Annotated in this window: 175 protein-coding genes and 2 pseudogenes (2 of these 177 running past the window's edge); 124 read left to right on the top strand and 53 right to left on the bottom strand. The window is 31.2% G+C overall.

Going from position 1 to position 230686, the window contains the following annotated elements; translation table 11 throughout:
• Positions 1-1046, bottom strand: partial view of a zinc-dependent metalloprotease gene (locus A8C32_RS02845; RefSeq protein WP_069828931.1) — the beginning only. Its footprint begins 2026 nt before the window's first position; the window shows 1046 of its 3072 coding nt (coding positions 1-1046); the start codon lies at positions 1044-1046; the stop codon falls past the left edge of the window.
• Between the two features lie 88 nt (positions 1047-1134).
• On the opposite strand from A8C32_RS02845, the gene A8C32_RS02840 reads away from it, so the two are divergent.
• From A8C32_RS02840 to A8C32_RS02760, 16 genes are all read left to right on the top strand, one after another.
• Positions 1135-2070 carry a bifunctional riboflavin kinase/FAD synthetase gene (locus A8C32_RS02840; RefSeq protein WP_069828930.1) on the top strand — a complete coding sequence of 312 codons (936 nt, stop codon included), beginning with the start codon at positions 1135-1137 and terminating at the stop codon, positions 2068-2070.
• On the top strand, positions 2063-3379 hold the full coding sequence (locus tag A8C32_RS02835) for an HTTM domain-containing protein (protein WP_069828929.1): 1317 nt from the start codon (positions 2063-2065) through the stop codon (positions 3377-3379). Before A8C32_RS02840 ends, A8C32_RS02835 begins: the two co-directional genes overlap by 8 nt.
• Before the next feature lie 45 nt (positions 3380-3424).
• A complete protein-coding gene (serS, locus tag A8C32_RS02830) occupies positions 3425-4696 on the top strand; it encodes a serine--tRNA ligase (RefSeq protein WP_069828928.1) in 1272 nt (423 codons plus the stop codon).
• Positions 4697-5327: 631 nt separating this feature from the next.
• On the top strand, positions 5328-7061 hold the full coding sequence (locus A8C32_RS02825; protein ID WP_240491673.1) for a tetratricopeptide repeat protein: 1734 nt from the start codon (positions 5328-5330) through the stop codon (positions 7059-7061).
• A gap of 517 nt (positions 7062-7578) precedes the next feature.
• Positions 7579-7902 (top strand): DUF4286 family protein, encoded by a 324-nt coding sequence (locus A8C32_RS02815; protein ID WP_069828926.1) that lies wholly within the window; start codon positions 7579-7581, stop codon positions 7900-7902.
• 69 nt (positions 7903-7971) lie between these two features.
• Positions 7972-8769, top strand: a complete 798-nt coding sequence (gene rsmA, locus A8C32_RS02810; RefSeq protein ID WP_069828925.1) for a 16S rRNA (adenine(1518)-N(6)/adenine(1519)-N(6))-dimethyltransferase RsmA — start codon at positions 7972-7974, stop codon at positions 8767-8769.
• Between the two features lie 21 nt (positions 8770-8790).
• Positions 8791-10161, top strand: coding sequence for a magnesium transporter (gene mgtE, locus A8C32_RS02805; protein WP_205635363.1), 1371 nt, complete (start codon positions 8791-8793; stop codon positions 10159-10161).
• A 156-nt stretch (positions 10162-10317) separates the two neighbouring features.
• Complete coding sequence (locus A8C32_RS02800; RefSeq protein WP_069828924.1) at positions 10318-11253, top strand: 2-hydroxyacid dehydrogenase; 936 nt, start codon at positions 10318-10320, stop codon at positions 11251-11253.
• A gap of 216 nt (positions 11254-11469) precedes the next feature.
• Complete coding sequence (locus A8C32_RS02795; protein WP_069828923.1) at positions 11470-11841, top strand: VOC family protein; 372 nt, start codon at positions 11470-11472, stop codon at positions 11839-11841.
• A gap of 29 nt (positions 11842-11870) precedes the next feature.
• Positions 11871-12329, top strand: coding sequence for a DUF1801 domain-containing protein (locus tag A8C32_RS02790; RefSeq protein WP_069828922.1), 459 nt, complete (start codon positions 11871-11873; stop codon positions 12327-12329).
• Positions 12330-12339: 10 nt separating this feature from the next.
• On the top strand, positions 12340-12726 hold the full coding sequence (locus A8C32_RS02785; RefSeq protein WP_069828921.1) for a VOC family protein: 387 nt from the start codon (positions 12340-12342) through the stop codon (positions 12724-12726).
• A gap of 29 nt (positions 12727-12755) precedes the next feature.
• Positions 12756-13520, top strand: coding sequence for a sulfite exporter TauE/SafE family protein (locus tag A8C32_RS02780; protein ID WP_083253213.1), 765 nt, complete (start codon positions 12756-12758; stop codon positions 13518-13520).
• A 103-nt stretch (positions 13521-13623) separates the two neighbouring features.
• Complete coding sequence (locus tag A8C32_RS02775) at positions 13624-14100, top strand: hypothetical protein (protein ID WP_069828920.1); 477 nt, start codon at positions 13624-13626, stop codon at positions 14098-14100.
• Between the two features lie 83 nt (positions 14101-14183).
• Complete coding sequence (locus A8C32_RS02770; protein ID WP_069828919.1) at positions 14184-14507, top strand: ArsR/SmtB family transcription factor; 324 nt, start codon at positions 14184-14186, stop codon at positions 14505-14507.
• Positions 14508-14540: 33 nt separating this feature from the next.
• Positions 14541-15032 (top strand): DUF6428 family protein, encoded by a 492-nt coding sequence (locus tag A8C32_RS02765; RefSeq protein WP_069828918.1) that lies wholly within the window; start codon positions 14541-14543, stop codon positions 15030-15032.
• A gap of 160 nt (positions 15033-15192) precedes the next feature.
• Positions 15193-15612, top strand: coding sequence for an arsenate reductase ArsC (locus A8C32_RS02760; protein ID WP_069828917.1), 420 nt, complete (start codon positions 15193-15195; stop codon positions 15610-15612).
• Positions 15613-15704: 92 nt separating this feature from the next.
• On the opposite strand, the gene A8C32_RS02755 is transcribed toward A8C32_RS02760, so the two are convergent.
• The gene (locus tag A8C32_RS02755) at positions 15705-16064 is read right to left on the bottom strand and encodes a toxin-antitoxin system YwqK family antitoxin (RefSeq protein WP_069828916.1); all 360 of its coding nucleotides are present in this window, start codon (positions 16062-16064) and stop codon (positions 15705-15707) included.
• A gap of 384 nt (positions 16065-16448) precedes the next feature.
• On the opposite strand from A8C32_RS02755, the gene A8C32_RS02750 reads away from it, so the two are divergent.
• The 4 genes from A8C32_RS02750 to A8C32_RS02735 all read left to right on the top strand — a co-directional run bounded on the left by A8C32_RS02750 (position 16449) and on the right by A8C32_RS02735 (position 26185).
• A complete protein-coding gene (locus tag A8C32_RS02750) occupies positions 16449-17663 on the top strand; it encodes a porin (protein WP_069828915.1) in 1215 nt (404 codons plus the stop codon).
• 71 nt (positions 17664-17734) lie between these two features.
• Positions 17735-20014 carry an inorganic phosphate transporter gene (locus tag A8C32_RS02745; protein WP_069828914.1) on the top strand — a complete coding sequence of 760 codons (2280 nt, stop codon included), beginning with the start codon at positions 17735-17737 and terminating at the stop codon, positions 20012-20014.
• Positions 20015-20459: 445 nt separating this feature from the next.
• Entirely contained in the window at positions 20460-23207 is a 2748-nt protein-coding gene (locus tag A8C32_RS02740) for a T9SS type A sorting domain-containing protein (RefSeq protein WP_069828913.1), read from the top strand.
• A gap of 245 nt (positions 23208-23452) precedes the next feature.
• Positions 23453-26185, top strand: coding sequence for a T9SS type A sorting domain-containing protein (locus A8C32_RS02735; RefSeq protein WP_069828912.1), 2733 nt, complete (start codon positions 23453-23455; stop codon positions 26183-26185).
• A gap of 164 nt (positions 26186-26349) precedes the next feature.
• Here A8C32_RS02735 and A8C32_RS02730 read toward each other — a convergent pair whose 3' ends face one another.
• Together A8C32_RS02730 and A8C32_RS02725 are read right to left on the bottom strand one after the other, a co-directional pair.
• Positions 26350-28848, bottom strand: coding sequence for a ribonucleoside-diphosphate reductase subunit alpha (locus A8C32_RS02730; protein ID WP_069828911.1), 2499 nt, complete (start codon positions 28846-28848; stop codon positions 26350-26352).
• Positions 28849-29053: 205 nt separating this feature from the next.
• Positions 29054-30034 (bottom strand): ribonucleotide-diphosphate reductase subunit beta, encoded by a 981-nt coding sequence (locus A8C32_RS02725; RefSeq protein ID WP_069828910.1) that lies wholly within the window; start codon positions 30032-30034, stop codon positions 29054-29056.
• A gap of 462 nt (positions 30035-30496) precedes the next feature.
• On the opposite strand from A8C32_RS02725, the gene A8C32_RS20880 reads away from it, so the two are divergent.
• From A8C32_RS20880 to A8C32_RS21310, 4 genes are all read left to right on the top strand, one after another.
• The gene (locus A8C32_RS20880; RefSeq protein WP_205635362.1) at positions 30497-30751 is read left to right on the top strand and encodes a hypothetical protein; all 255 of its coding nucleotides are present in this window, start codon (positions 30497-30499) and stop codon (positions 30749-30751) included.
• A gap of 85 nt (positions 30752-30836) precedes the next feature.
• A complete protein-coding gene (locus A8C32_RS20875; RefSeq protein WP_205635361.1) occupies positions 30837-30980 on the top strand; it encodes a hypothetical protein in 144 nt (47 codons plus the stop codon).
• A gap of 64 nt (positions 30981-31044) precedes the next feature.
• Positions 31045-31332: an esterase-like activity of phytase family protein gene (locus A8C32_RS21315; protein ID WP_205635366.1), complete on the top strand. Its 288-nt coding sequence runs from the start codon at positions 31045-31047 to the stop codon at positions 31330-31332.
• A gap of 63 nt (positions 31333-31395) precedes the next feature.
• Positions 31396-31521 carry a hypothetical protein gene (locus tag A8C32_RS21310; RefSeq protein ID WP_349267223.1) on the top strand — a complete coding sequence of 42 codons (126 nt, stop codon included), beginning with the start codon at positions 31396-31398 and terminating at the stop codon, positions 31519-31521.
• A 333-nt stretch (positions 31522-31854) separates the two neighbouring features.
• Here the strand turns inward: A8C32_RS21310 and A8C32_RS02715 are convergent, their stop codons facing one another.
• Entirely contained in the window at positions 31855-32421 is a 567-nt protein-coding gene (locus A8C32_RS02715; protein ID WP_069828909.1) for a DUF3109 family protein, read from the bottom strand.
• Positions 32422-32673: 252 nt separating this feature from the next.
• Between A8C32_RS02715 and A8C32_RS02710 the strand changes: the two genes are divergently transcribed.
• From A8C32_RS02710 to A8C32_RS02700, 3 genes are read left to right on the top strand one after another with little or no spacing between them, the layout of a single operon-like run.
• A complete protein-coding gene (locus A8C32_RS02710; RefSeq protein ID WP_069828908.1) occupies positions 32674-33261 on the top strand; it encodes a MarC family protein in 588 nt (195 codons plus the stop codon).
• Positions 33262-33279: 18 nt separating this feature from the next.
• Positions 33280-33483, top strand: a complete 204-nt coding sequence (locus tag A8C32_RS02705) for a hypothetical protein (protein ID WP_069828907.1) — start codon at positions 33280-33282, stop codon at positions 33481-33483.
• Positions 33483-34085: an FAD-dependent oxidoreductase gene (locus A8C32_RS02700; RefSeq protein WP_069828906.1), complete on the top strand. Its 603-nt coding sequence runs from the start codon at positions 33483-33485 to the stop codon at positions 34083-34085. Before A8C32_RS02705 ends, A8C32_RS02700 begins: the two co-directional genes overlap by 1 nt.
• A gap of 111 nt (positions 34086-34196) precedes the next feature.
• Here A8C32_RS02700 and A8C32_RS02695 read toward each other — a convergent pair whose 3' ends face one another.
• The 4 genes from A8C32_RS02695 to A8C32_RS02680 form a co-directional block, all read right to left on the bottom strand.
• A complete protein-coding gene (locus tag A8C32_RS02695; protein WP_069828905.1) occupies positions 34197-35786 on the bottom strand; it encodes a S41 family peptidase in 1590 nt (529 codons plus the stop codon).
• Complete coding sequence (locus A8C32_RS02690; protein ID WP_069828904.1) at positions 35786-36217, bottom strand: deoxycytidylate deaminase; 432 nt, start codon at positions 36215-36217, stop codon at positions 35786-35788. Before A8C32_RS02690 ends, A8C32_RS02695 begins: the two co-directional genes overlap by 1 nt.
• A gap of 324 nt (positions 36218-36541) precedes the next feature.
• A complete protein-coding gene (locus A8C32_RS02685; protein WP_069828903.1) occupies positions 36542-37129 on the bottom strand; it encodes a HupE/UreJ family protein in 588 nt (195 codons plus the stop codon).
• 38 nt (positions 37130-37167) lie between these two features.
• Complete coding sequence (locus A8C32_RS02680) at positions 37168-38139, bottom strand: NAD-dependent epimerase/dehydratase family protein (RefSeq protein ID WP_069828902.1); 972 nt, start codon at positions 38137-38139, stop codon at positions 37168-37170.
• 156 nt (positions 38140-38295) lie between these two features.
• Between A8C32_RS02680 and A8C32_RS02675 the strand changes: the two genes are divergently transcribed.
• Positions 38296-38805 (top strand): hypothetical protein, encoded by a 510-nt coding sequence (locus A8C32_RS02675; protein ID WP_069828901.1) that lies wholly within the window; start codon positions 38296-38298, stop codon positions 38803-38805.
• Between the two features lie 77 nt (positions 38806-38882).
• Here A8C32_RS02675 and A8C32_RS02670 read toward each other — a convergent pair whose 3' ends face one another.
• Positions 38883-39587, bottom strand: coding sequence for a tetratricopeptide repeat protein (locus A8C32_RS02670; RefSeq protein ID WP_069828900.1), 705 nt, complete (start codon positions 39585-39587; stop codon positions 38883-38885).
• Positions 39588-39829: 242 nt separating this feature from the next.
• On the opposite strand from A8C32_RS02670, the gene A8C32_RS02665 reads away from it, so the two are divergent.
• Positions 39830-40297, top strand: a complete 468-nt coding sequence (locus tag A8C32_RS02665; protein WP_069828899.1) for a CBS domain-containing protein — start codon at positions 39830-39832, stop codon at positions 40295-40297.
• A 207-nt stretch (positions 40298-40504) separates the two neighbouring features.
• Here the strand turns inward: A8C32_RS02665 and A8C32_RS02660 are convergent, their stop codons facing one another.
• A complete protein-coding gene (locus tag A8C32_RS02660) occupies positions 40505-40855 on the bottom strand; it encodes a hypothetical protein (RefSeq protein ID WP_069828898.1) in 351 nt (116 codons plus the stop codon).
• A gap of 2 nt (positions 40856-40857) precedes the next feature.
• Positions 40858-41388 carry a GNAT family N-acetyltransferase gene (locus tag A8C32_RS02655; RefSeq protein ID WP_069828897.1) on the bottom strand — a complete coding sequence of 177 codons (531 nt, stop codon included), beginning with the start codon at positions 41386-41388 and terminating at the stop codon, positions 40858-40860.
• 173 nt (positions 41389-41561) lie between these two features.
• Between A8C32_RS02655 and A8C32_RS02650 the strand changes: the two genes are divergently transcribed.
• Both A8C32_RS02650 and A8C32_RS02645 read left to right on the top strand, forming a co-directional pair.
• Positions 41562-41894, top strand: coding sequence for a single-stranded DNA-binding protein (locus tag A8C32_RS02650; RefSeq protein WP_069828896.1), 333 nt, complete (start codon positions 41562-41564; stop codon positions 41892-41894).
• A gap of 354 nt (positions 41895-42248) precedes the next feature.
• The gene (locus A8C32_RS02645; RefSeq protein ID WP_069828895.1) at positions 42249-44837 is read left to right on the top strand and encodes a phosphoenolpyruvate carboxylase; all 2589 of its coding nucleotides are present in this window, start codon (positions 42249-42251) and stop codon (positions 44835-44837) included.
• A 629-nt stretch (positions 44838-45466) separates the two neighbouring features.
• Here A8C32_RS02645 and A8C32_RS02640 read toward each other — a convergent pair.
• Genes A8C32_RS02640 through A8C32_RS02630 form a run of 3 tightly spaced genes read right to left on the bottom strand, consistent with a single transcriptional unit; the run spans position 45467 to position 48125 of the window.
• Positions 45467-46690, bottom strand: coding sequence for an ammonium transporter (locus tag A8C32_RS02640; protein ID WP_069828894.1), 1224 nt, complete (start codon positions 46688-46690; stop codon positions 45467-45469).
• 25 nt (positions 46691-46715) lie between these two features.
• The gene (locus A8C32_RS02635) at positions 46716-47054 is read right to left on the bottom strand and encodes a P-II family nitrogen regulator (RefSeq protein ID WP_069828893.1); all 339 of its coding nucleotides are present in this window, start codon (positions 47052-47054) and stop codon (positions 46716-46718) included.
• 18 nt (positions 47055-47072) lie between these two features.
• The gene (locus A8C32_RS02630; protein ID WP_069828892.1) at positions 47073-48125 is read right to left on the bottom strand and encodes an outer membrane beta-barrel protein; all 1053 of its coding nucleotides are present in this window, start codon (positions 48123-48125) and stop codon (positions 47073-47075) included.
• Between the two features lie 463 nt (positions 48126-48588).
• Here A8C32_RS02630 and gltB point away from each other — a divergent pair, with 463 nt between their 5' ends.
• Both gltB and A8C32_RS02620 read left to right on the top strand, forming a co-directional pair.
• Complete coding sequence (gltB, locus tag A8C32_RS02625) at positions 48589-53103, top strand: glutamate synthase large subunit (RefSeq protein WP_240491672.1); 4515 nt, start codon at positions 48589-48591, stop codon at positions 53101-53103.
• A gap of 4 nt (positions 53104-53107) precedes the next feature.
• Complete coding sequence (locus A8C32_RS02620; RefSeq protein ID WP_069828891.1) at positions 53108-54571, top strand: glutamate synthase subunit beta; 1464 nt, start codon at positions 53108-53110, stop codon at positions 54569-54571.
• 94 nt (positions 54572-54665) lie between these two features.
• Here the strand turns inward: A8C32_RS02620 and fbp are convergent, their stop codons facing one another.
• Entirely contained in the window at positions 54666-55670 is a 1005-nt protein-coding gene (gene fbp, locus A8C32_RS02615) for a class 1 fructose-bisphosphatase (protein WP_069828890.1), read from the bottom strand.
• Between the two features lie 123 nt (positions 55671-55793).
• On the opposite strand from fbp, the gene A8C32_RS02610 reads away from it, so the two are divergent.
• The 4 genes from A8C32_RS02610 (at position 55794) to A8C32_RS02595 (ending at position 60501) form a co-directional block, all read left to right on the top strand.
• Entirely contained in the window at positions 55794-56273 is a 480-nt protein-coding gene (locus A8C32_RS02610) for a GNAT family N-acetyltransferase (RefSeq protein ID WP_069828889.1), read from the top strand.
• Position 56274: 1 nt separating this feature from the next.
• Complete coding sequence (locus A8C32_RS02605; protein ID WP_069828888.1) at positions 56275-57525, top strand: aspartate kinase; 1251 nt, start codon at positions 56275-56277, stop codon at positions 57523-57525.
• A gap of 21 nt (positions 57526-57546) precedes the next feature.
• On the top strand, positions 57547-59376 hold the full coding sequence (locus tag A8C32_RS02600) for a GNAT family N-acyltransferase (protein WP_069828887.1): 1830 nt from the start codon (positions 57547-57549) through the stop codon (positions 59374-59376).
• A 201-nt stretch (positions 59377-59577) separates the two neighbouring features.
• Positions 59578-60501, top strand: coding sequence for a M28 family peptidase (locus A8C32_RS02595; RefSeq protein WP_069828886.1), 924 nt, complete (start codon positions 59578-59580; stop codon positions 60499-60501).
• Between the two features lie 182 nt (positions 60502-60683).
• Here A8C32_RS02595 and A8C32_RS02590 read toward each other — a convergent pair whose 3' ends face one another.
• A complete protein-coding gene (locus tag A8C32_RS02590; RefSeq protein WP_069828885.1) occupies positions 60684-64106 on the bottom strand; it encodes a DUF8818 domain-containing protein in 3423 nt (1140 codons plus the stop codon).
• 352 nt (positions 64107-64458) lie between these two features.
• Here A8C32_RS02590 and A8C32_RS02585 point away from each other — a divergent pair, with 352 nt between their 5' ends.
• The 4 genes from A8C32_RS02585 (at position 64459) to A8C32_RS02570 (ending at position 69064) form a co-directional block, all read left to right on the top strand.
• Positions 64459-65220, top strand: a complete 762-nt coding sequence (locus tag A8C32_RS02585; protein WP_069828884.1) for an exodeoxyribonuclease III — start codon at positions 64459-64461, stop codon at positions 65218-65220.
• A gap of 42 nt (positions 65221-65262) precedes the next feature.
• Positions 65263-66222, top strand: a complete 960-nt coding sequence (locus A8C32_RS02580; RefSeq protein ID WP_069829164.1) for an OmpA family protein — start codon at positions 65263-65265, stop codon at positions 66220-66222.
• A 161-nt stretch (positions 66223-66383) separates the two neighbouring features.
• Positions 66384-67421 carry an aldo/keto reductase gene (locus tag A8C32_RS02575; RefSeq protein ID WP_069828883.1) on the top strand — a complete coding sequence of 346 codons (1038 nt, stop codon included), beginning with the start codon at positions 66384-66386 and terminating at the stop codon, positions 67419-67421.
• Positions 67422-67819: 398 nt separating this feature from the next.
• A complete protein-coding gene (locus A8C32_RS02570) occupies positions 67820-69064 on the top strand; it encodes a M12 family metallopeptidase (protein WP_069828882.1) in 1245 nt (414 codons plus the stop codon).
• 100 nt (positions 69065-69164) lie between these two features.
• On the opposite strand, the gene A8C32_RS02565 is transcribed toward A8C32_RS02570, so the two are convergent.
• Positions 69165-70712, bottom strand: coding sequence for an Rne/Rng family ribonuclease (locus A8C32_RS02565; RefSeq protein WP_069828881.1), 1548 nt, complete (start codon positions 70710-70712; stop codon positions 69165-69167).
• Positions 70713-71048: 336 nt separating this feature from the next.
• Positions 71049-71339: an HU family DNA-binding protein gene (locus A8C32_RS02560; RefSeq protein ID WP_019386001.1), complete on the bottom strand. Its 291-nt coding sequence runs from the start codon at positions 71337-71339 to the stop codon at positions 71049-71051.
• 139 nt (positions 71340-71478) lie between these two features.
• Between A8C32_RS02560 and mutY the strand changes: the two genes are divergently transcribed.
• The 4 genes from mutY to gldD all read left to right on the top strand — a co-directional run bounded on the left by mutY (position 71479) and on the right by gldD (position 74998).
• Complete coding sequence (gene mutY, locus A8C32_RS02555) at positions 71479-72522, top strand: A/G-specific adenine glycosylase (RefSeq protein ID WP_069828880.1); 1044 nt, start codon at positions 71479-71481, stop codon at positions 72520-72522.
• 90 nt (positions 72523-72612) lie between these two features.
• On the top strand, positions 72613-73059 hold the full coding sequence (locus A8C32_RS02550) for a single-stranded DNA-binding protein (RefSeq protein WP_069828879.1): 447 nt from the start codon (positions 72613-72615) through the stop codon (positions 73057-73059).
• 53 nt (positions 73060-73112) lie between these two features.
• A complete protein-coding gene (locus tag A8C32_RS02545) occupies positions 73113-74417 on the top strand; it encodes a gliding motility-associated protein GldE (protein WP_069828878.1) in 1305 nt (434 codons plus the stop codon).
• On the top strand, positions 74417-74998 hold the full coding sequence (gldD, locus tag A8C32_RS02540; protein WP_069828877.1) for a gliding motility lipoprotein GldD: 582 nt from the start codon (positions 74417-74419) through the stop codon (positions 74996-74998). The genes A8C32_RS02545 and gldD overlap by 1 nt, the downstream gene beginning before the upstream one ends.
• 59 nt (positions 74999-75057) lie before the next feature.
• Here the strand turns inward: gldD and A8C32_RS02535 are convergent, their stop codons facing one another.
• Positions 75058-75546: a heavy-metal-associated domain-containing protein gene (locus A8C32_RS02535; protein WP_069828876.1), complete on the bottom strand. Its 489-nt coding sequence runs from the start codon at positions 75544-75546 to the stop codon at positions 75058-75060.
• 99 nt (positions 75547-75645) lie between these two features.
• On the opposite strand from A8C32_RS02535, the gene A8C32_RS02530 reads away from it, so the two are divergent.
• The 19 genes and pseudogenes from A8C32_RS02530 (at position 75646) to A8C32_RS02450 (ending at position 92676) form a co-directional block, all read left to right on the top strand.
• Positions 75646-76524 carry a DMT family transporter gene (locus A8C32_RS02530; protein ID WP_069828875.1) on the top strand — a complete coding sequence of 293 codons (879 nt, stop codon included), beginning with the start codon at positions 75646-75648 and terminating at the stop codon, positions 76522-76524.
• 81 nt (positions 76525-76605) lie between these two features.
• Positions 76606-77205 (top strand): YceI family protein, encoded by a 600-nt coding sequence (locus tag A8C32_RS02525; protein WP_083253212.1) that lies wholly within the window; start codon positions 76606-76608, stop codon positions 77203-77205.
• A gap of 182 nt (positions 77206-77387) precedes the next feature.
• Positions 77388-77837, top strand: coding sequence for a DUF4199 domain-containing protein (locus tag A8C32_RS02520; RefSeq protein WP_069828874.1), 450 nt, complete (start codon positions 77388-77390; stop codon positions 77835-77837).
• 504 nt (positions 77838-78341) lie between these two features.
• A pseudogene (locus tag A8C32_RS19735) lies at positions 78342-78704 on the top strand (transposase).
• Positions 78705-78924: 220 nt separating this feature from the next.
• The gene (gene rplU / locus A8C32_RS02515) at positions 78925-79431 is read left to right on the top strand and encodes a 50S ribosomal protein L21 (protein ID WP_069828873.1); all 507 of its coding nucleotides are present in this window, start codon (positions 78925-78927) and stop codon (positions 79429-79431) included.
• 25 nt (positions 79432-79456) lie between these two features.
• Positions 79457-79717 carry a 50S ribosomal protein L27 gene (rpmA, locus tag A8C32_RS02510; protein WP_069828872.1) on the top strand — a complete coding sequence of 87 codons (261 nt, stop codon included), beginning with the start codon at positions 79457-79459 and terminating at the stop codon, positions 79715-79717.
• 628 nt (positions 79718-80345) lie between these two features.
• Entirely contained in the window at positions 80346-80744 is a 399-nt protein-coding gene (gene tssD, locus A8C32_RS02505; protein WP_069828871.1) for a type VI secretion system tube protein TssD, read from the top strand.
• Positions 80745-80942: 198 nt separating this feature from the next.
• Positions 80943-82760, top strand: a complete 1818-nt coding sequence (locus A8C32_RS02500) for a type VI secretion system Vgr family protein (RefSeq protein ID WP_069828870.1) — start codon at positions 80943-80945, stop codon at positions 82758-82760.
• A 6-nt stretch (positions 82761-82766) separates the two neighbouring features.
• Positions 82767-84386 (top strand): T6SS phospholipase effector Tle1-like catalytic domain-containing protein, encoded by a 1620-nt coding sequence (locus A8C32_RS02495; protein ID WP_069828869.1) that lies wholly within the window; start codon positions 82767-82769, stop codon positions 84384-84386.
• Between the two features lie 2 nt (positions 84387-84388).
• On the top strand, positions 84389-85009 hold the full coding sequence (locus A8C32_RS02490) for a DUF2931 family protein (RefSeq protein ID WP_069828868.1): 621 nt from the start codon (positions 84389-84391) through the stop codon (positions 85007-85009).
• A 10-nt stretch (positions 85010-85019) separates the two neighbouring features.
• Complete coding sequence (locus A8C32_RS02485) at positions 85020-85649, top strand: DUF2931 family protein (protein ID WP_083253211.1); 630 nt, start codon at positions 85020-85022, stop codon at positions 85647-85649.
• A gap of 13 nt (positions 85650-85662) precedes the next feature.
• Positions 85663-86283 carry a DUF2931 family protein gene (locus A8C32_RS02480; protein ID WP_069828866.1) on the top strand — a complete coding sequence of 207 codons (621 nt, stop codon included), beginning with the start codon at positions 85663-85665 and terminating at the stop codon, positions 86281-86283.
• Between the two features lie 10 nt (positions 86284-86293).
• Positions 86294-86923, top strand: coding sequence for a DUF2931 family protein (locus A8C32_RS02475; RefSeq protein WP_083253210.1), 630 nt, complete (start codon positions 86294-86296; stop codon positions 86921-86923).
• 47 nt (positions 86924-86970) lie between these two features.
• Positions 86971-87147, top strand: a complete 177-nt coding sequence (locus A8C32_RS20475; RefSeq protein WP_165605776.1) for a hypothetical protein — start codon at positions 86971-86973, stop codon at positions 87145-87147.
• A 161-nt stretch (positions 87148-87308) separates the two neighbouring features.
• Complete coding sequence (locus tag A8C32_RS02470; RefSeq protein ID WP_069828864.1) at positions 87309-87506, top strand: hypothetical protein; 198 nt, start codon at positions 87309-87311, stop codon at positions 87504-87506.
• Positions 87507-87650: 144 nt separating this feature from the next.
• On the top strand, positions 87651-88676 hold the full coding sequence (locus A8C32_RS02465; protein WP_069828863.1) for a hypothetical protein: 1026 nt from the start codon (positions 87651-87653) through the stop codon (positions 88674-88676).
• Positions 88677-88694: 18 nt separating this feature from the next.
• Complete coding sequence (locus A8C32_RS02460) at positions 88695-89177, top strand: DUF4280 domain-containing protein (protein WP_069828862.1); 483 nt, start codon at positions 88695-88697, stop codon at positions 89175-89177.
• On the top strand, positions 89174-91744 hold the full coding sequence (locus A8C32_RS02455) for a hypothetical protein (RefSeq protein WP_069828861.1): 2571 nt from the start codon (positions 89174-89176) through the stop codon (positions 91742-91744). The genes A8C32_RS02460 and A8C32_RS02455 overlap by 4 nt, the downstream gene beginning before the upstream one ends.
• Positions 91741-92676: a hypothetical protein gene (locus A8C32_RS02450; protein WP_069828860.1), complete on the top strand. Its 936-nt coding sequence runs from the start codon at positions 91741-91743 to the stop codon at positions 92674-92676. Before A8C32_RS02455 ends, A8C32_RS02450 begins: the two co-directional genes overlap by 4 nt.
• Positions 92677-93263: 587 nt before the next feature.
• Here the strand turns inward: A8C32_RS02450 and A8C32_RS02440 are convergent.
• The 4 genes from A8C32_RS02440 to A8C32_RS02425 form a co-directional block, all read right to left on the bottom strand.
• Positions 93264-93713, bottom strand: coding sequence for a DUF3157 family protein (locus A8C32_RS02440; RefSeq protein WP_069828858.1), 450 nt, complete (start codon positions 93711-93713; stop codon positions 93264-93266).
• 80 nt (positions 93714-93793) lie between these two features.
• A complete protein-coding gene (locus A8C32_RS02435) occupies positions 93794-94000 on the bottom strand; it encodes a helix-turn-helix domain-containing protein (protein ID WP_069828857.1) in 207 nt (68 codons plus the stop codon).
• Positions 94001-94002: 2 nt separating this feature from the next.
• On the bottom strand, positions 94003-94527 hold the full coding sequence (locus A8C32_RS02430; protein WP_069828856.1) for a DUF2975 domain-containing protein: 525 nt from the start codon (positions 94525-94527) through the stop codon (positions 94003-94005).
• 2 nt (positions 94528-94529) lie between these two features.
• The gene (locus A8C32_RS02425) at positions 94530-94946 is read right to left on the bottom strand and encodes a DUF2975 domain-containing protein (RefSeq protein ID WP_205635360.1); all 417 of its coding nucleotides are present in this window, start codon (positions 94944-94946) and stop codon (positions 94530-94532) included.
• Between the two features lie 249 nt (positions 94947-95195).
• Between A8C32_RS02425 and A8C32_RS02420 the strand changes: the two genes are divergently transcribed.
• The 12 genes from A8C32_RS02420 to A8C32_RS02365 all read left to right on the top strand — a co-directional run bounded on the left by A8C32_RS02420 (position 95196) and on the right by A8C32_RS02365 (position 110202).
• Positions 95196-96371: an aminotransferase class I/II-fold pyridoxal phosphate-dependent enzyme gene (locus A8C32_RS02420; RefSeq protein ID WP_069828854.1), complete on the top strand. Its 1176-nt coding sequence runs from the start codon at positions 95196-95198 to the stop codon at positions 96369-96371.
• Positions 96372-96535: 164 nt separating this feature from the next.
• Positions 96536-96949 carry a putative signal transducing protein gene (locus A8C32_RS02415; RefSeq protein WP_069828853.1) on the top strand — a complete coding sequence of 138 codons (414 nt, stop codon included), beginning with the start codon at positions 96536-96538 and terminating at the stop codon, positions 96947-96949.
• Between the two features lie 83 nt (positions 96950-97032).
• Complete coding sequence (bioD, locus tag A8C32_RS02410) at positions 97033-97650, top strand: dethiobiotin synthase (protein WP_069828852.1); 618 nt, start codon at positions 97033-97035, stop codon at positions 97648-97650.
• Entirely contained in the window at positions 97647-99203 is a 1557-nt protein-coding gene (locus A8C32_RS20230) for a YecA family protein (protein ID WP_069828851.1), read from the top strand. The genes bioD and A8C32_RS20230 overlap by 4 nt, the downstream gene beginning before the upstream one ends.
• A 13-nt stretch (positions 99204-99216) precedes the next feature.
• Positions 99217-100482 (top strand): adenosylmethionine--8-amino-7-oxononanoate transaminase, encoded by a 1266-nt coding sequence (gene bioA / locus A8C32_RS02400; RefSeq protein ID WP_069828850.1) that lies wholly within the window; start codon positions 99217-99219, stop codon positions 100480-100482.
• Between the two features lie 109 nt (positions 100483-100591).
• Positions 100592-101467: a galactose-binding domain-containing protein gene (locus A8C32_RS02395; protein WP_165605775.1), complete on the top strand. Its 876-nt coding sequence runs from the start codon at positions 100592-100594 to the stop codon at positions 101465-101467.
• A gap of 284 nt (positions 101468-101751) precedes the next feature.
• Positions 101752-102963, top strand: a complete 1212-nt coding sequence (locus A8C32_RS02390) for a beta-ketoacyl synthase N-terminal-like domain-containing protein (protein WP_069828848.1) — start codon at positions 101752-101754, stop codon at positions 102961-102963.
• 85 nt (positions 102964-103048) lie between these two features.
• Positions 103049-103621 (top strand): hypothetical protein, encoded by a 573-nt coding sequence (locus A8C32_RS02385; protein ID WP_069828847.1) that lies wholly within the window; start codon positions 103049-103051, stop codon positions 103619-103621.
• Positions 103622-103628: 7 nt separating this feature from the next.
• Positions 103629-105200 (top strand): flotillin family protein, encoded by a 1572-nt coding sequence (locus tag A8C32_RS02380; protein ID WP_205635359.1) that lies wholly within the window; start codon positions 103629-103631, stop codon positions 105198-105200.
• 639 nt (positions 105201-105839) lie between these two features.
• The gene (locus tag A8C32_RS02375; protein WP_069828846.1) at positions 105840-108023 is read left to right on the top strand and encodes an Ig-like domain-containing protein; all 2184 of its coding nucleotides are present in this window, start codon (positions 105840-105842) and stop codon (positions 108021-108023) included.
• Between the two features lie 372 nt (positions 108024-108395).
• The gene (gene bioB / locus A8C32_RS02370) at positions 108396-109490 is read left to right on the top strand and encodes a biotin synthase BioB (RefSeq protein WP_069828845.1); all 1095 of its coding nucleotides are present in this window, start codon (positions 108396-108398) and stop codon (positions 109488-109490) included.
• 220 nt (positions 109491-109710) lie between these two features.
• Positions 109711-110202, top strand: coding sequence for a DUF6646 family protein (locus A8C32_RS02365; protein ID WP_069828844.1), 492 nt, complete (start codon positions 109711-109713; stop codon positions 110200-110202).
• A 57-nt stretch (positions 110203-110259) separates the two neighbouring features.
• Here the strand turns inward: A8C32_RS02365 and A8C32_RS02360 are convergent, their stop codons facing one another.
• The gene (locus A8C32_RS02360) at positions 110260-110733 is read right to left on the bottom strand and encodes a regulatory protein RecX (RefSeq protein ID WP_069828843.1); all 474 of its coding nucleotides are present in this window, start codon (positions 110731-110733) and stop codon (positions 110260-110262) included.
• A 402-nt stretch (positions 110734-111135) separates the two neighbouring features.
• Between A8C32_RS02360 and A8C32_RS02355 the strand changes: the two genes are divergently transcribed.
• The 3 genes from A8C32_RS02355 (at position 111136) to A8C32_RS02345 (ending at position 120581) form a co-directional block, all read left to right on the top strand.
• Positions 111136-113565: a DUF8693 domain-containing protein gene (locus A8C32_RS02355; RefSeq protein WP_069828842.1), complete on the top strand. Its 2430-nt coding sequence runs from the start codon at positions 111136-111138 to the stop codon at positions 113563-113565.
• Between the two features lie 588 nt (positions 113566-114153).
• The gene (locus tag A8C32_RS02350) at positions 114154-117165 is read left to right on the top strand and encodes a DUF8693 domain-containing protein (RefSeq protein ID WP_069828841.1); all 3012 of its coding nucleotides are present in this window, start codon (positions 114154-114156) and stop codon (positions 117163-117165) included.
• 404 nt (positions 117166-117569) lie between these two features.
• Entirely contained in the window at positions 117570-120581 is a 3012-nt protein-coding gene (locus A8C32_RS02345) for a DUF8693 domain-containing protein (RefSeq protein ID WP_165605774.1), read from the top strand.
• A 464-nt stretch (positions 120582-121045) separates the two neighbouring features.
• Here the strand turns inward: A8C32_RS02345 and A8C32_RS02340 are convergent, their stop codons facing one another.
• The 4 genes from A8C32_RS02340 to gdhA form a co-directional block, all read right to left on the bottom strand.
• Positions 121046-123457, bottom strand: a complete 2412-nt coding sequence (locus tag A8C32_RS02340) for a TonB-dependent receptor plug domain-containing protein (RefSeq protein ID WP_069828839.1) — start codon at positions 123455-123457, stop codon at positions 121046-121048.
• 3 nt (positions 123458-123460) lie between these two features.
• Entirely contained in the window at positions 123461-124180 is a 720-nt protein-coding gene (gene recO, locus A8C32_RS02335) for a DNA repair protein RecO (RefSeq protein ID WP_069828838.1), read from the bottom strand.
• Positions 124180-126519, bottom strand: a complete 2340-nt coding sequence (gene porZ / locus A8C32_RS02330; protein ID WP_069829161.1) for a type IX secretion system anionic LPS delivery protein PorZ — start codon at positions 126517-126519, stop codon at positions 124180-124182. The genes recO and porZ overlap by 1 nt, the downstream gene beginning before the upstream one ends.
• 118 nt (positions 126520-126637) lie before the next feature.
• Positions 126638-127981 carry an NADP-specific glutamate dehydrogenase gene (gdhA, locus tag A8C32_RS02325; RefSeq protein ID WP_069828837.1) on the bottom strand — a complete coding sequence of 448 codons (1344 nt, stop codon included), beginning with the start codon at positions 127979-127981 and terminating at the stop codon, positions 126638-126640.
• Between the two features lie 201 nt (positions 127982-128182).
• Here gdhA and A8C32_RS02320 point away from each other — a divergent pair, with 201 nt between their 5' ends.
• Positions 128183-128986, top strand: a complete 804-nt coding sequence (locus A8C32_RS02320; protein WP_069828836.1) for a THC0290_0291 family protein — start codon at positions 128183-128185, stop codon at positions 128984-128986.
• Positions 128987-129082: 96 nt separating this feature from the next.
• On the opposite strand, the gene A8C32_RS02315 is transcribed toward A8C32_RS02320, so the two are convergent.
• Positions 129083-129550: a DinB family protein gene (locus tag A8C32_RS02315; RefSeq protein ID WP_069828835.1), complete on the bottom strand. Its 468-nt coding sequence runs from the start codon at positions 129548-129550 to the stop codon at positions 129083-129085.
• 58 nt (positions 129551-129608) lie between these two features.
• Between A8C32_RS02315 and A8C32_RS02310 the strand changes: the two genes are divergently transcribed.
• The 11 genes from A8C32_RS02310 to A8C32_RS02260 all read left to right on the top strand — a co-directional run bounded on the left by A8C32_RS02310 (position 129609) and on the right by A8C32_RS02260 (position 139485).
• Positions 129609-129962 (top strand): arsenate reductase family protein, encoded by a 354-nt coding sequence (locus tag A8C32_RS02310; protein WP_069828834.1) that lies wholly within the window; start codon positions 129609-129611, stop codon positions 129960-129962.
• A 34-nt stretch (positions 129963-129996) separates the two neighbouring features.
• Positions 129997-131253 (top strand): Y-family DNA polymerase, encoded by a 1257-nt coding sequence (locus A8C32_RS02305; RefSeq protein WP_069828833.1) that lies wholly within the window; start codon positions 129997-129999, stop codon positions 131251-131253.
• Positions 131254-131335: 82 nt separating this feature from the next.
• Complete coding sequence (locus A8C32_RS02300; protein WP_069828832.1) at positions 131336-132601, top strand: glycoside hydrolase family protein; 1266 nt, start codon at positions 131336-131338, stop codon at positions 132599-132601.
• A gap of 133 nt (positions 132602-132734) precedes the next feature.
• Positions 132735-133175 carry a LexA family protein gene (locus A8C32_RS02295; protein WP_069828831.1) on the top strand — a complete coding sequence of 147 codons (441 nt, stop codon included), beginning with the start codon at positions 132735-132737 and terminating at the stop codon, positions 133173-133175.
• Between the two features lie 10 nt (positions 133176-133185).
• Entirely contained in the window at positions 133186-133737 is a 552-nt protein-coding gene (locus A8C32_RS02290; protein WP_069828830.1) for a GNAT family N-acetyltransferase, read from the top strand.
• A 9-nt stretch (positions 133738-133746) separates the two neighbouring features.
• Complete coding sequence (locus tag A8C32_RS02285; protein ID WP_069828829.1) at positions 133747-135477, top strand: sodium:solute symporter family protein; 1731 nt, start codon at positions 133747-133749, stop codon at positions 135475-135477.
• Positions 135478-135498: 21 nt separating this feature from the next.
• Entirely contained in the window at positions 135499-135873 is a 375-nt protein-coding gene (gene speD, locus A8C32_RS02280; protein ID WP_069828828.1) for an adenosylmethionine decarboxylase, read from the top strand.
• A gap of 3 nt (positions 135874-135876) precedes the next feature.
• Positions 135877-136674: an ion transporter gene (locus tag A8C32_RS02275; RefSeq protein ID WP_069828827.1), complete on the top strand. Its 798-nt coding sequence runs from the start codon at positions 135877-135879 to the stop codon at positions 136672-136674.
• 2 nt (positions 136675-136676) lie between these two features.
• Positions 136677-137162 carry a DUF4178 domain-containing protein gene (locus tag A8C32_RS02270; protein WP_069828826.1) on the top strand — a complete coding sequence of 162 codons (486 nt, stop codon included), beginning with the start codon at positions 136677-136679 and terminating at the stop codon, positions 137160-137162.
• 2 nt (positions 137163-137164) lie between these two features.
• Positions 137165-137935, top strand: coding sequence for a hypothetical protein (locus tag A8C32_RS02265; protein ID WP_069828825.1), 771 nt, complete (start codon positions 137165-137167; stop codon positions 137933-137935).
• 11 nt (positions 137936-137946) lie between these two features.
• A complete protein-coding gene (locus A8C32_RS02260) occupies positions 137947-139485 on the top strand; it encodes a polyamine aminopropyltransferase (RefSeq protein ID WP_240491671.1) in 1539 nt (512 codons plus the stop codon).
• Between the two features lie 56 nt (positions 139486-139541).
• On the opposite strand, the gene A8C32_RS02255 is transcribed toward A8C32_RS02260, so the two are convergent.
• The 7 genes from A8C32_RS02255 to A8C32_RS02225 form a co-directional block, all read right to left on the bottom strand.
• Positions 139542-139820 (bottom strand): F0F1 ATP synthase subunit delta/epsilon, encoded by a 279-nt coding sequence (locus tag A8C32_RS02255; RefSeq protein ID WP_069828824.1) that lies wholly within the window; start codon positions 139818-139820, stop codon positions 139542-139544.
• A 79-nt stretch (positions 139821-139899) separates the two neighbouring features.
• The gene (atpD, locus tag A8C32_RS02250) at positions 139900-141408 is read right to left on the bottom strand and encodes a F0F1 ATP synthase subunit beta (protein ID WP_069828823.1); all 1509 of its coding nucleotides are present in this window, start codon (positions 141406-141408) and stop codon (positions 139900-139902) included.
• A 172-nt stretch (positions 141409-141580) separates the two neighbouring features.
• Positions 141581-143230, bottom strand: coding sequence for an SGNH/GDSL hydrolase family protein (locus A8C32_RS02245; protein WP_069828822.1), 1650 nt, complete (start codon positions 143228-143230; stop codon positions 141581-141583).
• 10 nt (positions 143231-143240) lie between these two features.
• Positions 143241-146090, bottom strand: a complete 2850-nt coding sequence (locus A8C32_RS02240; RefSeq protein WP_069828821.1) for a TonB-dependent receptor — start codon at positions 146088-146090, stop codon at positions 143241-143243.
• 172 nt (positions 146091-146262) lie between these two features.
• Positions 146263-148110: a glutamine--fructose-6-phosphate transaminase (isomerizing) gene (gene glmS / locus A8C32_RS02235; RefSeq protein WP_069828820.1), complete on the bottom strand. Its 1848-nt coding sequence runs from the start codon at positions 148108-148110 to the stop codon at positions 146263-146265.
• A 16-nt stretch (positions 148111-148126) separates the two neighbouring features.
• Positions 148127-149770, bottom strand: coding sequence for a BamH family beta-barrel-assembly machinery protein (bamH, locus tag A8C32_RS02230; RefSeq protein WP_069828819.1), 1644 nt, complete (start codon positions 149768-149770; stop codon positions 148127-148129).
• Between the two features lie 24 nt (positions 149771-149794).
• Positions 149795-150604 (bottom strand): glycogen/starch synthase, encoded by an 810-nt coding sequence (locus tag A8C32_RS02225; protein ID WP_069828818.1) that lies wholly within the window; start codon positions 150602-150604, stop codon positions 149795-149797.
• A gap of 200 nt (positions 150605-150804) precedes the next feature.
• Here A8C32_RS02225 and panC point away from each other — a divergent pair, with 200 nt between their 5' ends.
• From panC to A8C32_RS02195, 6 genes are all read left to right on the top strand, one after another.
• Positions 150805-151656, top strand: a complete 852-nt coding sequence (gene panC, locus A8C32_RS02220; protein ID WP_069828817.1) for a pantoate--beta-alanine ligase — start codon at positions 150805-150807, stop codon at positions 151654-151656.
• Positions 151657-151669: 13 nt separating this feature from the next.
• Positions 151670-152020: an aspartate 1-decarboxylase gene (gene panD / locus A8C32_RS02215; RefSeq protein ID WP_069828816.1), complete on the top strand. Its 351-nt coding sequence runs from the start codon at positions 151670-151672 to the stop codon at positions 152018-152020.
• A gap of 4 nt (positions 152021-152024) precedes the next feature.
• Positions 152025-152981 (top strand): lysylphosphatidylglycerol synthase transmembrane domain-containing protein, encoded by a 957-nt coding sequence (locus tag A8C32_RS02210; protein WP_069828815.1) that lies wholly within the window; start codon positions 152025-152027, stop codon positions 152979-152981.
• Between the two features lie 91 nt (positions 152982-153072).
• Entirely contained in the window at positions 153073-154221 is a 1149-nt protein-coding gene (locus A8C32_RS02205; protein WP_069828814.1) for an alpha/beta hydrolase, read from the top strand.
• 6 nt (positions 154222-154227) lie between these two features.
• Entirely contained in the window at positions 154228-155586 is a 1359-nt protein-coding gene (gene radA / locus A8C32_RS02200; RefSeq protein WP_069828813.1) for a DNA repair protein RadA, read from the top strand.
• 17 nt (positions 155587-155603) lie between these two features.
• A complete protein-coding gene (locus A8C32_RS02195; protein ID WP_123803300.1) occupies positions 155604-156230 on the top strand; it encodes a hypothetical protein in 627 nt (208 codons plus the stop codon).
• Positions 156231-156347: 117 nt separating this feature from the next.
• Here A8C32_RS02195 and A8C32_RS02190 read toward each other — a convergent pair whose 3' ends face one another.
• On the bottom strand, positions 156348-158525 hold the full coding sequence (locus A8C32_RS02190) for a T9SS type A sorting domain-containing protein (RefSeq protein ID WP_069828811.1): 2178 nt from the start codon (positions 158523-158525) through the stop codon (positions 156348-156350).
• A 486-nt stretch (positions 158526-159011) separates the two neighbouring features.
• On the opposite strand from A8C32_RS02190, the gene ileS reads away from it, so the two are divergent.
• The 3 genes from ileS (at position 159012) to A8C32_RS02175 (ending at position 163524) form a co-directional block, all read left to right on the top strand.
• Positions 159012-162416: an isoleucine--tRNA ligase gene (gene ileS / locus A8C32_RS02185; protein WP_069828810.1), complete on the top strand. Its 3405-nt coding sequence runs from the start codon at positions 159012-159014 to the stop codon at positions 162414-162416.
• A 5-nt stretch (positions 162417-162421) separates the two neighbouring features.
• A complete protein-coding gene (locus A8C32_RS02180; protein WP_069828809.1) occupies positions 162422-162802 on the top strand; it encodes a TraR/DksA family transcriptional regulator in 381 nt (126 codons plus the stop codon).
• A gap of 89 nt (positions 162803-162891) precedes the next feature.
• On the top strand, positions 162892-163524 hold the full coding sequence (locus tag A8C32_RS02175) for a lipoprotein signal peptidase (protein ID WP_069828808.1): 633 nt from the start codon (positions 162892-162894) through the stop codon (positions 163522-163524).
• Between the two features lie 2 nt (positions 163525-163526).
• Here the strand turns inward: A8C32_RS02175 and A8C32_RS02170 are convergent, their stop codons facing one another.
• From A8C32_RS02170 to A8C32_RS02145, 6 genes are all read right to left on the bottom strand, one after another.
• Positions 163527-163940 carry a response regulator gene (locus tag A8C32_RS02170; protein WP_069828807.1) on the bottom strand — a complete coding sequence of 138 codons (414 nt, stop codon included), beginning with the start codon at positions 163938-163940 and terminating at the stop codon, positions 163527-163529.
• Between the two features lie 18 nt (positions 163941-163958).
• Positions 163959-165401, bottom strand: a complete 1443-nt coding sequence (locus A8C32_RS02165; protein WP_069828806.1) for a PAS domain-containing sensor histidine kinase — start codon at positions 165399-165401, stop codon at positions 163959-163961.
• 332 nt (positions 165402-165733) lie between these two features.
• Positions 165734-166300, bottom strand: a complete 567-nt coding sequence (locus tag A8C32_RS02160) for a 5-formyltetrahydrofolate cyclo-ligase (RefSeq protein ID WP_069828805.1) — start codon at positions 166298-166300, stop codon at positions 165734-165736.
• A 9-nt stretch (positions 166301-166309) separates the two neighbouring features.
• Entirely contained in the window at positions 166310-167281 is a 972-nt protein-coding gene (locus tag A8C32_RS02155; RefSeq protein ID WP_069828804.1) for a succinylglutamate desuccinylase/aspartoacylase family protein, read from the bottom strand.
• On the bottom strand, positions 167282-168157 hold the full coding sequence (gene rimK / locus A8C32_RS02150) for a 30S ribosomal protein S6--L-glutamate ligase (protein ID WP_069828803.1): 876 nt from the start codon (positions 168155-168157) through the stop codon (positions 167282-167284).
• Entirely contained in the window at positions 168154-168579 is a 426-nt protein-coding gene (locus A8C32_RS02145) for an ATP-dependent zinc protease family protein (RefSeq protein ID WP_069828802.1), read from the bottom strand. The genes rimK and A8C32_RS02145 overlap by 4 nt, the downstream gene beginning before the upstream one ends.
• Positions 168580-168710: 131 nt before the next feature.
• Here A8C32_RS02145 and uvrC point away from each other — a divergent pair, with 131 nt between their 5' ends.
• The 3 genes from uvrC (at position 168711) to A8C32_RS02130 (ending at position 174419) form a co-directional block, all read left to right on the top strand.
• Entirely contained in the window at positions 168711-170537 is a 1827-nt protein-coding gene (uvrC, locus tag A8C32_RS02140; RefSeq protein WP_069828801.1) for an excinuclease ABC subunit UvrC, read from the top strand.
• A 13-nt stretch (positions 170538-170550) separates the two neighbouring features.
• Positions 170551-172794, top strand: a complete 2244-nt coding sequence (locus A8C32_RS02135) for a patatin-like phospholipase family protein (RefSeq protein WP_240491670.1) — start codon at positions 170551-170553, stop codon at positions 172792-172794.
• A 206-nt stretch (positions 172795-173000) separates the two neighbouring features.
• Positions 173001-174419 (top strand): T9SS type A sorting domain-containing protein, encoded by a 1419-nt coding sequence (locus A8C32_RS02130; RefSeq protein ID WP_069828800.1) that lies wholly within the window; start codon positions 173001-173003, stop codon positions 174417-174419.
• A 132-nt stretch (positions 174420-174551) separates the two neighbouring features.
• On the opposite strand, the pseudogene A8C32_RS21410 reads toward A8C32_RS02130, so the two are convergent.
• Positions 174552-174914, bottom strand: a pseudogene (locus A8C32_RS21410) (transposase); the annotation flags it as partial.
• 265 nt (positions 174915-175179) lie between these two features.
• Between A8C32_RS21410 and A8C32_RS02125 the strand changes: the two are divergent.
• The 3 genes from A8C32_RS02125 to hppD all read left to right on the top strand — a co-directional run bounded on the left by A8C32_RS02125 (position 175180) and on the right by hppD (position 178154).
• Entirely contained in the window at positions 175180-176337 is a 1158-nt protein-coding gene (locus A8C32_RS02125; RefSeq protein ID WP_069828799.1) for a homogentisate 1,2-dioxygenase, read from the top strand.
• Between the two features lie 121 nt (positions 176338-176458).
• Positions 176459-176932 carry a CCC motif membrane protein gene (locus tag A8C32_RS02120; RefSeq protein ID WP_069828798.1) on the top strand — a complete coding sequence of 158 codons (474 nt, stop codon included), beginning with the start codon at positions 176459-176461 and terminating at the stop codon, positions 176930-176932.
• Between the two features lie 61 nt (positions 176933-176993).
• The gene (gene hppD, locus A8C32_RS02115) at positions 176994-178154 is read left to right on the top strand and encodes a 4-hydroxyphenylpyruvate dioxygenase (protein ID WP_069828797.1); all 1161 of its coding nucleotides are present in this window, start codon (positions 176994-176996) and stop codon (positions 178152-178154) included.
• 82 nt (positions 178155-178236) lie between these two features.
• Here hppD and A8C32_RS02110 read toward each other — a convergent pair whose 3' ends face one another.
• Positions 178237-179262 carry a Ca2+-dependent phosphoinositide-specific phospholipase C gene (locus A8C32_RS02110; RefSeq protein ID WP_165605773.1) on the bottom strand — a complete coding sequence of 342 codons (1026 nt, stop codon included), beginning with the start codon at positions 179260-179262 and terminating at the stop codon, positions 178237-178239.
• A gap of 404 nt (positions 179263-179666) precedes the next feature.
• Here A8C32_RS02110 and A8C32_RS02105 point away from each other — a divergent pair, with 404 nt between their 5' ends.
• From A8C32_RS02105 to A8C32_RS02035, 14 genes are all read left to right on the top strand, one after another.
• Positions 179667-180449 carry a DUF3108 domain-containing protein gene (locus A8C32_RS02105; RefSeq protein ID WP_069828795.1) on the top strand — a complete coding sequence of 261 codons (783 nt, stop codon included), beginning with the start codon at positions 179667-179669 and terminating at the stop codon, positions 180447-180449.
• 6 nt (positions 180450-180455) lie between these two features.
• Positions 180456-181373 (top strand): tryptophan 2,3-dioxygenase family protein, encoded by a 918-nt coding sequence (locus tag A8C32_RS02100; RefSeq protein ID WP_069828794.1) that lies wholly within the window; start codon positions 180456-180458, stop codon positions 181371-181373.
• Positions 181331-182662 (top strand): peptidoglycan DD-metalloendopeptidase family protein, encoded by a 1332-nt coding sequence (locus tag A8C32_RS02095; protein WP_069828793.1) that lies wholly within the window; start codon positions 181331-181333, stop codon positions 182660-182662. The genes A8C32_RS02100 and A8C32_RS02095 overlap by 43 nt, the downstream gene beginning before the upstream one ends.
• 3 nt (positions 182663-182665) lie before the next feature.
• On the top strand, positions 182666-184285 hold the full coding sequence (gene pgi, locus A8C32_RS02090; protein ID WP_069828792.1) for a glucose-6-phosphate isomerase: 1620 nt from the start codon (positions 182666-182668) through the stop codon (positions 184283-184285).
• A gap of 174 nt (positions 184286-184459) precedes the next feature.
• Complete coding sequence (locus A8C32_RS02085) at positions 184460-187264, top strand: TonB-dependent receptor (RefSeq protein WP_069828791.1); 2805 nt, start codon at positions 184460-184462, stop codon at positions 187262-187264.
• Positions 187265-188249: 985 nt separating this feature from the next.
• Positions 188250-188813 carry a chorismate--pyruvate lyase family protein gene (locus tag A8C32_RS02075; protein ID WP_069828789.1) on the top strand — a complete coding sequence of 188 codons (564 nt, stop codon included), beginning with the start codon at positions 188250-188252 and terminating at the stop codon, positions 188811-188813.
• 133 nt (positions 188814-188946) lie between these two features.
• Positions 188947-212883: an SDR family NAD(P)-dependent oxidoreductase gene (locus A8C32_RS20155; protein ID WP_069828788.1), complete on the top strand. Its 23937-nt coding sequence runs from the start codon at positions 188947-188949 to the stop codon at positions 212881-212883.
• Positions 212884-212897: 14 nt separating this feature from the next.
• The gene (locus A8C32_RS02065; protein ID WP_069828787.1) at positions 212898-214625 is read left to right on the top strand and encodes an aminotransferase class I/II-fold pyridoxal phosphate-dependent enzyme; all 1728 of its coding nucleotides are present in this window, start codon (positions 212898-212900) and stop codon (positions 214623-214625) included.
• A 163-nt stretch (positions 214626-214788) separates the two neighbouring features.
• On the top strand, positions 214789-215652 hold the full coding sequence (fabD, locus tag A8C32_RS02060) for an ACP S-malonyltransferase (protein ID WP_083253208.1): 864 nt from the start codon (positions 214789-214791) through the stop codon (positions 215650-215652).
• Between the two features lie 194 nt (positions 215653-215846).
• Entirely contained in the window at positions 215847-216113 is a 267-nt protein-coding gene (locus tag A8C32_RS02055; RefSeq protein WP_069828785.1) for an acyl carrier protein, read from the top strand.
• Positions 216114-216261: 148 nt separating this feature from the next.
• Complete coding sequence (locus tag A8C32_RS02050; protein WP_069828784.1) at positions 216262-216741, top strand: acetyl-CoA carboxylase biotin carboxyl carrier protein; 480 nt, start codon at positions 216262-216264, stop codon at positions 216739-216741.
• Between the two features lie 13 nt (positions 216742-216754).
• On the top strand, positions 216755-217729 hold the full coding sequence (locus A8C32_RS02045) for an acyltransferase domain-containing protein (protein ID WP_069828783.1): 975 nt from the start codon (positions 216755-216757) through the stop codon (positions 217727-217729).
• A gap of 146 nt (positions 217730-217875) precedes the next feature.
• Positions 217876-218619 (top strand): 4'-phosphopantetheinyl transferase family protein, encoded by a 744-nt coding sequence (locus tag A8C32_RS02040; protein WP_069828782.1) that lies wholly within the window; start codon positions 217876-217878, stop codon positions 218617-218619.
• Positions 218620-218824: 205 nt separating this feature from the next.
• On the top strand, positions 218825-219262 hold the full coding sequence (locus A8C32_RS02035) for a hypothetical protein (protein WP_069828781.1): 438 nt from the start codon (positions 218825-218827) through the stop codon (positions 219260-219262).
• A 137-nt stretch (positions 219263-219399) separates the two neighbouring features.
• Here the strand turns inward: A8C32_RS02035 and A8C32_RS02030 are convergent, their stop codons facing one another.
• Positions 219400-220458 (bottom strand): endonuclease/exonuclease/phosphatase family protein, encoded by a 1059-nt coding sequence (locus A8C32_RS02030; protein ID WP_069828780.1) that lies wholly within the window; start codon positions 220456-220458, stop codon positions 219400-219402.
• 113 nt (positions 220459-220571) lie between these two features.
• Between A8C32_RS02030 and A8C32_RS02025 the strand changes: the two genes are divergently transcribed.
• Genes A8C32_RS02025 through A8C32_RS02015 form a run of 3 tightly spaced genes read left to right on the top strand, consistent with a single transcriptional unit; the run spans position 220572 to position 225263 of the window.
• Positions 220572-223376, top strand: coding sequence for a carboxypeptidase regulatory-like domain-containing protein (locus A8C32_RS02025; RefSeq protein ID WP_069829158.1), 2805 nt, complete (start codon positions 220572-220574; stop codon positions 223374-223376).
• 18 nt (positions 223377-223394) lie between these two features.
• Positions 223395-224837 carry a DUF5689 domain-containing protein gene (locus tag A8C32_RS02020; RefSeq protein ID WP_069829157.1) on the top strand — a complete coding sequence of 481 codons (1443 nt, stop codon included), beginning with the start codon at positions 223395-223397 and terminating at the stop codon, positions 224835-224837.
• Positions 224838-224885: 48 nt separating this feature from the next.
• Positions 224886-225263: a hypothetical protein gene (locus A8C32_RS02015; RefSeq protein WP_069828779.1), complete on the top strand. Its 378-nt coding sequence runs from the start codon at positions 224886-224888 to the stop codon at positions 225261-225263.
• A gap of 38 nt (positions 225264-225301) precedes the next feature.
• Here the strand turns inward: A8C32_RS02015 and A8C32_RS02010 are convergent, their stop codons facing one another.
• A complete protein-coding gene (locus A8C32_RS02010) occupies positions 225302-226270 on the bottom strand; it encodes an endonuclease/exonuclease/phosphatase family protein (RefSeq protein WP_069828778.1) in 969 nt (322 codons plus the stop codon).
• Positions 226271-226344: 74 nt separating this feature from the next.
• Here A8C32_RS02010 and hflX point away from each other — a divergent pair, with 74 nt between their 5' ends.
• Complete coding sequence (gene hflX, locus A8C32_RS02005) at positions 226345-227562, top strand: GTPase HflX (RefSeq protein ID WP_069828777.1); 1218 nt, start codon at positions 226345-226347, stop codon at positions 227560-227562.
• A gap of 183 nt (positions 227563-227745) precedes the next feature.
• On the opposite strand, the gene A8C32_RS02000 is transcribed toward hflX, so the two are convergent.
• The 5 genes from A8C32_RS02000 to A8C32_RS01980 all read right to left on the bottom strand — a co-directional run.
• Positions 227746-228699: a DUF3078 domain-containing protein gene (locus A8C32_RS02000; RefSeq protein WP_069828776.1), complete on the bottom strand. Its 954-nt coding sequence runs from the start codon at positions 228697-228699 to the stop codon at positions 227746-227748.
• 123 nt (positions 228700-228822) lie between these two features.
• Positions 228823-229329, bottom strand: a complete 507-nt coding sequence (locus A8C32_RS01995) for a DUF2480 family protein (RefSeq protein WP_069828775.1) — start codon at positions 229327-229329, stop codon at positions 228823-228825.
• Between the two features lie 52 nt (positions 229330-229381).
• Entirely contained in the window at positions 229382-229708 is a 327-nt protein-coding gene (locus tag A8C32_RS01990) for an SUF system Fe-S cluster assembly protein (protein ID WP_069828774.1), read from the bottom strand.
• Positions 229709-229773: 65 nt separating this feature from the next.
• Entirely contained in the window at positions 229774-230196 is a 423-nt protein-coding gene (locus tag A8C32_RS01985; protein ID WP_069828773.1) for a SufE family protein, read from the bottom strand.
• A 333-nt stretch (positions 230197-230529) separates the two neighbouring features.
• Positions 230530-230686, bottom strand: the end of a protein-coding gene (locus tag A8C32_RS01980) for a hypothetical protein (protein WP_069828772.1). It continues 290 nt past the right edge of the window; the window shows 157 of its 447 coding nt (coding positions 291-447); its start codon lies beyond the right edge, outside the window; its stop codon occupies positions 230530-230532.

The raw sequence follows: 230686 nt of genomic DNA, 5'->3' as shown, positions 1-230686 counted from the left end.
CTTCCTTTATTTACGTCAAGGGAGTTTGTAGGATCATCGTCTATACAAACACAGCCTATACATCCTGCATTTCCTCCGCCTCCTGTAGCTCCAAAAAGGTGTCCTATATCATAAGCACTGTTTCCAATAACACTTGTTAGAGTATTTTGAAGTTGTAAGCTCCATCCATTAGTATTATCTAGATTAGCTTCGTCTGTTCCAATGTTAGCATTAGAATAAGGATCAGTGTTAGCATCAGTATATATTAATTGTGTAGCATTAACAAGTTCGAAACGAATTGCCATGTCGGTTTCAAAGACTTCATTAACTCTACTTATAGTTGTATTTATAGCCGCCAAAGCATCTGCGACAGCATCGCCGTTTGCGGGATTTTTATCGTCATGGTAAGCTGTATATTCGGAAGTTGTTGAAATAGCTAGTCTAAATTTTCTTAAGGTTTTATCGTTTGCGCCACCTTCATTTGTTATAGAAGTCTTACCCGCTTTATTAAATGTTTTATTTAACTTATTGATAGTTTTACATTTAAATTTGTTGCTTAAAGGTGTTCTTGCGTCTTTATTATATAGTACATATTTATTAGACCCTTTTGTAATAGGTTGCATAAATACTGTAGATTTACCAATGTAAGAAATCATAGTTTGTACACCTTGAGGGGATACACTCATTCGTAAACGTGTGCCAGTATTGTCTGTGCTAACACCAACATAAGATTTTATGTTTGGATATTTGGCAGCTAAGTCTGGAGCAAATACAGAAACTTCGTAAATTGAGAAGGATTCCATTTCCCCGTTAATTCCAGGGATAGAAATAACAGTATTTACTTTTTTATTTTTAGATTCTCTTAAAGATGCCGAAGATGTGTTTTTTTTAAGAGAAACCATATCTAATTCAAATAAATGAATCTTATTTTTGTCTAAATTAAATTTGGATAAATTTTTAGTTTCGTTGGCACTTTTAACTTTTTTCCATGTAGAATTTTGAGCAATACTTGAAAATGCAGACAAAAGTATGGCTATTGATAAAACATAATGTAGCTTTGTCTTCATGATATAGTATATTTAGGACAAGGTTATTGAGCCAAAGATAGTAAATCTAATTTTTTAAAGTCCACTAAAAAGTAATTTAACCTGTTAAATGGGCAAATTAACATACATAAAAACTTACAAATCTATTGAGCCATCTGTAGTTACAATAGGTACTTTTGATGGTGTGCATATAGGACATCAGAAAATAATTAAACGCCTAATTGATACGGGAAAAATGAACAATTTAAGATCTGTGATACTTACTTTTTTTCCACATCCACGTATGGTATTACAAAAGGAATCTAATATTAAATTAATTAATACCATAGATGAACGTCAGAATATTTTAGACGCTTTGGGCTTAGATTACTTACTTATTAAGAAATTTACTAAGGAATTTTCAAGGCTTTCGGCAGAAGATTTTGTTAAAGAACTTCTAGTTGATAAGTTAAATGCAAAAAAAGTAATTATTGGTTACGACCATAGATTTGGGAGAAACCGAAATGCAGATATAAACGATTTGAAAGTTTTTGGGGAAACTTATGGTTTTGAAGTTGAAGAAATTTCGGCTCAAGACATTAATGATGTTGCTGTGAGTTCTACTAAAATTAGAAATGCCATAAGTGAAGGAGATATAAATAAGGCAAATGCATATTTGGGCTATAATTTTATGCTAACAGGTACTGTTATAAGAGGAAAAGGTATAGGAAGGCAATTAAATTTCCCAACAGCAAATATTAAGTTTGGAGAAGATTATAAAATAATTCCTAAGCAAGGATCTTATATTGTGAGTTCAATAATTAATGATGCTACAATTTACGGAATGATGAATATAGGAATGAATCCAACAGTTAATGGAAATAAACAAACGATAGAAGTTCATTTCTTTGATTTTGATAAAGATATTTATAATGAAAAAATTCAAGTAGATTTATTAGATCGTATTCGTGATGAAGAAAAATTTGAATCTATTGAAGACTTAAAAATACAATTAGCGAAAGATAAAAAAACGGCATTAGGTTACATAGATAAACATCATGATTAATAATTGGTTATTTAAACATATAGACAATTCGTCTTTAGTAGTTTTTAGAATTATTTTTGGATTTCTTTGCTTCTTAGAATCTGTTGGAGCCATATTTACAGGTTGGGTAAAAAAAACTCTTGTAGATTCCGATTTTACATTCTCTTTTATTGGTTTGGAATGGTTGCAACCACTGCCTGGTAATGGGATGTATTTCTATTATGCAATTATGGGTATTTTTGCCTTTTTTGTTATGGTTGGTTATAAATATAGATTAAGTATGATAAGCTTTACTTTAATGTGGTCGGCAACATATTTCATGCAAAAATCGTCTTATAATAATCATTATTACTTATTGATGCTTATAAGTAGTATTATGGTATTTCTTCCAGCTCATAGATATGCATCTATCGATGTAAAACAAAATCCTAATTTAAAAAGTATATCCATGCCTCAATGGTGTAGAGGGGTTATTATATTTCAACTTTTTATAGTTTACACTTATGCTTCGGTAGCAAAATTATATCCAGATTGGTTAGATACTACGGTAATAGAACTGCTAATGAGAGGTAAAAAAAACTATGTTATTGTTGGTGAATTGCTTCAACAAAAATGGTTGCATTATGTATTAGCTTATGGGGGTATTTTGTTTGATGGTTTAATTGTACCTTTTCTATTGTATAAACCCACTAGGAAGTATGCTTTTATGTCTTCAGTTTTTTTCCATTTATTCAATTCTATTATCTTTCAAATAGGAATATTCCCTTATTTATCATTGGCGTTTGCATTATTCTTTTTTCAACCAAAAACTATTCAGGAATTGTTTTTAAAAAAGAAATTGTTTTATAAAGCAGATGCTGTTATAGTTCCTAATTTAAAAACACCACTAATTATTGTGTTTTTTATTTATTTTTTAATTCAAATAGGATTGCCATTAAGACATCATTTTATTGAAGATAATGTGTTGTGGACAGAAGAAGGACATAGAATGTCATGGCGAATGATGCTTAGGTCTAAAAGAGGGCAAACAACATTCACAGTAAAAAATAAAGAGACAGGTAAAAGTATTATTGTTAATTTAAATGATTATTTAAGCGCTAAACAAAAACGATCTGTAAGTACAAAACCAGATGTTATATGGCAATTTGCGCAATACCTAAAACAAAAATATAAAGATAATGGTAATGATATTTCTGTATATGTAAACTGTAAAGTAAGTATTAACGGAAAACCATTCAAAACACTAATAGACCCCGAAGTAGATATAGCAGATGTTAAATGGGAAACATTTAAACATACAAGCTGGATTTTACCTTCAAAACAAGAGTAATTATATTGGCAATTCATTAAATTTGTCCCTTAAAATTTTAAAAATATGTTACAAGTTCCATTTATAAGAGAGAACAAAGCCTTAGTAATTGAACGTTTGGCAAAACGAAACATCGATGCTAATCAAATGATTACTGATGTGATCGTTTTTGACGAAGAAAGAAGGCAAATCCAAACAGAATTAGATAATACTTTAGCAGAATCTAATAGCTTATCCAAAGAAATTGGAAACTTGTACAAATCTGGTGAAGCTCAAAAAGCAAACCTTTTAAAAGAAAAAACTACCCAATTAAAACAGGTTTCAAAAGAACTTACAGAAGCACTTAATAATAAGTCTGAAGCATTAAAAGAATTACTTTATAAAATACCAAACATACCTAATGAAGTGGTGCCACGTGGTAATTCTGAATTAGATAATGAGGAAATTTTTAAAGAAGGGGATATACCTGTATTACATGAAGGCGCATTACCGCATTGGGAACTAGCTAAGAAATATGATATTATAGATTTTGAGTTGGGTAATAAAATTGCTGGAGCTGGATTTCCTGTATACAAAGGAAAGGGAGCTAGGTTACAACGAGCATTAATCGCTTACTTTTTAGATAAGAATACGGGTGCTGGTTATACAGAATATCAATTACCACACATGGTAAATGAAGCATCAGGAATAGGTACAGGGCAATTACCAGATAAGGAAGGGCAAATGTATCATATAACCGAAGATAATTTATATTTAATACCAACAGCAGAGGTTCCTGGAACTAATATTTTTAGAGATGTTGTTTTAAATGAAAGTGAATTACCAGTAGGAATCACAGGTTACACACCATGTTTTCGTAGAGAAGCAGGTAGTTATGGTGCGCATGTTAGAGGATTAAATAGATTACACCAATTTGATAAAGTTGAAATTATTAGAGTAGAACACCCTAGCAAATCTTATGAAGCTTTAGATGGTATGGTTAGCCATGTAAAAGATATTTTAAAAGAACTAAAACTACCATATCGAATTTTGCGTTTATGTGGAGGAGATACTTCTTTTGCTTCAGCCTTAACATATGATTTTGAAGTCTTTTCTACTGCTCAAGACAGATGGTTGGAAATATCTTCGATATCTAATTTTGAAACATTTCAAGCGAATCGCTTAAAATTACGTTTTAAAAATAGTGAAGGAAAAAATGAATTAGCACATACTCTTAACGGTAGCTCTTTAGCTTTACCAAGGGTACTTGCAGGAATTTTAGAAAATTATCAGACTGAAAATGGTATTGAAATTCCAAAAGTATTACAACCTTATACAGGATTTAATATTATAGATTAAGCGAATACAACATACGAAAGAAGAAAACTAAAAAGAGCGTTAAACTTTTCAAAAAGGTAAAAGATACTTTTTTTAATCGACTAAGTGTAAGTTAAATACGTTATTCAACGATTTTCTTTTCTTTTCTTTTGAGTTTAAAAATTTATTTGTCAAGTTAGCGTTAACCAAATTAACCAAACTCCCCAATGATGAAAAATTTTAAACGCATTGTGCTTTTACTTGCCTTAATATTTATGGCAAGTAAAGTATTGTTTTCAGATTTTGATATTTTTGAATCTATAGTAACAGCCATTAATAATGACTAAGGCTTTTGTTTTTTAATAAAAGCCTAGATTATAGTATATATAATTGTTTGAAATAATCCTTCCTAATTAATGTAGGGATTTAAGATTGTCCCCAATCAGCGTTACAACGTTTTTTAAATTAACGGTAGTTAATGAAACATTTATTTTGATTGGTTAGTGCCCGAATATTTGTTCGGGCATTTTTTAATTTTGCTTACTATCAGTATAGTATTAATAGTATTTGCTTTTTTTAAAAATTTTAAATTACTACAATCTCAACAGACTACATTTATTATATTTACAGGATGAGATTACTTTTTATTTTAATACTTTTTTTAAGTGCGAATATGTTTTCGCAAAACGATATTCTTGCTAAAGAGTATTTTAAAAAAGGAGAATACGAAAAAGCATTGCACGAGTACAAAAGATTACATGCTAAATCGTCTTCAAATATAAATTACATAAACCAATTAGTAAGCGTATATCAAGAATTAGAACAATATCAAGAAGCTGAAGCATTTTTGCTAAAGCTTATGTCGCGTATTAATTATCCAGCCCTTACAGTGGAATTAGGGTATAATTATCAATTAAAAAATGATTTAGAAAAAGCAAACTCTAATTATCAAAAAGCCATTGAGAGTATAGACATAAGACCTACAAATGTATTTTCTGTCGCAAGAAGTTTTCAAAATCATTCACTTTTAAAAGAAGCTGTTATTAGTTATGAAAAGGCCATGGCTTTAAAGCCAGATTTTAATTTTAACTTACAGTTGGCCCAAATTTATGGCGAGCAAGGAGATATTGAAAAAATGTTTGAAAGTTATGTTAATTTTGCAGATTCTAGTCCAAGAACAGTAAGCAGTGTTAAGCGCTCAATTAACGACTTTATAAGTGAGAATAGTGATAACGAAAACAATATTATTTTTCGAAGAATTTTACTAAAAAAAATACAGCAAGAACCTAATTTACTTTGGAATGAGCTATTAAGTTGGTTATTTATACAACAAAAAGACTTTAAAAAAGCATTTATTCAAGAAAAGGCTATTTTTAATAGAAACCCAGAAAGTTTAAATAGAATTGAAGAATTAGCGTTAATTTCTGCAAACGAAAATAAAAATGATATTGCAAAAGAAATATTCACATATATTGTTGAAAAAGCTCAAGATCCTGAGATTGTATTAGAAGCACATCATCAATTACTTCAATTAGAAATTAAAGAAAGTACAAAAGGAAATTATGATGAAATACATAATAAATACTTAGAGTTATTAGAAATTTATGGCATAAATATTCAAACCTTGAATTTGCAAATCTCTTATGGGCATTTTTTAGCGTTTTTTATGAATGAAACTAGTAAAGCTACGGCGTTTTTAGAGAAGACATTAAAATTACCTTTAATAACATTAGAAAAAGCAGAAGTAAAATTAGAATTGGGAGATATCTTAGTGTTGCAAGAACAATTTAATAAAGCTTTAATTTATTATACCCAAATTCAACGTAATTTAAAAAATAGTACAATTTCTCAAGAAGCACGTTACAAAGTTGCCAAAGCAAGTTATTATAAAGGTGACTTTAAATGGGCAGAATCGCAGCTTAAAATATTAAAAGCATCAACATCTCAACTCATAGCAAATGATGCCTTAGATTTAAAATTGCTAATTTCAGATAACAAATACGAAGATTCCTTACAAACGGCTTTAAAACTATATTCAAAAGCCGATTTATTAAGTTTTCAAAATAGAAATGACGAAGCTATTACACTTCTTGATAAAATATTAAATAATCATAAAACCGAACCTATAATGGCGCAAGCCCTATATAAACAAGCGCAATTGTTTGAAATGAAAAAAGAGTTTCAAAAAGCAGCTGCAAATTATGAAAATATTATAGCCAATTATAGAGACGGTATTTTAATAGACGATGCTTATTTTAATTTAGCCGAAATATATGAGAAGCAATTAAATCAGCCCGAAAAGGCAAAAGATTTATACGAGAAAATTATTTTTAATCACGCAGATAGTATTTATTTTGTAGATGCTAGAAAACGGTATAGAGCATTGCGAGGCGATTCTATAAATTGAGTAATTATGATAATAGTAGAAACAGAACGTCTCATTATTTCTGAGTTCACTCTTGATGATGCGCCATTTTTTTAAACTATTAAACTCTTCAAATTGGCTTAAATATAGAGGTGATAGAAAGGTTAAAACTATTGAAGATGCTAAAGAAAGAATAAAAGAAGATTATTTAAAAGTTATGAAACCAATGGTTTTGAATTTTATAAACAGTTATTAAAAGAAAAAAAATAATAAGCCAATAGGCTCTAGCAGTCTTATAAAAAGAGAGCAATTAAAAGATGCCAATAATGGGTTTGCTATGCTTCCTGAATATGAAGGTATAGGATTTGGTTTTGAGTCTTCGGTAGAAATTATGGAGTTAGCCAAAAATAATTTCAGCCTAAAAAACAGTCGCAATTACAATGCTAGACAATAAAAATTCTATAAAGTTATTAGAAAAATTAGGATTAGTTTTTGAAAAAATGATAAAACCCTTTGAAGATGATGAAGAACTCTTGTTATTTGCAAAAACTTTATAGTTATGATAATATACAACGTCACAGTAAACATAGAAGAGTCCATTCACGATGAATGGTTAATATGGATAAAAGAACATATCCCGCAAGTATTAGGAACAGGTAAATTTGAAAAGGCAACATTAACCAGAGTTTTAGTAGAAGAAGATATGGGAGGTGTAACCTACTCCATCCAATACAGATCATATTCACGAGAAGCGCTAGATGCTTATTATAAAGAAGATGCCGAAAAAATGCAAAGAGAAGGACTTAAAAAATTTGCAGACAAAATGTTAGCATTTAGAACAGAACTTCAAATTATTGACGAGTATACTGTAAACTTTAAATAGCTTATCTACCTGTATAAACAGGAATCCATTTATATAGCTTACTTTTGTACTTAAAATATTCGTGAATTCGTGGCAAACAATCGCAATAACAATCATCAAGTAAAAGCAAAAAAGCATTTAGGTCAGCATTTTTTAAATGACGAAACTATTGCTCAAAAAATAGCTGATACCTTAGCATTAAAAGATTATAAAAATGTTTTAGAAATTGGCCCAGGAATGGGTGTGCTTACCAAATACTTACTTGAAAAAGATATAACGACCTACGTTGTAGAAATAGATACAGAATCTGTAGAATACCTACAATCTAACTATCTAAATCTAGCCCCACGAATTATAGAAAAGGATTTTTTAAAGTATAATTTAAACGAAGTTTTAAACGAAGAACCCTTTGCTATAATAGGTAACTTTCCATATAATATATCAACTCAAATTGTTTTTAAAACTTTAGAGATGCGCCATCAAATCCCAGAATTCTCTGGGATGTTTCAAAAAGAAGTTGCGCAACGTATATGTTCCAAAGAAGGCAGTAAGGTATATGGTATATTATCGGTTTTAGTACAAGCGTTTTATGATGCAGAATACTTATTTACAGTGCCTCCAAGTGTATTTAATCCGCCTCCAAAAGTAGATTCAGGAGTGTTAAGACTAACAAGAAAAAAAAATTATACACTACCATGTGATGAGAAGCTATTCTTCAAGACCGTAAAAACAGCATTTCAGCAACGAAGAAAAACACTTCGTAACAGTTTAAAAACATTCAATTTGTCAGATAATTTAAAAGCAAATAGTATCTTTGGCAAACGTCCAGAACAATTAAGTGTTCAAGCCTTTGTTGAACTCACAGAATTGATTGAAAAAGACGCTTAAAATCTTTTAAAAGTTTTCAATTTGTTAGAGGAAAAAGAAAACATACAATTTCAACTTACAGAAGAACTTATAGAGCAAGTAGAACGTTTTGTAGAAGAACAAAACGACAAAGCATTACAAACGCTCTTAAATGAGTTTCATTACGCAGATATAGCCGAAATTTTAGATGAACTAAATCTAGAACAAGCTGTTTATGTTATAAAATTACTGGATTCCGAAACGACATCAGATATCTTAATAGAGCTCGATGAAGATATTCGGGAAAAAGTATTGAAAAATTTATCAGTCAAAGAAATAGCTGGAGAAATAGACGAGCTAGATACCGATGATGCGGCAGATATTATTTTAGAATTACCAGAAGAACGTCAGCAAGCCGTTATTTCAGAAATAGAAGACGAATCCCATAAAGCAGAAATAACAGAATTATTAGCTTACGACGAGGATTCGGCAGGAGGACACATGGCAAAAGAGCTCGTTAAAGTTTATGAAACATGGACAGTAGCAGGATGTTTACGTAGAATAAGAGGACAAGCTCAAGATGTAAAAAGAGTACATTCTGTTTATGTTGTTGATAAAGAAGAGAAACTTATAGGGCGTCTATCATTAAAAGATTTAATCGTAGCTAAAAGCGAACAGAAAATTGCCGACATATACATATCAAATGTCGATTTTGTAAACGTAGAAGAAGACGTAGAAGAAGTGGCAAAAATCATGGCAAAATACGATTTAGAAGCCATCCCAGTAGTCGATAAAAACGAAAAACTATTAGGTAGAATAACTATTGATGATATTGTAGACGTTATTAAAGAAGAAGCCGATAAAGATTATCAATTAGCAGCAGGTATTATTCAAGATGTAGAAGCTGGCGATAGTATTCTAGAACTTACCCGAGCACGATTACCATGGTTATTTCTAGGTTTAGTAGGAGGTGTTGGTGCGTTTTTAATAATGGAAGGTTTTCACGGAGCATTCAATCAATATGCAGTACTATTCTTTTTTACACCATTAATAGCAGCCATGGCAGGAAATGTAGGCGTACAATCTAGTGCTATAATTGTTCAAGGTTTGGCAAATAACGATGTAAAAGGCAGTATAAATAGCAGACTATTAAAAGAAATGCTATTAGCAGCCCTAAATGGTGTTATTCTAGCCATTTTTCTGTTTTTATTCGTTTGGGCATACACAGGAGCATTCGATAAAGCACTAGCTATTTCCATATCATTAGTAGCCGTTATCATTATAGCAGGATTAATAGGAACCTTTGTACCCTTATTTTTAGACAAACGCGGTATAGATCCAGCCATAGCTACAGGGCCATTTATAACAACCAGTAACGATATATTAGGAATCCTATTATACTTCTGGATAGCTAAAATGATTTTGGGCATTTAATTTGGGCGTTACCCAAGGGTCGGGCTTTCACTACTCGCTCTCTGCGAGGAGCTCAAACAAACCGTTCAATCCTTAACGCAAAACTTTATAAATTTATACCAATTAAATAATAAAAATATCACATTTAGTATAGACAAAGCTTCTTTTTAATATATTATGAAAATACTTCACTTAGATACCAATCACGATCTGTTAATTAATCAACTAAATGATTTAGGATATACTAATCATGAAGATTATATCTCTTCAAAAACAGAGATAGAAGCAAAAATTAGTCAATACGATGGTATTGTTTTAAGAAGTCGATTCACAATAGACAAGCAATTCCTAGACGCTGCAAGCAACTTAAAATTTATTGGGCGCGTAGGAGCAGGAGTAGAAAATATAGATTGCGACTATGCAGAAGAAAAAGGAGTCTATTTAATATCGGCACCAGAAGGCAACAGGAATGCCGTAGGAGAACATACCTTAGGAATGCTATTATCATTATTTAATAAACTCAATAAAGCAGATGCCGAAGTTCGATCAGGCAAATGGTTAAGAGAAGAAAATAGAGGTATTGAGCTAGATGGTAAAACCGTAGGACTTATAGGCTATGGAAATATGGGTAAAGCATTTGCAAAGAAGCTAAGAGGTTTCGATGTTGAGGTATTATGTTACGATATAAAAGAAAACCAAGGCGATAACAATGCAAAACAAGTCACACTTAGTGAATTTCAAGAAAAAGTAGACGTATTGAGTCTACACACACCACAAACACCATTAACATTGAATATTATTGATAAAACATTTATCAATCAATTTAAAAAACCATTCTGGTTTGTAAACACAGCAAGAGGAAAAAGTGTAGTCACAAAAGACTTAGTATCAGCATTAAAATCAGAAAAAATTTTGGGAGCAGGACTAGATGTTTTAGAATACGAAAAAGCATCGTTTGAAAATTTATTCTCAACAGAAATGCCAGAAGCTTTTCAATATCTAATAAATTCTAAAAACGTGTTACTATCGCCCCATGTAGCTGGATGGACTATAGAAAGTAAAGAAAAACTAGCCCAAACCATAGTAGATAAGATAAAAATAAGGTTTAGTTAATCATCTGTTTTTACTTACCATATGTATAAATATAATGGTAACCTAGAGCATGATAAAGACATTGATAATCTATCTCTAATAAGTCTCTGTTTAATAATAAGAAGTTTCAAATTAATGCTTTAGGTTAAACCCTTAGTTTTCTTTACTTTAGTAAGAACTCAATTTTTCACGATATTTGTGACTCAAATTGACTTAATTTAATTAAAAATATAAGGTATGGAACTAGGAGCCTTTTCAGTAAGCCTAAACGTTAAAGACATTAATATATCAAAACTGTTTTATGAAAATCTTGGTTTTAAAGTTTTTGCAGGCGATATAAAACAAAATTATCTCATCATGAAAAATGGAAACGCATTAATAGGCCTTTTTCAAGGTATGTTTGAGAATAATATTTTAACCTTCAATCCTGGTTGGGATGAAAATGCCAAAACATTAGACACTTTCACAGACGTAAGAGATATACAAAAACATTTAAAAAGTAAAGCAGTTAAATTAGAAAAGGAAGCAGATGAAAACACATCAGGTCCAGCTAACTCTATTCTGGTCGACCCAGATGGAAACACCATCCTTATAGATCAACATGTATAAACTTTCTTAAGAATGTAAATAGTATAAATATGCAATCAAAAGCAGCATCGCCAAAGCAATATCTAGACGAATTACCAGAAGATAGAAAAGAACCTATTAAAAAATTAAGAAAACAAATTCTAGATAACTTGCCAAAAGGTATGGAAGAAACTATGAGTTATGGTATGTTGGGATATGTTATACCGCACACTGTATACCCAAGTGGTTATCATTGTGACCCTAAGTTACCATTGCCGTTCATGAATTTAGCATCTCAAAAAAACTTTGTAGCAGTTTATAGTATGGCAATGTATTCTAAAAAAGAATTGCTAGATTGGTTTACATTAGAATACGCTAAACGCTGCAAGTATAAACTGGATATGGGAAAAAGTTGTATCAGATTTAAAAAAATGGATGACATCCCTTTTGAACTTATAGGAGAATTAACAGCAAAAATAAGCACACAAGAATGGATTGATATTTATGAAGGAGCCCTTAATAAGAAATAAAATTGGTTCAATGAAAAAACGTGTAACAGGAATAGGAGGAATATTTTTTAAAACAAAAGATCCAAAAGCATCAAAAGATTGGTATAAAAAACATTTAGGTTTCAATACTGATGATTATGGATGTACCTTTTGGTGGAAAGATAAAGATGGTAAAGACTGCTCAACACAATGGAGTCCATTTGCAGAAGACACCAAATACTATGAGCCCTCTAAGAAAGACTTCATGTTTAACTACCGTGTAGAAAATTTATTTGAATTACTAAAGGTTTTAAAAGAAGAAGGCGTTACTGTTGTTGGAGAAATCGAAGAACATGAATATGGAAAATTCGCTTGGATTCTTGATCCCGATGGAAACAAAGTAGAGCTTTGGGAACCCGTAGATAGTGCCTTTTTATAACCATAATATACAAATTAAGACCAACTTTATTGAATTACATAGAAATACTTCAGTCTTATAACCTATCAACAATACATTGGATAGCCATATCTTTTGCAGGTTTTTTACTAGGCTTATCAAAAGCAGGAATCAAAGGAATAGGCATTATTATAGTCATTATATTAGCCTTTGTTTTTGGAGAAAAAGCATCTACAGGTATTTTGCTACCTATGCTTATTATAGCAGATATTTTGGCAGTATTTTATTATAATAGACATACACAGTGGATTTACATAAAAAAGCTAATGCCTTCGATGGTAGTTGGTGTTTTAGTTGGAGTTTGGATAGGGAATGATATCTCTGCAATTATCTTCAAAAAAATGATGGCTGTAATTATAATAGTCTCTGTATTATTAATGTTTTATACAGAAAATAAAAAATCAGCAGACATTCCTAAAAATAAATTGTTTTCTTTAGTAGCAGGTTTTTTTGCAGGCTTTACAACCATGATAGGTAATTTAGCAGGACCTATAGCAAATATTTATTTTCTAGCAACGCGTTTACCCAAAAACGAGTTTATAGGTACAGTAGCATGGTTGTTTTTTATTATTAATATTTTCAAATTACCTTTTCATTTTTTTGTTTGGAAAACAATAACAAGAGAAACAATTTATTTAAACTCTATTCTAATTCCCGTACTCCTTTTAGGTTTTTTTATTGGCGTTTCAGTAATTAAATTAATCTCTAATGTAAATTACAGACGCTTTATTTTATTAGTAACAGCACTAGGAGGTATAATCATGCTGATTAAGTGATTCTGTAATTAATAGGGCTTGTGATATTATTAAGTGTTGAAAGTCATGTCGTTATAAGTTAATTTTTATTAATTTTATAATCTAATCAAAACTATAATATAATATGTCTGACGAAAAAAATTTAAGTGACGACCTAAACGATATGTTAGGGGACGCTAAAGAAGGAGCTAAAAAAGCAGCAGATAAAGCAGAGGAATTTGCAGATGAAGCAGCAGATAAAGCTAAAGAGTTTGCAGGGGAAGCCAAAGAAGCTGCTTCAGAATTTGTTGCAGATGCTAAAGAAGTCTTAAGTGATGGTAAAAATGTGGCCATAATTGCTCATTTCACCTTTATAGGATGGATTATAGCACTTATTATGAATAATAGTGATAAAACAGAATTAGGGTCCTTTTATATTAGACAAATGTTAGGTTTTTTGATTTTAGGTTTGATTGTTAGTTTCATTCCTTTTGTTAATCTTATTGGCTGGTTATTAATACTTGTTCTTTGGATTATGAGTTTAGTTGGTGCTTTAAGTGGAGAGAAGAAACCAGCATTTTTACTAGGAACTCAATTTCAAGAGTGGTTTAAATCGTTATAAATCTATATAAAGTCAAAATATACTGTTTTGACTTTTTTATTTAACATTGATATCGTAATATTGCAATATTAAAATGTGTTAATATGGGAGTAACAAAAACACAAATGTTTACAGAAGAGCAAAATGATTTAGCACAGTTTTTTAAAGTGTTAGGACATCCAGCTCGTGTAGCCATTCTACAATACATAAGTAAACAAAATACATGTATATGTAATGATCTGGTTGAAGAAATAGGTTTAGCTCAAGCCACAATATCTCAACACTTAAAAGAATTGAAAAGTATTGGCTTATTAAAAGGAGAAGTAGAAGGAAAAAGCATGTGCTATTGTATTAATGTAGAGCGTTGGAGTATTATCCAAAATCAATTAAATACATTTTTTAATACTACAAAATCAAATTGCTGCTAGAGCTGCTAGAGTTTAATAAATAAAACAAAAGAGATGAAAACACAAGAACTATTTAATGTATTAGAAGCACATAAAGACAAATCGCTTTTATTTGAATATGCACCAAATTTATTAGTTGGAGCCAATTATCACATTACTGAAGTAAAACATATTACTATTGATTCAGTTGATTGTGGAGCGCAAGAAAATTCTTGGAAAGAAACCGTTATTCAACTTTGGGAAAGTCCAAGCGAATTGGGTAAAACGGAATTTATGTCTAGCTATAAAGCGTTAGGAATTTTAAATAAGGTTGGTAAAATGAAATCATATGTATCCAATGCTGAGGTTAAATTTGAATACAGTAATACTAACTTCCATACCGCTCAATTATTTGTTAACGATTTTGAAATACGAGGTAATAACTTAATAGTTAAATTAGCTGTGGAAAAAACAGACTGTAAAGCCAAAGAACTTTGCGGTGTTCCAGAAGTTGTAGAAACAACATCTAGTAATGAAGTATGTACTCCTGGAGGAGGTTGTTGTTAGTTTGTGTTCTATTACTAGAAATATAGAATCTGTTAGTTTAATAATTTAAGTTTTACATTAACCAAATAATTTATTATTTCTGTGAAACTATAAATCTATTTAGAATAAAAATTAATTTATAACATTTTCGCTTTTGAGGAAATGAAAATAAAATTTTCAAATGAAGAACATATTAGTATTATGTACAGGGAATTCCTGTAGAAGTCAAATGGCACATGGGTATTTAAACCATTTTTTAGATAATAAAATAGCAAAAGTATATAGTGCAGGAATAGAAACTCATGGTTTAAATCCAGGAGCATTAGCTATTATGAAGGAAGATGGTCTTAACATAGATCACCATACCTCAAACCATGTAGACGAATATGCGACTGTAGATTTCGACTATATTGTTACGGTTTGCGATCATGCTAATGAAAACTGTCCGTACATTCCAAGTAAAAATGCTTTAAGATTGCATCATAATTTTTTCGATCCATCTAAAGTTGTTGGTACAGATGAAGAAAAACATGCAGCATTCTTAAAAGCTAGAGAAGAAATTAAAATTTATTTTAGAGACTTTGTTGAAGAATGTTTTTAATTTCTGTTTTTTTAATAAAATAAAAACTCCAAGAAATGTAGAGATAAATCTGCCATATACTTGGAGTTTTTATTTTTTATTAAGTATTCTAATTAGTTACTACTAGCAATAGGGTTTTTAAATTCCCAATCTTTTACACTTGCAATAGCATTAGAGTTGTAATCTACTTCTTTAAGAGTGGTTTCTTTCCAATAAAACCATTTGCCGACTTTTTGACCATTATCATAATTTGCAGAAATTACTTTTTTACCTTCTGTGTTAAAACTTAACCACTCACCTTGTAGTTTACCATCTGTTGTGTAAGCTCCTGTTTGGCTTACAGCACCATTGTCATGATAATAAACAACATCTATTAAGTTTGTGTCTTTATTAAATTTCAAAGTTCTCTCTTGCTGAGCAAAAGATACCACAGTAATTAAAAAGGCAAAAGTGAATAAAATTGATTTCTTCATAATTATGGGGGTTTTTAACATTATAATTCAAATATACGAATTAGATAACATTAAAACAACTTTTACGTAACATTAAATTAACATTAATAATGTATCAATCTTAATTTTAAGTATTTACATGTTGTTATTTAATATTAGTTGTTAATAATTATTTAATATTAGGGTTACGTTTAAATTAAGTTAATCCTTCAATTTTGCGGAGTCTTAAGACAAATAATTAGTATTTCATATAATCTATTAGTTTTTGTCGACTACATTATCATGATTTCTAATGAGGCTGCCAAAGGCCAAGGCAGCCTTTTATTGTTTTAAAATTAATCATTAGGAAACATTAAGTTAACATTGGTTTTGGTTATTAGCGGCGACAAAAACTAATAATACATAATGAAACTAAAAATCACACTAATAGTGATGGCTTTGTTTGTGCTATCTACTTTAAATGCACAAGAAGTTAAATCTACTAAATTTGGGAAAGGTCTTTTTAATATTATAGGACAAGATAGTTCTTGGTCCATGAAAGTGGGATTAAGAATGCAACTTCTAGGTACATCTACATGGGAAGAAGCTGGTAAAAACGAAGCTAGTTTTTTTGCTAGAAGAGCTAGATTAAAATTTGATGGTTATGCTTATAGCCCTAAGTTGAAATATAAAATAGAATTAGGTTTATCTAATAGAGACCTTTCTGGAGCTTCACCTTTTACTAGTAATGCACCAAGATATATTTTAGATGCTCAATTAAAATGGAATTTTTATAAAAACTTTGAAATATGGTTTGGTCAAGGAAAACTTCCTGGAAATAGAGAACGTGTTATTTCTTCTGCTAACTTGCAACAAGTAGATCGCTCTTTATTAAATAAGAGATTTACTATAGATCGTGATTTTGGTTTTCAATTAAGACATCATTTTAATCTTTCAGACAAATTTGTTGTAAAAGAAATATTTTCTTTAGCACAAGGAGAAGGTAGGAATGTAACGACAGGGAACATAGGAGGCCACCAATACACTGGACGTATTGAATTATTACCTTTTGGAAACTTTTCTAGTAAAGGCGATTATAAAGGATCTGATTTAAAAAGGGAAAAAACACCTAAATTAGCTTTAGGAGTAAGTTACGATCATAATAATAATGCTGTAAAGAACAGAAGTAATCAAGGGAATTATATGTATATTGATGGTACAGACGATGCTGGTCCTAAAGGACTTTTTTATGAAACTAACATCAATACATTATTTATAGATGCCATGTTTAAATACAAAGGATTTTCATTAATGGCTGAATACGCAGATAGAGATACCAAAGACCCTTTTGCTAAAAACTCAGATGGTACACTTACTGGAGATGTAGTAGAAGTCGGTAAAGGACTAAATATTCAAACAGGATATTTATTAAAGAAGGATTGGGAAGTTTCTGCGCGTTATACAAGTATTGAATTAGATAAGACTATTACTGGTGAAAACCTAGAAAGTCAATACACACTTGGTCTTTCTAAATATATTGTAGGGCATAGTTTGAAAGTTCAGACAGATATTAGTCACTTGGAAGTCGATGGCGGTGACAATGAATTGATGTATAGGTTACAATTTGATATACATTTTTAAAACATAACATTTAGATAACACTTTATATCCCGATAGTCATGATATTTGCAAACTTTTTACAATTAAATACTATGGATAATATTTATTTATACATGCTCATAGCCATTACAATTTTAGCTGTTGCTGATATTGTAGTAGGCGTTAGTAATGATGCTATCAACTTTTTAAACTCAGCAATTGGGTCTAAGGCGATATCAATGAAAACAATTATGATTGTTGCCAGTTTAGGGATCTTTATAGGAGCTGTCTATTCTAGTGGTTTAATGGAGGTAGCTAGAAAAGGAATTTTTGTTCCAGCTCAATTTAGTTTTCATGAAATTATGCTCATATTCATGGCAGTAATGATAACGGATATCCTATTATTGGACTTTTTTAATACTATTGGCTTACCAACATCTACAACAGTTTCTATTGTTTTTAATTTATTAGGAGCAGCAGTAGTAATGGCTCTAATTAAAATAAGTGCTACAGATGCTGAAACTTTTGCAGATTTAGGAAATTATATAAATACAAAAAAAGCCATAGAAATTATTAGTGGAATATTACTATCTGTTGTTATAGCTTTTAGTGTAGGTGCCATAGTACAATGGTTTTCTCGTTTAATTTTCACATTTCATTACGAAAATAAAATTAAAAATTTCGGAGCTATTTTTGGAGGTATTGCTTTAACAGCAATTCTTTACTTTATATTTATGAAAGGTCTTAAAGGTACGCCTTATTATAAAAATTTAAAGGGTATAATAGTTGGTAATGAACTTTTCATTATTGCAGGAGGTTTTATAATGTTTACATTACTTTCTTATGCTTTTCAAAAAGTGACACAAAAAAGTATCCTTATTGTTGTTATTATTGTTGGAACATTTGGGTTGGCTCTTGCATTTTCTGGAAATGATTTAGTAAACTTTATTGGTGTTCCTATGGCAGCATATCATTCATATGAAGCTTGGGTAGGTTCAGGAATAAACCCCACTACCTTTACTATGGAGGTATTGGATAAAAAAATGCCAGCAGAACCTTTTTTACTATTCATCGCAGGAGCTATAATGGTTGTAACACTATGGTTTTCTAAAAAAGCTAAAACAGTTGCAGAAACTGAACTTAGCTTATCTAGGCAAGGTGATACACATGAAAAATTTAAACCGAATTTACTTTCTAGAAGTATAGTAAAAGCAACAACTTGGTTGTCTAATAATATAGGAGGTGTTATGCCAGAAGCAATGCAAGCTAAAATAGACATAAGTTTTCAAAAAGTAGATACAGTTGTATTAACTAAAGATCAAAGTATAGATGCGCCAGCATTTGATATGATTAGAGCTTCTGTTAATTTAATGGTAGCAGGAGTATTAATATCTATAGCGACAGCTATGAAATTACCTTTATCAACAACATATGTAACATTTATGGTTGCCATGGGAACATCTTTAGCAGATAGAGCTTGGGGAGCAGAAAGTGCAGTTTATAGAGTTGCAGGAGTACTTAATGTTATTGCTGGATGGTTTGGTACTGCATTAGGAGCTTTTATAGCAGCAGGTGTTGTAGTGTTTTTAGTTAACTGGCACCCAGCAGTGATGACACCTGTATTATTGTTACTTACTGTGGTTTTATTAACAAGAAATTATCTTTCTCATAAAAAGAAATCTACAACAACTAAAGATGAAGATAGCTTAACTAAAGCAGAAAGTAGTTCTGTACAAGGAGTTATTCATGAGAGTGCTAATAATATTGTGAACGTTGTGAAACGAGGTCATAAAATTTATTCTAACACTATAACGGGTTTAGCGAAACAAGATTTAGTCTTATTAAAAAAGAATAAAAAGAATATCGTGAAGTTATCTGATGAAGTTGAAGATTTACGTGATAATATTTTTTACTTTATAAAAAACCTAGATGAATCAAGTGTTGGAGCGAGTAATTTTTATATTAATATATTAGGCTATTTGCAGGATATGACACAATCGTTAGAGTATATTTCTAAAGTAAGTCATAAACACGTAAATAACAATCATAAAAAATTAAAGTTCAATCAAATTAAAGAACTTAAACAAGTAGAAGACGCTCTTGACAGGCTGTTTAGTACTACTAAAGCTGCCTTTGATTCAAAATCATTTGAACAAATTGGAGCGGTATTAAATAACAAAGATGAGGTGTTCAATTTAGTTACAGAGAAAATTCAGAAGCAAGTTGAACGAACTAGAACAGAGGAGTCTAGTCCAAAAAATACAACTTTATATTTTGGTATTTTATTAGAAACAAAAGATTTATTAACAGCAACAATGAATCTTTTAGAGGAGTATCATAGCGCACATGATAGCTCAGTAAAACCTGCAAAAATATCAGCAGAAGAAGAGTAGCTAACTAACAACTTTTTATATAATAGAAAAGCACCCAACTTTGGGTGCTTTTTTCGTTTATACTTTACTTATTTTGTTCATAAAATAAGTTTTTATAGGATTATTTTAAAAAAAAGGACATGGTTTTAAAGTGCTCATTATAATTAGGTTGCGTGTTAAAAACTGAATATTTGTTATATTAAACTTAAAATTTTAAAGCATAATATAAACCAATTAAGGGATCTATAACGTATATTTTTTGAGGGTTTTTCTTTTATATGTTATTTTTTATTCTTACATATAATTTATTTAGTAAGGTAATACTTATTCTTGTGTTGTTGAATTATTGTTTTTTGACCTTTCTATAATTAATTTTAGAGTAATGGATAAAACTAATTTTTGTAGTTCGTTAAAACTGTAAATCTGTAATAGAAAACCCTCATTTATCTATAAAAAATCTATTAAAATGAAAAAAAAACCTACAAAAATGTTATTAAAAAAAAGGTATTTCTTACTTGTATTTCTACTGGTAAGTTCTACTACTTTTTCGCAAACAAAATTTTACCAAGGATTATTAAACCAAACAGCTTGGGATAATTTAATAACAGAGATTAACACAAAAACAAAAACATTAAAGAGTAAAATTGCAGAAGCCGAAACAGCAAATTTGGAATCTAGTTATGCTAGAGGTTCTATTGTAAGCGTTAGAGAATTTGTTGTTTATGCTACTAAGGATAGAGAAAAAGCTGCAAGCTTACAAACGATATACGAAACTAGTAATGCGTTTAGAGGGTTTAATCGAAACTTTGAAAGTCAGTTAGTACTGGAAGGAATTTCTGGAGCTCCCGATTATTCCCTTTTTCATCCATATCAACAATTATATGACTGCATTAATATTTTGGATTTTGCAATAGCAGAAATTCAAGACCAGTTGGATGGCAATATTATATTATCAAAAACACTAGATTTTACTGCACCAGGAAAGCCTCGATTAGCTAAAGACGCTAGTTATTATACTAAAGGACGTAATGTTATTTTTCCAAGTACATTTTGGTCTATGCCAGATGAGGCCGATTTAATGGAAACAAATGGTTATTTAGGAGAAACTTTCAATTCACCACAAAATACGGAAAGACCAGGTGTAACTAGATCAAGTTATGCTAGAGCTAGAGCAAGAAGTTTATCTAAACAGATAGCAAATAATCAAACACCTACACAGGTTCATTATACACATACAAAACTCCCTGCGTATATGAGGACAGACTATCCTGGTATTGGAGATCATCCAAGGGCTTTTGTGCATTATGATATTGATCATCCAGAGATAACAAACTTAAATAGAAGTATGATAAGTACTTTTAATCCAGGAATAGTTGCAGCAGCAGCAGGAAGCCCTCTAATTTATGTTTTATCTAATGAGCCCCATTGGAATATTGCTAAAGGAGAGCCTCAAGCGAGCCTAGGTGTATCAAATCATACTATGAATGCGTATGTTGAACATTTGAAAGCTGAATATAAGAATATTAACAGATTAAACAGAGTATATAATTCTTTTAATGGGAATAAGAATTTTACCAATTTTAATCAGTTAAAGACAGAATACACTATTCCTTTAGATAGAAAGGTATGGCAAGGAACGCCAATTTGGTACGATTGGTTACGTTTTAATATGAACAGGTCAAATAGATGGCATAAGAACTTAAAAACAATTACAAGAGAAAGTCATGCGGCAGCCAAAATTTCTATAAAAATTTTAGGTAGAGAAGTAGAAGATCCTAGAAGAGATGGAGGTATAGATGTTGAAACTCTAATGGATATGCAAGACGTTATTGGCTTTGATGCTCAAGTAGTGCCTAATGAAACCCATGGACGTAATAATAGAAAATATTCAGAGTGGTTAAACAGGTATATTATGGATTGGAGAGAGCAAACTATAATGCTTGACTTTGCCAAATCTTTACACCCTAACAAGCCTACATTCGATTCTGAGTGGCATGCTATTTCTAGTAATGCTTGGGATAATTTTAGATTAGATCGAGGTTATGTACGCTCTTCACTTTGGTTAGCATTCTCTAATGGTATGAGTGTTCTTAATTGCTGGTGGTGGTATAGAGAACATGAAGATAGAACGACTAGAAATGGACCTGTTTTTAAAGGTGATTTAGAAGGGAAAGCATTAGGTGATGGAAATATTATGTTTTCACCACAACATCAAGCAGTATCTTTTGATACTTTTGGTAGAACGATGAAAGAAATTAATGCTCATAGTAATACTGTGGCTTCTTTAATTCCTGCCGAACGTGATGTATTAATTTATTACAGTAATGAAGCTGCTATACAAGATTATGAGTATGCTGGACAAATGTCCGATGTTTACGAAGCTTTAAAATTATTAAATGTTAAAGTTGGTTTTACAACCCCTAGTAAAATTAATTCTTTAGGATATAAACCTAAGAGTATAATAATTCCACCAACATTATATAGTCTTGATTCGACTATTGATTCATTAGCTACGTATAAAGCAAATAACCCTTCAGTAGATATGCTACAAGTTCGTAGAATAGGTAATGGTGTTGAGAACTTTGGAAAAGATGAAAAAGGAACACCAGATGCGTCGAGGGATATTAGTTTTATTAATAAATCAATATTTTTTGATGCTAATATTAATAGTTTAATAAATAGATTAAGAGCTAAATTAGTATTACCAACACCACCAGTTAATATTACTTTACCAGGCACAACAAAAAAAGCTTTTGGTGTATTTGCTTCTAAAGGTAACACAGCTAGTGGAAAAGAAGTGATTTCATTAATTAATGTAAGCTTAAACGATAGGGAAATTAAATTACCTGATTCATCAAACTATATTAATCTTCTTGATGGTAAAGTTATAAATTCAACTCATGTTATGAAGCCTTATGATGTATTGTTATTAGAAAAAGTAAGAGTAGGTTCTTTATTAGGTATTGATGATTCTAAAGTTATCGAAAAAACGTATTCAATATATCCAATTCCAGCTAAAAATAGTTTAAATATTGTTAATGATATTACTGGAAAATATACTATTTATAATGTTAATGGAGCTATTATAAAATCTGTAAGCTCTAAAGAAAAATCATTCCAAATAAATGTGGATAATTTAAGTAGCGGAGTTTATTTCCTTGAACTTCCTACTAATGAAGGAAAACAAGTAGAAACTATTATAATTTCAAACTAAGTTATAAGGATTTTATTATTTCTTAATAAATTAAATGCCGACTTAAGACATGTCTTAAGCCGGCATTTTGCTTTTAACTTATCAAATGATTTTTTATGAAGTTGCATTATATTTCAGTAAATTGTTAGTTTTTGTGATTTTAATGACTAATTGATAGTTATATTTGAATATTTAGTTTGTTTTTTATTAAAATTATAAACTTTTAACAAAAAAAACTTTCGTGTTTGTATTAAATCTATTTTAAAATGAAACAAAAATCTAAACTAATACTATTTAAAAAATTGTGCTTTCTATTAGTGTTTTTACTAATAAGTTCTACTACTTTTTCGCAAACAAAATTTTACCAAGGATTATTAAATCAAACAGCTTGGGATGATTTAATAACAGAAATTAATACAAAAACAGTAACATTAAATACAAAAATAATCGAAGCAGAAACAGCAAATTTAGAGTCTAGTTATGCTAAAGGTTCTATTGTTAGTGTTAGTGAATTTGTTATTTATGCTACTAGAGATAGAGAAAAAGCCGCAACTTTGCAAACAATTTATGAAGGTAATGGATTTAGAGGGTTTAATAATAATTTTGAAAGTCAGTTGGTAATAGAGGGTATTTCAGGATCGCCAGATTACTCCCTTTTTCATCCATATCAACAATTACAGGATTGCATTAATATTTTAGATTTTGCTATAGCTGAAATTCAAGATCAAATAGATGGAAACATTACTTTGCCAGAAACTTTAGATTTTAGTACATCAGGACATCCTCAATTAGCTACAGATGCTAGTTATTATACTAAAGGTGGTGACGTTATTTTTCCAAGCACATTTTGGACTATGCCAGATGAAGATGATTTAATGGAAACTATTGGTTATTTAGGAGAAACTTTTAACTCTCCAGCAAATACGCAGAGTCCAGGTATTACTAGACCTAATTATGCTAATTCAAGAGCAAATACGCTATCAAGGCAAGTGTCAAATAATCAAACGCCTACACAGGTTCATTATACACATACTAGACTTCCTACTTATATGACGACGGCTTATCCTGGTATTGGAGACCATCCAAGAGCATTTGTACATTATGATATTGATCACCCAGAAATTACAAATTTAAATCGAAGTATGATAAGTACTTTTAATCCACAAATAGTAAGTGCAGCAGCCGGTAGTCCTTTAATTTATGTATTATCTAATGAGCCGCATTGGAATATTGCAGAAGGAGAATCTCAAGCAAATTTGGGAGTATCAAACAATACTATGGATGCGTATGTAGATCATTTGGAAACTGAATATGGTAATGATATTAGTGTATTAAATACCGTATATAACCCTTTTAATGGCAATGAGAATTTTACCAGTTTTGATGATTTAAAGACAGAATATACAATTCCTTTAAATAGAAATATTTGGCAAGGAACACCAATTTGGTATGATTGGTTACGCTTTAATATGAATAGGTCTAATAGATGGCATAAGAACTTAAAAACAATTACAAGAGAAAGCGATGCTAATGCCAATATATCAATAAAAATTTTAGGTAGAGAAGTAGAAGACCCTAGAAGAGATGGAGGTATAGATTTAGAGGGCTTAATGGATATGCAAGAAGTTATAGGTTTTGATGTTCAGGTAGTACCTAATGAAACACATGGTCGAAACAATCGTTTTTATAGAGGGTGGTTAAGTCAATATATTATGGACTGGAGAGAGCAATCCATAATGTTAGATTTTTCCAAATCCTTATACCCAAATAAACCTACGTTCGATTCCGAATGGCATGGTATCTCTAGTAATGCATGGGATAATTTTAGATTAGATCGTGGTTATGTACGTTCTTCTCTTTGGTTAGCTTTTACCAATGGTATGAGTGTTATTAATTGTTGGTGGTGGTACAGAGAGCATCTGGATAGAGGCGCGACTATCAAAAAAGGTGATTTGGAAGGTAAAACAGGAGGTGTTGGGAATATTATGTTTTCACCGCAACATCAAGCTGTTTCGTTTGATACTTTTGGTAGAACAATGAAAGAAATAAATGCTCAAAGTAATACAGTAGCTTCTTTAGTTCCGGCAGAACGTGATGTGTTAATTTATTACAGTAATGAAGCCGCTATACAAGACTTTTTATATGCACAACAAATGTCTGATATATACGAAGCTCTAAAATTATTGAATATAAAAGTAGGGTTTACTACGCCAAGTAAAATAAACAATTTAGGATACTCTCCTAGTGCAATTGTTATACCTCCAACACTATTTAGTTTAGATTCTAGTATTGATGCTTTAAATACTTATAATAGTAATAATCCTTCTGTAGATATATTGCAAGTTAATAGATTTAGTGGTCCATCTAGTTTTAGTAAGGATGAAAAAGGAACAGATGATGTTTCAAGAGATTTAAGCTTTGCTAATAAAACAGTAACTTTTACATCTAATATTAGTACTTTGATTAATCGTTTGAGAAGTAACTTGGTGTTTCCAACACCAGCTATCGATATAGATATTACAGAGCCAGGAACTACTACCGAAGCTTTTGGTGTATTTGCTTCGTACGGTAATGCTCCCAATGGAAAAGATGCTGTATCGCTAGTTAATGTAAGTTTAAGTGACAGAGAAATTAAATTACCAAGTTCTGTAAACTATGTAAATTTAATTGATGGAAGAGCAATTAGTTCAACTCATGTTATGAAACCCTATGATGTTTTATTACTAACAGAAGATACTTTTTTAAGTATAAATGATACTAATGATGTTGTTAAAACATATTCAATATATCCAAACCCTGCTAACGATGTTTTAAATATTGTCAATAAAATTACTGGAAGGTATATTATTTACAATGTTACTGGAGCTGTTATAAAATCTATAGATTCTAAAGAAAAATCATTTCAAATTAATGTTGATAATTTAAGTGCAGGAGTTTATTTTATTGAACTTCCTACTAATAAAGGGAAACAAGTAGAAACTATTATAATCTCAAATTAAGTCTATATAGCTTAAGTCTATATAGCCTAATTGTTTCATAATAAAAACAACTATTTATTATAAAAAAAAGCATCTCGAAAGAGATGCTTTTATAACACTTAATTTAAATCTTTCTCAAACTCCTTGAGGGAAAGAACCGAGAAAAATTTGTAAGTGAATGTTTATTAAGATCCGCACATTAAACAATCATCACCTTCTCCTGCTTTTGCTTGTGCAATAAGCACTTTCATTTCCTCAGGAGTCATAGGTTTAACTTCTTCTTCAGAAAGCGTGTTTTGTTTGGCAAATTTAACAGCATTTTTAGCAGCTACTTCTTGTTTTTTCTGTGCTTCTTTTTCTTTTTGCAACTTAGCATTATTAACTTCGACTATTTCTACAGGTGGTTCTTCTTTTTTAGAAGTCTTTAAAGTAAATTTAATAGCATCAACAGCACTCTTAGTACGCAAATAATACATGCCAGTTTTTAAACCACTTTTCCAAGCGTAGAAATGCATTGATGTTAATTTAGCCATGGTAGCGCCTTCTAAAAATAAATTAAGCGATTGTGATTGATCTATAAAATAACCTCGTTGACGAGACATGTCTATAATATCTTTCATACTTAACTCCCAAACTGTTTTATAAAGATCTTTAATATCTTGAGGAATAATGTCAATAGCTTGAATAGAACCATTAGCTCTCATGATATCTTGTTTTAAGCTCTCATTCCATAAACCAAGTTCAACTAAATCTTCTAATAAATGTTTGTTTACTACAATAAACTCACCAGATAATACACGACGGGTATAAATATTAGATGTGTAAGGTTCAAAACATTCATTATTTCCAAGAATTTGTGATGTAGATGCTGTAGGCATTGGAGCTACTAATAGCGAATTACGCACCCCGTTTTTAAGTACTTGTTTACGTAATTTACTCCAATCCCAATTTCCACTTAAATCTTCATCTTTTATGCCCCATAGGTTATGTTGAAACTCCCCTTTACTTATTGGAGAACCTTCATATGTTTCGTATGGACCATCAACTTTAGCTTCTTCCATACTCGCTGTTACAGCAGCATAATAAAGTGTTTCAAAAATATCTGTATTTAATTTTTTAGCAGCATCACTTGTAAAAGGCATACGTAATTGTATAAACGTATCAGCTAATCCTTGCACACCTAAACCTATTGGTCTGTGGCGTACATTGGAGGTTTTTGCTTCTTTTACAGGATAATAATTTCTATCAATAACTCTATTTAAGTTCTTAGTAACACGCTTAGTAATACGGAATAGTTCTTTATGATCAAACGTACCATTTTTAATAAACATTGGTAAAGCAATAGAAGCTAAATTACAAACAGCAACTTCTTCTGGAGATGTATACTCCATAATTTCAGTACATAAATTTGAAGAACGAATAGTTCCTAAATTTTTCTGATTTGATTTACGGTTAGCAGCATCTTTATAAAGCATGTACGGAGTACCCGTTTCAATTTGAGATTCTAATATTTTTTCCCAAAGTTCACGTGCTTTTATTGTTTTACGACCTTTTCCTTCTGCCTCATATCTCAAATATAAAGCTTCAAACTCTTCGCTATGCACTTCGTCCATTCCAGGACATTCATTAGGACACATTAAGGTCCATTCCCCATTTTCTTCAACACGTTTCATAAATAAATCTGAAATCCACATCGCGTAAAATAAATCACGCGCACGCATTTCTTCTTTACCATGATTTTTCTTTAAATCTAGGAAGTCAAAAATATCAGCATGCCAAGTTTCTAAATAAATAGCAAAACTTCCTTTACGTTTACCTCCTCCTTGATCTACATAACGTGCAGTGTCATTAAATACTCGAAGCATTGGTACGATACCATTACTAGTACCATTTGTTCCTGCAATATAACTACCAGTAGCTCTTACATTGTGCATAGCCAAACCTATACCTCCTGCAGATTGCGAGATCTTAGCAGTTTGTTTTAGTGTATCATAAATTCCATCAATACTATCTTCTTTCATAGTTAAAAGAAAACATGATGACATTTGTGGTTTAGGTGTACCTGCGTTAAATAATGTTGGTGTAGCGTGTGTAAAGTATTTTTTAGACATGAGCTCATAAGTTTCTATAGCTGCATCTAAATCATTTAAATGAATTCCTATAGAAACACGCATAAGCATATGTTGTGGACGTTCTGCAATTTTACCATTTAGTTTTAAAAGGTAAGAACGTTCTAAGGTTTTAAAACCAAAATAGTCATAACCAAAATCACGATTATATATAATAGTAGAATCTATACGTTCTTTATTATTCATGATAACCTCATATACATCATCTGCTAAAAGCGGAGCTTCTTTGCCAGTTCTTGGGTTAACATATTTGTGTAGATCTTCCATGACGTCGCTAAACGTCTTCTTTGTATTTTTATGTAAGTTAGAAACAGAAATACGTGCTGCTAAACGTGCATAATCTGGATGAGCTGTTGTCATCGTTGCAGCAACTTCTGCAGCAAGATTATCAAGTTCACTAGTTGTTACACCGTCATACAAGCCTTCAATAACACGCATTGCTACTTTTAGTGGATCAACTAATTTGTTTAATCCATAGCATAATTTTCTCACTCTTGCAGTGATTTTGTCGAACATAATCTGTTCTTTTCTACCGTCTCTTTTTACTACATACATTGTTTTACACGTTTTTAGCTTTCCTGATACACCTTCAGGAAAATGGTTAACTAGTTAGTCCAAATTTTGCATCTAACTATTGTTAGACAAAATTTAGTTACTACAATTAATTCAATAAATGGTAATTAGTTTAATTTTCCATTCAATGGAAATGTCATTTTAATTGATTTTCCAAAAAAGAAATCTTTGGAAAGAAAGGGATCAATTAAAAATCGGCGTCAAAACTGAATTTATCATCATCATCTTCTTTGTTAAGAACACCTGCTTTTTGATATTCGGACACACGTTTTTCAAAGAAATTAGTTTTTCCTTGTAATGAGATCATGTCCATGAAATCAAATGGATTTGCTGTGTTATATTCTTTTTCACAGTCAAGTTCACTTAACAAGCGATCTGTCACAAATTCTAAATATTGTGACATAAGAACAGCATTCATTCCTATTAAACTAGCTGGTAATGATTCTGTTATAAATTCACGTTCTATATCTAAAGCGTCCACTAATATTTCTCTAATACGAGATTTTGGAACTTTATTTATTAGATGTTTGTTGTGTAGATGTACAGCAAAGTCACAGTGTACACCTTCATCACGAGATATTAATTCATTAGAAAACGTTAGACCTGGCATTAATCCTCTTTTCTTTAACCAGAAAATAGAACAAAATGCACCAGAAAAGAAAATCCCTTCTACAGCAGCAAACGCAATTAAACGCTCTGCAAAACTTGGAGAATCAATCCACTTTAAAGCCCAATCAGCCTTTTTCTTAATGGCTGGAAAGTTTTCTATAGCATTAAAGAGTAGGTCTTTTTCTTTTTCGTCTTTTACGTAAGTATCTATTAATAGCGAATAAGTCTCACTATGGATATTCTCCATCATTATTTGAAATCCATAAAAGAACTTTGCTTCACTATATTGTACTTCATTTACAAAATTTTCAGCTAAATTTTCATTTACAATACCATCACTAGCAGCAAAAAATGCTAAAATGTGCTTGATAAAATAGCGTTCATCATCATTTAATTTTGTTGCCCAATCTGTAAGATCTTGATGTAAATCAATTTCTTCAGCAGTCCAAAAACTAGCTTCAGATTTTTTATACCATTCCCAAATATCATGATGCTGAATTGGAAAAATAACAAAACGATCTTTGTTTTTTTGAAGAATGGGTTCTATAGACTGAGACATTGTTGTTTTAGATTTTTTAAAAATTTGACGAAAAATTTATTTCGATTTGGGTTAACAAAGATTCAAAAATGTAGCCATAAAAGAAAGGTATAGTTATAAACATTGTCAACAAGTTTTTAACAAAACATTGTAATTTTCTCACTTTTTTTGTTTTTTCTTACTTGATTTTAGTTTTTTGTAAATCAGTTATTTAGGTTGTAAAATCTTTCTTAAGTACTATGAAATATAGAATTCTAGTTTTCTTGAAAACAAAATAAAAAATAACAAAAACACGATTTTTTTTCTATTAAAATTTACAATTCTTTTCATTGAAAAATCAAGGCAAGAAAGTTGTGAAAAATATCATTTTATCATAATTTTTTATTTTGAGAGGAATTGAATCTTGAAAACGTTAACTGCAAATTAACTTAAGGGGTATGATGGCTTAATAGTTCTAAATTAATTTTAAAATTAAAACTATTAATGAAAAATAATGTATTAAAAACTATTTTATTTGCAACTATCGCATCTGTATTTATAGCTTGTAATAACGATGATGATTCTACAAATAATTTGAAAATTCCTGACCTAGCTAATTTTGGGATAAAATTACCTTATAATGTTTTAAAAACGGTAAATAATGTTGAAATTAGAAATGGTGGTTTTGGATCGGAGGCTACAATACACCCAACTAATGCGGGTGAGTTTTATGCTTTAACAGATAGGGAGCAAACCTAAAAACATCTGGAGGTAAAATTTTCCCTATTTCAGATTATACACCGCGAATTGGTCATTTTAAATTGTTGGAAATGGATCTATCGAAATGCTAAATGAAATTCTGTTTAAAACGCCTTCGGGTAATGTTATTACTGGACGCCCTAACCCTATTGGTTTTGGAACTACAGGCGAAATTCCTTATGATTTAGATAAAAATATATTAGAAACAGATAGATATGAGGTGGGTTAGATAGTAAGGGACTTGTTGCTTTAAAAGATGGTTCTTTTGGGTTTCTGATGAATATGGATTAGATATAGTCCATTTTGATGCCGAAGGAAAAGAACTTGAAGGAATAAGTCCAGTAAATGTAAATACTGGAGGAAGAAAAATTCCAGCAGTTTTTGAGAGAAGATGGGCAAATAGGGGGATGGAAGGATTAGCAATAACGCCTAATGAAAAAACTTTAGTAGGTATTATGCAATCGACTTTATATAATCCATCAAAAGAAAAAGTTGCAGATTTTACTATTATAAGAATTGTAACTTTTGATTTAGTAACAGCTGAAACAAAGCAATATTTATTTAAACAAGAGAAAGCATAAAATTCTAATTCTGAAATTGTAGCACTAAGTGATATTGAATTTTTAGTTGTAGAAAGAGATGGTTTGTTTACAGGTGAAGATTCGTGTGCTCAAAAGCATATTTATAAAATTAACATTAGTAATGCGACAGATGTTTCTGGTGATAGTTTTGATGATTTAGATAGTATGTTAATTAATGGAAAACCATAGAAGAGAATACATGGGAAGAATTAGCGGTTGCTAATATTTTGCCAGTTAGCAAAACTTTGGCTGTTAATTTGGTTATACTGCTTAAGGGGTTATCCACATGAAAAGTTAGAAGGTATTTGGTTAATTAACAGAACAACTATAGGTGTTTTGAATGATGATGATTTTGCGGTAACAGGAACAGATATTTTATTTCAAAAGTTTTACCTTCTAGTAAAACCGAAAAAGATATTGATGGTAACACCTTATATAATATATTGTAAACTATTAAAAGTAAATTTTGTAGATCAAAAAAGATAGGTTGTCTCAAAACAAGTTTTTTGGCAGTCTTGTTTTTTATTTGCGTTGCTCAGCAATCTTTTCTAATTCCATATACCAATCTTCACCAAACTTTCTTATTAAAGCTTCTTTTACAAATTTGTAAATAGGTATTTGTAATTCTTTGCCTAGTGTGCAGGCATCATCACAAATTTGCCATTTATGATAATTTACTGCTGAAAATTCGGTGTAATCTTGAACTCTTATAGGGTATAAATGACATGATATTGGCTTTTTCCAAGTAACTTCACCTTGATTGTAAGCTTCTTCAATTCCGCAAAGAGCAACTTTTTTTTTATCAAAAATAACATAAGCACAGTCTGCTCCATTAATTAAAGGTGTTTCTAATTCGCCATCTTCAGTAGTTATGTAAACTCCTTGGTTTTCGATAGCTTCAATCCCTTCTTTGCGTAAAAAGGGTTTTACTTTTGGATATATTTCTTTTAAAATATTAGCTTCGTCTGCATCTAAAGGTGCTCCTGCATCACCATCAATACAGCAAGCGCCTTTGCATGCAGATAAATTGCAAATGAAATCTTTTTCTATAATATCTTCTGAAACTATAGTTTTTCCTAACTGAAACATAAAACACTTTTATAAATAGTTCACAAAAATAGACAAACTTTGACTTTAATATGAATTCTACATTAGAAAATCCATTATGTATTAAAACTTATTAAGGTTCATTGTTTTTGTAAGATTTTGTGTAGATTTACTATGTTCGAAACTTGTAATTTAATCTTCGAAACAATATTATGATGTGTAATTCAAGGTTGATTTTTAAGATTATATAGTGAAAAGCTATATTTTTGCGAAATATTAAAAAAAACTAAAATTATGGAGCTAGATCCTAAAGAAATATTTACGGCGTTTATGGTGCTATTTGCTGTGATAGATGTTATTGGCAATATTCCTATTGTAATTGATTTAAGAAAAAAAGCGGGGCATATACAAAGTGAAAAGGCTTCTATAATCGCTGGAATTATATTGATTGTGTTCTTGTTTTTGGGGAAAAGTATATTAAATCTTATTGGTATTGATGTGAATTCATTTGCTGTTGCAGGGGCTTTTATTTTGTTTTTTATTGCTTTAGAAATGATTTTAGGTATAACCTTATATAAGCAAGAAGAGCATGATTCTATGACAACGGCTGTCTTTCCGTTAGCATTTCCACTTATTGCAGGTCCTGGTAGTTTAACTACATTGCTTTCGTTAAGAGCGGAGTTTAGAATTGAAAACATCATTATAGCGGTTATAATGAATGTTATCATTATTTTTGTAGTCCTTAAAACATCAGTTAGAATTGAGCGTTTTATTGGGCAAAATGGCATTAATATTATACGTAAGGTATTTGGTGTTGTTTTATTGGCTATAGCTGTAAAGCTATTTGTTCATAACATAAAGGCTTTGTTTGATGTTGTATAAATATAAACCACTATTTCAATGAAAATTTTAACTATACTATTTAGTGTTATTGCTCTAGGGCTAATGATCTTCAATTTTACAAAAGTGAATTTTGAAGCACCTTTTAATGGGGATAGCATCGTTGCTCTAATTACCATTCTAGCCTCGCTTTGTGTTATGCTTATGATGTTTATTTTAAGAACTTCGAAACGTATAGAAGAAAAAACAAAAGGACGTAACTAATGTATGATGCATTAATAATTGGTGGTGGTGCAGCCGGGTTATCCTGTGCTTTGGTTTTGGGTTCTGCAAAAAATAAACCTTTTGCAAGTGACAAAGCCATTGGTGTTATTACGCATCAGAAAACATCACATTTACAAACAGCTTTGTTTAATAATGTGTTGGGGTTAACTCCAGAAACCACAGGGGCTTCAATTTTAGAAAGAGGTAAAAAGCAATTAATCTCTTTGTATCCTCATGTAGAGCAAATAGAAGGTGAGAAAGTTTTGGAAATTTTAAAATTTGAAACAGGTTTTAATATAAAAACTAATAAAAGCAGCTATATATCTAAAATTGTTGTAATAGCTGTTGGTTATACTAATTTAATGGCTATTAAGGGTCTTGATCAATATGTTGAACCACACCCAAGAGCTGCTATTGAAAAAGATCGTATTTGGTTAAAAAACGCTGATCATTTAATTGAAGAAAATCTTTATGTTGCTGGTACTTTAGCTGGCTGGCGTAGTCAGTTTGCTATAGCTTCAGGTAGCGGTGCTCATGTGGCTACAGATATTTTAACACTTTGGAATAATGGGAAACATGTTAAAGTACATGATAAGCTTTAAGTTAAAATAAACTCAAAAAAGCCTATCTTAGTAGTATTGCATACTTAATTCGGTTATTTTGAGAAATAGTTATTTAAAGAAATAAGGGGTGAAGGTAAGATAGATTTAAGTTTACTCTTCGTTGCTTAGGTTAATAACTTCATCAATCATAATGTCACGCTGATTAAAAACTTCTTCAAAAGCTCCATTGCCGAAAAGTTGATCTGCCAAAGTTGCTTTAATGTATTGTTTTACTTCTTCATGATATGCTACAAAAGTGATTTTAGAATCTGTCCTGAGGTTTAAATAGTCTTGAAAGGTAAAAACTAAGTCGTCTCCAACTTCAAAAGTATTTATAAATTCTTGCCTAGATATATTGTTATAGGCAAATCTATCTTTTTCTAATTCTTCAAATACAAAATTTCCAAAAAAGCCACGTCTTTGTAAAAAAATAAGTGTTTCGTTTTGCATACTGTTATCTATAGGGACAAAAACATCTGGAATAATACCGCCTCCACCGTAAACTATTTTTCCTGCAGGTGTGGTGTATTTTAATGAATCGTCAACGTGTATTTTTTCAGGATCAAGTAGTTCACCACTTTCTAGTCTTTCATAATATTCATCATAATAGTCTTTGTTGCCTTTGTCGTAAGGACGTTGAATGGAGCGACCTGTGGGGGTGTAGTATCTAGAGACGGTTAGACGTACTATGCTGCCATCTCCCAAATCCATTTCTCGCTGTACTAAACCTTTTCCATAAGAACGGCGTCCAACAATAGTGCCTTTATCGTTGTCTTGTATAGCGCCAGCAACAATTTCACTTGCGGATGCAGAGTTTTCATCTATAAGTACATATATTTTACCGTCTTCAAAATCTCCTTTATTGGTTGCAAAGCTTTTTTCTATATTGCCTCGTTTGTTTTTTGTAAATAAAATAAGTTTATTATCTTCTAGGAACTCATCAACTATTTGTTCGGAAATACTTAATATTCCGCCAGGGTTATTTCGTAAATCTAAAGCGATTTCTTTGGCACCTAATGCTTGAAGTTTATCTAATCCTGTTTTAAATTCTTTATAAGTAGACTCGGCAAAACGATTAATCTTAATATACCCTAGTTTTTCTGTTAACATGTAAGCAGCATCAACACTTTTTATTGGTATTTTTCCACGTTTTACAGTGAAATTTAAAAGTTTAGGCTCGCCTTTTCTGTATACTTTTAAGTTTACCTTGGAGTTTATGGAGCCTTTTAGTTTTTTAATAATTTCTCCGTCTTTTAACTTATCACCAAAGAGGGAATCACCATCTGCCATAATAATTCTATCACCACCTTTAATGCCTGCTTTAGAGCTAGGGCCGTTTTCTATAGTTCTAATTACAGCAATAGAATCTTTATAAGTGTAAAAACTAATGCCAATGCCAACAAAATCACCCTTCATCTCTTCTGCAACGCGTTCCATGTCTTCTTTTGGAATATAAACAGAGTGTGGGTCAAGATTATTTAAGATGCCATTAACTGTAACGTCAACAATACTATCTGTATTTATGTCGTCAACGTAGTTATACTCTATATAATCAATAAGCCTGTTGAGTTTATCTTTTTTGCTATTTGTAGAAAATAGTCTATCTGGTGAATCTGTGAAATCTAATTTTCCACCAATAAAAATGCCTGCTGCAATAGCAACACCCAAAATCAGTGGTAAATATTTTTTTTGATATGGCATTATGCTTTTAAGTCTTCAATTTGTTTTAATCCTATTCCTGCTTTTTCTAAAAATTTTAATCCAGAATTGTCTTTGTATGCTTCGTGATAGACTACTTTTACAATGCCTGCTTGATGTATTAATTTACTGCATTCTTTGCAGGGGGACATTGTTATGTAAAGTGTAGCTCCTTTGGAGGATTGAGTAGATGAAGCTACTTTTAAAATAGCATTAGCTTCAGCATGTAATACATACCATTTTGTGTATCCCTCATCATCCTCACAAAAATTTTCAAAACCAGAAGGTGTTCCGTTGTATCCGTCAGAAATTATCATTCTATCCTTTACTATGAGTGCTCCTACTTGTCTACGTTTACAGTAAGATAATTTCCCCCATTCTTTCGCAATTCTTAAATAAGCTTTATCGTACTTAAGTTGTTTATTTTCTGGCATTAATATGATTTATAATTATGGTGTTACCTTCGTATGGAATTTATAAAGTTTCGATATAGAAATAAATTCAGTATTAGAAAGCCTTATAATAATTTTGAGTTAAGTTTTACTTAATATCTTTTGTGAAAAAACATTAAAGAATGTTATTGTAGTCACTTAACACGAAATCTTATAGCGAAGATACTTGGTTCGTATTTTAATTACAACACAAGTTCGTTAAACTTTTATGAAAGTTGGTGTAAGATTATTAAAAAGTTAGAAATATTTTATCTCTATAATATTTCTAACTCAGATTATGTATTTAAGAATATTAATGGTTCTGTTTTACAGGAAACCATTGTTTAAAATCATAGGTATTACTAAGCCTACTACTATGGCAGAAATAACCATGATCCAATCGCGTTTAGAAAATCTAAAAATGGTTTGGACTATATATCCTAAAAACAAAACGATAAACACAATAATAATTTGAGCAATTTCTATACCTAAAGCAAATTCTAATAAGAGTACTAATTTATTGTTAGAGTTGCCTAATAACATTTTAAACTCTCTTGCAAATCCTAAACCGTGTACTAATCCAAAAAAAAGTGTAGACAAAAATAAAACGCCTACTTTCTCTTTTTGTGCCCCTTTACCAGATGTGAATACATTAAAAAGGGCTACAATTAAAATAGTTATAGGTATTAAAAATTCTACTATTTTTCCATTTATGCTAACCGCACCGTAAGCAGCCAAAACTAAAGATAGCGTATGTCCTAAAGTAAATATAGAGACTAATAATAATACGCGTTTCCAATCTTTAAAGGCGTAAGGAACTGTTAGGACGATGAGAAATAAAACATGATCATAAGCTTTAATGTCTAGCACATGATTAATACCGTATTCTACATTAAACCAGAAGTTTTCAAGCATAGTAATTGGAGGTTAAGTTTGGTAGCTCAAATATACAATTAATTAGGTTCTTTTAAAATGCTATTATATTTTTTGTTTAACTGAAAAAGCATCTCTATAGTAATGTTTTCTAATGACCAGGCGTGTTTCCATTTCCAGTCTTGTCTAGCATAAGAATCATTAATACTTTTAGGCCAGCTATTGGCAATATCTTGTCTGTAATCTGGGTGATAGCCTACTTTAAATTCGGGTATATGTTTTTTTATAGATTCGGCAATATCTTTTGGCGTAAAACTTATAGCAGCTAGGTTATAGGATGATCTAATTTTAACATCACTAGTTTCTGCATTCATAATGTCTATGGTTGCTTTAACGGCGTCATCCATAAACATCATTGGAAGTTCTGTATCTTCCTTTAAAAAGCAGTTATAAAATTTATCTGTAATAGCTTTGTGGTAAATTTCAACTGCGTAATCTGTAGTACCACCACCAGGTAATGTTTTCCAGCTAATTATTCCTGGATAACGTAAACTACGAACATCAACACCATATTTGTTATGATAATATTCACACCAACGTTCGCCTACTTGTTTGGTTATGCCATAAACTGTAGAGGGTTCCATAGTAGTGTATTGAGGGGTATATTCTTTTGGTGTTGTGGTTCCGAAAACAGCAATGCTTGATGGCCAAAACACTTTTTTAAGGCACTTTGTTTTTGCTAGATTTAATACGTGAAATAAGGAATTCATATTTAAATCCCATGCTTTTTCTGGAAACTTTTCTCCAGTAGCACTTAACATAGCGGCCATTAAGTAAATAGTGTCAATATTGTGTTTTTCAACACAGGTTTTAATACTACTATAGTCTTGCGCATCTACAATCTCAAAAAGACCTGAATTTACAAGACTTAAATTACTATGATTAATGTCGCTTGCAATAACATTTTTATTACCAAAAATGTTTCGTAAGCTATATGTTAATTCTGAGCCTATTTGTCCGCAAGCTCCAATTATTAATATTCTAGAGTTCATTTATAATACATATTATGAAGATAATTCAAAAATAATAAGATTTTATTGATAATATCATATTTTAAAGCTTAATTTTTTTTAATTTGATTATCTAGTAATTCATTAAAAAATCAACTATTCCTATATCTTTGCGATACATTTTTTTAAATAAGTCTTATGAGTGCTAAAATTTTGAGTGTTTTTTGTTTATTAGTTTTGTCTTTTTCTTGTAAGAAGGCTCAAGAAAATGTTATTGAAGAAAATAAAAGTGAGAGTGTAGCGGAGCATGATTTTTCTAAGTTTAAATATATAGACTATGCTTTAGATGAGAAAACGGAAAAGGCTTTAGAGGATTGGCAAGAGTATTTTCAGCTACAAGACATTATAACTAATGTGAAAAAAGGTGATCTAAGTTTTTTTGAAGATAATAAAGTTGAGGTTAAATTGTTTTTAAAGAAATTAAAAGAAAGTATTCCAGAAAAAGTAAACGCTTCTTCAATTTTTGCTAGGATATTAGTGTTAGAAACTAAATTTTATAAATTAGAGAGTTTGTATAACTTATCTACAACGAATAATGAAGAGCTGTCAAGTGCAGTTAAAGAGTTTTTAGTGTCTTTCTCTAATCTCAATTTACAAATGAATAAAAAAATAGAATTTGATAATCGTACAATATCAAAACCTGAATGATTAGCTAAGGAAACATATGTGTATTTAAAAAAATGGCTTCTATTATTATGTAGAAGCCATTTTTTTATAAATATTGATTACTTTTTTTCTTGTGTTTGTAATGCTTGTTTTTGTCTTAATAATTCTGTTTTTGTTAATTGAGTTAAATTAAAATTGGGAGCCGTTTTTAAGGCAGCATCTAAAACATCTACAGCAGCGTCAATATTGGTTTTTTTGTCTTTATTATAAATAACCAAAGCATTTAAGTACATAAAAGCTGCTTTTAAGGAAACCTCATATGGTGTTTGAGATTCATAAAAAGCTTTTTTCATAGCATCTTTAGAATTTGCCAAACCATAATTAACATGTTTTTCAGCTTCAGCAAACTCTTGAATCTGCAAATTAAGTTCAGCTAATTCGTAAGCTATTAAAGCATTGGGAGTTCTTTTAAACATTTCATTAAAAAGTTCAATTGCTAATTTAGGTTGCTTGACAGCTTTTAAAGAGACTGCTTTAACTTCAATAGCAATATTAGAATCAGTAGCGCTTTTTTCTATACCTATTGTATTAAGGGCTTGCATGTATTTACCCTCGCTCATGTATAGATATGCTAAGGTGTCTTTTCTTGCTTGAGAAGGCGCTAATAAATTTAAATGTGTTATACCGTTTATAATACCTTGAACATCTCCTTGAGCTTTCATTTGCTTATAATAAGCTTCATAATGTTTTACTAATTCTGAGTTAGTTTGCGCGCTCAACATAAAGCTACCTGCCAATAAAACTAATCCTAATATTCTCTTCATTTTTAATATTTTTTATAAGTCAAAATTATAAAAAATTAACATTTAAATTCTTAAAACAATGCTAATTATTTTGATATACAATGAATTAATCTTTTTTATTTGATTTTACTTGAGTATTCGTTATTTCTGCTTGTTGATTTTTTTATATAAAACAAGTACTACAAATATATGTTTCGAAGCATATGTTTTAGGAAAACTGAAAAAAAACGACTATATTTAAGATTACTAAAAATTAATTAATCATGGGGATAAAAAGTTTTCAAGGAGCTAGAAGGCATCAATCTGATGCGGCAGATACGCCTTTATTAAAAGTGAGTGATTATATGAGTACCAATTTAATTACGTTTACTCCAAACCAAGCTATTGAAAGCGTTATGGAGTCTTTGATAAAATATCGAATTTCTGGTGGACCAGTAGTTAATGATAAAAATGAGTTGGTTGGTATTATATCTGAAGGAGATTGTATAAAACAGATTAGCGAGAGCAGGTATTATAATATGCCTATGCAAGATAAAACTATTGAAAAATATATGGCTGTAAATGTGGAAACCATTGATGGTAATATGAATATTTTTGATGCTGCAAATAAGTTTTTGAATGCTAAACGAAGGAGGTTTCCAATAGTTGAAAATGGTAAGCTGGTTGGTCAGATAAGTCAGAAAGATGTGCTTAAAGCTGCTATGCAATTAAAAGGTCAAAATTGGAAATAGTTAATGTTTTAAATATTAATTTACAGGCTTTTAACTAGTAATGAGTTTATACAAATTATTACATTGTTTTTGCCTTAGGCTAAGTAGAAAATTCTAATTAGTTTTAGGTATAGCTGTGTCTTATAATTGAGCTATTTGTTTATGTTTAAAAAGTAATACAAATATACATTTAGAAGTGTTGCTGTTTGATGAGCTATTTCTCTTTCGTTAACGTTTTCGTTTTACTAGAGCGTAATAATCGCCTTCTAAGGGCAGGTATCCTTGGTCATAAACAAAGTAATATATTGTGCCAGCTTTGGTAGTGTAAATACTTGTGAAATAATTAAAGTCGAAACCAGCTTCTATAAGTTTTGCTCTAGATGTTTTTGTTTTTTGATCAGGATTCAAGGCTTCTAAAATTCTATAATTTTTGCGAAGTCTATTGTTAGTGTTACGTATTAAGTTTTTACTATCCTTATTGACTTTATTATTATAAGCGTTTCTGCAACCGTCATTGCAGAATTTTTTATCAATTCTGCCAATAATATTATCACCACATTCTAAACATTGTTTTTGCATAATTATTTGTTTTCAATTTTATACCAACTAAGATTTAGCTCGTCTTCTTCAAAATAAAAATCTTCTACATATTCTAAGCCTATTTTTAAAAGAGCTTTATGAGAAGCTTGATTCTCAATTTCTGCTGTAGCATATAACTCAGTTAGCTTTAAAATATTGAAGGCGTAATCTACAGCAGCTTTGCCAGACTCTGTTGCATAGCCTTTACCCCAGTATTTTTTAATAAACCTATAGCCAACATCATAGTATTTGGTAAAGCCATTCATGTTGTATTCGGTATTTAATCTCAATCCAGACCAGCCTATAAAATCTCCAGAAGATTTTTCAATAGCAACCCACCTTCCTATACCTCTTTCCTGATATTGATTAAGTACAGATTCTATAATTTTAATAGACTCTTCTTTTGTCTTAACGGGTTTATTGCCTAAATATTTGTGAACTTCTGGGTCTGAATCTAATTCAAACATACCCCTTAGATCTGTTTTTCTAAATTCTCTTAATATCAGTCTTTCTGTTTCTATGTGAAATTTCATAATTATATTATACTTAAATATAATAAATTTTTCGTTTACAAACGACTACAAGTGCTTACAAACGACTTTAAGTAAGTAATAACCGAGTAATATTTTGGGGGTGACTCATATTTGCAGTGTCGAAACATAATAACTCGATGGTATCAATTGTTGAATATTAAAATTTAAAAATTATGAACACGCTTAGAAACAAAGTACAGTTGATTGGTAACTTAGGAAACGATCCAGAAATTATTAATCTTGAATCAGGGAAAATATTAGCAAAATTTAATATTGCTACTAACGAAAATTACACCAATAATAAAGGAGAAAAAATAACAGATACGCAATGGCACAACATTGTCGCTTGGGGAAAGACAGCTGAAATTATTGAAAAATATGTAGCTAAAGGGAAAGAAGTAGCCATAGAAGGTAAGCTAACAACTCGCTCTTGGGAGGATAAGGACGGAATGAAGCGTTATACAACTGAGATTGTTTGTAGTGAATTATTGATGTTAGGGAAATAAATTTATAACTATTTTACAGGGCGCTATGAAAAAGCGCCCTGTTTTCATTTCAAGCTGTTTTATTTTAGTATAATTTTACTGAAATTAAAATGTAAAAGGACGTTTTATTCTGCAATAGTTTCAAGCTTGAATAGATTTTTTTTTGTAAGAGATAGGTTTAAGGTTAATTTCTTTAAATAATTAAAAATTAATACCTAAAAATGTATTGTAAAGATTCATGTAAAATTTGTTTTTTTTTTAATTATTCACAACTAGAGTTAGTCAAAGTAAAAAAATCAATAAATCTTAGTCAATACTACGGTCTTTAATTATAGCTTTATTACTTTTATGGTTAATTTACAATAGAACGATACCATGTCTGTAGAGCCAAAATTAACTAGATTTAAACAAAACGTTTTGTCTAAATATCAAATATACAACAGTATATTTATGACACTTCCTTTTGATGCCATAACAAAAACAGGAGTATTACTTCCTTTATTTCATGAAACTTGTGAAAAAGGATTCAAAAAAGGTGATGACCCAACAACTATTGTTGATACTTTTTTTGAAAAATACCAAGGTCGTCGCTCCAAAGAAAGTCAAATTAATTTACTATTTAGATTTATTCAATATATTGAAAGACAAGTTGTTTTGTTTGATGCTATTGAAGATGTAGCTTTTCCTGTTGTTAATAATATGGAAGGTATTGGTACTTTAAGAAATCTTAAAGAGTCTGCTAATTCAGAAAACAAATTAGAAGAATTAAAAAAATATCTTGAAGAGTTTAAGGTGCGTATTGTTTTAACAGCACACCCAACACAATTTTACCCAGGTTCTGTTTTAGGGATTATTACAGATTTAACTAAGGCTATTAAAGAGAATAATCTGTCTGAAATTAATAACTTATTTGGGCAATTAGGGAAAACACCTTTCTTCAAGCATAAAAAACCAACGCCTTACGATGAGGCAAAAAGTTTAATTTGGTATTTAGAAAATGTTTTTTACAAATCGTTTGGAGAAATTTATAATTATATTCAACAGAATATTTACGATGATGGGAAAAAGCATAATGAAATAATTAATATAGGTTTTTGGCCAGGAGGAGATCGAGATGGAAACCCTTTTGTAAAACCAGATACTACTTTGAAGGTAGCTAAAAAACTAAAGCAATCTATAATTAAAAAGTATTATGAAGATGTTAAGTATTTAAGACGTAAACTTACTTTCAGAGGTGTTGAAGATCGTATTATTAAATTAGAAACAATATTATATAGTTACAGTATCAATTTAAAGGCTGAAGAAAAAATTTCTTCTAAAGAACTTATAAAAGAACTTTTAAGTATAAGAAATATTGTTGTTACTGAACACCAGTCGTTGTACGTTGGTGAATTAAATAATTTAATAAATAGAATTCATTTATTTGGTTACTATTTTGCAACATTAGATATAAGACAAGATAGTAGAATACATCATGATGTTTTTACAACTGTGATAGATCATTTAATTGAAACAGGTAATTCTTCATTCCCTAATAATTATCATGATCTGTCTGAGGAAGAACAAATTGAAATTTTATCAAAAGCTAATGATAATATAGCAGATTTAGATGTGTTTGAAGACGAAATGGTTAATAATACCTTAAAAACCATTGCTGCTATTAAAGATATTCAAAAAGCTAACGGAGAAAAAGGAGCTAACAGATATATTATAAGCAATAATCAAACAGCTTTAAATGTAATGCAATTATTTGCTATGCTTAAAATAGTTGCTTTTAAAGATGCATTAACTGTAGATGTTGTTCCTTTATTTGAAACGATTACAGATTTAGAAAATGCACCAGAAGTTATGGAGCAGTTATATACTAATCCAGAATATATGGCGCATTTAAAAGCTAGAGGAAGTAAGCAAACTATTATGCTAGGTTTTTCAGACGGTACTAAAGATGGAGGATACTTAATGGCTAACTGGGGTATTTTTAAAGCTAAAGAGTTACTTACTGAGATGTCTAGAAAATATGATATCACAGCCATATTCTTTGATGGTAGAGGTGGACCGCCAGCACGTGGAGGTGGAAAGACACATCAATTCTATTCTTCATTAGGACCAACTATTGAAGATAAAGAAGTGCAACTTACTATACAAGGACAAACAATCAGTTCTAATTTTGGAACTTTAGATTCGTCTAAATATAATTTAGAGCAATTAATTACTTCTGGACTTTTTAATAGTTTTGGTAAAAACAAATCAGCTATGTCTCCAGATGACAAAGCTGTTATGAATGATTTAGCTGAAACTAGCTATCAGACTTATAAAGACTTTAAAAGTCACCCAATGTTCATTCCTTATTTAGAGCGAATGAGTACATTAAAATATTATGCAAAAACTAATATTGGTAGTAGACCGTCAAAACGTTCGAAATCGGATAAGTTGATCTTTTCAGACTTAAGAGCTATCCCTTTTGTGGGGTCTTGGAGTCAATTAAAACAAAATGTTCCAGGGTTTTATGGTGTTGGTACAGCTTTAAAGGCTTACGAAGATAGAGGGGAATTTGATAAAGTAGAGCAACTTTACAACAACTCAAAATTCTTTAAAACATTATTAGAGAATAGTATGATGTCTTTAACTAAATCATTTTTTGATTTAACAAAATACATGTCTAAGGACGAGGAATTTGGAGATTTCTGGAATATTATTTATGAAGAATATATTACAACTAAAAGGTTGCTTTTAAAGCTTACAGGGTACGAAGCTTTAATGGAAAATGAGCCTTCAGGAAAAGCTTCAATTGAGGTTAGGGAGTCTATAGTTTTGCCATTATTGACAATACAACAATATGCTCTTAAGAAAATTCAAGAGCTGCAAAAAGCAGAAGTGAAAGATGAGGAACAAATTAAGATTTTCGAAAAAATTGTAACACGTTCTTTATTTGGTAATATAAACGCAAGTAGAAATTCAGCTTAACTTAATTAATTAATCGAGTATAGTAAAAGCCAGTATTCATATTTTGAATACTGGCTTTTTTAGTTGATATGTGTTGATTATAATGGGTTTAGGGTGTAGTTATCGATGTGTTTGGTCATATTGTGGTGAATAGCTAAAAAAATAAAAGCTGTAACAGCAGTATGATGGGTTAAAAGTGTTCTTGGTTCAGGTTAAATGATGAGGTTGCTTAAGGTTTTGGTTACCAATAAAGATAAAGATGGCGGTGCTATTTGTTTTGAAGAATTAATTGGTAATATTAACGTATAAGTTAAAATGAATTTGAAAGACTTGTTTATTTTATTTTTTTTATTCTCTTATTCGTGTTTTTGCAATATGAAAAACATAATAACGGTGTTGTATAAAAAGAAAGTAATTATATCTTTTTACGCCTGTTTTAATTCGTAATTATTAGTCTTTTTTATTTTTAATAGAAAATAGTTGTGTTTAGTAGGAATATTAACTTCTTCTGTAATGTATTTTATTTAGAAATACTATTAAGATTTGAAGGGGAAGAGCGGATATAAAAAAATGCCTCACATTATGTAAGGCATTTTTCATAAAACTAACTAAACATTTTTTAATGTTTTGTTATATTTTATAGCATATTATTAATGCTCATTTAATCTAAAATCTGGATAAGCATCCATGCCATGTTCGTGGGCATCTAAACCTTCTAATTCTTCTTTTTCAGAAACTCTAATACCTACAGTTTTCTTTAATACAAAGAATATTAAGAAAGAGGAACTAATACATATAGCAGCATAACAAGCTATACCTATTAGTTGAGCTACTAATGTGTGATCAGGGTTAGTTGAGAATATACCAACAGCTAAAGTACCCCAGATACCACAAATTAAGTGAACTGCAATAGCTCCAACTGGATCATCTAATTTTAATGCGTCAACAAAACTAACAGCAAATACGATAAGTGCACCAGCAATAGCTCCAATAATGATGGCGCTGTTAGGTGTCATTACATCTGCACCAGCAGTAATACCTACTAATCCTCCTAAAATACCGTTTAAGAACATTGTTAAATCTAAGTTCTTATACATTATAAATGATAGAGCAGCAGCAACTACACCACCCGCCGCCGCAGCTAAACATGTAGTTACTAAAGTTAAAGAAGTTAATTCTGGATCAGCAGAAAGCACAGATCCACCATTAAATCCAAACCATCCTAACCACAGTATTAATACACCAGCAGTTGCTAATGGTATATTATGACCTGGAATAGCTTGAGGTTTACCTTCTTTAAATTTACCAATTCTAGGGCCTAGTAACCAAACAGCTACTAATGCAGCCCAACCACCAACAGAGTGTACTAATGTAGAGCCTGCGAAATCGTAGAATCCTAATTCATCTAAGAATCCACCACCCCATTTCCATGAACCTGCAATTGGGTAAATTAACCCTACATATATTACAGTAAAAATCATGAATGGACCTATTTTCATGCGTTCAGCTACAGCACCAGATACAATAGTTGCAGCAGTTGCAGCAAACATTCCTTGAAATAAGAAGTCTGTCCACCATGTGTAACCTCCATCTGCATATTCTGGAGTCATTCCGTTTGCAGGTGCTTCAATACCAGGTACTATAGATCCTATGTATCCATTAAACTCACCAGGATACATTAGGTTAAATCCTATTAGGTAGTATAAAAGAAGACCAACAGTTATAATAAATATATTTTTAAATAAAATGTTAATCGTATTTTTTTGTCTTGTTAACCCAATTTCTAAAAATGCAAAACCAGTATGCATGAAGAAAACGAGTGCTGTACAGACCATCATCCATACGTTATTTGCTGTAAATAATCCTTGTTCCATTATATTATTATATTTTGATGATTAATTATCTTAAAGTGTCTCCACCTTTTTCTCCTGTTCTAATTCTGTAACATTCTTGTACATCAGACACAAAAATTTTACCATCTCCAACCTCTCCTGTTCCAGCAGAGTTAATTATTGCATCAACAGTTGCTTCTGCAAAATCATCATTTACTACAATAGAAAGATATCTACGTTGTATGTCACTTGTGCTATAAGCAACACCTCTATAAACGTGTCCTTCTTTTTCATTACCTAAACCTGTAACATCCCAGTAAGAGAAAAAGTTTACGCCTACAGCATGTAGAGCTTCTTTTACTGCACTATATTTAGATTTTCTAATAATTGCTTCAACTTTCTTCATGATTAAATTATTTTAAAATTAGAATGAATATATTGCGGCTAAAGTAAACGCAGCTAAACTATTTGTTGTTTTTAAGTCATTGTCTAAAAATGGCTCTAAATCATTATTCCAAGAGTCTAATCTAACCTCAGGTTTAATTGTTAAGTTCTCAACAGAATAGCTTCCTGTTAAAGTTAATCCTAAAACAGCAGGAATATCATCTACATCTTTTTGGTGGTTTCCAAAGTATTCACCTCTTAAACCAAGAGCAAAAGCATCGCATAAAGAGTATTGCGGGTATAATGCTGCACCGTAGAAGCTCATAGCATCATCATTTTCTAAATTATAAGCAGCATTAATTCCTAGATAAAATTCATCAGAGATATCAAATCCTCCAGTATAATCGATCTCAAACCCAATACCAGTATCAGAATCTGCTCCGTCATAGTATAAGTTTAAAAATTGTCCTTTAAACCCTAATTGAGCTCCAAAAGCATAATCTCCAGTCATGTTATTGTTTACATCGGTAACATTCATAACAGCAGCCATTAAGCTAAAATCATCAGATAAAGCAAAATCAGCTTTTAAACCAACATGAGAGAATGGCCCATTAGAAAATAAATGAGATGTGCTATAGTTAAAGTTTCCTGTTGGAGAAATTACTTCGTATCCTAAATATGTATTAAAACGACCTAGAGTTAATGTTGTCGCGTCAGATACATTCCAATAAGCATATAATTGGTTGATAAAAATATCTGTATCTCCTCCTACAGCTTCTAACCCTCTAGTACCAAAAGCTAAATCTGCAACTGCTCCAGTTTTTTCACCTTCATAAGAAGCGATAATATTAGCCATACCTAAAGCAAAACCTGTTTGGTTAGCAAAAGAAGTTCCAAATGATTGAGCTCCACCATCTCCATTATTAAACGCAGGGTTTGCTGTGTCTGTAGATGTTAAGTTTGTTTTAAAATAAGCATCAACTGATCCACTAATAGATACTTTCTTTTGAGCTACTTCTTTTTGAGCTACTTCTTCTTGAGCAAATAATGCTGTTGCAACAAAAAGCATTGAAAGCGTAATAAATTTTTTCATAATGTTTAATTTAAGTTATTGTTTTTTTTGGTTAATTATACTAAGAACAGCGCAAAACTATGTTAAAAACCTTTTACCCCCATAAAAAATAGGGGTTATTCAGAAATTTTTGTTAATATTTTATATTTTACCCTGTTTTTTTATAGGTATTATGTTATTTTTTTTGATTTTTTGATTTTTCTATAACGGCATTGTTTGAATTATTGTCAGTTTTTGCTACGATTTTATGATATTATTTTTATTAATGCAGTTTTTTGTTGGAGTTATTTCAGATATGTGCATTTATTGTTGAAATTAGCGTATTGAATATTTATTAATAAATAAGAGTAATATTGATATATAATTATTTTTATCTGGACTTATCGTTTAATATCGAAATAATGAAATACCATTTATTGTAATTTAAGTTCTAGTCCATATCTTAGCGCTCCAACTCAAGTTTTTAAACTAAAATTTGTTGATTATGCTGAAGAAACAAGGACTATATTTGCCAGAATTTGAACATGAAAACTGTGGCGCAGGTTTTATTTGTAATCTTAAAGGAGAGAAGACAAATCAAATTATCCACGATGCGTTAGAAATTCTAGTAAAATTAGAACACCGTGGTGGTGTAAGTGCTGATGGGAAAACTGGTGATGGTGCTGGTTTGTTAATAGATATCCCTCATGATTATTTTAAACGTGTATGCGAATTTGATATTCCTAATCAAAGAGAATATGCTGTAGGTATGGTGTTTTTACCTAAAGCATCAAACCAATACAAATTTTGTAAAATCACTTTTGAAGAAGAAATTAAAGCACAAGGGCTTTCTGTTTTAGGATGGAGAGAAGTTCCTGTTGATTCTTCTCAATTAGGAGAAATTGCATTAGCATCAGAACCTAACATAGAACAACTATTTATTGGGAAAACAGATGCTATTAGTGAAGCAGACTTCAAAGCAAAACTATACGCAGCTCGTAAAATTACGGAACATACTATTAGAGAATCTAAAACTTCTGAGAGTAGTTATTTTTATGTGCCAAGTTTATCAAACACAACCTTAATATATAAAGGTATTATAATGCCTGAGGATATTGGGCCTTATTATACAGATTTACAACAAATAGATTTGGTGACTAGACTCGCTTTAGTACATCAACGTTTTTCAACTAACACAATGCCTACATGGGAACTAGCACAACCGTTCCGTTTTATGTGTCAAAATGGTGAGATTAACACCTTACGTGGAAATGTTAGTAGAATGCGTGTGCGTGAAGAAATCATGAAAAGTGATGTATTCGGTTCGCAAATAGATAAGTTATTCCCAATTATTTTACCAGGAAAGTCAGACTCTGCTTCTATGGATATGGTTGTTGAATTGTTAACACATACAGGAAGATCATTACCAGAAATTATGATGATGATGATTCCTGAAGCTTGGGAAAAACACCAAACGATGTCCGAAGAACGTAAAGCGTTCTACGAGTATAATGCATGTATTATGGAACCATGGGATGGACCAGCTTCTGTTCCTTTTACAGATGGGGATTATGTTGGAGCTTTATTAGACCGTAATGGATTAAGACCTTCAAGATATACCGTTACTAAAAGTGGTAAGCTAATTATGTCTTCTGAAATTGGGGTAGTAAACGTTGAGCCAGAAGATGTAGAAAAACATGGTAGGTTAGAGCCAGGAAAAATGTTCTTGGTAGATATGAATAAAGGACGCATTATTGAGGATGAGGAGATTAAAAGTAAAATTGTTTCAGAAAGACCATATAAAGAATGGTTAGATCAAACAAGATTACATTTAAAAGATGTGCCTTATACGAATGAAACTTGTCCAATTGAGACTATCGATATCAAAACAAGACAACGTTTATTCAATTATACTTTTGAAGACATTCAAGAAGTTATTACTCCTATGGCTATTGTTGGTAAAGAAGCTTTAGGATCGATGGGTATCGATACACCTTTAGCAGTTTTATCAGATAGGCCTCAATTAATATCAAATTATTTTAAGCAATTATTTGCGCAAGTTACCAATCCACCTTTAGATGGAATTCGTGAAGAAATTGTAACAGATATTAGTTTAAATCTTGGTAAGGATAGAAATATCTTTAGTATTACTGAAAGACAATGTAGAAAACTAAGAATTCAAAATCCGGTTATTTCGAATGCCGATTTAGAAAAAATTAGAGCTATAAACATTGAGAGTTTCAAAGCTGAAACGATTGAAATATTATACCCAAAAGCACAAGGTCTTAATGGGTTAGAAGATGCTCTTGAAAATATTATTACTCAAATTGAAAAAGCATTAGAAAGAAAAACTAATATTATTATTCTTTCAGATAGAGGAGTAAATAAAGAATTCGCTCCTATACCTTGTTTATTAGCATGTTCTTATGTTAATCATCAATTAAATAGGCTACGTAAGCGTTCTAATTTCGATATTATTATTGAATCAGCAGAACCACGTGAGCCACATCATTTTGCTACATTATTTGGTTATGGAGCTAGTGCTGTTAATCCTTATATGGTAAATGAAATTATCCGTTCTCAAGTAAAAGAAGGTTTTATTACTGGAATGGACGAGCAAAAAGCTGTTGATAATTTCAATAAAGCCATAGGAAAAGGTATCTTAAAAGTGATGAACAAAATTGGAATTTCAACATTACATTCGTATAGAGGTTCTCAAATTTTTGAAATTGTTGGATTCAATTCTCAATTTGTTGAAAAATATTTCCCATATACTGCTTCAAGAATTGAAGGTATTGGATTATATGAAATTGAAAAAGAAATTAATGAGCGTTACAAATTAGCGTATCCAGATAGTACAATTGATAAACAGCTAGGATTAAATATTGGTGGAGATTATAGATGGAGACGTAACGGCGAACGCCACTTATTCAATCCAACAACCGTATCTAAACTACAACAAGCAGTTAGATTAAGTGATCAAAAAAGTTACAATGTTTACGCAAAAGCAATAAATGAGCAGTCAGAGAATTTAATGACCATTCGTGGGTTATTCGAATTTGATAACTTAGACCCTATTCCTTTAGATGAAGTAGAACCATGGACAGATATCGTAAAGCGCTTTAAAACAGGAGCCATGTCTTACGGGTCTATTTCTAGAGAAGCCCATGAAAACTTAGCCATTGCCATGAACCGTATTGGGGGAAAATCTAATTCTGGTGAAGGTGGAGAAGATAGAAAACGTTTTCAAAAAGATATAAACGGTGATAGCCGTAACTCAGCAATAAAACAAGTAGCCTCAGGTCGTTTTGGAGTAACTTCGCACTATTTAACTAATGCGAAAGAAATTCAAATTAAAATGGCTCAAGGTGCAAAACCTGGAGAAGGTGGACAATTGCCAGGTGAAAAAGTATTGCCATGGATTGCTGCAGCGCGTAATTCTACACCTTTTGTAGGGTTGATTTCACCGCCACCACATCACGATATTTATTCTATCGAAGATTTAGCACAATTAATTTACGATTTAAAAAATGCAAATCGCGAAGCACGAGTTAATGTTAAACTAGTATCAGAAGTAGGTGTTGGTACCATTGCAGCCGGTGTATCTAAAGCAAAAGCAGATGTTGTACTTATATCTGGATACGATGGTGGGACAGGAGCATCTCCACTAACTTCTTTAAAGCATGCAGGATTACCTTGGGAACTTGGTTTAGCAGAAGCACAGCAAACTTTAGTATTAAATAACTTAAGAAGTAGAATTGTTGTAGAATGTGATGGTCAATTAAAAACAGGTCGTGATGTTGCTATTGCTGCCTTGTTAGGTGCAGAAGAATTTGGTTTTGCTACCGCTCCTTTAGTAGCATCTGGATGTATAATGATGCGTAAGTGTCATTTAAATACCTGTCCAGTTGGTATCGCAACACAAGATAAAGAGTTGCGCAAAAACTTTAAAGGAACCCCAGAACACGTTATTAATTTCTTCTATTATATCGCTGAAGAATTAAGAGGTATTATGGCACAGTTAGGGTTTAGAACTTTAACTGAAATGGTTGGGCAAACGCATAAAATTAATGCAAACAAAGCCATTAAACACTATAAAGCAAAAGGCTTAGATTTATCTAGTATTCTACACAGACCAGAAGCATACAAATCATTAACGGTTAAGAATACAGAAAAACAAGACCATAACTTAGATAATGTTATTGATTTTCAAATATTGAAAGACTCTCATAGAGCGCTTTACAGAAAGGAAAAAACCAATTTAAATTACCCTATAAAGAATACAGATCGTTCTGTAGGCGCTATAGTAAGTAACGAGATTTCTAAAATATATGGTCATCTTGGTTTACCAGAAGATACTTTAAACATTAACTTCACAGGTTCTGCCGGACAAAGTTTTGGAGCTTTTGGAGCACATGGATTAACATTTACTGTAGAAGGAAATACAAATGATTATTTAGGTAAAGGATTATCTGGAGCTAAATTAATCATCAAAAAACCAGCTAAAGCAGATTTCATAGCAGAGAACAACATTATTGTAGGTAATGTATGTTTATTTGGAGCTGTTCAAGGAGAAGCTTATATTAATGGTATAGCAGGAGAACGTTTTGCAGTACGTAACTCAGGAGCAACAACAGTTGTTGAAGGTGTTGGAGATCATTGTTGTGAATATATGACTGGAGGTAAAGTGGTTGTTCTTGGAAGTACAGGAAGAAACTTTGCAGCAGGTATGAGTGGAGGTATTGCTTATGTTTATGATCCTGAAAATAAGTTCACAAACGGATTATGTAATACAGAAACTATTGAATTTGAAGATATCTTACCAGAAGATGCTGCAGATTTAAAAGGATTGATTGAGAAGCATGTTCTTTATACAGATAGTAATAAAGGGAAAGTACTGTTAGCAGATTGGGAAACTAGCTTAAGCAAATTTGTAAGAGTTATGCCAACAGAATACAAACGTGCTTTAATACGTTTAGAGACTGAAGAACAAATGGTAGAAGAATTAACAACAGCATAGTGTCATGGGAAAAGTAACAGGATTTAAAGAATTTGAAAGACAAGATGAAACATACACACCTGTAGAGGATCGTGTAAAACATTATAAAGAGTTTACAGTACCATTAAGTGATACCGAAATAACCAAACAAGGATCGCGTTGTATGGATTGTGGAATTCCATTTTGCCATAGTGGTTGTCCGCTAGGTAATTTAATTCCAGATTTTAATCATATGGTTCATCAAGGTGAATGGCAAAAAGCTTCTTGGATATTACATTCAACAAATAATTTCCCTGAGTTTACAGGGCGTTTATGCCCAGCACCATGTGAGAAATCTTGTGTACTAGGTATTATAGAAGATCCAGTATCTATAGAAAATATTGAAAAAAATATTGTTGAACGTGCCTTTAAAGAAGGTTGGATTAAACCACAACCACCAAAAACTAGAACAGGAAAAACTATTGCTGTAGTTGGTTCTGGTCCAGCAGGTTTAGCAGCAGCTCAACAATTAAACAGAGCAGGACATACGGTAACTGTTTTTGAAAGAGATGATGAAGTTGGTGGGTTACTACGTTACGGAATTCCTAATTTCAAAATGGAAAAAGGAATTATAGACCGTCGTGTTGCTATTTTAGAAGCTGAAGGTATCATGTTTAAAACCAATGTAAACGTTGGTGTAAATTATGATGTAGAAGCATTAAAAGCATTTGATTCTATAGTATTATGTGGTGGTGCTACGGAAAGACGTAGCTTACCAACGCCTGGTATTGATGCAGATGGTGTTGTACAGGCTATGGATTTCTTAACGGAACAAACTAAAGTTGTATTTGGTAAAGAAGTTAAAGATCAAGTTTTAGCAACAGATAAAAATGTTATTGTAATAGGTGGTGGTGATACAGGTTCAGATTGTATAGGAACGTCGAACCGTCATGGAGCAAAATCGGTAGTTAATTTTGAGATTATGCCGAAACCTCCTGGACATCGTTCGCCAACTACACCTTGGCCTTTTTGGCCATTACAGCTTAAAACATCGTCTTCTCACCAAGAAGGAGTTGAGCGTAACTGGTTAATAAATACTAAAGAATTTATTAAAGACGAAAACGGTAAATTAACAGCGTTAAAAACCGTAAAAGTAGAATGGAAAATGGTTCCTGGACAACGTCCTCAATTAATAGAAATTGAAGGTACCGAAAAGATATGGCCTTGTGACTTAGCTTTACTAGCACTTGGTTTTACAGGACCAGAAAGCACATTAGCCGATAAATTAGGTTTAGATAGAGATGATCGTTCTAACTATAAAGCAGAGTATGGTAAATACCAGACTAATGTTCCTAATATCTTTACAGCTGGTGATATGCGTCGAGGACAGTCTCTAATTGTTTGGGCAATATCAGAAGGTAGAGAAGCAGCACGTCAAGTAGATATTTACTTAATGGGGAAATCTAATTTACCAACTAAAAATGCAGCTGGTGATTTAGTAGCTATGTAAAACTATTATTTATTTAATATATTAAGTGTAAAAAAAATGCGAACCTTTTAAGGTTCGCATTTTTTATTATAATTAATTAGTATTTAAAATAGAATTAAGCATTCCTCATAAACATTTCAGCTTTTTCAACCATATTTTTACTTCCACAAATAAGTGGTACTCTTTGATGTAATTCTGTAGGTTCAATATCCATAATTCTTGTAAATCCATCACTAGCCCTTCCATTAGCCTGTTCAGCTAAGAAAGCCATAGGATTACACTCATATAACAAGCGTAATTTACCATTAGGGTTTTTAGAACTTTTAGGATACATATAAATACCGCCTTTAATCATATTTCTATGAAAATCGGAAACTAAAGAACCTATATATCTTGAGGTATATGGTCTATCGCCTTCTTCTTCCTGGCAATATTTAATATAATTTTTAACACCTTGAGGAAAATGAATATAATTTCCTTCGTTTACAGAATAGATCGTGCCATCTTTTGGAAATTGCATATTAGGATGCGATAAATAAAATGAACCTATAGCAGGATTCAATGTAAAGCCATTTACACCAGCACCGGTTGTATATACTAGCATAGTAGATGTACCATAAACGACATAACCTGCAGCTACTTGTTGATTTCCTTTTTGTAAAAAATCTTCCATTTTTACAGGAGTACCTACGGGAGTAACTCGTCTGTAAATTGAAAAAATAGTTCCTACAGAAACATTAACATCAATATTTGAAGAACCATCTAAAGGATCAATTAATACAACATATTTATTTTGATTATTTTCATCTTGACTATTTATAGCAATGAAATCATCTTCTTCTTCACTAGCAATTCCACAAACAATATTTCGATTTGTAAGTGTTTGGATAAACTTTTCATTAGCGTATACATCTAACTTTTGTTGATCTTCTCCTTGTATATTAGTATCTCCCGAAGCTCCAATAATATCAACTAAACCTGCTTTGTTAACTTCATGATTAACAACTTTGGCAGCTAATCGAATAGAATTGATAAGACTGGACAGTTCACCAGAAGAATATTTAAACGACGATTGGTTTTCAATAATAAATTCTCCAAGGGTTTGCTTTTTGTGGGCCATAAAGATATACGTTTTAATTCGTACAAATATCAATAAATTTTAACTAACTACAACGTTTTCGTTAAAGATAAATGTTATTAAATGATTCAACTTTAAACTATATTTGGATTAATTATAAGAATGATGATGTTTACAATTAGAAATGCCAAGAAAAATGATATGCTTGAAGTACTTCATTTAATTAATGAATTAGCAATTTTTGAAAAAGAGCCTGATGCTGTTGAAGTTACTGTTGAAGATCTAGAAAATGATGGATTTGGAGACCACCCTGAATTTCATTGTTTTGTCGCCGAAGTAAACTCTAAAATTGAAGGTATTGCTTTAGTTTATAAGCGCTATTCTACATGGAAAGGTAAAGCATTACATCTTGAAGATTTAATCGTTAGTCAATCAATGCGTGGCACAGGAATTGGGACAGCTCTTTTAGATGAAGTTATTAAATATGGACACCATTTAGGTGTTAAACGTATTAATTGGGAAGTTTTAGATTGGAATGAACCTGCTATTACATTTTATGAAAAAAAAGGTGCACGTGTTATGCGTGATTGGGACGTGGTTCAATTAAGTGAAGACGGTATCAAAAGTTATATAGCTAAATTATAATATGCAAATATTTAAATTTGGTGGAGCTTCAGTAAAAGATGCAAACAGTGTGAAGAATCTAGCTTCCATTTTGCAAAAGGTAGGCTATCTTAATACGCTTATAGTGGTTTCTGCTATGGGAAAAACTACTAATGCTATAGAAGGTCTTATTAAAAATTATTTTGAAAATAAGGCAGAATTGCAAAAGTCACTAGAAGGCATAAAGAAATATCACAATGACATTGTATTGGACTTATTTGATATAGAAAATCATGTTGCTTTAAAAAAAGTGAATACCCTTTTTGAAGAATTAAGCCTTTTTTTTAAAACAAATAAATCTCACAATTATAATTTTGTTTACGATCAAGTTATAGGTTACGGTGAATTAGTTTCAACTACTATTATAAGTGAATATTTAAATAGCATAGAAATAAAAAATAATTGGATAGATGTACGTAACCATATTAAAACAGACAGTTATTACAGAAGTGCCAATGTTAATTGGGAAGCTACACAACGTTTAATAACCTCTCAATTTAATATATCTACTTTAAATATCACACAAGGCTTTTTAGGTAGTGATACTAACAATTTCACAACCACACTTGGTAGAGAAGGTAGTGATTATACAGCAGCTATTTATGCGTATTGTTTAAATGTAGAGCAGGTTACTATTTGGAAAGATGTTCCAGGCGTTTTAAATGCAGATCCTCGTTATTTTGAGAGCGCACAACTGCTTAATAAAATATCTTATAGGGAGGCTATAGAATTAGCCTTTTATGGAGCCTCAGTAATTCATCCAAAAACATTACAACCTTTACAGGGAAAAGAAATACCTTTGCACGTAAAATCCTTTTTAAATCCAGAAGCACCTGGAACCAAAATAGGAAAAGATGTTATTTTAGATCCTATGATACCTTGTTTTATTATTAAGAAAAATCAAGTATTAATTTCATTATCATCTTTAGATTTTTCATACATTGTCGAACAAAATATTAGCGAAATTTTTAGTCTATTACATTTGTATAAAATGAAGGTAGATGTTATTCAAAATTCGGCTATTAGTTTTTCGGTTTGTGTAGACAATATCTATAATAACCTAGACAAATTATTACATCATTTAAAAGCAAAATTTAAAGTAACGTGTAATGAAAACGTATCACTTTATACCATTAGACATTACAATAAAAGTGCTATAAATGAAATAGAAACAGATAAGATCATATTATTAAAACAATTAACCCAGGAAACTGTTCAAATAGTGGCTAAATAACAATTTAGTACATTTACGCTTATGACCAAACCTCAAAATACAGGATTAGTAACCCCAAAAGAAGTTGCTAAAGCTATACAATTGAATAAGTATGGTTTTATAGGTACTTTTATTGGTTGGCTTTTAATGAAAGTTCTTAAGATATCAACTCTTAACAAGGTCTATAACCGAAATAAACATCTTAGTGAATTACCTTTTTTAAATGGCATATTAGATGAATTTCAAATTAAGTTTGAAATTCCAGAAGAAGATTTAAAACGTTTACCAAAAGACGGAGCTTATATTACTATTTCCAATCATCCACTTGGAGGAATTGATGGTATTTTGCTTTTAAAATTGATGCTTGAGCAACGTAAAGATTTTAAAATAATAGCAAACTTTTTACTTCATAGAATTGAGCCTTTAAAGCCTTACATTATGCCGGTAAACCCTTTTGAAGACAGGAAGGATGTAAAGTCTAGTATTGCAGGTTTTAAAAATTCTATCTTACATTTAAGAGAAGGACACCCTTTAGGTATTTTTCCTGCAGGAGAAGTATCTACTTATCGTGATGGAAAATTAGTAGTTGACAAACCATGGGAAGAAGCTGCTATGAAGCTTATAAAAAAAGCAGAAGTTCCTGTAGTTCCTATCTATTTTCACGCTAAGAATAGTAAGTTGTTTTATAAGCTTTCAAAAATAAGCGACACGTTTAGAACAGCTAAATTACCTTCAGAGTTATTAACGCAAAAGCGACGTGTTATAAAGGTTAGAATAGGAAAACCTATTTCTGTTGCAGCACAAAAAGAACATACAACACTTGGAGATTTTACAGAATTTTTAAGAAGAAAAACGTATATGTTATCCAATTCTTTTGAAGACAAATCCAAAATATTAGATAATATTTCGTCTACTTTAAAGACTCCAAAAACACCTAAAAATATTGTTACTCCTGTAGATGCAGTATTAATGGCTAAAGAGATTGATGCACTTAGAAAAAAAGATGGAAGGTTATTACAAAGTAAAAATTACGAAGTATTTCTAGCACCAGCAGAAAGTATTACAAATATACTTCATGAAATTGGTCGCTTACGTGAAATTACTTTTAGAGAGGTTGGAGAAGGTACTAATGAAGCTATAGATTTAGATACTTTTGATAGTTATTACCACCATATGTTTCTTTGGGACAATGAGAATAAAGTTATAGCTGGAGCTTATAGAATGGGTTTAGGGTCTAAAATTTTTGAACGTTATGGTATTGATGGTTTTTATTTACAAGATCTATTTAGGTTTGAACCAGAGCTTTATAAAATGATGAGTCAATCTATAGAAATGGGACGAGCCTTTATTATTAAAGACTATCAACAAAAACCAATGCCTTTATTTTTACTTTGGAAAGGTATAGTTCATACAACTTTACGTTTCCCAGAACACAAGTTTTTAATAGGAGGTGTAAGTATAAGTAATCAGTTTTCAAATTTCTCAAAATCATTAATGATTGAGTTTATGAAATCACATTACTACGACCCTTATTTGGCACAATATGTACACCCTAAAAAAGAGTTTAAAGTAAAACTTAAAGATGCCGATAAAGATTTTGTTTTTGATGCTACAGAAGCCGATTTAAATAAATTCGACAAGATCATTGACGAAATAGAGCCAGGTGCTTTACGCCTTCCAGTACTTCTTAAAAAGTATATTAAACAGAATGCGCGTTTGGTAGCATTTAATGTAGATCCGCTTTTTAATAATGCGGTAGATGGTTTAATGTATATTAAAATAGCGGACTTACCAGAAAGTACAGTGCGCCCAGTTATGGAAGAATTTCAAGAAGAATTAGAGCGAAAATTTGTGGAAAATAACGAGGATTAATTTCTTCTTTAGAGTTAAAAAAGAGTCAGAGTTATACAAGAAAATTTTTAAAGAATATCATCTTGATATATTTTAACTTTTTTATTAAAATCTAAAAGAAACATAACTTTTTAGATTATGCCTTTGGAATTACAATTTAAACCCGTTAATTAGCAATTTATTTTTGTAAGTTTAATCTTATTTTGACTCCAAATGTTCTTAATGAAAAATAACCCAGCCTACTTAATTGTTTTATTATGTCTTTTTTGTAATTCTATTAATGCTCAAAAAAAGACTAGTAGAGACAGTTTGTTCAATGAAACAGAATTATTAAAACATCTTAAATCATTATCATCTGATTCTTTCGAAGGAAGAAGAACAGGTACAAAAGGTGCTTCAAAAACTAAAGACTACATTATTAATCAATTTCATGCTTTAAAAGTTTCTCCGTTAGGAGATGATTATAAGCAATCTTTCTCTTTTTTTTATAGGTCAAAAAGGTACAACGCTGTAAATGTTTTGGGATTGATTAAAGGAACAGAACTACCAAATGAATATGTTGTTATTAGTGCACATTACGATCATGAAGGTATTAAACAAGGGGAAATATATAATGGAGCAGATGATAATGCTTCTGGGTTATGTGCTTTATTTAGTTTTGCAGAATATTTTAAGAACAATCCACCTAAGCATTCTGTAATTCTAGCTGCATTTGATGCCGAAGAATTGGGTTTACAAGGGTCTAAACACTTTGTAAAAAGTACTCTTGTTCCTTCTAAAGACATTGTTGTTAACCTAAATATGGATATGATTAGTAGGAGTGATAAAAACAAGTTATTTGCAGTTGGAACAGCTTTTAATAAAAGTTTAAAACATATTATTTTAAATTTTAAACATTCCGAAAAAATTAAACTTAGTTCTGGGCATGATGGATTTGATGGTTTGCAAAATTGGACATATTCATCAGATCATGCTAGTTTTTACAAAAAAGGTATTCCGTTTTTATATTTTGGAGTAGATGACCATGAAGATTATCATGAGCCAACAGATGACTATGAAAATATACATCCAAAGTTTTATGTAGAGTCAGTAAAGACTATCATTTCAGTTTTTGAAAAAGTTGATTATTCTGTTATTAGTCGTTAATTGAAATTTTTAAATGGAAAAACCAATTAGAAAATAAACGTACCCAATAAAGAACTGTGTTAAAAACATAGGTGATAAATGGTTAACATATAAATGTAAAATCTTATTACTAAACAGTTATTTATAGATGTTTTTTTAATGAACGAAAAAGAAAGTTTAACAGGTAACAATAGATAAAGGTTTTAAAAATAAGCTTTTAACTGTATAGAGCCAGAGTGGATAGTTTTACTAGTTTCGGTTTTCCTTCCAAAATAACTCAAGTTAAGATCTAAAAATTTGGTTAGTTTTTTTTGAGCCAACAAAGTCCATGTAAAATTTTTTCCTGGTTGTAAACCTTCAAGTAATTGATATGCTACAGGCGTATTGGCATCCCCTATATATTCATTAGAAAAATAATTGAATTCTCCATTTATAGCACTTTTGTGGTTATTAGCTAAAGTAAAAGAGAAGCCATATTTCTGTTGCTTTAGTGATTCTAGGTTTCCAATAGTATTGTCTTTACTGGCATACTGATAAAAAATATCAAAACTAGAATTATCGTTAAATAAGTACGATAATTTTGGGTTAAAACGAGTTTCATCAAAATTATAATTTTTACTTGTAAAGTTTTCACTAACACTTTCATTGTTATCAAAAGCAGAAAGCATATTAATTAGCCAATTTTCGGCTATTTTGTGATTAAAGTTTAGTTGATGGCTTTTTAAACTATTTTCAATAAAACCAATAGATAAAATGTTTCTTGTAGTGTTATCTAAGTAGGTATAAGATGTTGTATAACGTTGCTTTCCTCTGTTAAGAAATAATACATTTCTAAAATTTAATTGTAAACCAAGTTGGTCTTCCTCGTTATTTTCAAAAGGGTTTAAATTAAAACTATTTCCGTCTCGTTTTATTTTCCGATCTATTAAATAACTTGTTTGATTATAAAAATGAGACCAGAATTTTTTCGATTTACGCTTCGATACAGACCATTGAGCAGGGTTAATAGTTAACGTTTGACTTAGTCTATTTTGGTGTGTTTTAATAAACACTCTATTAGGCAAAAGCACTCGAATAAATTTACCTTGATCCTTAAATTGCGCTATTTCAAACTCTTCAAGTTCTTGAATGCCATTTGTATTGTAGTCAATCCATGTATAAGTACCTTGTCCAGCCTCAACTTCAACATAAGTGAAATCTTGTTGTGGTAAAGTACCAGAATTTGTTTCAAAAATAGTATTCCACTGGATTATTTGCTTAAAAAGCTTTTGATTAAATTGTAATCTGGAATTTAGAGATTGCTCATCTTCTATATCTTTGTCTTCACTTTTTAGAGTTCTATAATTAGCATATAGAGACAAATTAGTATTTTTATTTTTAATGAGTCTGGAATCTAAATAAAAGGTGTTTGATGTATTTACTTTTTGCAATTGGTTATTTCTAATACTATCATTAACTCGGTTTTTATAGCCAAATTGCACAAAGATATTAGTGCTATCTCCAACACCAAAAAAGACTTCGTAAGATTTAAATTTTTGACTTATAGAGGTTAACTCTTGAGTTGAAATGTCTTTTTGCTCATTATCTTCAATAGCCAATTTAGCACCTGTCCAATTTTTTTTCATGCTATAAGCAACACGGTTATAAGACCTTAAAAAAGTAGAGGTGCTTATATTTGAATTGGCACTTAAAAAGCTAGAATAGGATGAAATATTAAACTTGTTAAGGTGCAAGTTAATATTAGAAATATGTCTGTTACCATTAAAGCCATCGGAGAGGTTTAAATGTTCAAATTGATAATTAATAATTCCTTTTTTATTATGTATTATCCTAAAACCAGAGTTTAATAGTACTTGATCTCCTAGATTATTACCTATGCCATTAGAGTTAGATTGATCTAAATTCCAGTCCCTATTAAACTCAGGATTATAAAGACCTTCAATGTTTCTATAATCAGAAGAGATGTAATCACTATCAACATACACATCAAAATTCCAAAGACTATCTTTTTTAACAAGTGTTTGTTCAATATTTAATTTACCAGCAAATCCATCATTATCCTCATCATTATCAGACGAGAATAAATTTAAATCATTTTTACTACCAGAAGCTTCAAAACTAATACTCGTTTTTTCAGAAGGCTTATAGCTTCCATTAACAACAGCTATTTGTAACCTTGTAGGTGCTATTAATTGTACAATAGGCGCATAGCTTCCTTGAGAAATACCTACAAATTCGTAAATATTATTAATAGCATTAATACTACTTAAATTATAATCGCCTTGATTTTCTCCAACAAGAGAGAAGGTAACACGATACAATTCATCATCAGGGCTATTGGAAAACACAAAAGCTTCAACACCTCCAATAAGCTCTTTTTTATATAAAATTCTATTTTCGTTTAAAGCTTCTAATACTTCAGATGGAGCAACCATTAATGCTTTGTCATCACCAGCATTGGCTAATATTTGTACCTGCTCTTCAGATAAATTTTGTTGTAAAGGTTGGTTTTTAGCATCATTTTCAGAATAGACAGAAATACCAATATTTAATTTTTCACTTTTAAAATTTCCACCACCATAAGCTACAAAACGAGAATAATTACGTTCACTAAATTGATAATCTACAGTAATACGCATTTCAGAAGTGATAGGAAATGTCGAATTAAAAATAATTTCTCCAGCATTATAATCAATAATATAATCTTGATCCTCACCACGCTTTACCTCAATACCATTTACATAAACAGTTTCACTTCCAGAGACAATAAGAACAAATAACTCTCCATTTTGTCCCTGTAATTTATAAGGTCCTTGATTCCCTTCTTGAGCAGTAAATTGACTAGTTGTAAATTGTCCACGAACTATAGCACCAGCAGCAAATAAATTAGTTCTTTTTTCTTCTGAAGCTAAATTAAGGTTAAAGGATAACCCTTGAACACGTTTAGAAAAGCTTGAAAAATAAGAATCTGTATTTTGTAAATCAATATCACCAGCACGAATATTCCAACGATTGCTAAATAACTCAATAAAAACTTGATCAAATTCATCCAAACGCTGGCTATAACCACTTTCTTGCAACGGAATGTTTGCATCTTGTATAGAGGCTCTTAAAGAAACTTTATCATTTAGCTTTCCTGTAATTTGAAGATCCAATTCACTATTTAGCACAGAATTTTGATTATTACCAATAGTAACACCACGAGAAATACTTCCAGAAGTGGTTAGACCATCAAAAGGCGTAAAGGTTCTAGAACTGTTAGGTTGAGATAATTTATATAAAACTTGAGCATCACTATTATTTTCAACAATAATACTATCATCCAATAGTTTATAGGTTTTGGTTAAAAAGCTAGGAAATTTTAAATAGTCTATAGTAATAGAATCTGTATCAATCGTTTTTTTTAAAACGAGAAGTGCTTTAGTAAAATCAATACTATAAAATGTAGAATCTATAACAATTCCGTTTTTCTTTTTAATTTTAAAGTAGTTAGGGTTTATACTTATACTATCAATACGAATAGAATCTTTTACGACAACTTTTTTAGTTTTATAATTAGAAGTTTGGTTTTGCGCAATTCCGCAAAAACCAATTAAAAACATAAGAATGAATGTAAAAGACTTCATAGTATACTTAAACTACAAATAGCTTAAAATATTTTATTAATAGAATTCATTAAATCCGCATAATACTGAAAATAAACGTTTTAAGTTTGCTTAAAGAAACTTATAATTTTGTCTTTCTCGAGTCGATATTAAATTTGTTTTAGTGAAAACGACACTATCAAATAAAAATATATTTTTATTTGATAGTGTAAAAGTAACGTATTATTTATTTTAGCTGAAAGAAGCAGGGTTAATAATATAGATTATATTAAAAGGACTAGTTTTTATTTCTCAGAATGAAGTAAAAAGAGAAATAGAACACTATTCTTCCAATGGTATACTATAAAAATGACGATTCAATAAATTTATATAAATGAAAATTATATCCTATAACGTAAATGGCATTCGAGCAGCAATAAACAAAGGTTTTATAGATTGGCTTAAAGCTGCTAATCCAGATGTTATATGCTTGCAAGAAATTAAGGCTTTAAAAGAACAGTTAGATTTAAGTCTTTTTGAAGCAGCAGGTTATAAATACAATTATTGGTTTAGTGCTCAAAAAAAAGGATATAGTGGTGTTGCCATTTTAAGTAAAAAAGAACCTAAGCATATAGAGTATGGCACAGGTATTGAGTCAATGGATTTCGAAGGACGTAATATACGTGCAGATTTTGATGATTGTTCGGTAATGAGTTTGTATTTACCATCAGGAACAAATGATGCAAGATTAAATCATAAATTAGAATATATGAGTCTATTTCAAGACTATATAAATAATCTTAAAAAAGAGGTTCCAAACCTTGTTATATGTGGCGATTATAATATCTGTCATGAAGAAATAGATATACATAACCCTAAAATGAAAGGCGTTTCAGGATTTTTACCAGTAGAACGTGAGTGGATAGGTAGTTTTATCGATAGCGGGTTTATAGATTCATTCAGATATCTTAATCAAGAAGAGCAACAATACAGCTGGTGGAGTTATAGAGCAAACTCAAGAGCAAATAACAAAGGTTGGAGATTAGACTATGCCATGGTTTCAAAACCATTACAAGAAAATATAAAAAGAGCCGTTATACTCTCAGAAGCAGTACATAGCGATCATTGTCCTATTTTAGTAGAAATAGAAAAATAGTGTGTTTAATATAAAAAAGTAATAAAAATGAACCCAAATAAAATGATTAAAAAAAGCGTACTCGCATTATTTACCTTAACGATTTTAGCATCCTGTGTATCTCCAAAGGTGTATAAAGAATTAGAAGCTAAATATGCCGACTTAAAACAAGAAAACAAAAAACTTTCTACTGAGAATGAAGATCTTTTAAACGCTAAAAACACAGCCGAAAACGAATTAAATCAAATTCAAGCCGCCTACGATGAAGCAGTGACCGATCGAGATAAGCTACAAGCAGATTATAACGCAACAAAATCTAAATACGATAATTTAAAAGCTTCTTATAATGCTTTAGAAAAAAATAGTTCGGCATCTATAGCAGCAAATTCTAGAAAAAACAGAGAATTATTGGCTCAATTAGAAGCAAAAGAACAAGCCTTAACTAATGAGAACGCACGTTTAGAAAAACTTAAAAAAGAATTAGAAGAACGCTCTAATCGTGTAGCAGAATTAGAAAATGTAATCGCATCAAAAGATGCTGCAATGACAGCTTTAAAAGATGCCATTTCAAAAGCTTTAACAGATTTTGAAGGTAAAGGCTTAACAGTAGAGCAACGTGATGGTAAAGTATATGTATCTATGGAAAATAAATTACTGTTTAGTTCAGGAAGCTGGGCTGTAGGTACAGAAGGTAAAAGAGCAGTAAAACAATTAGGAAGCGTATTAGGAAATAATCCAGATATAGCAGTTTTAATTGAAGGGCATACAGATAATGAGCCATATAAAGGTAGCGGACAATTAAGCGGTAACTGGGATTTATCAACTAAACGTGCCACAGCTATTGTTAATATACTAAGAGAGAATACCTCAATAGTTCCAGAGAATTTAACAGCAGCAGGACGTGGTGAATTTGCGCCAATAGCATCTAATGATACTGCGGCGGGAAAAGCAAAAAACAGACGTATAGAAGTGATTTTAACACCTAAGTTAGATGAGTTATCTAAGTTACTAAACGATAATTAATACATGGGCGTTACCCAAGGGTCGCGCTTTTCGTTACAATCTTTTGCTCGTTCCTCTCAAAAGGATTTTCACTGCAATCGCTAACGCATAAAAAAAACCTCTAAAAGTTCTATTGAACCTTTAGAGGTTTTTTATCTTTACACTTAGTCAAAAAATAAAAAATGAAGTACACAACATTACCAAATACCAACATAAAAGTTAGTAAAATATGCTTAGGTTCTATGACTTGGGGAAACCAAAATATAGAAGTAGAAGGCCATGCGCAATTAGATTATGCCTTAGGTCAAGGTGTTAATTTTATAGACACAGCAGAATTATATCCAGTTCCAGCAACAGCAGAAACACAAGGAAAAACCAGCAAAATTATAGGTACATGGTTAAAGAAAACGGGAAACAGAGATAAAGTTATTATAGCTTCTAAAATAGCAGGTCCTGGCGATTATACAGCACATATAAGAACCACGGGTTTTAGTCCAGAAGCTATAAAAGAAGCAGTAGATGCAGAATTAAAACGTTTACAGACAGATTACATAGATTTATATCAATTACACTGGCCAGAGCGACAAACCAATACTTTTGGAGTTAGAGATTATAAACACAATCCATCAGATAATTGGAAAGATAATTTTAATGAAATTCTCAATACTGTAGATGGGATTATAAAAACAGGAAAAATAAGATATGTAGGTATGTCTAACGAAAAAGCTTGGGGAGCCATGCGTTACCTAGAAGAATCTAGAAAGAATAGCTTACCTCGAATGATAACTACTCAAAATGCATACTCTATGTTAAATCGTGTTTACGAAGGCGATATGGCAGAAGTTTCTATGCGAGAAAATCTAGGTTTATTAGCTTATTCACCAATGGCATTTGGTGTGCTTTCAGGAAAATACATAAAAGGGAATGCAGCAGATAATGCTAGATTAAAATTATTCCCAAGATTTGCTCGATATAGCAGTGAACAATCAACGGAAGCAACAAAGCAGTATTTAAAGCTAGCAGAAGATAATAATATGACTTTAGCACAAATGTCACTAGCATTTGTAACTCAACAACCTTTTGTAACAAGTAATATTATTGGAGCAACTAATTTAGAACAACTTAAAGAAAATATTGATAGTATAAATATTATTTTAAGTGAAGATATTCTGGAGCAGATTAATGCTATACATGCTGCGATCCCTAATCCAGCACCCTAATATTTTCTTATACGGCAAAACAGTTTAATGTCGTTTTCGTAAAAAGAATATCTATGATATAAAAATCGGGCAAGTTTTTTAAAACCTGCCCGATTTTTATTAAAGCATATTTAATGCTAATAAAGAAGACGATACTTTTTTTTGTACAACGCTGTGATTGTTTTTCATAACAATGTTACGAAAAACATGAAATGAACAAGTTTTTTTAGGCTCATTTTAACTTGCAATCACTATAATATAAAACCCATTGTGTTTTTAGCTTTAATAATATAAAAAGAACAAAAGTTATTGTGTTGTATTTCAGGTTTATATAAAATATATTTTGTTTATTATAATAAAATCAAAATATAACTGTTTTATTTACTTACAAAGTAAGAATATTAAAAACCCCAAAAATTATGAAAAACTATTTAAAAACACATCGAGTTTTAGCGTTACTTTTATTAGTTGCGTTAATATTTTCTTCATGTGAAAACGAGTCTTTTGTTTTACAAGAAGAGAACTTAACAAATAATTTGCAGAAAGAACTTGATCAAATAGAGCAAGCTTACCCCAGCATTACAGGTGAAATAACAACTATTAAGCTTTATGGAGAATTTGTAGAGGTAGAAAAAATTAATGATCAATATATTCTCGGAGGGGATATGGTTGTTGTTCCCGATAATATATCAGGACGTAGTAGTAGTACAGGGAGAACACTAGCTCGTTGGCCTAACAATACAGTGTATTATACTGTAGAACCTAGCTTACCTAATAAAAATAGAGTTACTAATGCTATTGCACATTGGGAGGCAAATACATCTATAACGTTTGTGCCGAGAACTAACCAAAGTGCATATATTACTTTTAGAAAAGGAAGTGGGTGTTCTTCTAATGTTGGACGCACGGGTAGCAAACAATATATAACTTTGGCCAATGGATGTTCTACAGGAAACACGATACATGAAATTGGTCATGCTGTTGGTTTATGGCATGAGCAAAGTAGAAAAGATAGAGATGATTATATTACTATCAATTTTGATAACATCCAAAGCGGTAAAGAACATAACTTTAGAACATACAATTCTAGAGGGTATGATGGAGACGAATATACCAATACATTGGATTTTGGTAGTATTATGATGTATGGAGCAAATTCTTTTTCAAAAAATAAAAGGCCTACTATTACTAAAAAAGACGGAAGCTTATATTCAGTACAACGTAGTGTTTTGTCTAGTGGAGATAAGCAAGGTATAGCTCAAATGTATCCAAGTAACAGTAATAAAGTAATTACTTTTAAAGGGAATAATGATAGATATATTAGTTCTGAAGATGGAAAAAGAACTCTTACTATAAATCGAACAAGAGTTGGGGCTTTCGAAAGATTTGAGTTAATCGAATTAGAGAACGGAAAAGTAGCTTTTAAAGGGAATAATGGTAAGTATATTAGTTCCGAAAATGGGACTAAATCCATGATTTGCAATAGAGAAAATATTGGTAGCTGGGAACAGTTCACTTTAATTTCTAAAGGAAGGAATAATTATAATATTAGAGGAAATAATGGTAAGTATATAAGTTCAAATGGAGGAGATGATAGTAAAGGAGTAGCTTGCGATAGATCTAGTGCACGTAGTTTCGAGTTGTTTACTATTTCGGGCTTATAATTTGTTTTCATTACACTTAAAGTTTTTAGTGTAACGCTATTTCAGGACGAGACAATGTAACAAAAAAAGCCCTACTAAAGATATAGCAGGGGCTTTTTAATTATTTAATTTGATTACCGTCTTTATCAAAAAAGTGGTATTCTAGATATGTGTAAGCATCTCTTGGTAAAATTTTAACCCATTTTTTATGTTCAAAAAACCATTTTGAACGTATAGATGGAAAACCTTTTGTTAAGAAGGCTGCTATAAAAGGATGTGTGTTTAAAGTCAACTTTTTATAGTCTTTTTTTAATAGTTGTTCAAGATCATGTGTCACTTTTTGCACCAAACCTATGGGGGCTTCAATTTCAGCACCATTAATAATTCCGTCAGGATTTTCCTCACGGGTTTTAATGTTCATTTCTGGGCGAACACGTTGTCTTGTTATTTGTATCAATCCAAATTTACTTGGAGGCAATATTTTGTGTTTAGCTCTGTCGTCCTTCATTTCATCTCGAAGGTGGTTAAACAATTTTTGCCTATTTTCAGCATTTGTCATATCTATAAAATCGACTACTATAATACCTCCCATATCACGTAATCGTAATTGGCGGGCCATTTCTGTAGCAGCTATTAGGTTGACTTCTAGTGCTGTATCCTCTTGGTTGTTAGCTTTGTTAGATCTGTTACCGCTATTTACATCTATAACATGTAGTGCTTCAGTATGTTCAATTACCAAATAAGCACCTTTAGCCATAGAAACGGTCTTCCCAAAGGATGTTTTGATCTGTCTTTCTATTCCAAATTTTTCAAAAATTGGAACTTTAGATTGATATAATTTAACTATTGATTCTTTTTCAGGTGCAATTTCTTGCACATACTCTTTAATTTGAAAACAAAGCTCTTCATCATCAACATGAATACTTGTAAAAGTGTCATTAAATATATCTCGTAAAATAGACGAGGCTTTATTCATTTCTCCTAATACTTTACTTGGATGATGTGCTTTGTATAGCTTTTTACACATTGCCGTCCAACGACTAAGCAAATTTTGTAAGTCTTTGTCTAGTTCGGCTACTTTTCTGCCTTGTGCTACGGTTCGTACAATAATACCAAAACTTGGAGGAGCAATACTCTTTACCAAACGTTTAAGCCTGTCTTTTTCTTCTCTATCTTCTATTTTTTGAGAAATAGAAATACGATTAGAAAAAGGAACCAAAACAATGTATCTACCAGCAATAGAAAGCTCGGAGCTTATTCTAGGGCCTTTAGTAGATATAGGTTCTTTTACTATTTGTACCAATAGCGATTGATTGGATTTTAAGACGTCGGCAATTTTGCCATCTTTCTCAATATCTTTTTCAAATGGGAAATTTTTTAAATAAAAATCTTTTAGTTTACCTGTACTTACACGTTTTGTGAATTTTAAAAGGGAAGGAAGCTTAGGACCTAAATCGTGATAATGCAAAAATGCATCTTTCTCATAACCTACATTAACAAATGCAGCATTTAAACCAGGGACAGCTTTTCTTATTTTGGCTATAAACACATCACCAACAGAAAATTTGTTACCACCTTCATCTTTCTGTAATTCAATAAGTTTTCCATCTTTTAATAAGGCAAAATCAACGTTTTCGGAACTAGATCTAATGATCAATTCTTTATCCATTTAGTTAATTTTAATCCATCACTTTTTTAATAAGTGACAGATGGATTATACATTATTTATCTGCTAATTAATAAATAATTAGCAGATTTCACAGGATTTTAAATCTGTGGAGCTCAAAAAACAAAATTTTACGAGCTCAATTTCAAAGAACTTTGTTGTTTTTTAAAATCAAAAAAAAGTAGTTAATCTAACTACTTTTTTTAATTTATTTTTTCTTCTTATGACGGTTAGCACGTCTACGTTTCTTACGCTTGTGAGTTGCTACCTTATGTCTTTTACGTTTTTTACCACTTGGCATAAATAGTGTCTTTTTAAATTAATAATTGTTTTAATGTTTTATTTAACGTCTACGTTAGTTTTAACGCCTTCTACAAAAACTTTTGCAGGCTTAAATGCAGGAATATTATGTGCAGGTATTTTAATAGTAGTATTTTTTGAAATATTTCTACCAGTTTTTTCAGCTCTTGTTTTAATAATAAAGCTACCAAAACCTCTTAAGTATACATTATCACCACTTTCTAAAGAAGTTTTTACTTCTTCCATAAATGTTTCAACAGTTGCTTGAACATCACCTTTTTCAATTCCTAATTTCTCAGAAATCTTTGCTACTAAATCAGCCTTCGTCATTTTAATATTTTATTTTTTTGATTACTATAAATTCTAAAAGGGATGCAAATATAGGAATTAAATATTCAATATTTCAAACCTAATTCATTAAAATTTAAGATTATAAACGTTTATTTTTGCCTGCTGTATAAATTCAATAATGATATTTTCAAAAATTTTAACTACTTGGTATTCAAATAATAAGAGGGATTTGCCATGGAGGCAAACTAAGAACCCATATTATATATGGTTGTCAGAAATTATTTTACAACAAACGCAAGTGAAGCAAGGGCTTCCATATTACGAAGCTTTTGTTGCTAAATACCCCACTGTTTTTGATCTTGCAAATGCAAATGAAAGCGATGTGCTAAAATTGTGGCAAGGGCTAGGGTATTACTCACGAGCTAGAAATTTACACGCAACTTCAAAACAGATTGCCAGTGAATTAGAGGGAGTATTTCCTAATAACTATAAAGACTTACTAAAATTAAAAGGCGTAGGAGATTACACTGCAAGCGCTATTGCATCTATTTGTTTTAATGAAATTAGTGCAGTGCTAGACGGTAATGTATATAGAGTATTATCAAGATATTTTGGTGTCGATACCCCTATAAATTCATCGAAGGGAGCTAAGGAATTTAAACAATTAGCCCAAGAGCTAATTGATAAAAATAATCCAGCCGAATTTAATCAAGCTATTATGGAGTTTGGAGCAACACAATGCAAACCAAAAAAACCGTATTGTAATATTTGTCCTTATAATACAGGATGTATAGCTTTTAATGAAAATAGGATTAATGAACTACCAGTTAAAATTAAATCTGCAAAAGCCAAAAAAAAGCATTTTAATTTTTTAGTATTTATTTCCGAAGATGAAAAAACTGTTTTAGAGAAAAGAGAAGGAAAAGGTATTTGGCAAAATTTATATCAATTCCCTTTAGTGGAAACAGATGAAACTATTAATCTTACAGATTTAAAAAACCGTATAGAAAATAATAACCTATTAAAAGGTATGCCTTTTGAATTATTACAATATAATAAGGAGCCTATAGTGCACAAATTATCTCACCAACACTTATATACTACATTTTGGATTATTAATGTAAATAAACTTTTAGAAGAAGGAATTTTAATAAGTAAAATACGTAACTATGCTGTTCCTATTTTAATAGGAAACTTTATTGAATCGTTTAATTTTGATTAGTTTAGTATTTACAATCATATTTTTTTATTAATTTTAAAAAAATATAGCACAATTAAGTAATTTTGCTTCTTAATATATTAAAGAATAATTATGTCTGGAACTTTAAATAAAGTAATGCTAATTGGGCATTTAGGAGATGAAATAAAAATGCACTATTTTGAAGGAGGTGGATGTGTTGGACGTTTTCCTTTAGCAACCAATGAAACTTATGTAAGTAAGCAAACTAATGAGCGTATTACAAATACAGAATGGCATAATATTGTAGTAAGAAATAAAGGCGCAGAAATTTGCGAAAAATATTTAAGCAAAGGCGATAAAGTTTATATAGAAGGCCGTTTAAAAACTAGGAAGTGGCTAGATGACAAAGGAAATGACAGATATTCTACAGAAATTCAATGTAATGACTTTACATTCCTGTCTACAAAAAAGGAAAGCGAAAATAATGCACCAAGTTCTCCAGTTATAGAAAAACCAAATTCTAATGATCAATCCAGTAGTGAATCTATTCAAAATGAAAAAGATGATCTTCCATTTTAATGATGTACTCAATTGTTTATTGAGTCATCAATGTTTAACTAAAACGATAGTATTTGGATCCTGCCCCCCCGAGTTTAAAAACTTTAATAATGACAATTGACTTTTCAATTGTTTTTGGCTTTGCATTATTATTTTTGCTTTTAGTTTGTTCTGCTCTAATATCAGGAGCCGAAGTTGCTTTTTTTTCGCTCAATATTACAGATATAAAAGATGGTTTAGAAAAAAAATCTAAACGTTTACAAATCATATCTAAACTTTTAGAGCGCCCTAAAAAATTATTAGCAACAATATTAGTTGCTAATAATTTTATAAACATAGCCATAGTTATTTTGTTTGCTTTTTTAGGTGATTTTATGTTTGAAGATATTACAAATACAAAAATTAAATTTGTAGTTGAAGTTGTTGTAGTTACCTTTTTAATTTTATTATTTGGTGAAATTTTGCCTAAAATTTATGCAAGTAGAAATAATTTAAAGTTTGCCAAACTTATGGCTTACCCATTAGGTGTTTTAGATGTGTTTTTGTCCCCTATAAGTTTACCTATGCGAAGCGTTACACTATCCATTCATAATAAATTAGGAAAACAAAAATCGAATTTAAGTGTAGATCAATTATCTCAAGCTTTAGAGCTTACAAGTGAGGAAGATACAACTAAAGAGGAGCATAAAATATTGCAGGGTATCGTGTCTTTTGGTAATACAGATACTAAACAAGTAATGCGTCCTCGTATTGATATTTTTGCATTAAATATAGAGCAAAATTACGCCGAAATCATGCCAGAGATTATATCAAACGGTTATTCAAGAATTCCTGTTTATAAAGATAATATAGATTCTATTCAAGGTATTTTATATGTAAAAGATTTATTACCTTATATAGATAGGGTACAATTTAATTGGGAGAATTTAATACGAGAACCTTTTTTTGTGCCAGAAAACAAAAAGTTGGATGATTTAATGGCAGAATTTCAAGAAAAGAAAGTACACTTAGCTGTTGTTGTTGATGAATATGGAGGAACATCTGGGTTAATCTCTTTAGAAGATATTATTGAAGAAATTGTTGGAGATATAAGTGATGAGTTTGATGACGACGATTTGATATACTCAAAATTAGATGATAATAACTTTGTGTTTGAAGGAAAGACAGCTTTAAAAGATTTTTATAAAATTATAAAAGTTGAAGATGAAACTATTTTTGAAGATCATAAAGGAGAAGCAGAAACCGTAGCTGGTTTTGTGCTAGAAATATCTAAGAGCTTTCCTAAATTAAACAGTAAAATAAATTTTAAAAATTACGTTTTTATTATAGAAGCTTTAGATAAAAAGCGTATAAAACTTGTGAAATTTACAATAACATAATGGCAAAGAATCTTTACGTTTTATTACTAGTTGTATTATGTTTTTCTTGTGGCGAAGATTATGTACCGAAGCCTAAAGCCTATTTAAGACTAGATTATCCAAAAGCGAAGTATGTAAAATCTAATTTAGGCTTACCTTTTTCTTTTGAGACTAATGTTTTGGCTACTAAAATTAATACTAAAAATGTAAAAGCAGATACAGAAAGTTATGGTATAAATATAGAGTACTCAACTTTAAGAGGCACAGTTTTTTTGACTTATAAAGCTATTGGTAATAATCAAAAAAATCTTAGGAATTTTTTAAGAGACGCCCAAAACCTTACTCAAAAACACACTGTTAAAGCAGAAGAGATTCCAGTAACACCTTATGAAAATGAAGCACGTAAAGTATATGGTGCATTTGCAGAGGTAAAAGGAAATGTGGCATCACCAGCGCAGTTTTATGTAACAGATAGTGTTAACCATTTCTTGACAGGCTCATTGTATTTCTATGCAAAGCCTAATTACGATTCTATTTTACCTGCAGCTAATTATTTGCAAAAAGATATTAAACGTATTATGGAAACCATAGTGTGGAAATAAAAAAGCATCTTGATTTTTTAAAATCAAGATGCTTTTTATAATTATTTATACTATTTAATTTAAGCCTTTTTAGCGCAGCATTCTTTTTTGCAATTAGCAGCACAAGCTTTCTTTTCGGTTTTATTTACACAACATTCTTTTTTACAATTAGTAGCACAAGTTTTCTTCGTTGAAAAAGCATCAACAGTTTTCATGTTACTTACTTTGTAAATATCAGCAACATTACTTACTGTTTTTTCAAGTGTAATAGGTGTTACTTTGGCTTCGTTATATTCAACCATAGCTAATTTTCTATCAAAATCTACTGTTGCAGATTTAACACCTTCCATTTTAGAGATTTTCTTTTGTATAGTTGCGGCACAACCTACAGCACATGTCATGCCGTCAATAGTAAATTCTGCTTTGGCATAAGTTGCATTAGGATCTAATTCTTTTTTTACTGTTGTTTCAATTTCAACAGTTTTAATTTCTGGTTTCACTTCATTTTTACAACTAAAAGTAAAAATTGTAATTAATACAAGCGTTAATATATGTTTTATAGTTTTCATATAACTAGTGTTTAAAAATTTATAATACAAAATTACTAAATAATGCGGTTTATTATATTAAAAACTTCACATTTGTAGGCTATAATTGAAGTTATATTTATGAGAGCTAATAATCTAAAATGGATTTACTTAATTGTATTATCATTAATTTGGGGGAGTTCCTTCATACTAATAAAAAAAGGACTAGTAGGTTTAACACCTATTCAATTAGGTGCAATTAGAGTTATTTTTACAGGTATATTTTTGTTAATTGTAGGATTTAATAAAATAAAAAGCATAAAAAGTGAAGATTGGAAATGGGTTACACTTACAGGGTTTTTAGGTACTTTTTTTCCAGCATTTCTTTTTGCTTTTGCAGAAACAGAGATAGATAGTTCTATAGCTTCAATCCTAAATTCGTTAGTACCATTAAATACTATAATTTTAGGTGCTTTTGTGTTTAAAATAGGCTCTACAAAAAGGCAAGTTTTAGGAGTCCTTATAGGCTTACTAGGGGCTATACTATTAATAATGAATGGAGCTTCTGTAAACACAAATCAGAATTATTTATATGTGTCATTTGTAATAATAGCGACATTTATGTATGCAACTAGTGTGAATATTTTAAAACGTAATTTGCAAGAAATGAATGCATTAACTATTGCGGTAGGTAATTTTGCTGTAATAATTATCCCTGCTTTTATAATATTATTATTTTCAGATTTTTTTAACTTAGAATATTTGTCTACTTCAGAGGTCAAAGTTTCTTTATTGTATATGGTTCTTTTATCTTTGTTTGGTACCGCAATTGCTAAGGTGTTGTTTAATAAGTTGGTGCATGTAGCAACTCCAGTATTTGCATCGTCTGTTACTTATTTAATGCCTGTTATAGCTGTATTTTGGGGTGTTTTAGACGGAGAGTCTTTTAGTTTTATACAAGGTGTAGCAAGTGCTATTATTTTACTGGGAGTATATTTATCACATAAACGAAAATCATAAAATTGCATTACTTGTTAACATTTTATTGGTAATAATAGTAATAGATTTATTATTTATTTGTGAGACTTAAATTTAAGGCAAATGATAAATTTTATTAAATTAATGGTTGTTGTATTAGTATGCCTATGCTCAATTGTAAATGCCCAGACAACGAAATGGAAGGTAGATGCATTACATTCTAAAGTGGGGTTTAGTGTAGAGCATATGATGGTTTCTGAAACGGAAGGGACTTTTGATAAGTATGAAGCTACTCTATTATCAGACGTAAAGGGTTTTTCAGATTTAAAAGTTGATTTTACTATAGAAGTAGCTAGTATAAACACTAGAAATGAACGTAGAGATAAACATTTGAGAGCTAATGATTTTTTCGATGTTGAAAAATATCCAACAATAACATTCAAAAGTACTTCTGTGAAAAAAGAGGAGGATAACAATCTTTTAATAACAGGAGATTTAACAATACGAAACGTAACTAAAGAAGTAACTTTTAGTGGTAAATATAAAGGATTGATTGAAAAAGATGCTTTTGGTCTTACAAGAGCTGGACTTGTAATTAAAACAACCATTAACAGACAAGACTATGGTGTAGTATATAATAAAAATTTAGAAATAGGTGGTTTGGCACTAGGGAACGATGTAGATATACTATGTAAATTGTCTATTACTAAAGAAAAGAATTAAAGATTTAAGTGTTGTAATTAATTTTTTTAGAGTTTATCTGAAAAAATAAGAAAGAGGTGTTACTAATAAGCAATGCCTCTTTTTTTTTTTTTTTTTTTTTTTTGAAAATGAAGTATTTAGCCTTAAAATTATTTTAATTCATAATTTTTCACGAAATTTAAGTACATGTAAATTTTCACATTATGAAAAATATATCACTTCCTATTCGGTTTGGTCTTGTTGCAGGTGTTGTTTTAATTGCATATTTTTTAATTCTATCTTTATTTAATAAGCATATTAATCCAGCGTTTAGTTTTTTTAATGCAATTATTACTGCTTTTGGAATTTATGAAGCAGTACGTTCAAAAAAGCATGAGAGCTTAGAAGCTTTTTCTTACGGAGAAGGTTTTAAAACTGGGCTTGCTACAGGTGCTATAGCTACGCTTATTTTTACTTCATTCTTTTTGCTCTACACTACCGAAGTTAATAATACTTTCTTAGTAGAGTTATTTCAAACCATTAAAGGTAATTTTAGTGTAAGTATTGGTACGGTAACCTTTGTTGTTGCTGTCATGGGATTTGCAACAACAGTAGTTTCAACATTATCTGTTATGCAGCTTTTTAAAAAGACAAGAAACATTCCTCAAATCTAGTAAACGTTTGTAGTCTAGATTATTTTTATGCTGTTAACATCTTACGATTATTATAAAATACTGGTCTTGATGTGTGTTTGTGCATAAGTGAATTGTCATTCAGCAGATTATGGAGTCAGAATGACAAATTTTAACCCCACTTAAGTTAGTATGAAACTAAGATAATATCTCTATGACTCCAGCTTTAGAGGTAATAAGTATGATGAATTATTTTCTTAACGCATAAGAAGCACCAATGATGAGTTCTTTAATGAATTCATTAACTTTTTTCGCATTTGATTTAAACTGTTTTTTGAAATTTTCCATGATAATAGCTTTTTTATAATAGAACGAGTGAAGAATTAAAAACCCTCCTTATTTTTGAAGTATTTATTATCTAGTTAAAGGTTAAAACCCTGCAATTTGATTGCAGTTACTTTAGTTTCTATAAATGTTTTGCTTTTGTTGTATGCCAAATAACCGAAAGCATTCACATTCGATAAGTAATTTGATTTACCATATAGTATGGCTACAAAATATCGATATAAAGTTTTGCAAAGAGACATCCAACAGTGTTATTGTAATTTGTTAATTCAGATTTGTAATTCTGAAAATGTTCAGATTCTAAAAGGAGTAGTAAGTAAGGATCACATTCATGTGCATATTGAGTGTTTATCTTATTGATTATAAGTATTTTGGTGAATAAATTGAAAGGTTGCTCATCTCGAATTTCCCAAGTTTAACAAACAGTATTTGGGTCGCTATTTTTGGGTTATTGACTATGGAGCTTGGAGTACTGGCAAGATAACAGATGAGATGGTTCAAGAATATCTTAAAAATCACAAGGATAAATCCAATTCAGAAAAAGGCAACTGGATATTAGAGTAATGTAAAGAAAGAATTTCATTCTTTTGTTTAAAACTATGGATTTCAAATCCATAGTGGTTTATTTTTTAACGTTTGTTATAGCTTGTCCTACGTATTATTTAAAATTTAAGAGAAGAATAAATGATTATTCTAAATATGAATAAAACATTTGTATTTTAAATAATTAGAAGTATATTTGCACTCATTTTTTGAACAAATTAATAAATAAAAACGTTACGCTATGTACGCAATTGTAGAGATAGCAGGGCAACAATTTAAAGTTGTTAAAGACCAAAAAGTTTTTGTTAACCGTTTACAAACTGAAGAAGGTAAGAAAGTTTCTTTCGATAATGTACTTCTTTTAGGTGATGGTGACAATGTAACTGTAGGCGCCCCAGCTATAGACGGAGCTCAAGTAGGAGCAAAAGTCTTAAAACACCTTAAGGGTGATAAAGTTATAGTTTTTAAGAAGAAAAGACGTAAAGGTTATCGTGTTAAAAATGGTCACCGTCAATCTTTAACAGAAATTGTAATAGAAAGTATTGTTGCTTCTGGAGCTAAGAAAGCTGCCCCAGCTAAAGCAACTAAAAAAGCAGAGCCTAAGGCTGAAACTGCTGCACCAAAAGCAGAAGCTAATCAAGATTTAAGCAAATTAACTGTTGCTGAATTAAAAGACTTAGCAAAAGCTAAAGGAGTTGAAGGTATTTCTTCTATGAAGAAAGCTGATTTAATAGCTGCTTTAAGTTAATAATAAAAATTAAAATCGAAATAAAATGGCACATAAAAAAGGAGTCGGAAGTTCGAAAAATGGTAGAGAATCAGAATCGAAACGCTTAGGTGTTAAGATTTTTGGTGGACAAGCTGCTCTTGCAGGTAACATTATCATAAGACAACGTGGTAATACACATCACCCAGGTGAAAATGTATACCAAGGTAAAGATCATACTTTACACGCCAAAGTTGATGGTGTTGTAAAATTTACAAAGAAAAAAGATAACAAATCTTATGTTTCTATTGAAGCTTTTGAAGCTTAAAAATAATTTTCTTTATAAAAGAATTAAAACCCTTTCTGTTTTTAGAAAGGGTTTTTTTATTGATTGAATATTTCGTATGTTTTCGTAATGCGTCTAATTATTTTATTAGACTCTCTCTTAAAGTTATGTTTAGTCAAAATTCAGGTTAAATTGGATCAAGTCAAAAAGTTCTGGGATTTTAGGGTTAGGCAAAAATAATTTGTGTTTTCGAAAATAGTAGGAGGAAAATTATGTGTATTGCTAATGAGTTTTAAGGCTCTTGACATAGAATAATAGATAGATGAGGTAATGGTTCAGCATAAAATATCGATGAAAAGCAAATTTTAAAGAAAAAGCGTTTATTTTTTCAATAAAAAATCTTACATCCCTTTTTTATTTGAAAAATTATACTACATTGGTCTGGTAATTTAGCGATTGGGTATCTTTATTCTCTTTCAATAATTGTTAAACCTTCTTATTTTAAAAAGTGAAATTTCACTTCTTTCAAGAACCTTTCTCAATTATTTCCCAAAGAGCAATATTTATCTAATAGCAAATTTTTTTTGAAGTTGTTTTTTATACTAGTTTAAAACACCTTCTAGAAGTTTAAAACAAAATATTGTAAAATTAAAATTAAAAATCCAAAAACATGGGATCATTTAGAGCAAGCCTAGAATTAGGTGGAAAAGAATTTGACGTATTATATTCAGAATACTCATTTAGTAGAGACACAGACAAAAAAGGAAAAGTATCCTCTAACGTATACGGCGGTCGTGTAACCTTAGAAATTGAATCAACAGAAGATACCTCAGTAATCGAAGCCATGTTAAACTCACAGTTTAAATCTGTAGACGGAAAAATCGTTTACAAAAAAACAGAAGAAGACGCTAAGATGAAAGAAATAGAATTTAAAAACTCTTACTTAGTATACTATAAAGAGATTTTAGATGTAAACGGAGACGTACCAATGAAGTTACGTTTTACAGTATCTGCAGAGCAAATCCTAATAGGAAACGCCTCTATAGATAACCGTTGGCCAAAAGCCTAATACAAGTAACCGCTTATAAAAAAAGAAAAGTTTTTAATATCAAGAACCATTAGATTTTTTATGAGTATATAAAAAGCGGTTTCCAGAATACCTAGAGGTATTTTAGAAACTGCTTTTTTTTTTAAATTAAAATTAAAACTAGAATAGCACAAATCCCCTCTCTCAAAAGAACTCTCATATAAAAAACACCCACCATTTATGGATTACAAAACATCAATAAGCATTGATGGGAAATACCTTTCCAACTTTGAGCAAGTTACCTTAAAACAACGCCTTAATACCCACCATGAATTTAAAATTCAAGTAGACCACGACGAAATCGAAGCCCTAGGCGTTCATACCCTAGAAGCCTCAAAAGCATGGTTAGGGAAATCGGTAGTAATATCCTTCGATGAGGCCGAATTTGTAGGCATCATCACCAATTTAAAGTTACAACATAACGACGGGCATCAAGGCAATATAGAAATTACAGGCTATTCCAAAACCATACTATTAGAACAAGGCAAGCATACCACCTCCTGGGTAAACAAGAGTTTAGCAAATATTATAAAAGACACCCTAGATACCGTTAACATACAAGCCCTAATAGAACCAGAACATAGAGGGCTATTAAATTACGAAGCCCAATACGGCGAAACCCACTATCAATTTCTACAACGCTTAGCAAAACAACACTATGAATGGTTTTTCTACGACGGATTAAAGCTAGTCATAGGTCAGCCAGATCGCAATACAGCTACAAAGTTACAATATGGTAGAGAACTCTCTAACATAAGCATAGGTATGGAAGCCCGAGCGAACAGCTATAATATATTTTCATACAACGCCTTAGAAGATACCAAAAACGAATCCAAGACTAAAAACAATGTTGAAGGCCTTAACGAACTAGGTATGGATGCCTTTAACACCTCCTTAGACATTTTTAAAGGCGTAGCCAACTCACACGCCGTAGCAAGAACCCAAAACAAAAGTGAGCTAGAAACCAGTGTAAAAAATAAGCAAGCTGCAGCAGTAGCCGATTTAAATATATTAGAAGCCGATTGCAACCAACAAAACCTAACCGTAGGAAGCATAATAAAAGTAAGCTCTGCCAAGTGGAGCGGGAAAGACGAGTTTGACGTTAAAAACTATGGCGAATACATTATTATAGACATAGAACATAAAGCTACAGGCAGTACCACTTATAGCAGCCATATAAAAGCCATCCCTAGTGGTGTAAAAGTACCACCAGAACCTCAGGTCGATTTACCACAAGCCAACCCGCAACTCGCTACAGTAGTAAGTAATGAAGACCCAAAAGGAAAAGGCCGTGTGCAAGTTCAGTTTCAATGGCAAAAACACGAAAAACGAACAAACTGGATACGTGTTATGACACCAGATGCAGGCCAGAGTGAAAATCATGAACAAAACCGAGGTCATGTATTTATCCCCGAAGAAGGCGATCAAGTTATGGTAGGCTTTCGCTACTCAGACCCTAACAGACCTTTTGTAATGGGAAGCCTTTTTAATGGTAACACAGGAGCAGGCGGGCGAGTAGACAATACCCATAAAAGTATCATTACCCGTTCTGGACATACTATAGAGTTTAACGATACCAATAGGCAAGAAAGTATTACTATAAAAGATAAAGGAGGTAATCAAATACACTATGATACAAAGAGTAAAAATATTACCATTACAGCTCCAGAAACATTAACGCTAAATTGTAAAAACATGAATATAAATGTAGCTGAAAATTTAAACACCAATGTAGGCGCTAATAGTACAACCGTTATTGGTGTAAATGCTACAGAAAATATTGGTATGAATAAATTGAGTAGTGTAGCAGGTAATAGTAACATGTTAGTTATTGGAGAATTAAAAGAGATTATAGAAGGCGATTTAATTTCTGAAACTAAAAAAGAACGTAAAGAAATAAGTAACGGAGAAGTCCAGGTACAAGTAGAAGGTGAATTTACCGGTAACTCCGAAAATAAAGTAAAGTTAAACAGTGCAGAAAACAGTTCTTTATTTTAAAACGCTATGAGCAGGAAACGATTAGTTAAAGGAAATATTACAAAAATAACAGGAGGAAACCATACCATATATAGTAAGGAAAATATAACTTTAAGTGCTAAAAAAGTAAATATGAAAGGCAAAGATGGTATTGCTTTTGAAGCTCCAATGGCCTTAGAAATTGACGAAGAAAAACCAGTAGATGTAGAAATAGGCGTGTTTTTTGATGGTACAGGTAACAATAAATTTAATACAGATATTGGAGAGGCTGGTGCACCATCTGGACCTAAAAACCTTAAAGGCAGTTACGAAAACGATTATTCTAATGTAGTACGCCTTTTTGATTTGTATCCCGATAAAAAAGAGGTGGCAGGAAGGCGCCAAAAAGTAATTATTCGTATTTATGTACAAGGTATTGGTACCTTAAAAGGCAGGTTAGATGATGCCATAAGCTCGGGTACAGGAGAAGATACCCCTATTTTATTAAAAACTACAGCTACAGTATTGCACCCCATTGCAGGTATTGTTGCTCATGGTTATGATATTTGGAATGGAGATCGTGGCGTACAGGGCAAAGTAAATGATGGCATTGAGCAAATAGTAGAAGAGATTGTTGAACTAAAAAAGCTAAAACGCATAGATACTTTAACATTCGATGTTTTTGGTTTTAGCCGTGGTGCAGCAGCAGCAAGACATTTTTGTAATAGCCTTAAAGAAGAAGTTAAAGTAAGCCATAAAAAATATAATATGGGAGGCTGGATGGATACATCGTATAAAGAAACCATTACTATAAACGAAGGAGGAGGTTTATTTAAACAATTAAAAAATAAAGTACCCAAACTACCACAGCAATTTAATATCCGCTTTGTTGGTTTGTTCGATTCGGTTGCAGCCATTTTAAAAATTGATGCAGGCGATTTTAAAATAGAAGATGCTTCGCACCATGGTATAAATTTAGATTTGGCAGGAGTTAACGCCAAACAGGTTGTACATTTAAGTGCTAGAGACGAACACCGTAAAAACTTTGCCCTTAATAAAACCAATGTAGGTTATTCTTTTAGTATGCCTGGAGTACACTCAGATATTGGTGGGGGCTATAAAACAGGTAAAGAAGTAGCTTATCTAGGCTTTGGCAATAAAGCTACAGATAAAGCACGTTTAGAAAAAGAGCGCCTTAATTGGATAGCCCAAGGCTGGTATTTACCAGAAGAAATTAAGGTGCTAGATAAAAGTACCAAACATATAAAATACTATGGCGACCATATGGAAATAAAAATGGGACGCGCAATACAAGTGGTAGAAACAGACTACCTGTATGTGCTAGAAGGTACTAAGGAGGTCTTTAATGATTATACTTATATACCGTTACGTATTATGCACGAACTAGCGAATATAGCAAATGTGCCTTTTGAAATTATAGATCCAAATACATTTAAAATTCCAGAAGAATTAGAAGCAGTATACCAAACCTTAAGAACTATTGCTTTAACAGACGAAAATCCTTTAATTAGTTATAGCGATTCCCGTTTATTAAAACACTCATTTATTCACCAATCTGCCAATTATTCACCCTTAATAGGCGAGGTAGGAAATGGGTATATTTATGCTAACGAGCCAGTTAAAGAACGTCTTAAATATGACAATTAATAATGAAAAAAATAAAATTACTAAGTTGTATAGCGTTTATTATTGTGTTAATGAGTTGTGAGCGTAAATATAGGTGGGGTCCATCGGAGTGTGCGCCACAACATTATCCAGCAAAAATATTAACCAATAATTTTCAATACAAAAATGGAGGTGGTGTTGGTACACTGCAAGTTACTGCAGGAGGTAATGGTTGGGGGTATACAGGAGCTAGTTATGCAGTAGGTGAACGTTTAAAACCCGTGCCCGATAGTTTATTTGTTAACTGGTTTTCTATAACCGAGGGCAAGTTTTATAAAGGGAAATTTAAGCTTACAAGTAAAAAAATAGAAGAAGCCCTTAAAAAAGGGCAAATACGTGTTTATACCTGTTTTGCGCCACACGGTCGTGTAGTAGTTTATGTTGCAGGGAAACATGGTAGAGCACCCATAGATCGTTTTAGAGCTATTGAAGATACTAGTATGACCATAGCAAAACATATTTTAAAAATAAACGGTGTTAAAACAGAACAAGAATTTGAAGAAAAATATGGTGAAAAATTAGACGGAAGCACCTATTTAAAACATTATATAAAAAAAGAAGATAGCATCTATATTTCAAAACATGGTATTCCAGATACTTGGTAAATAATAATTAATGATGAAAAAAATAAAGTTACTAAGTTGTATAGCGTTTATTATTGTATTAACAAGCTGTGAGCGTAAATACGATTGGTCTCCATCGGAGTGCGCGCCACAACATTATCCAGCAAGAATATTAACCAATAATTTTCAATACAAAAATGGAGGTGGTGTTGGTACACTGCAAGTTACTGCAGGAGGTATGGGCTGGGGAAGAGTAGGAGCAGGTTATGCAGTAGGCGAGCGTTTAAAACCTGTGCCAGACAGTCTGTTTGTTAACTGGTTTTCTATAACCGAAGGTAAGTTTTATAAAGGCAGATTTAAACTTTCTAATAAAGTGCTTGAAAAGAATCTTAAAGCAGGAAAGAGTAGTTATGTTTATACCTGTTTTGCGCCACACGGTCGTGTAGTAGTGTATGTTTCTGGCGATCATGGAAGAGCACCCATAGATCGTTTTAGAGCTATTGAAGATACTAGTATGACACCACAAAAATTTTTATTAAATGCAACAGGTACAAAAAGTGCCGAAGAATTTGAAAAAGATTATGGGAGGCCATTATATACAAATCAAGAAATTATGATGGATTATATGACAAAAGAAGATAGCATCTATATTTCAAAACATGGTATTCCAGATACTTGGTAAATAAAAAATAATAATGAAAGTATTAAAATTACTAAGTTGTATAGCGTTTATTATTGTATTAACAAGCTGTGAGCGTAAATATAGGTGGAGTCCATCGGAGTGTGCACTACAACATTATCCAGCAAGAATATTAACTAATAATTTTCAATATAAAAATGGAGGCGGTGTTGGTACCTTAGAGCGTGTTGCAGGAGGTAGTGGTTGGGGGTATACAGGAGCTAGTTATGCAGTAGGTGAGCGTTTAAAACCTGTGCCAGACAGTCTGTTTGTTAACTGGTTTTCTATAACCGAGGGCAAGTTTTATAAAGGGAAATTTAAGCTTACAAGTAAAAAAATAGAAGAAGCCCTTAAAAAAGGGCAAATACGTGTTTATACCTGTTTTGCGCCACACGGTCGTGTAGTAGTTTATGTTGCAGGGAAACATGGTAGAGCACCCATAGATCGTTTTAGAGCTATTGAAGATACTAGTATGACCATAGCAAAACATATTTTAAAAATAAACGGTGTTAAAACAGAACAAGAATTTGAAGAAAAATATGGTGAAAAATTAGACGGAAGCACCTATTTAAAACATTATATAAAAAAAGAAGATAGCATCTATATTTCAAAACATGGTATTCCAGATACTTGGTAAATAATAATTAATGATGAAAAAAATAAAGTTACTAAGTTGTATAGCGTTTATTATTGTATTAACAAGCTGTGAGCGTAAATACGATTGGTCTCCATCGGAGTGCGCGCCACAACATTATCCAGCAAAAATATTAACCAATAATTTTCAATACAAAAATGGAGGCGGTGTTGGTACCTTAGGGCGTGTTGCAGGAGGTATGGGCTGGGGAAGAGTAGGAGCAGGTTATGCTGTAGGTGAGCGTTTAAAACCTGTGCCAGACAGTCTGTTTGTTAACTGGTTTTCTATAACCGAAGGTAAGTTTTATAAAGGGAAATTTAAGCTTTCTAATAAAGTGCTTGAAAAGAATCTTAAAGCAGGAAAGAGTAGTTATGTTTATACCTGTTTTGCGCCACACGGTCGTGTAGTAGTTTATGTTGCAGGGAAACATGGTAGAGCCCCCATAGATCGTTTTAGAGCTATTGAAGATACTAGTATAACGGTTACAAAATATAGATTGAAAAATGCGCAAGTACAAAGTATAGAACAGTATATAGAAGAGTATGGAAAAGCATATAGACCAGACTCATTATATTTAAGAGGTTTAATATCAAAAGAAGATAGCATCTATATTTCAAAACATGGTATTCCAGATACTTGGTAAGAATAAAATACATTAACCATTTAATTATAAAAAACAGAGATCCCCAAATGAAAAACATAATAAAAATAACCACAGTTATCATTACAGTAGTATTAACCTCATGTTTAAGTAATGAAGAAAAAAAAGTAAAAGCAGAAGAAGAGGGGAATGCCCTAATATCAATTAAATCAAAGCTGTTAAAAGGCGCAGGCGATGCCCTTAAAGCGATGGTAAAGAAGCCGTAGAATCTGCAACAGAAGGTATTGGAGAAGTTGTAAAAGGGATCTCTTCCGGTTATGATAAAAGTATAAATCAAGCTAAAATACTAGCCGATAGCACATTCCTTAAAACATTCGAAATAGGTAGAACAGAAAAAGTTTATAACGATTCGACCCAAATAAAAAAAGTGACCGTTTACCTTATATCTAATCAAGAATTTGAAGGTAAAGTAAGATTAAAAGCTTTCGATGTTGCAAAAAAAGAGATTGGACGAAGTTTTAAAACTATTAAAATGGCAGAAGACGAAGCATTGTATTTCGATTTTGAGTTTGATAATAGAACCCCACTTTTACAAGCCAATTTTTTTGAAATAAACATAAAGTAAAGTACGTTGTGTATTTTTTGTTAAGCAATTTTAAACGATAAGAAAAACAGGAATGATTTATAAACCTACAGAATCTAAATTAGTTAAAGCACCTTATAGTCAAATAAGGAATTATGCATTTTGTAAAAAAGAAGAAGACTAAAAATGCAAAAAAAACGCTTTTCTTTATTAATAGACGAAGATAATAGACAGTCTAACAAAACAGTTTCTTCTTCCCCTTCATCATCCAAAGAGGATGCAAGACCTCATTTTTCATTATTTGATAAAAAAGAAGAAGACCAATCTAAAAAAACATCTTTTTCCAGAAGATTACACTATTGGCTCATAGAAAATAGAACAAGCTTTTTACATCGTACCTATGGTATAAAAATTAATTATAGCAACGAAAAAATCATACATTATATGTTAGAAGTCGTATGCACAAGTTATAAAAAAGGCGTGTTTAGTTATACCTTAAATAGAGACCAGTTTTTTAAAAACGGTAAGCGATTAGAAGGGTTTATGGAGCAGTTGGCAGAACAAAGTGTTAGTTGTTTATACCCCTTAAAAGTAAGTGTAAGCGAAGCAGGGCAAATAATAGGTGTTAATAATCAAGAAGACATAGAAACCCGTTGGGAAACAAAACAAAAAGAATTAGCCAAACGCTATTCGGGAAAGTCATTTGTTAATTATTGTAAAAAAATAAGCCATGTTGTAAGCAGTCCCGAAAAAATATTAAAAAGCCTTAATAGCGATGTGGTTTACGACATACTCTTTTCAAAAATATATATAAACTATACCAACAAGTTTACAAAACCATTAGAAAAGGAATTTAAATGGTTTTCGAGTATTCAAAAAATACGTTTTCAAGGTAACCAATCGGTTAATCCAGTATTAAAAGAGAATAACCGCATGCTAATAAATTATCAAGGGAGCATGCAGCCAGTAAGTGTATTAAATAAAGGAGAAACAGCTATAAAATATCAATTAGATGCTATAGATCATACATTATTACGAGTAGATGGTACGTTTAATTATACAAATAATAATGTTGATAGAACCATACAGTTTAGTGCCATTTGGCGAAAGCATATGGATAAAACAGCAGCACGAAAAATAGAAGATAAAAAGCAAAAAGGGATTTATATAGATCCCAATGCCGAAAAAAAATGGTACGAATTCTGGAAATAAATTTTTAAAAATTAAACTATGGGAAAAGCAATAGTATGTCAAGAAGCAGAGTGCGAGTGCCAGAACGGTACCATGCCCGATAAAATAGTATCCATAAGCCAACATAAACAGTATGTAAACGATACAGAAGGCGAAAAAAAGATGATCGTTTCTACGTTAGATATTGGGCAGCCTTTTGAGAAAAAGACCTTTGGGCAATGCAAGTTGCAACCCACACTAGGTGGTTATAAACCTTGCCAACCCATGGTAACAGAATGGCAAGGTTTTTATGAGAAAGTAACCTTAGATAATGGTGGTAATCCCATACTAGAAAATAGTAAAGCTACTTGCGCTATAGCCGGAGCGCCCTGTGTAAGTATTACATTTCATGGGCAAACAGCAGAAGCAACCCAAGAGCATGAAGCAGCTGCCGATGAAGAAGTAATGGCGCAAATAAACCCATTAGCAAGCGATGATGCAGTAAAAGAAGACGTTAAACATGATTTAAACTCAGTAAAATGAAGCCAAGTGTTTTAAATTTAAAAGAAGGCGAAGTAAAAAAAGATAAAAGTTATGCCGATAAAGAAATTATAACAGATAGTCGTAAAGCAAGACGTGAAATATATAAAGGCTACTACGTTTATTTAATACCAAAAGATAAAGCAGTACGCTTTAAAATTTTAGCATTAAAGGCAGTAAACCCAAATAAAACTGAAAATAATGTATATTGGGTGGCGCAACCTTTAAATGTGTTTATGAGTCATAAATGGTTAAGGTTTAAAGAAGGAGGAGAAACAGTTATTCAAGAAAGAACTTTAGCGGAACATCTAACCTATTTAAACGAAAAATCAAAAGATTATAAAGATGTTAAATACTCAGAAAAAAGCACGCGTGGCGTAGGTAAAAGCTATATTAATGCATCCTACAATAGAGATATGGGTAAAGATGTTTTTGGAAGTATTAAATATACCACCAATACATTAGGTGCAGGCATATGGTTAGAAGGTATTAACTATTACCCAACCTGGAAATCTCAAGGCGCTTTTGTTATAGCTGTAGACGAACCACAGGTCATGTCTTTTTACGCTAAAAAAAGAATAAGCACTGTAGAAACCCAAGAGAGAAAACTAAAGTTTATTGAAAAAACAATAGAAACTTTAGAAGATGAACTCGAATATGGTAATATTGTAGATTTACACATAAAATTGCATAACGTACCATATTACGATATCGAATTAACCATAATCGTAGATGGTAAAGAGTTAAAAAAAGAAACCATACCACTAGCCCGTAACGCTAACCCAGCATTAGATTATAATGTAGAACAGCGCTACGAACTTTATATAAACCCAACCTGGATTGAAATTTTAAACCACGAAGAAGCATCTATAAAAGAAGGTAAGTTGCAAGTTGTTTTAGTACCTAACGTAACTATAATGCATGCGCCTTATACAAAAGAGCAAGTAAAAAAAATAAAAAAAGAAATTACCTTTAAAATAAACTATAAAGATATATGGGCTATAGACGACGATGAGCAAGAATGGATCCCACAAATAGCAGAAATAAAAGAAGCAACACTAGTTACTCAAGAGTTTGAAGAATGCGGGTTTACAGGCATAAAAATAAGTAGTAGCATTGGTGAGCCTTTTTATATTTTAAAAGAAAGTGAAGAAGGTGGCTGTTTAGAAGTTAATAATACAACCCCAATTTTAGAGTATGTAGCAGGTAGTAAAGCAACCCAAACAATAACGATAGATTTAGAAGATATAGAAACTGCAGAGTGCCAACAAAAAGCAGGTTTCGATAATACTCAAGATAATAGTAACTCGCATGTTAATAATACTTTCGTTACTACGCATTTTCCAACAGAAATAGTGAAAAGCGACTTATTCGGAGATATAAAACCAGTAAAAATTATAACCCATAACGAAAATAGTTTAAAATTAGAATTTGCTTTTCCTTATCAGGCAAATAATAAATTAGGCATATTTACCAATTATTTATTTGGAGGGAAATATATAGAATTCCCTCTAATTATAAAGAGCTGCCGTTATATACGTATGCCTTTAATAAAATTGTATGCTGATATCGAATGGTTCTTGAAACTTAAAGTCGCTTCTACACAACCAGAAACATATTCGCATACTAATATGCCCAATAACGGAAAAGGCGGGCGTTTTGAACAGCATCAAAAAAAAGCTACTGCTGCGGGGCTAAATAAAAAATGGCTAAATAAGGAAGTAAGTTTTGAATTGGCTTTAAATGCTAAATATAATGGAAATATTCAAACACCAATTATTAGTGCTTCTTATGAGAACAAAATAAGGTCTATTTTAACTGCCTTAGTAAAAATAAAAGAGACTATAGATACTGTATGTCATGTTGATAAGGTTAAAGCAAAGGGGATGGCAGATAAATTAGCAGGTAAATTAAAGAAGCTACCTATTATAATTATAATAGATTACCCAACTATAGAGATAGAAGGTTCTTGGAAGTATGAACAACAAACAAACGGCGTAGTTGTTAGAACAGGAAGTATATCTTTAGGCTTTAGTCCTTTAATTAAAGGAACAGGTAAAATAGATCTCATTGCTTGTATGAGTTATATACCTCTTATAGGTCCAATAATAAAAGCTGCAGATTTGGCTATTGCAGTTGCAGGAGGAGATGTTTGGTTTAACCTTTATGCATTTGGTTCTATAGGTTTTAAAGGGGATATTTATTTTAATCAAGATAAGTCATTTGACTTACAGAGTGATACGGTACTTGGTGTTGGTGCAGAACTTGGTGTGAAAGTGGAGGTAAGTACTAAAAAATTAAGTTTTGTAGCGGAAAAAACGAAGTCTTCTATTGGAGCAGAACTTTCAGCGAAAGGAGAAACCTCATTTACTTTTACAGGTAAAACGGGGATAGATAATAAAGGGACTTTTATGCAGACTGCCATTGAGTTTAACGGTATGATGGTTTCTGTAACAGGAAAGGCATGGGGTTATGGTCTAAAAGCTGGAGTTGATGATGAACTTTATCCTTTAATAAAAAAACCTAAAGAACCTATTTTAAAAAAAACGATGTATATACTAGAAAAATGAAAAAAATAATAATTTGTGTAATAATGGCAATTATATTTAATAGTTGCACTAGCCAAACAAAAGAACAACAAATGGAAGAAATTATTAATAAAACATTATTATCAATTGAGGAGTACTCTTATAATCCTGTTTATTCAATTCAAGTGAATAAAAGTGGCTGTAAATTGATTATAGAAATAGAGAATAGTATAGATTATCGTTTTACAGAAAATAATGGAGAATCTATGATGATGCCTCTTAATCCAATGTTGATAAAGAAAGGAAAACAAAAGGCTATAATTAAAGTATTTCCAAAAGAAGGGGATAGTCTGTTAACCAAATATGCGTATATAAACCTTACTTTTTATTATGCTCCGGATAAAGATAGTAGCTTAAAGGAGTATCTAAAAATAGTGACATATCAATTACCAGAAGATTTAGCAAGTAAAAAAATACCTTATTATGAATCTATGATAGAGTTTGATGTAGACATACCTTATGCTTATAGTAAAGACTTAAATAAAGCTAAGAATCTATATGAAGTTCAAAATATAGAAGAAAAAATTATTAGAAAATACAATGAATTAAGAATAATTTGTAAAAATTTAGACAAACTTTCTTATTTAAGAGAACAATCGCATATGATATCTCGAGTTTCAAATACTATGTATATAGAAAAAAATATAAAGAATGTAACTCAAAAATATAAAGAAAATGAATTTGGAGTTGTAAATTCTATTGTGAAAAAACGAGAATTGTTGCCTGTAGAAAATTATGATGTACAATATTATGCTGAAGGTAAAATAGTAGCTTTATGGCAAAAAAATCTAAATCCTTTGTTGTATTTAAAAGGAGAAATAACTAATAATGAGGGAGTAGTAAGAGTATTTGAAGGGGGAGATCCTATTTTTTTATATTGGCCAGAGGATAGTGACGAGCTAAAAGTGTGGTAGATAAAAATAAAGAACAATAGTCTGTTTTTGTGTGTTTCTCTTGAAAACTAAGATATAGGGTATTGATTATGTAGGTTACTTTAATAACTTTATGGAGAAAGAAATTTTTTAGATTTTTCTGATAAAAGATGTGATAATCAGGGGCTTTTTTGGGAATTTGCAATAGTTTCTATGGTTTGTCTTTGTGTGTTAATAAAATATATAGATATCGAAGATGAATTTTTTGTTTTGTAGGTTAAACATTATCCATTATTCACATAAAAAATGGAGTTTTATCAGAACCAATAAGACTGAAATTAAAGGAATAATAAAAGAAAAAACAGATACGATTTTTAATATTGATGTCTTAATAAAAGTAATCAAAAAATATGATACTAAAGGTAATTGGATAGAAAAAATGAAAACAATCAAAAGAGCCTACAGTGATGTGAAAAAGGTAATAACAACTAGGAAAATAAAATATGCTAGCTAGTAATATTCAATTTAACTAAAAAACAATCCTCGAGGCTTGCCTCGGGGAATTAAGCTCAAAAGGTTAGCTATTTTTAATACCAGATTAAATACGTTATTAAGCAGCTGTTAATACCTTAAAAAAACTTCCCCTTTTTTAAAATGGAGTTACCCATACGTTTGTAAGCTACTTTGGTACCATTAGCACAAAAATGATAGACTCCCTTTTCCTTTTGTTCAGAAAAAGATAATAATAAAATAGCATCTACCGTACAATTATAGTCTTTTGCAACCTTCTTTTTTATATGATTAATACTTGCTCGACCTCTTTTTAATTGAGATTGGATTTTTTTATTCAGTTTAGGCTCGGTAAAATTTTGAGCAACATTACAAGTTGTGCTTTTTAAAGGTTTAACTTGTTTTGCTACATTGCTACCAGTTTCAGGTTTTTCTAAATCAATATACTCCCAGGTAAAATCTGCTTTAAGTAAAACACGTTTGCCATCTTCAGTTTTTACGATATAATTATTTTGAGCAAAACCAACAGATGCTATAAAAAGGAATAAAGTGAAAATGAGTGTTTTCATAATAAAGAAAGACTAGAGTTTATATAAAATCAAAAATACACCTTTTATATCATTTTATAATTAAACAGAATTATTAAGTGTTAATCTTCAACATACTCTAAGATATCAGCAGGTTGGCAATCCAAAGCTTTACAAATAGCCTCTAAAGTTGAAAACCTAACCGCTTTAGCTTTACCAGATTTTAATATCGATAAGTTAGCGGTAGTAATACCAATAGTTTCAGCCAAATCCTTACTTTTTATCTTTCGCTTAGCAAGTATGATATCTAAATTTACAATTATGGGCATCGTTATATGGTTAAGTCGTTTTCTTCTTTAGTTTCCTTAGCACGTTTAAATATTTCAGCTAAAATATAAAATCCTAAACCTGCTGGAATTAAAAAAGTAAACTCAGCTTTGAGTTCGTTAAAAAAGTTGAAAGTAGATCCGTTAATTCCTGCTAAAAGAAACCTTAAAATTAAAACACTAATAGTGTACCAAATAAAAATATATCCAATCTTTTTAAAACCTTTAATAATTTTGTCACTAAAGTAGTTTCTGTTTTCAATTTCCTTAAGGATTGATAAAAAATAAGAAAACCCATAAATAAGGTAGCCTCTCCAGAAAAACAAACCAGCACTTATAGCATAATAACTCCACTTAATAGCATTTTTCGACGTTAACCAAGATTCATTTTTATTTGCTGTTTTAGCCCAATTTTGAAATTCTGTAAATTGATTAAAATCAAATTCACGAATATCATTAAGTAATACCGAAATAGAGGATAATAAAATGATCCAAGTAATAATGGTTAAAATTTTTGTATTGTCTTTCATCGTTATATGGTTAAGTCATTTTCTTCTTGTACATGTTTTCCTTTTTTTAAAATATCTAAGTAGAGGTATATTAAAAAAGCAACTACTAAATGCGCGAATACAATAAAATAATCATCTTGAGGACTAAAAGTATCTCCTCGTAAAAGAAATGATACTGTAAAGATTATAATATAAATTATAGGAATAAGATTTAGTTTCAAGAAAAAACGTAACCGTTTTAACGATTTAGTTTCAAACATGTTTTTTTTAATAAACACCTTAAAAAAGTTTTTAAGTGCATAAAAATAAATAGTATAATATAACATGGCAGACCACATAATAATGATAGAATAACTAAAAGGAACATTTATACGTAGCTCTAATAAAGGCACATTGACTTTCGAGTGGCTTTCTAAAACTTCAACAAACGGAATTTGCATGTCAAATTTATATGCAAAATAAGATAGTATTGAAAATACCATTATAAAAAGACATACAGTTGAAAAGCAATAAAAGAATATTTTTGATAATATATACGCTAATTTCTTCATGATTAATTATTGTTTAACGATAACAAATATATAAAAATTATTGATAAACAATAATTTTTTATAAAAAAAGATGATTTTTAACTTATACCTATAATTATTGCTATGAGTAACATATGCATTAATTATATTTGTTTTTAAATGAAAAGCCTTCCAAAAATACTACAACAAAAATTAGAAGAACGTAAAGCAAATAATGCCTTACGGAAACTTGGTGTACAACATAATTTAATAGATTTTTCTTCAAACGATTATTTAGGGTTTTCTAAAAACGAAGTTGTTTTTAATAAAGCACATGAGTTTTTAATAGAAAATAATATGCCTCAAAATGGAGCAACAGGCTCTAGGTTATTATCAGGAAATCATAAGTTATACAATAGTGTAGAAACAGTATTGTGTAATTTTCATAAAAGTGAATCGGCATTAGTTTTTAACTCAGGTTACGATGCCAATGTTGGCTTTTTCTCTTCAGTTCCGCAACGAGGCGATATTATTTTATACGACGAATACATTCATGCCTCCATTAGAGATGGCATTTCAATGAGTCATGCAAAAGGATATAAGTTTAAACATAATAATCTAGAAGCATTAGAACATTTAATATTACGTCATTCTAATCACGTTTCAGAAACACATAAAAATATTTATATTATCACAGAATCTGTATTTTCTATGGATGGCGATTCCCCAGACCTAGTAAAATTTTCAGAAATAAGTAAAAAATATAATAGCCTTTTAATTGTAGACGAAGCTCATGCTATAGGTGTTTTGGGTAAACAAGGCGCAGGACTTATTGCAGATCTAGGTTTAGAAAAAGATGTTTTCGCACGAATTATAACATTTGGTAAAGCCATGGGCTGTCACGGAGCAGCCATATTAAGTAACGAAAGTTTAAAGCAATACTTAGTGAATTTTTCGCGTAGTTTTATTTATACCACTGCATTGCCTCCGCATAGCCTTGCTACAATATATGTAGTATACAATGAATTACTTATTATAAGTAATGTAGCGGAATTTAATAATTCTATTCAAGAATTGCATAAAAACATTCAGTTTTTTAAAGCAGAAATTATTAAAAACAAGTTAGAATCTATTTTTATAGAAAGTCATTCTGCCATTCATTGTTGTGTTATTTCAGGAAACGATAAAGTAAAAGTAATCGCAAAAAGGCTTCAAGAAAAAAGATTCGATGTTAAACCTATTTTATCACCCACAGTACCAAAAGGACAGGAGCGATTAAGATTTTGTTTACATGCTTTTAATACTGAAAAAGAAATATCGGAAGTTTTAAAAGGACTCGCTACTTTTGTAGTGTAGAAATAAAATCCATTATCCCTAAACTCGCTTGCGCTGAGTTTATTGTAATAATACAAATATTGTAAAACTGAATTCGTGAAGTTTATGTCAGAAAATTTTCGAAGTTAAAAACGAAACCCTTAAGTATATAGTTTTAACTAGATATTAAATCAATAAAGAATATAATGAGCGATACCTTTAAAACCATAGCTAGATTTCAATATTCCACAGAAGCCCAAATTATAAAAGGACGTTTGGAAGCTGAGGGAATAAAAGTATTTCTATCAGACAATCTAACCATAGATACAGATCCATTAGTAAGTAATGCTATAGGTGGGGTAAAGCTAAAAGTATTATCGCGTCAAGCCCTAGAAGCACAGTATATATTAGAATCTATAAAAAAGTATTCTATAGACGATGAAGGGAATAATATAAAATGCCCAAACTGCGCCAGCGATAAAGTAGAACTCTATTCAACAATAAAAAATGCAAAATCATTTTTCGCGTTTATTTTTACCTTTTTAGTTTCGGCACTTCCATTTTATACCAGATATAAATACAAATGCGAAGATTGTAAAACAGAATTTAAATTGAAATGATGCTTTATTCCGTTGATACACTAATCATATAAGTAACAGAATAAATATATTTGTCAATTCGTGGCACCTTATTAATACATTTAATGAAAAACAAAATATATTTCGTTACAGGCATTTCAACCGATGTTGGCAAGACCATAGCATCGGCAATTCTAACAGAAGCCTTAAAAGCCGATTATTGGAAACCCGTACAAGCAGGAGAATTAGAGTATTGCGATACTAAAAAAGTTGAAGGTTTGGTATCCAATTCTAAGTCAAAGTTTCACCCCAATAGTTATGCGTTAAATACACCTATGAGTCCGCATGCAGCAGCAGACATCGATGGTGTTTCAATAGATCTTAAAACAATTATAACTCCAAAAACAGTAAATAACTTAGTCATAGAAGGAGCAGGAGGGTTATTAGTGCCATTAAACAATACACAAACTATTTTAGATATTATGCAGCCCCATTATAAGGTTATTGTAATATCTCGTCATTATTTAGGCAGTATAAACCATACCCTTTTAACAGTAAATCTTTTAAAAGCAAAAGGTTTCGATGTATCTATTATTTTTAGTGGAAACGAACACAAAACAACAGAAAATATTATTACAGAAATGACGCAAGTACCAGTTATTGGACGTATAAACGAAGAACCTTATTTTGATAAGAATGTAGTAAAAGAATATGCCGAATTATTTAAAAACAAGTTAAAATGAAACCATTAAAAATTGAAGCTATTAAAGTTTCTTATGATTCATCGTTATTAGATAAGCAAAATCACATAACACCATATGTATCTCAGCTCATAGAAAAATTATACTATGATATACCAAAAGGAAAAGAAAGTACATTAAAAAAACTGATAAAATATACCAATCAATTTCCTAAAGTGCCTATTTTTAAAAACTACCTAATGACTTATTATTCCTTAAAAGATAATACAAAAAAGGCAGACGAAGTTAATAAGTGGATAATTAAAGAACATCCAGAATATCTATACGCTAAAATAAATTATGCTAATAATTTGTTGAATGAAAATGATATTGATAAGATGTTAGGTTTAATAGGCGAATCTCTACTGTTACATGAATTATACCCAGAAAGAGACGCATTTTTAGTCGATGAGATTATATCATATTATGTACTTACCATCCGTTACCTGTACCTAATAAATGACGAGAAAGAAGCCAATAGTAGATTAGATATTTTAAAAAATATTGATGAAGATCATCATAAATTAGAGCAAGCCGAATATTTTAAACAAGACTATTTTTTTAGAAAATTAACTTTAACTCATCAAGAAGAAAATAGCATTACAGTGCAAGTTAAAGATAGGAGACAACATTTACAAACCACCACACCTCCAGATTTTTACTATCCAAAACAAATTAATTACCTATATACAAATTCACTAGAAAGTATTTCAAAAAATCAGTTAGACGAATTATTAAATTTAGATCACACAAAATTAGTCGACGATTTAATAAAAACGCTTTATGACTCCATACATAGACATGATTATTTCACAATGAATTTTGAAAGTAATAATCAGGACTATTTTCCAATACATGCTACCAACATTTTATTATTTCTAAAAAACGATAAAGCTATAGATGCTATTCTGGAAATCTTAAGACAAGATGACTATTATATTGACTTTTGGTTTGGAGATACACTTTCAGATAGTGTTTTTCATTTATTATATTACATTGGGAAAAATAATAAAGACAAATTAATTGCCTTTATAAAAGAAGAGCATATTAGCAGCTATAATAAATCTATTGTAGCCGAAGCTTTTATGAAAATATCTGTTTTTGATGATACATTGAGTAGAAAAGAGATTTTAAATAGCTTAGATGATATTTTAAATTTCCTAATAGAAAATAAAAATAATACCGGTATATTCGATACTGATTTAAATGCTTTTTTTATTGGAAACTTAATAGATTATAATGCCGTAGAGCTCCTGTCTAAAATAAAGTCAATGTTTGATATGGAAATTGTAAACACAAGTATTTGTGGAGATTATAGTGATTTTGAAACAGAAATGAGTCATGATAATCATGAAATTAATCCAATTGATGATTGTGATACGATAGAAAAAATTTACGATTTGTTTACGTATAATCATAATGATTTTAATGATGATTTATTAGAAGACTATTATAAAACTACAGAACCTGTAATTACAGAAGCAAAAATTGGTAGAAATGATCCCTGCCATTGCGGGAGTGGTAAAAAATATAAAAAATGTTGTTTAAATGCATAATTAGACTGTAAATATGAATCTACAAGAACGCGATAAAAAACACATTTGGCATCCACTTACACAACATAAACTACATCCAGAAACATTAGCTATAACCAAAGCAAAAGGCTGTGTATTAACAGACGAAAACGGTAACGAATACATAGACGCCATCGCATCTTGGTACACCTGCATGTACGGCCATTGCAATACCTATATAACAAGTAAAGTAACAGCACAAATGCAACAGTTAGACCAAGTTGTGTTTAGTGGATTCACACATGAGCCAGCAATAAAATTATCAGAAGCGCTCATTAAAATTCTTCCAGAAAACCAAAACAAAATTTTCTTTAGCGATAACGGTTCTAGTAGTACAGAAATAGGCATTAAAATGGCATTGCAATACCATTTTAATACAGGCGAAAAACGAAATACACTCATTGCTTTCGAAGACGGTTTTCATGGAGACACCTTTGGAGCCATGAGCGTTTCTGGACTATCTGTTTATAACGGGCCGTTTGAAGATTTCTTTCTAGACGTAAAACGAATTCCAGTGCCAAATGGCGAAAATCATCAAGATATTTTAACACTATTAAAAGATATTGTAAACACAAACAAAGTAGCAGGTTTTATATACGAACCCCTAGTGCAAGGAGCAGCAGCAATGAAAATGCATGATGCCAGCGGTTTAAATGCGATTTTAAAATTCTGTAAAGCTCACAATATTATTACCGTAGCAGACGAGGTTATGACGGGGTTTGGTAAAACAGGAAAATACTTTGCCTCACTACACCTAGAAACCAAACCAGACGTTATCTGTCTAAGTAAAGCACTAACAGGAGGTTTGTTACCAATGGCATTAACAACCTGTACACAAGAAATATATAATGCTTTTTATAGCGACGATCTTAGCAAAGGACTCTTTCATGGGCATACCTATTCTGGAAATCCCTTAGCATGTACAGCAGCTTTGGCAAGTATCGAATTATTACAAACCCAAGAAATTCAGGATAACATAAAAACCATTATTGCTTCACATAAAACATTTGGTAATACCATAAAAAAGCACCCTAAAGTAAAAGCGATAAGGCAAACAGGAATTATTTTTGCACTCGATTTAGATGTTAAAATGGAACGTTACGGAAACCTGCGTGATAAACTCTTTAAACACTTTATGGAAAACGGAGTATTTTTACGTCCCCTAGGAAACACCATATACATACAAGCACCGTATGTTATAACCAAAGCACAATTACAGAAAGTATATCAAGTAATTAAGGAGGTTTTAGATGTTATTTAGGGCGTTTTTTTGATGTTTGCTTAATGAAAATTTATCAAAAAGATAGTAAATTATTTTATACTTTTACTTCATTAAATAATTCACTATGATTTTAAAAAAAATAATTAGCATGTTTTTAATCTGCACAGGTCTATTATCTGCGCAAAATACGAATATAGCTCTTGGAAAGCCTACATTAGCTGACTCTGTTTTAGATTCTAATACTAGTTCTAAAGCTGTTGATGGGGATAATCAAAATGTTCATAATAGATGGGTATCTGCTAATACTTCTTGGCCGCATTGGATTGAGGTTGATTTGCAAGAAGACTTCGAAATAGAACAATTAAAATTTTGGACTGGGTCTGGAGGTTATAATAGAGCTGTTAGATATGAATTTCAGATATGGAACGGTTCTACTTGGGTTACCATAGTTGATGGTAACTCAAATAGTTTAGCAATTGTTGATAAAAGTTTTTCTAAAGTTACAACGTCAAAAGTAAGGCTATATGGAATAGGGGAATCAATAGGAGGAGGAGCCGGAAATTATTTTAGACTCTATGAATTAGAAGTCTATGGTATTCCAAAAAATACTGGAAATGGTAGTGAATCTAGTTCTTTGTGGACAGCAATCGGAAATGATATTAATTATATTGATGGTAATGTTGGTATTGGTACTGAAACCCCAGATGCAGAATTAACAGTAAAAGGAAAAATACATACAAAAGAAGTAAAAGTGGATTTAGAAGGAGCAGTGGCTCCTGACTACGTTTTTTACGATGACTATAAATTAAGAACATTAAAAGAAGTTCAACATTATATCGATAAATATGGGCATTTGCCTAATATTCCTTCTGCAAAACAAATGCAACAAGAAGGGATTAGATTAAAGGAAATGAATTTAAAATTACTTGAAAAGATAGAAGAACTCACCTTATATATATTAACCCAAAATAAAAAGCAAATGCAACTTGAAAAACGAATAGAACAATTAGAAAGTCAAAACTAAGTTTTTGTTTTTAATTCGTATATATAGTTATATTTAACATGATAACTAACTAAGTGCTTCGTATATAATTACGAAGTATTTAGTTTAATTAATCTGTACAAATAATCAAAATTTAAATGTATAGTTTTCCTCTCATATTTTAATCTTCTAAAAAAATAAGTCTAGAATACTTTTTACTTTCCTAAGCGTGTAGTAGCCGTTTTTTTAAATTTATTAAATAAATTTACTTTTAAGCTAATAAATTATATATCAATATCACTTACTTTTGCCAAAACAAAATACCGTTGCAAAAACCAACCTCAATAACAGCCATTGCATCCATTTCACCATTAGGAAAATCACTAAGTGAAATATGGGAAAACTATCAAAATGATGCACATTGTTTTAGTGAAAAACCACTTAAAAATAACAGCGCCTTAGTAGCAGAAATTCCAGCAGATGCCAAAAAAGAGATTGAAACCCTTAAGCAATCCGATAATAAATACAAGTCGTTAGACGATACAGTTCTATATGCAATTTATACTTCAAGGCAAGCAGTAAAAGATGCCAATTGGAAAGAAACTGATAATTTTGGTATTAACATAGGTTCCTCGAGAGGAGCCACACATCTTTTTGAGAATTATCATGAAGATTTTCTAAAAAACGATAAAACACAAACATTAAGTTCGCCAACAACAACATTAGGTAACATATCATCATGGGTTGCACACGATTTGCAAACCGAAGGCCCAGAAATTAGCCATTCCATAACCTGTTCTACAGCATTACATGCCGTATTAAATGGTATAGCTTGGATAAACTCTGGCATGTGTAATAAATTTTTAGTAGGTGGTAGCGAAGCACCACTAACACCATTTACAATAGCACAAATGCAAGCTCTAAAAGTCTATGCTAAAACAAAACCGGGCAAAGATGTAGAAGCCGAAAGTCAAATAGAGACCATGCAAATGGCAAACAAAAGCTATTATCCATGTCGTGCTTTAGATCTTTCAAAAAAACTAAACACTATGATTTTAGGAGAAGGAGCTTCTATGATTTGTTTAGAAAAAGGCGAACAAGAAAACGCTTTAGCCATTATAAAAGGTATTGGTTATGCAACCGAAGTTTTAGAACATAATATATCTATTTCCAGTGATGCAGTTTGTTTTCAAAAATCAATGCAAATGGCAGTAGGCAATTTAAACCCTAACGATATTGATGTCGTAGTTATGCATGCGCCAGGAACTATAAAAGGAGATATTTCAGAATTTAAAGCCATTGAAAAAATATTTTGTAACAAACTCCCAGCTTTAACTACTAATAAGTGGAAGTTAGGACATACCTTTGGTACTTCGGGAGCTCTTAGTATTGAATTTGCTATTTTAATGTTACAACATCAAAAATTTGTAGGTGTTCCTTATTTAGAAAATGAAAATACACCAAAAAGAATAAAAAATATTTTGGTAAATGCCGTTGGCTTTGGTGGAAATGCAGTTTCTATTTTGCTTTCAAAATAATGCCCTAAATAGGTCTTAGTAATAATTGTAAGATTATATAAAAGGGCATACATTTAAATCGTTAATTTCTTAATTCTTAAAATTTATGACAGAATGGTTTTCTAGCTTAGAGCTATTTCCAAAAATATATTGGAGTATAGCTCTATTAGGCTCTTTAATTTTTATTGTTACCATGATTCTAACGCTTGTAGGTGGTGATACAGATGAATTGGATACAGATACCGAAATAGATTCAGATACTGGTATTGGTTTTCAATTTATAACCTTTAAAAACCTTGTAGGCTTCTTTACCATATTTGGCTGGAGTGGTGTTGGTTGTATCGATGCAGGTTTCTCACAAATAGTAACCATAATTATTTCAATGATTTGTGGACTAGTTATGATGATTATAATGGCAGGCATGTTTTTTTATATGAGAAAACTTAACCATAGCGGTACCTTAAATTTTAAAAATGCTATAGGAGGCGTTGGTGAAGTTTACCTTACCATTGGAGCTAATCGATCGTCTATAGGTAAAGCACATATAAGAATTCAAGGTGCGCTAAGAGAATTAGAAGCTCTTACAGACTCAAAAACAGATTTAAAGTCAGGATCTGTTGTCAAAGTAAAAAATGTTACCCAAAACGGAATATTAATTGTAGAACAACTTAACCAATAATTTATTTATGCTATTATCAATTACACTACAAGCCTTTAATTTTGGCTTCCCAATGGCCGCTATCGCAGCAGTTTTATTCATCTTTTTATTTTTTATAATCCTAGTTAAACGCTATAAACGTTGTCCCTCAGATAGGATATTGGTTGTTTATGGTAAAGTAGGAGGAGGCGAATCTGCCAAATGTATTCATGGTGGAGCAGCCTTTATATTACCTGTTATTCAAGATTATGAGTTTCTAGATTTAACGCCCATTTCCATAGAAGTAAATTTAATAAACGCGTTATCTAAACAAAACATTCGTGTTAATGTGCCTTCTCGTTTTACTATTGGAGTTTCAACAGAACCTGGTATTATGCAAAATGCAGCAGAACGTTTATTAGGTTTAGGACAGAATCAAATTCAAGAATTAGCGCAAGAAATCATTTTTGGACAATTACGTTTAGTAGTAGCCTCAATGGATATTGAAGAAATTAACTCCGATAGAGATAAATTTTTAACAAATATTTCTAAAAGTGTAGAGTCCGAACTTAAAAAAGTAGGTCTAAAACTTATCAACGTAAATATTACAGATATTGTTGACGAATCTGGATATATTGAAGCCTTAGGTAAAGAAGCAGCTGCACATGCAATAAATGCAGCACGTAAATCTGTAGCAGAAAAGACTAGAGATGGATCTATTGGTGAGGCTAACGCAGTACAAGATGAGAGAACTCAAGTAGCCGAATTACATGCAAAAGCAAAAATAGGAGAAGCTAATGCTATGCAAAATGAAAGAACTCAAATTGCAGCTGCAAATTCTCAAGCAAAAATTGGTGAAGCAGAAGCTTTAAAAAGCGAAAGAATAAAAACCTCTGAAGCTAATGCAAGTGCCATAAACGGAGAAAATACAGCAAAAATATCTATTGCAGAATCGGATGCATTAAGAAGAGAAAAAGAAGCCGAAGCAGAAAAACGAGCAATCACATCAGAAAAAGTACAAGCAGCAAAAGCCTTAGAAGAAGCTTATGCAGCAGAAAAATTAGCTGAAACTGCTAGAGCAGAAAGAGAACGTTCATCTCAAATGGCAGACGTTATTGTGCCTGCAGAAATTGATAAAAAGAAAGTAGAAATTGATGCAGAAGCAGAAGCAGAAAACATTAGAAGAATAGCAAAAGGACAAGCAGATGCTATTTTCTTAAAAGCAGAAGCAGAAGCAAAAGGACAATATGAAGTATTAACAAAACAAGCTGCTGGTTTAGATCAAATAGTAAAAGCCGCAGGAAATGATACTAAAGATGCTGTGTTATTATTAATTGCAGATAAATTACCAGAATTGGTAAAAACACAAGCCGAAGCTATTAAAAATATTAAGATTGATAAAGTTACGGTTTGGGAAAATGGTGGAAATGGTGAAGATGGAAAATCTTCAACAGCCAATTTCTTATCAGGGATGTATAAATCTGTACCACCATTACAAGACATGTTTAATATGGCTGGTATGCAGTTGCCAGAGTATTTAAAAGGGAAAGATGTTGTAGAAGCTAAGGAAGTTGAAGCTTCTGAAGTAAAAGAAATTGATGATTCTCAAGATAAAGAATAAAAATTAAAATAGAATTAATTAAAAGATAGCTATCAATTATTAAGATGGCTATTTTTTTTTGATCTAAATACTAATACTATTTAGTAAGCTAGGTAAGAGTTAACTATGAAAATAGTTTTGTAGTTAATCACAATTATAAAATAACTATTAAATGAATCATTACTTATTTTTTAGGCCTTTTTGAAGCACTAACCAATAACATTTTTAATTTAATATTATTTGGAATTAGTGTTTTTCTAGTGCTTAAAGAGGGTTCCGAAATAGATTTAGCATCTAAAACATTAGGTGTTAATATAGGAAAATGGAAAGATTTGCCAAACATAGAATATGTCTCGGTTTTAAAACTCCAGAAAACAAAATAAAAATAATGTAATTCTGTAATTACATATTAAGAAATTTGTTAAGCATTAATAACCAACTATTTTATACTTAAAATTCCGTGATGAAGTGTAATAACTTCAGAATACATTGTGATATATCAATTGTGTTGTTTCTTTCATAAATATCAATATAACAAATTCTGTTTGTAAAATAACAAAATAGCTTTTTGTAGTAATACATAAAATCCAATAAGTCTAATCTTTCGTATATTGTATATAATGCCTTTCAAATTTATTAAAACAATATCTACAAAAAATCATGAAAATTATTAAATCATTACTACTAAGTGCAACATTCGTTGGACTGCTTATGTGCGGCAATAAAACAATTGCTCAAACCAGAATAGGTGACACAGGTGTAACTTTCGACAATTCGAAAAACGATGCGAACTACCCTTTTATGAAGGAATGGCAAAAAGCCGGTGTTAAAAATGGGATTCCTTCCAGAAATTCATTAGTTGTAAAAAAAGAAATAAAACCCACTGATTCCGATGGAATACAAGAGGCTATTGATTCCCTTGATACAGGAGGAAAAACTAGTGTAATTTTATTAAAAGAGGGAGAATATAATATAGATAAGCCTATTACTATTAAAAGTAATGTGGTGCTAAGAGGAGAAAATCAAGAAGCTGTAAAATTAAATGTTACTATTCGTTCTAATGGAAGTAACGATAAAAAAACTTTTATTTTTAAAGAATCTAAAAATTCTGGTATTGAGGATTTAAGTATGGAATATATTCCGAAAAAAGATGTAACTATTTATGATGATAAAAATGTAAATAGAAACAAGTATTGTGGAGATAAATGTTTTGGAAATAATCCAGAAGGTCTTAAAGATATGTATGTTACATTTGTTAGAATTGATTCTAAGAGTAAGAACTGCTGGGTAGATAACTGTGTTTTTAAAAATTCAGGATCAGATCCTATTGAAATTATGGGAAACAATAATACTTTTAGAGGTAATTTTGTTGATGCATGTTTCAATAAAGGAGGAGGAGGAAACGGCTATTATGATATTCGTGGAGACTATAATTTAATTGCTTACGAACGCGTAAGAAGAATTCGTCATTTTACTATTCAATTAGGTGCTAAATACAATGTTGTAATTAACTGTGATTTAGAAGTTGATGTTAACTTTCATAATGATGATGATGGCTTTAATTTAGTTGAAAAAAATAAAATTAAAAGCGAGCAGTGGCGTTCATGGGGAGCTTTTGCTTCTGGTGGATCAAGGTTTGGACATAGAAAACCTGGAGAAAATAATATTATTTTTAATAACGATGTTAGCGGAAAAAATAACTCAAGTCAATTTGGAGGTAGTGATAAAGTATTTGTTTTTGATCAATATAGTAAACCTAGAGTTTTAAGAAATTCTGCACCAACTGGAGGAACATTTTATCCTGCTATTTTAAATGGAGGTGGTAGTAATATTTCTGTTTCTAGTGTAAGTTTATCTCATGCAGCCATTTCTTTAAATGTTGATGAAACAAGAAAATTAAATGAAACTGTATTACCAAACAATGCCACAAATAAATCTGTGACATGGTCTTCAAGTGATACATCTATTGCAACAGTGAATTCTTCAGGAAGTGTTACTGCTGTTTCTAGTGGTGTTGCCATAATTACAGTAACATCCAATGATGGTAACAAAACAGCTTCTAGTACTATAACGGTAGTAGACGGAACAGGTTCTCAATTTATCACTCTTACTCCTATTCATGATGCGTATTTACAAGGTTCAGATGAAACTAGATTTAATAATGAGATTATTAGAGTAGAGAATGGAAAACGTGTAGGTTATTTTCAATTTGATTTAAGGAGCATTAGTGGAAGTATTACTAACGCAAAACTAAAATTAACCTGTATTAATGATAGCGGAAGTGGTGAGGTAAACGTCGAATTAGGAAATAATAATGATTGGACAGAAAGTAACTTATCGAATAAAAATAAGCCTTTATCTTCAACACTTTTAGGTAGTTTAGATTCTGATTATAGTTTAGGAACAACTTACACGTGGGATTTAGATAATAATAAAATACCAACTAATGGAATAGTTAGTATTATTGTTTCTCATGTTGAGGGGAATGATATGGCTTTTGCTTCTAAAGAAAATAGTACAAATGTACCTCAATTAGAGATTAGTTACTTGCCAACAAGCTCAGCTAGAACAACGTTGAAAAAAGACATTTCTAAAAATGATAATAATGTGTTAGCATATCCTAACCCTTTTAATAATGAACTTTCTGTTTTATTGGGAAATAATGACATTCATTCCATAAAAGTCACTAATATTGAAGGACGTATTATATACGAAAAACAGCAGATAAGTCCAAATGAAAATAAGATAGACTTACTACTTAAAAATAGAGAAAACGGTATGTATATAATAATTTTAGAAGGAAAAGAGTATACTAAAACATTAAAAGTAATTAAGAAAAACTAAATAGCAGTTCCTTCTTGAATAGAAAGGCATAAGAAAATTTATTATGGCAAACTCTTTGTAAAAAGGATATTAACTACGTAAATTCTCAGAAAAATCAGGATTGAATTCAATCCTGATTTTTTTATTTGGGTTATTAAGAATGATTTTAAAATAGTTTTCTATTACACACAAAAAATATTTTGAATACTAATTTATAAAGTTATACTGTTTTATAGTTGTAAATGCAACTATGCTAGCAAAAAGAGATCAAGTTTGAGTATAAAATTTACACTCTGTAAATAAAAACAACTTTCTAGACTAGTTCATAAATTAAAAAATAAAGGTATATGCTATTAAATTAGTATTTTTGGCATTGCTAATCCGTTTAGATTTATGAGTGAAACAAAACACAATTGGACCAAAGAAGAAATTCTAGATATTTACAATAAACCATTAATGGAGTTGCTTTATGAAGCAGCAACGATTCATCGTTTACATCACGATCCAAACACTGTACAAGTAAGTACATTGTTATCGATTAAAACCGGTGGTTGTTCGGAAGATTGTGGCTATTGTCCACAAGCAGCACGTTACCACACGAATATCGAAGGCAATGACTTAATGACTGTACAACAAGTAAAAGCACAGGCATTAAGAGCAAAATCTAGCGGAAGTTCTCGTGTTTGTATGGGAGCAGCATGGCGTAACGTAAAAGATGGTGAAGAGTTTGATCAAGTTTTAGAAATGGTGCGTACCATTAATAAACTAGATATGGAAGTATGCTGTACTTTAGGTATGGTTACAGAAAACCAAGCACAGCGTTTAGCCGAAGCAGGGTTATATGCTTATAATCATAATTTAGATTCATCTGAAGAGTATTATAAAGAAGTTATTTCTACTCGTGGTTTCGAAGACCGTTTAGAAACCATAGATAATGTACGTAAAACCAATGTAACTGTTTGTAGTGGCGGTATTATTGGAATGGGAGAAAAAAAGGAAGATAGAGCAGGTATGTTAGTTGCTTTATCTACATTAAATCCGCAACCAGAATCTACACCAATTAATGCATTGGTAGCTGTTGAAGGAACACCTCTTGAAGATCAAGAACCAGTTTCTATTTGGGATATGATACGTATGGTGGCAACAACAAGAATTGTTATGCCAGAAACTCAAGTACGTTTAAGTGCTGGTAGAACACAAATGACGCGTGAAGGTCAAGCTATGTGCTTTTTTGCAGGAGCAAATTCAATTTTTGCAGGAGATAAGCTGTTAACAACACCAAACCCTGATGTTAATGAGGATATGAAAATGTTTGAATTACTAGGGTTGAATCCGCAAAAGCCTTTTACTAAAAAGGTACAACCAAAGACTGTCGAAGCAACTGAATCGCAATATCAAGATTTAGGCGAAAAACCAAAATGGACCAGACCAGAGCATACTATTGCTCGTAACGAAAAAGCCAAAGAAAAAGCTAAAACTATTAAATAATTTACTAGTCCTTTTAAATTGTTTATTCACAAATATTAAAACTCGATAAGATCTTTTTATTAAGTATAATCTTAGGTATATTATATGATGGAGAGAGGAAATTAGAATGAATTGAAAAGAAAAAATAGATGGTTAAAAACAATATATAAACATAAACAAATACCTTCTTTTCTCCAAAACATATAATACATTTGTAAGCTTAAAGTTTAAAACTCAAATAATGAAAAATTTTATTTTATTAATGTCATTTTTATGTGTCTACTTTGTTAATTCTCAAGCTTTTAAAGGTAAAGGGGATAATAAGTTCCAGGTAGGTGTTAATTTTCAAGAAAATGCTACGGGATTGAATGTTAGTTATGATTTAGGTGTTGGAGAAAACATTTCTTTAGGTTTTTCTTCTACTTATGCTTTAGAGGTGGAAAATTTTTTAGATGCAGATTTTGGAGATCGTTTCGATATTAAAGCACGTTTTAATGCTAATCTTGGAAGTGTAATAAATATTGACGATAATTTAGATATTTACCCAGGTTTACATGTTGGTCTTAAAAATTTTGGAGGACATATAGGTACGCGTTATTTTTTTACTGATGGATTTGGTGTTTATACAGAGTTAAGTACTCCTTTTTCTAAATATAATACAGATAGATTAACGTTTGCAGAAAAATTACATAACCAATTTACAGTGAGTTTAGGAGCTGTATTTAGTTTGTAGAAAAGAACTAAAAATTAATTATTAAGGGCTGATGAATTTATTTTTGTTAGTCCTTTTTTATTTAATCAATTCTTGAGCTTTTTTATAAACCAAATGAGATTCCCAGCCGCGATATAAAAAATAATCGATGAACTTTTTACGTTTCTTATAAACGTTGGTTTCTTTTATGGTGTCTGTTTTTTTTTCAGATAAATTTTGAAAAATTTTAAGGTATTCGGTTTCTTCTATCTCCTTGATTGCTTGATTTATGGTTATTTTAGATATGTCTTTTTTCTTTAATTCGTAGGTTAAACGTTGTCTTCCCCAGTGTTTAATTCTAAATTTTCCATTAACAAACGCTTTTGCAAAACGTGTTTCATCAAGGAAGTTATGCTCCAAAAGATGAACTATAATAACATCAATAGCTTCAGGTATCATATACATATCTTTTAACTTTTGCCTTACCTCTTTATGGCAGCGTTCTTGATATGCACAATAATGCTCAAGTTTTCTGGTGGCTTCTTCTAATGTATATGTTTTTTTTGATTGCATAATTTCTCCAAAAATAGTAATGATAAGCTAATAATTGAAGTTATATACTTTTAAATTTAAAAGGTCTATTTATTTTACTAAAGTTGAGTTTTCTAACGGATTAATTGTTGTTAAAAAAGCAGCTAAGGAATAAAATAGCTAATTAAAAAATTAAATGAGTTGTTCTGATTTTTTATAAAATATATTTCTAATTAATCTTTTATAACACATACTGTAATCTTATGCTTTATTAATAGAAAGTTTTAACTTACAAATATAATAATTTATTATTATTGTTTTTAATTTTTTCGATGTATGGATGTTTTTTTATTTTTGTAAATATTTGATTTACACTACATTTGTGTATGCATTAAGTTGCGTGTAGTTATTCTAAATTGCTATATAATATATCTCTCAATTATTATGAAAAAAGTCTCTCGCATTTGTTATACGGTATTTCTATTTTTAATATTTAATATTAATTATGCTCAAACTACATTATCTATAGGTGATATTGTAATTATAGGGTATAATTCGGTAAATACAGATCCAGATGAATTTACTTTTGTTCTTCTAACTAATGTTACAGCGGGAACAACAATAAACTTTACAGATATAGGTTGGGTTTCTGGTAGTCCAGGTAATTTTAGAGGCGGTAGTGCAGAGGGCGTTATTACTTGGGTTGCAGATTTTGATTTACCATGTGGTAGCGAAATAATTATTGAAGCAGATATTCCTATTGGCTCAGTAACTTATTCTGCAAATATTGGTACCGTAACTGAGCCTAATGGGGGTTTTGGGTTAAACCCTAATAATGATCAAATAATTGTTTATCAAGGTACTTTTGCTTCTCCTACCATGCTGTATGCAGTGCATTATGGTTCTGCTGGATGGACTAATGCTACAAATACGGCAACATCTGCAGTGCCAGCAGGACTAACAGATGGTACAACAGCTATATATCATGGAAATAATCGTAATGGTGAATATGACTGTAGTGTTAATAGTGGAATTGCTTTAATTAATGCAGCTGTTGCAAATACGTCGAATTGGAATTATGCTTCCGCCTATATTAATAATCTTGGAGGTTGTGATTATTGTTGTTCTGGTACGTCTTGTTGTAATACTTCTGTTTGGAATGGTACTGTTTGGACACCTTCTATTCCCACTTCGTCTACTAATGTTATAGTAGACGGTGATTACAGTACTGCTGCAAATGGTAATTTTAGTAGCTGTACGTTAACGGTTAATAGTAGTTATACCTTAACAGTATCTAATGGTACTTATGTAGAAGTGGATAATGATGTAACGATAGATGGGCAATTGCAGGTAGAAACTCAAGGTAACTTTGTTCAAGAAAATGATACAGCTCTTTTTACAGATAACTCTTCTGGAGGTGTGCAACTTACTAAAACAAAAATCATGTCTAAAGCATTGACTTATACCTACTGGAGTTCACCCGTTGTAGGGGAAACTATAGAAACTACCTTTGCAGGTGTGCCAACTGGAAGACGGTTTTTATTTAACGCTACTAATTTTGTAGATAACGATGAAGAAATTGGAAATACTGGAACATTTAATACAGGTGTTTCTGATGATATTGATGATGATGGAGATGATTGGCAATTAGCTAGTGGGGCGATGCAAGCAGGTGTAGGGTATGCAGCAACTGCCAAAAGTGTTGGGTCTTATCCCGATACCCAAAGTTTTACGTTTACAGGAGCTTTTAATACAGGAGTAGTTTCTGTGCCTTTAGTTGATGCTAGTGGAGGTGCCTATAATGATTGGAATTTTATAGGGAATCCTTATCCCGGAGCTATAGATGTCGCTACGTTTTTTACTGTAAATACAGGTATTGTTGGAACACTCTACTTATGGGATCAAAATACTAATGAAAACGCTAATGCCTCTGGAAATCAATCGTTAAACTTTTCTTCTGATGACTATGCTATGATAAATGGAGGAGGAGGAGTTGCTGCCTCTAGTGGCTCAACCATACCAAACGGTTTTGTAGCTTCTGGTCAAGGCTTTTTTGTTGAAGCACTGTCTACGGGACCAGTTATTTTTAATAATTCAATGAGAGTAGGAACTAACAATAATAGTCAATTCTTTAAAAATACTAAATCCAAAAAAGTATCAAATAATATAGATAATAAATTATGGGTTAATTTATCTTCAGATAATGGAGTATTTAACCAGATACTATTAGCCTATGTCAATGGAGCTACACATCAAAATGATGGAGCCTTTTACGATGCTAAACGTATTTTAACCTCAGGAAAAGCAGCTATTTTGTATTCTAATATCGATAATGATAATGGTAAATTTGCTATTCAAGGGAGAGCTGTTAATAATTTAAATATTAATGAAATTATTAACCTTGGCTTTAAAACTAATATTGAAGTAGCTACTTTGTATAAACTATCTATTGCTCAATTACAGGGAGGCTTTTTAAATGATAATGTTATATACTTAAAAGATAATTTATTGAGTCTAGTTCATAATTTATCTGACTCCGATTATACTTTTACTTCTGAAACAGGTGAGTTTAATGACCGTTTTCAAATTGTATTTAATCAAAATGCTTTATCTATTTATGATGCTCTGGATATAAATCGAAACATACTGAAGATTATTGAATTAGAAAATGATAGTATACAATTTAAAGTTTCAGAAGACCTAACTATTAAATCAATTATTATTTATGATCTTTTAGGAAAACAATTGTATAATTTTAAAGCTAATAAAGATGCTGAAACTTACAAATTGTCTAATTTAGGAAGCGGTACATATATAGCAAAAGTTATACTATCTAATGAAGCTATTATTTCTAAAAAAATGTATAAACTATAAAGGGTTAGCCTAAAAATTAAATATCTTATTATATAAATTAAAGCAAAGAAACCCACTGCTTTGCTTTTTATTTATAAAGTTTGTTTTGCGTATTAAGATTGTAAATGCCCCTTGAGGTCTTAGTAATTTTCATCAAGAATGTTATCTTCTATAAGTGAACTATAAATTAAGTCGAGAGTTTCGGGAATTATATGCAGCTTTTTTTGTCTAAATTTTAGATGAGATTGTTCTCGTCCTTGATGCATACAATCATGTTCTAGTTTACTGATCGCGCCTTGGTATATGTGTTTTTTGATTAGATAAGTTTTTTTCAGAAATAACGATTGAGAATAAATTTATAAACCTTAATTATCTTGAAATATACAAACTCTCAATAAACAAAAGAAGAATCTTAATTATATGAATTTGAATTTATTAAAAGTATTTAACACAGCGGACTAACTGGATATGTCTTATGAAAAACTTAATTTAATGGTATGACTTTAAAATACTTAATTTATAATATTTGTTTTTTCCTTCATTTGAGTGTGTTTTTTATTACTTTTATGTTCGTGTGTAAAAATAATCTAAATATTAAATTTGAGTACTATGAAAAAAATTACTTGTCTGATATATCTTTTTTTAGTTTTTAATTTTAGTTATGGGCAAACCATTTTAGCAGCTGGTGATATTGCTATAACGGGATTCAAATCTGATGTTTCTAACCAATTCTCCTTTGTTCTATTAACAGATATTGTTACTAATACAACAATTAATTTTACAGATAACGGCTGGTTGTCTACAAATAGCTTTAGAGCTGGAGAAGGCACATTAACTTGGACTGCAACTTCTGATTTAACTTGTGGTACTGAAATTATAATTACAGATAACAGCCCTTTTTCTGTTTCACATGGAATCGTAACTGATTCTGCTTCTTTTGTTTTAGAAATTGATGGCGATCAAATTTTAGCTTATCAAGGAACAGATGCTATGCCAACCTTTATATATGCCATAGATTTTGATGGGGGACCTAATTCTTGGGCATCTAATGCAACAAGTAATAATACTTCTGCAGAACCTTTAGGTTTAACAAATGGAACAAACGCAGTTTCTGTCCAAGAAAGAGATAATGGTAAATATCAATGTTATATATCCTATGAAGTTGCACCTATTTTAGCTGCAATATCAGACAACTCAAATTGGTTAATTAATGATGATCCAGATAATGTAACTCTAGGATTATTGTGTAACTATTCTTGTTCTCCTCCAATTTTATTGTCTCCAGGAGATCTTGTTGTTACTGGTTATAATACAGATGATACTGAGGTAGATGCCTTTACCTTTGTTGTATTAACAGATATTGCTGAAGGAACAAATATAGGCTTTACAGATAAAGGTTGGGACACTACTACTGGAGCATATAGGTTTGGTGCTGGAGAAGGGTTTTTAAATTGGAAAGTGCCAGCAGGCGGTGTACCTTGTGGATCAGAAGTTATAATATTTGCTGCTTCTGCAGGTACAGGAATAAAAAAATATCTTTCAAATTATGGTACTGTAACAGAACCAGACGAAGGGTTTGGTTTTAATGCAAGTCAAGATCAATTGATAGCATATAGTGGCTCATTTGGTAATCCTACTAATTTATATGCGATTCACTATGGGGGGACTGGTTGGAACGATGCAACAGATGTTATTACATCTGCAGTGCCAGTAGGGTTAACAGATGGTACTAACGCCATTTATTATGGTGATTTTGATTCTGGGGTTTATGATTGTTCTTCAGTTATAGGTGATGCTTTAATAGCTGCAGAGGTAGCAGATGCTACTAATTGGTCTTTAATAAAGAACTCCGGGATACAAACTTTAGGAACTTGTAACTATTCCTGCTGTCCAGCAACCGTTTGGAATGGGTCTGTTTGGTCTCCTATTGCTGTTCCAGATATAGATACAACATTAATTATTGATTCAGATTATACTACTGGTGTTGAAGGTGATTTAGAAGCTTGCAGTCTCATTATAAATGCAGGAAATAATTTAACTGTTAGCAATGGAGGTTCAGTTTTAATACAGAATGATGTAACTGTGGGTGGGGAGTTAACAGTAGAGAGTCAAGGTAATTTTATACAAGTTGGGAGCTTTTCCAGTTTTGTAGATAATTCCTCTGGAGGTGTTACGTTAACCAAATCTAAAAGCATGTATAGGGAACTTGCATATACCTATTGGGGGTCTCCAGTTGTAGGCGAAGTTATAGAAAATACTTTTACAGGAGTATCAGGAGGTAGACGTTTTTTATTCAATGCAGCTAGTTTTCAAGATAATTTAGCAGAAACTGCAAATACAGGAGTATTTACATCTGGTCAAGATGATATTGATGATGAAGGAGATGATTGGCAAGTAGCCAGTGGCGTAATGCAAGCTGGAGTAGGTTATGCAACTATAGCAAGAAAATCAGGATCTTATCCAGACACTCAAGACTTTGTATTTACAGGGGCTTTTAATACAGGAGAAGTTTCTGTGCCTTTAGTTAATGCTAGCGGTGGTGCTTACAATGATTGGAATTTTATTGCGAACCCTTATCCAGGCGCTATAGATGTCGCTACATTCTTTTCTATAAATTCAGGTATTGTTGGAGCGCTTTATTTCTGGGATCAAAACACCAATGAAAATACCAGTGCTCCAGGAAACCAATCGTTAAACTTTTCTTCTGATGACTATGCTATGATAAATGGAGGAGGAGGAGTTGCTGCCTCTAGTGGCTCAACCATACCAAACGGTTTTGTAGCTTCTGGTCAAGGCTTTTTTGTTGAAGCACTGTCTACGGGACCAGTTATTTTTAATAATTCAATGAGAGTAGGAACTAACAATAATAGTCAATTCTTTAAAAATACTAAATCCAAAAAAGTATTAAATAATATAGATAATAAATTATGGGTTAATTTATCTTCAGATAATGGAGTATTTAACCAGATACTATTAGCCTATGTCAATGGAGCTACACATCAAAATGATGGAGCCTTTTACGATGCTAAACGTATTTTAACCTCAGGAAAAGCAGCTATTTTGTATTCTAATATCGATAATGATAATGGTAAATTTGCTATTCAAGGGAGAGCTGTTAATAATTTAAATATTAATGAAATTATTAACCTTGGCTTTAAAACTAATATTGAAGTAGCTACTTTGTATAAACTATCTATTGCTCAATTACAGGGAGGCTTTTTAAATGATAATGTTATATACTTAAAAGATAATTTATTGAGTCTAGTTCATAATTTATCTGACTCCGATTATACTTTTACTTCTGAAACAGGTGAGTTTAATGACCGTTTTCAAATTGTATTTAATCAAAATGCTTTATCTATTTATGATGCTCTGGATATAAATCGAAACATACTGAAGATTATTGAATTAGAAAATGATAGTATACAATTTAAAGTTTCAGAAGACCTAACTATTAAATCAATTATTATTTATGATCTTTTAGGAAAACAATTGTATAATTTTAAAGCTAATAAAGATGCTGAAACTTACAAATTGTCTAATTTAGGAAGCGGTACATATATAGCAAAAGTTATACTATCTAATGAAGCTATTATTTCTAAAAAAATGTATAAAAAATAAAAGCTTTCTAGATTTATAAGAAAAAAGAAAAGTAGCAGAAATTGCTTTGCTTTTTGCTTATAAAGTTTAATTAGTGTATTAAGTATTGTAAATGCTTTTTTTAATCTCTCCAAATTAAAATAAATATTATTCTTAATTAAGAACTCATCTTGACTTTTTGTTTTTAACAGAAAGTGTCTGAAATTCTAAATGTTTTTAGAAAGATATTTGATTTTTTTTCTGGATTTAAAATATTTTAATAAGTTTTATCTTATGTATTTGTTTTTTTTGTAAAGTTTTTTATAAGTTTTCGATATAATGCATGTTTTTCCACATAATAAAATGTTGGATTGCATTACATTTGCACATGTTTTTCGCATAATATAAAAGTGTTCCAAATTAATTAAATGTTAAACTTAACTCTTATGAAAAAAATTACTTACATACTTTACATTCTTTTAGCTTTTAATTTTAGTTATGGACAAACAGCTTTAGTAAAAGAGGATATTGCTATTGTTGGAGTTGATACAGATAGTGAGAATTTTACCTTCTTATTGAGAGCTGATATTGATGCAGGTACTCAAATTTATTTCTCGGATAATGAGGTTAATGGAACAGGAACAGGTTTAAATAATACAGGTGAAGGTATTATTTTGTTTACTGCAGCTACTAATTATAGTTGTGGTACTGTAATTGGGTATGTTTCTAACAGTGCTGAATTTTCAAATGTTTTTGGAAGTTTTGCTTTAAATAATGGAGGAGATGAAGTTTTAGCTTTTCAGGGGCTTTCTGGTACAAATTGGGGAACATTCCTTCATGCAAATGTTGACCAAGGAATTATATTGCCTGTTGGTTTTGCTGCTACAGATATAGTTGATGGAAATAGAGATAATCGAGAATATACTGGTACAACAAGTTCTCCTAGTTGGGATGATTTAAATTCAATATCAAATTATCATCAGAATAATAATTATGGAGGAAGAACTTTAAGTACATCTGCTTTTTCTTGTCAAGTATTATCCCCTGGAGATATTATTATTACAGGTTTTAATTCTGATAATGCTTTTATAGATGATTTTTCATTTGTCTTACTTACAGATATTGTTTCAGGAACTGAAATAAATTTTACAGATATTGGATGGTTAAGTTCTGGTAGTTTTAGGACTGGTGCTGGTACTGGTCTAGGAGCGGAAGGTGTAGTTGTATGGAAAGCAACATCAGATTTAGCATGCGGAACAGAAATAATTATTTCTGCTAATGCAGCAGGTAATATGGTTACTAATTATTCGGGAACAATAGGAACAGTTACAGAAACGGATACTGGTTTTGGAGCCGACCCTAATGCAGATCAAATTATAGCTTATCAAGGTTCTCATACCTCACCAACTATGTTATATGCTATAGAATTTGGGGTATCTAACACAGGATGGGATGCAACTTCTACAAATGCATTAACATCTTCTGTGCCAGATGGTTTAATAGATGGGGTAAATGCTATTTATGTAGGTGCATACCAAAGTGGAAATTATGATTGTAGTATTACTAGTGGTTCAGACTTGATTTCACATTTAGTAGCAGATACGTCTTATTGGACTTTACAAAATACAGGTAATTTAGCATTAGGAGGCTGTAGCTATACATGTTGCTCTTCTACTGTAACATGGGACGGATCTGCATGGAGCGGTACACCAGATATAACTACTACAGCAATAATTAATGGCGATTATGATACTGCAAATGGAGGGACGGAAGTAAGTTTTAGTGCTTGTAGTTTAAGAGTTAATGGAGGGTTTACTTTGACTATTTCGAATGGCGATCATGTTGTAGTAGAGAATGATGCACTAATAGATGGGAATGTTGTATTGCGTACAGAAGGAGCTTTTGTACAAAATAGTGATACTCATAAATATCTTAATCATGAATCAGGAACAAGTGTAGTTGAAAAAGAAACAGCAATATTAAATGCTTGGAATGAATATACTTACTGGAGTTCTCCAGTTACAGGAGAAACAATAGGAGGAGGCTTAGCAGAGTCTTCACCTACAAGAAGATTTTTGTTTAATGCAAATAATTATCAAGATTCAACAGCAGAGACAGGCAATAATAACGCTACATTGTCAGGTCAAGACGATATAGATGATAATGGTAATGATTGGGAATCAGTAACAGGGGCTACTGTTATGGCTCAAGGAGTAGGTTATGCAGCTACACATTCAAAAGCTCTATATCTTGGTGTTAGAAGATATAATTATACATTTGAAGGTATTTTAAATAATGGAATCATAAATGTCCCAGTAGTAAGAAATGATACAGAAACAGCAGATAATGATTGGAATTTTATAGGTAACCCTTATCCATCTGCTATAGATATTAATTTGTTCTTTGATCAAAATAGGTACAATGCAGTAACAAATACAGCAGGAACTTTGGAAGGTGCTATTTATTATTGGTCTCATAATACTCCTACTTCAAGTTCTAGTAATGGAAATGAACAGCTTAATTTTTCAAGCTCAGATTATGCAAGTCATAATGGAGTAGGAGGAGCAGCAGGAGGAGATGGAGTTATTCCTAATGGATTTATTCCTTCAGGGCAAGGTTTCTTTGTTGTATTTTCTAAAACAAGACCAACAAATGCTGGAGATGTTGTTTTTAATAATGCAATGCGTGTTTCTGGTGCAACAAACAATAGCCAATTTTTTAAGAGTACGAAGAAAAATAACAAATCGAATAATGATGCTAATAAATTATGGCTTAATTTAACTTCAGATAATGGTGTTTTTAATCAAACACTAATAGGCTACGTTAAAGGAGCTACAGAAGGCGATGATGGCATGTACTATGATGCTACTAAAAACCTTTCTTCGGGAACAGCGGCTGCATTATATACAAGAATATTAGGGTCTGGTAAAAAATATGTAATACAAGGAAAAGAAGAACATAGTCTTGATGTTGATGAGGTTGTTAATCTTGGATTCAAAACAGTTATTACTAAACCTACGTTATATAAGTTTTCAATTGCTAAATTAGAAGGAGGATTTTTAAAAGAGAATGCTATTTATATAAAAGACAATTTACTAAATACAGTACATGATTTAAAAGATTCAGATTATACATTTGTTTCAGAAGTAGGCGAGTTTAATGATCGTTTTGAAATTAGATTTAAAAAAGAGGTTTTGTCTGTTAATGAGTTTGATATAGATACAAATACACTTAAAATTATTGAATTAGAAAACAATCAAATACAGTTTAAAACATTAAGCGAATTAACAATTAAAGCTGTTAATATATTTGACCTTTTGGGTAGACAGTTATATCGTTTTGAAGGAAATAAAACTTCGGAAACTTATAATTTATCTAATTTAAGCAATACGGCATATATAGCTAGAGTTGAGTTGTCAAATGGAGCTGTTATTACTAAAAAGGCTATTAAGAAATAACTGTTTATTACAATTATTTTTTTTACCCTTATTATAGAATAATATCTATTGATAGCTTAAACATCAATTTTAAAAACTAGATTATTTATTTAGTAGGAAAGGATATATAATTTAATTTAAAAGAATCATATGTTTATTTTTAGAAGTAGGATAACTTAATGATTGTTTCAATAATATTTAATAGGATTCTTTAATCTATTAATAGATTTGATTTAGAAGTAAATAGTCTTTAAGATGTTGAACTATTGAAGCTATTAAGGTCTTTCGTCTTTTATGTAGGAATCATCATACCGTTTTAGGGAAATAAAAATTCAGGAGACATATTCATAATCGATCTAAATTAACATAATACAGCTTGTTTTGTTATATTTGAGTTATTAAATGAGTTGTTATTTATTATTGTAAAAAAACTATTATAAAATTATAGCATCTCAATATTAAGTAGCATGTCTTTTTTAAGAATGTTATAAGCTATATTTTAAAGATAAAATAAAGTTTCTACCAGCTGCAGCGATGCCAGAAGAATATGTTTTATAACGTTGATCTGTAATGTTTTCTATACTAGAAGTAAGAGTTGTTGATTTACTTACTTGATATTGAGCCCTAAAATTAAGAGTGTACCAAGAAGGGCTGTATGGATTGCCATTGCTGTCAAGTGCGTAAATATAATCTTTTTCAATTTCTGAAGGCGCTAATTGGTTAAAAGATAGGTCGCTATTGTAATTAGTAAAAGCATCTAATTTTAGACCTTTAGATGACCAAACCAAATGCGTATTTCCAAAATTAGGTACAACATGTCGAATTGGAACTTCTATATCTTCAGCTGTTTCGGTACCACCTATGATGCTATATTGAGAAGTAAGTTTAAATTGATTTGTAATAGTCATTTTTAAACCAACTTCAAAACCATAAATCCAAGCTTTTGAAGCATTTTGTATGGCTTGTATGTTACTTAATTCCCCATCGTAAAGAATCTCGGTCTCTCCGTTTAAATTGTAATCTCTCCGTACTAAAGCATTATCTAAATAGGTGTAATATGTACTCATATCTAGTATGACTTTATCATCAAAATTTAATTTTAAGCCTAATTCTCCACTATAAGCATACTCGGGTCTTAAATTTTCATTTGGGACTACAACGGAGCCTGGTTCAGAATCAAAGACCTTACCTATATCATCTATATTTGGAGATCTAAAAGCAGAAGATATATTTAATTTCCATTGCAAGATTTTATTTGGATACCAGCTTATTCCTGTTGTTCCTGTAAGGGCACTTGTTTCATTTTTTGAAGATTCAAAGGGTAAATTCAAATAATAGTTATTTTCTTTAAAATTGGCTTTTGAAATGACATGATTAAAGCGTAAACCAGATTGAAATATAAATTTAGGATTAGGTTTATATTTTATACTAGAATATACTGCTGCAGATTGCCAGCTAGATCCATTAGGGTATCTAGAAATGGCTGGGGAGATTGTATTATTAATTATGTTTTCTTCTTTTCCAACAGATTTAACTTTATTGTATATGTATTCTAATCCGTAAAAAAAATGTGATTTAGAATTAATTGTTTTTTCTAAATCCAAATTAAAAGAATAGGCGTCAACAGCTTCCTCTCGAATATTTCTTATCGAAGATTGGAAATTTCTATCCTTTCTACTTTCTTGAAAGTTCTGATATGCTAAAGTTGTTTTAATTTTATCATATAAATTAGAACGACTACTTAACTTAGTGATTTGTAGATTAGACATAAACCACTGTTGTGGACCATAATTCCATTCTGCCGAACGTAATACATCATTTTTATAACGAATTAATCGGTCATACCTAGGAATGTTTGATGTTGTAGTGTAAAATAAGCCAAAATCAAAAGTTAAATTTTCGCTAGGGTTATAATGCGCTTTCTGCATTAAATTTAATTGATTATATCCTGAAAATTTTTGAATTAATGGATTGTTGTTTTTTATAATAACATCACCGTTATTTGTAGCTAAAGCAAATTCAGGTCTTAAGTATTCATTTGGACCATTACTCCCCATTCTTAAATCATTAAAACTGCTATAACTAGCGTTAGTAATAAATGCCCATTTTTTATATCCTAAATTAAAATCGAAATGCCCAGTTTTTTCGTTACTTGCTGAAGAATACCTAAAAATTATATTAGAATTAAATAAAAGAGAATCAGTATAAGACAATTTAGGTTTTTGTGTATAAAAGCTCATAACACCTCCAATAGCATCACTTCCATAAATAACAGCACCAGAGCCTAAAATAACTTCAGTATTTTGTATAGAAAAAGGGTCTATAGTAATGACGTTTTGTAAATTTCCTCCTCTAAAAATAGCATTATTCATTCTTACACCATCTATAGTGATTAAGAGTCTATTAGTTGAAAAACCTCTGATCATTGGACTTCCTCCTCCTAACTGACTTTTTTGCACATAAACTTGCCCTGTATTTTCTAATAAATCGGCACTAGTTTGCGGATTCGAAAATTGAATACTTTTAGTATTTACGCTAACTATTTTTTGAGGAATGTCCTTTTTGTTTTGTTCAAATTTTGAAGCTGATATTACAATTTCTTCTAAGCCTTGGGTGTTTGAAATTAAATATACTTTATTTGAAAAACCTAATTGTTGCTTCGTTATTTTTTTTAAAACGTGTGACAAATGTTTAAAATAAATAACCTCAGTTTCTGAAAACTTATCTAATTCTGCTTCTCCTTTAAAATTTGTAATAATACTTTTAGACTTATCTACATTATAAATAGCTACACCAAAAACAGGTTCTTTAGTTAATTTATTAAGAACTTTTATGTTTTGAGATAAAGCAAATACAGGAATAAGTATAAAGCAAAAAATAATATAAAAAAACTTCATGTTTTAACTAAAAACTTGATTAAATATCTGTAGTGATTTAGGGGTTTTAAAATCACCCAAATGTAGTTCAAAATACAGCAAAATCATACTTAAAAATGATTGTCTTTCCTTTGCGTTAATTTTTATATTAGATAAAGCATCAAATGTTGTGCCTAATAGAGTTTTTAAGAGTGTTAAATTTTGCCCAGAAATAGTATGTTTACCATAGTTGTTTTCTTGAAATTCACCTTCTTTTAAATTGAAGAATGTATGTTCAATATTTGTTGTGTCTGGATAAAACCCAAGATATTTAGTTAATTTAAGTAGAAATAATAGGTGAAAATTTGAGTATTCAGATTGAGCATCCAGCCACAGTAATGTGTTTTCCAAATAACTAAAGAGTGTCTCATTTTCTTCTTCTTCTTTTAAGGTGTTTGATAAAACTTCGGATAAAAACATAATAATAGAGCTTTTTAAAACATTGGAATGTAAACTTGTGTAAATGAAATTTAATTTTGCTTCTTTAAGAACCTGTAATGACTTATTGTTTTTATAAGTAATAGTTATTTGTAGTTGTGATAATAATTGAAAATAAGCTGTTTTTGTACCGCCTTTCTTATTTTTTAAAACACCTCTCAGTAACAAACTTATAACACCTAGTTGTTGTGTATAGCACCTAACTATTAGGTCGTTATCTTTGTATTTTAATTTTGACAGAACAATAGCATTTGTAGTAATTAACATTATCTAACAACCATTAGTTTTAAAACTTTAGTTTCAAAAGTATCTAAATCTGAAAGCATAATTAAATAAACTCCAGATGCAACTACATTATTTGCCAGGTTTTTCCCATTCCAGAAAGCAGTACCTCCGTTAATTTCTAAATTATAACCGTTATATCTTTGGTTTGTTCCAGATTGTGCTTCAGCAACTAAATTACCTTCAATATCTGTTATTTTTATGTTTACATTTTCAGACAGATCTTTAATTTTCACCTGTTTTTCTACAATATCAAATGTTGGTCTTACTGGATTTGGGTAAATATATGCACTTTGTAAATCTTCAACCGTACCAGATCCTCCTGCTCTAAATGATACTAATCCTTTAATAGTTGCAATATAAACTGTTCCATTTGTATCATCTAATGATAAATCTCTTATACTATTGGATGGTAATGGAGAATTATCTTTTGTAAAGTGAAATATTGTTTTTTGTCCATCTGAAGAAAAATAAAACAATCCTGAATCTTGAGTTGCAATCCATTTATTATTTGAGCCATCTACTTCTATATCTGTTATGAATTGTTGAAATAATAATTCTTTAGCAATACCATTTTCTTCAATAATGATTTCTTCTGCTTGAACATTTTCATCGGTAAAGTAGTTTGAAGTATTGTATAAAACACGTAACCCTCTTATAGTTCCTATCCATAGTTGATTTCGTTTATCTAATGCCAAAGCAGTTGTGAATTCGGCAGGTATATTTTGAGATTCCTTACTAATACTTTTAATTAAAGGAGTTCCTCCATTTTCATTAAATCCTATAATTCCATTTCTAAAACTTGAAATCCATTTTGTATTATCATCCCCTATAACAATGTTTGCAAAACGAAAATCATCAGGTATTTTAGAAATATTGCTAAAACTAAAAGCATTCCATTGATTTGTGCTAGGGTTATAAGATTTCAAAGGTTGATTTGTCCACCCCGTTAAAGTCCACAAAAGGCCATCCTTATCAAATACAGTAGGTCCAACTCTTATATCTTTATTTGGATCACTTGGTGAAATCATAGATTCTAAGCCACTATTGGTTTGGTTATATAAATTAGTAGGGATCTCTTCATTAACTTCTAAAAGACCATTAAAAAAAGAACTTATAAAGACTTGATTGGTGTTAAAGGGGTTAACCACAATATTATTTAAAGATTTCGCTTCTAAAACTTCGCTATATTGATTGTTTATCCATACCCCATTTTTTAAATGACTAAACCCTCGTTCATTTAGAGGGTAAGGATTATAAAATAAATTATATTCACCAAAAGTAACCCAGAGTTCATTAGGTTCTGCTTTAATAGAAAAAGGAATATTTAATAATGGTCCATCTGGGTGTATCTCTTCTAAAACAGTAGGATTTGTAATCGAGGTTTTTAGTATTCCAAAATCTTTAGTGCCAATATATATGTTTTCTGTATCTACAGTAGAAGCAGTGTATTGGGTTTCAAAGGAGGGGTCTGCGAAAACTTGAGATATTATATTGAAATTTGCGTCATAAATAAAAACATTATTTTTTGTTGTAACTATTAAATTTCCATTAATAGATTTAACATCTACAGGAGCATCTGCGTATTGAAAAAGTTCGTTTAATATATCATTTTCAATTTTATAAATTCGCCTATCTGTTCCTGTAGCATATAGGTTGTCTTCTTGATTTTCTATTGATAACCAATTGCCAGAGCGAACTAATTGCCAATTTTGAAAATCTATTAAATTAAAGTTTGAAATATTAGCTTTTTTAATACCATTATCATTAAGACAAGCTGCATATATATAATCACCAAAAATAGTAGTTTGATTAACTTGAATTTGACTCCCCCCATTTCCTATAAAATAAGTGTCCCCAAATTCTAGTCTTTCTAAATCAAAAACTGTAATACCATAATCTGTTGATATATATATATAATTTTGATAAGCATTAAAATGATTAATTTTTTTATTGGTAGGGGGTATAGTAGGCTTATCAATTATATCTACAATAGATAGAATGTCATCATTATTATCAAATACGATCTCAATTAATCCATTTTGATATCCTACAACCAATAATTCATAAGTTTCACTATAATGAATTGTAGAAATAGTTTCTCCTGATAATCCATTAACGGTCGTTATCTCTTGAATTTCATTGGTTTGAATATCTAAACTAAAAATAGCATTATCTGCAGCAGCATAAATTTTATTATTGCCCTGTGTAACATCTTTAATTTCATTATACGAAAAATGCCCCTTCCATAGTGCAGAGAAATCTTGCGAAAACTGTAATAATGGAAATAGATAAATTATAAATATAAATAATCTCTTATGCATGTCTGTTTTTTGAATATTCAAATATATTTATAACTAACGAGTTTTACTTCAAAATAATATATTTTAAACAAAAAAGCTCCCTGTTTTAGGAAGCTTTATAGTAATTCATATAGGTTTTTTATACGATTCCTTGCGCTAACATTGCCTCAGCTACTTTTACAAACCCAGCAATGTTGGCTCCTTTAACATAATCGACATAACCGTCTTCATCTTTACCAAATTCTAGACAAGATTTATGAATGTCTGACATTATATCTTTAAGTTTATTATCTACCTCTTCTCTTGTCCATTTATATCTTAAAGAATTCTGAGTCATTTCAAGACCAGATGTAGCTACACCTCCTGCATTAGAGGCTTTACCTGGAGCAAATAATATTTTAGCTTTATGAAATGCAGTTATAGCTTCTTTGGTTGAAGGCATATTAGCTCCTTCACTAACGCATATACAACCGTTATTTAAAAGGGTATTTGCATCCTCTTCGTTAAGTTCATTTTGTGTTGCACATGGTAAAGCAATATCACACTTAATTTCCCAGGGCGTTTTTCCTTTAATAAATTTGGCAGTTGGATAAGCCTCTATATACTCACTTATTCTTCCTCTTTTTACATTTTTTAGTTCCATTACAAATGCTAGTTTGTCTATATCTATTCCGTTAGCATCATAAATATACCCAGAAGAATCAGAGAGTGTTAAAACTTTACCGCCTAGTTGTATTACTTTTTCTGCTGCATATTGCGCTACATTTCCAGAACCAGATACAATAACATCTTTTCCTTTAAAACTATCATTTTTAGTTTCAAGCATTTTTTGAGCAAAATATACATTACCATACCCTGTAGCTTCTGGTCTAATTAGAGATCCTCCCCAGGTCATGCCTTTACCTGTTATAACTCCAGTAAATTCATTTCTTAGTTTTTTATACATTCCAAATAAGAATCCTATTTCTCTAGATCCAACACCTATATCACCTGCAGGTATATCGGTATTAGGACCAATGTGTCTAAATAATTCACTCATAAACGCGTGACAAAAACGCATAATCTCATTGTCACTTTTGCCTTTAGGGTCGAAATCACTACCTCCTTTCCCTCCACCCATAGGTAATGTTGTTAGGCTATTTTTAAATACTTGCTCAAATGCTAAGAACTTTAAAATACTCATATTTACCGTTGGGTGAAAACGTAAACCACCTTTATAAGGACCAATAGCAGAGTTCATTTGAATTCTATATCCTCTATTAACTTGAATTTCTCCTTTATCATCAACCCAACAAACTCTAAAAGATATAACACGTTCTGGTTCTACCATTCTAAGCAAAATATTCTTTCCGTAATATATATCATGCTTAACAATATAGGGAATTACAGTTTCTGCAACTTCCTCTACAGCTTGCAAAAATTCTGGTTCATGACCATTTCTTTCTTTTACAAGTTCTAAAAATGCTTCAATATTTCTTTTCATAAGGTATAAATATTCTATTGTTATTTAGTGAATAAATAATTTATCACCACAAATATACGTTATCTTTAAAAATAAGATTATTTTATTTAGAAATTCGTAATTGATGTTTATTTTTTACTATGAGGAAATTTATTAATGTTTGTTTGTTTATCGAGTTTTTATATATTTGTTGAATAATGCCTCAAAAAATAATCTTTTTTTATGCTTAATTTCAAATATTTAGTTTCTGTGCTTTGTTTGGTTATTACAATACAAACTGCAAGTGCTCAACTAGGCTTCTCTCACGAAATAGGTGTTATAGCTGGCCCGTTACAATTTAGATCCGATTTTGGTAATCGTGATGATTCGGAAACAAACTTTGGTAATTCTGGTTTTGGAATAGGAATTGTTCATTATTTAAATTTCTCGTATAGAGCAGACTGTAATTGCTATACTACTGATAATTTTTTTAATGATCATTTTAAAGTCCGTAATGAAATATCTTGGAACAGAACTAAACTTGAACATTTGGGGAAGTTTGTTGATGCTTCAAGGACTAGTTTAGATGCAGATAGATTAAGAGGACATGAAGGTGTTGCTAATAATTTTGATATTGGTACGCAATTAGAGTTTTATCCTTTAAGTATCCGTTCTTTTCAATCATTTGGTTCTAGATTTGCTCCTTTTGGAAGTTTAGGAATACATTTAACTTCTTATTCTCCTAAAGTAACGACTACTTTTGCGAACTCAGACCCAGACTTAGTTGGAGATGTTACTAATGCTAGTAACTTTTATTCTCAATGGGATCCGGGATCGGTTGATGCCTCACCAGGTGTTACATGGTCTATTGTTTCAAGTGTTGGTGTTCGTTATAAACTTGACAAATTATCTGATTTAATGTTAGATTTTAGAGTTCAACATTTTTTTAAGGATGATATTGATGGCTTAGATCACCAATTAGATTCTAATAAGGGTAACGATTGGTTAGTATGGCTAAATATTGGTTATATATATTATTTAGATTGAAAATGATTTAATAAAGTGAAATATAAAAAAAGCGTTCTTTAACAAAAGAACGCTTTTTTGTTTTAAATGTGATTGTTAATATATAATTATACCTTTCTATTTTGTTTTAATAGCATTTAAAAGAGCTAAAACATATCCATAATGAATGCCTTCATGAACAATTATAAATTGAAAAGCTTCATTAATGTTTGTTAATGTGTTTCCTGTTGTAGATACGGTATATTCTGTATAATTTTTAAATGCATTATTAGTATAATCTTCTTTTGTTTTTTCTATGGTAGAGAATAATAAACTTTTAATTTCATTTACATCTTCTTGATTTATATTGCTTTCAGGTTTTGTCCCTTTCATATACTTACCAATCATTTCATCACTAAGCTGTAAAGGTAAACCAGATAATTTATAAGCCAACAATTGTTCTGTAACTACTATATGACCTATATTCCAAATAATGTTATTCTTAAATCCGTTAGGTGTTTTATTTAAATCTTCTAAAGTGTTATTCTCAATGATTTTATTAAAAAGTGATCTTGTATTATTTAAAATCTGAAATGTAAAATCCATATTATTTATTTTTTTGATAAATATAGGTTTAATTTGTTTTTTGAAAACATTAATTAAGATGAAAAAAGTATATTATTTAAAGACGTGTAGTACCTGTATTAGAATTTTAAAAGAATTAAATCTGTCGTCAGAATTTATTCTACAAGACATTAAAAATGAAGAAATAACGGTAGAGCAATTGGAGCAGATGAAAGCGCTCTCAGGAAGCTATGAATCACTTTTTAGTAAACGCTCTAAGCTTTACAAGGAAATGGATTTAAAAAACCAAAAATTGGAAGAACGAGATTATAAACATTACATATTAGAACATTATACATTTTTAAGTAGACCTGTAATTATAGTTAATGATTCTATTTTTATAGGAAATTCTAAAAAAACAATAGAAGCAGTTAAGGGTTTTATTGACTCTTAAAGATTTGTGTCAAATTTTGTACTTTTATATATATATGTATGCTTTAGTAGATTGTAATAACTTTTATGCGTCTTGCGAACGTGCTTTTAATCCAAATTTACGCAACAAACCTATTGCTATTTTGAGTAATAATGACGGGTGTGTTATTTCTAGAAGTGACGAAGCAAAAATTTTAAATTTACCTATGGGAGCACCTATTTTTAAATGGGATGCATTTTGCAAAGCTAATAATATAGAGGTGTTTTCTTCGAATTATCCATTATATGGAGATATGAGTAGCCGTGTTATGACTATTCTAGAACAGTTTACACCAGATGTTGAAATATATAGTATAGATGAAGCTTTTTTAGAATTTAAAGGTTTCGATAATTATAATTTTGTTGATTACGGAAATCAAATTCGACAACGTATTTTAAAATGGACAGGTATTCCAACTTGTGTAGGTATTGCGCCAACAAAAGCTTTGAGTAAAGTAGCAAATAAAATAGCTAGAAAGTTTCCTGAAAAAACAAAAGGAGTTTATGTTATAGATTCTGAAGAAAAAAGAATTAAAGCCTTAAGGTGGATAAAACTTGAAGATGTTTGGGGGGTAGGTCATGGATTGCAAAAACGACTACAAGCAAAAGGTTGTAAGACAGCCTTTGATTTTGTGAAACTCCCCGATGAATGGGTTCGTAAAAACTTTTCTATAACAGGTTGGAAGTTAAAAAAGGATTTAGAAGGTGTTTCCAAAATAAAGTTAGATGAAGTTACCACTAAACGTGCTATCGCTACAACCAGAAGTTTTGAGTATACGTTTTCAGATATAGATAATATAAAAGAACGTATTTCGACTTTTGCAACAAGTTGTGCAGAAAAGTTAAGAAAACAGGGTTCTAGTTGTTATATGATTTATGTGACTTTAAGTAGTGATAGGCATAAAAAGGATTTAGAGCAGCATAGAGCAAGTCAAGTAATAAGTTTGCCGTATCCTACAGATTCGAGCTTAATTATTAGTCAGCAAGCAGTTCTAGCAGTTTCACATATTTATAAAACAGGTGTAAAATACAAAAGAGCAGGAGTAGGCGTTACAGGTTTGGTGCCAACAGATAATTATCAATTACAGATGTTTGATAATGAAAATCCAAAGCATAAACCTTTAATGCATGCTATAGATAAGTTAAATAAAAAGTATGAGAATTATAAAGTAAAACTGGGAAATCAAGATTTAAAACGAACATGGAAAATGAGGCAGGAGCGATTATCTCCAAGATATACAACTAATATTAAAGATATTATTAAAGTGAAATAAAAGATAAGTTATTAGTAAGTTGAAAAATAGGTTTAATCCTTTTATGTTAAATAGAGTCTAAATTGTAAATAAAATCTAGAATATGATAAAATTAAAGATAGTAGTCTTTGCAATATTTTGCTTATTTACAATAACTACGAATATTGCTCAGAATAATGATCAAGATATTTCAGATATAGAAGAGTCTAACCCTAAGCCTTATCGAAGAGAAGATGCTGGTTATAAAGAAATAAATACAAGTAATCTACCAGTATTCAAGTTTAAAAAAAGGGGAACTTCAGATAGATTGAATGCACTTATAGAAAAAGTTTCTAGAAAAGGAGGGGGTATTATTCAAATTCCTTCAGGGAATTATGAGTTTTTTCAAGTGAAAGTAAAATCAAACATACATTTACGTTTTGAAAAAAATACAGTTATTAAATTTCCTTTGTCCTCTATAAGAGCTAGAGGGGAAAAGTCTTTTTTCATGATAGGTAGATTGGAAGATGAAGGACAAATAAGAAACGTAAGTATAATAGGAGAAGGAAATGCCCAAAACCGTCCTAAATTTATTTTAAAACAAATAGACTTAAAGCATCGTAGAGTATTTAGTATAGGGCGGGTTGAGAATTTGTTAATTCAAAACTTTACTATAGATGATGAACTTACATTTGGGTCTTCCATAGCTTTTAATTTACAGAAAAATGGAAAAACCAATATGCATAGAGCTAAAAATGTTACAGTAACTAATATCTCTATGACGGGAGCAGATCAAGGTTATGGTTTAGCGCAAACAAATGTAGGAGAAAACATTTTGCTTAAAAATTTAGTTTGTGAGGGCGGAATGACTTGCCGTATTGAAGCACATACAGGAAGAAAATATAATGTAGGTCTTGATAATATTGTTATACAAAATGTAGTAAGTAAAAAAGGTAAAGCAGCTGTATTATTGCAACCGCATTCAATAATTAATGGAAGAGTTTTAGTTAACGGGGCTAAATCTATTGGAAGTGCATGGGTTGTATTTTTGAGAGAAGGATTTGTTGCTAAAGATTCTAAACGTAGAGCAAAAGGAGTGTTTTATGGTTCGAAGATGGAAAATTTATCAATGAAATATAGTAATAGTACTGCGGTGTTATCTCAAAAAAACATTAAATATGTGCCAGAAGAACTTAAGAAGTTTGTAGGAAAAAAAGTTAAAAAAGATAAAAAGAAAAAAAAGGCCGAAGCAGGTGTGTATGGACCATCGGTAGCTCCTGTTTTTTCTAATTTAAAATCTTACACGGTTGAATTACCATCTGAGGATGATATAAAGGTTTCAGGAGAAGATATAAATTTAAGGAAACAAAAGATTTTAGTGATAAAATAATTAAATAAAGGTTTAAAAGTAGTAGAACCCCTAATTGGATCATTATACAATTAGGGGTTCTTTGATAAATAGTTGTAGTTACTAGTGATATAATGCTTAATCTTTATTAACTTTAAAGCCAAAGCTTTTTTAAATGATGTTACATAAATCTAATGCTCTAACTTTTTTTACGCCGAAAGAAACAAATAGTTTAGGGACTCCTTTTTTTAATACAGGAATTTCAGCAGGATTTCCTTCACCTGCAGAAGATTTTAAAGAACAGCGGTTATCTTTAGATAAAGAACTTGTAAAAAATAAAGAAGCTACTTTTTTTGCACGTGTAAGTGGTCAATCTATGATTGGAGCAGGACTTGATGATGATGATCTATTAGTTATAGATAGAAGTCTTGAACCTACAAATAATAAAATTGCAGTATGCTTTCTTGATGGAGAGTTTACAGTAAAACGCTTAAAAGTAGATAAGGACGAGGTTTGGTTAAAACCCGAGAACCCTAATTATCCTATTATAAAAATCACTCAAGAAAATGATTTTGTTATTTGGGGAATTGTTACTAATGTCATTAAAAAAGTATAGTTATATGTAAATGAAAAATATCATTTATAAAAGAATAGAAACTACAGAAGAACTACAGCAAATTCTAGAGTTACAGGAATTAAATTTATCAACTTCAATTTCAGATCAAGAAAAGAAAAAAGAAGGCTTTGTAACTGTACATCATACATTTGAAATTTTAAAATTAATGAATAATAAGTGTGCTCATATTATTGCAAAAAGTAATAATAGGGTAGTAGGGTATGCTTTATGCATGGCTAAGGATTTTAAGGATGAAATTGATGTTTTAAAACCCATGTTTGATAATATTGAAGATAACATAAGAAAAGGCATAAAATATATTGTAATGGGACAAATTTGTATTGATAAATCATATAGAAAACAAGGTGTTTTTAAAAGTCTTTATAGTAGGATGAAAGAAATATTAAAACATAAATATGATTGTATTGTAACGGAAGTTGATAGTAAAAATGAACGATCATTGGGAGCGCATTTATCTATTGGATTTAAAATCTTATATTCATACTCTTTTAATAATCAAGATTGGAAAATTTTGAGCTGGAATATAAAAGAAGTAAGCTAATTTTATTTTATGGTAAACTTATCAACCTTAGACATTGGTATAATAATAGTCTTTTTTGTAATTACACTTTTTATAGGTGTGTGGGTGTCCAGACAAGCTGGGGAAAATTCAACAGAATTTTTCTTGTCAGGTCGTAATATGCCTTGGTGGTTATTAGGTGTCTCTATGGTGGCAACTACATTTGCTGCCGATACCCCAGGGTTGGTAACCGAGTTGGTTAGAACAAATGGAGTATCAGGAAACTGGGTGTGGTGGGCTATGTTGCTAACAGGAATGCTTACCGTATTTTTTTATGCAAAATTGTGGCGAAAATCGGGGATTTCAACAGATTTAGAATTTTATGAATTACGATATTCAGGGAAATCGGCAAGTTTTTTAAGGGGTTTTCGTGCTATTTATTTAGGTGTTATTTTTAATATTATAACTATGGCTGGTGTCTGTTTAGCAGGTGCTAAAATTGCTAATATTTTGCTGGGGATCTCTCAAGAAGAGGCGCTTTTATATTCATCAATAATTGTGATTATTTATTCTTCGTTAGGCGGATTAAAAGGGGTCTTACTTACAGACTTTCTTCAGTTTATAATAGCTATGGTTGGATCTATTTGGGCAACTATTTATATTGTAAATTTACCAAAAATTGGAGGTATGCAAATATTGTTAACTCATGAAAACGTAGTGGGTAAATTAAATATTCTTCCAGACTTTTCAGATAAAAAAGCATTAATAACCTTATTTATAATTCCTTTAGCGGTGCAATGGTGGAGTACTTGGTATCCAGGAGCAGAGCCAGGAGGAGGAGGTTATATAGCACAACGTATGTTGGCTGCTAAAGACGAGAAAAATGCAACTTGGGCAACATTGTTTTTCAATTTTGCACATTATGCATTGCGACCATGGCCATGGATTGTAGTAGGCTTAGCGTCATTAGTTATTTTTCCAAGCTTGGAAAGTATTAATACAGCTTTTCCAAATTTAAATAAAGATTTGCAAGGACATGATGTTGCATATGCTGCTATGATGACGTATTTACCAGCAGGATTAATAGGTATTGTTTTAACATCTTTAATTGCGGCGTTTATGAGTACCATTTCAACACAATTAAATTGGGGAAGTTCATATATTGTTAATGATTTTTATGGCAGATTTGTTAACAAAGAAGCATCAGAAAAACAAAAAGTATTAATTGGTAGAATTTCTACTGTTTTATTAATGGTTTGTGCTGCATTATTTTCCTTTTTTATTAAATCTGCGGCAGATGTCTTTAATTTGTTGTTACAAATAGGAGCAGGTACAGGGCTTTTATTTATTATGCGTTGGTTCTGGAAACGTATTAATCCGTATAGTGAAATTGCTGCAATGGTAATTTCTTTTGTTATAGCAGTTGTTTTTTTTGTAAATGGAAAATTAGAAATACCTTGGTTTGAAATAGAAGGGTATATGCAATTAGTATATGGTGTATTAATTACAACTATTGGGTGGATTTTAGTAACGCTTTTAACCAAAGAAAGTGACGTGGAAATTTTACAGAAATTTGAAGCCTTAGTTTATGGTAAAGAGAGTAAGTTTAAAAATATAGGATATAAAATTCTAGCTTTCTTCCTAGGGGTTATAGGGACTTATAGTATTTTGTTTGCAACTGGTTACTTTATCTATGGGAAAACCATTCTAGCTGTAGAGTTAACTATATTGGCTATAGTATGTTCTGGACTATTAGTTAAAAATTGGAAGAAAATAGTATAAATATAGCAGGACTTTAAATTTATGGATACATTTTTAGGTCATCAAACAACAGTAGATTTTTATGGTTGTAAATCAGATAAAATAAGCTCTTGTCAATTTATAGAAGATACTCTTTTAAAAGCAGCTCGAATATTAAATTTAACTGTTGTTAATACTACAATTCATTCTTTTTCTCCAATTGGTGTTAGTGGTGTTATTGTTATAGAAGAAAGTCACATCGCTATTCATACATGGCCAGAGCATAATTATATAGCTATAGATTTTTTTACATGCAACAAGTCTTATAATTTAAAGAAAGGTTTAGAGTGGTTAAAAGAAGAGTTTAAGGCTGAAAGGTTAAGTCAAGAGGTTATTAAAAGAGGAAGCCTAAAAAATATAGAAGATTTTAAAGTTTAGAATATGAAGTTAAAGAAAAAAATATTCTTGCTTATAGATGAAGAAAGAGGTAATAAAAAGGGCGATCATTTTGTAGAATATTTTATATGTATACTTATATTACTTAATGTTATCACTATTTTTTTAGAATCTTATAGATCCATTAATGAGCAATATGGACTGTTGTTTTATGGGATAGAACTGGTCTCAATTATTGTTTTTTCAATAGAATATATTATAAGGGTCTGGGTGGCAGATTTGCAATACCCAACATTATCGCCAATTAGAGCTAGGTTAAAATACATATTCTCTTTTCTTGGTTTGGTAGATTTATTATCCATATTACCATTTTATTTGCCTTATTTAATGAAGATAGATTTAAGAGTAGTACGAGTATTAAGGCTACTTCGTCTGCTTAGATTATTAAAATTAAACAGACATTCCAAATCACTTCGACTAATAGGCACTGTTCTTAAAAATACTAAAAATGATATATTGGTAACTGTTTTTATGGTTTTTATTTTATTAGTATTAGCTTCAACATTAATGTATAATATAGAAAATGAAGCGCAACCAGAAGCCTTTAATAATATTGGACAAGCTCTTTGGTGGGCAGTTGCTACTTTAACAACAGTAGGTTATGGAGATATTTATCCAATAACAGGTTTTGGTAAGTTCTTAAGTGGTATTATTGCTTTGTTGGGTATAGGTATTGTCGCTTTACCAACAGGAATTATAAGTTCTGCTTATATAGAAGAAGTACAGAAAGGTAAAGTAAGTAAAGAGTGTCCTCATTGCGGTAAAAGTGTAGAAAGTCATTAATTATGTTTGGTAAAAAAGAAATATTTAAACTTGATAAATTAAAGGAAGGGTTTACTTTTAAGTTAAAAAAAGCTATTTGGAGAATTTCTGAAATTGCCGAATATGATTGGAATGGTGATGGAAGAAGTATTGAATACATTTTAAAATCTGAAAAGAGTGAAGAGGCTTTTTTAGAAGTAGAAGTACTTAAAGGTGATTATGAAATTTATTTTAGTAAAGCAATATCTTTAGATGATTACATATTGAGAGACGCTATTAATACAGAAGAAGTGATTGTTTTTAATGATCAATTTTTTCTTGAAGAACACTATAAAGGAGCCTATAAAAATCTTACTAATCGAGGATCTTGGGAAAACTTAAAATCATATATGTTTTATAACAAAAGTGATGATGTTTTAACGATTGAAGATTGGGGAGATGGTAAATATGAAGTCTTCTATGGAGAAGAAATAAAAACAAAAAGTATAAAAAAGATAACACCGAATTGATCATGGAATTGCGATATAAATTTTTCTTAATAACAATAGCTAGTTTAATAATAACTGCATGTGGGAAAACAGAAAAACCATCGGTAACAGTTACAGAAGAATATTCAGAAAGACTAATACGAGATTTAAAAGGCTCGGATTTCTCATTAGTTTTGAGTGATATGAATGTTTCTGAAAAAGGAGATAAACTGTTATTTCAACATAAATATCATGTTTTAAAAGTAGAAAAAGATTCTTTGATTGTTGATTCTTTAGATTGGGAACCAGTTAATAAAAGTTTCTTTATAAAACATGAAAATGATTTAGGAATGGAAATTGTTTCAAGTCATAATAACAAACTTTCTCGAATAGCCAAACCAGTAGGTTTTGATTGGGCAGTAGGCAATACAGAACACGGTGAATGGGAGCAAGAAAAATCTACAGATAGCACTTCTACGAAGAGCAGTTCAACACATGGTAGAGTATGGCGTTCACATCATTCTTCAGGTTTGTTTTGGTATTGGATGTTAAGAAGACCTGCCTATCAACGAGATTATTCAACAAATAGAGTTTATAATGCGTCTGGGAAAACATATTATGGAGAAAATATAAATGGAACTAGTCGATATGGTACAAACAGTGCATATCAAAAGAGGAAAAGATCAGGTTTTTTTGCTAGAAGGAAAAATAGTTCCTCTTGGAGATCTTTTTCATCGAGTAAAAAGAGCGCAAGTTCATCTCGTTATAATGGAGCTTCAAGTACTCGATCTCGATCTGGAGGTTTTGGAAAGTAAAATAATAGCACTTGAGAATTTCAAATAAAAGAAAATCGTTTGTATTAAAAACAGCTTTATTTGCTACAGGTTTTAGTGGTATAGTTGCGGAATATATTTTATCTACCCTAGCATCTTACTTTATAGGAAATGCTATTTTACAATTTACGCTTATAGTATCTATTATGTTATTTGCTATGGGTTTGGGAAGCAGATTAAGCAAATCTTTTAATGCTAATATTATATTCTATTTTGTGATAACAGAATTGGTCTTATCAGTGTTAGTGTCATTTTCTGCCATTGCATCCTATTTAATTTATGGTTTTACTAATGTGTCATGGCTGGTCATTTATTCATTATCTATTATTATTGGGTTGCTTATTGGATTAGAAATTCCGTTTGCGACAAGAATAAATAATGATTTTGAAGAGTTACGTTTAAATATTTCTAACATTTTAGAGAAAGATTACTACGGAAGCTTATTGGGAGGTTTGTTTTTTGCCTTTGTAGGTTTGCCGCATTTAGGGCTTACTTATACACCATTTGTTTTAGGCTTTTTAAACTTAATAATCTCTTTTTGGCTTTTTTATGTATTGCGAAGTGAAATTTCAAAAACGTTACGGCGATTAGTTACCATATTATATGTTAGTGTTTTTTTGATAATATTAGCGGGCTTAATTTTTGCAAAACCTTTAGTTTTATTTGGTGAGCAAGCTAAGTATAAGGACAAGATTGTTTTTTCTGAACAAACTAAATATCAAAAAATAGTAATTACTAAATGGAAAGAATGGTATTCATTATATATTAACGGTAATCAACAATTATCAACGTTCGATGAATATTTATATCATGAACCTATGGTGCATACAACTTTAGGTGTTACCAAAAAAAAAGATAATATTTTAATTCTTGGTGGAGGTGACGGTTGTATTGTTAGAGAGTTATTAAAATATGAGGATATTGTAAAAATCACTTTAGTAGATTTAGATAAAAAAATGCTGAGTTTAGGGAAAGAAAATACCATTTTTAAATCCTTAAATAATAATGCACTTAACAATAGTAAAGTAAGTACTGTAGTTGGCGATGCTTTTACTTTTTTAGAAAACACTAAATCTATTTATGATGTTATTTTGGTAGATTTGCCAGACCCCAATAATATAGATTTAAACAAACTATATACTAAGGAATTTTATAATTTATGCTATAAACGTTTAGATGCTAAAGGGACATTTATTACACAATCTGGAAGCCCATATTATGCTACAAAAGCTTTTTATTGTATAAATAAAACATTGCAGAGTTCAGGATTTTATACATTGCCTATGCATAATCAGGTTTTAACATTAGGTGAGTGGGGATGGATTATGGCTAAAAAAGAGCCTATAGAGTCTTCAGATTTGAATAAAATTAACCTAAGTAGTATAGAGTTGAAATGGCTTAATAAAAGCTCTATAACAGCGCTCACATCTTTTGGCAAACCTTTAATTGATACTACAGGAATTAAAGTAAATACAATATTTAGTCCTAAGCTATACTTATACTATCAAGAAGGGAATTGGGATTTATACTAAAAAAAGCGTGAAACATAAGTTTTACGCTTTTTAATATATTTTAAAATGAAAAGAAGTTAATCAGCTAATACAATAACTTTATTATCTTTCATTTCTAATGTTCCAGAGTTTATTTTCAATAAGGTAGAGTTATTATCACCTTTAGTAAATTTATCTTGAACGTCTTCATTTAATTCTACGTTTCCCGAAATTTTAACAAAACCGCCCTTAAGTATAGATACAATAGGTGCATGGTTATTTAATATTTCAAATTCACCATTCATTCCTGGTACAATAACACTAGTTACTTCTCCGCCAAATAATTTAGCTTCAGGTGATACAATTTCTAAATACATAGTTTCTTTAGTATTTAGTATTCAGTTTTCAGTATTCAGTTGCTCACTGCAAACTACTACTGCAAACTGTCTACTAGTTTTACGCCTCAGCTAACATTTTTTCTCCAGCTTCGATAGCTTCTTCAATAGTTCCTTTAAGGTTAAAAGCTGCTTCTGGAAGATGATCTAACTCTCCATCCATAATCATGTTAAACCCTTTAATGGTTTCTTTAATATCTACTAAAACACCTTTAAGTCCAGTAAACTGTTCTGCTACGTGGAATGGTTGCGATAAGAAACGTTGTACACGTCTTGCTCTACCTACTGCCATTTTATCTTCTTCAGATAATTCTTCCATACCAAGAATAGCAATGATATCCTGTAATTCTTTATAACGTTGTAATAGCTCTTTTACACGTTGTGCACAATCATAATGCTCGTCACCTAAAATATCAGCAGTTAAAATTCTTGAAGTAGAATCTAATGGATCTACAGCAGGATAAATACCAAGCTCAGCAATTTTACGAGATAATACAGTTGTTGCATCTAAGTGAGCAAAGGTTGTTGCTGGAGCAGGATCTGTTAAATCATCTGCAGGTACGTAAACCGCTTGTACAGATGTAATAGAACCTCTTTTTGTCGATGTAATACGCTCTTGCATCGCACCCATTTCTGTTGCTAATGTTGGTTGGTAACCTACCGCAGAAGGCATACGACCAAGTAGCGCGGATACCTCAGAACCAGCTTGTGTAAAACGGAATATATTATCTACGAAGAATAATACATCTTTTCCTTGTCCTTCACCAGCACCATCACGGAAATATTCAGCAATTGTTAAGCCAGATAATGCAACACGTGCACGTGCTCCAGGAGGCTCATTCATTTGTCCAAATACGAAAGTCGCTTTAGATTCTTTCATTTTAGATTTATCTACTTTAGATAAATCCCATCCTCCATCTTCCATAGAATGCATGAAATCATCACCATAACGAATAATCCCAGACTCTAACATTTCACGCAGTAAATCATTCCCTTCACGAGTACGTTCTCCAACGCCTGCAAATACAGAAAGACCACCATGTCCTTTTGCTATATTGTTAATCAACTCTTGAATTAATACTGTTTTACCTACACCAGCACCACCAAATAAACCAATTTTACCACCTTTTGCATAAGGCTCAATAAGGTCAATTACTTTAATACCTGTAAATAAAACTTCTGTAGAAGTTGATAAATCTTCAAATTTAGGAGCTTGACGGTGAATTGGTAACCCAGCTTCTCCAGCTTTGGGTAAATCCCCAAGACCATCAATAGCATCTCCAATAACATTAAATAAACGTCCGTATACATCATCACCAATTGGCATTTGTATAGGAGCGCCTGTTGCAGTAACTTCAGTTCCTCTACTTAAACCATCTGATGAATCCATGGCAATAGTACGAACAGTATCTTCTCCAATATGAGATTGTACTTCTAATACTAATAAAGAACCATCAGGTCTTTTAATTTCTAATGAATCATAAATTTTTGGAAGCTCTGAACCTGCTCCGAATTCAACATCGATAACTGGACCTACTATTTGTGCAACTTTACCTGTAACTTTAGACATTACTTATGTATTTAATATTATGCGATTTAATTGTATGAAAACGTTTTTAGTTTTCGCGTGCAAAGATATAGTTTTTAATTTAAATTTTTACATCAAAAATGCTCCATTTTTCAGGTATAAAAAACACCTTCATTTTGAAGGTGTTTTTTATTAAGTTTTTTAGTTTTTTTGATCATGGTTCAGAAGAGTAATTTGTTGGGTAATCATTGGCATTTGCAACATTGCCAGATGCAACAAAATTTGATCCAAATTTAGCATCAATAGCTTCTAAAAATTTATTTGCCATATAAGCATAACCTCTACCAGTAAGATGAATGCCATCTAAACTTATGGCTCCTCCTGTAACTAAATTTGATTTTAAACTAAAATTATCAAAATTAATACCTGCAGATGCTAATTCTGCCAAAATGTTATTTAAATCAACTAAAGCTATATTGTCATTAGAATCTATTACAGATTTAATAGTTGCATTGTAAGCATCTGTTGCATTATTAATTTCTTTAAGTTCACTTGGTAATAATACCCATTTATCTGCTAATGGAAGTGTGATACCTTCAGCAGAGAATTGTTCTGCTAATTGTTGTGGTACTTTGGCAGCCATAAGTGCAGATACGGAGGCTTGATTAGTAGTGCCTATTATAGAGCTACTTGGTAGTACTAATAAATCTTTTTCTGTTGCTTGCCTTGACTGGCCATAAGCTTTCCCTAGCAAACCAGCAATAAGAGGGCTGGCTTGTATTGGTAGCCCTAGTGATTCTACAAAAGTTGGAAAAGTAGGGCTTGTATTTAGTGCGCCTGTTATTAAAGTAGCTATATTTGGTAAAGTTTCGTCATGAATAACAACTGGACTGGCAGCTGTTTGTGAAAAGACTATTTTTCTTGATGGATCTATGACATCAAAAACTTGATTTAAAGCCCCGAAAATATTATTAAGGGTTGGTATTTGTGGTCCAAAATTAGGGTTTAATGGGCTAAGTGGGTTATACGGAACAGTTGTAAAATGTGGTAGGTCTGTTATATATGGTACATTTGTAATAACTCCTTTAGCACCAGTAGATGTTAACGTAGTAATTAATGTATTAAATACAGAGTTAAATGTGGATGCGTCTGTTATTAAGTTAGAGCCATCACCTCCAGAAGTCGCGTAACCTAAAACATCATTTCCTCCAATTTCAGATAATGTGAAAAATGTTGGGTTTTGTGCAATAGCATCACCTAAAATTGTAGCAGTTGAATTTGATGCTATTCTTACAAAATAGGGATTAGCCGTTGCAGTTGCTAAATTTGCAGGATTACCGTATCCATCAAATAAAAGGTGAAAGCTTTTGGCTCCTGGGATTCCCATATTACTAAATGTTCCATTTAGTTTGGTTGTAGCTTCTGTAGTTGGTATTTCTGCAGTAAAATCTAATTTATGAGGAACAACACCTAAAGGATAAGGACCAGAACTAAAATTATCTGTATCATCTTGATCACTATAGAAATAAAGTCTAGGAGTAAAACGATCGTTAGCAGTTCCGCCAATAAGAAGGCCTCCAATATTATCGTTCATCAATGGTAGGGTAAATGTATCATTACCAAGTTTAGCGAATTCTTTCGATAATATATTTGGAAATGAGTTTTCTTGTGATGCTCTAAATAAAGCACCGTCTGTAAAACCAGCTGTAAATGATGCTCCAAGAGCTACATAATTTGAAAAATCTGCGGTTCCAGTTGTTAATTCAGGTAAAACAGTTTCTTCTGGCAAGATATTATCATCTTCGTTACAAGCATAAAATCCTATTAATAGGACAAAAAGCAATATATATTTAATATTATTCATAATTATCTTTTTATAGGTTATTAATTGTCCATGAAATATAGTATTGAGAGCCTATTAGACCAGTACCTACAGCTGTAAAATATTCATCAGCTAAAAGGTTTGAAGCTCCAATTTTAAATGTAGATTTTAAACTTGGTACTCTATAATTAACTTGGGCATCCATAACATGGTAAGCAGGAACTTCACCTGTAGCAAAAGAGGCTTCCCAAACATAATTATCACTCCATCTCCAAGCAAGATTAAATCCTAAGTTTTTATATACGTTTGTATTTCCAAAAGAGGCTTTTATCTTATGTTCTGGAGTATTAAAATTGGTTTGGAAATCTGGGTTGGCATCACGATCAAAATCTAATTTAGCATAGGTATAATTCATCCCTAAATCATAGTTTCCAAGTATTTTAGTAGATACACCTATAGCTGTGCCATAGGAATTTACGTCTGCTGTTGTATTTGTATAGGCTCTGTAGGCTTGAAAATCTTGATTAGCAACAGCTACTATAGCATTTGGTGTAACACCATCTGGGGATAAATCACCTAGATTTACATTACCATAAAATGGGTTAACAACATCTACTGTAGTAATAAAGTCTTTATATTTATTTAAATAGGCACTAAAATCTACGATAAATTTATTTAATTTTCCACGATAACCTAGCTCTAAAGAGGTTACTTGTTCTGGTTTAACTATGCCTGGATTTGCTGTTTTTAAGTCTGCTGGATTTCGTGATGCTGCAAAATCTGTAACAGAACTTCTACTAAATGAATTATTATACGCGCCAGTACCATCATAACTATATGAGGTTGTTCCTAAAATTGTAGCACCAGTAGGAGAAAGTGTGTTTACAGCACTAGTAGTTGTTGCTAACCTTAAATCTCTTTGAGGATTATCTGGAGCACTACCTAACAGAATTATAGGTCCAACATTGAATCCAATATATAATGCTTGAGTATCTGGGTTTCTAAACCCTGTTTGTACAGAAGCTCTAATATTATGATTACCATCGTCACCTAAATCGTATCCAACAGATAACCTTGGGGAGAAAAAAGCATCAAAAAGTTCTGATTTATCATAGCGTATTGAAGCAGTAAGCTTTAGGCGCTCATCTTCCAAAAATTTCTTTTGTAATTGTGTATATACACCAACTTCAGAATAAGGAATTTCACCTTGTTTGTCTGTATAAATTGAACCAAAAGAGTTTAACTGATATTGGCGATATGATCCTCCAACTTGAATTTCAGCAAAATCTGTAAGATGGCTGAAATTATAATTAGCATCTGCATGGTAAATTTTAGATTCATCTCTAAATTTACTACCTGTTAAAACATCGGGATCGTTTATTACTGTATTGAAGGCATTTTGAAATTGTGCAGATCCGGGCTCAAAGCGTCCTGTATCAGCTACAGTTCTTGCATTAGCATGAGCTTGATTAGCATTTAAACCAGCTAAAGTACCTTGAATAAAAGCACCAGCATATTGACCAAACCAATCAGAATCAGATTTCCATTGTCTATTAATATTTACTCCTGTAAAAACTAAGTCGTAAGAATCTCCTGCGTTATCTGCCGTAATATAACCTCTTAGAAAAAAGTTGTCATTTTTAATTTCTAATTTATGTTGTTGTAAAAAGAAGTTTTTAATAGAGTATCTATTTGAACCTTGGTAAACTGTAGATCCAGAACCTATTTTACCAACATATTGTATTTCAAAATCATTTTCCCAAGGTCTGAAATATAATCCCCAATCTGTTTTAATGCTTTTTGCATCGTAATCTGTAAGATCGGCTTCATAGTAACCTGTTCTACTAACATTTACAGAAGGTAATAAGTTTGCTAAAGCAGGATTAGGTAAGTTGGCTAGAAAATCAGGATTTGAAGCAACTGTACTAAGGTTTGTAGATACTAAGTCGCCATATACGTTTACACCATCATAATCAATATCATTTTGTCTTGTGCTATTATTTTTAATAAAAGTTGAACTTCGGTCTTTGCCTCTTGTATCATTAGCAACCCAATCACTTCCTTGTAAATAGCTAAAATTTACTTTAGCTGCAAATTTTTCATTGAATTTATATGCCATACGGATACCGTAATCTTTATAATCATTATCGCCAGCAGCTTCTTGAGAAGTAATACCTTGTTTGTAATATGCACTAATCCCTGAATGATCAAAAGGGCTTTTACTACGCATAAATAAAATACCATTAAAAGCATTAGCACCATATAGAGCAGAAGCTGCTCCTGGTAAAAGTTCTACACTTTGTACATCAGTTTCTACCATTCCTAATAAGTTTCCTAGAGGGAAATTAAGTGCTGGAGCTGCATTATCCATACCATCAACGAGCTGCATGAAACGAGTATTAGCAAATGTTGCAAAACCTCTTGTATTTATGGATTTAAATGTTAAACTATTAGTGTTAATATCAACACCTTTTAGGTTTTCTAAACCATCATAAAAATCTGAAGAAGCTGTGTTTTTAATTTCTTTTAGTCCAAAACGTTCTACAGTTACTGGCGATTCGAAAATACGCTCAGGTGTTCTAGATGCAGAAATAATAACTTCGTCCAAAGAATTACCTTCTTTTAGAATCAAAATGATTTTTTGATTGCTAGAGGTTATTTCTTCTGTAGTAGTTTCAAAGCCTATACTACTTGCTTGAAGGGTAAAAGGAGGATTTTGTTGAGATGTAATTGAAAATGTTCCATCAAAATCGGTTATGGCGCCGATCGTTGTTTCTGTGATAATAACATTTGCTCCAGGAATGGGCTGATTATTATTATCGACAACAGAGCCAGTAATTGTTGTTTGTGAATAAGATAAACCACAAAAGAATAACAGTAAAATAGGTAGTATTGTTTTCATTTATTTGAGTTAGTTTAATTTTTAGTACAGTAATATATGTATATATTATATTACTTTTGTATAAAAATATAAAAAAATTATGCTTGCATAGTTTTTTTATCAAAAAAAAGACTAAATAAATGAGATATTACCATTCTTTTGATTAAAAGAATGGTAATAAAACAATACATGTTTATTCTACAGTAACAGATTTTGCTAAATTTCTTGGTTGGTCAACATTTTTATCCAACAAGACAGCTATATGGTAAGATAGTAATTGAAGAGGAATAGTAGTTAATAAAGGAGAAAGTGATTCTAGTGTTTCAGGAACTTCAATAACATGGTCTGCTAATTCTTTTACCTGTATATCTCCTTCTGTAACAATACCAATAATTTTTCCTTTCCTAGATTTTATTTCTTGAATATTACTAACAACTTTTTCGTAATGCCCCTTTTTGGTTGCAATTACAACAATTGGCATATTTTCATCAATTAAAGCAATAGGACCATGTTTCATTTCTGCAGCAGGGTAGCCTTCTGCATGTATGTAAGAGATCTCTTTTAGTTTAAGGGCGCCTTCAAGCGCTACAGGGAAATTATATCCTCGTCCTAAATACAGAAAATTACTAACATCTTTATATATATCTGCAATCATTTTAATATGATCATCAGATTCTAAAGCTTTTTCTACTTTTGCAGGAATCATTTCAAGTTCTAATAAATGACGGCGGAAATCGGAACTACTAATAGTACCTTTAGCTCTAGCCATACGTAAAGCTATTAATGTTAAAACAGTAATTTGAGTAGTAAATGCTTTCGTTGAAGCTACTCCTATTTCTGGTCCTGCATGTGTATAAGCTCCAGCATCAGTTTCTCTTGCAATAGAAGAACCTACAACATTACAAATGCCAAAAACAAAAGCACCTTTAGATTTTGCTAATTTAATAGCGGCTAATGTATCTGCTGTTTCACCAGATTGAGAAATAGCAATTAGTACATCGTTTTCATTTATTACTGGATTACGATATCTAAATTCTGATGCATATTCAACTTCTACAGGTATTCTTGCTAAATCTTCGAAAATATATTCAGCAACTAAACCAGCGTGCCATGATGTTCCACACGCAACTATAATAATACGATTAGCATTAAGGAACTTTTTCATGTTATCCTCAATACCTGCCATTTTTATAATAGCTTCTTGTCTTAATAACCGCCCTCTGTAAGTATCTGTAATAGCTTTTGGTTGCTCATGAATTTCTTTTAACATAAAGTGATCATAACCACCTTTTTCAATTTGCTCTAAGTTTATTTGAAGCTTTTGTACATATGGATCTACCAAAGAGTCATCTTTGATTTTTCTAATTTTAATGTCTTTATGAAATCTAATAATAGCCATTTCTTCATCTTCTAAATAAATGGCATTTTTAGTATATTCTAAAAATGGAGAAGCATCACTAGCTATAAAAAACTCATCTTCACCAACCCCAACTGCTAAAGGGCTTCCTAAGCGAGCAATAACTATTTCTTCAGGTTTATTTTTGTCAAAAACAGCAATAGCATAAGCGCCTATTACTTGGTTTAATGCAATTTGTACTGCTTTACCAAGTTTTACATTTTCTTGTTTTTTTACGTCTTCAATTAAATTGATTAGTACTTCTGTATCTGTATCAGATTTAAATGTGTAACCTCTAGTGATTAATTCTTTTTTTAGTGATTCATAATTTTCTATTATGCCATTATGAATAATGACTAACTCACCAGAGTTTGAAATATGAGGATGAGAATTCACGTCATTAGGAACACCATGTGTAGCCCATCTAGTATGACCAATACCTACGTTTCCATTTTTTGTGATTTCTTTTTCAGAGCGCTCTTCTAAATCGGCTACTTTTCCTTTTGTTTTACAAACCTTAAGATTTGTACCGTCAAATAGCGCAATACCAGCACTATCATACCCTCTGTATTCTAGTCGTTTAAGTCCTTCTATAACAATAGGATACGCTTCTCTTGGCCCAATATAGCCTACAATTCCACACATAAGTTTACTTTTTTGGTTAATTAGGTTCTGTGAAAAATATTTTTAATTTTAATCTTTTCTCGTCTTTATTACTTCTACTTCCATGTAAAATGGTTCCTCTTGGCGATAAAATTGATGCTGCAGGAACAGCACTAACCTCATTACTATTGCTATTTAAAATTGGAGCAATATTGGTGTAATTGACATTAGTAGATAATACTAATCCTAATTTTGTATTAGTAGAATCTCTTAATAATATATTATTAAGGTGATCAGTAATACGTATTTTGTAAGATCCTTCATCAGGATCCCTTTGGCTTAAGCTAATAACTTTAGAGTTTAAAGGATTATCAGCATTAGCCGTTAGATCATTTATGTAATCAATAGTCGTGATGTTATTATTGATATCGTAAGCATATATACGATCATATTTATGGTAATCAGCTTCATCTGCGGGTACATCTATCTCATCTTCATAAACTATCAAATGAGCTTCATTTATAAGTTTTTTTGCTATGAAATTTCCTGTTAATTCATCCTTAACAAAATCTCCATTACTATCTGTTTGCCTAAATTCATTTTTGAAATCTTCCAATCCATTTGGAAATAAATCTACAATGGCCATAGAGCCTTCAGACCCTTTTAAGTAGAGTCTTTCGTCTCCTAAAACCTTATTTCCATCTCCTAATGTCACCTTGTCGAAGTTATTAATAAAAGTATTAAGTCTATTTCCTGAAAAATTTAATACATATGAACTTTCTGTTCTAGCATCTGTTGCACCAGATGTGTAATTAATAGTGATATTTGCGTCTACTGAAGCCAAATTAATTAAAACGGTACTGCCCTCTCCATTAACCGCTTCAGCTTTAATATATATGCCTCTAAAATAGTTTTTAAAGTTATCAGAACTACTTAATACAGCATCACCTTCTTTATCTATAATGGTTTCTTTCCAGAATGTATTATCTAAAAGGATATTAATAGCAGGAACAGATCTTGTCTCAGCGGCACTGTCTCCTGTACCTGTAGTTGTTATAACAGCTGCTGCGCTTGGTTTGAATTTATTATTTTGATATATTATCCCACCTTTTTGAGAATCAAAATTGATAAGACTATTTCCATTAAATGCAAAATTTTCTGTGGTATTGATACCACTATTCGCATTCGAATAATACTTTTGAGTATTATCACTTGTTGTAGCATTAGGATCAAAATCTCTTAAAAAATAATTGTTTTGATATATAGTAAGCCTATATTCCGCTTTAGGATTGCCATATAAAGAATCTAAAGTATATTGGACATTACCTTCGTTATCGGTGCTAATTGCTGAACTAAAATAGGGAATATTCAATGTAACGTTATCAATTACTGGATTCTCTCCAAAATCTGGATTAAATGACACTGGTGTTATTTGTGTGATAATACTAGCTGTAGTTTGTCCATATGCAGGATCATTAAAAACTCCCAATAAACTAGATGCTAAATTGTTAATTTGTAGAGCTTCTAATTTTTTGTTGTATGCAGTAATAGGAATAACACCTTCTTTAGTAGTGAAATTTGTATTGTTTTTTCCTAGAACGTCGCTTTCTATAGTGTTAAAATCTTTATCGCAAGCAATAAAAAATAAAACAGTAAAAAGAAAAGCAATTGAAAACTTAAGGGATTTAATGGTCTTTTTCATATGTCTTGAATGAATATAAATAGTTTAGCTTAAAACTGTATCGTTAAAAAATGTAGTATAAGCTTCTCCAAATTCATCTTTACTTTTATATTCTAAAATAGGCTTATTAGATGCTTTTAAATAAGTTTCTAAATCTTCGGGAATATTTTCAGAGCCAACTATTAATGCGTCAGAATAGTCTATAGCAACTTTCATTAAGTTATTATACGACGGTTCTTCAAGCACTTTGATAGTTTCTTCTTCTATATTATCAAACTTAATTTTATTAAGCATGTCTTTATTTAACGTGTTATCAAAGCTTTGATTGTAGACAGAAGTAACAATTTTACTTTCATTAAATAGAGGTTCATCTTTATAATATTGTTTTAAATATAACGGCAATAATGATGCCAACCAACCATGTACATGTATAATATCTGGTGACCAATTTAATTTCTTTACAGTTTCAATAACACCTTTGGCAAAGAAAATGGCACGCTCATCATTATCTGAAAATAGATTACCATCTTCGTCTGTTAATGTTGCTTTTCTTTTAAAGTATTCATCGTTATCAATAAAATATACTTGAATACGTTCTTTAGGTATAGAGGCTACTTTAATTATAAGCGGCATATCTAAGTCGTTAATTACTAGGTTTATACCTGAGAGCCTTATAACTTCGTGTAATTGGTGTCTACGTTCGTTTATATTGCCGTATCTAGGCATGAAGATTCTTATTTGTCCACCCTGTTGATTCACCATTCTTGGTGCTTCAAAAGACATGGAAGAAATTTCAGTTTCTGGTAAATAAGGAACTACTTCAGATGATACATATAATATCCTCTTATCTTTCATATGTTTGTTTTTGTTGACTTTTATTAACTTTAATATATACAGTATTTTTAATTTTCTTTTCTAAGAAAAAATTTGAGAAACTGTATATGTTAAGGTCCTATATTTTGAAAATTCAAAATAAAAAACACGCAAAAGTACAAAAATTTATGCAGATTGGCTGTAAAATCTTAAGTTTGCAGGCGTTAATTTTTTATTAAGAAGTGGAAGTTTACTCAGAAAAAGAACAAATAATAAAAACTATTGATCTCTTAAAAGGAGAAAAGCAGACATTAGGATTGGTTCCTACTATGGGGGCTTTGCATGAAGGTCATTTACAATTAGTTAAAAAAGCTCTAGAGAATAATGATAAAGTTGTTGTTAGTATTTTTGTTAACCCTACTCAGTTTGATGATGAAAAGGATTTGGAAAAATACCCAAGAACATTAGATCAAGATGTGGAATTATTAAGTACATTAAATAAGGATGATATATTAATTTATGCTCCTACAGTTGATGATATTTATGAAGGGAGAACCGAAGCGCAAAGCTTTGACTTTGATGGTTTAGAATATGAAATGGAAGGAAGGTTTCGGGATGGGCACTTTGATGGTGTAGGAACCATAGTAAAACGTTTTTTTGAAATAATAAAACCTCATAATGCTTATTTTGGAGAGAAGGATTTTCAACAATTACAAATCATTAAAAAGCTCGTAGAAAAGCATAATATTCCTGTTGCAATTGTTGGATGTGAAATACATCGTGAAGCTAATGGTTTAGCCATGAGTTCACGTAATACACGATTAAAGCCTAAGTATAAAAAAGAAGTGTCATTTATCTATAAAACTTTAATAGCTGCTAAGCAATATTTTGAGACAAAAAGCGCTAATGAAGTAGAGAGATGGGTTGAAAAACAATTTGCAAATCATGATTTGTTGAAATTGGAATATTTCATTATTGCAAATGTTGAAACTTTAAAAGAAGTTACGCGAAAATCAAACGAAAAATCATATAGGGCTTTTATAGCAGTATATGCAGATGATATTAGACTTATAGATAATATCGCTTTAAATTAATTATCTTTACCGTATGCAAATTCAAGTAGTAAAATCTAAAATTCACAGAGTAAAAGTAACTGGTGCAGACCTTAATTATATTGGTAGTATTACTATTGATGAAGATTTAATGGATGCAGCTAATATTATACAAGGCGAAAAGGTTCAAATTGTTAATAATAATAATGGAGCAAGATTAGAAACTTATGCCATTCCTGGGCCTCGACATAGTGGTGAAATTACACTTAATGGAGCGGCAGCTAGATTAGTTTCTCCAGGAGATGTATTAATTTTGATTACTTATGGGTTTATGGATATTGAAGAAGCTAAGCTTTTTAAGCCTTCTTTGGTTTTTCCAGACGAGGCTACAAACTTATTAAAATAAAGGCTTGAATAATATTAGAAAAAAGGTTTTAAAGATTTTAATTCCGCTTTTATTAGCTGTCTGTTTTGGTTGGTATATGTTTTCGAAAATACCAATATCTACTATAATTCCTTATTTTAAAAGTGCAAATTATTGGTGGGTTGTTTTAGGTGTCTTTTTTGGCTTGTTAAGTCATTTATCACGGGCTTATAGATGGCAATACTTATTGGAGCCAATGGGATATAATGTAAAGTTACCTAACAGTATTATGGCGGTATTTATAACCTATTTGGCTAATTATGGAATTCCACGATCTGGAGAAGTTTTAAGAGCTGTAGCTCTTACAAATTATGAAGGAGTGCCTTTTGAAAAAGGATTTGGGACTATAGTCGCAGAACGTATAGCAGATCTTATTGTTATGCTAATGATTATAATTGTAACGTTAATCGTTCAATTTGATTTTATTTTTCAGCTTTTAGAAAAATTAATTCCATCTAGGAAATTGATTTTTGTAGGGGGGGTATTTGCTGTTATTTTCTTTGTTTTGATTTTTTATATAAAGCAAAGTCAATTAAACATCGCTTTGAAAATTAAAACATTTTTAAATGGATTATTAGAGGGGCTTTTAAGTATTTTTAAAATGAAAAATAAATGGTTATTTATTTTTCATACTTTATTCATCTGGGGGATGTACATCCTTATGTTTTATGTTACTACATTTGCTGTTAAAGATTTAGAAGGTATTTCTTTAGGGGCTGTTGTTATTGCATTTATAGCAGCAAGCTTTACTATAGCAGCAACTAATGGAGGTGTGTTTTTTTATCCTGCAGCTGTATTAGGTGCTTTGTTGTTATTTGGATTGCCAAAAGATGCTAGTTATGCTTTTGGGTGGATTATCTGGTCATCTCAAACACTTATGATTTTTCTATTAGGTGTTTTATCATTTATATTCTTGCCTATTTATAATAGAAAAAAAACTTAGAAACAGTTTTATACTGTTTTCAAATTAGAATAACCTTGAAAAGTTTAGGCTTATTTCATACCTTGCCAAATTAAACTTCAAATTAATTAAAATGAAGAAACCTATTATTTTTTTGATCTTTTTTTGTGTTTTAACCCTTACTCAAGCACAAATTAAGTATAAAAGCTTTGAGTCTGCAAGATTAGAAGAGTCTCGCGAATTGAAAATACAATTACCAAGAGGTTATAATGTTAATGACGATAAAAAATATCCTTTATTTATAGTACTTGATGGTGATTATATGTTTGAAGCTGTTGCAGGGAATGTAGATTATTATTCTTATTGGGAAGATATGCCAGAAGCTATTGTAGTTGGTATTAATCAGCTTGATAAACGCTATGATGATTGTATGTATTCTGAGCAAAACTCGTTACCAATTGATTCTGGATCTGAATTTTATGAATTTATAGGTCTAGAGCTTATCCCTTATATAGAAAAAACATATAAAACAACTAGTTTTAGAGTTGCTGTAGGTCATGGAGAAACAGCAAATTTTATAAATTATTTCTTATTAAAACCTAAGCCATTATTTAAAGGTTATGTAGTGATAAGTCCAGAATTGGCTCCCAATATGTTAGACTTTATACCTAATAGATTAAATAAGTTAGAGTCTAAGATATTCTATTATTTAGCAAATACGAATAATGATTCGGCATCTATAAAAGAGATGTCTGATGCTTTAAATACAGATATTTCTGCTATTGAAAATGAAAATTTAGATTATACTTTTGAAAGTTTTGAGGGACCATCTCATTATTCTGTACCTACACATGCATTTCCTACTGCTATTGAGAAGTTTTTTAGAGCTTTTCAACCAATAAGTAAAAAGGAATATAAAGAAACTATTCTTGAGTTGGAAATATCTCCAGTGCTTTATCTTCAAGAAAAATATCAAACTATTAATGATTTATTTGGGGTTGAAAAGAAGATTTTACTTAACGATTTTAAAGCTATATCTGCTGCTATTGAAAAGAAAGAAATTTTTGAATTTTATAAAGATTTAGGTGATATAGCTAGAAAACAATATCCTAGTACTATTTTAGGGAGTTATTATTTAGCTCGATTTTATGAAGAAACGGGAGAACCTAAAAAAGCAATGCGTACCTATCAATCTGCTTATACTTTAGAGGAAGTAGCAGGTATTACAAAAGACATGATGATAGAAAAAGCAGATTTAATTAAAGAAGATTTTGGGTACTAAATAGTAATGGCTAAAGTAAAAACAACATTTTTTTGTCAAAACTGTGGAACGCAATATGCTAAATGGCAAGGACAATGTAATGCTTGCAAAGAATGGAATACTATTGTAGAAGAGGTTATTCAAAAACCAGAAAAGAGTGATTGGAAAACACCTGCATCAACAATAAAGAGAGCTTCTGTTCCATTGCTAATTAATGAAATTGATGTATCGAAAGAGCCTCGGTTAAATACTTTTGATGGTGAGCTTAATCGTGTGTTAGGAGGAGGAATGGTTCCTGGGTCTTTAACGCTTTTAGGTGGTGAGCCAGGGATAGGAAAGAGTACACTGTTGCTTCAAATTTCATTAAAATTACCATATAAAACATTGTATGTTTCTGGCGAAGAAAGTCAAAAACAAATAAAAATGCGTGCAGAGCGTATTAATCCAGAAAATAATAATTGTTATATTTTAACAGAAACCAAGACTCAAAATATATTCAAGCAAATTGAGGCTTTAGAACCAGATATTGTTATAATAGATTCCATTCAAACACTACATAGTGACTATATAGAGTCGTCTTCAGGTAGTATTTCTCAAATAAAGGAGTGTACTACAGAGCTTATTAAATTTGCAAAAGAGACAGCGATACCTGTTTTATTAATAGGGCATATAACTAAAGATGGCAATATTGCAGGACCTAAAATTTTAGAACATATGGTAGATACTGTATTGCAGTTTGAAGGAGATCGTAATCATGTGTTTCGAATTTTAAGAGCGAATAAAAATCGTTTTGGATCAACAAATGAGCTAGGTATTTACGAAATGCAAGGTTCTGGCTTAAGAGAAGTAAGTAACCCTAGTGAGATTCTAATTTCTAAAAAAGACGAAGAATTATCTGGGAACGCTATTGCGGCTACCCTTGAAGGCATGCGCCCGTTAATGATAGAAGTACAAGCTTTGGTAAGTACAGCTGTTTATGGTACACCTCAACGTTCTGCTACTGGTTTTAATGCAAAACGGCTTAATATGTTATTAGCTGTTTTAGAAAAACGTGCAGGTTTTAGGTTAGGGGCAAAAGATGTGTTTTTAAATATTACAGGAGGTATTACGGTTGATGATCCAGCAATAGATTTAGCTGTAGTAGCTGCTATATTATCCTCTAATGAAGATGAAGCTTTGTTGGCAAATTATTGCTTTGCCGCAGAAGTTGGTTTATCAGGGGAAATAAGGCCGGTACAACGTGTAGAACAGCGTATTTTAGAAGCAGAGAAACTTGGGTTTTCAACCATTTTTGTATCTAAATACAATAAAATTTCATTAAAAAACACAGTTATTAATATTCAGCTTATTTCTAAGGTTGAGGATTTGGTAGGTTATTTAGTTTAAAAGTTGTTATATTAGAAATGAGAATACTTTTTATAGTTCTGCTTTATTCTATGTCTATTTTTTCAATGGAATCGAATATTCTATTCAATAAATATGAAAAAGCTACTATTCATTTTTTAGACGGAACTTCTGTTAAAGGTTATGGGAAAATTGTAGAAATTTTAAAGATTTATAAAATTAAATTTAAAGCTTCTCTTGAAGGAAAACCAGATGTATGGACTGATTTAATAGTGAAAGGAATTACTTTTAATAAGACATATGAAGATGATATTACTTTTTCATATATAAAAATACAACATAGGAAAACTCCAAGGTTATTAAAAGTTGTAGAGCAAGGTGTGATAAGTCTATATGTTGAAATTAGGAGTCATTTTGTTGTTGATGGTTATACTGTTCTTGATCAAAAAATGGAACCACCTATAAGAGTAACATCGGGGCATAGAGAAACTTTTAATAGATATTATGCAAAAAAAGAGGGTGATTTAGAAGCAATTGATTTTTTAGGAGTTGTAAATTTTAAAAAAAGTGTTAAAAAATATTTTAGTGATTGCGAAGGGGTTATTCAAAAATTAAATAAAAAAGAATTTAATATAGATACTATTCCTGATATAGTGTATTATTATAATGATTTTTGTGTTGATTGATGCTTAATTAAATCTTTTATAAAAATAAAAGTTAAATTGGTTATTGTATTAATATTAGAGTTGTTCAAATGGATATGATTTTATCCATTTGAACAACTTTTATAAATTTATAATAGGTTAATTTTTAATGATTTTTTTTGTAGTTTTCTGATCAATTTTTATAAAATAAACCCCTTTAGATAAGTTTGAAATATCGATCTTATTAATGTTACCTTTTGTAATTGATTGACCTGTTAAATTAAAAATTTCCCATTGGTTAAACTTCCCATTTATATTTAATTCGTTATGTGCAGGATTAGGATAAACAGTTGTAGTTTTAAGAATGTTTTCTTTTGAAGTACTTAGGGTAATTTGACCAGTGTTATAATTGTTAGGGGTTAAGTTTGAGCCCACATTTGGGAATGTAGAACCATATTCAATAGCTCCAATATCTGGAGAAGAACCATTAACATCAGTGGTGATATTTCGTATAAATCTACCAGCATCAATTGGAGCAGAATTTCGCTTTAAACGAAAATCTCCCGTCTGCGCATTCATGAAAATAGAGTTTTGATTGTTTGAAGAAGCTTTTCTATAGTTGTTTTTAAAATCGATCAATCTGTATAGAATGCCATTATCTCGATCTGTATTGTCTTTGGACTTTTTATCAATAATATTATTCCAAAAACGAACATTTTCTAGTTTTCCATCTTTATCTCTATTCCATATTCTTACCCCCCAATTAACATTCCAAACAGTATTATTATAATAATAACAATCTTTTATTTTCGATTTCCTAGGGCCTAAATAGGTAAAGGTTCCGTCAGGAACAACGTCTGTTATAAAATTATATACTAAGTTATGGTGTACGGTGTAATTATAGCATCCTTCTAAATAAAAAGCTAATACAAATTGTTTTCTCTCATTGGTTAGTGTTGTGCAATCATGAATTCTATTGTATGCTATTTCTGTGCCTTGTAAATTTATAGGAACACCCCAAGCACCTCCATTTGTACATTGTATAGAGCCTGCGTCTTGTCCCATCTTCATGCAATCGTAAAGGTCGTTATAGGTAATTTGCATTTTTTTATTGGTACGAATATGAAATCTACCAGAAGACCCTAAAGTACTATGGTCTACTAGAGTGTTAAATCCATTGTTTTGGATATTTGAAGTAAATTGAGCAATCCAGCCAATGTCTTCAATATAGCAATTCTTGATTTTGTTGTCATTTCCTCCTTCAATAGTAAAACCATTTCCCCAGCTATGTGCTACATAGCAATTCTTGAATTCATTGTTGTTACCATTTATATATATTCCACCATGTTCTTTATAAGATACAGCGTAATTTGCCCTCATTATGAATGGCATTAAATATTGTATAGAGCTATTTAGAACTTTACAGTTGTTACTGTTTTTTAGTTCTATTGAAGCAGCATGAATTTTTATCCCATTTATAATAACGCCACTTCTATTGTTAATTTGAAAACCCCATTTTCTCTTTTTTACTTCGATATTCATGTTGTTAGGGTTCTTTCCAGTAGGTGGTTTGTAGTAGACTTTATCGTCTTTTTGAAACCATTCGTTTTCAATGTCAAGCGCATTTAGATGAAAAATAAAACCATGACCTTTACCATCGTTACTTGATATTTTTTCACTGTTATCAAGCCACCCTTTTGTTAAAGCGTTTACTGTTAAATTTTTTCCTTGAGATGCTGTAACGGTACCCATTGGATTCATCCATTTTTTCCCATTTATACCTCTAAAAATACCCCCTTTAAAAAAGTTGTTTGGAAAACTAGGCATGTTATTAAATGTTACTTTTCTTGGTTTTTTTCCTTTTACGCCTGTAAAAACTCTACAATCTGCATATCCAGAATTCTTATCAAGAGGATCCATCATATTCCCCGTTGTATTATTTGGCCAACGTGCCATTTCTTGTCTTTTAAAATCAACAAAAAGCATTGTGAATTGAGTTTCTGCTCCAGGATAATTGGCTTTGTATATCCCGTTTTTATAAGATGTCCAGTTTTTTAATTTCACTGTACCAGAAACAGTAACTTCTTCATTGTTGTAGTTTTTAAAAGTTACGTTGTTGTTTTTTACAACGACTGTTTCTCTATAAATTCCACCAAATATGTGACAAATATCACCAGGATTCATTACATCTGCAGCTTTTTGAATGGTTTTAAATGGGGATCTTAAGGAACCGTTGTTAGAGTCCTTTCCGTTAGTGGAAACATAATAATCTTTTGCATTTAGCTGACTAAAAATGAGACTAAATACAAAAACTATAAAATAGTTTGTTACTTTCATAAGTAGGTAATTTAAAAATGTTAATGATAAAAGCGTATATCTATACACATAATAAAAATACAGTTAACATGGTTTTTATGTGTAATTTGTTATAGGTTAGTGATTTGTCGTTGTTAAGATATAGTTGTAAATTTGATTTGTTATAGGTTTATACGTAATATTTTTCTTAAAAGATCATATACTGCTAAAAAAAAACATTTATTTTAATAAAATATTAGTAACGAAGTAATTGAGCTGTGTATTTATGTGAATTTTTTTTTGATTTTTGTTGTAAAAAATTGTAAGAAATACGGGGGTGTGAAATAAGTGTAATGGTTATTCGTTATTGTTCATTAAAAAAGATGTAGAGATTTGTTAAAATAAAATGAATATTTATAGAAAGGCTTTTAGATACTAAACTTAGATTTTCTATTCCTTTTAACTTAAATTTCAATTATTTTTTAACAAATTTCCTTAAATTCGCAATCTTATAAGAATTTATAGTAAATGAACGCTAAATTTCCTGAGTATAAAGGACTTGACTTACCAAATGTAGCTAACGAGATACTACAGTATTGGGAGGATAATAACATTTTTGAAAAAAGTGTTTCTACACGAGACAGTAATAAACCGTTTGTGTTTTTTGAAGGACCTCCTTCTGCAAATGGACTACCTGGAGTACATCACGTTTTGGCTCGTGCTATTAAAGATATTTTTCCACGTTATAAAACGATGAAAGGTTTTCAAGTAAAACGTAAAGCTGGTTGGGATACCCATGGTTTGCCTATTGAATTAGGTGTAGAAAAAGAGTTAGGTATAACTAAGGAAGATATAGGAAAAACTATTTCTGTAGAAAATTATAATGCAGCTTGTAGAAAAGCTGTTATGCGTTATACAGATGTTTGGAACGATTTAACTCAAAAAATGGGCTATTGGGTAGATATGGATGACCCATATATTACTTACGAGCCTAAATACATGGAGAGTGTTTGGTGGCTATTAAAGCAAATATATAATAAAAGTTTGTTGTATAAAGGCTATACCATACAACCTTATTCACCAAAAGCTGGAACAGGATTAAGTTCCCATGAATTAAATCAGCCAGGGACGTATCAAGATGTGACTGATACAACAGTGGTTGCTCAGTTTAAAGCCATAGAAGATACATTACCAGACTTTTTACAAAACGAAGGCACTATTTATTTTTTAGCTTGGACAACAACACCTTGGACACTGCCTAGTAATACAGCATTGACAGTAGGTCCAAAAATTGATTATGTATTGGTTGAAACATATAACCAATACACATTTAAACCTATGAACGTTGTTTTAGCAAAACCTTTGGTAGCAAAACAATTTGCTGGAAAATTTAATCAGGTAGAGGATAAGTCTGAATTATTAACATATAAATCTGGAGATAAGAAAATTCCGTTTTACATTGTTAAAGAATTTAAAGGAAAAGATTTAGTTGGTATTAAGTATGAGCAGTTATTGGCTTATGCTTTACCAAATGATAATCCTGAAAACGCTTTTAGAGTTATTTCAGGAGATTTTGTAACAACTGAGGATGGTACTGGGATTGTACATACCGCACCAACCTTTGGAGCAGATGATGCCTTGGTAGCGAAACAAGCAACACCAGAAGTGCCGCCAATGTTGGTGAAAGATGAGAATGATAATTTGGTGCCTCTTGTAGATTTACAAGGTAAGTTTAGACCAGAAATGGGAGAATATGCTGGAAAGTATGTGAAAAATGAATATTATCTTGAAGATGAAGCACCAGAGCGTTCTGTTGATGTTGAAATAGCTATTAAATTAAAAGAAGAAAATAAAGCCTTTAAGGTAGAGAAATATAAGCATAGTTATCCAAATTGTTGGAGAACAGATAAGCCTATTTTGTATTATCCATTAGACTCTTGGTTTATTAAAGTAACCGATGTTAAGGATAAAATGCATAGTCTTAATAAAACTATCAACTGGAAACCTAAAAGTACAGGAGAAGGACGTTTTGGTAATTGGTTAGCAAATGCTAACGATTGGAATTTGTCACGATCTCGTTATTGGGGAATACCACTGCCAATTTGGAGAACAGAAGATGGTAAGGAGGAAATTTGTATTGGTTCTGTAGAAGAGTTGAAATCTGAAATGATTAAGGCAGTTTCAGCGGGTCTATTAAAAGAAGATATTTTTGCAGATTTTGAAGTAGGGAATAATTCTGAAGAAAATTATGCTAAATTAGATTTACATAAAAATATTGTGGACGACATTGTATTAGTGTCTCCTACTGGTCAGAAAATGTTTCGTGAAAGTGATTTAATTGATGTTTGGTTTGATTCTGGTTCTATGCCCTATGCGCAATGGCATTACCCATTTGAGAATAAAGAGTTAATCGATAATAATAAATCGTACCCAGCAGATTTTATAGCAGAAGGTGTAGACCAAACACGTGGTTGGTTTTATACGCTTCATGCTATTGGAACTATGGTTTTCGATTCGGTTGCTTATAAAAATGTAGTGTCTAATGGATTGGTGTTAGATAAGAATGGACAAAAAATGTCCAAACGTTTAGGGAATGCGGCAGATCCTTTTGATACATTAGGGAAATATGGAGCTGATGCCACACGTTGGTATATGATTAGTAATGCAAACCCTTGGGATAATTTAAAGTTTGATTTAGAAGGTATAGAAGAAGTAAAGCGAAAGTTTTTTGGAACACTATACAATACATATTCTTTCTTTCAGTTATATGCTAATCTGGATAATTTTAATTACAGTGAAGCAGATATTAATTTAAATGAAAGACCAGAAATAGACCGTTGGGTACTTTCAGAATTGCATACATTGATTCAAAAGGTTGATGATTATTATGCAGATTATGAGCCTACTAAAGCAGCAAGAGCAATTTCAGATTTTACGCAAGATTATTTAAGTAACTGGTTTGTTCGTTTAAGTAGAAGACGTTTTTGGAAAGGAGATTATCAAGAAGATAAAATTTCGGCATATCAAACATTATATACATGCATGGTTACTATAGCAAAGTTAGGAGCTCCTATTGCACCTTTCTTTATGGATAAATTGTACTTAGATTTAAATGCCGTAACTAAAAAGGAAACATTCGAAAGTGTGCATTTAGCAAATTTCCCAATTTTTGATGCTTCTTTAGTAGATAAAAGTTTAGAGCGAAAAATGGAAAGTGCTCAAACAATATGTTCATTAGTATTATCGTTAAGAGCTAAAGAAAAGATAAAAGTGCGTCAGCCACTTCAAAAAATTATGATACCTATTAGTGATAAGGAACAAAAAGAAGAGATTTTAGCGGTGTCCGATTTAATAAAACATGAAGTAAATGTAAAAGAAATAGAACTTTTAGAAGATGCTTCAGATATTTTGGTAAAACAAATAAAACCTAACTTTAAGGCGTTGGGACCACGTTTTGGAAGGGATATGAAGCTTGTGGCTAATGCAATAACTAACTTTACATCGGAAAATATTAATAAAATTGAAGAAAATGGTAGTTTGGAGGTTGATATTAATGGAAAAAATGTTATTTTAGAACGCGCTGATGTAGAAATTATATCACAAGATATAGAAGGTTGGTTAGTTGCAAATGAAGGAGCATTAACTGTAGCATTAGATGTAACTATTACTGAAGATTTGCGAAAAGAAGGTGTCGCTAGAGAATTAATTAATAGAATTCAGAATTTACGTAAAGATTCTGGCTTTGAAGTAACAGATAAAATAGATGTTAAGCTCCAAAAAGATGAAAATATAGTAAATGCTATTGTTGATAATATAGCATATATAAAAACAGAAACATTAACAAGTGAACTTGAAATTATAGATAAATTAGATAATGGTATTGAAGTTGCGTTTGACAATATAAATACCAAATTGTTTATTCAAAAACATTAAAAACTATGGGCTTAGATACTAACATAAGATATTCTGATAAAGATTTAGCTGAATTCAAAGAACTTATTCAAGACAAAATTGATAAAGCGCAACATGATTTAGACCTTATTAAAAGTGCCTATATGAATGACCATAATAACGGTACAGAAGACACTTCTCCAACGTTTAAGGCTTTTGATGAAGGAAGTCAGGTAATGAGTAAAGAATCAAATTCTCAATTAGCGATTAGGCAAGAGAAGTTTATACGTGATTTGAAAAATGCACTAATTAGAATTGAAAACAAAACCTATGGTATTTGCCGTGTTACGGGAAAACTAATTAATAAGAAACGTTTAGAGTTAGTGCCTCATGCAACGTTAAGTATTGAAGCAAAAAATATGCAATAATTTTTATTTTAATTATATATTTGAAACGTCTCATATTTTGAGACGTTTTTATTTTTACAAGTTGAATGGAAAGGGCTTAAATTAATCTTATGTCGTTAAAAAAATCAATACCTCTTATTATACTTGTTTTGCTTTTAGATCAAATAAGCAAAATATATATAAAAACCAATTTTGCACTTCATGAAAGTGTTGATGTTTTTAGTTGGTTTAAAATATATTTTATTGAAAATGATGGTATGGCTTGGGGTACAAAGATTAGTGATTTTGTCTCTTTTATTTCTGATAGAACAGCAAAAATAACATTGACTTTATTTAGAGTTGTTGCAATTTTTGGAATTGGTTATTGGTTATATGATGCTACGCAAAAACAAAGTTCTAGAGTTTTAATATTAGCAATTGCTTTAATATTAGCAGGTGCTTTAGGGAATATTATTGATTCTGTATTCTATGGTGTCCTGTTTGATGATAGTACTAACCAAGTAGTAGCTGCTTTTTTACCAGAGAAAGGTGGGTACGATAGCTTACTCCATGGAAAAGTTGTGGATATGCTTTATTTTCCTTTATTTGAGATAGATTTGCCTACGTGGTTTCCATTTTATGGTGGCAAGCGTTTTAATTTTTTTGAACCTGTATTTAACATAGCCGATATAGCTATAAGCACAGGCTTTATTATGCTTATCGTTTTTAATAAAAAAGCATTTTCTAAAAGAGGATATAATTAGAGTTATGCGCTTCTTTTAAAAATATTTACTAATTCTTTAATATTTACTGGTTTTATTAGGTAATCTTTAACTGTGGAGAGTGATTTTGCTCTGTCAATATCTATTGGATTTATAGATGAGCTAACAATATATAAGGTGATTTGTTTGTTAAACCTATTTTTAATTTTAGTAAAACGTTTTAAAAATTCCCAACCATCCATAATAGGCATATTAAGGTCTAAAAATATAATTTCGGGGATTTTATCTGCACTAAGGTTTTGTAATAATGCCTCAAAATATTCAATACTTTCCTTTCCGTTATTAAAGATTAAGAGGTTTTTACAGAGTTTTTTGGTTTCAATGATTTTTTTTACAAGATTCACGTATATACCATCATCATCAATGATACAGGCTAATTCAATATTAGGAAGTTGCATAGGTTGTGGTTAGATTAATTAAAATTTAATTTTAAATGTTGTACCTGTATTGACTTTACTTTCTACGAAAATTTGGCCATTGAGAGATTCTATTTGATTTTTAGTTATGAATAATCCAATTCCTACTGCGTCAGAATTTCGATGAAAAGTTTTGTACATACCAAAAAGTTTGTCTCCAAATTTTTCCATATCAAGACCAATACCGTTATCACTTATTGTTAAGTAGTTATTATCATCCTCAATATAACTTTTTATTGTTATAATAGTATTCCTTTCTGGATGTTTATACTTAATAGAATTAGTTATTAAATTTAATAAAATACTTTCTAAATAAGCTGGAATATAATCAATATATTTCAATTCATCAAAATTTGATATTATTGTTGAGTTTGTTTCTTTAAGAATATGCCCAATAGATGTCTTTATAATATCCAATGTATCATTAAAATGAGTTTGTACCTTATTATTATAGGTTCTAGTTTGAATAGTTACTACTTCATTTAGGTGATCTATAGTAGTATTCAAGCTTTTTGAAATTTCTCTAATACTCTCAAATAACTCAAATTTTTCTTGATTAGATTCTACATTGTCAATAAGTTCTAAAACAAGTGATAAATTGCTTGTATGCGACCTTAGGTTATGAGAAACTATATGTGCAAAATTAAAAAGCCTAGAATTTTGTGATGCAATAACTTCAGATGTCTTTTTTAATGTTAACTCTTTTGTTTTTGCTTCATCTATATTTTGAAAAACACCTCGTAAACCTATAATTTCTTGCTTTTTGTTGTAAACAGGTTTGCCAATAGCTCTAACCCATATTTTTTTATGGTTAGCAGTTAGCATTTTTATTTCATTATCAAATGCTTTACCAGACATACCACATTCTGTAAATAATTTCATTGCTAACTCTTGGTGTTCACTTGCGTAATAATTTATAGATTTACTTACCGATGGAATATAATTTTCTGGATATTCTAAAATTTGTCTGGCTTGTGAATCCCAATAACTTTTTTGCTTTAAAAAATCAACGTACCAACTTCCGGTACCTGTCATTTCTAATGTTTCTTGATAATAAAAAAGATCGCTACTTACTTTTTTTACGGTTTTAATTTTTTTCTTTTTAAAGCAAATAGCCTTAATTAATTCGTTGGCATTTTCATCAAGTTTATTAATTGTTTTGGCAGTAAACTCTCTGTATTTGTCGTTTTTGTTTTTTATTTTTATGACTTGCGTGAAGCTAATATCATTATTAAGAAAACCATAATAGTTATTTATAAATACAGATCTATCTTCTTTTTTAAGATAATTATCTAAAAAGTATTGAAAGTTCATATTCTCATTATCAACTTTCTTTTTTAAAATTTTAAAAAAACCTAGTGACCAATAGCATGAACCTTCTTTTATTAACCAAAAACTTTTTTCTAGATTATTGGTGGAGTTATTTTCTATTGATTTTATCAAACTTAGAATATAATTATAGTTAAAAGTATCTTAAATTCAAATATATAGTATTTTGCTTAATTACTCGATTAAACACGTTTTTTTACGACTAAAAACAATTTTAGACTGCATAATGTAGTCTTATTCTTTCTTTTAAGTATTTTAAAACCTACGTTATTTGTTTTTTTATAGGTTTTTTTTACAAATAAAAAGAGACTGTTTTTTGAAGGAGGTTATGGTTTTTTTAATAAAAGTCTTTAAAAAAATGAGGATTCAATTAATGTAGCAAGTTTATTAGGTAGTCCAACTCAAGTATCTTTTTGATAATAAATTTAAAAAAGAGTTGAATGTTATTATACGAATTTATATATGTGTTTAGGTGTGATACTATAATTTAGCTTAATGTCGTTTTCAAAAATATCGAATATTATTTCTTCACTTTCAAAAAAAGAAAGTCCAATTTTTATAGCTTCAGGTTTGCAATTAGCTAAAAAACGATCGTAAAATCCTTTACCATAACCTACACGATTCCCAGATTTATCAAAAGCTAATAGAGGAATAAAAATAATTTCTATTTTATCATTAGAAATTTCAATACCGTCAATAGGCTCAGGGATGTTGTAATCATTCTTTTTAATAACAGTATTATCTGTTAAAAGATAATTTGTTAAATCGCCTGTTTTAAAATCACTTTTAGGAATGACAATATTTTTGTCTTTACCAGATAGAATATTTAGTATATAATCTGTATTGACTTCTTTTTGCTCTTCAATAGATAGAAAAATATGATAAAATGTATGCTCCCAAATGGATAATTTGAGTAATTGATTTGCAATAGAAATACTTAAATCGTCAATGTTCTCTATTGATAAATTATTACGAAGTATTTTGTATTTTTTTCGAAGCTCTTTTTTTGTCATAAAATAAGGTTAATGTAGTTTAGTCGAAATATGAAATAAGGCATCACCTTGATATACAATAGGAGATTCATTTACATTAATAATGTAGCCACTATTTTCGGCCTTTACAGAATAATTGAATTTACCATAAGGGTCTGTTATATTACCTAGGATGTCTCTTTTTTCTACATGATCACCTATTTTTACAGAGGCTTTAAACATCCCTGAATATTTAGCACGTTTCCACCGACTTTCATCAATGAAAACACAATTTTTTTTAGGAGCGTAGGCTTTAAAATTTATATTTAACATTCCTAAATGTTTTAAAATACGTTTACAACCATTAACTCCAGAATTAGTAACAATGTCATCTATATGAAATGATTTGCCTCCTTCAAAAAGTAATAATGATTTGCCTAATTTATAGCATGTCGTTCTAAATGATTTTGATAAATTTTTAGAATATAAAACAAATGGAGCCCCGAAAGCTTTTGCTAAATCATTTAACTTTGTATTTTCTTTTGAAAACCTTAATTGTGGAGCATTAAATCTACCAGATCCACCTGTATGAAAATCTATAATTATATCTACATGAGGTATAATATCGTGTGTTAATTTATATGCAACTCTACTTGCTAAAGAACCTGTGGGAGTACCTGGGAAAACACGATTTAAATCTCTGCCGTCAGGAAATTCACGTTTTAAATTAATGAAACCAAAAACATTAATAACCGGCATGCAAATAATAGTTCCTCGTTTAGGTTTATTTATTCCTTTAGCTATAAGTTGTCTAACAATTTCTACGCCATTAACTTCGTCTCCATGTATGCCAGCAGTAAATAATACTGTTGGGCCAGATTTTTTTGCACGCTCAACAATAACAGGAACGTTAACAGATGTTGAGGTATGTAGGTTTGCAACATCAAAATTAACCTCTTTGCTTTCTCCAAGCTTAATTGATGTGCCAAGAATGGTTAGAATATCCTTATTCGTTTGAGTCATTTACAGTCTGTTTCTTTCAATAAAAGTAATGATACTTTTAGCAATGTTTTTATTAGTTGCAGTTTCAATACCTTCTAAGCCAGGTGTAGAGTTTACTTCTAGTAGTAGCGGTCCACGAGCAGATTGTAACATGTCTACTCCACAAACAGGTAGCTTTAAAGCGCGAGCAGCTTTAATAGCAACTTTTAGTTCAGCATCATTTAATTTAACAATATCTGCAGAACCACCACGGTGTAAGTTTGAACGGAATTCACCTTCTTCACCCTGACGTTTCATAGCTCCTACGACTTGGCCATCTACAATTAAGGCTCTTAAATCGGCACCTTTAGCTTCAGATATGTATTCTTGAACAAGTGCTCTGGCTTGTAATCCATTAAAAGCTTCTAATACAGATTCGGCAGCATTTTTAGTTTCGGCTAGAACAACACCTATGCCTTGTGTACCTTCTAGAAGTTTAATAATAACTGGAGTTCCTCCAACATGATCAATAACCTTTTCTACATCTCTAGAATAATTAGTGAATACTGTTTTGGGCATACCAATTCCTGCTTTAGAAAGCCTTTGGAAACTACGCAGTTTATCTCTAGATCGTATAATAGAGTCTGATGTAACCGATGTAAATACATTCATCATTTCAAATTGACGAACAACTGCACATCCATAAAAGGTAACAGAAGTACCAATTCTTGGAATCACTGCATCAACATAATTTAAATAACGGTCTTTATAATAAATGGTTGGTTTCCCGTTTTCGATTATGATATCACATTTTAGAGGGTCTATAACCTCCATAATGTGACCACGTTTTTCTCCTTCAGTAACTAATCTGTCAGTAGAATATAAATGTGGGTTTCTGGAAAGGATAACTATATTCATAAGGTTTTAAGGTTATAAGAAATATTTTGTAAATCGACATCAACCATAAATTTTCGTTTTAGAAATTGTCTGCCTAAAAGTACAGGAAATTTCATATCATCTCTAGTACTTAAAGTTAAGTTAATCTTATATATTTTTCCAAACATTATAACTTCAGATTTTATTTTATATCTGTTTTCTTTGTAACCATTGCTACTTTTTACATTAGTTTTCCAAAAGGTATCAAAAATAATTTCTATTTCACCAAAATTTTTGTGTACTTTACTATTAAAAATACATCTTAAAATATTATTTTCTTCTATAATTTTAGAACAATGAATAGCAGATGTATAAGCGCCAGTATCAATTTTTACATCAATATTGTATAAGCCTAGTTTTGGGAAGTCAATAATATCAACACGACCAATAGTTTTTTTACTCATTTCACTTTTTTAAGAAAGTGATGCAATGTAATAAATTAGTAACTTGAAAAATTTATTTAACTCAAAAATTTAACAGATTAATAAGGTTGTTATTTTAACAATAAAAAATTAAAATAATTACCTTTGATTGGATGGATACTCCTGATTTAAATATACAATTAAAAACATTACCAAGTCAACCTGGAGTTTATCAATATTATGATAAAGAAGGAACTATTATTTATGTTGGTAAAGCCAAGAATTTAAAAAAACGGGTTAGTTCGTATTTTACTAAAACTCATGATAGTGGTAAAACTAGAGTTCTTGTAAAAAAAATTGTAGACATAAAACATATTGTAGTAGATACAGAAACAGATGCTTTGTTATTAGAAAATAACCTTATTAAAAAGTATCAACCACGCTATAATGTATTACTGAAAGATGATAAATCTTACCCGTGGATTTGTATAAAAAAAGAACGATTTCCAAGAGTGTTTTCTACACGTCGTATTTTTAAAGATGGCAGTGAGTATTTTGGACCTTATACCAGTATGAAAACAGTATCTACATTACTTGATTTAATAAAAGGTTTGTATGCATTAAGAACCTGTAATTATCATTTAAGTGAAAATAAAATAGATGCAGGTAAATATAAGGTGTGTTTAGAGTTTCATTTAGGGAATTGTAAAGGTGGGTGTGAAGGCTTAGAAACAGAGGAAGAATATTATGAGAATATAAAGGGGATAAAAGAGATTTTAAAAGGGAATTTTAAAGATTCGTTATCGCAGTTTAAAACTCAAATGAAACAGTTTGCTGAAGAGATGCGATTTGAAGAGGCTCAAAAAATCAAAGAGAAAATTGAAGTTTTAGAAAATTATCAAGCTAAATCTACCATTGTAAATCCTAAGATTAGTAATGTAGATGTGTTTTCTATAATGAGTGATGAAGGTTATGGTTATATTAATTTTTTACAATTATCGTATGGATCTATCATTCGTTCTCATACCTTAGAGATTAAAAAGAAATTGGATGAAACAGATCAAGAGTTGTTAGAATTAGCAATTATTGAAATAAGACAACGATTCAATTCTAATTCGAGAGAAATTTATGTGCCTTTTAAGGTCGATTTAGGTGAGGATGTTAAGGTAACTGTTCCGCAATTAGGAGATAAAAAACATATTTTGGATTTATCACTTAGAAATGCTAAGTACTATAGAATGGAGCGTTTTAAGCAAATAAAGATTACCGATCCAGATAGGCATGTTAATAGAATTATGGCACAAATGAAAGTAGATTTAAGACTTTCTGAAGAACCAAGACATATAGAATGTTTTGATAATTCTAATATTCAAGGTACTAATCCTGTAGCTGCCTGTGTCGTATTTAAAAATGGTAAGCCAAGCAAAAAGGATTACAGGCATTTTAATATAAAAACAGTAGAAGGACCAGATGATTTTGCATCTATGGAAGAAGTCGTATATCGTAGATACAAACGTTTACTTGAAGAAGAACAACCTTTGCCTCAGCTTATTATAATTGATGGAGGTAAAGGACAATTATCTTCAGCTTTAAAAAGTTTGGATGCACTAGGTCTAAGAGGAAAAATAGCTATTATAGGTATTGCAAAACGCTTAGAGGAGTTATTTTATCCAAATGATCCTTTTCCATTGTATTTAGATAAAAAAAGTGAAACCCTAAAAATTACTCAGCAATTACGTAATGAAGCCCATCGTTTTGGTATTGAGCATCATAGAAATAGACGTAGTAAAAAGGCTTTAAATACAGAACTTGAAACCATCCCTGGGATAGGTGAAAAAACCGTTGTAGAATTATTAAAACATTTTAAATCAACTAAGCGTATAGCTAATTCGAAATTAGATGAATTAGAGACTGTTATAGGTGTTTCTAGAGCAGAAAAAGTATATAATTATTACCATAATGCATTAAAGGATAAACATTCAAAAAACAATCTAGATTAAATAAAAACACTATTTGAATTATAAAATTGCCATATCAGCCCTATTTTTATTTGCTTTATTTTCTGTAAAAGCACAAGAGAAAGTACAAGAAAAGAACCTTAAAGTTGGGTTAGTATTAAGTGGAGGTGGAGCAAAAGGGTTAGCTCATATAGGTGTGTTAAAGGTAATAGATAGTTTGGGTATAAAAGTAGATTACGTAGCAGGGACCAGTATGGGAGCTGTGTTAGGATCATTATATGCTTCGGGTTATTCTGGTAAGCAATTGGATTCTATATTTAAAAAAGTAGACTTTAGTAAAATTATTAATGATGATTTGCCAAGGTCTTCTAAAGCTTTTTATGAGCGTAAAAATGCAGAAAAGTATGCGGTGAAATTACCTTTTGATAATTTTAAAATAAAGTTACCATCTGCACTTTCTAAAGGACACAATACATATAGTTTACTTTTAAAATTAATGCTTCATGTTAACGAGATAAGAGATTTTAGTAAATTACCTATTCCATTTTTCTGTATGGCTACGAATATAGAAACAGGGAAACAAGTGTTATTAGAAAAGGGGAATTTAACGCAGAGTGTTATGGCAAGTTCAGCCTTACCTTCCTTATTTCAGCCTGTAATTATTGATGACCAAGTTTTAATTGATGGAGGTGTTGTTAACAATTATCCTATTGATGAGTTAAGAGCTAAAGGAGTAAATATTGTTATAGGGGTTGATGTTCAAGATGGATTATTAAATAGGGAAAGACTAACTACAGCACCAGATGTTTTACTTCAAATCAACAACTTTAGGACGATTAATGATATGAAACTAAAGGTGAGGAAAACAGATATTTATATTAAACCAGATATTAAAGACTATAGTGTAGTAGCCTTTGAAAAAGGTAGTGAAATTATAGAAAAAGGTAGGCAAGCAGGTATCACTAAAATAGAAGCTTTAAAAAAAATAAAACCGAATAAGCGAAGTAAGAGAAGAGTTCAAAAAATTAAAATCCAACCCAAAGATAGTATAACAATTAATAATATAGCTTTAGATGGTTATGGAAAGTATACTAGGTCTTATATTCTAGGGAAACTTAAATTAAAAAGTGGTGAAAAAATATGTTATAACGACTTTAGAAAGGGAGTCAATAACTTAGTCGCTACAAATAATTTTGACGTTTTTGAGTATGAATTAAAAAACACAAAAACGATAAAAGGGTATGACCTTATTGCAGATGTGAAAGAAGCGGAGATAAGCACCTTTTTAAAATTAGGCATTCATTATGATGATTTATATAAGAGTGGAATACTTGTAAACTTAACTAAAAAACATTTATTATTTGATAATGATATGGCGTCTTTCGATCTTGTTTTAGGAGATAACGTAAGATATAATTTTGAGTATTTAATTGATAAGGGGTTTTATTGGAGTATAGGGTTAAAGTCAAGATTTAACCAATTTCATAAAAATATAAGTGCAGAATTATTATTAGAAGATTCTCAGATAATTGCAAATAATTTAAATAAAATAGATGTCGAATTTCAGGATCAAACGAATCAATTTTATTTGCAAACATTATTTGGAAAAGATTTTGCGATTAGTCTTGGTTTAGAGCACAAACGTATTGAGGTAAAATCGGAAACAATAGTTTCAAATACTCTATCTGATGAATTTATTTTTGAAAATACAGATTATTTTAGTGTTTTTGGGGGGATAAAATTAGATACTTATGATGATAAATATTTTCCTAAAAGAGGCGTGTATTTTAATGGAGATGTCCATATGTATTTATTGGCTACTAGTTTTAATGAGGATTTTGAGAATTTTTCAATTTTTAATGCAGATTTAGGTTATGTTTTTAGTCTTTCAGATAAATTTGCATTTAACTTAAGAGCTAGTTCAGGCTTTAAATTAGGAGATAACTCTACTCAAACATTAGATTTTGCTCTTGGAGGTTATGGTAATAATTTAATTAATAATTTTGTTCCTTTTATTGGGTATGATTTTATTTCGCTAACAGGTAATAGTTATATGAAAACTTCTGTTGTTGTCGATTATGAGATTTTTAAGAAACATCATATAACTCTAGAGGGAAATTGGGCAAATATAGATAATAATATTTTCGATTCTGGAGAATGGTTTACGCTTCCAGACTATAGAGGATATGGTTTAGGTTATGCTATTGATACTTTTTTAGGTCCAATTCAAGGTAAGTATAGTTATTCACCAGAACAAAAGGCAAGTATTTGGTATTTTAATATTGGGTTTTGGTTTTGAAATTAAAGAGTACAATAAGTTAAAAAAACTTCTAGTTCACTAGTTTTATGGTGTAATTTCACAGATTTTGAGACTGATTAATTTAATTAAGTAGCGGGTTAAATATTTTTAAAATAAAAATAATACAACTAATCCAATAGGCTTAATCTTCCGTATATTGTGTAGAATGTCTTTCAAATTTATTAAAACAATATCTACGAAAAATCATGAAATTTATTAAATCATTACTACTAAGTGTATCATTCGTTGGACTACTTATGTGCGGCAATAAAACAATTGCTCAAACCAGAATAGGTGACACAGGTGTAACTTTCGACAATTCGAAAAACGATGCGAACTACCCTTTTATGAAGGAATGGCAAAAAGCCGGTGTTAAAAATGGGATTCCTTCCAGAAATTCATTAGTTGTAAAAAAAGAAATAAAACCCACTGATTCCGATGGAATACAAGAGGCTATTGATTCCCTTGATACAGGAGGAAAAACTAGTGTAATTTTATTAAAAGAGGGAGAATATAATATAGATAAGCCTATTACTATTAAAAGTAATGTGGTGCTAAGAGGAGAAAATCAAGAAGCTGTAAAATTAAATGTTACTATTCGTTCTAATGGAAGTAACGATAAAAAAACTTTTATTTTTAAAGAATCTAAAAATTCTGGTATTGAGGATTTAAGTATGGAATATATTCCGAAAAAAGATGTAACTATTTATGATGATAAAAATGTAAATAGAAACAAGTATTGTGGAGATAAATGTTTTGGAAATAATCCAGAAGGTCTTAAAGATATGTATGTTACATTTGTTAGAATTGATTCTAAGAGTAAGAACTGCTGGGTAGATAACTGTATTTTTAAAAATTCAGGATCAGATCCTATTGAAATTATGGGAAACAATAATACTTTTAGAGGTAATTTTGTTGATGCATGTTTCAATAAAGGAGGAGGAGGAAACGGCTATTATGATATTCGTGGAGACTATAATTTAATTGCTTACGAACGCGTAAGAAGAATTCGTCATTTTACTATTCAATTAGGTGCTAAATACAATGTTGTAATTAACTGTGATTTAGAAGTTGATGTTAACTTTCATAATGATGATGATGGCTTCAATTTAGTTGAAAAAAATAAAATTAAAAGCGAGCAGTGGCGTTCATGGGGAGCTTTTGCTTCTGGTGGATCAAGTTATGGACATAGAAAACCTGGAGAAAATAATATTATTTTTAATAACGATGTTAGCGGAAAAAATAACTCAAGTCAATTTGGAGGTAGTGATAAAGTATTTGTTTTTGATCAATATAGTAAACCTAGAGTTTTAAGAAATTCTGCACCAACTGGAGGAACATTTTATCCTGCTATTTTAAATGATAGTAGCTTAAGTAGTGATGATGTGGAAGCAAATATTGATTCATCAAAAATATTAGCCTATCCAAATCCCTTTACTTCAGAAATTAATTTAGTAAATACTGAATTTGGTGAGCAGATAAGTATTTATTCCATTGATGGTAAATTATTAAAAAGTATAACTGTAGATAATTCTGGTGTGAATAAAATAAATCTTATCAATTTTAAATCAGGAGTATATTTTTTGAAATCTAAAATTAGAACACAAAAAATAATTAAAAACTAATTTTGAGATAGAAATCTATTAAAAATTAGACACTATCCCGTAAAGTGTGTAAATAAGAATATCGAGGGTTTGACTTAATTATAGTTGAACCCTTTTCTCAAATATACCTAAAAATTGATATAGTATTATTCCTCAATTATGTATTGGCATAGACCATTTTTATAGGCCTCTCTTAAGGTTAAAAACGTAGATTTCATAACAGCTTCATAGCTTCATCGGTTGGGAATGAGAGCTTGTTTTTAGTGTATTTCCTAATTTTTCCATTGAGGTTTTCAATTAAATTGGTTGTATAGATAATTTTTCTAATCTATAAAGGAAACTCATAAAAAATTGTTAGTTCCTCCCAATTGTCTATCCAGCTTTTAATGGCGTAAGAATACTTAGATTCTCATGTTTTAGTAAAGTCATTTAAAGCAGCTTTAGCAACTTGTTTGGTGGTGCATTGTAAATTGCTTTCATATCCTTGGAAAAAGCTTTTTTATCTTTCCGCACTACATTTAATTTTAATACAAGAATTTAAGTCATATCAAATAATATTTCAACTATATTAAAAATAATTACGATATTTGTGATATTATGACACTTTTTTGGAAAGATTTATTACAGTTTCTTCATTATCTTATCAAGAGAAATCCTGAATAGGCAGGCATTTTTGTATCTTTATACAGTATCACATTTTAATTTATTGTCGCCCTAAGCGTGCCCAACATTACTTAGTTTAAGCATCGTTGATAGGGCTAACCTTTTAATATTTAAAACAATGCCTTTTTATCATAAATTAGGACGTATTCCGCATAAACGTCATATCCAATTTAGAAAATTAGATGGTAGCTTGTATTATGAGCAATTATTTGGAACTATAGGGTTTGATGGTATGTCTACGAACAGTTATCACGAGCAGCGACCTACACAGGTAAAAGCCATAAAAAAGCAATACAGTGTAGCGCCAAAAATAGCTAAGGCCAATAATATACAATCCTACCGTTTAAAAGGCTTTCAAGTAAAGCCAGAACAGGATTATTTAGAAAGCAGAAAAACAGTTTTAGTAAATAGTGATTGTGCTATTATTTTAGCAGCTCCAAAACAATCTATAAGCGATTATTTTTATAAAAATACCGATGCCGATGAACTTATTTTTATTCATAAAGGCACAGGAAAGTTAAGAACACATTTAGGGAATCTTAATTTTAAATACGGCGATTACCTGTTAGTACCCAGAGGTATTATTTATAAAATAGATTTTGATACCGAGGATAACCGACTCTTCATTGTAGAATCTCGCAGGCCAATTTATACACCAAAACGCTATAGAAACTGGTTTGGCCAATTGTTAGAGCATGCACCATATTGTGAGCGCGATATTCGTAGGCCGCAAGAATTAGAAACCTATAACGAAAGTGGTGAGTTTTTAATTAAAGTAAAAAAGCAAGATGATATTATAGAAATGGTATATGCATCGCACCCATTTGATGTTGTTGGTTACGATGGTTATAACTATCCATATGCCTTTTCAATACACGATTTCGAGCCTATTACAGGACGTATTCATCAACCACCACCTGTACATCAAACGTTTGAAACCGATGCCTTTGTAGTGTGTAGTTTTGTGCCACGACTTTACGATTATCACCCGCAATCCATCCCAGCACCCTACAATCATAGTAATATAGATAGCGATGAGGTGCTGTATTATGTAGATGGCGATTTTATGAGTAGAAACGATATAGATGCAGGACATATCTCTTTACATCCAGCAGGTATACCACATGGACCACACCCAGGAGCGACAGAGCGTAGCATTGGAAAAATAAAAACCGACGAACTTGCTGTTATGGTAGATACCTTTAAGCCTTTAATGGTTACAGAAGAAGCCATGAAAATAGCAGATGAAAGTTATTATAAATCCTGGTTAGAATAATTTTTAGGAGCTAATCCTGCTTTTCGCTATATCTTTGTTTGAAGAAAAATCAAAAAAAGGATGCCGCTTCAATCAGGGCTAAAATAAAAACGAACAATTAATAAACACTTTAATAAAATACATGAATCAAAGTAAATTATCAGCAGACCCATTAGCATTAATTTTAGGAATTATAGCATTAGTTATAAGTTTTGTAGGGTGTTGTTGCTATGGCATATTAGCATTTATACCATTAATAATAGGTATAATAGGTTTGGTTTCAGCGAATATAAGTTTAAAAGAGTATGCAAGTAATCCAGAAGCGTACTCGGCTCAAACTAAAAGTAATGTGTCAACAGCTAAGATTTTAAATATTATTGCTGTTGTTTTTAGTGGTGTAACATTTTTATGGGGCATAGGCGTTTTAGTTTTTTATGGTACTATGCTATCATCAGGTATTTTAGATAAATTTAATAGTTTTGATAAGTTCGAAACTTATAAATATGAAAACGATACCATATTCAATGACTCAGAATATTATAAAGAAGTAGAACAAGATTCTATAATATTAGATTCGTTTGATTTGCAAACGAATATTAAAGAAAATAGTAATTAAGTATTCAAAATTCACCCAGTTTTGAATCTCTTCCTTTAGGAAGATTAAACAGGGTTCTATTATGAGTAAAGACATAAAATCAGTAAACTACGGTTTAGAAAAAATATTTGAAGGTGCGCAAGACTTCTTGCCATTATTAGGAACAGACTATGTAGAATTCTATGTAGGCAATGCAAAGCAAGCAGCACATTTTTATAAAACAGCATTTGGATTTCAATCTTATGCCTATAAAGGACTAGAAACAGGCTCAAAAGAGTCTGTAAGCTATGTGCTTAAACAAGATAAAATACGTTTAGTTTTAACAACACCATTAACAAGTAAATCTCCAATAAATAACCATATTGTGAAACATGGAGATGGAGTAAAAGTTGTAGCACTTTGGGTAGAAGATGCCAGAAAAGCTTACGAAGAAACCACGAGTCGTGGCGCAAAACCGTATATGGAACCTGTTGTAGAAAAAGACGAACATGGAGAAGTTGTTAGAGCAGGTATTTATACTTATGGAGAAACGGTACATATGTTTGTAGAACGCAAAAACTATAAAGGAGTATTTTTACCAGGATTTCAAGCATGGAAATCCGATTACAATCCAGAACCCGTAGGACTTAAATATATAGACCACATGGTAGGTAACGTAGGTTGGGGTCAAATGAACACTTGGGTGAAATGGTATGAAGACGTTATGGGATTCGAAAACTTTTTGTCTTTTGATGATAAGCAAATTCATACCGAATACTCAGCACTTATGAGTAAAGTAATGAGTAACGGTAACGGGCGTATAAAATTTCCAATTAACGAGCCGGCAAAAGGAAAAAAACGATCACAAATAGAAGAGTATTTAGATTTTTACGAAGGTTCTGGAGTCCAGCATATCGCTGTAGCTACAGACGATATTATAAAAGCCGTGAGTCAATTAAAATCTAGAGGTGTTGAGTTTTTATCTACACCTCCAGAAGCCTATTATAAAGCCGTGCCTGGGCGACTAGAAGAACATAGTCATGAACTTAGAGAAGATATAGAAACTTTAAAAAGTTTAGGAATTATGATTGATGCAGACGAGGAAGGTTACTTATTGCAAATTTTTACAAAACCTGTAGAAGATAGACCAACACTATTTTTTGAAATTATACAACGTATGGGAGCAAAAGGCTTTGGAGCAGGAAACTTTAAGGCGCTTTTTGAATCTATAGAAAGAGAACAAGCAAACAGAGGAACGCTTTAAAAAATAACGGCATATTTGCAGAGTTTGCAAAATATGCCGTTTTATTAAGTTTTAATTCTATTAACTATAAAAGTTAAAGAAATTAAATTTCATTTCGCTTAGTAAAAGGGTAATGATCTCTAAAGGCTCTAGCCCAGCCATGGTTTCGTATTTTGTCTGTAGATATACACGTAATCCCAGCTCTAATACAAGATAACCAGTCGCCTTCATTATTAGCCGAATATACCCTAGTTATCATATTGTATTTAGCTAATTCTCTTCCTAAAGGTTCAAAACGATCATTCTTTTTAGCATCTCTCATGCTAATATTCCAAAAAATAATATTAGGGTTATTGTAAACTATTTGGTTTGCGTGGTAAGCAGGAGAATCTTTAGACTTCATGTTAATACCCCTCATTGTATAGCAAACACGGTTTTTAGGACCAGAATCGGCATATCGTATTCCCCAATTTCCATTACCAGTTAAAACAAAAATAATTTTACCGCGTAATTGATCCATAGTAGGCCAACCATGTTGCCTTACATTCCAGCTTAAGCTTTTAGATCGATCTCTAAACATTTGGTTAGGCCAATAGATTTTATTATCTCCCATAAATCGTCTTAAGTAAAAGTCAATTTGATTATGAAATTCTTGATATCCTCCATTGTTACTTTTAATGTCAAGTTTAACCATAATTGGCATATGGTTGGGGTGACTATTACTCCAGTCTTTCACCTGTTTTAAATAACCAGATAATTTGTTTCTTCTTCCAGGATGAAAAGTATGAGCTACAACCCAAAAATCTTCAGGGATATTATGTTTAGTAATATTGGTATATGTATTTCTCCAAATATCGAATTCTAGTGCTAAGCAATTATCATTATGTTTTTGATTTAAGTTATGGTTTAATTGTGTTGCTATGCTTTCATTTCTTTCATAAGAATTATGAGAGCCTTTAAAAGTAACTTGGTTATAGCGTAATCTTGGAAAATTAATTCCGGATCTTTGTGTGTTTGCTGCATTAGTGTCTTTAGAGTCAGTAGTGTTCTCAATTAAAATATCATCTTTCTGGCAACCGCTTAGTGTAAGGATTGCAAAAAATAGAGTTAATAAAATTGACGATTTCATTTTTTTCATAGTTTTTTTCTTTTCATATTAAATAAATATTAACAATGTGTAGTACATAGTTTACACCTAAAGTAGGTAAAAACATAACAGCTCACAATGAGAAAATTGATATTTAAAAATTAAATAATATGGGTAGTCTTTAGGTAATATAATATGCTAATAATTAATAATAATTTAATAAAACATAGCATTCAATAGCACTTTTAATGCTATTAGGTTTTTGTAATTTTAATTAAGCGTGTAACTTTTTATCTATATTAAAGACAAACTAAATAGAACTATAACAAGCTAAATAACAGAGAATACAATAAAATTTTTATTTTTGGAACAGTAATTGTAATTTCTTAAAGCAATAACAATAAAATGAACTAATAAGAAGTTACAATTATAATTACCCAAAAAAAATGAAAAAAGTACTACTTATATTAACGGTAATATTGATCACACAAATGTCTTTTTCTCAGCAAGAATCTGCATTTGGAGATGGTGAATGGTTTAAATTTAACATGAGCTATAGCGGTTTTTTAAAAGCAGGAAGCGCAACACTTACAGTTAAAGATGCCAAATTAAAAAGCAAAGATGTTTATCATGTGGTAGGAAAAGGTTGGACTACAGGAATGATAAAATGGTTTTTTAAAGTAAAGGATAGGTATGAGAGCTATTTCGATAAGAAAACCATTATGCCATATAAGTTTATTCGAAATATAGATGAAGGAGGTCATACCAAAAATTTAGAAATAGATTTTGATCAAAAGAGTCATAAAGCGCATGTGAATAATATAAAATATAACACTAAAAAAGTTATAGATACCAAGCCTAATATTCAAGATATGGTATCTACATTTTATTATTTACGCAATAACTTAGATACAGGTAAATTAAAAGTAGGTGATGAGGTAAGGGTCGATATGTTTTTCGATGAGGAAAATTATGGTTTTAAATTAAAGTATTTAGGAGAAGAAACTATTAGTACAGATTTTGGAGAAATAGAGTCTTTAAAGTTTAGGCCATATGTTATGGCAGGGCGTGTTTTTAAAGAGGAAGAAAGTTTAACACTTTGGGTGTCAAAAGACAAAAATAAACTACCTTTGCGAATTAAAGCAGATTTGGCTGTGGGATCGTTGAGAGCAGATTTAGAAGCTTTTAAAGGTTTAAAGCATCCTTTCAAAATAGTTGTTAAAAATTAAAGAATTTTGAACTCTGACATAACCAAAAAATTAAAAGAAAAATACGAGGCAATTGATCAAGATGTAGAAGTCCATTTAGAAGGGCTATTACACAGTAAGCCCATTAATTATTGGGATTATATTCAAACAGATGCCTTATTAAATCTTCAAGTACAACGTACCGTTTTTCCAGATGAGATGGTATTTATCATGTATCATCAGATTAATGAATTATTGTTTAAAATGATACTTGGAGAAATAGAACAAGTAGCAAAAAACGATACTATAGATGCGGTTTTCTTTACTTCAAAGTTAATGAGAATTAGTCGCTATTTTGATATGCTTACATCTTCATTTGTTATCATGAAAGACGGAATGGATGTAGAAGAGTACAATAAATTTAGAACAACTTTAACACCTGCAAGTGGTTTTCAAAGCGCACAATATAGAAAAATAGAGTTTGCTTCTACAGAATTAATAAATCTAATAGATAAAAGATTTAGAGATTCTATTGATAGAGATTCGTCTTATGAGCATGCTTTTGAGCATTTATATTGGCAAGCAGCTGGTAAAGATTATAAAACAGGTAAAAAAACGCTAACCTTATCTGCTTTTGAAGATCGCTATAAAGATGAGTTTATTAGGTTTACTAAATTTTATCAGAATAATAACCTGTGGTCAAAATTTAAGTCATTACCAGAAGAGGCTAAAGCAAATAAAGATTTAATTAATGCAATGCGCCATTACGATTACACTGTTAATGTAAAATGGGTTATGGCACATTATAATACCGCCAATCATTATTTAAATATTGGAGGAAAAACAGCAGAAGCAACGGGAGGAAGTGAATGGGTAAAATATATGCATCCTAAATACCAAAAAAGGATCTTTTTCCCAGATTTATGGACAGAGAAAGAAATACAAAATTGGGGAACAAATATTTAATATTATTAGTAGTACTAGTGTCATGCTTTATAAGTTGTAAAGATGATCCAAAGCCTGTAGTAGAAGAACAACAATTAGCAGTTATTGAAAAACCAAAAGAAATTTTAGAATTTGGTTTCAATTTAAATGACTATGTAGTTAAAAGAGATACCATAAAAAGAGGAGATACATTTGGAGTTATTTTGGATCGTAACCATATAGAATATCCAAAAATATATCAAATAGCAGAAAAAGCTAAAGATACTTTTGATATTAGACGTCTTCAAGTAGGGAAACCTTATACACTTTTATGTTCTAAAGACTCGTTAGAACTCCCAAAATGTTTTATTTATCAGCCTAATCAAGAAGAATATGTAGTTATTAACTTTCATGACTCTATTTATGCTTATAATAGCCGAAAGCCTATTAAGTATGTAGAAAAAATAGCTACGGGTGTTATAACAAGTAATATTTCAGAAACTTTAGAAGAACAAGGTTTAAGTCCAAGATTAGCTTATAAAATGGCAGATGAAATTTATGCATGGACCATAGATTTTAGAAGGCTTCAAAAAGGAGATAGATTTAAAGTTCTTTATAGCGATAAATATATTAACGATAGTATATATACAGGAGTGCATAATATAAAGGCAGCGTATTTTGAGCACAATAAAGAACCTTTTTACGCTTTTGAGTTTGAAACCGATAGTGTAAAACAGATAAGGGATTACTTTAATGAAGAAGCTAAAAACTTAAGAAGAGCTTTTTTAAAAGCACCAGTACAGTTTAGTAGAGTATCGTCTAGATATAACTTAAAACGAAGAATAGCAGTTTATGGATTTAAATTACGTCCGCACAGAGGTACCGATTTTGCAGCTCCTATTGGAACACCTATTATGGCTACAGCTAACGGTACAGTAACTAAATCTGAACGCAGAGGAGGTAATGGTAATTATGTAAAAATAAGGCATAATGCGACTTATGAAACACAATACCTTCATATGAAAAAGCGGAAAGCAAAAGTAGGCGAATTTGTAAAACAAGGCGATGTTATTGGTTGGGTAGGTATGACAGGAAATACAGGAGGCCCTCATGTGTGCTATAGATTTTGGAAAAACGGTAAACAAGTAGATCCGTTTAAACAAAAATTACCTGAAGCTAAACCAATATCAGATTCTTTAAAAGTAAAATATTTAGACTTTATAAAGCCTATTAAAAATCAATTAGATAGTGTTTCATTTAAAGAAAATACTATTATAAAAGATACTTTAAGTAATAATAACAATAATAATCTAATTTCATTTAACCATTAATTCATGGCATTACCAAGCATAAATCCAACAAATACTGAATCTTGGAAAAAATTACAAGAACATTTTAAAACCATTAAAGATGTTCATATGAAAGATTTATTTGCTCAAGACAAAGACAGAGCAAATAAGTTTACTATAAAATGGGATGATTTTTATGTTGATTTTTCAAAAAACAGAATTACTGAAGAGACTTTTAAATATTTACTTGAATTAGCTAATAATGTTAAACTAAAAGAAGCTATTAAAAGTCAGTTTTCAGGTGAAATAATTAATCAAACAGAAGGAAGAGCCGTTTTACACACAGCTTTAAGAGCTCCAAAAACAGCCGAATTTAATGTAGATGGTGTTAACGTTATACCAGAAGTATATCAGGTAAAAGAAAAAATAGAAGCGTTTACTAATGAAGTGATAAATGGAGATAGAAAAGGTTATACAGGAAAAGCATTTACAGATGTTGTGAACATTGGTATTGGAGGGTCAGATCTTGGGCCTGCAATGGTAGTAGAAGCGCTTCAATATTATAAAAACCATTTAACAACGCATTTTGTAAGTAATGTAGATGGCGATCATGTAAATGAAGTGATTAAAAAGTTAAATCCAGAAACAACCTTATTTGTTATTGTTTCAAAAACATTTACAACACAAGAAACCTTATCTAATGCTAATACTATTAAAGAATGGTTTTTAAAATCAGCAAACGAAGAGGCTATAGCTAAACAATTTGTAGCAGTATCAACAAATATAGAAAGCGTAAAATCTTTTGGAATAGATGAAAACAACATTTTCCCAATGTGGGACTGGGTTGGAGGTCGTTTTTCATTATGGAGTGCAGTTGGACTAAGTATAAGTTTAGCTGTAGGCTATAATAATTTTGATAGCTTATTAAAAGGAGCTAACAAAATGGACGAGCATTTTAAGAATGAAGATTTCGATACTAATATACCTGTTGTATTAGCACTTTTAAGTGTATGGTATAATAACTTCTTCAATGCAGAAAGTGAAGCTATAATTGGTTATTCTCAATACTTAAACCAGTTTGCGACGTATTTGCAGCAAGGTATTATGGAGAGTAATGGTAAAAGCATTGATAGAAATGGAAATCCAATCGATTACGAAACAGGTACATTAATATGGGGAGAGCCAGGGACAAATTCTCAACACGCATTTTTTCAATTAATACATCAAGGAACCAAGTTAATTCCAGCCGATTTTATTGGGTTTAAAGAATCTTTACATGGTAATCAAGACCATCAAGACAAATTAATTTCTAACTTTTTAGCACAAACAGAAGCTTTGCTTAACGGTAAAACAGAAGACGAAGTTGTTGCAGAAGGAACGCGATCTGACATTATTCCATTTAAAGTTTTTAAAGGAAATAAACCAACGAACACCCTTTTTATAAATAAATTGACTCCAGAAAGTTTAGGGAAATTAATAGCGATGTACGAGCATAAAATATTTGTACAAGGTATTATTTGGAATATTTTTAGTTACGATCAATTTGGTGTCGAGTTAGGGAAGCAATTAGCTTCAAAAATTTTACAAGAATTTAATAATAGTGCAGTTAGCAATCATGACTCTTCCACAAGTAATTTGTTGAGTTATTATAAAAGTAAATCATAAAAGAATATATAAATTATTTATTTAGTGTTAAAAAAGCCTCATTATTCGTAATAATGAGGCTTTTTTGTATACTAAAAATGCTAATTTTCTTAACGTTTACATAATAAAAATTACGTTATAATGTGTAGTTTTGCAAGGACTAATTTCAAAAAATAATTAATTAATCTTTTTAAAATGAAAAAAACTACTCAATTTTTATTTACTCTCGTAGCTTTTGTGTTTAGTAGTGCGCTAGTGATTGCGCAAAGTACAGTTACAGGTACTATAATTGATGCTGAATTAAATTCACCACTACCAGGTGCAAACGTGGTCGAAAAAGGAACAACCAATGGTGTTTCCTCAGATTTTGATGGAAATTTCACCTTAACTACTCAAGTTTCATCTGGAGAAGTTGTTCTTTCTTATGTAGGGTACAAAACCATTACATTGCCATTTAATGGAAATACAAATTTGGGAAATATTACTCTATCTTCAGATAATAGTTTAGAAGAAATTGTAGTTGTAGGAGTTGTAGATTTTGCAAGGGATAGAGAAACTCCTGTGGCAGTATCTACTATTAAAGCTGTAGAGATTCAAGAAAAACTAGGTAGCCAAGAATTACCAGAGATATTAAATTCGACACCGTCAATCTATGCTACAAAATCTGGTGGAGGTTTTGGAGATGCAAGAATTAATGTGCGTGGTTTTGATCAAACAAATGTTGCAGTAATGATTAATGGTGTGCCAATTAATGATATGGAAAATGGTGCTGTATTTTGGTCTAATTGGGCAGGATTAAGTGATGTTGCTACAGGGATTCAAGTTCAAAGAGGATTGGGGTCATCTAAGTTAGCTATTTCTTCAGTTGGAGGTACTATTAATGTTGTTACTAAGACTACCGATAGAAAAGAAGGTGGTTCAGTAGGGTTTACAACGGGTAATAGTAATTACTTAAAAACAGTTACATCATATTCGACAGGTAAAATGGAAAGTGGATTTGCTACTTCTGTTATTTTGAGTAGAAGTGCTGGAGATGGTTATGTTCGGGGAACAGAATTTACAGGTTATAATTACTTTTTAGGTTTCGGGTACGACAAAGGAGATCATAATTTACAATTAACAGTAACAGGAGCACCTCAAGTGCATAATCAAAGAACAACTAGCTTTTTTAATATGGCTACTTTAGAAGATTATTTGCAGTATGGTAGAAAATATAATTACAACCATGGTTCTTTAAATGGTGAAGAGTTTGGATGGAGAAGGAATTTTTATCATAAGCCAATTGCTTCATTAAACTGGGATTGGGATATTAATGAAAAGTCATCTTTGTCAACAGTACTATACGCATCTATTGGTAGAGGTGGAGGAACAGGAGATATTGGACGCTTGGGAGGTAATTTTGCAAGTTCTAGTGAATTTAGAAACCCTAATAATGGAGAGGTGCTTTGGGATCAAATTGTAGCTTCAAATTCAGGGACTCAAACTACTTTTAATGATGGGTTTGTTTATGGAAATACTGTCGACCCTTATACAGGAACATTTATTGTTAATGATGATAGTTTAAGAGATGGTGCAGTTGCAGATGCTGGAGCAAATGAATTACCTGGGGTAATAAGAAGAAATGGAGCTGTAAGAAGAGCATCTATGAATTCTCATAACTGGTTTGGTGCATTGGCTAATTTTAATTCGAAGTTAAGCGAAACATTGACTTTGGATTTTGGAGTTGATTTAAGGTCTTATAAGGGTATTCACTATAGAAGAGTTGATAACTTTTTAGGAGCAGATGGGTATAGAGATAACGATAATATTAATAATCCTTTTAATGTTGTAACGCAAGCTACAGCATCAGATTTAGATGGATTATGGAATGTTTTTAGAAGTATTGATAAAGATAAAAAGATAGATTATTATAATGATGGTAAGGTGAGGTGGCTTGGAGCATTTACTCAATTAGAATATAAAAAAGATAAAGTTTCTGCTTTTGTTCAGGGAGCTATTTCACAACAAGGTTTTCAAAGAGTAGAATATTTCTTAGAGACGCCTGAAAATAGAGAAACTGATTGGGAAAATATTATAGGAGGTAATGTTAAAGGAGGATTAAACTTTAATATTGATGACAACCATAATGTTTTTGCTAATGCTGGGTTTTATTCAAGGCAACCTAATTTTGACGCTGTATGGATAAATTTTAGAAATGAATTGAATCCTAATTTAAAAAACGAAACGATTTTAGGGTTTGAATTAGGGTATGGACTACGTTTAGATAATTTTAAAGCTAGTGTGAACCTATATAGAACGTCTTGGAAAGATAGATTTTTAAATATATCTTCTTCTTTTGATGTCAATGGAACTCCAAATAATAGAAATGACGACACACAAGCTAATGCCAATCTTTTAGGAATTCAACAAGTTCATACAGGTGTTGAGTTTGAAGGTAGTTACAAAATAAACGATTTTGTTAGTTTAAATGGAATGCTTTCTGTTGGTAATTGGGAATATAGTGGAAATGTTAATGCTACATATTTTGATGATGGTAATCAACCAATAGTCGTTGGTGGCGTTGAACAATCAGAAACTTTATATTTAGATGGAGTAAAAGTTGGTGATGCTGCTCAGTTTACCTCACAATTAGGTATTGTAGTTAAGCCAATTGAAGGTCTTAGTTTTGATGCTAGTTGGAGAACAGCTGATAATTTATATGCAGATATTAATGCAGAAGATTTTAACGCTGAAGATCACAAAGGATCTTTAAAGTTACCTGCTTATGATTTAGTAGATTCTGGATTATCATATAAAATTAAAGTTGGTAAGGATAAAGACAATACAGTTAATTTAAGATTAAATGTAAACAATGTATTTGATGAAGTTTATATAGCAGAATCAGCTACTAATACTTTTGCAGAGACTGGAGATACTACATTTAATGGAATCAATGTTGAAAACAAAGTTTTCTTTGGATTTGGAAGAACATGGAACTTTGGAATACGTTACAATTTCTAATCCAAAATAAGATTATAAAATTTCAAAACCGCTTTCTTTAGGAAGCGGTTTTTTTATGTTATAAAGCATCTTGAGTTTGTTGTTTTTATATCATAGAAATCATTTTTAAAACTATGCATCTAGCTTACAAAGGAAAGATTTGGTGGGATCTCTGCAAAGTAAATTGACTCCACAACAATTGACTGGTCACTACCATTCTCCACTTTTAATAACAAAGTACTCTCAAAAGATACCAGTTATAATGAGCAGGGTAAGTACAAATATTAATTAATTTTTTATAAATTTCTGGGTAACATTATTCAAGTACCACAATCCTCTTTGTAAACAAGCTAGGATTAATGGATTGGTTTTCCATACTTTATTTAACCATCTTGTTGTGCAACATGTTGTCACTAAACAGACAGGTAACCGGTAAAAACACCCATTATATGATACCTACCTTGAATTTATTGGGTATGCAATTGGTCAATTCAATGTAGGAACCAATGTTTCAGAACCTCTTTTTACTATAGAAATATGGGAGATTATTTCCATTTCTTTCATATTCAATTTAGCAACATAGGGATAACATATAGGTAACATATATGTTATAATTATATTTATTTTCTTACGTATTAACACTATATGTATTATATTTGCAGGCATTTATTTATATATTAGTAACATTTGTATTACAAAAATAAGTGTTTATATATTTATTTTTGAAGTAAAAATCTGAACATTGGTTTTCGTGAATTGTTTTGAAAAAAGAAATTCATTTGTAGTAAAAGATTTTAATTAACTGTAGCAAATTAAAATTTTAATGTAAGCAATCAGTGAGGAAGGTCTGCATGAGAGTTGGTAGGATTTTTGAAACAAAATGAAACATTTGTAACCAGTTTTTAACATATAATATTGGTTTGTGTTTTAGGGTCAATAGATGAAAAATACATAATAATAAATTCCAGTAAGTTTTAATATTTAAAATTATCAAAAAATTATAGTTATGATCCAGAGTACGCTCATAGAAAGAAATGAAATTATTAAAGTTTTACCTGTCAATGAAATCTTATTAGAAGATAACAGTCTAAGTTTATTCCAAAAAACTTTACTAGTAACAGATGGAACCGTCACAGATCTTTTAAGACTTTACACGCATAAAGATATTACTGTTAAGAAAATTACTCAAGAAATGGCTTTAAGTGGTAGTAAAGAGAGTAAATTATGTGAGAATGAAACACCAATATTAAGACGTGAGATTTTTCTAGGTCATGAAAATGAGAACTATGTGTATGCTAATTCGACTTTTATTTTCGAAAACATGTCGCAAAAATGTCAGGATGCATTAATAGAAACAGATAGACCAATTGGTCATTTATGGAAAGAAGAAAAGATTGATACGTATAGAGATATTATAGAAATACGAATTGAATTATGTGATAGCTTAGCTCCTTTTTTTAATGTAGAGCAAGGCACCAGATTTTTAGCTAGAACCTACATAATTTCTAATAACTTAAAAATATTAGGAATGATTACTGAGAAATTTCCAATAAGCTACTTTAATCAATAGAATTCCTTTAGACTTTCTCTTCCTTGAGCTAGAGAAAAATTTTAAAATCTAAGGTTTTCATCAATCAAAAAATAGAATTTCTACCGTTGAATATCCTGAAGGCTTTGCAACAAGGATAATTTATATAGACATTATGACACATAATATTAAACGCCCTTTTACATCATCAATTTTTTATAAGAATCTATCAAAAAAGTATACTGATAAGAAGCTATTTACTTTCCAAGATGATAACAATAACCTAACCTATCTAACTGGAGAAACGTTAGTAAAGAAAATTGTATTAGTAAGTAGTATCCTTCAAAAATTACTCCAACCTCAGAACAAAGTTATTATTTTATTACCACAAGGCATGGAATATATTAGTAGTCTTCTGGCGTGTTTCCATGCAAATGTAACAGCAATACCTACAGCTTTGGTGAGCATTGATGGAGGAGTTAATATTAAAGATAAAATTTTACCTATTTTTCAGGATTCAGATGCAAAATGTATTATAACCGATACAAATTTTAAGAAATTACTGGAAGAAAATAGTGATTTTGCAAACACCTCTATTTTATGCGTAGATGAACTTGAAGAGGGTAATATAGAATTTGAAAAACCAAGAAAATCAAATTTAGAAGATATTGCGCTTTTATTATATACATCAGGATCAACATCAAAACCCAAAGGAGTGATGCTTACCCAAAGCAATATAATGAGTCAAGCAATGCAGGGAGTTGAGCAATGGGACATTCAAGAGGAAAGTTGTATCGTTTCATGGATGCCACAGTTTCATAGTTTTGGATTGTTTTTTAATTTTATTACGCCGTTGTTAAAAGGTGCTTCAAGTGTCATTTTGCCTCCAGACAGTTTTGTGAGTAATCCATATAAGTGGTTTGAAATAATTAGTAAATATCAGGCTACCCATACAGCAGCACCTAATTTTGCTTTCGATTATTGTTGTTCATCAATAGACGTTACTAACCTTAAAGGGATATCCTTAAGCTCGCTTAAGGGAATTATTTGTGGAGGAGAACCGGTGCGAAAGGAAACTTATGAAAATTTTGTTAAAAAATTTAAAGTATTAGGACTGAAAAATAATATGTTCTGCCCGCATTACGGCATGTCAGAAGTAGGCTCTGTAACAACAAAGAGACCAACCGATAAAATAGGTTTTCTTTCACTGGATATCCCAAGCCTAAAAAAAGGAGTAATTAAATTATCTGATAAAAATAATATAAGCAAGTCAGTCTCAAGTTGTGGAATTATTAATGAAGATGTTAAAATATTGTGTGTTAATCCAGAAACAAACAAAACATGTCAACCAGATGAAGTAGGAGAAATTTGGATTAAGAGTCCATCCGTTGGTAAAGGCTACCTTAATCAACTAGAAGAGACTAAAAAAATATTTAATAGAACGATAGAAGGTTCTAAGGAAATGGGTTTTTTTAGGACTGGAGATCTTGGGTTTATACAAGAGAATCATCTATATATTATAGGAAGAGAAAAAGAGGTTATGATTATTAATGGGAAAAATTATCATCCTGTTGACATTGAGTGGGTTATTAAAAATAAGCTTCCCGACCTTATGCTACCTTTATGTGTGTTTTCATGTGAGTTGGATCAACAAGAAAAAATAATTATTGTTCAGGAAACAGAAGCTTTAAACCTCACAGAATATAAGAACTTATCTCAGGAAGTTTTGAATTGTGTAGCTGAAGCATATATGCTTGAAGTATATGAAGTAAATTTAGTTAAGAAAGGAACAATTCCGAAGACAGGAAGTGGTAAGATTCAAAGAAAAAATTGTAGAAACTTATACAAAGAAAATAAACTCTCGCCTCTTTATAATTATCAAACAGGTACTGTTCAAAAAGAAGCGGTTAAACCTGTATCACTTAATTATCAAGATTTTGAAAATGAAATTTTAAAGAAGCTCAAAGATGATGTGTTTTCTAATGTACTAGATATAGAATCGACAAAGATTGAAAACAAAATATCATTTGGTGAACTTGGTTTTGATTCAATTAAATATATTAAAGTTTCCAGAAAAATAGAGGAAGAATTTAATATTAAGTTTGAACCGGTAATGTTCTTTAAGCATCGAACCATAGATAAACTCGCACAATATCTTTCAACCCAAATTGAGAGACCAGATGTTTCTAATATTCAACAACCTGAGGAGGAAAAAACATATCATAAAGTTAACACAAAGCAAGAGGATACAAATATTGCCGTGATTGGTATTAGCTGCAATTTTCCAGGCGAAGCAACAAACCCAGAACTATTCTGGGAAAATATAGTGAATAAAAAAGATTGCATCTCAGCAATATCTCAAAGTCGTCCTCAGGTAATCGAAGATTATCAGAGTTTATATGATGAATCCGTTGATTTTGAACCTAAATGGGGTGGTTTTATTAAGGATGTAGATCAGTTTGATGCAGGATTCTTTGGGATATCTCCTTTGGAGGCAGAGAGTATGGATCCACAACAAAGAAAAATATTGCAACTTACATGGAACGTTATTGAAGATGGAGGCTATGACCCTGCTACTTTGGGTGATAAAGATATCGGTTTATTTGTTGGTGTGCATTCCAATGATTATGCCGAATTAATATCAAAAAGACCAGATTTAATAGATATTTATGGAGCCTACATAGACTCAGGGCTTCATATGAGTATGATTCCTCATAGAGTATCCCGATGGTTTAACTTTCATGGACCTAGTGAGGTGATAAACACAGCGTGCTCCAGTTCGTTAGTTGCAATTCATCATGCAATTGAATCGATCAACAAAGGGGAGTGTTCAATGGCTATCGCGGGAGGAATTAACCTTATTCTTTCTTCTCGTATTTATATCGCAAGCCATAAAGCAGGGATGTTATCAAAGGATGGCCATTGCAAGACCTTTGACGACAGTGCGGATGGATTTGTACGCTCCGAGGGATATGGAGCTGTACTGTTGAAGCCTTATAAAGAAGCGTTGAAAGATAATGATACCATTTATGGAGTTATAAAAGGAGCGACGATTAATCATGATGGCCAGTCAAATTCATTGCGTGCACCTAATTTGAATGCACAAAAACAATTGATTAAGTCAGCTTATAAAGGAGCTAGTATTCCAGCAGATACAATCAGCTATATAGAAGCACATGGTACAGGTACGTCGTTAGGAGATCCAATTGAATTTCAGGCGCTTAAAGAAGCGTTTGAGGAGATGGGTGCCAACGCGTCAACTCCTTTTTGTGGTCTTGGTGCGGTCAAAAGCGTTATTGGACATAGTGAGTCCGCTGCAGGAATTGCAGGATTTATTAAAGTGCTATTATCTATTAGAGCAAAAACGTTACCAGGTATTTTGCATTTTGATAAGCTGAATAAATATATCTCTTTAGAGAAAACACCTTTTTATATAATAGACAAAACTCAGGAATGGGAACAATTGAAAAATGAGAATGAGCAAGAAATTCCAAGACGAGCAGGGATTAGTTCCTTTGGTTTTGGTGGAGGAAATGCCCATGTTATTGTCGAAGAACATATTCCTGTAAATGAAGAAGAATCCGTTAAATTTGAAAAGGTAATTATCCCGTTTTCTGCGAAAAACAGGGAGCGTTTACTTGTAAGTGTACAGAAATTTATTGGTTATCTTGAAGTAACTTCAGATAAAAGATTGAATCTGTTAAACCTATCCTATACATTACAAGTTGGACGTAATGATATGGAAGAACGGGTTGTATTTTTGGTGAAGAGTATACAGGAATTGAAAGAAAAAGTCAATTTATTCATTGAAGGGAATAATGATATTGAAGATTACTGGTATGGAAACAATTCTAAAGATAAGGGCATTGAAAGCCAATTAGGAAGTGATGAGGATTCACAGGAGTTAATCGGTAAATGGTTTGCCAAAAATAAGTTTAATCAAATAGCACAACATTGGGCACAGGGAGCAAATATAAAATGGCATTTATTATATAAAAAAAATAAGCCATATCGTATAAACCTTCCTACCTATCCTTTTGCAGAAACGCGGTATTGGATTCCAGATTCAGGTCTAAAAACGGATTTTTCTTTTAATAGGGAAACAATTGGAGCTATTCATCCTTTATTACAGCAAAATACTTCAGATTTTTCCGAACAAAGATTCAGTACAACATTTACAGGTAAAGAATTCTTCCTGTCAGATCATATTGTAAACGGACAACGCGTTTTACCTGGTGTTATCTATCTGGAAATGGCAAGAGCATCACTGGAGAATTCATATGGAATATTAGAGCATGCTAATAACGGATTTAAAATCAGCAATATAACCTGGAATCATCCTGTTGTAGTTGATAAAGAACCCGTTCAGTTACATATAGCACTTTATATAGAAGAGAATGAACGTATTGATTATGAGGTGTATACTGAAAGTCCAGATAATCATTCGGAAACCACCCTTCATAGTCAAGGTTGTTTAATAGTTGAATCTGTTGATCCTATAATATTGGATTTGGATAGTATAAGAGCCACATGTAGTACTACGAAGATTACAGCAGAAGAGTTATATGGCCGTTTTAATAAGAAAGGTATTGACTATGGATCAAGCTTTATGAGAGTAGAGGGAATTCATTTAGGTGAAGGTGTTGCACTGGCAAAATTAAATTTACCTTCTTCTGAAGAGGGAAGTTTGAACCAATTCGTACTTCACCCAGGGATACTCGATGCGGCCTTCCATGCTTCATCTGTTTTTGTAACTGGAGACGAGCAGCATTTGGCGCTTCCATATAAAATAAAAGAAGTTGAAATTCATGGAAACTGTAGTTCAAAAATGTGGGCAAAAATTGAACACTGCAATTACGGTTCAGAGCAAGAAGAAATCAACACGTTTAATATTATGCTGTGTGATGACGAGGGTAATGTGTGTGTAAACATAAAAGAACTTGCTGTTGTAAGAGTAGAAAATAGTTTTGGAAAAAATAAAGATGAAAGTGAAGCTAAGACATTAATACTTACTCCAGACTGGAAAGAACACCCATTTTCTGGAAAAGATGACAAAATGGAATTTGATGAGCGCTTACTTATATTAATTGAACCAGAAGAGGTTTTAGTTGAAAAAGTTGAAGCAGAATTAAAATCTATTGGAGTTCGGAGTATTGTATTTAAGACTCAAGAACAGGAAATAGAGGAGCGATATACAAACTACACTTTGAAATTATTTAAAGAATTACAAAGTGTTATTAAAGATGGCTCTAATAAAAAAATATTTATACAGGTTGTAGCATCTACTCAGGGAAAGCAAAAAACTTTTATGGGGCTTGTAGGAATGTTAAAGACTGCATTTCAAGAGTATCCGAATAGTATTGTGCAATTTATTGGTGTTGATTTCTGGAAAGTTGTAACAACAGCTTTACTTAACGATAATAGCTATCGTCCATGGGAAGCATTCATACAGCACAAGAATAATAAACGCTATACATTTGATTGGAATACGATAGAAGACTATTCCTATAAAGAAGACCTATGGAAAACAGACGGTGTTTATATTATCACTGGAGGAATGGGAGGTTTGGGAATGTTATTTGCGCAGGAAATTATTAGCAAGGCAGAACATTCAGTTATAATTCTTACAGGGCGTTCTGTTTTGAATGAAGAAAGGAAAAAGAAAATCCAGAAACTTGAAGGAGATAGTGCAATTGTAGAATACAAGCAGACTGATATAACACAAATTAATGACGTTCAGATACTTATTAAAGATATCGTAGAACGGTTCGGTAAACTGAACGGTATTATTCATAGTGCTGGAATAATACATGATAATTACATTATTAAAAAAACAGAAGCAGAATTGAAAGAAGTCTTGCAGGTAAAAGTACATGGCTTGATTAACCTGGATAAGGCAAGCAGCGTAATACCACTTGATTTCATTATTTTATTTTCATCCATAGCAGGTAGTTTAGGAAACCCAGGACAGGCAGATTACTCAGCAGCTAATGCCTTTATGGATAATTTTGCAGTCTATAGAAATGACCTTCTAACTTTTCAAAAGCGTTTTGGACATACGTTATCAGTAAATTGGCCTTTATGGAAAGAAGGAGGTATGCAGGTAAACTCAGACGTTGAAGGTTTGATGAAACAAAATATGGGCATGTTGCCAATGAAGACTTCTAATGGGTTAGAATCTTTGTATCGTGCCTTTGCATCTGGCAAAGCACAAGTAATGGTGATAGAAGGCTATGAAGAAAAAATAAATGCTTTTATAAAACAGCAAACACTTAATGAATCATTACAAAAGTCGTTGAAAAAAGATGCTTTAATGGCTTTACCTACTATTTCACCAGAATTACTTGAGGAAAAGGCTGTAAATTATTTTAAAAACTTACTATCATCTTTTATTAGATTACCAGTTAAAGAGATAGATGCCAATGCTCACATGGATAAATATGGTATTGACTCAATAATGATCATGCAGTTGACCTCGAGTTTAGAGAAGGTTTTTGGAATATTGCCCAAAACATTGTTTTTTGAATATAAAAGTATTAAGACGTTAACCGGGTATTTCCTTGAAGATTTTAACACTCAACTCATAGAGTTGTTAGGATTAGATAAGGAGGTCATAGAAACAAATACATCCTCTAATAATTCTAAAGCATATAAGAAGCCGGTAGAAATTGAAGCAGTAAGGCGTAAAAGAACGCGCTTTACTTATGAAAATAACAGTTCAAAAAAAGAAAAACCTTTAAAGAAAGAAGATATTGCGATTATTGGATTAGCAGGTCAATATCCTGATTCAGAAGATGTTAATGAGTTTTGGAACGTATTAAAGAATGGTAAGGATTGTATAACAGAAATTCCGAAGGAACGTTGGGATTCCAGTTTGTATTTTGATGAAAATAGACATGTAAAAGGTAAAACTTATACTAAATGGGGAGGTTTTCTGGATGGTGTCGATCAATTTGATCCTCTATTTTTTAATATATCGCCTCTAGAGGCAGAAATGATGGATCCTCAGGAACGACTTTTTCTGCAATGTGTACATAAAGCTATTGAAGATGCAGGGTATTCTAAAGAGAGTTTGATGAATACTCAAGAAGGAGGTAAAGAAGGAAGTGTAGGCGTATTTGCGGGAGTCATGTTTCAGGAGTATCAACTTTATGGAGCTCAGGAACAAGCCAAAGGAAACACATTAGCAATATCAGGTAATATTGCTTCAATTGCTAATAGGGTATCATATTTTTATAACCTTCATGGTCCAAGCATGACTGTAGACACCATGTGCTCATCTTCTCTCTCCGCGTTGCATTTGGCTTGTCAAAGCATACATAATTCTGAATGTGAGTTTGCCATAGCAGGAGGCGTTAATATATCTATTCATCCAAACAAATATTTGTTATTAGCGCAAGGAAATTTTGCTTCAAGTAAAGGAAAGTGTGAAAGCTTTGGTCAAGGAGGAGATGGTTATGTGCCAGGTGAAGGCGTAGGTGCAGTATTATTAAAGCCTTTGTCTAAGGCTATTGAAGATGGTAATCACATATATGGAATTGTTAAATCGACAGCAATAAATCATGGCGGAAAGACAAATGGATATACAGTACCCAATCCAAATGCTCAGGCTGATGTTATTGAAGAAGCCTTGAACAATGCAGGAATTGACCCAGGAACAATTAATTATATGGAAGCTCACGGAACAGGTACAAGTTTAGGAGATCCTATAGAAATTGCTGGTTTAACAAAGGTTTTTAAGAAATATGCAGTAGAAAATCAATTTTGTACAATAGGATCGGTAAAATCAAACATTGGGCATTGCGAAAGTGCTGCTGGGATGGCGGGAATAACAAAAATATTGTTGCAGATGAAATATAAACAATTAGTTCCATCGCTTCATTCTAAAGAATTAAACCCCAATATAGATTTTAATAATTCACCTTTTGTAGTGCAACAAGAACTTGCGGAATGGAAGAGCGTGGAACTTACAGAAAATGGAAGGACAAAGGAATATCCACGAAGAGCAGGTCTTTCTTCTTTTGGAGCAGGAGGATCAAATGCTCACGTAATAATTGAGGAATATGTACCTGCTGAAGAGAGAGGTGCTGAGATTATAACTACAAAACAAAATCCGGCTATAATTCTACTTTCTGCCAAAGATGAGGTAAAATTAAAAGAGCAAGCAGGAAACATGTTGAAAGCTTTGAAAAGACAAGAGTTTTCAGATAAGGATTTGATAAATATAGCCTATACTCTCCAAGTAGGGCGTTCAGCTATGGAGGAGCGGATGGCTATGATAGTGACATCCCTGAGTCAGTTGGAGGATAATTTGGTTGCATATCTTGAAAATAAAAATTATAAAGAAAATATTTATTGTGGAAACACTAAGAGAGATAAATCACTCGTAGGGGTTTTGGGGGTAGATGATGATATTCAAAAAGTTATAGGATCCTGGATAAACAAGAAAAAATACGAAAAGGTATTAGATTTATGGGTAGCAGGTCTTAATGTAGATTGGGAAATCCTGTATAATGCTAAAGGAAAACCCAAAAGAGTTAGTTTGCCTACGTATCCTTTTGCTAAGGAGCGTTATTGGGTACCTTTCTCAGAATCTTCATCGCTAGTTTTAGGAGGTGATAGCTATTTACATCCACTAATTCATAAAAATACATCTAATTTAGAAGAGCAAAAGTTTAGCAGTACGTTTACAGGTAAAGAGTCGTTTTTATTAGACCACAATGTTCGTGGAGAAAAAACATTACCTGGAGTAGCTTATTTAGAGCTTGCGCGTTTTGCGGGATCACTTTCATTGGAGGTTCCTATCACCCAGTTTCGAGATGTTAAGTGGTTACATCCAATAAGCGTCAATGAGAGTCCTTTTGAAATACAAGTTGGTATTTTCGAAGATTCAGAAGGATTAGGTTATGAAGTTTACAGCGGTTCAGCAGAATCAGAGTTAATTCATAGTCAGGGAACTTTGGGATATGGCGATTTTTCAGCACCATCGCCTTATGATATTTCAGCACTACGTTCAGGTTTTTTATCAGAGAAGTCAGGTTCATCTTTTTATACAATATTCAAAGATCTAGGTATAGAATATGGTTCTGGTTTTCAGGGTGTAGAAGCCTTATATTATAGCCCAGAAGGCTGCTTAAGTAAGATCGGCTTATCCAGAGATAGTGATTATGAGTTGCAACCAGGTGTTTTGGATAGTGCCTTACAGACGTGCTTAGGTTTTAGTTTAGATAATTTGAGTTTAGGTTTACCTTATAGTATAAAAGAAGTTACCCTTTATGGGGATGTCTCCCAAACCGTTTGGTGTTACGCTCGCAAAAGTAGCAACGACCATACAAATAAGGTATCGAGTTACGATATTGATTTATTATCCGAGTCTGGCGATGTTTTATTGCGTATGCGAGATTTTGTGACTTTGCCAGCGGATGGTTTCCATAATCAGGGTAATAAAGATTCAAATAGTTTGACAGACATAATACCTGAGCTTCATTTATATGATTCCTCATGGAATGTTCAGGTTTTGGATGCTGTTTCGGAATCATCAGAAGAAAAAGGATTAGTTATTTTATCAGGAGGTTCAGTTAGTTTATCAGATAAGCTACGAGAATCTTTAGAGAGCGATGTTGTTACAGTTAATGAACCCGATGAGCTGTCTTATTACAATAAGTTACAGGAATTAATACAATCCAATTTAGGAACCAAAGTTCCATTACGAATCACTGTATTGTACCGTAATTCGGAATATTTGGATTATGGTTTTATCACAGGTTTATTACGAACAGCAGAGCATGAGAATCCCAAATTGACTTGTAAGACCATAGGCATAGACAGTTTGTCTGTTAAAGAATTAGATAATTTAAAACATATTATTAATTCCGAATTTTTGGATGCAGGTAAAGAAGTTCGTTACCTAAACGGAGAACGAGAAGTTCGTGGTTTAAGAGCCTTACCATTAAATACAGATTTCACAGATTTACCAGTTAAAGAAGGCGGTGTTTATCTGATTACTGGAGGTTGTGGAGGCTTAGGTCTTATTTTTGCAAGCCATTTTTCTTCTACACCAGGCGTTCAATTGGTTTTGACAGGGCGACGTAAAGAAAGCCGTTTAAATGATAAGGAGTTATTATCTCTTGGAGCCGTTTATTATAGTTGTGATGTAAGTGATAAAGAGGATGTATTTAGTTTAATATCACATATAAAGGATACCTATGGTCGTTTAGATGGTATCGTCCATAGTGCAGGCGTTCTTCGAGATGGTTTTTTATTGAACAAGACTATTGAAGAAGCCTCACAGGTGCTCGCACCAAAGATTTTAGGTACTAAATATCTTGATGAAGCAACCAAGGATTTGGCTTTAAACTTTATGGTGTATTTTAGTAGTACAGCAGGTGTTTTTGGTAATGTAGGTCAGGCAGATTATTCAAGTGGTAATGCTTGGATGGACTTCTATGCATCATATCGTAATGATTTGGTGTTAAAAGGCAAGAGACATGGTATTAGTTTGAGTATTAACTGGCCCTTATGGTCAGAAGGCGGTATGCGTATAGATAAGGATATTGAGAAGCATATGGAATCTCGAACAGGCTTACTTTCTTTACCTACAGCAGATGGTATTATAGCCTTTGACTCTCTTTTATCCAGAGGTATTACCCAAGGCGCTGTTTTTTATGGACATAAAGATCGCTTAGAGCGTTCGTTGTTAAAAATAACCCCAAGTTCGGAGGTGGAGACTGAGGATAATTTAGTAGAAGTAACAGACAAGTTACAAGAGGCTACCATAGACTATATGAAATCCATATTTTCATCAGTTCTAAAGTTACCTTCAGAGCGTATAGATATTGAAAGTTCTTTTTCCCAATATGGAATTGATTCTATAATGATTTCAAAGTTAACAAACCGCTTGAGTGACGTTTTTGAAGATTTACCAGTTACATTACTATTCGAACACCAAACGTTAAGTAGTTTATCAGCTTATTTTTCAAAATCTTATCCCAAACGTTTATTGGAACTTACAGGGCTTAACGAAGAACATGTAGAAATTACCCCTGTTTTATCAAAGGTTGATTTTGAAGATATAGATAAAAGTATAAGTCGGAGGAAACGCTCAAAGGAGTCTTCTCAGAAAGGACGTTCTTTTGGAGGAGGGAATTCTATAAAAGAGGATATAGCGATTATAGGATTAAGTGGTCGTTATCCGGGAGCCACTACGTTAGAGGATTTTTGGGAGAATTTGAAAATGGGCAAGGATGCTATTACAGAGATACCTTTAGACAGATGGGATGCTGAAGGCATGTATGATCCAGAAAAAGGGGAGTTAGGAAAAATTTCCAGTAAATGGGGTGGTTTTATAGATGATGTAGATAAGTTTGATCCGTTATTTTTCAATATCTCCCCAAGAGAAGCAGAACTTATGGATCCTCAAGAGCGTTTATTTTTACAAACCGCTTGGGAAACCATAGAAGATGCAGGTTATACCTTAGATCAACTTACTAAAGTTCGTTCTTCACAAGGGTCAGGTTTAGGTGGTCATGTAGGCGTATATGCAGGTGTCATGTATGGTGAATACCAGTTGTTTGGAGCAGAAGAAACTCTAAAAGGAAATCCAACATCCACTTGGTGTAGTCCTAGTAGTATCGCGAACCGCGTATCATATGCTTTGAACCTTCATGGTCCAAGTATGGGGGTTGACACGATGTGTTCAAGCTCATTGGTTTCTATTCATTTAGCCATAGATGCGATCCGTAATGGATTATGTAGCATGGCCATTGCAGGAGGTGTTAATGTAAGTATCCATCCTAATAAATATAAAAACCTTAGTCAGAACATGTTTGTTTCAGATAAGGGGCGTTGTGAGAGTTTTGGAGAAGGCGGTAATGGATACGTTCCTTCAGAGGGCGTAGGTGCTGTCCTGTTAAAGCCACTAAGTCAGGCGGAGGCAGATGGCGACCAAATTTATGGAGTTATCAAAGGCAGTAGTCTTAATCATGGTGGTAAGGCAAATGGATATACCGTACCAAATCCAAAAGCTCAGGCTGCAGTAATTCAAGAAGCTATTGCACGAGCAGGCGTTTCACCCGATGATTTTAGTTATATAGAAGCACATGGTACAGGAACAAGTTTAGGTGATCCCATAGAGATTGCGGGATTGAGTAAAGCTTTTAAGGGTAGTAAAGAAGGACAGTATTGTGCTATAGGAAGTATTAAGAGTAATATAGGACATGCAGAATCTGCAGCTGGAATATCAGGCGTAACCAAGGTCTTGTTGCAGTTAAAACATAAACAATTAGTTCCTAGTTTACATTCAGAACGTTTGAATCCAAATATAGATTTTGAAAAGACACCGTTTAAGGTTCAACAAAAATTAGAGGACTGGGTATCTCCTAAAGGACGTTCACGTTTAGCAGGATTAAGCAGTTTTGGTGCTGGAGGTAGTAATGCTCACCTTATTATTGAAGAATACGTTCCAATAAAAAAGAAGGTTTATGAGAGTAAGGATGCAGTGATTATAGTGTTGTCAGCAAAGGACAAAGATCGATTAAAGGAACAGGTAATTAATTTAGAATCCTATTTAATTAAAAATCCAGAAACTAATATTTATGATTTAGCCTATACTTTACAAATAGGAAGAGAGTCCATGGAAGAACGATTGGCTTTTGTTGCTGATGGTTTAACGGAATTAAAAGGTTGTTTAGGGGCTTATAGTTCTGGAGAGATATCTGGTTTGTTTATTGGTAATAGTAAGAAAGAAAATTCCTCTTTTTCGTTGGAAGGAGAAGCAGGAGAAGCCTACATTGAAACAGCTATCTCTAAACAGGAATATGCTGCTTTAGTCCAATTGTGGGTAAAGGGTGCGGTTATAGATTGGGGTTTATTGTATAAGAATAACAGACCTAGTATTGTTAGTTTACCTCCATATCCTTTTGCGAAGGAGCGTTATTGGATTCCTGTATCGGATATTTTATCACCAGTTATAGGAGGAAAGGGGCTGTTACATCCCTTGTTGCATAGTAATGAATCTAGTTTATTAGAGCAAAAATACCAAAGTATATTTACAGGTAAAGAGTCGTTTTTATCAGACCATACTGTTCAAGGAGATAAAGTTTTACCAGGCGTAGTTTATTTAGAACTTGCTCGTGTAGCAGGATCTCTTTCGTTGGAGGCTCCTATAACCCAGTTTCGCGATGTTAAGTGGTTACAGCCAATAAGAGTCAATAGCAACCCTGTTGAGGTACAAGTTGGTATTTTCGAGGATGCCGAAGGACTAGGTTATGAAATATATAGTGGTTCAGGAGATTCTGAATTAATTCACAGTGAGGGTTCTTTGAGTACTGCTAATTTAACTTCTCCTGAGTCCTATGAAATTTCATCGTTGCTTTCTAGTTTTTCTTCAGAAAAAGATAGCACTTCTTGGTATGAAATTTTTAAAGATTTAGGAATTCAATATGGTACGAGTTTTAAAGGCGTAGAGACCTTATATTATAATCAAGAAGGATGCCTAAGTAAGATAGGGTTATCCAGAGATAGTAATTATGTGTTGCAACCAGGAGTTTTAGACAGTGCCTTACAAACATGTCTAGGTCTTAGCTTAAACGATTCTGAGATCAATCTTAATTTACCTTATAGCATAAAAGAAGTTACGATCTATGGTGATGTTTCTCAAACCGTTTGGTGTTATGTTCGAAAGAGTTCTGATAATTCCGATCGTAAGATATCAAGTTATGACATTGATTTATTATCTGAGTTAGGAGAGGTACTGTTAAGCATGCGAGATTTTGTGACCTTACCATTGGATGGTATACAAAATTCAGTTAGTATCGATTCAGGAAGTCCATCTGCAACTTCCCCAGAGCTTCTAATATATGGCAATACTTGGAATGTTCAACTTTTGAATAGTACTTCTGAGATACCTGAAGCTAATGGTTTAGTTGTGTTATGTGGTGGTTCCACTAGCTTATCCGAAAAACTTGGAGAATCTTTGGGCTACAATGTTATGACCGTAAATGAATCTGATGAGTTAACTTTTTATAATAAGTTACAGGAATTAGTACAATCTAATTTAGAAACCAAAGATCTATTATACATCACTGTTGTATATCGTAATTCTGAGTATTTAAATTATGGCTTTATCACAGGATTATTGCGTACAGCAGAGCAAGAAAACCCTAAATTAATATGTAAGACTATAGGCTTAGAGCGTTTATCTGTTAAGGAACTGGATGATATAGGAAGTACTATTACTTCTGAGTTTTTAGATGCAAATAAAGAGGTGCGTTACCAAGGCAATCTACGAGAGGTTCGTAATTTAGAAGCCTTACCTTCAGAAGATACTTCCACGGATTTATTAATTAAAGAAAACGGTGTTTATGTGATCACAGGCGGTTGTGGTGGATTGGGGCATATTTTTGCAACCTATTTTTCTTCGACTCCGAGAGTGCAATTGATTTTAACAGGGAGACGAAAAGAAAGTCGTTTAAACGATAAAGAATTAGCTTCTCTTGGAGCTATTTATTATAGTTGTGATGTAAGTAATAAGGAATCAGTGTCCACTTTGATATCCTATATAAAGGATACTTATGGCAAATTGGATGGAGTTATCCATAGTGCAGGAGTACTTAGAGATAGCTTTTTATTAAACAAAACTATCGATGAAGCCGCTCAAGTACTCGCCCCTAAAATTTTAGGGACTAAATATTTAGATGAAGCTACCAAAGAATTCAATCTAGACTTTATGGTGTATTTCAGCAGTACAGCAGGAGCCTTTGGTAATGTAGGTCAAGCAGACTATTCGAGTGGTAATGCTTGGATGGATTATTACGCTGTTTATCGTAATGATTTGGTATCTAGGGGCAAAAGACATGGGCTTAGCTTGAGTATCAACTGGCCTTTATGGACAGAAGGTGGCATGAGGATAGACAAGGATATTGAGAAACATATGGAATCTCGAACAGGCCTACTTTCTCTAGCTACTTCTGATGGTGTTATTGCTTTTGAGCATCTTTTATCTACAGGGATTAGTCAGGGTGCTGTTTTTTATGGATATAAAGATCGTTTGGAGCGTTCGTTGTTAAAAACAGTATCAGATTCGAGGGAGAACAGGGTAGAGAATTCTGTAGAAGCAACAGATAAGTTATTAGAAGCGACCACGGAATACGTGAAGGCTATATTTTCATCTGTTTTAAAGCTATCACAAGAACGGATTGATACAGAAGATTCTTTCTCTCAATATGGGATTGATTCTATTATGGTTTCTAAGTTAACAAACCGTTTGAGTGAAGTTTTCGAGGATTTACCAGTTACATTACTTTTCGAATATCAAACAATAAGCAGCCTGTCGACTTATTTTGCAGAAACATATACCAAACAATTATTAGAACTTACAGGTCTAAATAAGGATGATAGAGGTAGTGTAACACAAGTATTGCCAAAGATTGATGGGAATATAGATAAAACCCTAAGTCGCAGGAAACGTGCTGTAGGCTTTTCTAGTAAAGGGCATTCTTTTGATGCAGGACGTTCTGTAAAGGAGGATATTGCGATCATAGGGTTAAGTGGTCGTTATCCGGGAGCCGCTACGTTAGAGGATTTTTGGGAGAATTTGAAAATGGGAAAGGATGCTATTACAGAGATACCTTTAGAGAGATGGGATGTTGAAGGCATGTATGACCAAGAAAAAGGAAAGTTAGGAAAGATTTCCAGTAAATGGGGTGGTTTTATAGATGATGTAGATAAGTTCGATCCGTTATTTTTCAATATCTCCCCAAGAGAAGCAGAACTTATGGATCCTCAAGAGCGTTTATTTTTACAAACCGCTTGGGAAACCATAGAAGATGCAGGTTATACCTTAGATCAACTAGCTAAAGTTCGTTCTTCACAAGGAGATGGATTAGGAGGTCATGTAGGCGTATATGCAGGGGTCATGTATGGCGAATATCAATTATTTGGAGCTGAAGAAACGGTAAAAGGTAATCCAATGGCTACTTGGTTTAGTTCTAGTAGCATAGCGAATCGTGTTTCTTATTGTTTGAACCTTCACGGTCCAAGTATGGGAGTAGATACAATGTGCTCAAGTTCGTTGGTTTCTATTCATTTAGCCATAGATGCGATCCGTAATGGATTATGTAGCATGGCCATTGCAGGAGGAGTCAATGTAAGTATACATCCTAATAAATACAAAAACCTTAGTAAGAACTTGTTTGTTTCAGATAAGGGGCGATGTGAGAGTTTTGGAGAAGGCGGTAATGGATACGTTCCTTCAGAGGGCGTTGGTGCTGTTCTATTAAAACCATTGAGTCAGGCGGAGGCAGATGGCGACCAAATTTATGGCGTTATCAAAGGAAGTAGTTTGAATCACGGCGGAAAAGCTAATGGATATACCGTACCAAATCCAAATGCTCAGGCAGGAGTGATTCAAGAAGCTATTGAACGAGCAGGTGTTTCACCCGATGATTTTAGTTATATAGAAGCACATGGTACAGGTACCAGTTTAGGAGATCCTATAGAGATTGCAGGATTAAGTAAAGCTTTTAAAGGTAGTAAAGTAGGGCAGTATTGTGCTATAGGAAGTATTAAGAGTAATATAGGACATGCAGAATCTGCAGCTGGAATATCAGGAGTAACCAAGGTCTTGTTGCAGTTAAAACATAAACAATTAGTTCCTAGTTTGCATTCTAAGACATTGAATCCGAGTATTGATTTTGAAAACACGCCGTTTAGAGTACAGCAAGATTTAGAGGATTGGACAACTCCTGAAGGAAACCCACGATTAGCAGGAATTAGTGCTTTTGGTGCAGGAGGTAGTAATGCCCATCTTATTATAGAAGAATACGTTCCTAAAGAAAGACAGGGGTACCAGAGTAAGGATGCTGCGATTGTAGTATTGTCAGCAAAAAATAAAGATCGATTACAGGAACAGGTGATCAATTTACAATCGTATTTAGATAATCACCAAGAAACTAATATCTACGATCTAGCCTATACGTTGCAGATTGGAAGAGAGTCCATGGAAGAACGATTGGCTTTTATAGTAAAAGATATTGATTCGTTATTAAAAGAAATGGAACTGTATCTTTCTTCAAAGAAAGGAACTTTCTTTAGCAGAAAGAATCAAGAAACGGCTTCCGAATTTTTGCTTGAAGGCGAAGCGGGTAAAGGCTATATGGAGATAGCAATCAGAAAAAAGGAATCTAGGTCATTAGTTCAGTTATGGGTTGGAGGTGCGAAAATTGATTGGCAACTACTTTATGAAAAAGGAGATATTCCTAATAAAATAAGTTTACCTACTTATCCTTTTACTAAAGAGCATTATTGGGTGACTCAAACAAAAAGTTTGAACAATATAAATACAGAATCAAAACTGCACCCATTATTACATCGTAATGAATCAGACTTAACAGAGCAAAAATTTCAGAGTACATTTACAGGAAAAGAACTTTACTTTTTAGATCATAAAGTTGGAGATGAAAAGGTATTGCCAGGGGCAGCATACCTCGAGCTAGCCAGAGAAGCCGGTCAAAGAAGTCTTCGCGCACCAATCACTCAAATTAAAGAAATAACTTGGCTAAGTCCGATAGCTATAAACGAAACAAAAAAGCAGATAAATATCAGCATTTTTGAAGAAGGGTCATCTATAGGATACGAGATTTATAGCAACTCAGGAGATAAAGAATTGATTCATAGTAGGGGTAAATTATCAAAATCATTACTGCCTTCAGTCTCTTCTTTTAATATTAATGAAATAAAGAATCGTACAAGTTATACTAAACAAAAGGTTGATTGCTATAGTATATTCAAAAAATTAGGGCTGAATTATGGTGAAAGTTTTCAAGGAATTGAAGCGTTGTATTATAATGATTCTGAGTCTTTGGGTAAGATTAATTTGTCAAATGAAAAAGGATTTATTTTACAACCTGGACTATTGGACAGTGCATTACAGACATGCCTTGGTACAAGCCTGAATGATTCGGAGAGAAGTTTGAGTTTACCATTCAGTGTTAAAGAGGTGAATATTTATGATGATGTAAGTAAAACCAGTTGGTGTTATGTAAAGAAGAACTCAAGAAATAAAACGGGCGATAAAATATCCAGTTATAATATCAATTTGTTATCCAATTCAGGAGATGTTTTGCTCAATTTTATAGATTTTGTTGTTGTGCCGTTAGATATGAATAATACTATTGATTCTCAGTCAGGTATTGAATCTGAAGAATTAAAAACACATTTATATCAGAATACATGGAAGGAAAAAAACAGTTTTGATCAACTAACTCTTGCAGGATATACTCCGCTTATTGTATTGGCTGGTGGTTCGGCTGAATTAGCAGAAAGGTTACAAACATTATTACAAATAGAAGTTATCGTTATTAACGAAGATAACGAGATAAATTACTATAAGAAGTGTAAAGAATTGGTGAAAAGTAAATTTGCAGCCAAATCAAAACACTTTATAACGGTGATTTATTCCAATGAGGATTATGTAAATTATAGTTTTATAAGTGGGTTACTTAAATCTGCAAATAGAGAAAATTCTCGAATAATTGGTAAAACTATTGGAATTCCAGATTCATCTATCGAAAACTTTGAAACTGTACACAAAATTATCGAATCTGAAAAATGGGATGTTTCTAAAGAAGTTCGTTACAATGGAATTAAGAGAGAAGTACGTGAATTATCAATTTTAAAGGATTCATTTACCAGTTCTTCAAGTTTTGAAATCAAAGAAGGTGGTATTTATATAATTACTGGTGGAAGCGGAGGGCTTGGAGAAATTTTTGCCAGGTATATTTCCGAAACAAAAGACACTAAATTAATTTTAGCAGGTAGAAGTAAAAAGTCCAGACTTAATGATTCGAGTTTACAAAACCTTAATGCAATATACCGTAGTTGTGATATATCCAATAGTACTTCTGTTAATGAATTAATTAAAGAAATAGTAGACACGCATGGGAGGTTAGATGGAATCATTCATAGTGCAGGAGTTCTTCGAGACCGTATTTTACAAAATGAAATTATAGATGAATCTGAAACGGTTCTATCTCCAAAAATTATTGGGACTAAAAATTTAGACCAAGCGACTAAAGATCTGGATTTAGATTTCATGATTTTCTTTAGTAGTATATCAGGAGCATTTGGAAATATAGGTCAGTCCGATTACTCAAGTGGAAATGCTTGGATGGATAATTATTCGAGTTACAGAAATAATTTACGTAAAAAAGGTAAGAGAAAAGGTGTTACAATTAGTATTAATTGGCCTTTATGGAAGGAAGGAGTGATGCAGATTGACGAAAAGACTGAACAGTATATGAAGGATCAAATAGGTCTATATGCACTTCAAACTAAAGATGGTGTAGACGCTTTCAATACTTTTTTAAGCCAGGAAGTTTCTCAGGGAGCTATTCTGTATGGACAAAAATCAAAATTGTCTATCAATTTAGTAGATAAGGCTTCGTCTATTGATCAGAAAAAATCTTCAAATATTACAGAATTAGATCGTGATAAAATGAAGGAAGGTGTTAATAGGTATCTGAAAGATATACTATCCAAGACATTGAAACTGTCTCCAGATCGTATTGAAGACACTATACCTTTTGGGAAATATGGGGTTGATTCCATTATGATAGTTAGTCTCACAAATAATTTGAATACAGTTTTTGAAGATATTCCAAGTACCTTATTTTTCGAATATAATAATGTATCGGAACTTTCAGACTATTTCATTCAAGAATACCCTAATCGATTACTCGAGCTAATCGATATTAAAAAAGAAGATGTTTTAATTAGTCAACCCGAAAAAATATACCAACCTAAACAGGTAGACTTAAAAGCATCAATTAATACAAGAAAACGGTTTGTTGCTAGTGAAGGAGAAAACATAGTAGAGGTATCACATCCGGTGAAAAAAGAGGGTATAGCGATTATAGGATTAAGTGGTCGGTATCCAGGCGCAGCAACTTTAGAAGATTTTTGGGATAACTTGAAAATGGGCAAGGATTCTATTACGGAGATACCTTTGGAGAGATGGGATGTTGAAGGCATGTACGACCCTGAAAAAGGAAAGGTAGGCAAAATTGCTAGTAAGTGGGGCGGTTTTATAGATAACGTTGATAAGTTCGATCCGTTGTTTTTTAATATATCACCTCGTGAAGCAGAACTTATGGATCCTCAGGAGCGCTTATTTTTACAAACTGCCTGGGAAACTATAGAAGACGCTGGTTATACCTTAGATCAACTTACTAAAGTTCGTTCTTCACAAGGGTCAGGTTTAGGTGGTCATGTAGGCGTATATGCAGGTGTCATGTACGGAGAGTATCAATTATTTGGAGCAGAGGAAACAGTAAAAGGAAACCCGCTTTCAACTTGGTGTAGTCCTAGTAGTATAGCGAATCGTGTATCGTATAGTTTAAACCTTCATGGCCCAAGTATGGGAGTGGATACCATGTGTTCAAGCTCATTGGTTTCTATCCATTTAGCTATAGATGCAATTCGCAATGGACTATGTAGTATGGCGATTGCAGGAGGTGTTAATGTTAGTATTCACCCTAATAAGTATAAGAATCTTAGCCAGCAAATGTTTGTTTCGGATAAAGGGCGTTGTGAGAGTTTTGGTGAAGGTGGTAATGGATACGTTCCTTCAGAGGGCGTTGGTGCTGTTCTATTAAAACCATTAAGTCAGGCAGAGGCAGATGGCGACCAAATTTATGGCGTTATCAAAGGAAGTAGTTTGAATCACGGCGGAAAAGCTAATGGATATACCGTACCAAATCCAAATGCTCAGGCAGGAGTGATTCAAGAAGCTATTGAACGAGCAGGTGTTTCACCCGATGATTTTAGTTATATAGAAGCACATGGTACAGGTACCAGTTTAGGAGATCCTATAGAGATTGCAGGATTAAGTAAAGCTTTTAAAGGTAGTAAAGTAGGGCAGTATTGTGCTATAGGAAGTATTAAGAGTAATATAGGACATGCAGAATCTGCAGCTGGAATATCAGGCGTAACCAAGGTCTTGTTGCAGTTAAAACATAAACAATTAGTTCCTAGTTTGCATTCTAAGACATTAAATAAACGTATTGATTTTGAAAACACTCCGTTTAAAGTACAACAGGATTTGACCGATTGGATAGCTCCTGAAGGTAATCCACGATTAGCAGGAATTAGTGCTTTTGGTGCAGGAGGTAGTAATGCCCATCTTATTATAGAAGAATACGTTCCTAAAGAAAGACAGGCTTACCAGAGTAAGGATGCTGCAGCTATAGTATTGTCAGCAAAAAACAAAGATAGATTACAGGAACTGGTGATCAATTTACAATCTTATTTGGATAACCACCAGGAAACCAATATCTATGATCTAGCCTATACATTACAAGTTGGTAGAGAACCCATGGAAGAGCGATTGGCTTTTGTTGCTAATAATTTAACAGAATTAAAAGATCGATTAATATCCTATAGTTCTGGAATACTATCCAATTTGTTTGTCGGTAATGTAGAAGATGAAAATTCCGATCTTTTATTAGAAGGGAAAGCGCTTGATCTATATATAAAAACAGTGTTATCTGAAAGGCAACCAAAATCACTTACTCAATTATGGGTTAGAGGTATAACAATTGATTGGCATTCGCTTTATGATAAAGAAAATAGCCCAGATAAGATCAGTTTACCAACGTATCCATTTAAAAAAGTTGGGTATTGGATTCCAAAGTTAGATGAAAATAAGCCTGTTATATCAAATTCAACCAACTATCTACACCCGCTATTACACTTCAATAATTCTAAATTTAATAAGCAATTTTTTACTAGTAAGTATACCGGTTTAGAATCATTTTTAACAGATCATAAAGTTGGAGGTGAAAAAATGTTACCAGGAGTTGCTTATTTAGAGTTAGCCAGAGAAGCAGGGTGTTTAAGTAAGGAAACAGACATTACTCAGATAAAAGATATTATTTGGACAAACCCTATATCTGTAAATGGAAAACCGGAATCCATAGAAATTAGTTTATCTGAAGAAGGAGATAGTGAAATAACCTATACCGTTTTAAAAAATACTAAAGAAGATCGTACTATTTGCGGGCAAGGCGTTCTTAGTACAAGAGTTCTAGTTTCTCCTGAATTGATAAATATAGAAGAGATTAAGAATCTGTTATTTAATGAAAAGGAAGGTTCTGAATGTTATAATATTTTTAGAAAAATTGGACTTGATTATGGATCAAGCTTTCAAGGAATAGAAAAACTTTGGTATAGTGATACAGTTGCTTTATCAAAAATTAACTTACCCCGCCAAAATAATTACGTTTTGCAACCAGGAATTATGGATACTGCTTTGCAGACATGCATCATATTGGAGATGGGAATAAAAGATAATTCAGACCTTGCAGTACCTTTTAGTGTTAAAGAAGTGAATATCTATGGAAATGTTTTAGATACTTGTTGGTGTATTGTTCGTAAAAAAGATAGTGGTAAAAGGAAAGTTAATACTTCTAGCTATGATATTGATTTGTTATCCGATAAAGGAGATGTTTTATTAAGCTTTAGAAGTTTTATAATATTGCCTGTTGTAGGAAAGCCTAATATTGAGAAGAAACCTCAATTAATCGAAAATACTACTAAAACACATTATTATACCGATTATTGGCAAACATGTGATCCAGAAATAAAAAACAGTAAAATCAATCAAGAATCAAAATTAGTTTTGCTAGCAGGAGGCTCAGAGGAGCTATCCAAGATATTAAAAGAAAAATCAGGATTAGAAGCTGAATCTTTAAAACACCATGTTGAGGTTGATTATTTTAATGAGATATTTCAAAAGATTAAAAAAATAATTAAGAATAATGTTTTTAAGGATATTACCATTATTTATAATAATAAAGATTTTGTAAAATATGGTTTTGTATCAGGTCTGCTTAAAACGGCAGAAAGAGAAAGCCAAAAGATTATCGGAAGAATGATAGGAGTAGATAGTCTATCTATCAAATCAATAGATAAGTTAGTTGATGTCTTAAAATCTGAAAATCAGACTGAATACATAGACATTCGTTATAAAAATAATGTTAGAGAGGAGAAGTGTTTTAAGCCAATTACAAGTTTAGACCCTTCAGGCATTAAGATAAAGGAAGGAGGCATATATTTTATTACTGGTGGAGCAGGAGGATTAGGCTTTGTTTTTGCAGAACATATAAGTAAAACAAAGAATACCAAACTCATTTTGACTGGAAGAAGTGAACTTTCAAACGATAAAAAGTTTCTTTTAAAAAGTATTCCTAATTCAGAATATATTTCTTGTGATGTAACAGATAGCACATCTGTTACAAGAGTTATTAAAAATATTATTAAAACTCATGGAAAGTTGGATGGCATTATTCATAGTGCTGGTATAAATAGTGATAGTCTAATTATCAATAAAATGCCAATTGAAGTAGAGCAGGTACTTCATGCAAAGATTCAAGGAGCAAAGAACCTTGATAAAGCTACAAAAAATATATCTCTGGATTTCTTTATGTTGTTTTCATCAGTTTCAGGAGTATTCGGTAATGCAGGTCAATCTGCTTATTCAGCTGGAAACGCCTACTTGGATAATTTTGTCAAATTCAGGAATGAGATGAAAGATAAAGGTGAAAGATCCGGTAACTCCTATAGTATTAATTGGCCATTATGGATTGATGGGGGAATGTACCCTAAAGAAGAGGTTGTCGAATATTTGTTTACTCAGTTTGGTTTAAAGCCTTTACCTTCTAAAGAAGGGGTCGCTATTTTTGATCGTGTGCTTGAAAATAATGTTGAAGGAAATCTTGTCTTATTTGGTCAGAATATAGAAAAACTTGAAAAGAACCTACTTTATCAAAAAACAAATGAAGAAACACTAGAAAATATGATTGAAGCACTAATTTCAAATAACTCTTTAGATTCTATAGAGGCTTTTATAAATGAAATTCCAGACGAAGATATAGAGGGTTTGATAACGGCTTTCACAAAAGAGGAAAACCTCTTAGATAAAGCGTTTGATGATGATATAGAAAATATGGTAAATAGTCTATTAGAAATGGATTCTACAGATTCCATAGATGCTATTTTAGATCAACTCCCAGAAGACTCTTTAAAGGAAATAATTTCGATTATTAAGAATTTTTAAAACAATACATAATAATGACACAAAAAGAAGATAAAAGAGAAGCTCTTAAATTAATTCTTTTAAGAGAATTAGGAAAAATAAAAAATTCAGAGAATCAAGAAAGTAAAAAAACACCTACTACAGAAGACAAAGTTTCAGGTATTGAATATTCTGAAAAACAAATCACAGAAGAAATAATTCAAATTATTTGCGAACTGTTAAAAATCCCGAAAGATGAAATAAAAATTGATTATGCATTAAATAAATATGGACTTGATTCTATGGGGCAGGTTAGTTTATTAAGGAGGATTAATAATAAATTTCTCACAGAAATTGAGGTTGAGGAAATGATGGAGCTTTCAAGTATTCGTGAAATTTCAAATTTCATATATGAAACTACAAAAAATATTCAAGTTAATGCTCATAAAATTGAAGATGACTCTAATGTAAACTATAGTAAATCAACAATTAAAATTGAAAACCCTAACATTAAAGAAAAAGAGAGTTTAGGTAATTTTTTTGGATTAATAAGTAGTAGAGATGATGAAGAAATAGAACAATTTCAAAGTATCATAAAGAAAGATAAATCAAAAATTTTATATCAGAATTCTAAAATAAAACCAATTTTTACAACCGAAGAAGGGAAATCATTAATAAATTTTTCTAATTACGACTATTTGGGTTATTCAAGTGATCCTAAAGTTATAGATGGGGCTAAAAAGTCTTTAGATAAGTATGGCTTGGGAACAGCTGCTTCTCCAGTTGGAGGAGCTATGCTATCATTACACAAGGAATTGCAAAAAGAATTGGTTGATTTTTTTGGAAAAAAGGATTCAGCTGTAACTTTATTTAGTTCTGGATATAATGCTTGCTTTGGCACCATTTCTGGATATATGGGAGAAGGCGATCACGTAATATTAGATGCATATAGTCATTCTAGTTCGGTAGATGGAGCTATTTTTTCTAAAGCAAATGTCCATTTTTTTATGCACAATAACTTGGATGACCTTGAAGATATTTTAAAAAGCATTGACAATGGCAGAAACCGTATTCTTGTATGTACAGAAGGTTGTTTTAGTGCAGATGGGGATTATGGAGACATTAAAGGAGTCGTTAGGGTTTCAAAAAAATATGGTGCTAAAGTTTTTGTGGATGAAGCACATTCCGTTTTACTCACAGGTAAAAATGGTCGAGGAGCCTCAGCCGATCAAGGAGTTTTGGATCAAGTAGATTTGTTTATAGGAACTTTAAGTAAAACTTTTTCTGGAACAGGAGGTTTTCTATTAGCAAAAAAGTCTATTTCCAATTATATTGATTATTCAGCAAGAAATCGCATGTTTTCAGGATCATTGCCAGCAACTATTGCAGGAGGTGTATTGACGTCTTTGAGATTGGCTTCTGGTAAGGATGGAGATATTAGAAGAAAAAAATTGATAGATAATTCAGAGTATCTTAAATCACTTTATAAGGGTAAGATAAGACTAACTAATACTGAAACTTGGATTGTGCCTGTTCTTATTGGAGATGAAAAGAAAACCCTTGAAGTCTCTAATTATCTAAAAGAGAAAGGAGTATATATCCCTACTTTGGTATACCCTGCTGCTCCTAAAGGTGCGGGAAGACTTAGGCATTTTATAACTTCACAGCATACAAAAGCACAACTTAAGCGAGCCGCAGAATTAGTGATTGAAGCCGCAGAAAAGTTTGGATGTAGTATTGACCAAAAGGAGGTAGAGCGTGAAGTTGTAATGAGCGATAAATAAAAGACTATAACACTATAACCATGTATAAAATTTAGGATTGTTTTAAAACATTAGGTAATTAACGTACTTCAAAAATTTATTTTTAAGTACGAACTTTATGGAGTTATCTAAATGCAAATTAACACACATAAATACACACAATTTTTGAATAAACACAAATAATATGAAGACAATAATGTTCTCCGGTCAGGGGTCGCAACACAAAGGAATGGGTAAAGATTTGTTTAATTCTTTTAAAAATGAAGTTGTACTAGCTTCAACTATTTTAGGATACGATTTAGAAGAATTATGCTTGAACGATCCAAGAAGGGAATTAGGGAAAACTCAATTCACACAACCAGCGTTATATGTAGTTAACGCGCTTACTTTTATTCAAAAAAAAACAAGTTCTCCTAACAATTGGTTTATTGGCCATAGTTTAGGTGAATATAACGCACTTCTTGCGGCTGGAGCTTTTGATTTTGAAACGGGACTTAGATTAGTTCAAAAACGGGGTGAATTAATGGCAAATGCAGTAACAGGATCAATGGCAGCCGTTTTAGGATTAAATATTGATGAGTTAAAAAACAAGTTAAATGAAGGCGATTATGGTAGCATAGATATTGCCAATTTTAATACGCCTAGTCAAACAGTGATTTCTGGACCTAAAGATGTTGTTGATAATTTGATAAAGGATTTTGATAATCAAGGAGTTTTTATTATCCCTTTATTTGTTACTTCTCCTTTTCATTCGAGATATATGAAACAAGCAGCAGATGATTTTTCATTATTTTTAGAAGATTTCGAATTCTCTACATTGAAGTCTCCAGTTATTTCTAATGTTACGGGAGTACCTTATGAAAATGGGCAGATACCAGTATTATTGAGTCAGCAAATTAATAATTCCGTTAATTGGACAGATACCATACGGTATTTAATGGGACAAGGCGTTAATGATTTTGAAGAGGTAAGAAGTGAAATTCTTTCAAAAATGGTTTCTGAAATTAGAGAAAACTGTACTCCAATTATTGAAAATGAAATTGCATAAAACATCATAGATAAAAGCTTAGGTTGTAAAAGAGTTCTTGGATAAAAATGAAAAAATTGATCTAAGAGAGACTCTATTAACTAGCTTGGGAACAAGGAATTTTGAGATGCTTATGGTTTCTGGTTTCTAAAAATTTTCAGATGTATTATGCATTACAATAAATTATAGATATTAATCCTTAAAAAATATAACATATGGATTTAAAGACAATTTTCAATTTAATAGCTAATAATTTGAAAGTAATTCTTCGGGAAATAGAGTTAAAAGATATTAATTACGATTCTAAACTATGTCTGCTTGGTGCCAATTCTGTTGATAGAGCCGAATTAATCGAAAAGACTATTGAAGATTTGAGAATTGATGTTGATCGATTTGAATTTCATTCAGCTTCAAATATAGGAGAATTAACAGACTTGTTTTTTGAAAAAATTAAAAAACAGCCAATTTGGCTTATGAATTGAAGTCGTTAAAGTCTAAAGTTATTAGGAATCTTTTTTGACTTAGAGTTAAATAAGAAGAACTATTCTAATAAAAAAGAGTAATTAGAATTCAAAAAATTTAAGAGCTTTTCTAAAAGGTTTTTAAAGCGTTTAAAATATTGTACAAGTTATGAATTTAAAAGAAGTTCAGAGTTTAATAACATCAGTCGCTAAGTTTGGAGCCAGCGAATTAAAATTGGATTTTGATGACACAAAAATCACTATAAAAGCAAAACGTTATAATACCAATAATATAAAGGTTTTGGCTCCCAATTCCGATGTGGGCGTTTCAAATTTTAAAGTACCTATGAAAGTAGAGGCAGCTAAAGATATAAAGTTAAGTGAGATTTCAGAAGAGATTAATAACCTTAATCAAGTTGTAATAAGATCCCCATTTATTGGAACATTTAGTTTAGAATCATCTGTTGAAAAATCCAAAAAATTAGAGGTTGGAGATTTTGTTGAGCGAGGTGATTTTTTATGCGCTATCGAAGCCTTAAAATTAATGAATCAAGTTAATTCTGATGCATCAGGAAATATTAAAGAAATATTGGTTAAAGATAAAACGCCGGTAGAGTTTGGTCAACCATTATTTATTATTAGCATTTAAATCTATGAAGGATATGAAGAAAGTATTTGTTTTTTTAGGTCAGGGAAGTCAATACAAAGAGATGGGATACGACCTATATAAAAATAATCATGTTTTTAGAAGAAGTATAGAAGAAAGTGATATAATAATTCAAAAGTATTTAAATAGATCTTTAATTGAAGAACTGTATACCAATGATGAAAAATATTTTGATGATTTATTGATTACTCACCCTGCAATTGTAGCAGTAGAAATAGCGATGTATGATGTGTTAAAAAGCTTAGGAATATTTCCAGATTATGTTATTGGGAATAGCTTGGGAGAATTTGCGGCAGGTGTTGTTGGAGGGATATGGAATTCAAGCACAGCTATTGAGGCTTCTATAGTTCAGGCAAAATGTATTGAAAAAAAAGGTTTAATTGGGGGTGGAGGTATGATTGCTGTGATTGACCAGGAACAAATTATTGATAAGCATTCTTTTTTAAATTATAATCTTTATTTAGCTTCAAACAATTTTGAAGGACACTATACTGTTTCGGGGCTAAATAAAGATTTAGAAGATTATCAATATTTTCTAAAAGATCAAGGGGTTCATTTTATCCGTATTCCCGTTGAGGTTCCTTTTCACAGTCCTCTTATGGATGATAGTATGCTTGATTTTAAAAAGTATTTAACTACTTTAGAAGGAATGAATCAACATCCAAATAAAAAATTTATTTCTGGGCTAAATTGTACACAATTAGATATTATTCCAAATGATTATTTTGCTCAGATAGCATCCAAATATATAAATTTTTCAAAAGCTGTTGAATATATAGAAAGTAAAGGCTCTTTTATGTATATAGATCTTGGTCCTTCTGGTACTGGATCAACTTTTGTGAAATATAATTTAACAACGACATCCCAAGGGTCAAACACATTTTCTATTATGAGTGCGTTTAAAAATGAAAATGAAAGGTTGTCAGAATTAAAAAAAATATTGAAACCAGCTGATTTACAATCACACTAAAATAAAATTCAGGTATCGTTTTATTTATATCATTATTCTTTTAGAATTCTAATAAAGACTCATTGGGAATTCAGTGACGAATTTATATTGTGTTAATATTCACTAATTTATATTTGAAAATGTATTGAGTCTCAAAATATTCATCTATGATTTATAAAGAAAAAATTTTGTTAAGTAGGAATGAGGGAGATTTTAAAATTGGATTCTGCATTCTAAAAAAAAATCTGCCAGATATTCTTAATTATATTGATTTACTTCATGAAGAAGAAATTGCGTATTATTCTACATTAAAATTTGATAAAAGGAAAACAAGTTATTTGCAGGGAAGAATTGCTGCAAAGCATGCGATTTCAGAACTAGTCCAAGATAACCAGACTCTTAATTCAATTTCTATAAAATTTGGCGTTTTTCAATTTCCTGTTGTTAAAAACCTAGCTAATAAAAATATTCAAATTAGTATAAGCCATAGCGATGAATATGGGATTGCCTGTGCTTTTCCAGAAGAACATCCTATTGGTATTGATATCCAAAAAATTAATAATGATTTAGACATAATGGCAAATTATGTTTTTGAAAAAGAATCTCAACAAATAGCTTCGTGTTCATTAGAAAAAAAGATAGGGAATACTCTTATTTGGGCATCGAAAGAGAGTCTTTCCAAAATTCTTAAGACTGGTTTAACTCTTGATTTTAAAATTATGGAAATCAATTCAATATTTAAAAAAGAAGGTTGTTATGTCTGCCATTTTAAAAATTTCACACAATATAAATCTATATCAAAATCTATAGATGGGTATGTTTGTTCCGTAGTTCTTCCTAGAAGAACTTCTAGTGTTTTAATTATGAGTTTATTTGAAAATATAGAGAAGCATATTGGGTGTGTAAAATAATTTGAAGGGCTTTCTTAAAATGATGGGTATTGTTAATGATTTTATAATACAGAAAATATTGATTAAAAAGTGTTTTGATTGTATTATGTTTTGCCACATAAATATAAGTAAGCCTTTTTTATCTTAAGTACTCTGGATAACTTCAATTAATTATTACATTTGTAATAATCAATTTAATTGGATAAATAAACCTAAACATATAATTATGTACGATATTATAAAATCATTACACTCTTATTGGGCGTATTTAGTACTTCTAGTTTTAATAATTGCTACTGTAAATGCGATAATAAAAACTGTTGGAGATAAAGAATATGAAGCTAACGATTTTAGGAAATCGTTATTTGCTTTAATTGTATCACATATTCAATTACTAATAGGTTTAGTTTTATATTTTGTATCACCAAGGTTCGATTTATGGAGTGAGTTAGGAGGAGGTGTTATGGGAAATTCATTAGCACGTTTATATCTTGTAGAACATCCATTTATTAATATTATAGCAGTAGCTTTAATTACAATAGGCTATTCAAAACATAAAAAGAAATTAACATCTAAAGGGAAATTAAAAACAATTGCAATTTTCTATACGATAGCACTATTATTATTTTTATCTAGAATACCTTGGAGTACTTGGATTGGATAAACCGATATTAATACTGTAAATAAATATACTATTAGGCCTGTCAAGTTTTCAAAACTAGACAGGTCTTTTTCTTTCCCTAATAAAACTGATTTTTAATTAAAATAAGAAAGTTTAGTATTCTACTTAGGAGAAGCATTTTAAGGAATAGAAGAGATTTCCTTAATAACATAAAGATATACGGGGAAATGGTCACTAAATCCATTACTAAAGCCTCCATCAGACCAACTTCTGTAAGGGTAGCCCTTATAAGTCCCTTTTTTATGTATTAAGTATTGTTTGTTAAAAATACCAGCTTTGTAAAAGCGAAAAGAAGAAAAATCCTTGTCAAGTAAAGGTTTAGTTATTAATATTTGGTCAAATAAGCTCCAAGAATCTCTATAAGCAGTAGTTCCTAAACCATTTTTAAAATAATTTTCATAAGGATTATAAATACCTTTTAAACCAACTTTTGTTCTGTTTTTTTCAGCATTTAAAACGGTTTTTACACTAGCGTTAGTAGGGTTATCATTTAAATCACCCATAATAAAAATTTTAGCATAGGGATTCTTTGTTTGAAGAGAGTCCGTTAAATACTTGTTCAATTTAGCAGCAGCAATACGTTTAGACCTACTTCTGGCTTCTCCGCCTCGCCTTGAAGGCCAATGATTAACAATAATATGTATAGGATCATTTTCTAAATTACCACTTACTAATAATTGATTTCTAGTATAAATACGTTCTTTGGTTTTATCATTATAAATTTTTAATTCATGACTGCTTGTAGATGTGGGTGTGAATAGTTTTTTTTGATAGAGTAATGCTACATCAATACCACGAACATCTGGAGAATCGTAATGAATAATGCCATAATCTTTATTTACTAACGAAGGTGTATTCACAAGATCCTCGAGAACAGTTCTATTTTCAATTTCTGAAACCCCAATAAGTACAGGTGTATTGTTAGTAGTATCATAACCAATATCTGAAATCACTCGAGCCATATTATAAACTTTCTTTTTATAAGCTTCACTTTTATTAGCGTTCAGCTTCATAATTGGGCTAAATTCATCAAGTTTTATGGGGTTATTTATGGTATCAAATAAGTTTTCTAAGTTGTAAAATGCTATGGTATGAATTCTAAACTTTTTCTCTTGAGCTTTTGTTGTTATAGATAAGCTTAAAAATAAAATTGAAACCCCGTATTTTAAATAATTCATTTTAAATGAAATATATTTTCGTTAAGTGTGTTTATAGTTATCGTTAATCGTAATATAAAGCCTATATCTTTAATAGGTGTTTATTACGCATGATTAATAATTTAAATACAAGTATGAAGAACGTATTGTTATTTTTTTTATTGGGGCTATTTTCAGTTTTTACAATCTATTCTCAACAAACAATAGTAAAAGGAAGTGTTAAAAATGTAGTTTCTTTTGAACCTATTGAAAATGTTATAGTCCGCATAGAAGGGACAAGTCTATCTTCTTTAACCAATACTTTAGGCGAGTTTGTGTTTAGTAAAAATGTGCCTTTAGGAGAACAAATACTTCAAATTTATAAAGAAGGGTATGCAGAAAAGCGTTATCCTATAACAGTAAATAAAGGAGAAACAGTAAACATTACCGATATGACTTTAGATAAAGATCTTTCAGGTAATGATGATTTATTTACTATCACATTATCTGATGATGAACTTAACGATGATACCAGTGGTGCCGATAATATTTCAGGTTTATTGGCATCATCCTTAGATATATTCCAAAGAACAGCAGCTTTTGAGTTTAGTTCCTCCTTTTTTAAAATAAAAGGTTTGGACTCTAATAATGGCTCAGTCTTAATCAATGGTATAGAAATGAATAAATTCTATAACGGAAGACCGCAGTGGAGTAATTGGGGAGGTATAAATGATGTCTTAAGAAATCAAGAATTAGCGTTAGGGTTATCCTCTTCAAATTATAATTTCGGAGGTATTTTAGGGACAACAAATATAAATGTTAGAGCATCTCAAGCAAGATCTGGAGGGCGGGTAACCTATTCGTCATCAAATAGGAGTTATACAAATCGATTAATGGCAACGTATGCTTCGGGGTTACTAAAAAATAATTGGGCCTATACAATTTCGGTTGGCAGGCGTTGGGGTAATGAAGGGTATCAAGAAGCAACGTCATATAAATCTAACTCATTTTTTGCTTCCGTAGAAAAGAAAATTAACGATAAACATAGTTTGAATTTTACAGGAATTTATACACCAAACCGAAGAGGTAAATCGTCACCCAATACGCAAGAAGTATATAATTTAAAAGGAATAAAGTATAATGAATATTGGGGCAGACAAGATGGTGAAAAACGAAATTCTAGAATTAAAGAAGTCAATGAGCCCATAATAATGCTAAACCATTATTGGGAAATAAATACTAAAACCATTTTAAATACAAATGCAGGTTACCAGTTTGGTACATTAGGAAATAGTCGTTTAGATTATAATGGAACCGATTTAATTACAGGTTTTCCACAAGGCGGAGGTGCAAACCCAAGCCCAACATATTATCAAAAACTACCCAGTTATTTTGAAAGAAATTTTCCAGAAGATTTGCAATTTGCTTATGGCGCTTTAAAGGATTTTGAGAATAATGGTCAAATAGATTGGGAAGCAATGTATTTTGCAAATATAAATAATACTCAAAATGGAGGAAATGCCATTTATGCTTTATATGAAGATAGAGTAGACGATACACAATTAACATTAAACACCATTTTAAACGCAGAAATAAATGATAACGTTATACTTAATGCAGCAGTTAATTATAAAGCTTTAAAATCTGAAAATTTTGCAGAAGTTTTAGACCTTTTAGGAGGATTAAGTTATTTAGATATAGATGGTTTTGCTACAAATATAAATGAGGCGCAAAACGATTTGTTAAACCCTAATAGAATAGTTGATGTAGGTGATAAATTTAAATATCATTATAATGTTCATGCAAATGAATTAAGTGCATATACCCAAGCTCAGTTTACTTATAATAAAGTAGACTTTTATATTTCAGGAAGCATAAAACAGACACAATACCAAAGAGAAGGTATTTATCAAAACGGAGGTTTTCCAGATAGCTCTTTAGGTAAGGGAGCAAAGCTAACTTTTATGGGAGTGGGAGGAAAAGGAGGTTTAACTTATAAATTAACAGGTAAACATGTTTTTGATGTCAATACCAGTTACAGATTCAAAGCACCATCATTACAAAATACCTATTCAAATTCTAGAGAGAATCATAATATTGTACCAGATATTTCAGAAGAAAAAATACTAGTGGTTGATGCTAATTATATATTTCGTTCACCCATAGTTAAAGCAAAACTAACAGGATATTATACTAAAATTGCTGATGCTAGCGAAATATCGTTCTTTTTTGCTGATGGTATTGGTGGTGATAATACCGCATTTGTACAAGAGATTTTACAGGGTATAGAAAAGAAACACATAGGAGTAGAATTTGGTGTAGAAACCCAATTAACTCCAGCAATTAAGATTAAAGGTGTCGCCGCTATTGGGCAATTTACTTATAATAACAACCCTAATTTATTTCTTTCTACAGAACCAGATAATGAATCTCTAGAAGCGGGGTTTATAGATGGTTTTAAAGATTTTGGACAATCAAAATTAGAAAACTATAAATTGGCTGCTGGTCCACAGAATGCCTATTCGATAGGATTAGAATATAGAGATCCAGATTTTTGGTGGTTTGGGGCAACAGTTAATTTTTTCTCGAATACTTATATAGATGTGAGCCCACTAACTCGATCATCAAACTTCAATACAGATTTTGATGGTAATACATTTAACGATTATGATGAAACTTTAGCAAGAGAACTATTAAAACAAGAGCGATTTGATGACTATATGGTAGTTAACCTAGTAGGAGGGAAATCATGGAAAATAGCAGGCTATTATGTTAGCTTTTTTGCAAGTATAAATAATCTTTTAGATGAAATTTATAAATCAGGAGGTTTCGAGCAAGGTAGAAATGCTAATTATAGAGAATTACGAGACGATAAAGCTTTAGGTATTCCAGTTTTTGGACCAAAATACTGGTATGGTCGAGGTACAACTTACTTCTTAAACTTAAACCTTAGATTTTAAATGGTAAACGAATTTATTATGAAAAAAAAGAGAAAAACCACAATATTGTTAAAGCTTATAACAATCTTCCTTTTTGTGTCCTGTGTGGAAGATGACACTTATAGTACGCCAGATATTTCAATAGGGGAGTCTAATATTCCAAAAGAGAATATAACAACATTTAAAGCTATTAAATCTAGATTCGAACAAGCTTTAAATAACCGAAATACCACAGTGGTTATTGATGAAGAAACAGATTTATATATAGTGGGTTACGTGGTTTCATCAGACAAGTCAGGTAATTTTTTTGAAAAATTAATTATTCAGAATAAAACAGATGATAGTAACCCAGATAACGATCCCAGATTAGGGTTTAAATTAGATGTTAATGTAAGTAATTTATCAGACACCTATCAATTTGGACAAAAGGTATATGTAAAGATGAATGGTTTAACAGTAGGAGAAACTAAAGGAGTAATAACTATAGGAAAAGGAGATGCAGTAAATATAGAGCAAATTCAGGCTGCCGATTATAAAGATATTATAATTAGGAGTAATGAAATAGCAACAATAACACCTAAAATTATTGGACTAGCAGATTTGACAGAACAAGATGAAAATACGCTAATTCAACTTAACAATATGCAATTAAACAGATTCGAATTAGGAGCAACATTTGCAAGTGAGTCTATCGATAAGTTTGATGGACTTCGGTTATTAGAAAATTGTGATTCTGGTATTTCTATGATTATGCAAACCAGTACGTTTTCAGATTTTAAATCTTTAGTAGTTCCTCAAGGTCAAGGCACTATTACAGGTATATTTGGTAGAGACTTTAGAGATGACTTTAATGTGTTAATTATTAATAATTCCGAAGCTATTAATTTTGATAAAGATAAACGATGCGATCCTTTAGAATTAAATTGTGGATTAGCATCAACAGTTGGTTTTGGTAACTTATTTATGGAAGATTTTGAATCTCAAAAAAACAACAAATTAATAGCAGGAAATGGTTGGACTAATTATATAGAAACAGGTTCAGAAGGCTGGGAGGCCTACTCATCTTCATCAACAAATGCATCCCTTGGTAGATCTGCAAGAATAAAAACAGCAAGTTCTGGAGACGATAGTAATATTGTATGGTTAATCACTCCAGAAATCAATCTAGATACACAAAAAGGAGAAACACTACGTTTTAAAACATCTAATAGTCTTGCAGATAGTAGTTATTTAGAAGTACTCTACTCTTTAGATTGGGATGGCACAGAAGTAAAAATTACCTCTGCGACTTGGGGTGTTTTGTCTTCAGCATATATTGTAAAGGATACCGATTCTTTTGTCCCGTGGTTCAATTCTGGAAGTATCGATTTATCCTGTGCTAGTGGAACTATGCATATTGCCTTTAAATATACGGGTAGCGGACAAGAAACCTTTGATGGAGTTTATGAATTGGATGACATAAGCATAGATTATATACAGTAATTCTTAAATTTTATAGAAAAGTTGTTAAGAATAGAATAAATTAGCAAAATGACCATATTCGATATCCTCTTTTTCCATTTTTTTCATCACTATAAAGCCGAAAAAAATAAAAAAGCTAATAGTATAGCAACATTTTATATTACTTTTTTACAAAGTAGTCTATTGTTACTTTTAGGCGTTTTTTTTGCAGTTTTTTTTAGAAATATGCACATGAATACCATGTCTGCAGGTAAAGCTTGGACTTTATTTATTTTGATTGTTATTTTTATCTATTTCAAAAACTGGATGCAATATGGAGGTAGAAAACGAAAAGTGCTAAATGCTAAAATGATAAAAAAGAGAAAGTTAACCTATAATATTCGGTTACTTTGGCTATTACCAATAGCAATTATAGGTTTAACTTATATTATAGTGCAAGCAATTTAATTGCTTAATAAAATGTTATATCTTTTACAGAGTTCCTTTTATTTTTTAAAAATGGCATATACAGGAAAATGATCACTATAGCCTCCTTTATAGCGTTTTCCAACATAAGTTCTATAAGGAGAACCTTTGTATTTACCTTCAAAAAGTTTTAAAAAATCTTCATCAAAAATATCAGCTTTATAATATTCAAACTGATTAGATGTTCTTTTAAAAAAATTAGTAGAAAAAAGAATTTGGTCAAATAAATTCCACTGTCGGTTATGCTTTGTCGTACCTCTATCAAAAGAGCGTAAGGTTTCCATGGGGTTAAACAAGTCGTGGCCTTCAACAATACGTTTAATACTATTACTATGGGGATCGTCATTAAAATCACCAATAACAATAATTTTAGCATCCGTATTTTTGTTACGTAAAGTACTAATAACTTCTCCAACCTTGTCCGACGATAATATGCGCTTATGTTCCGTTTCTTTTTCTCCTTCACGTCTAGAAGACCAATGGTTAACTATAACATGAACAAGTTCGCCATCAAGTCTTCCCGAAACCAATAGAATATCTCTAGTATAATCTGGAGTTCCATTATCTTTAGTTAAAACAATAGTAAATGTTTCAGAAGAGTCAACCTCAAAAACAGTTGTATCGTAAAGGAGAGCCACATCAATACCTCGCTCATCTAAAGAATCGTAATGAACATAGCCATAGTTATAAGTTTCTAAATGAGTCGAATTTATAAGGTCTTCAATAACTTTAGCATTTTCAATTTCAGCTAAACCTATAAGAGCAGGATGTTTACCAGTTTCTTTTCGTCCTATGTTAGATATTGCAAAACCTAGTTTTCTAAGTTTATTTTGATAACGTTTGAGTGTCCATTTTTTTACAGATGTAGGTAAGAAGTCATCATCATTAGTATGTTTATCATCAACAACATCAAATAAATTTTCTATATTATAAAAAGCAACAGTTTGCATATCGTTGCGTATAGGAATATCTTCAAGGGTATCTATCATAAATCAAAAATAGGTTTAAAAATATAAAAATTAAAATGGTTACAATTATGTAACTTTGCACTTTAATTATATTTATGTTAGAAAAGAAAGACATAGCTTTAGAAAGAGCAGTTTTAATAGGAGTTATAACTAAAGATCAGAATGAAGAAAAATCTAAAGAATATTTAGATGAATTGGAATTTTTAACATTCACAGCTGGAGGATACGCCATAAAACGATTTACCCAGAAAATGGATATGCCAAACCCTAAAACCTTTATAGGTACAGGGAAAATGGAAGACGTACGCCAATATATAGAAGCAAACGATATTGGAACCGCTATTTTTGATGATGAGTTATCTTCGGCCCAAGAACGTAACATAAGTAAAATTCTTAATGTTAAAGTTTTAGACCGAACAAATTTAATTTTAGATATTTTTGCACAACGTGCGCAAACAAGCTATGCTAGAACACAAGTAGAACTAGCGCAATGCGAATACCTATTACCACGATTAAGAGGTATGTGGACACACCTTGAACGACAAAAAGGAGGTATTGGTATGCGTGGACCTGGTGAAACAGAAATTGAAACCGATAGACGTATAGTACGTGATAAAATAGCCTTGTTAAAAGCACGTATTAAAGCCATTGATAAGCAAATGGCAGTACAACGTGGAAACCGTGGTAAAATGGTTCGTGTAGCCCTTGTAGGGTATACTAACGTAGGGAAGTCTACTTTAATGAATGTAATTAGTAAAAGTGAGGTTTTTGCCGAAAACAAACTATTTGCAACCTTAGACACAACGGTTAGAAAAGTAGTGATACAAAATTTGCCATTTTTATTAAGTGATACCGTTGGTTTTATAAGAAAACTACCCACTCAATTAGTAGATAGTTTTAAAAGTACGCTAGATGAGGTTCGAGAAGCAGATTTGTTATTACACATAGTAGATATATCTCATCCTAATTTTGAAGAGCACATAGACTCTGTAAATAAAATTCTTGGAGAAATAAAAAGTAGTGATAAGCCTATTATTATGGTATTCAATAAAATTGATGCGTATCAAGCAGAACCTTTTGATGACACAGATTTAATTGCCGAAAGAACAGGACTGCATTACAGTTTAGATGAGTGGAAAAGTACTTGGATGAATAAAGTAGGGAATAATGCGCTATTTATTTCTGCAATAAATAAGCAGAATCTAGAAGATTTTAAAAAACGTGTTTACGATGAGGTAAGAGAGGTACATGTTACACGTTTTCCTTATAATCACTTTTTGTATCCAGATTATAATTACGACGAGATGGAGTAATAATTTTAGTATAATACTATGGGCGTTACCTAAAGGTCGGGCTATTCATTACAATCTTTTTGCTCGTAGCTCACAAAAAGGATTTTCATTGCTATCCCTAACGCATAAAAAATGCGCTTCTTATTTTTAAGAAGCGCATTTTTTATAATAACCTTTTAAGGTCTTTATAACTTATAGTAGTTATTAGAATTTATAGCTTAAACCAATTGACCAATAAGTTTGTAAATCATTATCAACATTATCAAAAGTAGGAGCCTCTGTAGTTAATTGATCTGCAGGAGATAAATTTTCAAAAGCAGTAGTAGCAAAATTAAGAGCTTCTTGTTTGTTACTTCTTAAACCAAAATCGAAACCAACACCAATCATTTTCCATAAAGTATAACTAAAAGAGTTAGTCCATGTAAAATTAGATAAGTTTTCAGACTCATAACTTTGGAAAGCAGATAGGTTAGTTTTAAAGTTAACAGCACCAATTTGTCTCGTATAATCGGCAACAATTTTTGCACCTAAAGAAGATTCGAAAATAGTATCCTCATCACTAAATACAAAGTTGTAGTTTAAAGGATGTACAACAACTATTAAATTTTTAATAGGTGTCCACGTAGCACCAACACCAACATCTAAATATCCTGGATCGTTAAAATTATCTAATAAGGTAGTTCTGTATTCTGCTAAAGTAGAAATGGCTAATGTTTTAGTAATATTTCTACCATATAAAGAAGAGATATTAAAAACATCTGTAGTAGGGTTGAAATCGTCATCGTCATTAGGGTTATCTCTATCATCTAATTTCACCCAGTTTAAATTTGTAGTTAAGGCATTTCTCCAAAAGAATTTATCTTCAATTAAATTGGCAAACCCATTAACTGTAAACCCAATATTACCAGAATTATTATTTGGAGTTCCTTGAGAATACCAATTATTAAAACCAGATATACTACCACCTATAGTACCAAAAGCACCAATACGCCATCCTGGCAATGCATCAATTTTAGCTTGTATAGCATTAGCTTGGGCTTGAGCAGCATCTGCTTCAGCTTGTTTTTCTGCTTTTTGAGTTTTCAATTCTTCTTTAGTTTGTGCATTTACCGAAATTATACCGATAAATAATGCCAATAGTAGTAAAGTTTTTTTCATTTTGTAATTGTTAAATACTCGCAAATATAAATTAATTTTAAATTCGTTAAAAAGGCCACCTTAGTTAAAGTGACCATTTATGAGACCCTTTTTTTTAATTAGGTCACTATAAAACTTAAAAAATTATTTGTTTTTATAAAGGGGAACGGCAGAACATGCCTCACCATACATGATAGACTTTGCAATAGGTCTTAATTTTGTTGCAAGCATCGTGTAAGCATTTTGTGGAACAGGTTTATTCGAACAGCCTTTAATAATAATAGGTTTGTTATTAAAGGAGCTAATATCTAGATTATTAATAATGTCTTGATAGATTGATGTCTCTAAATCCTCTAGATTACCAATAATTGTTTTTTTTGCGAAAGGTTCTAATTGAATACTCAAAAGTATATTTGCCCATCCAGGAATAATAGCATCTGTGCTACAGGTTAACGCAACATAGCAACCTTGATATTGAGACCAATTAAATTTTAATACATGATTTCTAAAATCCTTTTCGCGTAACACAAAGCCTTCAAAAAGCCAGTCCTTAATATCAAAAAGCACACGTTTGCCATCAGGATAATAATCCTCAAGATTTAAAGTCACTAATTTGCTATTCGCTACGCGATTTATAATTTCCTCTTTCAAGTATATATTGTTAAGTTATCTATTTTATGGGTTCACTAATAGTTATTCTAAATTAAAGCATACCTAATTCTAATTTAGCTTCTTCACTCATAAGCTCTTGAGTCCAAGGTGGGTCGAAAGTAATTTCAACTTCAGCACTTTTTACATCATTCAAAGATTTTACTTTTTCTTCAACCTCAAGAGGTAATGTTTCAGCTACTGGACAGTTTGGAGTGGTAAGCGTCATTAAGATTTTTACATCATAATCTTCATTTACAAATACATCATATATTAATCCTAGTTCGTAGATATCTACAGGGATTTCAGGATCGTAGATGGTTTTTAGTACGTTTACTATTTTTTCGCCCAATGCGTTTGTGTCTATTGTTGTGTCGCTCATTTTTAATATCTATTGTGTTTATTTATTTAATTGTTAAAAAACAATTAAACACAAAACGATTAAACTTATTTTAGTTGTGTTTGGTATGCTATAGCATACATTTTTAACTGTTTTACCATACTTACTAAACCATTAGCACGTGTTGGCGATAAATGCTCTTTTAAGCCAATTTCATCTATAAAATTGGTATTGGCATCAATAATGTCTTTAGGGTGCTGATTTGAAAATGTACGAATTAAAATGGCAATAATACCTTTTGTAATTATAGCATCACTATCTGCAGTAAATGCTATTTTATCGTCATTCATTTCGGCATGTACCCATACTTTACTCTGGCAACCTTTTATAATGTTGCTATCTGTTTTGTATTGGTCGTCAATTAAGGGTAATTCTTTCCCCAAATCGATCATATATTGATAACGTTCCTCCCAATCTTCAAACATTGAGAATTCGTCTATTATTTCGTTTTGTATATCTTCAATACTCACTGTTACAAATTTTACGCAAAAATACAACAATACCAGTTATCATTTTAATTTACTTAAATAATACCATTCTTTCTTTGAAACTTCTCATTGAAATCATCTTGGCTTTTTGTTTTTAACCGAAAATGAGATGAAATTTGGCTAGATGAGGCTCTTTTTGAAGCTCACAGCAGAGCTACGAATAAAAAAAGTAACGAAATATGGGCAATTTGCAGCCATTTTTTTAGGAAATAGAAAAAGTCAAGATGAATTCATTATTAACTATTAATTATAAAAGTAAAATGAGAAGAAACATTTTTTTTCTACCACCATTTTTTTACAATGAATTAATGGTGTCTAAGGTATAGGAAGTAACCATTCATTATTTTTATAAATGGACATGATTTCATTAACTAAGTTTGTAATATCTTTATGTGGATTACCATGATCAAAGCTCGGAGTCTCATATACAGTGCCATTACATGTAATTTTTAATCTAGCTATGGCAGCACCA

Source organism: Flavivirga aquatica (assembly GCF_001747085.1).
Classification (GTDB): Bacteria; Bacteroidota; Bacteroidia; order Flavobacteriales; family Flavobacteriaceae; genus Algibacter_C; species Algibacter_C aquatica.
Note: the sequence above shows the minus strand (reverse complement) of the source record. Positions and strands in the feature narration are given on the sequence as shown.

Coding starts and splice junctions, on each gene's coding strand:
- A8C32_RS02765 (WP_069828918.1), top strand. CDS start 14,541: ATGAAAACACAAGAACTATTTAATGTATTAGAAGCACATAAAGACAAA.
- A8C32_RS02705 (WP_069828907.1), top strand. CDS start 33,280: ATGAAAATTTTAACTATACTATTTAGTGTTATTGCTCTAGGGCTAATG.
- A8C32_RS02155 (WP_069828804.1), bottom strand. CDS start 167,281: ATGACTCAAACGAATAAGGATATTCTAACCATTCTTGGCACATCAATT.
- speD (WP_069828828.1), top strand. CDS start 135,499: ATGGATACATTTTTAGGTCATCAAACAACAGTAGATTTTTATGGTTGT.
- A8C32_RS02305 (WP_069828833.1), top strand. CDS start 129,997: ATGTATGCTTTAGTAGATTGTAATAACTTTTATGCGTCTTGCGAACGT.
- A8C32_RS02795 (WP_069828923.1), top strand. CDS start 11,470: ATGGAACTAGGAGCCTTTTCAGTAAGCCTAAACGTTAAAGACATTAAT.
- A8C32_RS02480 (WP_069828866.1), top strand. CDS start 85,663: ATGAAAGTATTAAAATTACTAAGTTGTATAGCGTTTATTATTGTATTA.
- A8C32_RS02290 (WP_069828830.1), top strand. CDS start 133,186: ATGAAAAATATCATTTATAAAAGAATAGAAACTACAGAAGAACTACAG.
- ileS (WP_069828810.1), top strand. CDS start 159,012: ATGAACGCTAAATTTCCTGAGTATAAAGGACTTGACTTACCAAATGTA.
- A8C32_RS02105 (WP_069828795.1), top strand. CDS start 179,667: ATGAAAAAAGTACTACTTATATTAACGGTAATATTGATCACACAAATG.
- A8C32_RS02120 (WP_069828798.1), top strand. CDS start 176,459: ATGAATCAAAGTAAATTATCAGCAGACCCATTAGCATTAATTTTAGGA.
- A8C32_RS02225 (WP_069828818.1), bottom strand. CDS start 150,604: ATGAAAGATAAGAGGATATTATATGTATCATCTGAAGTAGTTCCTTAT.
- hflX (WP_069828777.1), top strand. CDS start 226,345: ATGTTAGAAAAGAAAGACATAGCTTTAGAAAGAGCAGTTTTAATAGGA.
- A8C32_RS20875 (WP_205635361.1), top strand. CDS start 30,837: ATGCTAAATGAAATTCTGTTTAAAACGCCTTCGGGTAATGTTATTACT.
- A8C32_RS02350 (WP_069828841.1), top strand. CDS start 114,154: ATGAAAAAAATTACTTGTCTGATATATCTTTTTTTAGTTTTTAATTTT.
- mutY (WP_069828880.1), top strand. CDS start 71,479: ATGATATTTTCAAAAATTTTAACTACTTGGTATTCAAATAATAAGAGG.
- rpmA (WP_069828872.1), top strand. CDS start 79,457: ATGGCACATAAAAAAGGAGTCGGAAGTTCGAAAAATGGTAGAGAATCA.
- A8C32_RS02665 (WP_069828899.1), top strand. CDS start 39,830: ATGGGGATAAAAAGTTTTCAAGGAGCTAGAAGGCATCAATCTGATGCG.
- A8C32_RS02030 (WP_069828780.1), bottom strand. CDS start 220,458: ATGAATTATTTAAAATACGGGGTTTCAATTTTATTTTTAAGCTTATCT.
- A8C32_RS02485 (WP_083253211.1), top strand. CDS start 85,020: ATGATGAAAAAAATAAAGTTACTAAGTTGTATAGCGTTTATTATTGTA.
- A8C32_RS02475 (WP_083253210.1), top strand. CDS start 86,294: ATGATGAAAAAAATAAAGTTACTAAGTTGTATAGCGTTTATTATTGTA.
- A8C32_RS02310 (WP_069828834.1), top strand. CDS start 129,609: ATGAAAAAAGTATATTATTTAAAGACGTGTAGTACCTGTATTAGAATT.
- A8C32_RS02630 (WP_069828892.1), bottom strand. CDS start 48,125: ATGAAAAAATTTATTACGCTTTCAATGCTTTTTGTTGCAACAGCATTA.
- A8C32_RS02345 (WP_165605774.1), top strand. CDS start 117,570: ATGAAAAAAATTACTTACATACTTTACATTCTTTTAGCTTTTAATTTT.
- A8C32_RS02450 (WP_069828860.1), top strand. CDS start 91,741: ATGAAAAAAATAATAATTTGTGTAATAATGGCAATTATATTTAATAGT.
- A8C32_RS02190 (WP_069828811.1), bottom strand. CDS start 158,525: ATGAAAGTAACAAACTATTTTATAGTTTTTGTATTTAGTCTCATTTTT.
- A8C32_RS02425 (WP_205635360.1), bottom strand. CDS start 94,946: ATGCAAATTCCGTTTGTTGAAGTTTTAGAAAGCCACTCGAAAGTCAAT.
- A8C32_RS02680 (WP_069828902.1), bottom strand. CDS start 38,139: ATGAACTCTAGAATATTAATAATTGGAGCTTGCGGACAAATAGGCTCA.
- A8C32_RS02010 (WP_069828778.1), bottom strand. CDS start 226,270: ATGATAGATACCCTTGAAGATATTCCTATACGCAACGATATGCAAACT.
- A8C32_RS02435 (WP_069828857.1), bottom strand. CDS start 94,000: ATGCCCATAATTGTAAATTTAGATATCATACTTGCTAAGCGAAAGATA.
- A8C32_RS01990 (WP_069828774.1), bottom strand. CDS start 229,708: ATGAGCGACACAACAATAGACACAAACGCATTGGGCGAAAAAATAGTA.
- A8C32_RS02420 (WP_069828854.1), top strand. CDS start 95,196: ATGAAAAGCCTTCCAAAAATACTACAACAAAAATTAGAAGAACGTAAA.
- A8C32_RS02375 (WP_069828846.1), top strand. CDS start 105,840: ATGAAAATTATTAAATCATTACTACTAAGTGCAACATTCGTTGGACTG.
- A8C32_RS02775 (WP_069828920.1), top strand. CDS start 13,624: ATGTCTGACGAAAAAAATTTAAGTGACGACCTAAACGATATGTTAGGG.
- A8C32_RS02265 (WP_069828825.1), top strand. CDS start 137,165: ATGGAATTGCGATATAAATTTTTCTTAATAACAATAGCTAGTTTAATA.
- recO (WP_069828838.1), bottom strand. CDS start 124,180: ATGTTAATTACTACAAATGCTATTGTTCTGTCAAAATTAAAATACAAA.
- A8C32_RS02300 (WP_069828832.1), top strand. CDS start 131,336: ATGATAAAATTAAAGATAGTAGTCTTTGCAATATTTTGCTTATTTACA.
- A8C32_RS02560 (WP_019386001.1), bottom strand. CDS start 71,339: ATGACGAAGGCTGATTTAGTAGCAAAGATTTCTGAGAAATTAGGAATT.
- A8C32_RS02385 (WP_069828847.1), top strand. CDS start 103,049: ATGACAGAATGGTTTTCTAGCTTAGAGCTATTTCCAAAAATATATTGG.
- A8C32_RS02110 (WP_165605773.1), bottom strand. CDS start 179,262: ATGAAATCGTCAATTTTATTAACTCTATTTTTTGCAATCCTTACACTA.
- A8C32_RS02610 (WP_069828889.1), top strand. CDS start 55,794: ATGATGTTTACAATTAGAAATGCCAAGAAAAATGATATGCTTGAAGTA.
- A8C32_RS20475 (WP_165605776.1), top strand. CDS start 86,971: ATGAAAAACATAATAAAAATAACCACAGTTATCATTACAGTAGTATTA.
- A8C32_RS02460 (WP_069828862.1), top strand. CDS start 88,695: ATGGGAAAAGCAATAGTATGTCAAGAAGCAGAGTGCGAGTGCCAGAAC.
- A8C32_RS02500 (WP_069828870.1), top strand. CDS start 80,943: ATGGATTACAAAACATCAATAAGCATTGATGGGAAATACCTTTCCAAC.
- gldD (WP_069828877.1), top strand. CDS start 74,417: ATGGCAAAGAATCTTTACGTTTTATTACTAGTTGTATTATGTTTTTCT.
- A8C32_RS02075 (WP_069828789.1), top strand. CDS start 188,250: ATGATCCAGAGTACGCTCATAGAAAGAAATGAAATTATTAAAGTTTTA.
- A8C32_RS02255 (WP_069828824.1), bottom strand. CDS start 139,820: ATGTATTTAGAAATTGTATCACCTGAAGCTAAATTATTTGGCGGAGAA.
- A8C32_RS02755 (WP_069828916.1), bottom strand. CDS start 16,064: ATGAAGAAATCAATTTTATTCACTTTTGCCTTTTTAATTACTGTGGTA.
- A8C32_RS02125 (WP_069828799.1), top strand. CDS start 175,180: ATGCCTTTTTATCATAAATTAGGACGTATTCCGCATAAACGTCATATC.
- A8C32_RS02675 (WP_069828901.1), top strand. CDS start 38,296: ATGAGTGCTAAAATTTTGAGTGTTTTTTGTTTATTAGTTTTGTCTTTT.
- A8C32_RS02660 (WP_069828898.1), bottom strand. CDS start 40,855: ATGCAAAAACAATGTTTAGAATGTGGTGATAATATTATTGGCAGAATT.
- A8C32_RS02020 (WP_069829157.1), top strand. CDS start 223,395: ATGAAAAAAAAGAGAAAAACCACAATATTGTTAAAGCTTATAACAATC.
- A8C32_RS02315 (WP_069828835.1), bottom strand. CDS start 129,550: ATGGATTTTACATTTCAGATTTTAAATAATACAAGATCACTTTTTAAT.
- A8C32_RS02640 (WP_069828894.1), bottom strand. CDS start 46,690: ATGGAACAAGGATTATTTACAGCAAATAACGTATGGATGATGGTCTGT.
- A8C32_RS02130 (WP_069828800.1), top strand. CDS start 173,001: ATGAAATTTATTAAATCATTACTACTAAGTGTATCATTCGTTGGACTA.
- A8C32_RS02595 (WP_069828886.1), top strand. CDS start 59,578: ATGAAAAATAACCCAGCCTACTTAATTGTTTTATTATGTCTTTTTTGT.
- A8C32_RS02160 (WP_069828805.1), bottom strand. CDS start 166,300: ATGACAAAAAAAGAGCTTCGAAAAAAATACAAAATACTTCGTAATAAT.
- A8C32_RS02055 (WP_069828785.1), top strand. CDS start 215,847: ATGGATTTAAAGACAATTTTCAATTTAATAGCTAATAATTTGAAAGTA.
- A8C32_RS02735 (WP_069828912.1), top strand. CDS start 23,453: ATGAAACAAAAATCTAAACTAATACTATTTAAAAAATTGTGCTTTCTA.
- A8C32_RS02205 (WP_069828814.1), top strand. CDS start 153,073: ATGAAGAAACCTATTATTTTTTTGATCTTTTTTTGTGTTTTAACCCTT.
- A8C32_RS02170 (WP_069828807.1), bottom strand. CDS start 163,940: ATGCAACTTCCTAATATTGAATTAGCCTGTATCATTGATGATGATGGT.
- bioB (WP_069828845.1), top strand. CDS start 108,396: ATGAGTGAAACAAAACACAATTGGACCAAAGAAGAAATTCTAGATATT.
- A8C32_RS02095 (WP_069828793.1), top strand. CDS start 181,331: ATGGACAGAGAAAGAAATACAAAATTGGGGAACAAATATTTAATATTA.
- A8C32_RS02430 (WP_069828856.1), bottom strand. CDS start 94,527: ATGAAAGACAATACAAAAATTTTAACCATTATTACTTGGATCATTTTA.
- A8C32_RS02565 (WP_069828881.1), bottom strand. CDS start 70,712: ATGGATAAAGAATTGATCATTAGATCTAGTTCCGAAAACGTTGATTTT.
- A8C32_RS02395 (WP_165605775.1), top strand. CDS start 100,592: ATGTTTTTAATCTGCACAGGTCTATTATCTGCGCAAAATACGAATATA.
- A8C32_RS02380 (WP_205635359.1), top strand. CDS start 103,629: ATGCTATTATCAATTACACTACAAGCCTTTAATTTTGGCTTCCCAATG.
- A8C32_RS02530 (WP_069828875.1), top strand. CDS start 75,646: ATGAGAGCTAATAATCTAAAATGGATTTACTTAATTGTATTATCATTA.
- A8C32_RS02800 (WP_069828924.1), top strand. CDS start 10,318: ATGAAAATACTTCACTTAGATACCAATCACGATCTGTTAATTAATCAA.
- gdhA (WP_069828837.1), bottom strand. CDS start 127,981: ATGAAAAGAAATATTGAAGCATTTTTAGAACTTGTAAAAGAAAGAAAT.
- A8C32_RS02815 (WP_069828926.1), top strand. CDS start 7,579: ATGATAATATACAACGTCACAGTAAACATAGAAGAGTCCATTCACGAT.
- rimK (WP_069828803.1), bottom strand. CDS start 168,157: ATGAATATAGTTATCCTTTCCAGAAACCCACATTTATATTCTACTGAC.
- A8C32_RS02730 (WP_069828911.1), bottom strand. CDS start 28,848: ATGTATGTAGTAAAAAGAGACGGTAGAAAAGAACAGATTATGTTCGAC.
- panD (WP_069828816.1), top strand. CDS start 151,670: ATGCAAATTCAAGTAGTAAAATCTAAAATTCACAGAGTAAAAGTAACT.
- serS (WP_069828928.1), top strand. CDS start 3,425: ATGTTACAAGTTCCATTTATAAGAGAGAACAAAGCCTTAGTAATTGAA.
- A8C32_RS02670 (WP_069828900.1), bottom strand. CDS start 39,587: ATGAAGAGAATATTAGGATTAGTTTTATTGGCAGGTAGCTTTATGTTG.
- A8C32_RS02040 (WP_069828782.1), top strand. CDS start 217,876: ATGATTTATAAAGAAAAAATTTTGTTAAGTAGGAATGAGGGAGATTTT.
- bioD (WP_069828852.1), top strand. CDS start 97,033: ATGAAAAACAAAATATATTTCGTTACAGGCATTTCAACCGATGTTGGC.
- A8C32_RS02655 (WP_069828897.1), bottom strand. CDS start 41,388: ATGAAATTTCACATAGAAACAGAAAGACTGATATTAAGAGAATTTAGA.
- A8C32_RS02295 (WP_069828831.1), top strand. CDS start 132,735: ATGATGTTACATAAATCTAATGCTCTAACTTTTTTTACGCCGAAAGAA.
- A8C32_RS02605 (WP_069828888.1), top strand. CDS start 56,275: ATGCAAATATTTAAATTTGGTGGAGCTTCAGTAAAAGATGCAAACAGT.
- A8C32_RS02535 (WP_069828876.1), bottom strand. CDS start 75,546: ATGAAAACTATAAAACATATATTAACGCTTGTATTAATTACAATTTTT.
- A8C32_RS02275 (WP_069828827.1), top strand. CDS start 135,877: ATGAAGTTAAAGAAAAAAATATTCTTGCTTATAGATGAAGAAAGAGGT.
- A8C32_RS02415 (WP_069828853.1), top strand. CDS start 96,536: ATGAGCGATACCTTTAAAACCATAGCTAGATTTCAATATTCCACAGAA.
- A8C32_RS02245 (WP_069828822.1), bottom strand. CDS start 143,230: ATGAATAATATTAAATATATATTGCTTTTTGTCCTATTAATAGGATTT.
- A8C32_RS02495 (WP_069828869.1), top strand. CDS start 82,767: ATGAGCAGGAAACGATTAGTTAAAGGAAATATTACAAAAATAACAGGA.
- A8C32_RS02145 (WP_069828802.1), bottom strand. CDS start 168,579: ATGAGTAAAAAAACTATTGGTCGTGTTGATATTATTGACTTCCCAAAA.
- A8C32_RS02570 (WP_069828882.1), top strand. CDS start 67,820: ATGAAAAACTATTTAAAAACACATCGAGTTTTAGCGTTACTTTTATTA.
- A8C32_RS02710 (WP_069828908.1), top strand. CDS start 32,674: ATGGAGCTAGATCCTAAAGAAATATTTACGGCGTTTATGGTGCTATTT.
- A8C32_RS02825 (WP_240491673.1), top strand. CDS start 5,328: ATGTTTTCGCAAAACGATATTCTTGCTAAAGAGTATTTTAAAAAAGGA.
- A8C32_RS02085 (WP_069828791.1), top strand. CDS start 184,460: ATGAAAAAAACTACTCAATTTTTATTTACTCTCGTAGCTTTTGTGTTT.
- A8C32_RS02760 (WP_069828917.1), top strand. CDS start 15,193: ATGAAGAACATATTAGTATTATGTACAGGGAATTCCTGTAGAAGTCAA.
- A8C32_RS02725 (WP_069828910.1), bottom strand. CDS start 30,034: ATGTCTCAGTCTATAGAACCCATTCTTCAAAAAAACAAAGATCGTTTT.
- fbp (WP_069828890.1), bottom strand. CDS start 55,670: ATGGCCCACAAAAAGCAAACCCTTGGAGAATTTATTATTGAAAACCAA.
- A8C32_RS02835 (WP_069828929.1), top strand. CDS start 2,063: ATGATTAATAATTGGTTATTTAAACATATAGACAATTCGTCTTTAGTA.
- hppD (WP_069828797.1), top strand. CDS start 176,994: ATGAGTAAAGACATAAAATCAGTAAACTACGGTTTAGAAAAAATATTT.
- A8C32_RS20155 (WP_069828788.1), top strand. CDS start 188,947: ATGACACATAATATTAAACGCCCTTTTACATCATCAATTTTTTATAAG.
- A8C32_RS02600 (WP_069828887.1), top strand. CDS start 57,547: ATGACCAAACCTCAAAATACAGGATTAGTAACCCCAAAAGAAGTTGCT.
- A8C32_RS02550 (WP_069828879.1), top strand. CDS start 72,613: ATGTCTGGAACTTTAAATAAAGTAATGCTAATTGGGCATTTAGGAGAT.
- A8C32_RS02750 (WP_069828915.1), top strand. CDS start 16,449: ATGAAACTAAAAATCACACTAATAGTGATGGCTTTGTTTGTGCTATCT.
- A8C32_RS02715 (WP_069828909.1), bottom strand. CDS start 32,421: ATGTTTCAGTTAGGAAAAACTATAGTTTCAGAAGATATTATAGAAAAA.
- A8C32_RS02785 (WP_069828921.1), top strand. CDS start 12,340: ATGAAAAAACGTGTAACAGGAATAGGAGGAATATTTTTTAAAACAAAA.
- A8C32_RS02585 (WP_069828884.1), top strand. CDS start 64,459: ATGAAAATTATATCCTATAACGTAAATGGCATTCGAGCAGCAATAAAC.
- A8C32_RS02360 (WP_069828843.1), bottom strand. CDS start 110,733: ATGCAATCAAAAAAAACATATACATTAGAAGAAGCCACCAGAAAACTT.
- A8C32_RS02000 (WP_069828776.1), bottom strand. CDS start 228,699: ATGAAAAAAACTTTACTACTATTGGCATTATTTATCGGTATAATTTCG.
- A8C32_RS02525 (WP_083253212.1), top strand. CDS start 76,606: ATGATAAATTTTATTAAATTAATGGTTGTTGTATTAGTATGCCTATGC.
- A8C32_RS02520 (WP_069828874.1), top strand. CDS start 77,388: ATGAAAAATATATCACTTCCTATTCGGTTTGGTCTTGTTGCAGGTGTT.
- glmS (WP_069828820.1), bottom strand. CDS start 148,110: ATGTGTGGAATTGTAGGCTATATTGGGCCAAGAGAAGCGTATCCTATT.
- bioA (WP_069828850.1), top strand. CDS start 99,217: ATGAATCTACAAGAACGCGATAAAAAACACATTTGGCATCCACTTACA.
- A8C32_RS02700 (WP_069828906.1), top strand. CDS start 33,483: ATGTATGATGCATTAATAATTGGTGGTGGTGCAGCCGGGTTATCCTGT.
- A8C32_RS02180 (WP_069828809.1), top strand. CDS start 162,422: ATGGGCTTAGATACTAACATAAGATATTCTGATAAAGATTTAGCTGAA.
- A8C32_RS02365 (WP_069828844.1), top strand. CDS start 109,711: ATGAAAAATTTTATTTTATTAATGTCATTTTTATGTGTCTACTTTGTT.
- A8C32_RS02645 (WP_069828895.1), top strand. CDS start 42,249: ATGTCTGTAGAGCCAAAATTAACTAGATTTAAACAAAACGTTTTGTCT.
- A8C32_RS02465 (WP_069828863.1), top strand. CDS start 87,651: ATGCAAAAAAAACGCTTTTCTTTATTAATAGACGAAGATAATAGACAG.
- A8C32_RS02790 (WP_069828922.1), top strand. CDS start 11,871: ATGCAATCAAAAGCAGCATCGCCAAAGCAATATCTAGACGAATTACCA.
- A8C32_RS02770 (WP_069828919.1), top strand. CDS start 14,184: ATGGGAGTAACAAAAACACAAATGTTTACAGAAGAGCAAAATGATTTA.
- A8C32_RS02285 (WP_069828829.1), top strand. CDS start 133,747: ATGGTAAACTTATCAACCTTAGACATTGGTATAATAATAGTCTTTTTT.
- A8C32_RS02580 (WP_069829164.1), top strand. CDS start 65,263: ATGATTAAAAAAAGCGTACTCGCATTATTTACCTTAACGATTTTAGCA.
- A8C32_RS02490 (WP_069828868.1), top strand. CDS start 84,389: ATGAAAAAAATAAAATTACTAAGTTGTATAGCGTTTATTATTGTGTTA.
- A8C32_RS02690 (WP_069828904.1), bottom strand. CDS start 36,217: ATGCCAGAAAATAAACAACTTAAGTACGATAAAGCTTATTTAAGAATT.
- A8C32_RS02685 (WP_069828903.1), bottom strand. CDS start 37,129: ATGCTTGAAAACTTCTGGTTTAATGTAGAATACGGTATTAATCATGTG.
- A8C32_RS02050 (WP_069828784.1), top strand. CDS start 216,262: ATGAATTTAAAAGAAGTTCAGAGTTTAATAACATCAGTCGCTAAGTTT.
- radA (WP_069828813.1), top strand. CDS start 154,228: ATGGCTAAAGTAAAAACAACATTTTTTTGTCAAAACTGTGGAACGCAA.
- A8C32_RS02045 (WP_069828783.1), top strand. CDS start 216,755: ATGAAGAAAGTATTTGTTTTTTTAGGTCAGGGAAGTCAATACAAAGAG.
- porZ (WP_069829161.1), bottom strand. CDS start 126,519: ATGCATAAGAGATTATTTATATTTATAATTTATCTATTTCCATTATTA.
- rplU (WP_069828873.1), top strand. CDS start 78,925: ATGTACGCAATTGTAGAGATAGCAGGGCAACAATTTAAAGTTGTTAAA.
- A8C32_RS02270 (WP_069828826.1), top strand. CDS start 136,677: ATGTTTGGTAAAAAAGAAATATTTAAACTTGATAAATTAAAGGAAGGG.
- A8C32_RS20230 (WP_069828851.1), top strand. CDS start 97,647: ATGAAACCATTAAAAATTGAAGCTATTAAAGTTTCTTATGATTCATCG.
- A8C32_RS02590 (WP_069828885.1), bottom strand. CDS start 64,106: ATGAAGTCTTTTACATTCATTCTTATGTTTTTAATTGGTTTTTGCGGA.
- A8C32_RS02650 (WP_069828896.1), top strand. CDS start 41,562: ATGAACACGCTTAGAAACAAAGTACAGTTGATTGGTAACTTAGGAAAC.
- A8C32_RS02195 (WP_123803300.1), top strand. CDS start 155,604: ATGAGAATACTTTTTATAGTTCTGCTTTATTCTATGTCTATTTTTTCA.
- A8C32_RS02635 (WP_069828893.1), bottom strand. CDS start 47,054: ATGAAGAAAGTTGAAGCAATTATTAGAAAATCTAAATATAGTGCAGTA.
- A8C32_RS02575 (WP_069828883.1), top strand. CDS start 66,384: ATGAAGTACACAACATTACCAAATACCAACATAAAAGTTAGTAAAATA.
- bamH (WP_069828819.1), bottom strand. CDS start 149,770: ATGAAAAAGACCATTAAATCCCTTAAGTTTTCAATTGCTTTTCTTTTT.
- A8C32_RS02025 (WP_069829158.1), top strand. CDS start 220,572: ATGAAGAACGTATTGTTATTTTTTTTATTGGGGCTATTTTCAGTTTTT.
- uvrC (WP_069828801.1), top strand. CDS start 168,711: ATGGATACTCCTGATTTAAATATACAATTAAAAACATTACCAAGTCAA.
- A8C32_RS02740 (WP_069828913.1), top strand. CDS start 20,460: ATGAAAAAAAAACCTACAAAAATGTTATTAAAAAAAAGGTATTTCTTA.
- A8C32_RS02340 (WP_069828839.1), bottom strand. CDS start 123,457: ATGAAGTTTTTTTATATTATTTTTTGCTTTATACTTATTCCTGTATTT.
- A8C32_RS02440 (WP_069828858.1), bottom strand. CDS start 93,713: ATGAAAACACTCATTTTCACTTTATTCCTTTTTATAGCATCTGTTGGT.
- A8C32_RS02035 (WP_069828781.1), top strand. CDS start 218,825: ATGTACGATATTATAAAATCATTACACTCTTATTGGGCGTATTTAGTA.
- A8C32_RS02620 (WP_069828891.1), top strand. CDS start 53,108: ATGGGAAAAGTAACAGGATTTAAAGAATTTGAAAGACAAGATGAAACA.
- A8C32_RS02065 (WP_069828787.1), top strand. CDS start 212,898: ATGACACAAAAAGAAGATAAAAGAGAAGCTCTTAAATTAATTCTTTTA.
- A8C32_RS02355 (WP_069828842.1), top strand. CDS start 111,136: ATGAAAAAAGTCTCTCGCATTTGTTATACGGTATTTCTATTTTTAATA.
- A8C32_RS02455 (WP_069828861.1), top strand. CDS start 89,174: ATGAAGCCAAGTGTTTTAAATTTAAAAGAAGGCGAAGTAAAAAAAGAT.
- A8C32_RS02840 (WP_069828930.1), top strand. CDS start 1,135: ATGGGCAAATTAACATACATAAAAACTTACAAATCTATTGAGCCATCT.
- A8C32_RS02320 (WP_069828836.1), top strand. CDS start 128,183: ATGCTTAATTTCAAATATTTAGTTTCTGTGCTTTGTTTGGTTATTACA.
- A8C32_RS02240 (WP_069828821.1), bottom strand. CDS start 146,090: ATGAAAACAATACTACCTATTTTACTGTTATTCTTTTGTGGTTTATCT.
- gltB (WP_240491672.1), top strand. CDS start 48,589: ATGCTGAAGAAACAAGGACTATATTTGCCAGAATTTGAACATGAAAAC.
- tssD (WP_069828871.1), top strand. CDS start 80,346: ATGGGATCATTTAGAGCAAGCCTAGAATTAGGTGGAAAAGAATTTGAC.
- atpD (WP_069828823.1), bottom strand. CDS start 141,408: ATGTCTAAAGTTACAGGTAAAGTTGCACAAATAGTAGGTCCAGTTATC.
- A8C32_RS02695 (WP_069828905.1), bottom strand. CDS start 35,786: ATGCCATATCAAAAAAAATATTTACCACTGATTTTGGGTGTTGCTATT.
- A8C32_RS02745 (WP_069828914.1), top strand. CDS start 17,735: ATGGATAATATTTATTTATACATGCTCATAGCCATTACAATTTTAGCT.
- A8C32_RS20880 (WP_205635362.1), top strand. CDS start 30,497: ATGAAAAATAATGTATTAAAAACTATTTTATTTGCAACTATCGCATCT.
- A8C32_RS02175 (WP_069828808.1), top strand. CDS start 162,892: ATGTCGTTAAAAAAATCAATACCTCTTATTATACTTGTTTTGCTTTTA.
- pgi (WP_069828792.1), top strand. CDS start 182,666: ATGGCATTACCAAGCATAAATCCAACAAATACTGAATCTTGGAAAAAA.
- fabD (WP_083253208.1), top strand. CDS start 214,789: ATGAAGACAATAATGTTCTCCGGTCAGGGGTCGCAACACAAAGGAATG.
- A8C32_RS02015 (WP_069828779.1), top strand. CDS start 224,886: ATGACCATATTCGATATCCTCTTTTTCCATTTTTTTCATCACTATAAA.